Here is a 230,686-nt window from a genome sequence, read left to right on the forward strand (position 1 = left end):
GCTGCAGGTAACCGCCGGTGCGTTCACCGGACGCTTTGGTGAACATGTGCAAGAGCTGGCATTATCGATGCTGGAACATAACCAGATTGATCTGGTGGCCTCAGACACCCACGATACCAAACGCCGACCCAATGAAATGGGTGAGGCATTTGAAGTGGTAGCGCGCGAGCACAGTGAAGCCCGGGCGCAGCAGTTGTTTGTCACTACCCCCGGCGAAATCATCGCTTCCCCGGTGGCCGGCTAACCGGCCACCATATCAATCCCTAACGCTGATTTGAGCCAGTACACCCCTAACCAGCCCACCAGCCCCAGGCCGATGGCCAGTGCACAGGTGAGCAGGGCCAGCGCCAACCGCCCGGCCTGGCGGTAGGCGCGCGGGGTACTGCGCAGGCTGCGGCCGGCTAATACTACAAGATAAAAATGCCGTTTTCCGATACGCAGGCTGGGACGCCAGTCGAGCCGGTGGCGGCGCTGGCGGGCCGAGCTGTGGGCCAGGGCCTGCTGCAAATGGTGCAGCTGTTGCTTGCTAAAGCTGGCTGCCACCGCAGGTGGCATCTCATTTAGGACATGTTGCAGCGCGGCCGGGTGCTGATTGGCCCGCGCCGCTGAAAAAGAAGACTCAGGCACATTCTTTCCGCGCAGATGATCGACACTGCAAGCATACCAGCGCCAGGGCCAGCAGGACAGTCAGGCTGGCCACACTGGCCGGGGTTTGCCACAACGGAAAAAACGGCATCATCAATACGCTGGCCAGCCCGCCGACCAACGCTGCCAGCGCGCCGCCGCGCCACAGCGGATGCCGGCGCCAGGCCAGTGCCAGCCCGGCCACTAAGACTCCTGCTACCAGCAACGCCAGCCAGGCCAGGCTGGCCAGGCCCCATTCTGCCATAAGCAGAGTCAGGCCCTGCTCGGTAGCCACCGGCAGCTGGCCGGGCAGCGGTATGCGTGGTGCGTGCTGGGCATAGACTGTCCAGGCCGCCGGACCGGCTCCCAACCAGGGATGCTCACCGGGTTGCGGCGCCAGCGACGGCCATTGCCGTTCTTCTAACGTCGGGCCGGGTGGATCCGGCAAGACCCGCGCCTGGCTGGCCAGGTATTCACTGGCTAGCACAGCCAGTGCGCAGGCCAGGACGGTGCCATATACCAGCCGACGGAGCTGGCGCGGACGCGGCCGGATCATCGCCACCACCAGCAACATCGCGCCGCCCACTGCCAGCGCGGTTACCCAGCTCAGCACTGGCTGGGCGGTGAGTACCAGCGCGGCCAGTAATAGCAGCGCAGCCAGGCGTAGCAACGCCCGGTAGGAAAAAAACAGTAACACTACGCGGCGCAGTCGCTGACGGGCATTGCGCTGGCGGCGCGGGCGGATCTGGCTAAGCAACAGCCCCAGTGCAGCACCAAGGGCCAGCACCAGCAGATGCGCGAATGCCGGGCTGGTAAGAAACGTGCCACTGGCCCCGGGAGCCAGTGGCAAATCCAGCACCAGTGACTGTGCCGACCCGCTGAACAATTGCAGGGCGGCGTACAGCGCCTGACCCAGCCCGGCAATTAGCACCGCGGCCAGCACCCAGACAACCCGGGCCGGGGTGCGGCAGGTCCATAGGGTGAGCAGGAATAAACAGGCGTAACTAAGAGTGCGCGACAACGATAACCAGGTATCCGCCTTCTGGTACGACAGGCTCAGCCAGGGGTCGCTTTCGGCGCTGGTAAAAAAAGTTTGATATGGGCGTAGCACAGCCACCCAGTCGAAGGGCAGGGGCAGTAAAAACAGCCCGTGCCAGAGAATGAGCAGCGTCCACACGCCCAGTAGCCAGCGCTGCGCGCCTGCCACCTGGCGGGCATGGGCCGGGTATTGCCAGACATAGGCGGCGCAGCCGATTACCAGTGCGCTGGCCAGGACCGGCCAGCCCCAGGCAGTGACCGCGCCTAATGGCAACGGCAGCCACAGCAATACCGCCAGTGCGCCAAGCAAATAGGCAGCATGGCCGGCGTTCTGACCGGCTGGGGCAGACTGGGTGCTAAATATTGAAAGCCGGGCCACGGGGCGCCAGCGAGAAAACAATCCAGACATACGGGTCGAGCCACTGATTAAGTGGTTACGGTTTCCTGTTACACGGTTAGCCGGTATGCCCGGCAGGTTCAAATCCAAACAAAAAGCAAATTGTCAGCCACATTGTAAGCGCGTGGTGTAACTATGACTTATTGAGGCGGATAGGATTGCCATGTTTTGAGCAAAATCCCACCAGAGCGCGGCCGTGGGCAGCTGTTTAGCCGATGGGTAAGCAAACCGCTGGCCGTTTCGTCGCGTAATAAGATTACATTTTTGCCAGAGTGTTGCCGCCAGGCAACAATGGCGACCCAAAAAGTCGCGGGAGGCTCTCAGGGTGCATTGCCCCGGTCGATTTGCCGCGGGCTTCCCATTGGCCTGATGAGTTGGCACAGATGCTGAATGCCAGTGGGCCAGTTAGCAGTCTGCCGGGGCCAATCTTTTCGCCTTCAGGCATTGAAGTTACAAGGAAATTTTCATGTCGCAGCAACCGCGTTGCCTTGCATTTGTGATCAACTCGCTGGAAGGTGGCGGCGCCGAACGGGTGATGTGTAAATTACTCGAAATCATGCAGCCGGTCTTTGAGGCCCGGCAACTCACAGTATGGCTGGTGTTGCTGGACAACCTGCCCGAAGCTCACCGCTGCCCGGAGTATGTGCATAAGCGAACCTTGACCACCCAGGGCTCGCTGGTCAAAGGCTATCGCCAGCTCAAACAGGCACTGGCCGAAATAGCCCCGGACCAGGTGCTCAGTTTTTTAACCCGCGCCAATATGCTCAATGTAGTACTGGCCCGAACCCTGGGCTACCGATGTGTGATCAGTGAACGGGTCAATACCTGCAGCCATTTTGCCGGCGGCGTTAAAGATAGCATCAGCAAGTTGCTGGTGCGTGCCACTTACCCACGGGCCGACAACGTTATGGCAGTATCCGCTGGAGTCAAAGCGGATCTGGTGGCCCACTTTGGGGTGGCCGATCAGCAATGCGACATCGTGTATAACCCGTATGATATTGACCATATCAGTGAGCTAGCCAGCGCCGAGATTAACGACCTGCCGGCCCGGCCCTACATCATCGGCACTGGTAGGCTGGTAAAAAACAAAAATTTTAGCCTGATGATCCGGGCATTTGCCCAAAGCCGACTGACCTGCGATTTGGTTATCCTGGGGCAGGGCGATGAGCAAGCCGCCTTGCAGGCGCTGGCGGCCCAATTGGGCGTGGCCGACCGGGTGCATTTACTGGGGTTTAAGGCCAATCCTTATCCGTATCTGAAACAGGCCGAATTTTTTGTCTCTACCTCCAACGCCGAAGGCTTTCCCAATGCCATTGTCGAGGCCATGTGTCTGCAAAAAGCGGTGATTGCCACCAACTGCGAGTCTGGTCCGGCCGAAATTTTATCCGGCCAGTATCCGTATCCTGTCAGCCAGTGTGAACCGGTTGAGCATGGCATTCTGTGCCCGGTCAATGATGCCGACGCTGTTTGTGTGGCCATGAATGCCTTATGCGATCCGGCCCGGGTGGCCGATTATGCTAAGCGCAGTGCAAAACGCGCCGAGGATTTTAGCTACGCTATTTTTGAGCAGCGCATCAGTGCCTGTCTTGCCTTGCCCGCCAGTCAACCGGACTCTGCTTATGTTCATTCTGGTTAAACTGGTTTTTGGCCTGCTCAGCGCGCTGCTGGTATATCGGGCGGTGTCGCGGCGCTGTAATAAGTACCTGGCATTTGCAGTCATTGCCCTATGGCTGCGTTATTTTTTGTCGGCTTTTCACGACATCACTTACGAACCGCTGGTGGCCGGCTTTTCCATTAATGCGTTGTCGTCCATCGGTATCGCCGGGGTGGGCTTGTTATTGCTGCCCCGCAGCATGCTGGCCCTGCGCTCGCTGATGCTCCTGTATGTGTTTTTTGCCTGCATCATTATCAGTGGCCTGCTCAATGCCAGTGTCATTGGCCTTATTAACGTAATGGTGAAATGGTGCTTTTTTCTGGCGGTGGCCGGGGCCATCTTTATGGCGGTGCGCAAGGTGGGCAAAGATGAAACCCTGCGAAAGTTACTGGTTGCATTCTTCTTGCCGGTCAGCCTGCAGCTGATGTCGATTTTATTAGGCGAAGCCAAGGCTACCGAGGCCGATGGCTCCACCAGCTATATCGGCGGCTACAATCACGAAGCCGCGTTTTCTATGATCATTGCCAGTTTTACCCTGGTGGTGGGCCTGATGTCGCCGGGTACGCTACGTTTTCGTAGTGGCTTGTTTTTACTTGGTTGTGGCTTGCTGGTGGTGGCCAACTACCGCACCTCAGTGCTGGCGATTTTGCCGCTGGCCGGTATCTTTGCCTATACCGCACTGGAGGCTAAGGTCGCGCCGCGCTACAAGCCGGTCTTTTTTATTGCCGCACTGTTTGGTGCCGGCCTGGCCTTTTTGTTGCTTTCCTATTCCATGCAAGAGCGTTTTGCCGATGTGTTCGTGTTTATCGGCAGTATTGATGAGCTGATCAAAGCGCCGATGTATTACTCCGAGGCGGAAAAAGACATCTTTTCGGCCCGGGTCTACATCTGGGCGCAGTACATACACACCTTCTGGCAGGGCAGCTGGGTGAACCAGCTGGTGGGCTGGGGGCCCGAATCGTGGAGTGGCCGCTTTCCCAAGTATGCCCACAACACCTATGTGTCGTATTTGTTTGAATATGGCGTGCTTGGACTGACTTGTTTCTTGCTCGCCATCGGCGGCTTTTTGCGCCAGGCCCTGCGGATTAAAAATCGCCGTTATGCGCTGATGCTGGCCGGCTCCATGCTCGGTTTTTTAATCATGTGTTTTGCCACCATGCCCTTGTGGAATATCGAAGGGTTGATCCTGTACGCCATCCTGATTGGCCACACCATTGCGCCGGTGCGCTGGCTGGGCGATCAGGAAAGTCACGCGCCGGCATTCTTGCGGCGCTTTATTCGTTTGTAGTTGTGCCCCCGGTCATACCGGGCGCTTAGGAGAGACACCATGAAATTGTGTGCGGTTGGCTTACGCGGTATGCCAGATGTAATGGGCGGCATTGAATCCCATTGCCAGCAATTGTACCCGCGCATGGTAAAACACGGCATGCATGTTACCGTGATTTGCCGCTCGCCGTATGTGCCGGCGGATGTAAACGAATACCGGGGCGTGCAGTTACGCCGGGTATGGACGTTGAAACACAAGTTTTTTGAAACCATTCTGCATACCTTTCTGGCTATCTTGTATGCGCGCTTTGTGGTCAAACCGGATGTGCTGCATTTGCATGCCATCGGCCCGGCGTTGTTTGCCCCGTTAGCCCGGTTGTTAGGCATGACCGTGGTGGTGACTCACCATGGCGCCGATTATGACCGACATAAGTGGAACCACTTTGGGAAGAAGTTACTCAAACTGGGCGAAAAGCTGGCGGTCCGTTATGCCCACCAGGTGCTGATCGTGGGCAAAACATTAACCGAGCGTCTGCAACAGACCTTTCCCGAGCAGGCCCACAAGCTGACTTACATCCCTAATGGCGCGCTGACTGACGTGGATGCAGACTTGCCGGCATCAAAGTTACCTGCCGATCTGGACATAACCCCTGGCCAGTACATTTTAACCGTGGGCCGACTGGTACCGGAAAAAGGCTTTCATGATTTGGTCAAAGGCTATCAGCAGTCAGCGTCGCCGCTGAAACTGGTGGTGGTGGGCAGCGCCGACCATGAAGATGACTATTCCCGCGAGTTACTGCGCCAAGCCTCCGACAATATTGTGTTTGCCGGCCGCCGCAGTGGCGATGCGCTGCATGCGCTGTACAAGTACGCGCGAGTATTTTGCCTGCCGTCTTATCATGAGGGATTGCCGATCGTCGCACTGGAAGCCATCGCTGCCGGCACCGATGTGCTGTTAAGTGACATCACGCCCAATGCTGATATCGGCCTGCCGGCCGACTGTTATTTTAAGGTCGGCGATCCCCAGGCGCTGGCCGACAAATTATCGCATCTGGAGTCATTACAGCTAAGCATCGACCAGGCCCGTTTTTTAGAAACCTTTAACTGGGACAGCATTGCCGCCGACACCTATCAGACTCTGACCCGCCTGCAACCTGGCACGACCACGGGGGCGGCCCGCTAAGATGACCCGTCGTGCTAATTTGTATCTGTATCCGATTGAACACAATAATGATTTTATTGCGCGCTGCAAATCTGTGTATGACCAGCTGGGTTTTAGCGTGCGCCCGTTCAAGCAGTTGTTTCGCTGGCCCAGCCTGCGTGAGCGCCAGCACAATACGGTGGTGCTTAACTGGTATGAAGATCAGCCTTACCGGCAGGGACTCACTGGGGTTAAGCGGGCGCTGTTTGTCTGCGGCTTTTTATTGAGTATCCTCAGTATGCGGCTGTTTAGCCGCAACATTGTGTGGTTGCGACACAATTATAAACCGCACAATGTCAGTCACAAACCGCTGTTGTTTCGCCTGACCACCACCTTGTTACAGTGGGTCAGCCATCAGGTGGTGAGCTTAGAGCCTACCGGAGAGTTTTCCTCACAGGTGGTAAAACATCCACTGTACCTGGCGGATGAAGCGTTGCTAGACCGGCACCCGGCGCTGGCCCATGGGCCGCGGGATACCGACTTTTTGTACTTTGGCGCCATCAAGCCCTACAAGCGGCTGGATAAAATGCTGCGGGTGTGGCCGCCCTCGGTGCCCCTTCGGATTCTGGGAAAATGCAGCGACAGGGCGCATACTGCGTTGCTGGAAAAAATCATCGATGGCCGCCAGCTTAAGGTCACCTGGCAAAATGCGTTTATTGAGCAAGACGACCTGGAACAGGCGGTGTCGCGCAGCCGTTATGTGCTGATCCCTCATGAGGACGGTGCCATGGTGTCATCCGGCTCGTTTTATATGGCGTTGAGTTTTGGCGCCAATGTGGTGTGTTTTGAATCGGCCTTTGGCCGCGCCAAGGCGGCCGAGTTTGCCAGTGTGCAGGTGGTGGCGGCAGAACAATTAGCCTCGCGCTTACCGAGGCTCTCCTACACCAGCCCGGGGCTGGTGCTGGAACAAGCGCTAGTCCACAACGGCGAGCAGGCGGTCAGGCAAGCCTGGCAGGCGGTGCTGGGCAGCCCCGGCCGGTCGAGCTAGCTGGCCAGGTTTTTCACCTGGTCGTAAATTGCCTGGTCAACCTCACAGCGCTTAGCGATGGCGGCCATCATGGCGCTGTCGCCGGTGATTTGCGCTGAGGCTCCCTGGTTCGGCGAAGTGTTTTGGTTGGCGATGTGCAGCTTGGTGCCAAAGCGTTGATTGAACCGCGTGCTCCAGCCGGGCATATCATCTAAAGTACCCACCACGGCAAAGCGTCGAAGATTGGCTACAGCGGCGTCAATGGCAGCCTGCGGCTCGGTCAGGATCTGTTGGGCATCGGCCACACCGCTAAAATAGCGGGCATAGGTCAGCCCCGCGCTGGTCCCTTTGTCCGAGTCCACATATTGTTCTATGTCTTCATCGTGCTTTTGCCATTGCGACGCCTTGTATTTGTTGTACACAAATTCTGAAATAAAACGGTCCACCGGGTCTCGTAGGATCGTAAGAAAGTACCACTGGCTGGCAAACTGATTGACCACCGCCGGGCGGGCGATGCAATGACCATTGGTGTACAGCATATGCGGTGAGCTTAACTGGCTGACTAACTGGCATTCGCGGGCGGTCATCATCGGCATGTCCAGCAGGTCACTGCTAATGCGGCTACTGGTCAGATCGATGTGGCCGGTAAAGCGGGTGGCCTTGAACATGCTCGGATACACCGCCGAATAGATGGCTTTGGACAGCGACACGCCGGCACATTTGGGAACATGGCAAAAAAAGATTTTGGGGTAACGGGCCAAAAACTTTTCTGTCTGCTGTTTCAAGATTTCTTGCATGATTCTTGCTCCTGGGTCTTCATGTATAGGAAATCTAAACAGACTTCCTTCAGGCAATAACGTCTTTTTATCATTTTCACAGGGAATCTATGAGCTTAACTGTCAGCGTTGTGATCACCACGTACAACCGCCCCAATGAACTCAAAGAGGCGCTGGAAGGCGTGTATGCTCAAATAGAACCACCACTGGAAGTGTTGGTGGTCAATGATGCATCTTCCTTGCCATATGATCAGATTATTGAGCCGTTTTATCAGTATGACAATTTTTCCTATATTCCGCTGACCGAGTCGGCCGGCGCCAACAAAGCCCGCAACATCGGCGTGGATGCTGCGCGCGGCGATGTCATCGCCTTTTTGGATGATGACGATATCTGGTTGCCCGAGTATTTGCGCGAGCATCGCCTGGCCTACGAGCAGGGCGCCGATGCCGTGGTGAGCGGCTATCGGGTATTGGGCAAGCCTGACGAAGTGTACGTTCAGCCCGGCTCTCGGGTGCAGGCTGAAGTGCTGCGTACCGGCAATCAGTATTGTGGTATGAGCGGGTTTAGCTTGCGCCGGGCCCTGGCCAGAGAGGAGCGCTTTGACGAAACCCTGCCCAATGGCCAGGACTGGGATATGTACGTGCGACTGCATCAGCAGAGCTATAAGTTGATGAATATTCCCAAACCGATTTTTGAATACCGCTTTATGAATATGGATGGGATCGGCGCCAAGGTGGCCAAAATGACGCCCGAACAAGCCATCGTCAGGTTGCGTTCGGCCGATAAACATCGGGATTTTTTGGGCGAGGAAAATTACCGTAAGCGGGTAGCAGCTCAGCTGTTAGTGTATCTGCCGCTCAAACAACATAAGCCGCAATGGGTGATGCAATCCATTCGGGTAGCCGGTTGGCGGGTGACCCTGAGCCATATTGTGCAGGTCATGATAAAAAAGCTACGCCAGCGGGTGGCGGCATAAGGAGACCTGGCGGTGGAATATTATGAAAATCAGTTTGATGAAGCCCATGATTTTGGCCGTTCCCAGCACACCGACAAAACCCTGATTATTGCGTCCACCGTGCGCTCGGGCAGCCATATGCTGGGGCATATTCTGCATCAGACCGGTGCCTTTGGCTTTCCACTGGAATATGCCAACCGGCAAAATCTTCAGCGCTGGAAACAGCAACTTCAGCTGCCTGACACCGATGCTGTGCTGCGCGAATTAATGCGCCGACGTACCTCGTCCAATGGGGTATTTGGTATCAAGCTGCATTATTGCCATCTGGCCGAGCTGGGCGGGTTTGCCCGCCTGGCAGGACTGTTTCCTGACCCACACTTTGTGCTGCTGACCCGCCACGATTTGCTGGCGCAGGCTGTGTCACTGAGCCGCGCAAAACAAACCGGCGCGTGGATTGCAAAACAACAAGCGCACGGCGAGCTTAAGTATAACGGGCAGCAAATCGATGACGGCATGCGCCGTATTGTGTTTGAAAACAGTTCGTGGAAATACACTCTGGCCGCCACCGGCGCGCGGGTTTTGGATTTAGAATTTGGTCAGGTCAAAAACCATACCGCCGACACAGTGGCCCGAATCGCCGACTTTATGCAGGTGGTGGTGCCCGCTGATGCCATACCGCAACAACCGGTGACCCAGCGCCAGGCCGATGCCGACAGTGTGCGCTGGCAAACACGATTTATTGAGGAGTTTGCGCCACATCAAGAGTTGCTGCGATACAACCGTGAAAGTGTATGGCGGCGGCTGAAAAAACGCTTTTTATCCTAACCGGCACCGCGTGTGCCTGACAGCATGTTTTAAAGGAAATTCGATGTTTTATAACTGGGCCCAGAAACAAGTTACTGCCAAAGAAAAGTCGCTGATTTTTTGGTGGCAGTCGAAAAAAGATCCGCGCCCCAATATTGGCGATTATGTGGCCTACGATCTGGTTGAGCGGATGCTGGCCATGAAAGGCCGGCGCATTATTGATAAGCAGGATCACAGCCAAAAGCTGGTCAGTGTCGGCTCGGTGCTGCATTTTGCCAACACCGGGGACACCATCTGGGGTACCGGCCTGAACAAAAAGATGGATGATAAGGTCAATCGCTTTGGCCAGCTGGACGTACGCGCGGTGCGCGGTCCGCTGACCCGTCAATATCTGCAGGGCAGGGGGCTGGATGTTCCGGCCATTTACGGCGACCCGGCTTTGTTGCTGCCGTATTTTTATCCGCGCAGTCTGATGCAAACAGGGGTGCCGCGCGACTATATTGTTATCAATCACATGAATGACGATATGAGTCATTACCACGGCTATGAAGATGCCCTGATCACCCCGATGCAATACCCCGGCGCCTTTATCGAGTCAATTGTGAACAGCAAGCGGGTGATCTCCAGTTCGTTACACGGCGTGATCATCGCCGAGGCCTATGGGATCCCGGCGGTATTTTTTGACTCCAACAGTGGCGAGTCGATGTTCAAATACGAAGATTATTATCAGGGTACCGGTCGCAGTGATATCCCCAAAGTTACCAGTGTAGCCGAAGGCTTGTCGTGCTCAATTCCATCCTTGCCTGATTTTACCCCCATTTCGCGTAAGCTCTATCAGGCGTTCCCGTTTGATTTGTGGGGGGTATAAGCCTTAAGACTGGCTGTCAAAATCGGCAGCCGGGGCAGTCCCGGCTGCTTTGCGCGGCCGTTTAAGCTCGGCCATTACCCGCAGAGTTTTGCTGCGGAAAAACAGCAATAAGATACCGGCATAAATCGCCGCCCCGGTGCCCACCAGTGCCGCCAGCTCCACAAAAATATTATCCAGCCCGTACACCGCATAGCGCTCCAGATACAGCACCACGCCGTACATGATGATGGCCGCCAGCGAGAACATCCAGGTATTGGCCAGTGCCGATTTGATACCCACCCCCAAGTGTTTTTTCACCAGCGCGAATTTCAAGAACAGGGTGATGTAGTTGGCCACCACCAGCGCGATGATCACACCGTACAAGCCCCACGGCACCGCCATTAGCGGTAACGCCATATTGACTACCAGATTGATCATGTTCAGGGTGAATGCCTGGTGGGGCAGCCCTCGTGAAATCAGCAAATTAGGCAGGTAATAGGCCATCACCTGAGTGGGCGCCATGATAGCCAGGATAGTCAGCAGATAGGCGCTGGTGGTCCATTTATCGCCGAACACCAGCTCCACAAAGGGGTGAGCGATAGCGCCCACGCCAAAATACACCGGCGACACAAACAGTGCGGTCATGCCGACCATGCGGCCAAAGGTGGCGTTCAGACGGTCGCCCTGTACCCGGGAAAGACCGGCCAGCGCGATACGGTTAAGCGGTTGAAAGGTGAGGTTATTAATTACCGAAAAGCCCTGACGGGCCACCGAGGCGTAACCAAAGGTGGCTGCGCCCAGAAAGGCGGCAATGATGATGTTGGACGCTTTTTGCGAAAAAAAGTTAACAAACGACATGCCGATCAAGGGTTTGGCAAAGGTGATGATCTCCGGCAGATGTTCTTTGCTGGTCACTTTTTGCGGCGAAAAATCGGATTTTACACAGGTCAGCACGGTGGACACTACTGCTTGCACCACCTTACCAAAAATAATCGCCCAGGCACCAAACCCTTGTAGGGCGGTCACCACCGAAACTACGCCGCCTACCAACACACCGGCAACGTCATAAACCGCCAGCTTTTTGTTTTCAAAGTCTCGTTCCAGCTTGGCTTTGTGCACCAGGCGAAAACCATTGGCCACCGGCACAATGGCCAGCGCGGCAATCAGCTGGGCAGCCAGCTCGGAATAGGTGTAATAGGCCACCGGCACGGCCACCACAAAAATCAGCACCGCGATAGCGGCCGACACGCCCATCAGCACCCAAAATGACAGGCTGGCAAATTCGTTATCCCACTGTTTGCGCTGGATCAGGTTCTGACTAATGCCCACCGTGACAAACAAATTACAAAATTCCACCACCATGAGGCAGATGGCCACCAGGCCGAATTCCTCCACGCCCAGAATGCGCGCCATGATGGCGTACACCACAAAGTTAACGATTTGGGCGAAGCCATTGGCCGACAGATTAAAAAAAGCGCCGGCGATGGATTTTGCTTTTAGGGACATGAATTACCGCACTGGTTGATTAGGATAATGAAAAAGTACCAAAGGCAAGCATAAAGCCTGCCTTAATGTAGCACACCGTTAAGAAAATATTCGCCATCGGCACTGGTCTGCGAAAAGTTGTTGATCATATACCCAGGCCGTGCTGGCAGCTGCGCCTGGCGCTCGGCCTCATAAAAGTCACGGGCGCGGCTTAGCTTATCCGGTGAATACGCATAAGGAACCTGAATGGTCGCTTTGATTTTGGGCGCCTGACTGGACAGGTTCAGCATGAAGTTGTTGATAAACTGGCTGCCGCTGTAGCGCTGCGGATCGTACACCCCGTAACCTACCATATTGGCATCATTGGCAGTGACAATGATGTTATTTTGCGCGTTTGTAAGCAGGGTGCTGTCCTGCTGAAAGCGTGAAGCAGCAATGCCATTACGGCCCACGGTCAGCAAATTGTGATACACATGGGTGGTGCCGGCCGGGCCGGCCAGCAGGCCACCCAGTTTGACGGCGGCCCATTGTTTGCCGGTACTATCCCCCAGTGCCTGGACCCGGTTATTAAAAATAAATGCCGGCCCAATGCGGCTGGGAATGGCACTGATGCCGGTATAGCTATGGGCAATATCGTTATTGTACACCAGCACATTGTACTGGCCGCCATCAATCTCAATGCCATCATCCTGGGCATAGCGCAGGGTGTTGTTGTAAATGGCCGAGTCGCGCACAAAGCCGCCCAGCGGCTCACCATTTTTGCGCCCTTCAATCACATCATTAAATCGGTGTTCCGGGTGCCCGGTGAAGGTGTTATTGCGCAGGATCACCTGGCCTTTGTAAGCAGGATTTGGGTGATTAGCATGGGCAAAAAACGCATTGGGTCCTTTAGGATGGCCGGCGCGCCAGTCATTGGCATACGGCGTAGGATCATGCACCTGGCAGTTTTCTACCGTGATCACACCGCTGCGGCGAAAATACAGCGCAGAGTCATAGTTAATCGGCTGGGCATCCTCCAGCTCATAGGCAATACCGTCTTTAATGATATTTGGCTCGCGCCCCCACTGGGCAATATCACAGCCGTCGATCCAGATATGGTGGGCTTTTTCGGCATATACACTGTGAGTGCGGCCGCCGCGTACAGTGATATTTTCAAACAAGACATAGCTGGCATCGCCAATATTAATAGCATGTTTTTTTCCTTCGCCGGCCACAATAGGCAGGTTTGGATCGCCGATGATTTTAGCCCAGCCATCGGCATTGCCATTGATGTTCAGCTTACTCAGATCCAGTGTCCCGCCATCATAGATATCGGCCAGATGGTATACCTTGTCCGGATCCACCGGCGGGCTGTCGGGCCGGGTGGTGGCATCGGTGGTCAGCTCCTGTCGGGTACCATCAGCATGGGTCAGGGTGATTTTCAGTGCATACCGTGTGGCAGGCTCAAGATACACAACAGGCCCGGTAAGATAGCCGGTCACCGGCTCATAGCTTAAGGCTTTAGCTGCCTGCCAGTCGCCTGTTGCCCCGGTGGCATCGACTGGTCGATAGGCCACCTTGGCGCGGGTGTCAGCCGGCTGGCCGGCCAGGGTAATGCTTAACGATTCAATCAGTGGCGCTACCAGCACACCCTTGGCATCAAATTGCTCGGCCGGGTATAGCGGCGTGGTGAGCATGCCTACCGATGAGGCCCACTGTCTTAATTTACCCTTGGCGACTATGTCCTGGCTTAGTAGTGCCCGATAGGTTTCATAGCGGTCCAGCGGGAACAGTACAAACGCCGCCCGGATTAACGCTTTGGCCTGGTCCGGCTGGGCCTGTATCAGTTGGGTCAACGCCGCGGTCAGATTACGCTTATCAGCCAGCGCGTTTAACAACGCTGGGCTGGCATCAAGATCCTCGGGGCGCAACTTGGCAAAGAGACGGGAATAGGATTTGTCGTTTTTTAACGACACGATTTCCTGTTTTACCGCATCTAGGGTAAAGGTGTTTTGCCCGCGCAACTGGGCAAGAATAAGCGCGCCGGGCTGAGCCGGATTGAGTGGGGCCGCAAGCGGCTGGCGGCATACCGCCACTATAATGAGCAGCGTCGAAAGCAAAATAAACTGGCGCATGAAAAAGCTCCCTGGCAAATAGCTGTGAGTGCGGCTATGCCAAGCAATATACGTGCGCAGTACAGATTTTGATTGTTGCCAGCCGGCCTAAAACTGGTATTTGACCGAACAGCCCAAATCCGCCGCCCAGGCAAGGTCGGGCCGGGCGATGCGATTGGCGCCGCTGGCGGAAAAACTGTGTAACGCGCTATAGGCGTTGGCCGAAGGCATTTTTAAATGATGACACAGAGCATAAAACAACAGCCGGCAGCGGTAGCGCGACGTATCGCAATGCAGATACAGGCTGGCTCCTTCTGTAAGCAACTGACGTAACTCAGCAACATATTGCTGCAGCATGCTGACTTCGGTTTCACTGCTTTGTCTAGTGCGCTCAAAGGGCAGCCATACCCACTGCATGCCGTGCGCGCGAGTCGCCTGCTCAATGGCGTGAGCATCTTCTTCGCGGGTCTGTACTGTAACGACATGGGAAACATGGTCAGCTTGCAGCAAGGGGAGCTGCTTATCATCCGGGCGGGGGCCCAGGCTGATCCGGCCAGCGGGGGTTTGAAACCAACGTAATGGTGGCAGGTCGGTAGCTTCACTGGCGGTTGAGGTCATAACACTCCGGCAACTTCAGACAACATACAAATAAATCGAAAAATAATGGCAGCCACAGCCGCCTAATACAAAGAGATGCCAGATGGCATGGGTGTATTTTACCGTTTTTGCCACATAGAAGATAACCCCCAGGCTAAAACACAAACCACCGGCCACAATCAGCCATAATCCGGCGCCCGGCAATGCCTGGTATAACGGATAAATCACGCCCAGCGCAATCCAGCCCAATAGCAGATAGGTGGCCACTGAAATACGCGGAAAGCGGTGCTGAGCGATCAATTTAAAAGCGACCCCGCCCAGAGCCAGCACCCATACCAATGCTGTCATGGTGATGCCCAGCCAGCCGCCTACCGAAACCAGTAGCAGCGGCGTATACGTACCGGCGATTAACAGGTATATCGCACTATGATCAAACAGTTTCAGCCAGCTTTTGGCTGGATGGTGGCTGATGGCGTGGTACAGGGTGGAGCTTAAAAACATTAAGATCAAGGTAGCGCCATATACTGCTGCGGCGGTGGTGGCTAGCGGATTTTGGGCACGCAGCACCAGTAACACCAGCCCTACGATGGCGGCAATACAGCCAAGGCCGTGGCTGATGGTGTTGATCCATTCTTCGCTTCGCGAATAGGCGGGAGGGGTCACTGCGGTCATCGGCACTCTCGTCTGGTCAGTTTATCCGGCTGAAATATTTCAGCGCACAATTGTACACTCAATGCCAGTATATACGAGCAAACCGCGTTCTGCGATGACCATCACCGCTGATTATCAGTTCTTGCTTCGCCGCGGGTGGGCTAGCCCGGCTCCGTGGGTTCGGCCAGACTGGTGGTTTCCAGCGGCGTGTCCAGCGCGTGACTGACTTTATCAAGCAGCTGAATCAACTGGCGGGCTTCGTCATCGCTGATATTGCTTAGATGGCAACGCATCTGCGCCGGAATAGCAGCGGCTTCGGCTTTGATTTTTCGGCCATAACTAGTCAGCGACACGATGCGTACCCGGCGATCATACTGGGTATATGCCAGGGTAAGATACCCTTTAGCCTCCAGTTTTTTTAAGATCAGGCTCATAGCACCGCTGTCGATACGGGTATGCTCCACCAGATCCGAAATGGCAATTCCTTCGTTTTCCCAAAGACTCATCAGTACCACGTACTGCGGGTAGGTCAGATTCAGCTGGTTTAATAACGGCCGGTACGCCCGGCTAAATGCATTGGATACGGTATAGAACCGATGGCACAGCTGATTTTTTAACAATAGTAATTCGTTCATACATCACCTCGGTGGCTATTTTGCATACACACACCTTGCACTGCAATGGGGCTTGAGGTAATTTAATTTGCGTGCAAACTAAATCCACCTTAAAGGAGCTCATCATGCATAAATTAGACAGCGTAATATACACAGGCAAAGCCACCGCAACAGGCGGACGCGACGGTACTGCCGAATCCAGCGATGGCCGGCTAAAAACTAAACTGTCAGTGCCTAAAGCGCTGGGCGGCGATGACGGCCAGGGGACCAACCCTGAACAATTGTTTGCGGCGGGTTATTCAGCCTGCTTTATTGGTGCCCTTAAGCACGTGGCAGGCAATGAAAATGTCAAACTGAGCGATGATGTGGCCATTACCGGTGAAGTGTCCATTGGCCCGATTGAACAAGGCTTTGCCATTGCGGTGAAACTGCACATCGACTTGGGTGATATGCCCAGAGACAAAGCTGAAGAGCTGGTGGCCAAGGCACATCAGGTGTGCCCATACTCCAACGCGACCCGTGACAATATCGAAGTGGAACTGGTCGTGGTTTAAACCGGCGGTTTCGCTACCGTAAACCCCACATTGCCTGACACCGCCTGCAATTCTGCCACGGCGGCGTCGGGCAAGCGGATGTGCATGACCACTTCCTGGTGGTAATGCACTTCATCTACCTGCCCCTCGTGCTGCTGCACAAAGTGGCGGATAAACTGCTCATGTTTAAAGTCAGTGGTGACAGCCAGCGCTGTCTGTCGCACCAGCTGTTTACGCGGAACTGCATCCAGGGTTTGCTGGGCACTGGCCGAATAAGCCCGTACCAGACCGCCGGCACCTAATTTGATACCGCCAAAATAGCGCACCACCACCAACATCACATCGCCTACCGGATTATGCTGCAGCACATTTAGAATGGGCTTGCCGGCAGTCCCGCTGGGTTCACCATCATCGCCCATAGCCACACTGGTAGGCTGCTCGGGGTTGCCTAACAAATAAGCCCAGCAATGATGGCGTGCATCCGGATATTGCTGGCGCAGGTGCGCCAAAAATGCCATGGCGCTGTCGCGGTCCGGCGCATAGGCAGCGAGGCCGATAAACTGGCTTTTTTTCACCTCAAAGGTGGTCTGGCAGGAACTGTCGGGAATTTGATATGGCATAGCCTGCCAGTATAACGGATTTACGCTTAGTCGGCATCTGCCGGTTGGTTCCTGGCTTCTACCACGGTTGCGGCGACGCACTGTTATCAGCTGAAAAGTTTCTCGGAATAATACTTGTGAGACAGTCGCTATCTTATCCCCAGCTCAGGTTCAAACTATCACTTGGGTGAGGTGAACCATCAATGAATAAAATGAACTATTGCTTAGAGAGTCGAATATTAACTAAATAGACAGTTCAGGGCTTATTATGCCCTGGCTACCAATAGAGATATGCTGATGAAAAAGATATCGACTCTTCTATTAAGCCTGGCCCTGTGCACCGGTGCGTGCAATACCACTGTTGCGCAAACCAATACCGTGGCTTTGGCACCCTTACCTTCACTTGATGATATCACACAAGGCAACAATGGTTGGGCCTTGGGGCTTGGTCTTGGCATCGAATATGAAACTGCCTACGAGGGCTCAGACGAGTTTGGCTTTGAGCCTCAACCTGCCGGGGCGCTGCAATGGAGAAGCGGTGAGCATATTTTTTATTTTGCCGGAGAAGCGCTGGGGTGGCGAGGAAGATTTGGTGATCTCTGGCTACTGGAAGGCGCGCTAGCCTTTGACGAAGGCCGGGAGGAAGCCGATTCTGATGAAGGGCATTTGGATGGGCTAGGCGATCGGGACGAAAGCTTTGAGCTTGTGCTGCAAGCGCGCCGCGCATTCACATCAGACTGGCGCTATTGGCTGGTTGGGCGCATGGTTTCAGGAAGTGACGGAAATCTTGCGTTGTTCGGCGTGGGTCGGCGCTTTGGAGAACACATTGATGGGACTGGCCATGAAGTGAATGTGGTGGCTGTGTTGCATGATAGCGAATATGCAAACAATGACTTTGGCATTGATGCGATACAAGCGGATGCATCGGGTTTGCCCATTACGTCTCTTAGTGGTGGATTACGTTCGGTAGGGGTTGATTATAATTTTAGGTTTTACATTAATCAGCGTTGGCAACTGTATGGTGAGGCGCTTTTTGAATACTACAGTAGTGATGTTCGAGCAAGTCCAATCGCCCGAAGTAACTATGAAACCGAAGTAGGTTTCGGCGTTATCTATATCTTCTGACAATACCGGTTTTTCATCTGACTTTCGGCAGTGTCTATAGAGTCTGCGTTATTCTCATCAGCAAGCCTCAGCTATCTTGTCATTGATCTCTTGCACCGATTTTTTTGTCACCAGATTAAGCGCCAGTGCATGGTGTGCCGCTTCTGCAGCATCCTGAATAAACTTAAATGGCACATCGTAGTCAGCAAATTTTTCACTCGCTTTCATTAATTTGGGCGAACGTGAGGCGGGTTTTAGATCACGAATATACACCGCTAAGATTCTGTTTGAATGGACTTTGGCCATCTCTAAGTAGGCATAAATATCGTGTTGCCCGGAATCGCCTATCAACACCAGATCTAGCTGCGGGTAAGTATTTAAAATGGCTTCAATACGGTCGGTTTTATAGCTTGCATGGCCGCTCTTAAACCAGCGGTCTTCGCGCAAGCCAAAATCCTTGAGCAGCACGGGGCCTTTGGGCAGTTCGTGAATCGCTATAAATTCAGCAATGAGGTCATAAATATTCCAAGGGCTGCTGGAGACATAAAAAAACGGATTGCACGCAATACCCGAAGCCCCGTGGTGCAATGCGTTGTAAAGCTCTGATGTACCCGGGAACAACTCACGGCTGTGGGCGTTATTGAGAAGGACGGTTTTTGTGTGGCGCAAAAAGTTCGTTGCGCCAGTGCGCATGATGGTATCGTCAACATCGCTGACCACAGCAAATTCCGCGCTGTCAGCCGGCACTGATACCTCAGCCGTACTTTGCGGCTCTGCTTTAGGAAGTTCGGGGTCAGCGGGCTTAAGAGTGAGCGTCGTCCAGGGTTGCTGCACATGTTTGGCCGTGGGCTGTTTCCATTGATAATGAAAATAACCATCAGCATCTGTAGTTACCGTGCGCACATCATTACCCATGGCTACCGTAATTGGGGTAAAGGGGATTTCATCGCTTCGATAGCGCCGCATCATGTGCACCAGATTTTTCCATCTACTATCCTCGAGTTTTCCTTCTACCCCTTTGGCTTCCAGCAAGCGCCCGGCCACCCAAAGTTCCTCTGTGGTTCCGTAGGTCATGTATGGCTGAACAATGACCGGTGAGTAGCCATACCACCGTTTAAACCTGTGTTTGAGTCTGTCCACCCGTCTTTCTAAACGATAAACCCAGCGGCGTACTGTTTTGTGCATAGTGGTCCTGACAATATACGAGGGGCAGTAGCTTACGTGTCCAGGCTATCCCCACTAAAAAAGATTACTTAGAACATATATGCTTTAACTCACAATATGGACTTGTTATCAGACGGGGTCGCCCTTGAGTATTATGTTGCAACCAGGGTGCATACACATTCCGAAACACTCTCGTCCTCATTAGCGCTCTACTAGCTGCTATCCGGGATATCAGCCGCATCGCGCCGAACATTTATCGCAGGGCCGCAAGAGCGAGTCGGCGTGATCGTGGCAGTATTCATCGCATTGCACGCATTCGTGTTTATGTTGCTGTCTGCGACTTCCTCCACTGGCTCTTTTGACAACCACGGCAGGAACCGCTGGTGACTCGTGCCGTTGAAATCACAGGCACACTGATTCGACAAACTGTAAACGCACAAAAAAACGCCGGGAAATCCCGGCGTTTTTATAATGGTATGCCCGGCACCTGCCGGGCGGCTGAAAGGTTATTTCAGGTCAAAGCGGTCGTTAATCATTACCTTGTGCCAGGCGGCGATAAAGTCATCCACAAATAACCGACCGGCATCTTCGGCGGCATAGGCTTCGGCCACTGCACGCAGCTCAGAGTTAGAGCCAAACAGCAGGTCCACCGGAGTAGCGGTCCAGCGGGTTTCGCCCGACTCGCGATCCTTACCGACATACACACCGGCTTCATCGTCCGATTTTTCCCAGCGGGTAGACATGTCCAGCAAGTTGACAAAAAACGCATTGTTAAGCTGGCCGGGCGAGGTGGTCAGCACGCCATGCTGAATGCCGTCATGGTTGGCATCCAGCGCGCGCATACCGCCTAATAACACCGTCATTTCAGGAACCGTCAACCCCAACAGGTTGGCCCGTTCTACCAGCATCGGCGCGGGTGGCATCCAGGCCTGGTCAGAATAATAATTTCTAAAGCCGTCAGCATGGGGCTCTAAGTAGCTGAACGAGTCTTCGTCGGTCATCTCGGCACTGGCATCAGCCCGGCCGGGCTTAAACGGTACACTCACATCATAGCCGGCATCGGCAGCAGCCTGCTCGATGGCGGTAACCCCACTTAGTACAATCACATCTGCCAGAGACACCTGCACCTGGCCAGCCGACTGGTTAAAGTCCTGTTGGATCTGGCTCAGGGTATCTAAGACCCGGTCCAGCTCGTCGGGGTTATTCACCGGCCAGTTGGCTTGGGGCGCAAGACGTAAGCGCCCGCCATTGGCCCCGCCACGCATATCGGTGTTGCGATAGCTGGCCGCGGCGGCCCAGGCTGTACGCACCCGCTCGGCCACGGTTAAATCGGTGTCATTAATGGCCTGTTTAAGCTGGGCGATATGGCTGTCGTCAATGATGTCATAATCCACCGCCGGGATAGGATCCTGCCATTTGAGCACTTCTTCTGGCACCTCATCACCCAAATAACGGGCGCGCGGGCCCAAATCGCGGTGATTCAGTTTAAACCAGGCCTTAGCAAACGCTTTTTCAAACTCCTCCGGGTTGTTTTTAAAGCGCAGAGCAATTTCACGAAAAGCCGGATCTTCTTTTAACGCCAAATCGGTGGTGAACATGATGGGCGCATGACGTTTGGATTTGTCGTGTGCGTCCGGCACCATATTTTTGGCCGAATCGGATTCGGGAATCCACTGAATGGCACCGGCCGGGCTCTTGGTTTGCACCCAGTTAAATGCAAACAGGTTATCCAGATAGTTGGTGGTCCATTGAGTCGGCGTGACTGTCCAGGCGCCTTCCAGGCCACTGGTCATGGTATCTTCGGCATTGCCTTTACCGCATTTGTTGGACCAGCCAAATCCTTGTTCTTCGGTGCCTGCAGCCGCCGGTTCTTTGTCCAGACACTCGGCTTTTTTAGCGCCGTGGGCTTTACCAAAGGTGTGGCCGCCGGCAATCAATGCCACAATCTCTTCATCGTCCATGGCCATGCGGCCGAACGACATACGAATATCCTGAGCCGCTGCAATGGGATCGGGCTTGCCATGCGGGCCTACCGGATTGACATAGATCAAGCCCATTTCCACGGCACCCAACGGCCCTTTCAGTTTGCCCTTTTCATCACGGCGCTCGTCAGTTAAAAACTCGCTTTCCGGGCCCCAGTACACCAAGTCTGGCTCCCAGTCATCTACCCGGCCGCCGGCAAAGCCAAATGGCTTAAAGCCCATGTCTTCCAACGCCACATTACCGGTGAGCGCCATCAGGTCGGCCCAGGAAATGTTGCGGCCATATTTTTGTTTCACCGGCCACAACAAGCGACGGGCCTTATCAAGGTTGGCATTGTCTGGCCAGCTATTAAGTGGATCAAAGCGCTGCTGACCACCGCCGGCGCCGCCGCGGCCATCATGCACCCGGTAGGTACCGGCAGCGTGCCAGGCCATACGGATAAAAAACGGCCCGTAATGGCCGTAGTCGGCTGGCCACCAGGCTTGTGAGTCGGTCAGCACCTCTTTGATATCAGCTTTTACCGCCGCTAAATCAAGTTGCTCAAAGGCTTGTGCGTAATCAAACTCGGCCCCATATGGGTTCGACTCGGCGCCATGAGCGCGTAGAGCCGATAAATCCAGTTGTTCAGGCCACCAAAAATTATTGCTGCGGGGAGATTGCTGAGCGGGTGCTGACTGGGCAGGTTCTGCCGCCAATGCCAGTGGGCTCAGTGCCAGGGACACGGCCGTGGCGACCGAAAGAGCGTGTTTAAACATGGTTATTTTCCTCTAAGCCATGATGTTTAATTTGCCTATAAAGCATTGTTCAAAATGGACAAAAAGGAAAACTAGGAAAATAGATTAGCTTAATCGGGAAATTATGGGGTAGCCGCTCGCAAAAATACGATGGCTACCCAAACGCCTACTGACCGGCGGCAGGAAGTTCGCTGGCCAGTGCTTCAATGGCCTGACGGCGGCCTTCATCGGCCAGCGGACGCGCGAGCCGGGCGGGGGCAGCGCGGGCTTTATTCAGATGCTCACGGGCCGCGGCATATTCGCCCTGGTCGGCCAAAAATGCGGCATAAAAATAATGCTGATCGATACCAGTGGGGTTGATGGCAAGTGCTTGTTGATACAGTTCCCGCGCTTTATCGTCATCACCAAAGCTCACCGGCCAGCCGGGCACTTTGGCATACAAGGTGGCCAGGCTGGATACCGCGGTGCCGCCTAAAACCGATGGGTCGACGGCCATAGCCCGCTCAAAATTCTGGCGCGCCTGTTTGGCATAATCCAGCGCACCCAGGCCGCCCTTAGCGCGCGCAGCGCTGGCCTGAAGCACTCCCAACCAGGCACGGGCGGCGGCATCTTTGGGGGTCGCATCCACCAGGGCCTGCGCCTGGCTGATTTGCTGCTCAAACTGAGCCAGCTGGCTCTCACTGTCATTAACCTGATAATTGGTGACCGCCCAGGCTTGTTGAAGAGGCAGAACATCGGTGGCCATCGAAACAAACGGTAGCCCGCTCCCCACGATTGCAATTAGCCAATTTTTCTTATTAATCATCGATAAAAGCCATATACAAAAAGCCGCTAGCTTACCTTAATTCAAATAGGGTTCACCAGCAGCCTAATGTATTTAAACCCTATAGCTTTGCAGTAACTGCTCGATAGAGGTGGCCAGACCGGATGCATTACGCGCTGAATCATCGGTTTCTTTGACATAGCTGGCGTTGTCGCGGGCCGACAGGCGAATGGTTTCCACATTCTCGCTGAGCTTCTCAGTCACCTGGCTTTGCTCTTCGGCCACGCTGGCCATTTCCACGTTGGTTGCGCGGATCTGGTCAATTTTTTCATTCAGGCCGCCAATTTCGATGGCGGTCTGGCTGCATTGAGTTTCCACTTCCTTGGACAGATCCGAGCATTCCAGTACCAGGCCATTCACTGATTTCACTGCACCCTGCACCTTATAGATATTGTCCTGAATTTCCTTAATGGAGGTTTGGGTGCGTACCGCCAGTTGACGCACTTCATCGGAGACCACCGCAAAGCCGCGGCCGTGCTCCCCGGCGCGGGCGGCTTCGATGGCCGCATTCAACGCCAGCAGGTTAGTCTGGTCGGCAATTTCTTCAATCACTGACAACACACTGCCGATATTATTCGACAGCTCGGTCAGGTTATTTGAGCGGTCGCTGGTTTCGGATAGCGCTGTGCGCTGTTTTTGTGCCAGTTCTGCGGTTTTCGCCACCATATTACGAGTCTTACTCGCTACATCGGCAATTTCCACGGACAATAACTCGGCCCCGGCAGCACTTTGCGCCACAGATTGCGCGGTGGCATTCAGCTCGGTGATGGCAGTAGCCACCTGCTCAGTTTCTTCAGCCTGGTTAGCCGCGGCTATCTGCGATTTTTGTGAGGTCTGGGTTAGCTGCAAACAGCTCACAGCAATATTATCGGTGGCGGATTTAACCTGGCGGATGGTGTGCTGCAGCTTGTCTAGCAAGCCATTAAAGCTGCCGCAGATTTCATTGATTTCCTGCGTGCTGTCAGTGGCAAAGCGCTGGGTGAGATCGCCCTCAGCCCCAGTGAGATCATCAATTCGACTGCTTAGTGCATGTAATGGAGCTGATACCAGGCGGTTGATTAACCACACCAGCACGCACACTAAAATGGCCCCGGCGATGGCCAGGGTGGTCAACAAAAAGGTCAGGCGGCTGGTGACAATGGCGCTGACTTCATCGGTAGAATAGGCAATATCCAGGCTGTAGCGCCAGGCATCAAAGGTATAGCGTTGAATGTTCCAGGCCGGGCTGGTTGCCAGATTGGTTTGCTCAAGCTGAGGATCGCTGATGTTGCTGCTGTGCACGCGGACCCGGTCGCGATCATCGCGCAGCACGACGATGCCGTCGCTAAGCACCCGAGCACTTTGGATGGCGTGGGTAAGCACACTCAAATCGGCGCTGTAGCCTACATACCAGATCCCAATGACTTCGCCGGCGCGATTGGTAATGGGCTGGTATGCCGTCAGATAGGGCTTGCCCAGAATATCCACCTGGCCGCGAAAGGTCTGCTGGTTGCGTATAGCAGCAATGGCCAGGCCGTTTTTGTCCAGGGTGGTGCCGGTAGCACGGCTGCCATCATCGCGTTTTACATTGGTGGCCACACGTACAAAGTCGCTACCCTGGCGCACAAATAGGGTGGCAGTGCCGCCCACCAGGCGAGTCACATTGTCGACCAAACGGGTGTTGCCATTGATCAGGGTGTCGCCAAAATACAGCTGGGGGGTCCCATTGGCAGCAGGCTCTAACCGGGGCTGGCCCAAGGCGCCAGACTGGCTGACCAGCACATTTAACGCAGCATCCACCTGCTCGCTCATCAGGGTGTGGGTCACCGCCAGAATGCCGAGCAATTCGTCTTTAATATCCTGACGTTCCGCCGCGGCTTTTTGCGCGGTTTGCGCACTGACAGACTGATATAAATACACGGATAAGCCCAGGCCAAACACAAAAATAATGGCACTAATGGACCAGGTTAAGATATACCGAATGGATTGGTTTTTTTGACTTAAAAAACGCACAGACGCTCCTCAAACGACTACTGTCTGGGGCACTACAGGGGGAGTGACCCATGGCTATGAAAAAGGGCGAAAAATGGTGTTACTACAGTATAGGAGACTGATAAAACCGCTTTGCTCGCATGGTGCAAGGCGAATGGTTACTTACTTGCACAGAAATGCATATCGGCATACGTGAAAAAAATTTAAGAAAAAAACAGCAGTTTTTGATGTGCTCAGGCAGGGGGGATGCAGGAGGAGGCGCTAAGCCACTGTGGTGGTTGAAATTATCACAGTGGCTCGGCCCGAAAAAATGATTACGCGTCAGGTTAGCCAGCCAGCTGTAGTTGCTGATGGTCTAAAAATTCTTCGTAGGTGCCTTCAAAATGATTCAGCTGCTGGTGTTTAATTTCAATCACTTGTGTGGCCAGTGAAGTCACAAATTCACGATCGTGGCTGACAAAAATCACTGTGCCGTCAAAGTGCAGCAAGGCATGGTTTAGCGCTTCTATGGACTCCATATCCAGGTGGTTGGTGGGCTCGTCCATCACCAGCACATTGATGTCCTGCAGCATCAGCTTACCGAACAACAACCGGTTTTTCTCACCACCTGAGCACACATTCACTTTTTTATTAAAATCATCCGAGCTGAATAATAAGCGGCCCAGCATGCCTTTGACCTGCAAATCATCATGCTTTGGTCCGCGCCATTGTGACATCCACTCAAACAACGTCAGATCGCTGGCAAAGTCGCGGGTGCTATCTTGCGGAATGTACCCGATAGCGGCATTTTCGGCCCATTTCACGGTGCCGTGCTCGGCTTGTAAATCATCGATCAGACATTTAAGCAAAGTGGTTTTGCCGGCGCCGTTTTCGCCGATGATGGCCAGCCGGTGACCGGCTTCCAGCAGCAGGTTGCCATCGCGGAACAATGGCAGATCCGGGTAGCTGTGGCCCAGTTTTTCTAAGGTTATGGCCAGACGGTGTAGTTTTTTGTGTTGCTTAAACTGGATAAAGGGTTTGCGACGGCTGGAGGCTTTGACTTCGGCCAGCTCAATTTTTTCCAGCCGGCGCGCCCGCGAGGTGGCTTGCTTGGCTTTTGACGCATTGGCCGAAAAGCGTGCCACAAAGCTTTGCAGCTCTTCGATTTCGGCTGACTTTTTGGCATTTTCCTGATGCAGCTGCTCTTGAGCCAGGGCCGCGGCCTCGGCGTAGGCATCATAGTTGCCTGGGTAGATGCGCAGCTCGCCGTAATCGAGATCGGCCATGTGGGTACATACCGAGTTTAAAAAATGACGATCGTGCGAGATGATGATCATGGTGGACTTACGCTTATTAAGCTCTTCGGCCAGCCAGTTGATGGTGTAGATATCCAGGTTATTGGTGGGCTCATCCAATAGCAGCATGTCCGGGTCGGCGAACAAGGCCTGGGCCAGGAGTACCCGTACCTTTTTGCCTGGTGCCACTTCTTTCATCAGGCCAAAATGATAATCTTCATCGATGCCTGCGGCAGCCAGGATATCTCCGGCGCGGGCCTCGGCAGTGTAGCCATCCATCTCCGCAAAGCGGGTTTCCAGCTCTGCCACGCGCATACCGTCTTCTTCACTCATCTCCGGGTTGCTGTAAATGGAGTCGCGTTCCTGTTTAACTTCCCACAGTTCGCTATCACCCATGATGACCGCATCTACTACGCTCATTTCTTCAAAGGCAAACTGGTCCTGGCTTAAAATGCCCAGCTTGGTGCCCGGCGCATACGACACATTGCCGGCTGATGGGGTCAGCTTACCGCTCAGAATTTTCATAAACGTCGACTTTCCGCTGCCATTAGCACCGATTAACCCGTAGCGGTTACCGCTGCCAAATTTTGCAGAGATATTTTCAAACAATGGCTGTGAGCCAAATTGCATGGTGATGTTGGCGGTAGTTATCAAATCAAAATCCAGGAAGTTGCAAAGAAGAATGTATGCTTTGGAGCCAAAGCAGCGGGCGCGCAATATAAAGAATCTGGCCGCCAGTGTCGAGGAAATTTTGACCGTTTGTAGTCTCGGTAAGCGCATTGGCTGGTGGGGCGGGGTGGGCTGAGCGCCCTTGGCTGGCGTGTTATGCTGGCATCTATCATCATTTTCAGCAGGCAAAATTACACTAAGTCATGGCAAAACCGAATAAAAAAGGCCCGGTGCGCACAGTGCAGATCTCCTGCAAGCAATGTAAGGCCCCGATTTTTAAATACCGCAAAGGCGGCAAGGGCGCACTGGTTAAATGTTTTATTGAGCGGATCGTTGAAGATTACACTACCACCAAATGCCACTGCCCGGGCTGCGGCCAGGAATTTGCGCGGGAAACCATGATCCGCGGCGCCCCGGCCTTGAAGATGATTGGCGGCAAGGTGCACATGAAGTGAGTATCTGTATGGGGCCGGGATGGTAAAATTATAAAAAAAAGGCCGGTCTTGCCGGCCTTGTTCAGTCAGGTAAGACGTTTAAATCATATTGCTTGCCAGCATACCGGCCACTGCCGCTGCAATTCCACTGACCAATGCGCTGGCAAATAACCACCAGGCCGCGGTCATGGCGAGTACCCGGACAGATTCGGCCTTTTGCTTCGCGCTTTGCTGTAATTCATCGAAGCGCTTCTTGGCCTCTTGTTGGTAATGCTCCAGCCGTGTGTTCAAATCTTTTTTGGCTTCTTCAAAACGCGCCATGTACTGGTCAATATCTGCCTCTGACAATTGGCTATTGTTGGTAAGCAACGCACGAACAGTTTTATCATCAAATTGTGCAACGCGTTTAGACAAGATTTCCGGGGCTAATTTGGGATTGTCTAAAATCGCCATGAAGTCAGCTTTAATATCCCGGTAGGCGAGTTCGGGGCGTTGCATACTATCAAACCACTGTTGCACCCGAGTTTCTGCTTTACTGCGTTTTACGGGCAGGTTGTCTGTAGAGCTTGTCGCCTTAGTGTCTTTACTTGTTGCTGAACCCATTGACTGGGTAGCTTTTGCCGCCAGTTTTTTCACTGTGCTGATAATCGACTCTGCTTTTTTGTCATCCATATCTTTATGACTTGCCAACACTGCCTTGAGAGTTTCTTCATCCATGGCATTGTAGCGTTGCATTATGACTTGCTGAGACTTAGATGGATCCTCGAAGATCTTCTGTAGATCTGACTCCAGAGCTTCAGCGGAGACTTCATCTCGACCGATTTGGTCGAGATACTGGCGAAGGTTGTCGCGTAGCTCTTGGCCCTCACGTTCGTCGCCAGGGGACAATTTATCAAAAGCGGCAGTGGCACGTTGCTGGTGGGTGTCACCTTCGCGCATAGCAGATTTAGCATCATCCAGCGCCTGAGATAGTTGTTGCTTTTGTTTATCATCCAAATTGGACTGTTTATTTGCCACCTCGACAATTAACTTACGGGCTGCATCAGAATCGTCAGTCACATACTGCTCTTCCACTTCAATCTGATGTAATAAGGTTTCTACTTCTTTACGCAGATCTTTTACCGAGAAATTTGGCGTAGCCTTACTAATGTATTCTTTGATTTTTTTATCGATATCTTTGGTATCGAACTCCTGGCGGATTTCATCATGGATGGCCTTCACCGTTTTACGGGCAAACTTGTCGGGATCGGCGCGGTTATCCGAAGAAAAGACCGACGCTACAGATGAGCCGGTAGCAGAAAGACTGGCCTGAACCATGGAAGTCAGCTTGCCGGCCATCCCCGAGGCGAATTTGATGTCGAAATACAGGCAAATAGAAAAAAACAGTGCCCAAATTACCAGGCCGGTGATGGCGCCATTAAGCACCGTCGCACTGTGTGCCAGATCGATGGCTAACCAGGTACCGACAAACAGCGCTAATGACATACTGATAACGCTAAATATACCCATTCCACTAATGGCTTTTTTACCGGTGTTAGTCATTGAAGAGTTACTTGAACTATTGGAAGATCCCGCAGCCGAATCTTCACTGAGATCACCTACCGCGGTAACCCCTAGCGCTACAGCTAGATTGCCAATTAATAACTGAATACCGATAGCAATAATAACGCCTGCCAGAACACTGGTAAAAAAGTGTCCTGACAACGAGACTGTGTGTGCCACTTCGGTCTGTGCTTGAGTGATAGCTGGCAGCATTGCTGAGGTAGCTATCAATGATTTTGTGTATATGTTCATTTTATGCCTCTGGTAGTTCACTTAATGTCTTAAATAAGAAATGAATCCAACCACGGGGACGGCCCGGTCACAGCTAGGCGAACCACAGCGTTTGGTTAATCAAATGACTTTCTACATCCTGAAACAACGTTCAAACTTTATATAGGTGAGGGGGCCATGCGATCACAAAAAACTATAATATAGGCAGGTGTTTTTAGGGCGGCCATGAAAATCTGAATAGCTCGAAGGTAAAAGAGGAACTAGCGGGCACCACGGTACCCGCTAAAGGAAAAGCGTAGCCTAGAGTTTTGAAGGTATATTACTAATCTCCTCGAGCCATACATCGGCTTCGGCATCACTCGGCGCCCGCCAGTCGCCGCGCGGCGATAAAGATCCTCCTGAACCGACTTTAGGTCCATCAGGCAAAGCTGAGCGCTTAAACTGACTGATTTTGAAGAACCGGTAGCAGAATACCTCTAGCCAATGTTTTATATCCTCTAGCGAGTAATCCCGCCGGTTTTCTTCTGGTATCGTACTTGGCCAATGTCCCTGGCTAGCATCATGCCATGCGTGATAGGCGAGAAACGCCACTTTCGAAGGGCGTATACCAAACCGAGTAATCCAGTACAGGTTAAAATCCTGAAGTTCATATGGGCCAATTTTGTCTTCGGTTTTTTGGGCCGGTTCGTCTGAATCTTGTTTACCAGGGACAAGCTCAGGCGAGATTTCAGTATTCACAATATCGGTAAGTACCTGCCGGGTATTCTCGCCAAACTCGTCCTGCTCAGCGATCCATCGGATAAGATGCTGGACCAGTGTCTTAGGCACACTGCTATTTACATTATAGTGAGACATGTGGTCACCCACCCCATAGGTCATCCACCCCAGCCCAATTTCTGACAAGTCACCTGTGCCCAGTACCAAAGCGTGGTTTTGACCGGCCAGCCTGAACAAGTGGGAGGTACGTTCACCGGCTTGCACATTCTCAAAATTAACGTCATACACTTCTTCGCCGTGGGCGTACGGATGGTCTATATCTTCGAGCATCTGGTCACACGATGGTTGGATATTTATTTCCTTAGCAGTCACCCCCAGGCTTTCCATAAGAATATGTGCATTGCTCTTGGTTTTTTTGCTGGTGGCATAGGCTGGCATGGTATACGCCAAAATATTAGCCCGCGGCAAATTCAGGCGGTCCATCGTCTTAGCGGCAACAATCAGTGCATGGGTAGAATCGAGACCACCAGATACGCCGACGACCAGCTTAGTAAAGCCCGACGCTTTTAGCCGTTTTTTTAACCCATGTATTTGAATATTGTAGGTTTCATAGCATCGCTCATCCAAATCGTCAGTATTAGCAGGCACAAAAGGAAAACGATCTATATCGCGGCACAGGGGCAATTGGGCGGTAGGAGGGTTGAGCGTGAAATCAATCCGGCGCACATTTTCTATTTCATGCCGATGGGCACTGACCGAATCATGGAAACTGGTCATTCGCATACGATCCTGGCTTAACCGCTCCAGATCAATATCTGCTATTAACAGGTCTGCCTCTGGCGTGAATCGGCCAGCTTCTCTTAGCATTATATCATTTTCAAAAATCAGCCCATGACCGTCCCATGCCTGGTCGGTAGTGGACTCCCCAGGGCCCGCGGCAGCGTACAAGTAAGCGGCAATACAAGCGCCAGACTGGCGCGCACACAGATCTCGTCGATAGCGGGCTTTATCAATGGTGATATTGCTGGCAGAAAGGTTCGTTAACAAGGTCGCCCCGGCCAGAGCGGCATAAGTACTTGGGGGGATGGGGGTCCATAAGTCTTCGCAAATTTCACTGTGGATACGCAGATGTTCAACATCCACTGGGTTGAAAATCAAATTGGCACCAAACGGGACCTGTTCGTCCAGCAAGTTTATTTCTTTAAGCAGACAATCTCGCCCAGAGCAAAATTGGCGTTTTTCGTAAAATTCGCGATAGTTAGGCAGATAGGTCTTGGGAATTGCACCAAGCACCTTGCCATTGTGAATAGCCAGAGCGCAGTTATAAAGTGCCCCCTCGACTTTTAAAGGCGCCCCCACCAATAGCAAAGTAGGGATTGATTTTGAGGCTGCTTTAATTTTGCTAATTGCATCTAAACAACTATCTAACAAAGCATCCTGGTGAAATAAATCTCCACACGTATAGGCACTGATGCTTAATTCTGGGAAGAGACAAACCGCAGCATTTTTATCAGCTGCTCGTTCAGCCAACTCGATAATTTGAGAACAATTAAAACTAGGATCGGCAACTTTTACTTCGGGAATACATACTGCTACCCGAGCGAAGCCGTGTGTGTATATATTATTAAAAGGCTCGTCTTTTTTCACAGATAGTTGTCCAGGTTAATTTCAGAAGAAATCGGCGTAAGAGCTTTGCTTGCTCTAGCCATTTGGTTTATTGCAAGGCGTTTTGTATCGTCATCCGCACATACAATTAAGTCTGGAGGAACAACGAGGTTGTAACGGCGCATATGTGCATCCTGTGCCGTAAATTGAACGCAGATATCACCTGTAAGGCCAGCCAGAATGAGAGTTTGAGCACCTATATGCTGTAACAAAGTATCTAATGTAGTTCCGAAAAAACCGGAATGTCGTGCTTTGATGACAAAATAATCCTCCTCCTCCGGAGGCAAAATTTTGGCAATTTTTTCACCACGCACATCATCCTCCATAACATGCGATACCAACTGGCGAAAATCAGATCGCCACTTACCAAAATTATCATTCACATAAATAGTAGGAATTGAATACTGGGAAAGACGGGTTTTGAAAGTCGCAATATTACGGGCCGCCTCCACAGCGGGGGCAAGCATCTGCTCCCCATCATCGAATTCTAAGTCATTGATCATATCGATAATGAGAAGAACCACTTTGCTTTTGTCGGGAAAATCCTCGGGTTTATTCACTGGTCGACGTCCTTTGCCATTAGGATGAAATCAAACTAAAGCTGGATGTAGGCACTTGAACTACGCCTGCTGTTCAGACAAATATGTCGTTGAGGGGAGGGTTAGATCAGTCGATAACGCGATTCAGATGAGGAATCATACATACTTAATCTTTAATCACTGTGCAAAATTGCGGGTGCTAGTAAATACCAACCCTCCTTTGCCATTGGGAATAGGGCGGGGTGAGCCTGGTCAGAGGTTGGCGACGCGATTTGCGGTGAATCTGATTGAAGTTAAATGTATGTTGATTTAAGTCATATTAGGTATCGGTAATGCCTGATAACCTCAATAGTACGCTAGGCTTAGTCTAATCGGTGGGAGATCGTATGCGCTTGAATATCATTTGCGTAGGTAACCCGCTTCATAGTAGCGATGGAGTAGGACACGTGGTCTATCAAGCATTGCAGAGCCTTCCGTTATCCAAGTTCGTCTCGGTATTCGACGGCGGCGTGGGCGGACTAACTCTACTGCCATTGTTTAAAAACTGTGACCGGGTTTTACTCATAGATGCGGCAAAATTTCCCCGCAGCAATTGTAATAGCCTAATGTGTGTAATTAAAAATGCGCCCCAGGCGCTGAACACATCCACCAACCTTTCTGGTGACCACGGCGGTAATCTAGTCTTGCTATTTGCGATGTTAGAAATCTATCTCAAGCCGGTCCCACCAGTTGATATGTTGTGTATCAACAGCCCGCGCCCGGTTTTCTATCAACCAGCAGCGCAAACAAAATTTACCGATATGGTCGAGCAGGTTTGTCATGCCGTTCGGCTATACATCAATGAACTACTACTTATACAGACTTGCTCGCGGCCAAACGAGGAGTGCGAATGAGATCCACAAAACTTGGTATGTTCTTTTTGCTATACGCTTCACCTTGTTTTGCTCACCACTCCCTTGAGGAATCGCCAATGTGGGCACAGGGATTACTGGTGCTACTGGTTGCCTACATCCTTGGCAAAACGAGCTGGCGGGCCTGGTGCCGTTTTGTGCAGAGGCGGAGATAGTAATGGCTGCTGTAAATTCCTTAGATCACATAAAATTAGATATCACCGGGTATGTGCAAGGGGTCGGGTTTCGTCCATTCATATCGCGGTTGGCGAAAGAGGGAGGGTTGTACGGCAAAGTGTGTAATAGTCAAACCGGAGTCGAATTATATCTTCAAGGGCCAAAGGAACAGATCAAACGTTTGCTCGAAAGGGTGGAAACAGAGTTGCCCCCTGCGGCCTCCATTGAATCCGTTTCACTGAAACACCTGTCGCACCATTCGCATTATTCTGATTTTTCTATCAGTCCAAGTGATAGCCGTTATATTTCCTTGCATACACCCCCTGACCTAGCTATGTGTAAGCGTTGTGCAGCTGAAATACAAGACCCTGGCAACAGGCGTTTCCAGTTCTTTTATAATAGCTGTGCGGATTGTGGGCCGCGTTACTCTGTTATCAGCAACATGCCATATGACCGAAAAAGCACTAGCCATGCCCGCTTTCCAATGTGTGTAGCTTGTACCGAAGAATATGAAGATATAACGAATCGACGCTTTCACGTGGAGGGGATAGGCTGTCCGGTATGCAGCCCTGCCACCTGGTTCGAAAGTAGGCAGCATTCAAGGCACAACTGTACGGAATTATCCGCGCTTGAGGCCTGTGTTGAGATAATTAAAGCCCAGCTCGTAGTCGCAATAAAAGGGGTGGGCGGATTCCACATTGGCTGCGATGCAACAAGTAGTCAGGCGGTCGCCTTACTTCGTGCGCGCAAAAAAAGGCCAGCTAAACCGTTGGCTGTTATGATGAAAGATATTGCGCAAGCGCGACTATATTTTAACTTAACCGCAGCACAAGAGCGGCTGCTACTATCTTCCGTAGCACCGATAGTCATGCTTGCTAAGGCACAGCAAAAATTATACTTATCAGGCGGTTTAGCCCCTGGGCTCAGCTCTATTGGCGTAATGCTGGCCTATACGCCTCTACATTTTCTGTTAATAGATAAAGTTGGCGCACCCCTGGTTATGACCTCGGGCAATCTGAGTGGCGAGCCGGTTTGCTACACAAATGAACAGGCACACGCCCGGCTGAGTTCTTTAATTGACGGTATGTTATTGAACAATCGTAAAATTGTTCAGGCGACCGACGACTCTGTGGCTACGGTGATAGCCGACAGGGCAAGGTTAATAAGACGTTCCAGGGGTTACGTTCCCCAACCTATAGACGGGGCTGGGTTATCACAGGATACGCCGTGTATACTAGCACTTGGCGCAGATATCAAAAATACTCTCGCCATCAGCCAGGGAGTACGCGTAGTTTTATCAACCCATAACGGCGATATGATTCACCCTGACTGTTTTAACCAGGCTGAAAAAGCGGTTCGCGATTTAGTACAAAAACTAAATGCTTGTCCGTCGTTAATTGCGGTTGATAGTCACCCTGACTATCAGATAATGAGGCTAGCCCGTCAAATTGCCAGGCAATATGACAAACCTTTATTACGGGTGCAGCATCATCATGCACACCTTGCCGCCTGTTTAGCAGAAAATAAAGTCTCGCCTACTGAGCCTGTGTTGGGGTTGGTGCTTGATGGGCTAGGCTACGGCACCGACGGTACCCTGTGGGGAGGCGAGTTGCTACTGGCTGACTTCAGACAGTCGCAGCGATTAGCCAATTTATTGCCTTTTCCCTTGTTGGGTGCTGAACTGGCAAGCCGTCAGCCTTGGCGAAATTTGGTTGCGCAATTGCACCAGGCTGCCATTCCGGTGGCAGATATTCTTGCGATTTGTAGGTCTGTTGTGCCCGGTGAGGTAAATGAAGCGGCCATTCAATTATTGTGGAAGCAGCATAAACACTTTCCACTCACAAGTTCCAGTGGGCGCTTATTTGACGCTCTGGCTGCGCTTTTAGGCGCGCCCGTAGAGCAGAGGTTTGAAGGTGAGGCGGCAATGTTTCTGGAAGCCTTGGCCTGTTCGGCGGACACAAAGCAAAATATTCAGCGTGACCCTCTCTCTTTGTTCACTGTCAAGCTGCACCAGGATAGGTATTTGCTCGATCCCAAACCTTGCTGGAAGGCCATTCTGCAGCGCTGGCAGAGCAACGACCATGTTGCGCAGTTGGCGCTTGACTTCCATGTCTCCTTTGTAGATAGCTGGGTCGAATTGATTTGTCGTCTTAAACGAGAAAACCGCTATTCAGGCAATATGATTGCGCTTAGCGGAGGCGTGTATCAGAACAAAATAGTACTGGAGAGGATGCTACATAAACTTACAGAGCGCGGGTTTGAAGTTCTCTGTCACCACAAGGTGCCGACAAATGATGGGGGAATCGCATTAGGCCAGCTTGTTCTCGCAGCACAGGTTGCAGAACGCTAATGTGCCTTGGTGTGCCGGCTAAAATTTGTCAAGTTACTGATCTGGATAAGGGGTTAGCTTTAGTTGAGACAAACGGGGTCAGACGAATTATCAATGTAACTCTATTGACCCTTCAAGGCTCCTCGTTGGATGAGCTAATCGATAAATGGGTACTTATTCACGTGGGGTTTGCCATGGCGGTCATCGATGAAAGTGAAGCATTAAGCACTCTTGCCCTGCTAAACCAAATGGTCAAGGGTGAAACCCAATGAGAAAATTCATCTTATCTCACGACAAAGAGCAGATTCAATGTCTTATCAGCAACATTAATTGTTTGGCCAGCTCAATTGCTGCTGACCTAGAACGCCCGGTACAGATTATGGAAATCTGTGGTGGCCATACCCACGCTATTTTTAACGCCGGATTGGACCAACTGCTGTCAGGCAATATTGAGTTTGTACATGGCCCTGGGTGCCCGGTGTGTGTGTTGCCACCTATTGCAGTAGATAAAGCAATCTACCTGGCCAGTGAGCCTGATGTCATATTGACAACATTCGGCGATGTGGTTCGTGTTAGAGGTCATCAAATGAGCTTGCAGGAGGCGCGGGCTTCAGGCGTCGACGTGCGGATTCTTTACTCGCCCTATGATGCGATAAAGCTGGCCGAAGACAACCCGGCTAAACGTGTGATTTTTTTTGCAGTCGGCTTTGACACCACAATGCCGAGCATTGCTTTAACTATTAGAGAGGCTGCCAAGCGCCAGATCCCCAATCTCACATTTTTGTGCTATCACATTCGCCTCATGCCAGCTATGACGGCTTTGCTGGAAGAGCGGGACATTGTTATAGATGGGTTTATCGGACCAGGCCATGTCAGTATGGTGATTGGGAGCCAGGCTTTTCAGCCTATTGCGAAGTACTACGGAATACCTTTGGTCATCGCTGGCTTTGAGCCGCTGGATATCCTTCTTGCTTTGCAGATGACGCTCAAGCAGCTTTCTGATGGGCGCTGTGAAATAGAAAACGCTTATGCACGTGTTGTCACCCGAGATGGTGCCACCGAGGCGAAAAAAATCATGCAAGAGATATTTGCTGATAGCTGCATTCAGTGGCACGGCCTGGGCGCAGTCGAGAACTCAGTGGTATCGTTGACCCCGACTTACTCGCGCTTTGATGCTAGCACCTACAGTGTCTCTGAAAATCTTCCGAATACTCAATCCGGCTACCATACAGCTCACTGTCATCAAGTTTTGCGTGGCAAAAAAAAACCACCTGAGTGTCCTTACTATGCCTGCCAATGTAATCCGGAACATCCTCTGGGGGCGTTGATGGTGTCATCCGAAGGCGCTTGTGCAGCATATTTCAGGTACAAAAATCCCGCTACACGTCCTGGTCAAAAACAAGTAAGTCAGTATGACTGACGCAAAAGTGGTGACTCTGGCGCACGGTGCAGGAGGGGAAGCGACAGCCTCACTGGTTCAAAACTTATTTTTACGGATTTTGGGCTCTCCCCCTAATGGTCAGTTAGAGGATAGCACTAGTCTGAATCTGCAAGCCTTCTTTTCTGAAAACCAACAACTCGCTTTCACCACGGACAGTTTTGTGGTTTCTCCGCTATTTTTCCCTGGCGGAGATATCGGCAAGCTTGCTGTATGCGGCACTGTGAATGATCTGGCCGTGGTAGGTGCGACGCCGCTTTATTTAAGTGCGGCGTTTATTTTAGAGGAAGGATTGCCTCTGGCTGAGCTGGAAAAAGTAATTTTTTCAATGTCGGCAGCGGCGAAGGAAGCAGGTGTAAAGATTGTCACCGGCGATACCAAAGTGGTTTCACGTGGGCAAGTGGACAAAATCTTTATCACCACATCGGGCATAGGGGCAGTGCGATTGGGAACGAATATTCATTCAGCAGCAGCAAAGCCCGGTGATGCGGTCATTGTTAACGGACTTATTGGAGACCATGGGGCAGCGGTATTGCTCGCCCGTGAGGAACTCGGCTTTCAGGCGGATGTGTACAGCGATTGCGCGCCCCTCAACGGCCTTATTGCCACACTGATTTCCCACTGCCCAGATATTCACGTTATACGAGATGCCACCCGAGGGGGGGTTAGCGTTGTTTTAAATGAAATTGCGGCGTCTTCGGGAGTCACTATTGCGCTGGATGAAGATGCCCTCCCTGTTCGCCCAGAAACTCGGGCGATTTGTGACCTGCTTGGACTCGATCCTTTGCTTTTTGCCAATGAAGGACTGGCGGTTTTCGTGGTGCCAGCCAGCCAGAGTGATGCGCTGCTAGCAGTTATGCGAAAGCATAAGTACGGCCGCCGCGCCTGCCAGATAGGGCAGGTAATAGAAAATAGCGAAGGCTTGCTCTATGTCAATACCGTTCTCGGCAGCAAGCGTATACTCAATATACCTTATGGCATTCAGTTGCCACGCATATGTTGAACTTTGCGTCATGCACGAATTAACCGTCATCACCGCATTGCTCAAAGCGGTTTCACGACAGCTCACAGATTATCGGCGCACCTTAGCGCAGGAGTCTAAACAAGCAACTCAGTCAGAGCTCGAGCAGGTAGGGGTGGCATCAATTACGGTGGAGGTAGGAGAAATGACGTGTGTGGATCCCGATAGGTTGCAATATTGCTTTGAACAACTTAAACACGAGATGAGCCTTGGCTGCGCAATATTGCAGATTGTCTGTAGAAAAGCGCGAATGCAATGTATTCGATGTGGGGTGGTGTATCAGCCCGATCACCCACATCAGGCATGCCAGTGCGGCTGTAGCCAATATGCACTTTTATCTGGTACTGAGCTAAACTTGATTGAAATTGAGCTAGCCTGATGTGTACCCATTGTGGATGTGCTACCCAAAAGGCAACAGTCAGTCGGGATGACGGTAGCTCACCTTTAGCGATTGTAACGACTGATTCCGATGCCGTAACACTCAAAATGCAGCATGCCATTTTGGAAGACAACCAAGTGTTTGCAATGCAAAACCGCCAACTCCTGGGTTCTCTGCGTAGCAAATGCATAAATTTGATGGGGACACCTGGCGCGGGTAAAACCTTATTACTAGAAACCCTTAGCTCGCAACACCTATTCAAGACTGGGCAGCTATTGGTAATCGAAGGTGATCAGCAAAGCCTCAACGATGCTGTGCGTATAAAAAAAGCAGGGGGAGTAGCGGTCCAGATCAATACCGGCATCGGCTGCCACCTGGATGCTCAGATGGTGCACTCAGGCTTGCAGCACCTTCCGTTGCGCACCAATTGCTTAGTTTTTATAGAAAATGTAGGTAATCTCGTCTGCCCGGCACTCTTTGATTTAGGAGAGTCTATTCGTATCGCAATGATGGCCATTACAGATGGCGAAGACAAGCCTGAAAAATACCCTCATATGTTCAGTCAGTGTGACATGGTGCTGATTAACAAAATGGATTTGTTACCTCACCTGGCAGTAGATGTCATGCAAATCGAAGCTTCCCTAAAAAAGCTTAACCCGCATGCTGTTGTATTTTATTTGTCTGCGCTAACAGGCAGCGGCATCAGAGAATTTGCAGAGGCTATTTCTGATGCCTGATAAAACCTGTAACGGCTTGCTAAAAAGAGCAAACATGTCAGCGCTGTTCGAGGGTCTACACGAAGCGGGATACAGCATTATTGGGCCCCATTTACGAGACGGAACAATTTTATTTGAGAAAATCGAGGATGTTAGTCAATTGCCCTGGGGTGTCGAAGAGGTGGCTGAAGCAGGGAGCTATCAGATTTCAACATCAGCACCAAATCACCGCTGCTTTTCTTGGAATACAGGGCCTCAAGGTATAAAACCATGGTTATTTAGACCCCACCAGGAGCTATGGACAGGACAAGAGCATGAACATGGGATCCGCTTTACACCAACCGAGGTTAGCGCTGAGCCATTAGCCATTGTCGGCATCAGGGCTTGTGATTTGGCAGCATTGTATCTTCAGGATAAACACTTCTTACATGGCAAAATTCCAGACCCCTGGTATTGCGCGCAACGACAAAAGTTATGCCTGGTGGCGGTTAATTGCTCTAAAAGTGCAACCACTTGCTTTTGTACTTCCACAGGTGACGGGCCAGAAGTCACCTATGGTTACGATATTTTGTTAGATGAAATTGACGAAGGTTATCTTATCCACGCTAAGAGCGATGTGGGCAATAAAATTGTACAGGCATTACCGTTGTTTAAGGAAGCCCCGATTCACCTTGATCAAGCGCAACGCCAATTAGCCGCCGCCACTATTCAACAGCGTGCTTTGCCTGATGAGCAAACGCTGTGCAACTTAATAGCACAACTTGATAGCCAGCAATGGGAGGCCATTGCGCAACGTTGTCTAGCATGTGGTAATTGCACCTCTGTTTGCCCAACATGTTTTTGTTCTAAACAGGAATCCAGTATCCGCCCTGATTCGGAAATAACCGAGCAGTCTCGCCTGTGGGACTCGTGTTTTAGTCAGGAACATGGCTTTATTACGGGAAAGGCCATTCGCAAAGAAATAAGTCAAAGGTATCGGCAGTGGCTTATTCATAAGTTGGTCACGTGGCAGCAGCAATATGGTCGAAGTGGATGCGTCGGCTGCGGGCGCTGTATTAGCTGGTGCCCGGCGGCTATTGATTTGGTCGATGAAGTTCATGCCTTATTGAGTTGATAATGGCTGAAGCCCTGCTCACCCCGTTTACCGCTTGTGTACAACACAAAGTGACTGAGTCACCAGGTCTGGTAACGCTTTTTCTGAATATTCCTGACCCGGGACGCTATACGTTTGAGTATGGGCAATTCAACATGTTGTCGCTGCCCGGCATTGGGGAAATACCGATATCGATAATGGGCTGGGACGATAGGTTGCTGATGCATACTATCAGAGGGGTAGGACGGGTCTCCCATGCAATGGTCAGCCTGGAGGAAGGAAGTTATCTGGGAATACGAGGTCCGTTTGGGCGAGGTTGGCCGTTGCACCAGTTTGAAGGTAAAGATTTGGTGTTTATTACAGCGGGGTTGGGATGCGCGCCGGTGGTTGCGGCTATTAATTATGCTATGACCAATCGTAATCGGTTTCGCCGAATAGTGATATTGCAAGGTGTGAAGCATCACGATGATCTTTTATGGCAACCAAAATACGACCGGTGGCGAAAGATGGGTGATTGCCAGGTGTTATTGGCTGCCAGTGAAGAAAATAAGCGAAAACGCCACTGGCAGCTGGGCATGGTGACAGGGTTACTCGACTATGCTGAGTACGCCCCTCAGGAGTGCGCAGTGATGATTTGTGGCCCGGAAATTATGATGCTGGCAGCGCTACCTCTGCTAGCAAAGCAGGGCGTGCCCGCCGCTGACATTTTTTTGAGTATGGAGCGTCATTTTCAATGTGGAAATGCTGCTTGCGGCCATTGCCAACTTGGACCTTTTTTTGTCTGCCGGGATGGGCCGGTATTTTGCTACGAGCAAATAAAGCCATGGCTAGGTTTACAAGGTTTTTAAAATTATGTCTACAAAGCTCAATGTCGCGGTTCATAAGTTGACATCCTGCTCTGGGTGCCAACTGGCCTTTCTGAATCAGGGAGCGCACCTACTTGAGCTGCTGGAAAAGATCCATTTCATTCATTTTATTGAAGCGGGCTTGTATGCGCCGGATTCGCAAGTCGACATCGCCTTTATTGAAGGTAGCGTCTCGACCTCAGATGATTTGCATCGCCTGCAACAGGCTCGTGAACGTGCCAGGTGGTTAATCAGTATTGGTGCGTGCGCCACCAGTGGGGGAATACAAGCGTTACGCAATATGGCTGACAAAGAGCTGTGGAAACAGGCTGTTTATGCACATCCAGAGTTTATTGATGAACTTGCTGATTGTAGCAGCGTGGCTGAACACGTAGCGGTTGACTTTGAGTTGTGGGGGTGTCCTGTAACTATTGCCCAGGTCAGTCAAATGATTCTGTTGCTTAGTCGTGGTGTCTTACCGAATAAACAAGCCGAAAAACTGTGTATGGAATGCAAGCGGCAAAATACGGTTTGTGTGATGGTTACTAAAAAAGAACCTTGTTTAGGGCCCGTGACAAGAACAGGCTGTGGCGCGCTCTGCCCTCGTTTTGGGCGCGAGTGCTACGGATGTTTTGGCCCCTCAGAGCAGCCAAATTGCACGAGCTTAACTAATCGCTTTAGTGGCTTTGGCTTATTGCCTGAAGACATCGCACAGAAGTTTGCTGGAATTCATAGTCATACTAAAGCATTTAATCAGCAGATTCGTCGCTGGCAGGCCATTGATATTAAACAGGTAGAGTAGCTAATGGCGCGGAAAATCAAGCTGAAGGTCCCTTTTATTACTCGCCTTGAAGGAGAGGGCGCGCTTGAATTGACCGCCAGTGGAGACTCCATTAAAACATTACAGTTAAAGATTTTCGAGCCGCCCAGACTATTTGAACGTATGTTGGTGGGCAAATCGTTCGCTGACGTGCCTGATCTGAGTGCACGCATTTGTGGCATTTGCCCAATGGCGTACCAACTTACTTCAATTTTAGCCTTTGAATCTCTATTTGGGGTTAAACTGCCCGAGCGACTGAAGTCTTTGCGTCGACTCATGAACCTCGGTGAATGGTTGCAGAGCCACTCCTTGCACATTCATTTTTTAGCCATGCCAGACTACTATGGGTACGACAGCGCCTTGCAAATGGCTAGCTCTCATGGCGATTTGTTGCGGCGAGGCATGGATATTCAAGAAGCCGGAAATTGTCTGATGCGCTTGCTGGGAGGACGCTCAGTTCATCCGATAGGGCTAAAGGTGGGGGGATTTAGCACGTTACCGGATGCCAAGGCATGGCAGGCGGCGGGCCAAAGGGTTGATGCTGCTATTACCAAAGCCGAAGCGCTGGTAAAATGGAGCGCATCACTAACGTTACCTGATTATAGTCACCCTTTCACCTCCGTGAGCTTGCGAGATTCGCATCAATATCCCATCAATCATGGCAAAATAAGATCGTCTGATGGCTTAAATATATCTGCCCAAGACTACCCAAAGTATTTCAAAGAGCATCAGGTGCGGCATTCGACGGCCTACTATTCCTTACTTAAAGGTAAAGATTATTTGGTGGGGCCGTTAGCCCGTATGAATCTTAATTTCGACGATTTGCCCTCAGACTTGCAAGCTTTTGCAAAGCAGTGCGGGCTGACCTTCCCAACCCAAAATATGTTTTGCAGTATTCAAGCTAGAGCGCTGGAATGCCTGTGGGCTCTGCATGAAGCAAAATCGATTCTTCAACTTCCCGTGTATAGAGGAGCGTCTTCCGTGCCTGTAGAAGTCAGAGCCGGACATTGCGCATCCTGCACTGAAGCGCCACGAGGGTTGATATACCACTCATATAATATTGACAGAAAAGGGAGGATTGAAAGCTGCTGTATTATTCCCCCCACCAGTCAAAATCAAGCCCGAATAGAACGTGATCTGAAATTAACTGTAAGCCGATTTGGGTTGAAACACACTGATGAAGAATTAAAAAGATTTTGTGAACAGTTAATTCGCAACTACGACCCGTGCATTTCGTGCTCTACGCATTTTTTAGATTTCTCGTTTCTGCGGACGTGACAGGTGCTATTGCCGATTCGTCGTTGAAGGTATTTTTCGAACTCTACAATCAATAAAACGGGTGTAGCGATGAAGAATATCAACAGCCAGTCGTAAGCATTGATGTTTTGTAAACCAAATAGCTGCTGAGAAATTGGAAGGTAAGTAAATCCCATCTGTACAAGCAATACGCACAATGCTGCGATCAATGCCGGTTGAAATCCTTTTAAAAAATCTGATGTGAAGATGGATTCAATTAAATATCTGCAATTGAATAAATATAACATTTCGATAATAACTAGCGCGTTAACTGAGATAGTCCTTGCGTACTCGATAGAGCTTCCATTGGCGCGATAATATGAAAATAAGCCATAAACAATACTCGCTGCCATTATGCCTACGACAAGCATACGCACTACTACAGAACGGGAAAAGAGCCCTTGGCCATATGGGCGCGGAGGGCGGAACATGATATTGCGCTCAGCCCGCTCAAATGCAAGCGCTAAGGCCAAGGTGATTGCCGTAACCATATTTACCCAAAGAATCTGTGCAGGAGTGATTGGCATCATATGTCCTAAAAGAATAGCAACGACAATGATAAGCGCTTCTGCCAAATTTGTTGGAAGGATAAAAATAATGGATTTGACGATATTGTCGTAAACATTTCGCCCTTCCCTGACAGCTTTTGCTATGGTGACAAAATTGTCATCAGTAAGTACAAAATCGGCGGCCTCTTTCGCAGCATCTGTTCCTTTGTCGCCCATGGCCACACCGATATTTGCTTTTTTCAACGCTGGCGCATCGTTAACGCCATCTCCGGTCATGGCAACCACGTGATGGTTGTTTTGTAATGCATGGACCAGTTGCAATTTATTTGCAGGGCTGGTACGAGCAAAAACATCGGTTACCTCTGCGGCAGTTCGCAGCTCAGCTTCATTTAAGTTATCAATATCCTGCCCAGTTAAAATACAATTTGTACTTAAACCAAGTTCCGAACCTATTGCCGCAGCGGTAACTGGATTGTCACCTGTGATCATTTTTACGTGAATGCCGGCAGAGTGGCACTGGGCGATACTTTGAATGGCTTCAGGACGTGGCGGGTCACTGATTCCTACTAAACCGACTAATCTGAGTTCTTTCTCAATATCTGCCTGATGAAGGTGCAGGGTGTTTTTGGGAAGAGCTTTTTGGGCCAGAGCGATTACGCGCATGCCCTGCCTGGCGAAGTCCTCAACAGCATTTTGCCAAAGCGTTTGTTTGAAGGATTCTTCGCCGGAGGATAAATATTGAGAAGATGCAAACTCAAATACCTTTTCCGGGGCGCCTTTGACACACAGCATTGCCTCCTTATCAGGCGAGTGATGTAGCGTGGCCATATAGCGCCTTTCGCTTTCAAAGGGCAAAACATCAATTCGCGGCCATTGTTCACTTAAGGTCGTATGGGAAGCTCCATATTTAAGGGCCAGAGCCAGCAACGCACCTTCGGTGGGGTCACCATGTAACACATAGTCGGCCTTCTCGTTTTGAAGGTGCGCATCGTTGCATAATGCAGAAATAATACAGATTCTAGATAAATAAGGGTCGTCATCCCAGCGCTTCTGCTGGTTGCTCTTTGTATGCACTATGGCGCCTTCAGGGCGATATCCTTCCCCAGTTACGTGATATTCCCCATTTAATGCAAATATCCGCCTTGCCGTCATCGCATTGGCGGTTAGCGTGCCTGTTTTATCAGAACAAATTACATCAACCGAGCCCAATACCTCGACCGAGGGCAGCCGCCTTACCAATGCTTTGTTGGCTGCCATTCGCTGCACGCCAATAGCCAATGCAATAGTTACAATAGCGGGTAAACCCTCTGGGATGGAAGCCACCGCAATGCCGATAGCAGCCTGAAACATAGTTTTTAGAGAGTAATCATGAATCGTTACGCCTAGCGTTATGTTCAACAGAGCGAATGCTATGATCGCTACAGTAAGCTGGTGAGCAAAGCGAGTCAGCTGTTGCTGGAGGGGGGTCGCCACCAGAGAAACGCTTTGAACCATCTTGCTGATTTTGCCTACTTGGGTATGAAGACCCGTACGGATTACAACTCCGCGAGCAAGGCCATAGGTCACCATCGTGCCCATGAATGCCATGTTTGTGCGCTCCGCTAGTGGCGTCGAGGGCGCTACTGTTTGAGGTTGTTTTGCAACAGCATAAGACTCGCCGGTGAGTGTCGACTCATCACACCGAAGATCTTTACACATGAACAACCTCAGATCTGCTGGGACGCGATCCCCTGCCTGCAGAAGAACAATATCGCCGGGTACCAACTCGCAACTATCCAAGGTGGTGGGCTTTCCATTACGTATTACCATGCATCGTGAACGAGTCATAGACAATATTGCACGAAGCGCATCTTCTGCCTTGCCCTCTTGGATAAAGCCCACTACCGCATTAACCACCACTACACCTAAGATTACGCCGCTGTCGATATAATGTTGCAACAAAGCACTCACTATGCCGCTGCAAATGAGCACATAAATCAGTACATTATGAAATTGACGCAAAAAACGCCGCCAGGCTGGAGTGGGAGGAGCCTGAGGTATAATATTCTTACCGTACCGCTGCTGCAGGGCGGGAATTAATGGACTTTTAAGGCCGTCTTTGCTGGTGGCGAGTGTTTGCAACACTTCTTCAGCCTCAATTGCATGGTAACCGTTAAGCTGGTGCATAACTGTACTCGTGCAGGGATGCAGTATCCCTCATCCGAAGCTGGCGGTTATTGTTATTGTTCCGCAAGATTATGGCGCTGGCTGGTTGTCGTATGGGGTGGTACAGCACTACCCAACCACTCGCTGACCAGGCGCAATAGCGACAGTCAATCGCTCGCGGATTAAAGGCGCACCAAACATCACTGCAAGTAAAGATATCAGTTAGCTTAGATAGTTGGCATGGGACACAATTCATTATATTGTCCGAAAGATATGCAAGGCGTTGGCGGATTCCTGTTGAATAAGTGTAGACGCTCTGGACTAAATTGGTCGCACCTTATTGCGAAAAGATAATAGCTGTATTGCAGCAGGCCGGGCAGTAATAAGCAGACATGGAGAGCCATGCGTTCGCTCGATTACTCCTTCTTTGTTTTCGGTACGAGGGTTGGGTCAAAGTCCAACGGTTTGACAGTTAAAATATCGCAGTCTATAGAATCCACTAGCTCTTCGGCGGTGCTTCCAATAAAACCGGTTCTGAATGTGGTACCTGCTACAACGATGCTGGCGCGTAACTTTGTTGCTTGCAAAGGTATTTGAGTGGTTGCCTCTCCGTTTATCAAGTGAATATGCTCAGCATTGGTTATAAAGGGTAGGCACACATTCTCAAATTCTTCGCGATGGCGGTTTCTGAGTAAATCGATAACATTACCTGTATCGCCATGGTGCTCTAAGGGAAAAATATCCGCCCAAATCTCGGCTGTATTGACGGATTCTAAAAGAATCTCCCAGTAGCCCGGGTCAAAACAATGGATGGCATGAATAGGTGTGTGAAGCTGATTAGCAAGCATGCATGCAGCCTTTAGAACTTTTCGATCAAGCTGAGTTTTGGCATTCAGCCGGTGCAGTGGATCTAAACATGCCAGTACAGGACCAGTGATTGTTCGGCCTTCATTTTTCACTAGCAGTGTGGGAACCGGAGCTTCTTTCATTAGTTGAACATCGGTGAGGTTTGCCAGGCGACGTGCTATTGCACCGTGCTCATTTACCTCTTTAAGCAATAGATCAGGCTGGTATGATTTAACGATGTCAATAATGGCTCGATAGGCTGGCGTCTGCCACGTCACTTCTATTTTGATAGTCACATGAGAGTCTGATCTACGCACCAGCTTTTCCAGTTTATCCCTATAATGGTCAGTCAGGCCTTGTTGTACCTTTTCATACTGCGCAGGGTTAAGTAGGTGGGTGGCTGTAAGGACAGAGAAATGTAAACATACAATTAGCAAAATTTCGCTGCCTTCATCAGGCGCTAATTGCAATGCTCTGGTTAGTGTAACCGGGATTTTATCGTCATCCAGCGAAGCCTGGTCTACCACCGCTATCATTCGTTTATTCATGTGAAAAATCTGCCAGTAAGAATACTCTAAGATCAGCCCGGACCCGTCTTTGACACCCTCCTCAGCTGCCAAGCTACAGCATGCTCGCATTGTAGGATATTAATGTCCCTTGTATTCACTGTAGGCAGTCTCTTCCTTTAATGGTTGATGTGGATCAATAAAAGCTTTTTTGCTATCCAACGCGATTAGTGTTGTGGCTTAAGAACCACTTTAAAAGCCGGGTATTCAGGCTTCGATTGACTTTGTGAGGTGCTTCAGTATTTTGTACAAGTGTTCCACTACTCTTTCCAGCCAACGGAGGGCATCCAGTGTGGCTGAAGCGTCTGGGATATCTAACAAACCATTTGCTATGTCTGATAGCATCGACTGGCGCAAAGGGCGGTAAACAGCTCCAAACTCATTAACAAGTGTTTTAAGCTCCTGCGTTTTAGCTTGCCAATCCCTGATATTTTTCAATCCGTCGAGATTATTCAGAGCACAGTGCAGCCTTTGCACTAATTGGTCTACTTCGAAATGCCTCCTGGCCTGGCCAATTGCTGGAGGGTTTTCTTCTAAGCGTTCAAGTAGCCGTTGAATATGATCCAAGCTATGGATACTCTCAACCAGGCGGATTCGCTGACGTCTTTCACCATGGGGCAGCTCAATCTCATCGATGAATAGTTCAGCAGCCTGAATCTGTTTTCGTGATTGTGGAAGAGGCGTGTAGCTTGCCTCACGGGAGGCTTTTAATAGCGTGATGAGATATTTGGATAATGAACAAAAGATTGCGTTAAACGCTTTGTGCGTGGCATCTAATGCGAGTTCCGGTTGTTGAAGCAGGCTGTTATCAAGGCTTTCCAAGCCTGATTTATCAGGAAAAAGCCACCGCATTAGTAACACAAAGTAGCTAATAAACGGGAGCATAATAATAACTCCCAAAATATTGAATAAGCTATGAAAGGTAATAAGAGCAACCTCTGCATGATAGGCAGGAGGGCCCGAAAAACAAGCTTCCCATCCCCACATAAATATGGGAATGAAAAGTAGTGCTGTAACGCCTGTGAGCAGGTTGTACACAACGTGCGAAAATCCGGCTCGCTTAGCTTCGACTGACGCGCCCGTTGTTGCAAGTACGGCTGTTACACTAGTCCCAATATCCATCCCAACTACAAGTGCTGCCGCCTGTTCAAAATGAAGTACTCCGGCGAATAAAGCCGCTAATGTAGCGGCGACCCCAGCACTTGAGGATTGCGTTATAAGGGTAAATATAATACCAGCCAGGGCGATACTTATTCGGTCAACAAAACTAGCGGAGGGAAAATTGGAAAACTCCACCGCTGGGCGCAGGTTGTTCATACTATCCTGCAGCGTATCAATTCCAGTGAAAATAAGACCGAAGCCCGCTAACACCAGGCCGATAGCCCCAAGTCGGCCTGTGGCAAAAAGTTTCATCAAGATCCCGATGAAGACAAACGGGTAGGCCAGTAAACCGATTTTAAGCTTGAAGCCAAAGAGCAACACTAGCCAGCCGGTGATCGTGGTACCAATATTTGCACCAAAAATTATGCCGACAGCATGGCTAAAGTCCATTAGACCCGCCCTGACAAAGCCAACGGTTGCCACGGTGACCGCGCTAGAGGACTGAACCAGCGCAGTACTCAGAGCACCACAACAAACACCCGAGAATGGGCTTTTAGTAAACGCCATCAAATTATAACGTATAGACTTACCCGCCAGGTTACGTAAGCCATCCGTCATAATAACCATGCCCACCAGGAAAAGACCTACGCCCCCCAGAAGGGTGGTCGGCAGGCCTATCCACTCAGGCATCAACGTCTAAGCAGACCTTAGATCTGCTCAACCTTGTCCCGGTCAGCTGACAGCATTGCCATACCCTAGGGCAAGACTCCCGCTGGTTAACTAAGCCTTTTTTAGTGTGGTGGGCGGTATTGGCCATAGTGGGTATATGTAACCGGTTTTACCTCATATTTGGGCTGAAGATAAGCCACCAGGTCTATCAGCTCAGCAATGGTCATGACATCATTGTAGCTGGGCATCTTTGACTTGCCTTCGGCTGTAGTTGTTTGAGATTTGAGGCCTCGGGAAATTTTGTGTGAAGGGTTGATAATTGCAGTGACTAATTCAGCATAGGTTGTCACTCTGGTGGTCTCGCCACCTAACGGTATTGCTCGCGGCAGCTGTAACATATCATCATCAAGGCTTGCCCTATCGACACCTGCCACATCGTGACACGCCATACATTGGTATTGCATAAAAACTTGTTTGCCCGCTTCAGAGTCACCTTTTGGCAGGCTGAAGCCTCTTGGCGAGTCGGGGCCTTGACTGCAAGCAGCCATGCTAAGTAGGACACTAGCAAGCAAAATAGACTTTAAAATCATGCGACTCCCCTTCCCACAAAATAAATTTCAACGCTCATCAAATTGATTATGAAACCCCATCGCAAACATGTGTTGATGTGGGTCAAGCTTTACCCAATATTTCGCCTTACTTCACTTCAAGTCGCACACAGACACTTTGGCACCTAAATGGTTTAAGTATTAAAGCCTTTTTCAGCCGCTCGCCTCTTATAATGCCGGCCTGTTGATGAGCAACATAATGCAGCAGCCTCTTAGAATAAAAATTGCCCCAGTTAGGAACAGCGCTTTGATAAATTTGCGATTGCTGGCATTACGCTATCACCTATTGAATAGCTTAGGCCATTGCCCGCTGTGCGCAGGTTGTATTTTTGTACTATAAGATAGTATTACCTCCATGAAACAAAGTGAAAAAGTAGCCTGCCTGGACGTGCTACGAAGCCAGCAAATTTTAATTGTTTCATAATGCTTAACGACGACTTACCGGCAGAATTTTATGGTCACAGTATCGTTTTTGGACGCAGTAGATTCAGCTCGCGACGACAAAAATCGACTCGGTCCTACGTCCACGCTTGGCCAAATGCACTTGCTAAACCATGTTCAAGGCTCCCACCGGATCTATCGACGTAACCAATGTTTGGTTGAAAGAGGCGGGATCTGCGACGGTATTTACCTGCTGCGGTCAGGCTCGGCAAAAGGATTTCAAATTACATCGCAAGCACATTGCGTGCTTACAGATTTTTTTTACCCGGGAGACGTAATTGGGCTAGATGCGTTAGATAAATGTCGATTTGTGCACACGGTGCAATTTCTTGAATCAAGCAGTGTGAGTTATATCAGCATTCGTACTATTGATAAGCTGCTTGCTGAATCTACTGAATTTCGTGCCTCTATAGTGCACTTAATGAGCCGGGCGATTAATCATGCGGGTCAGCTGCACACTGCCACATCCCACTTCAGCAGTCAGCGGCGCTTAGCTAGCTTCTTACTGTACATATCCAATCGTTTTGCCATTCTGGGCTTCTCGGCCATTGAGTTTAACTTGACCATGACGCGCGCGGATATTGCCAACTATTTAGGGATGGCGGTAGAAACCCTGAGTCGGCTTCTTACAAGGTTGCAAAAACAAAAGATAATTCAAATTGAAAACCGATTTTGCGTGATAACCGACAGGGATCAACTCGATCAAATAGCCTGTGGATTAGCTTGTACACAATAAAATTCATTGGAAAACACTATCAACAAATTTGAAGGTTGAGTGAGATATTAGCAATGCTGAGCAGGGGCGTGAAACACTCGCTGAATCTTTTTTTGTTATGAATTCGCCCTGATTTTTATTCGCTTAAGCAGCGTTAAAAGCCAACCTACAGAAAGTAGCAGCATCACCGGAGAACATCAATTATGCCTTTACTAACATTTTTGGGTGCAGTAGAAGGGGTGACCGGGTCGATGTACTTGCTAGAAACCGATAAAAGTAAAGTGCTTCTAGATTGCGGCTTGTTTCAGGGCAGAAAGAAAGAAGAACGTAAGAATACCCAGCCGTTTCCATTTGCGATAAGTGAAATTGATGCAGTGGTGCTATCCCATGCACACCTGGATCATTCCGGACGCCTCCCTCTGCTGATCAAGGAGGGCGCTTCGTGCCCGATCTACATGACCAGCCCAACGCTGGAATTAATCGAAGTTTTGTTAAAAGATGCCGCATCATTGCAACAAAGAGATGCTGAATGGGAAAACAAGCGTCGTTTGCGGGCCGGAAAAACTGAAATTGAACCGCTGTATACAGAACAGGATGTTGAGCAATTGCTGGAAGCCTGTCAGGGGTGCGCTTATCACTTACGCGTGTGTGTTACCGAGGATATCTACGTCACATTTTTTGATGCGGGGCACATACTGGGCTCTGCTATCGTCTTAATAACTGTTCGCGAGGCTGAGAGCGAAAAGCGATTGGTATTTTCAGGAGACTTAGGTAATTCGCAAGCTGCGTTGCTAAGAGACCCAGATATTATTCAGCACGCTGATGTACTGTTACTTGAGTCTACATATGGCGATCGGGAGCATCGATCTTTTACAGCGACCATAGAGGAATTCGAATCTATAGTTGAAACCGCATCCCTCAATGGAGGCAATATTCTTATTCCTTCTTTTGCGGTAGGACGCACTCAAGAAATTATTTTTCGTCTGGGGGAGTTGTATCAACAGGGGAAGCTCAGGCAACAGGCTATATTTCTTGATAGTCCAATGGCGATTGCGGTAACCGAAATTTATCACCGCTACCAGGATGTCTATAATGACACCGATAAATCAACGATATCGACGGCCTCTAAAGGGCCAGGGCGAGCCGCAAAAAGCTTACATTCGTTTTTACCTATCTTACGCTATGCAACCTCTACGCAAGAATCTATTGCTTTAAATCGCATAGAAAAAGGCGCAATCATTATTGCCGGCAGTGGAATGTGCAATGGCGGGCGTATTCGCCATCACCTCAAGCATAATCTTTGGCGCAACAATGCACACGTGATCTTTGTCGGCTTTCAGGCTGAAGGAACGCCGGGGCGTGCGTTAATCGACGGAGCGAAAACCTTCAAAACAGCGGGTGAAACAATCATTGTGCGTGCCGCTATACATACGATGGGCGGGTTTTCAGCTCATGCCAGTCAATCTCAACTGCTGAGTTGGCTAAGTCAGTTTGAACCGCCCCTGCCACGTTTATTTTTAGTTCATGGGGAACAGGATGCTAAGTTGACTCTGCAAAAGGAGATTGTTAAACGGGGAGGGAAGGCTGAAATTCCCTCTTTGCATCAAGCCATTGAGTTTTAACTGCATAACAGCAACCTGCCTCGGGCAACATCAACGGTGATCATTTAGCTTTTGTCAGCAAAGGATTGTGAGTAGGTACACCAGGCTCAAGCCCAAAAACTGTGCTCACATGAACTCGCTCACACCATCTGGCAAATACAAGCCAGATGGTGTTGTTGCTTTTTGTTACTGAGCTGCGCCGTTCGGGGTGGTCGGCACTGCGTCACTTTTATTGTCGGCTGTTTCCGGTGGTATGGCATCAGCGCCAGGGCTGGCAGTACCGGCAATAATTGGGCTGCTGCCATTTAATAAATCGTGCAATGTGCCTTTGTCCTGATCGACCAGGCCCACTTCCCGCAGCATGGCATCCACCATGGGCGCATTAGCACGATACTGCAATGCCGCCTGGGTGATTTGATCGGCCATGCCGGTGCGCACCCCATCCTGGCCGGCGCTGCCTGACTGGCCCGCCCCATAGCCTTGCAAAATTTTGATACCGTCGATATTTTCCAGCGGTTTGACCGCATTGGCTACCAGCTCCGGCAATACTTTAAGCATGGCGAGTGATTTTTGCAGCTCGATTTGTTCATTTTTCAGCGAGTTTTCAGCCTCGTAAAGGGCTTGTTTGCCCGCAGCTTCCACCGCCAGCACTTTTTCATCGGCTTCAGCTTGCAATATCTTAGACTCGGCCTGGGCTTTGGCTTCGGTAAGGATCGCATCGGCGGCATTCTCGGCTGCTTCACGCTTGGCCTGGGCTTCTACGGTAATGCCAACCGCTTCACGCTCGGCTTCTTTACGCGCATCAATCACTTCGATATCTTTGCGCCGGTTTGCCTCGGCAATCTGGCGGGCGGTGGTGACCGCTTCCATTTTTTCTACCTTGGCTTTTTCCGCTTCGGCAGCTTTGGCCCGGGCAGCAGATTCTTCTTCTGATTTGGTGGCCACCGCAATTTGTTTCACCTGCTCGGCGACTTCCACTTCTTGTTGCTGGCGAATGCGGGCTTGCTCCAGCGTCTGACGCTTGGCAATTTCCTGGGTCTCAATTTCGCGCGCTTTTTCAATTTCGGCCACTTCGATGGCGCGTTCTTTGGCGATGGCGGCTTCACGCTCCTCACGCTCTTTGAGCTCGCGCTGTTTGGCAATCTCGGCTTTTTGCTCTTGGCGTTTAAAGGCCAGGGTTTGTTCCTGCTGGATGCGGGCTTCCTGCTCATCGCGCTGAATGTTGAGCGACAGCTTTTCGGCTTCTAAATTACGTTGTTCTATTTGTACCCGGTTTTCTTGCTGGATATCATTAGTTTCTTTACGTTTTTCTTCAATGATCTTGGCCAGGCGGGCGCGGCCTTCAGCATCAAACGCGTTGTTTTCGTTGAAAAATTCCAGGTCAGTCTGGTCGAAGCCGGTCAGGCTTACCGATTCCAGCTCCAAGCCGTTCTTTTCCAGATCATTGGCCACACTTTGCTGCACTTTTTGCACAAAATCGGCACGCTGTTCATGCATTTCGGTCATGGTCATCTCCGCTGCCACCGCGCGAAGTACATCCACAAACTTCGATTCCATCAGCTTTTTGACTTCCTCGGCGCGGGTGGTACGCGTGCCCAAGGTCTGCGCGGCCATGGAGATCCCGTTGGCATTGGGGGCGACCCGCAGGTAAAAGTCGGCTTTAACATCCACCCGCATGCGGTCCTTGGTAATCAACGCATCTTTTTGGGTTTTTTCCACCTCAATGCGTAAGGTATTCATATTCACCGGAATGACTTCATGCACCACCGGCAGCACGATGGCGCCGCCGTCTTTAATCACTTTTTCACCGCCCAGACCGGTGCGCACAAAGGCGGTTTCCTTGGTGGCGCGGGTGTACAGCTTGGCAAAAATCAGTCCGATGGTCAGTAAACCGACTACCACAATGCCTACGATGGTCAGCAGCATCGCAATGTTTGAAGAAGGTAATGTTTCCATGTTCTGTCTCTATTAAGTCAACTACTTATAGCGCGTGGCCAGCCAGCTACGCGGTCCTTTTTTGACCAGGATGATGCGCTCACCCTGGTTAAATTGCTCACCTTCATCAAAAGGTTCTACCAACACATAGTGTGGCTGGGAATATTCATCTACCAGGCGGGCCTCAGCCGGGCTACCAATTTTGGCCACGCCAAGAGTAATATTGGCGACACTGCCAACAAAATTGTCACTGTTCAGGGCGGAGGATTCAGATTTGGGTAGCCAGCGCGCCAGCACCCGGCCAATGCGTGCGGTACCGGCAAACGCTAAAAGGGTGGCCAGCGGTAGCGACACCCACAGAGGCAAGGCGGAGCCCATCAGGGAGTTGGCCAGGCTATTGGTCAGCAGCCCGGCAAGGCCAAAACACAGGCACAGTACAATCAGCCAAATCAGCAAGGGAAGTTTGTCGATATTTAGCCAACTGGCTAAAGAGGAAACATCAGCAGCCACCTCGGGTTCAGGCAGATCGTCCAGCCCGCCCAATCCGGGGATACCCAGGGCAAGACCGATAAGCTCGATAATAAACAGCACCAGTACAACACCCAGCGCGATAGAGAACCACACATTGGCATCGCTAAGCAAAAACTGCGACATGCTCACCGTCCATGATGAAAATCAATTGGTTAAAAGTTATCCTACTTTACCGGCAGATACCAGTGTAAATTAGCCTCATGCCGATAAATCTTGCTGTACTGATACGCTGTACAAATCTGCTCGCTGCCGTTATCGTGCTGCATATTTTAGTTAGAGTGCAGCATATTTCGCTGCTGGCTTTTTTACTTATGCCTCGGGAATCCTGTGACGCAAAATGAACATCGCAATCAAGCTACTGACCTGGTGGTTGGTGTGGGTACGTCTGCGGGCGGCCTGGAGGCATTAAAACGTTTTTTCAGCGCAGTCCCTCATGACACCCAGTTGTCATTTATTATTGTGCAGCATATGGATCCTGCGCACAGCAGTATGCTGGCAGAAATATTACAGCGCGAAACCGATTTTATCTGTACGCAGGCTGTCGACAATGAGCCAATTAAACCGGGCCATGCTTATGTGATCCCGCCTGGCCAGTTTATCGAAGTGGCTAACCACACACTGCATATTGTTAAACAGCAGGACCATCGCGGCACACGCATGGCGGTGGACCATTTGTTTCGTTCACTGGCGCAGGCGTACCGGTCGCGCGCCGTTGGCCTGCTGTTCTCAGGTGCCGGCAATGATGGCACTGCCGGTTTACGGGCATTAAAAGCCGCCGGCGGGTTGGCGATAGTGCAAACCCCGGAAAGCGCGCAATATGCCAGTATGCCACGCAGTGCCGTGCTCGCTGGGGTGGTCGATGAATGCCTGCCGTTGGAAGATATTCCCGCGCTGTTGAGTGATTATGCCAACCATCCGTACCACTCGCTTTCCGATAACGACGAGTGGTCGGTCACTGAAATGAATAAAATCTGTGCGCTACTTAAAGCCCAGGAAAATTTTGATCTTAGCCAATACAAACACAGCACGGTGAAACGCCGTTTGTACCGCAGAATGAGCTTGCAAGGGATTCATCGTTTGGCTGACTATGTGGCGCTGCTAAGGCAAAGCGATGATGAGCGCAACGCACTGATGCGTGATTTGTTGATCAATGTCACCGATTTTTTTCGCGACCCTGAAGCGTTCGAACTGCTTGACGGTCAGGTGCTGGCAACCATTATCGATGAAGTAGAGGATGGTCAGGATATACGGGTGTGGGTTGCAGGTTGTGCCAGTGGTGAGGAAGCCTATACCCTGGCTATGTTGCTGACTGAGCACATTGAAAAGTCGGGTAGGCCCTTGGGGCTGCGTATCTTTGCTACCGATATTGACGCTGATGCTATCCGTACCGCACGTCGCGGGGTGTATGCCAAAAGTATTGTATCTGAGATACCTGAACCGCTTAAAAACAAATACTTTAGTGCAACCGAAGATGGCTATGTCACAGTCACCGAACAAATACGTGATGTAATTTCTTTTGCCCAGCAAAATGTGTATGCCGATCCGCCTTTTTCCCGGCTCCATCTTGTAAGTTGTCGCAACCTTCTGATTTATTTGCAACAGGCAGCTCAGCAGCAAGTGCTAAAAGCATTTTTCTATGCGTTATTGCCCAAAGGCTATTTGTTTTTAGGTAGCTCTGAAAGTATTGGCGACTACAAAGATGGGTTTTCGCCGCTATCGAAAAAGTGGCGTATTTTTAGCCGTAAAAATCGCAAGCTGGACAAGCCCATGCCGGCATTTTCTCCCTCGTTTTATTCAGACAGGGACCGGCTATCGAATAAATCTAAACAAGTGGAAAAAACCGTGGCTAACGTTGACTGGAATCAAAAAACGCTGTTGCTGGCAGTTAAGCCATCGATTATTGTCAACGAGCATAATTGCATCACCTATTTTCACGGCAATGTGAACAAATTCCTGCAGTTTCCTGAGGAAGGGCGGGCAGTGCTGGATTTATATGCCATGCTGTTACCCGACCTGCGTACCCGGATGCGCAGCGGCATCTACAAAGCCAAAAAAACCGGCGAGCGGGTGGAGGTCAGTTTCCCGCGAAGCACCTCTGCGGACACCGACCAAGTCAATTTTCGCTGTGTTGTGACCCCCGCGCTGGACAAGGGTCGCAGCGATGGCAGTGTGATCATTAGTTTTGAAGAGCTACTCTCCGATACGGGAACGCCCGCCGGACACAATGGTGCAGTCAGTCATCAGGACCAGGACACCATGATTGAAGCCATGGAAAAAGAGCTCAAAGAAACCAAAGAAGAGCTGCAAACCACGGTGGAAGAACTGGAAACCAGTACCGAAGAATTAAAAGCAGCACATGAAGAAGCCTTATCCACCAATGAAGAGCTGCAGTCCTCCAACGAAGAGTTGGAGGCCAGTACCGAGGAATTGCGGTCCCTCAATGAAGAACTGACCACGGTCAATGCGCAGCTTAAAGACAAGGTCGATGAGCTGTCTACCACCCATGATGACATCAAAAACTTTTTTGCCAGCACCAATCTGGCCACGCTCTTTTTATCCAGTGATTTTAAGATTAAGCGCTTTACCCCGGCGGCTGAGCGATTACTGCGTATTGGCTCCCAGGATGTCGATCATCCCATTAGCGAGGTCTGCCGCGATTTACTTGATGAGAATACTCTCCACGAAGCAAAACTGGTGCTAAATAGTTTGGAATCTCGTGAGACGCAGTTGTATTCGGAAGGCCGATGGTTTGTACGCAAGATATTACCCTATCAGACAGAATCCAGGCAGGTAAACGGGGTGGTAATCACCTTCACGGAAATTACCGAACTTAAAAAAACAACTAACCGGCTGGAGGCATCAAGCCAGCAGCATGCGGTTATCGCGCAATTGGGTATGAAAGCACTAAGCATGGAACGAACTGAAACCTTCATGGATCAGTTAGTTCGTGAAGTGTCTCATACACTTGATGTCCCGTTTTGCAAAGTGCTCAAGTACCAGCCTGAAAAGGATAATTTACTATTAGTGGCGGGTATAGGGTGGAATAGCGGGTTGGTAGGTAATGCTACAGTCTCTACCTCAGACGGCTCTCAGGCCGGTTTTACATTGGCGTCGGCTAAACCGATTGTCGTCGAAAATATAAACACAGAGCAACGCTTTAGTCATTCTGCGTTACTTAAAGAACATAAGATTGCCAGCGGTATAAGTTGCCCTGTGGGTAGTGGTTTGAATCCTTATGGCGTGTTGAGTGTGCACACAACCCACAGCCGCGTATTTAGCCAGGACGAGATACATTTTTTAATGTCGGTGGCGAATATCCTGTCAGTGGCTTTGGAGCGTAAGGGGATGGAAGAAGCGCTCAAGGCCAATGAAAACCGTTTGCGTATCGCCAAAGACTCGAGTCACATGGGGTCCTTCGAATGGGACTTCGCAAAAACCACCATGTACTGGGATAAAATGCTCTATATCGTTTGGGGGATCCGGGGCAATACAGTAACCGTCGATGATTTTGCTGCCGCGCTTCATGAGGATGACAAGCAACCCGTGATGGAGGCTATTGAAGCCTCCAAAAATCCACAAGGCGATGGTCATTATCATGCGGTTTATCGGGTTATCAATGCACTGACCCAAAAAATGACCTGGATTGAAGCAAATGGCCAGGTGTTGTTTGAGGGAAATACGGCGGTGAAAATGATTGGCATGGTGACCGATATCACCCGCCAGCGTAAGCTTGAGGCCTCCCTGAAAGCGGCGGTCAAAGAACAGCAGGATGCCAATGAAAAAAAGAACGATTTTCTGGCTACACTTGGCCATGAAATTCGCAACCCTCTTGCATCCATCAATGCGGCGGTCCATGTTATCGACCATGATCGCAGCAAGTTAGACTGGGCATTAAAGAGCATGAAAAGTAATGTTGGCCTGGTCTCATCGTTGCTTGACGAACTACTTGATTTGACGCGCATAACACGCGGAGAGATTCGGCTAGAAAAATCCACGGTCAACGTGAATGCCCTGATAGAAGAAGTAGTGGATAACTTTGCTACTACTGTCGGCCATAATAACCAAACATTGCGTCTGTCGTTACCCGAACAACAGGTAATCACCCAGCTTGACCGGATGCGAATTCAACAGGTCATCAATAATGTGGTGAACAATGCCTCAAAATTCACCCCGGAATTGGGCACTATCGATGTTGAGCTTACCTGCAATAGCGACATGCTTACTATCCATGTTACTGATTCTGGAATTGGCTTGAACATGGAATACCGCCATACGGTGTTTGAAGCTTTTCAACAGGTAAAAAATAAATTGACCCGCGCAAATCCAGGCTTGGGGATTGGCCTATCGTTGGTAAAGCAAATTGTGGAGTTGCATGAGGGGAAAGTATCGATCTTCAGTGAGGGGGAAAACCGAGGGACCAGCGTGTCATTAACCTTGCCCATTATCACGGCTATGAACACGACAGATACTTCAACAGGTGCTGTTCAAAGCAAGCAGGAGGCTAGCTGTTTGCATAAGTTGCGGGTAATGATGGTGGATGACAATGAAACCGCGTCTGATGGGTTAGCCATGATTCTTGAGGTGAAGGGTTGCGAGGTAGTGGTGCATCATACCGCTCAGGCCGCGCTGGAAAAATGTCAGGCATTTGATCCAAACGTAGTACTGCTTGATATTGGTTTGCCCGATATCAGCGGAACAGATCTTATAGGCTTACTAAAGCCGCTGCTTAAACCTAATACGCTATTTTTGGCTATCACAGGCTTTGGCCACCAGGAAGCCCGCCGTAGCACGCAGGCTGCTGGTTTTGATGGGCACTTCAATAAACCGGTGCAGCTGGATGTTATTCTTGGAGAGCTGGAAAAGTTTGGTAGCCAATTGCCTTAACTTCCAACTTGGCGGCTGCCTGAGCCTGACGGGTAGTGTGAGCTTAGGAGGAATATTCGCGGCTCAAGCGTTTAAAGCGTTCCAACACAGGCATTGTAACAACATCTATCGCATCTGCGCCCAAGCGTATCTGGCACCTTGCCGGGGTATTGGCAATAATACCCCGGTGCAGATGCAGCACAGATCCCCTGATGGTACCATCGCCATCTCCGGCACCCCGTGCCACCTCACTTATACTGCAAGATAACGACAGGACTTACCGATGAAAAAAGGAATTTTAGGGCTAGCCGTTGCAGGCGCTTTTGCTGCCGCCTATGTGACTGCCAACAGCTATGCCACCGACGAAGCGCAGCAAACTGTGGATGCGTATATTACCGAAGCCGGTGTGCCTATTACCTATGATGATATTTCAGCCAATATTTTTGGCACAGTCAGCCTCAGCAACATCAATATGTTAAACCTTGTGACCATCGAACAGTTTGAGATGCAAACAGACAGCCTGCAGGAAAATAGCTTTGAGCATCTTTATGTGAAAGCGCAGGGTATTAAGCTGGCCCAGCAGCTGCTTAGCGATGCACCGCGTTCTGTTACTGATCATTTGGCTTTGGCGTTTCTGGGCGCTCCGGAAGGGGCTGATTTTGTGATTGAGGTGAATGTTGATAAAGACGCAGATAAATTGGTGCTGGAACAGATGACCTTTGATGCCGAAGAATCGGCTCATTTGTCACTGACCGCCGAGGTTGAGGACATCGTGCCCTTGCTGGAAAGTTTTGCTGATAAATCCGCCGGCGCGATGGCGCAAGGCTTGCCCGAAAGCACGGTAAGCCAGTTTGAATTCACGCTTGAAGATAAAGGCGCGGTGGATGCATTGCTTAGCCACCAGGTAAACCAGTCTGCCCGTTTTCCAGATATTGATGCCGCGCGTGAGGCGTTGATTGACAATATTGAAGCCGTAAACGTAGCTGACTTAAACACGATGCAGGCTAAGGCGCCGCTTATTGCGCTACTTAATGGTGGTGGTTTTACGCTGTCGCTGGATAGCCCGGTCTCCTTAAACCTGGTTCAGGTATTTGCTGGACAGCGTCGGGCGCAGGTAGCTGCATTACAAAAGCTGAAAAATGCTGATGTGCATGTGAAAACGTTTTAAAGACCGGCGGCTTAGGGCCGCCGCAAAATCCTTGGTCTTACGGCCAACTTTACCTTAAATCACGCATGTCGTCGCAGGAGCTCCCGACTTGGCGCCCGGATGTCTGTATTGGGTGCGGCACGATAAAAAAATTGCGTCATGGCGACCCAGGCCGCTATCTCCAATGATGTAGCCGATGATGGTGGCGGGATAAGAATTTGTTATACTCGCGCTCATCTTTTTAAGCGGTTGATCAGGCCGGGCCTGCCAGCAAGCGCGATTGTAAGTGGTAAACCGGATATGACGACAGAACCTCCTAAGCGACTTAACAAATACCTTAGCGACACCGGCGTGTGCTCGCGCCGAGAGGCCGATAAGCTGATTGAGCAGCAGCGCGTAACGGTTAATGGCAAGCCGCCAGAACTGGGTACCAAAATTCAGCCGGGTGATACCGTCAAGCTGGATGGCAAAATTGTGGGTGGGGTGGCCAAAGATAAGTCGGATCGGGTGTACATCGCCTACAACAAACCCATTGGCATCACCTGTACCACCGAACGTCATGTTAAAGGCAATATCGTAGATGCGGTCGGCCATAAAGAGCGGATTTTTCCGGTTGGCCGGCTGGATAAGCCATCTGAAGGGCTGATTCTACTGACCAGCGACGGCGATATCGTCAATAAGGTGCTGCGCGCCGAAAATGCCCACGACAAAGAATATATCGTGACGGTTAACCAGCCCATCAGCGAGCGCTTTTTGACCAAGATGGCTAAAGGCGTGCCGATTTTGGGCACAGTGACCAAACCGTGCAAAGTCAGTGCGCGGGGTAAGTTTCAGTTCAGTATTATTCTCACCCAGGGGCTGAACCGTCAGATCCGCCGGATGTGTGAATTTTTAGGTTATGAAGTAACCAAGCTTAAGCGCACCCGCATCATGCATATTGAGTTAGGAAAACTGCGCCCCGGCCAATGGCGGAACCTGACCAAACAAGAGTTGCAGCAATTAAATACCGCGGTAAAACATTCCAAAAAAACCGCGCCGTAATCTGGTTAACCACCTAAGCCTGGTCCGCATTAGGGCAAACAGGCGCCAAGGCTAGGCCTGAGTCATCTGGTAGGCACAAATACCAACCGAATTGGCCAGATTCAGCGAATCAATCGGGCCGTTGCCGGGAATGGTAAAGGCATCGGCCTGGATGCCGGAAAGCCGTTCCAACGGTACACCGCGAGCTTCATTGCCAAATAGATAGCAGTCGTACTGAGCAAATGCCGGGCTGTTGATGGGTGCTCCCTGCAAATCCAGATAGGCAAAGCGGGCAAATCGCTGGGGCAGCGTTTCCAGCGCGCAATCTGTTTCAATAGGCAGATGAAAAATCGCTCCCATACTGGCGCGCACCACTTTGGAATTAAACGGGTCGACACTGTTGGGGCTCAGCAGCAAGCGAAAGCCGCCGAACCACACCAGATTGCGAATGATGGTGCCTAAGTTGCCCGGGTCCTGTACCTCATGCAAAAAGATGCAGCGCTGACCGGATGAGTCGGTTGCCGGGCCAGCCGGTAACGGCACACAGGCCACCACACCCTGCGGGGATTTTGTGTCACTGAGTTGCGCCATTTGCCGGTCGCTAATCACCGTGGTCTCAAACATCGGCACGGTATGCTGTGCCCAGGCCAGGCGGGCTTCGGTTACATACAGCCGGATTGGCGGTGCCTCGCCAGTTTGCTGAAGCGCTTTTTGTAATTCGATGACGAGGTGTTCACCTTCCACCAGATAATGGCCAAGTTCGGCACGGTATTTTTTCTGGTGCAGTTTTTTTACATCATCGATTTTCATGGTCGCCGGCCTGCCTGAGGGGATTGGTTTTGCAATTTAAGCGCACAAGTTTACAATATTCGCCCTTTTTGCGACAGCAGAGCAGGCTAACTTTATGGCGCGGTCAAAAACCAGTAAAAAGTGGATCGACGAGCACGTTAACGATCCGTATGTAAAGCAAGCGCAAGCAGATGGATACCGCTCCCGCGCCAGCTATAAGCTGATTGAAATAAACGAAAAAGATACCCTGTACCGGCCCGGTAATGTAGTAGTAGATTTAGGCTCGGCGCCCGGTGGCTGGTCACAGATTGTGGCCCCGGCGGTGGGCGAACATGGCAAAGTGATTGCCTCGGACATTCTGCCCATGGATGCCATCAACGGCGTGACCTTTATCCAGGGTGATTTCACCGAAGATGCTGCCTATGACGCGATTCTAGAAGCACTGGATGGCGGCCAGGCCGATACTGTGATATCAGACATGGCACCGAATTTAAGCGGTGTGAAAACCACCGACCAGTACGCCGCGATTTATCTGGTGGAACTGGCGCTGGATATGGCGCGCAATGTACTAAAACCCGGCGGCAGCTTTTGCGCTAAGGTATTTCAGGGCGTGGGCTATGACGAATATGCCAAAGAAGTGCGCCGTTCCTTTGACAAGGTGATAGTGCGCAAACCGGCGGCCTCACGGCCGCGTTCGCGCGAAGTATATCTGGTAGGTAAAGGTTTTAAAGGCTAATCAAGACCGCCGCGGCAGGTTTAATCGGGCAGGCAGCGCCAGCCCGACGCATGTTAACCAAAGGCTAGCGGCGTTTGTCCGCGCCTTTTTTCATCCGCTGGCTTTGTGCGTCACGTTTTTCGGTCCGTTTTTCTTTGCGGTCACGCTTATCCGGGGTCAACGAACCTTCTTTAAAGCGCTGCTTGCGTTTGGCCTTGTCCGCTGCTTTTTTCGCTGCAGCTGCGGCCATTTCTTCTTTTTCCTGCGCTACCATTTTTGGGGTTTCCAGGCTGATCCGGCCCAGCTTGCCCGATTGCAGCTCGGTGAGCAGCACTTCGCAAATCTTATGCAGATTGACCCGGCCACCGCGCATGATCGCGCCGCGCTGTCTGGCCGCGGCTTCTAAAAATTCCAGTTCGGTGCCGGGCAGTTCATCCAGCTTATAGCGCCCTTGCATCAACTCCGGGTAGGCTTTGATCAGATAATCGGCGGCAAAAAAGCCTACGTCATCAAATTCCATGGCGGTGTTTTTGACCGCACCAGAGGCGGCTAGCCGATAGATTGAATTGGGATTTTCCAGCTTGGGCCATAACACGCCAGGGGTATCGTACAGCACAATACCGTTGCCCAGGTTAATACGCTGCTGGCCCTTGGTGACCGCCGGCTCATTCCCGGTTTTGGCAATAGTGCGCTCAGCCAGAATATTAATCAGGGTGGATTTGCCCACATTGGGAATGCCGGTGATCATGGCATTGATGGTTTTTACCGAGGCATCTTTGGCCGCGCAGTGCTGGCGCACCATGGCCAAAATCTGTTTACTCTCAGCCGGTTTATCGCTGGAGGTCGTCACCGTCAACACCCCACGCTCGCTTTCCAGTTCTTCCTGCCACTGTCGGGTGATATCCGGATCGGCCAAATCAAATTTGTTCAAAATCTTCAGGCAGGGTTTATCACCACGGATCTTGGCAATCTCAGGATTTTCACTGGAGTAGGGGATGCGGGCGTCCAGCACCTCAATCAGAATATCAACCTGATGCAACGACTCTTTTATTTCTTTCAGGGCTTTGTGCATATGCCCGGGAAACCACTGTAAGGCCACGTCGGCGTTCCTCTGTCTCTTACGTTGTCGGTATTCTACGTGATTAGTAAAGCTGATGCGTTACCTATTCAACATAACGACTTAAGAATCGAGTTGATGAAAATGCTGTTTGGCGCATCCCATGCTCTGTAAATACCAATTGTGGCTACTTTTTGTTCGTTAGCCTTTCGGGAATGCAAGGCGAAAAAAGCTTTTTTTAGCGGCTAAATACCCTAATTCGTCTATAGGCTACAGGGAGGTAATCACCACTAGCTTCTAATTTATGTGACATTTACTCCATCTAAATGCGAGCTTTTAACAAATAAGTCGCGTATCGAAATTAAATTTCAGGGGTGAACTCCACCGGCAGTCGACATCATGACGCTCCCATCCCGACACTTACACGGAGGAAAACATGAAAGGTGCTATAGCCATATTAGGAAGTGTTTGTTTGAGTTGGTTCAGCATGAGTGCTCTGGGACAGGAAAATAACTTATCTGCGGCTGTGACCGATTTTGCAGGGGCAAAAATTTGCGAACGTTTGGAAAATCGATTCCGTGGCTTGCAACGAAAAAATGCACAAGGAGACAAAGTTTACAGTGGGACTCTTTGGATACACGCCTGCGAGGTAACTTACGACCCTAACGACCAAAATGTTATGACCCTCAAGCTGGGGGTAAGAGGCTGGCGCTGGCTTGAAAGGGAAAAAGAAAAGCTGGGGGCAAGTTTTGATGTAGATGAGTTTGTGCGATTTGAAGTGAATACTGCCTTGACCGGGCGCACCAAGTCTTTCTATGCCCCTGAAGACAAGAAACTCGCATTCTGGTTTACACCTGTCGAGCCCCCCCAGGTGGATTTTAAGTCGGCTGGTGATGTGGATGTGGACAAAGAAGGAATGTGGGGAACCGTTCTGGCAGGGGCAGCCACTTTGGTCGGTGAATCTCCTGATACGGTGGCCGACCAAAAATTAGTCGACAAAGCCGAACAGCGGTTTCGCAAAAAAATGGCCGACGGCTTTAGTACTGCCATAGACTTGTGCTCAGGGCGGATAGTCTCTGCGCTGGGCCAGTTGGACCAAGCTACCCTTTTTACAAAATTGGACGGCCAGCAGAATACTTCATTCAAGCAAGTGGAACTGGCGCCGTCCTCCTTTTTACTTTTTGGCCCATACGGTGAGCAATCCCAGTCACTCGACCTGGAGTTACAGCTTGGTAAGGCTACGCACGTGCAGCACAGATTGGTTTGCGCCAAAGATGCTATACAGCTCGCTCAGGCTTATATGAAAGGCAATAACCGCACGCCCGAAGTCCCCGAATTAGAGCTGGTAAAAGAGAATGTCGATGGCGGAAAGGTATCTTTGCAAAGCGGCGCTCAGGCCTGCCCGGTGGTGACTATGCTCAGTACCGATGATAGTGTCGCAGAGCGCTCCGCATTCAAATATAAAGTAGTGGGATTTGACGACCCACAGCCGTTGATGCGATGTGATTAGACAGGGCCGAAGCGTTCTAAGTTTTCTTTTTAATTTGTCGAAATGCTGTTGTGCCAGGCCGGTTATTTCATCTATTTGATAGGGTTATCATGGCGAAATCCGGATAGTCGGTTACAGCAAAGCTAATGTTTAGAAAAAAGCCCTACTGTTTAGATTAACAAGTAGGGCGATTATTAACTCTCAGGTAATGTGATGGTTAGGGTTTAATTCACGAGGCCTACCGGCGTAATAGTCTGTGTGAGAGGGTTGAACTCAAATATAATCGAGCCTGTTGTCGACTGGCCGCTTTCATCTATGTTGGCATCCTGCACATCGCTCACAAACTGGTCGATAACCACGCGATAGGAGGTTGGGCCGTTGGCCCAGCCATTGACGCGTGCGGTATAGGTTTGGCCCGGAACTATGCCACCGCCTACCTGCTCATTCGAACCCAGGTTGCCCGACGAGTCCATAATATTGCCATCAGCATCCAGCAATTCAAAGTCGAGGTCCGGTACTGCGACAACCTCAGCATCAGCACTAAGCGTGGCGACCACACTCGAGGCGCTGGGAAGTGCTGTAAATGGAATATCGATGTAGTCGACACCTTCTACAAGTGCTTCATCGGCTGCACCAAGCAATATCACACCCGTGTGCTCTTCGATATTGTGGTAGACCACCGACTGCTCTTTGGGTGCCGAGGTATCATTCGTCGGTGTTTCGCCAACGCCAGTTGATGATGCACCGGCTTCGTAGCCATTGACACGAGCTCGGAAGGTAAAGAGTTTGCCATTGGGATTATTGAATTGCACATTACGCATGGCCGATGTGCTGTTAGCATCCAGTGACTGATCAAATCTGAATCTTGCGGTATCCCGACGCTTACCACTGCCGCCATTGTCGGCATTGACCACGGTGACGCTGCGATCACTGATACGGGTGATATCGAAATCTATTGGACCATAAATTTGCTCATCGCCGTTATTGATCAACGCCAGATCAAAGGCAAAAATACCGTCATTGAAGCTTACGTTGGCGATTTGGTAGTCGACTTGTTTACTGACATCTACCGCATCTAAGCCGGTAGAAGTAATCCCTGACATCGCTGAGAAACCGATTTGCTGATTGCTAGTTGGCGCAATCGCTCGCACCACATACTCATAATCAAATGAATCGATGCCCTGGCCAGCTCCTCTGCCCAGGCCCTGGCCTTTGTCTATATACAAAGTATCACCCACCACAAACTCTACATGCGTGAACCCATCAAAGGACAAGTCACCTTCATAATATTCGCGGTTCGGCACCCCGGTAAACAAGCGTGAAACTGTCCCTTTTTTGCGCTTAAGTACCTGATATGCAATAGCCTCAGGCACCGCCTCCCAGCTAATTTCGATGGCATCATCAGAGATAATGTGCGCATCAATCGTGGCGGGCGTGGCGGGCTGCTCCTGACTGGCTGTGAATTCACTGACAGCGGTGGATACAGTTTGACGTCCGCCCACAGGGGCCTTGGCGTTCGCGCCCATCTCACGGGCAGCAAAAACACGTTCAATTAACGCGTGGTGTCGGCCAGGAGCGGTTATATCCAATGGATCACTGGGATAAAGAACCGAATCGGCAATGAGAACCGCATCCCGGGCTTTCACAAAGGTGTCCGGCGCGGTAACCCCCAGTACATACATCGAGCCTAGGAAAATCCGCTCCCAGGTTTCTTTACCCACACTGGTCGCTTGGGTTGGCTCGCCAGTTACTGAGTCCGGGCGTTGAAATTGATTGGCAGGCTGTAGCGCTACCATCAATTCGCGGAGATCCCACATGGCACCGGCATAAATTTCACCGTCGCGGTGTACCTCAAAGGCATTGTCCCGGGTACCAAGTTGTGAGTAACGAATTTGACTTTGGGCAGACCGGATGAATTCAAATGAATCAGGATCAACGCCTTGCTCGCTTAGAAAGTTGCGCAGGTCACACGAATTGACCGGGTAAGTACCTAAATCAGGGGTTTCTCCTACAGTATAAGCCCATAAATCCGCTTGTCCCTCGTTCAGAGCGCCGCCCTCAGGCCCACCTTCAAATCCGGCAATGGGTGTAATGGTGGCATGGGTGCCTTCGTGAATAGGAACTGAAAAATCCAGAGCTAAATTATTAAATAAATAGCCGTGCCCGTAAGCGGTAGGGTTCACCACTACTTCTTCGCCAGCTATTTCCTGCGATAACGGGACAGCAAACGCGTTATCCAAGCCGAGCAGCTTGGCCATGAATTCCGGGTCGGTTGGATCTTCGGGCGGATCCAGTACATTAGGAATATGCACCACGCCGGTCAGTGGTACCGCTTCGTTGGGGTAACTGTCTGGAAAGGAACCATCACCCAGGCCGCGACTGTGCACACTGTCGCCATCTTTGTGCAGGTAATCCAGATACTCGAGCAAAGTGGTGATATAGATAAACTGACTAATGCCGTCGAGGTGGTGCGCCGGAGATGGGGTCACATGGTCATTTTCTGTTGGACGCGCCTCTATACCAGTATCTTCACTGAAATGATAAGTTCCCGTGGCAGCTTGCGGAAACGGCCCCTTGGTGGCCAGCGCACTTTCAATTACGGCATGCTTACCTGTCAGCAGGCCCTCAACTCCTGTAGTAACATTGGTGTCATCGAATTTACGCAGATTGATGCGTTCCATGCCTTTAGGCTTACCGGTGTAACCGCCAGTGTCATCCTCAATTAAGCATTCCTGCTGCATGGACTGTGTGATAGGAGGGAAGGTGGGAAAGTAATCTGCTGTCTGCTGCAAGGCACCCGTTTGGGTGGCTTGTGTACTGCTATCTGTGGGCAACAAAGTTCTGACCTGATCATTTCTAGCCAGGATCTCGCCATTCTGGGCATCGATGACATAGTCAAAGACGCCAAACGGGTTGGTGGAATAGTAATAAAATCGCCACGCCAGCCGCAATTTATCACCGTCCTGGACGATGACCTGCTCAGGCACAGGATTAGCAAATACACCAAGACGTTCTTTTATTTGGTTAAACGCCGGATTTAATACATCCAGCGCCTCTGCCGGCAGAATGCGCTTGTGAGTCAGCAGGTCAGCGGTTGCCACACCCACAGCAGCTGTGGCATCGAGTACTGACGTATTGGCCAGCCTGGGATCCTTAACAGTATCTACAAATACCGCCCGAACCATCTGCGACTTGTCTATCAACAATCCTAAGCCACGGTTTTGCAGTTTGACATTATTTACAACCTGGTCGAAGCGAATCAAATGCCCTCCCAGCGCGGCTTTACTTCGGTGAGGATTAAATACCAAAGAATCTAGCGTCAGCCCGCCAAGTAAATCACTGTGTTGTTGGATGAAATCCTCGCCCATACTTTCAGGGGAGTGACCGGCGACAGCAATAGCGATACCGAATATGCTATCCACATTCCCGGCTGTGGTGCGCGCAGTCGCATTGGGAAACTCAGATTTTAGTTGCGTGAGTGCTTGTGCAAGCGCACTGTTTGCTGGTGTTTTGCTGTAGCTATCATCAAGACGAATGTCAGCAATCCGATGTGAAGATGCTTCAAGCGGAAGGTGTACGTTGGATGCACTGGCCATAAAGGGCAGTGCAGCTGCCACCGCAGCATAAACGAGCGTATTTTTTTTCATTATCGATCCTTTGCGATTAGGGCTAGCGACGACATGCAAGCAAGATAAGATGTCGCGCACGTAGCTGAACCGTTTCAGCATCGAATAAAAATTAGTCACTCACCATAGGGGTTAACCACTAGAATCAACTGCACCTACCAGTGACCCAGGTAGCTGACAACCAAGATAAATTAGGTTGTGATAAGGCCACAGTACTGATACCACCTGAATGATAGATATCCGACAGAAAAGTTAGACGGAAGATTCAGGCACGAAAAATCGCAGTCAAAATGGCGTTTGATAGAGTGCGGCAGAAAAATGGTGGCCCCACCCTGACTTGAACAGGGGACCTGCCGATTATGAGTCGGATGCTCTAACCAACTGAGCTATGGGGCCGTATAGAAGGATGGTTGCCGGTTTTGCAACCAGGCAGTGCGGCGCAGTATAAGCAGTTTTTGCGTCGATGTCACCCCGCTGGATAACGCTTTTTTGCCCTCATCACAGTCAGTTGCCGAATATTTATGCATAGGCCTTGGGCGCAGGCCGCAAATCTTTACACCACCATTGTGAAATTTGTGGCGGCTGCGGTAGCAAACTTTGTACTATAGGCTATGGGGCAGTAAAATTAATAAAAAGGTGTGAGTACAATTTTGTTGGGGCAAAACGTGTTTTTGTGGGCGAAATGGTGTGGGGCTGTGCTGCTGGTGGCAACGCTGGCGGGCTGTGACCTCTTTGGCCCGGCTAAAGCCCCTGGTGACATTCCGGTGGCTTTCAAAGACCTGAGTCAGGGCAGCCAGTGTCGCAGTCAGATTAAAATGAACAACGAGTGGTGGCAGGTGGATTATCTGGCCTTTTACGTGTCTGAACCGCGCATCAAGATTGGCGACCATTGGCAGGAGCTTAGCTTTTTACCCAATGAATGGCAGTCAAAAACCGCGGCCTTACTTAAATTCCACGATACCTGCAATGACAGCCAAGCCAACTCGGTTATCCGCTTAGATGCCAATGAGCAGCTATTAAACCGGGCGTCGGTGATCCGCTTTACAGTGGGCTTACCCTTTGACCAAAATCATTTGACCGGCGACGGACTGGCTCCGCCAGTGAATAATCCGGCCATGTTTCAGTCGCCTCAGGCTGGCCACACCTTTATGCGTATTGAGCTCAAACAAGCCGGTAAAGATGACCCGGGTCTCTATTCGTTTTTACTGGCCAGCGGCCAGTGTGATGCGCCGGATGCGCAAAGCGCGCCCTCGGTGTGTGCTAAGCCGAACCGGATCACGCTGGACTTACCGCTGAAAGCCAATGTGGCTGATTTACGTTTAAGTGCGCAATTGCGTAAAATTTTATTCCGCGCGCAGTTGGTGCCCGGACTTGAATGTAACCTGGCCGATGCCCCCGACAAGCGCTGCAATAAAGTGCTGCGCAACCTGACACGTAATGAGTGGATCCGCTGGGATGCGCCGCACCAAGTGTATTTAAAACAAGACTAATATAAGTGGTTGAGGCGCACGGTTCTGTGTGCATCGGCGTGCTTTCTTTGCTATCTTTGTTGTTTAGCAATCAACCTCATAGCCAGCTTGTGCGGAGAACAAAATGACAGAAAAGCCCTTTCTGGTAAGTGGTCGTAACACAATCATTCATAAAATTAGAAAATACGACCTGCTTGTAATTAATGGCGAAGACAATCCTGCGGTATTGGTCACCTTTCGTGGCCTGAAACCTTATGATGGCAAAGTGCCGGAAAATAAGCGGGAAGCCAAGGTGATGGAGCTGGAGCTGGTCGACATCACCACCAGTGAAGTATTTGGCGACGAAAAAACCTTGTTGTTTATTCAAACCCTGAACGGTAAAGAATACAAAGTTGATTACAGTAAAGCCGGCACGCCTGCCTTTATTCGTATCCATCAGGACAGCTTTTTCTAAGAATATTTTATCTACCAGTGCAGCATCCTGCTGCACTGCTGACCTTCTTCTAGCAAATTCCCCCGACATATTATCTGGTTGACCACTTGTTACAAAGTGTGTAGCCATTGCGACCAATAGCACCTGGCCACGGTAGCTTGCCGCCCAAAATTGCCGCTTTATCGCACAGTCGCAAATACATGCGATTAACCGTAATTCCCCTGCTCATGAGCCAATCTTCACTACTTTTTTAGTAAGCCCGGCGCGGTTGCCTGGCCTTCCCCCTGGAGAAGAATCATGAGCAAATTTTCGGTAATGACAAAAACCCTTGGTAGTGCAGCAGTGGCCTGTGTCTTGTCAGCAGGTGTCTCGTTCAATGCCCAGGCAGCCTATCCACAAGAAATGGAAGCCGATTTAATCAAAGTGTGTGAAGCCATTCGCGACAACAAAAATCACAAACTGCACCGCGCTGTAAAACGCAGCCGGGTGAGCTATCGCGACCTGGAGCGAGGCCTGGTCTGTAACGGCATGGACATCCATGCATTTGCGTTGTCCAGCAAGGCTGAGGTCACAGGCGCGTTTTTAGCCAAACGCCTGAAATACAGCCGTACTTTAACAGCGTCACGCTAATGCCCCGGCGTGATGCTGGCATCACCCGGCCGGCTGCTTCTGCCCTCACACCCACACCAGTGGCAGACGAGCCGGGAAGTCTGGCAGCCAACCCATTTACCGCCACTGCCAGGGTGGTGCTGGTCGTCGCTGTGAAAAATGCGGCGTTGGCTGATGAGTTAGTGGTAAGGTTAGACGGGCAGCCCGGCGTGGATGCTGTGTACCCGCTGACTGCGATCCCAGAAACAGCGCTGGCTTGTTCGATGGTGATCATTACTGATGCCCCGGGCCTTAAGCCGTTTAATGCGGCAAAAGCCGTTAGCGCACCGGAAAACGCCGTTAGCGAAACAAAAGCCTTTAGCGGAACAAAAAGCGCCTTCAGCCAGCCAGTGATAGCGGTAGGCCAAACCAATGCCCACGCCATGACCGCTTTTGAGCATGGCGCCTGCGGCTTTATCCAATTACCTCTGCAGGCTGAACAAATCCAGGCCACCATCGCCCATATGGTAGGGCTGGTTCATGCTCAGGCCCGGCAACGGCGCATCGGACAGGCTATTATTCGGTTATCACAGCAAATGCGGATCGTGCCAGACCAAATCCACCGCTGGTTAAGTAGCCGCAAGCCACCCCAGGCAAAAAGCCATCGTATCACCCTGCGAAGTGAAAATGCCTGGTGCACCATCGAATGTGGTGCAATTCAATGGGTGCAGGCGGCCGGCGACTACATGTGTATCTATACGGCGGATGAAAACTACGTGGTGCGCATCACCTTGAATGAGTTGTGTAAAAAGCTGTGTCCGCATTATTTTACCAAGGTCAATCGCTCAGTATTGGTTAACCGGCGCTTTGTCAAAACTGTGCAGCACGCCAAAAACCAGGCAATGTATGCCATTTTAAAAGACGATACGCGGCTGCGCATCAGTCGCAAATATTTCACCGCACACTGGCAGCAAGCCATCGGGCAGGCGCCCGACTAGGCTGGCAGGGTCGATTACGGTGCAGTACCATAGTCGCCATCACGCAATGATAAATGGCTGCTATGGCTGCGTTTGTTTCGTATTGTTGGGGGCTGACCCTGTTAATTGGCTGCTATCTGGCCGGCGAGGTAGTGGTAACATCACTGGCCATTCCTTTGCCAGGTGCATTGGTTGGCTTATTATTCTTACTCAGCGGCCTGTTGTTACGCCGCAAACCGCCCCGGCATCTGGCCCGGGCCGCCCAGCCTCTGCTTAGCCATATGGCGGTATTGTTTGTGCCCGCGGTATGCGGGGTGGTGGCACTGTGGCCACAAATCCAGCCGTACTGGCCGAGTATCAGTATTGCTATTGTGCTCACCACTGCGCTAAGCCTGGCGCTGGCAGCGTGGCTGGCCAGCCGCATTTTGCGTACAGGAGCGTAAGATGGCGCAAGCATGGATTGATGCCATCCTTGCCAGCGGGCAAACATTTATCGGGGTGGTACAAGCAACATTCACCCTTACCGGCCTGCTCTGGCTGGGCACCACGTTACTGATCTACCATGCAGCGGTATGGCTGAACCGGCGTGCCGGCGGCCAGCCGCTATTGCACCCGTTGCTGGTGACCGCCACCACTATTTTATTGATTTTAAGTCAAGTTCAGGTGTCTGTGGCCGATTACCAACAGTATGCAGGCTTATTGCACTGGCTCTTAGGGCCGGCCACAGTGGCGCTGGCCTTGCCCATGTACGCTCAATGGCACAAGGTGCGCCAGCAAGGCTGGCGGCTGGTGGTTGCCATCGGGGTCGCCGGAGTGATCGCCCCGGCGCTGGCCTGGATTTGCGTGTTTTTAGCCGATGCGCCGCTGGCAATACAGATGACCATGCTGGCCAAATCCATTACCACACCTCTGGCGATGGAAAGCAGCCGCCTGATTGGTGGTATTCCGGCGCTGGCGGCGGTATTTGTGATCATCACTGGTATTGTGGGAGCGGTGGTCGCGCCCTGGTCTTTTCGTCTGACCCGGGTGAGCGATCCACAAGCCCAGGGTGTGGCGCTGGGCGCGGTGGCCCATGCGGTGGGCACCGCCAAAGCGGTGTCGATGGGCGAGCAAACAGCGGCCATGGCCAGTCTGGGCTTATGTGTGAACGGCATCATGACCGCGATTATTTTGCCCCTTGTATTTGGTTCGCTGGTATAAATTGGCCTTTTGGCTTATAGACAACACAGGCCTGAGCCTCAATTATGAACATAGTATTTTTATTGCCGGCCAGCAGGGCGGCAAACAACCGGGTGGCTAACACCAGGACGGACAACGGCACAATATGGTTTCAGTAGTAGTATGTGATGATTCGTTAGTGGCTCGTAAACAGGTGGCCAAAAGCCTGCCGCAAGACTGGCAGGTAGCGGTGCACTTTGCCAAACATGGCGGCGAAGCGCTGGAGTTACTGCGTGCCGGTAAGGGCAGTGTGCTGCTGTTGGATTTAAATATGCCGCAGGTGGATGGTTACGCCACCTTGCAGGCCATTCAGGATGAACAGCTGCCGGTGACAACGGTGGTCATCTCCGGCGATATTCAACCAGAAGCGCATCAGCGGGTGACCGCACTGGGGGCCTGCGATTTTATTCGCAAACCGGTCAATAACGATGTGCTGCGCGAAACACTGATCAAACACCGTATTCTAAGCATACCAGGCGAAGAGGGCAGGCCGGCTTCACGACTCGACCCCACCATCCGGGACTGCTATCAGGAGATCACCAACATTGCCATGGGCCGGGCAGGGGATCACCTGGCGCGCATCATGGGGGTTTTTGTGCATCTGCCGATTCCCAATGTGAACCTGATCGAAGTGTCTGAACTGCATATGATGCTGTCTGACATCGAAAGCCATGAAGAAGTCAGTGCCGTGTGCCAGGGCTTTATCGGCCCGGGGATCCGCGGCGAGGCGCTGTGTATTTTAAGTGACTCCAGCTTTGAGGATGTGGCACGCATTTTAAATGTGCAAGGCGAGGTGGACGACCGCGTACAGCTGGAAATGCTGATGGATGCCGCCAGCATTTTGATTGGCACCTGTTTATCCGGCCTGGCCGAACAACTGGATGTGCATTTTAGCCAGGGCCACCCCATCGTACTGGGCCAGCATCGCGCCATCACTGACATTGTGGCGGCCAATCAGCTTAAATGGCGTCGTACTCTGGCGATAGAACTGAGCTACGGCTTAGAAGGCTACAATGTGCGCTGCGATTTGATGCTGCTGTTCACCGAAGCTTCAATGACCACCATGAACCACAAACTGGCCCATTTACTGGAGGACATGGCATGAGTCAGGCACTAGATGAAATGCAAGCCTTTCACTGGATGATGGACATGCTGCAAAGCGTGGATGTGGGCATCGTAGTGCTGAATCGTCAGTTTGAAGTGAAGGTGTGGAATGGCTTTATGGAAAGTCACAGTGGTTTGCTGCCCAGTGAAGTGCGCGACAAAACCCTGTTCAGCCTGTTTCCGGATATCAGCCAGACCTGGTTCAGCCAAAAAGCCCGCCCGGTGTTCGAGCTAAAAACCCGCGCCTTTATGACCTGGGAACAGCGCCCGTACTTGTTCAAATTCCCTAACTACCGGCCCATTACCGGCGATGAGCCGTTTATGTATCAAAACATCACACTGGCCCCGCTGGTCTCGGCCAACGGGCAGGTCGAAAATATTAGTATGATGATATATGATGTCACCGATGTGGCCGCAGGCAAAAAGCAACTGGAAGCCTTGCAGGTTGCCCAGAGTGAAGCGGCAGAGCAGGATCCGGGCCGTTGGAATTAGTGCGGCCGGTTTGCCCGTCATGCACTGTTCTGGTGCATTTTTTACTCCAACCAAATGCTTAGATTTAACCTGAATATTCGCAGGTTGGGCTTATCCCATCTTTTTATTTGGGGTTTTGCTGTCCACAATAAAAATTATGATAATGCAGACACTTTTACAATTGGTCCGGGCCGGCGTTTTGTCGCTGGCATGCTGCCCGTTTGCCATGGCCGACGACTTCACCTGTGACATCGACTTTGGTTATGGGCTGGTGGTCAATGATGAGCAACTGCGTGTGATGGATAAATCCCGCACGGTGTTGCAAATCAATCAACAACAACAATTATTTATCGGCGGCCGGCTGGTGGCCTTAGATGATCAGCAAACGCGCTGGCTCCACGACTATGCTTCAGGATTGCATTATGTGGTGCCGCAGATGATTGTACTGGCCACCGAAGGGGTGGATCTGGCGGTGGATACCATCGACCATGTGTACCAGGGCCTGGTGGGCGCCGATCATGATAGTTATGAGCGTTTGCAATCGGCCATGGGCAAGGTCAAAACCCGGGTAAAAGAAAAATTTCGCCACGCCAGCGATCACTATTTTATCGGCCCCGGATCGCTGGAAAGTGTGGATGAATTTGTCGATACCGAGATCGAAGCACAGCTGGAAGGGGGCATTTCCACTTCTATTGGCGGTATTTTATCGGCTATCAGCGGCATCAATGCCAACAATACTGAAATCGATCCGGAACGCATGGCCCGCCTGACCAAACAACTTGAAGCAGTCGGTGAACAACTGGACAGTGAGATGGCGCCCAAGGCGCTGACCTTGCGCAACAAAGCACAATGGTTTTGTACCAAGCTGAAAAAGCTTAACGCCACTGAAGAACAGCTACGCCAGGCGGTTCCCGAATTTGCCCCTTATGATGTGATCACCCGCGATACTGGCAGCCAGCCAGATTAAACAAATGCTTGCAACAGGGTATTTAAGTAACGGCGACCTTTATCGGTGACCTGCCAGTGCTTAGCATCGCTTATCAGCAACCCCTGCTGTTCAGCCTTGACCAGGCTGGCAAGCTGTTCATCGGTTAGCGTGGTGCCGGTAAAATCAGTAAAATCCTGCTTGGGGCAGGGCTCCACCAGACGAAAGCGGTTCATAAAAAATTCAAAGGCCATCTCATCGGCCTCTACCGGATTGCGCTTATCCAGATATGGCCGTGCCATCTCCATATAGCCACGCGGATGCTTCACTTTAACCGTACGGGTCACCGTGCCGGCGTCAATATCAGTAATCTTCCCGTGGGCGCCACAGCCGATCCCCAGATAATCGCCAAAGCGCCAGTAATTGAGATTATGCTGGCATTCAAAGCCTGGGCGGGCGTAGCCGGAAATTTCATATTGCTGATAGCCGGCCTCGCGTAACAGGGCATGGCCCTGGGTTTGAATGTCCCACAAGATATCATCATCGGGCAATTGTGGCGGGCGCGAGGCAAACGCGGTGTTGGGCTCGATGGTCAGCTGATACCAGGACAAGTGCTTGGGCTGCTGGGCCACAGCCTGGGCCAAATCAGACAGCGCATTGTCGATACTCTGCTCGGGCAGGCCATGCATCAAATCCACATTGAAACTGTTGAGGCCAGCCTGATGCGCTTCACCAATGGCAGATAATGCCTGATCAGCACTGTGAATGCGGCCCAATACATTAAGATGCTGGGCCTGAAAGCTTTGAATACCAATGGAGATCCGATTGATGCCGGCTTGCACATAGCCGGCAAAACGGTCGGCTTCCACGGTGCCCGGGTTGGCTTCTAAGGTAATTTCGGCATCGGCGGCCAGATTGACCCGCTCACGGATCCCTGCCAGCAGACGGGCAATACCTTGCTCGCTGAACAGGCTGGGCGTGCCGCCGCCGATAAAAATGCTGCTTACCGGGCGATTGCCTACCAGCGCTGCATCAATGGCCAGATCGTCCAGCAGGTGCGCGATATATTCTGCTTCCGGCAGACTGCTTTTGAGACCATGTGAATTAAAGTCGCAGTACGGGCACTTTTGCACACACCAGGGGATGTGCACATACAAGCCCAGCGGCGGATTACGCAAAGGTTTGCCTCATTTGTTGCATTAAAATTTGCATGGCCTGGCCGCGATGACTGATGGTATTTTTCACCGGCGCCTCCAGCTCTGCCGCGGTGCACTCGTGAGAGGGCACATAAAACACCGGGTCATAGCCAAAGCCGCCGTGGCCGGCCACCTGCTGAGTGATTAAGCCATGCCAGTGACCCTGGCTAATCAATGGCACCGGATCATCGGCATGACGCATAAACACCAGAGTACACATAAAGTGAGCGCGACGGTCGGCTTCGTTATTTAAGCGCGACAACAGCAATTCGATATTATCGGTGTCGCTGGCCTGCTCGCCGGCAAAGCGCGCCGAGTAGATGCCCGGAGCACCGCCTAATGCGTTGACCACCAGCCCGGAATCATCGGCAATCGCCGGTAAGCCAGTTTGGCGGGCAGCATGGCGGGCCTTAATGATGGCATTTTCCACAAAGGTGGTACCGGTTTCCGGCACATCCTCTACCCCCAGCTCGTGCTGAGGTAATACCTGTACCTCCTGTTCAGCAAACAGTTTGGCAAATTCATTAAGTTTGCCGGCGTTACCGGAAGCCAGCACAATTTTGTCGGGAAAAGCCATGGGCAGTCTCGCTCTATCGTTTTGCTTTAGAAGATTTTTTGGCCGCTGATTTTTTTACTTTCTTTTTCTTCGGCGGCGCCTTGGGCGTTCTATGCTTGGGCCGCAGGCTGTCAATCACGCGGGCTTTTAACGGCTCACCGGTGTATCGGGCAATTTTACCCAGCACTTCCACATCGTGGGCTTCCACCAGAGAAATAGCAGTACCTTTAGCGCCGGCGCGGCCGGTACGGCCAATCCGATGCACATAGATATCGGCTTTGCGCGGCATATCAAAGTTGATCACATGCGACACATTAGGCACATCGATACCCCGAGCCGCCACATCGGTGGCCAGTAAAACCGGTACTTCATTGTTTTTAAAGCGGGCCAGCGCAGCATTGCGTTTATCCTGCGGCATTTCACCCTGCAGCCAGCACACCGGCACATCCTGACTGGCCAAAAAGTCTTTAAGTTCCTGCAGGCGGTCGCGGGTTTTGACAAATACCACCGTGCTTTGCGCATCATTTTTAAGAATGTGCAGCAGCAGTGCCTGTTTATGAGCCAGATCGTCAGCATAATGGAACCACTGGTGGATCTTGGCTTTTTCTTTACGTGATGGGTCGGCTTCCAGTACCGCTGGCTCATTGAGAATATTGGTAGCAAACTCGCGCACGCCTTTACCGGCCAGGGTGGCAGAAAACAGCATGTTTTGTTTACGCCAGCGCGCTTCGTTGGCAATCTGATTGACCACTGTGGCAAAGCCCATATCGAGCATGCGATCAGCTTCATCCAGGATCAAACATTCGATATCGCGGCAATCGGCGGTTTCTTTTTCGATATGCTCTAACAGCCGTCCCGGTGTGGCCACCAGAATATCCAGGTTCTGGCTCAGGGTGGCTTTATCGGTGCCATAGTTAATGCCGCCGGTGATCACACCACAGATAAGATCGGTGTGCGCGGTGATGGCTTTGGCCTGCTCGTATACCTGAATCGCCAACTCCCGGGTCGGGGTGAGGATCAGCACACGGGTGGTGCCGGGTTCTTTGCGCGGATGGTCGAGCAAAAACTGGCAAGCCGGCAACAAAAAGGCCGCTGTTTTACCGGTGCCGGTAGGGGCGCTGGCCAAAATATCCTGGCCTTCCAATGCGGCAGGGATAACCAAAGATTGTATAGAGGTAGGGCGGGTGAATGCCATATCTGCCACTGCGTGGCACAAGGCTTCATCCAGCTCAAGATCCTGAAAAGTCATAGCGAAAAATTATATAAGCTCGAATGGGCGTAAGTGTAACACGGCCGCCCCTCGGGCAATAACAGTTCGCCGGCTTATTTTGCGGCTTGTTGTGCGATCACCTGGTGGATTTGAGTCAGCCGCTCCGCTTTAAGTGCCTCGCGGATGGCCGGCCCTTTATGGCCGGCACGAATAATTTGCTGCACATCCACGCCCGCCGCGGCGTTTAGCGCTTGTCTGACCGTCTCTATACATCCACCTGGCTGGTTGAGCTCGGCAACCCGTAATAGCGCATCAAACCGCTGTGGCTTACGCCAGGCATCGGCCTGATCGAAGATCGCCAGTAGCTCGGCAGGCTCCGGGGATGAACTGAGTACTTGGGCAAAGCGAGCCGCCAATTCCGCCAGCTGGCTGACTTCATTGGCACAGCGCAGGCGCTGACATAACGCGCTCGCCTGCTCAGGGCTTAAGCCGGCGCATACCAGCGCCATGCGTTCGGCCACACTAGCACCAGCATCATGGGCAGGCGGCAATACGCGGGCCAGCCGCGGCAGTTCTTCGGTAAGCTCGGCAAACCAGTCATCCAAAGCATTGGCCTGGGCCAGGGTAGTAAAATATACCGGGCTATCCTGATCACTCAGCGCGCGATGGGTTTCCTGCCACACCCGCTCGGCAGTGAGCTCACTAAGCATGCCCTGCGCGGCCATATCCTGCATCAACGCTAACGTATCCGGGGCCACGGTAAAGCCAAGATAATGATAGCGGGCAGCAAAGCGCGCCACCCGAAACACCCGCAGGGGGTCTTCGCTAAAGGCCGGCGACACGTGGCGCAGCACGCGCTGCTGCAAATCTGCCTGACCCTGATAGGGGTCAATCAGTGTACCGTCCGCATCCTGGGCCATGGCATTGATGGTGAGATCCCGGCGCAGCAAGTCCTGTTCCAGCGAGATGTGTGGGCCGGCGTCACAGTCAAACCCGGTGTATCCAGTACCGGCTTTTTTTTCCACCCGGGCCAGGGCATATTCTTCTTTGCTGGTGGGGTGCAAAAATACCGGAAAATCTTTACCCACCTGGGTAAAGCCCTGGTCCAGTAAGTCCTCGGCGGTGGCCCCGGTGACCACCCAATCGCGCTCTGTAACCGGCCGCTGCAGCATTGCATCGCGCACTGCGCCGCCAACCAAATAGATGTGCATAGCTGTACATTTGTTATCAGTGAGGGGTGCCATTATGCCTTAATGCACGTAGAATTGCTGTTCAGGCGGTGAACATTTTGACATCCGCCGGCAGGCTGGTTAGTTTTACCAGCGAGTATTTTCTTTGCCACAAGAAGCAGCATGTATCTGAACTATTTCGGGCTTAACGATAACCCGTTTTCCATCGCGCCCAACCCCGACTACCTGTATATGAGCCCGCGCCACAAAGAAGCGCTGGCCCATCTGACCTTTGGCCTGCAGGAGAGCGGCGGCTTTGTGATGCTGACCGGCGAGGTGGGCACCGGCAAAACCACGGTGTCGCGCAAATTGTTGCAGCAGTTGCCGGATAATACCCAGGTGGCAATGATTTTAAATCCCACCTTATCGGCCATCGAATTGCTGGCCACGGTATGCGATGAGCTTGGGGTGAGTTACGACACCGACAAAGCCAGCCTGAAATACTTTACCGACCGCATTTTAGCGCAGCTGGCCACTAACCATCAGGCTGGGCTCAACACTGTGCTGCTGATTGATGAAGCCCAGCATTTAATGCCCGAAGTGCTTGAGCAATTGCGCCTGCTCACTAACTTAGAAACCAGCCGCGAAAAGCTGCTCAAAGTGGTATTGATTGGCCAGCCGGAGCTGCAACAGCTGCTCAAGCGCAATGAATTACGTCAGTTAGCCCAACGCATTACCGCCCGTTATCACTTACTGCCACTGACCAGCCCGGAAGTGAGCGCCTATATTTCCCACCGGGTACAGGTAGGGGGCGGCGATGTGAGTATCTTTGCTCCGGCTACCTTGCGCACGGTGCACCGTATCAGTGCCGGGATCCCGCGGGTCATTAATCTATTATGCGACCGTGCGTTGACGCTGGCTTTTACCGGCCAGCAGGCGCAGGTGAAACGGCATATTTTTGTGGCGGCTGCCGAGCAGATCCTGGGCGAAGATGTGGTCGCGCAGCGTTTGCGCGGACGCCAGAAAGCCTGGTTGCTGGGCGCGTTTATGGTCTCGGTACTGGCAGGATTTGTGGCCGGGAGGTTATATGTCTGAACGTATTGCCATTAGCGCGCTTACCCCGGGCATGGTGATTGTGCAGGTCACCCGCCAAAATGGCCCCGTGTCAATTCGCAAATCCGGACTGGTTACCAGCCAGGCAATGATCCAGGGATTGCAGGAAATGGGTGTGCAGGAGGTGGAGATTGACCCGGCCCAGACGGTGGAAGTCGACCCGCCGCGCCAGCACCGCACGCAGACTCAGCAACTGCTGCGCGGCGATCATGACAAAAGTGTGCAGATGAACCGGGCGGTATCTGACCAATTTAATCGCAGTCTGTTTTTACCCTCGGTACAAAGCTTGCCTTCGGTGTGGCAGCGCTATCGAAAAACACTGGCCAGTTATACCCTGGTGGTGATGGTGGGGCTGGGTGCCGGCTTTGCCGCAGGGTCAGGCAGTATCTGGTGGCCGTCGCTGTGGCAGGGGGCATCATCCTCTCTGGTCTCTGAACCAGCAGAACCAGATGCGGCCAATGCCGAATCAACACTGCCTGACTTGGCCTTACTGACCAAAAACACCCAGGCGGCGTTGGGCCAGGCTGCACTTAAACGGCCGGCCGCGCCGCTAGTCAGCGAGCCGTCACCTGCTCAGGCCCAAGGCCAGTCAGCGTCATCTCAAATAGCTGACACTAACGCTGACAATCGTCCGGCCCAGCAAGTTGTCCAGACCGAGCCTGACGCAGCCAGCTACGATGGTAAGGTGTTAAATGCGCCGTCCACACCGGCCAGCAATGATGTATCGCAGGAATTGCTGAACAAGTTTAATCAGGCCATTGCCGAGTTGGATGAAAAGCCGGCTGGGGATGCCAAGGCCAATGAGACCCGGGTGACCGTCAGCGATAGTTTGCAACGGGTGGACCAGTTACCGGTACGGCTGTTAACCCGCCTGCCCAGCATGAAATTCAGCGCGCATATGTATGCCTCAAACCCAGCTGATCGTTGGGTGCGGGTCAATGGCCTGCAAAAAGGCGAGGGCGACTGGATTGGCGAGGATGTGCAGATTGAAAGTATTGAAGCGCAGCGGGTGGTGCTGCGCTTTCAGGGCGAGGTCTTTACCATGGCAGCGTTAACCGACTGGTAAGCGCTAACCGGGCATCTGATGCAGAAAAATCTCGCGGAAAAACTTGGGTAGATTGAGATTAAATTCATCCGGGGTCACCGCAGCAACGATCTCATCCTGGCTGGTGGCCAGATTGACCCGCTTGATCTCACTGTAATGGGCGCTGTTGATACTGTAAAACGTCATCACCACGGGTTTTAACATATCATCCTGGTTTTGCTGCATCACCATGCCCAGCCGACCACTTTGCAGCTGCACCAGAGAGCCTACTGGATGTACCCCAAGACAGCGTACAAACTGCTTCACCAGTTCCTGGTCGAGCCCGTTATCACGGGTCAGCCGCTTAAATGCCACCGCCGGCGCCACTGCCTTATGATGGGGACGCTCTGAAATGAGCTCATCATAGGTATCGATGATGGCCGCCATGCGGGCAAAAATGCTGATATCCTCGCTCTGCAGGCCAGCCGGATAACCACTGCCATCTACCCGTTCCTGATGCTGACCAATGATAACCAGCGCGGTATCCGGGATATCGTCGTACTGTTCCACCCACTCCAGGCCTTGTGCCACATGCTGCTCGATGACCACGCGGTCAGTGTCATTCAGGTTGCCCTGGGCGGCGCGCAGCTCTTCAGGCAGCCCGGCCATGCCCACATCCATTAATAGCGTGCCCAGGCAGATATTATCTACCGTATCGCGGTCATAGCCCAGATGGCTGGCAAAAATGGCCATCAGCACACTGCAGTTAATCGCATGCTCCAAAAAATACTCATCGGCATTTTTAATCATGGTCAGGCAGGCCAGGGCGTGCTGATTATCAAATACACTGTCGATGATGCTCTGGCTTAACGAAGCGGCGGCTTCGGCGCTGGCCGGATCTTTGCGGTTAAACGATTTTAGCAGGTTGCTTTGCAGGCTCACGGCATGTTGATACAGACTGTCGGCTTGTTCCATCGCTTGGGGCGTCACTGGCTTGGGGGCCGGCTTGGCCACCGGGGGGCTCACTGGCTCAGGCTGGGTTTGTACTGAGGCGGGCTTGGCCAGCTTACTGCGGGCATAGTCCACCTCAACCGTAATGATGCCGCGCTCGCGTAACTGCGCGATAACCGCCTGTGATTTTACCAGCCCGCCGGAGCGAACTTTGAATTTACCAGTCTGTTCAATGACCTGGCTGACAAACATTCCCGGTTGTAGCGCGTCGATGGAAATGTGTTTAAGCATGCGTACTCCCTTGCGTCCCACTGCTGGTAGACTTCAGCCACATCTGCCGGGCATGAGCTACGGGTAAAAAAAACGGTGCCACAGGCACCGTGTATAATTATATCTGAATTTATAGCCAGGCTGGCTGACTTTCTTCAAATTTTTCTATCTTGTCACGCTTTTCCAGGGTCTGGCCAATGGCATCCAAACCGTTTATCAAATTGTGTTTGTGTTGCTCGGCCAGGCTGAAGCTAAAACACTGTTCGCCGGCCTGCACGGTCTGCGACGGCAGGTCTACGGTAACAGACAAATCCGGATTGGCTTGAATCAGCTGCATTAGCTGAGATATCTGGTCATCTTCTAAGGCCACTGGTAGCAGCTGGTTATTGATGCAGTTGCCATAAAAAATATCGGCAAAGGAGGTGGCGATGATGACCTTGAAACCAAAATCGGCCAGCGCCCAGGGTGCATGTTCGCGGCTGGAGCCACAGCCAAAATTTTGCCGCGTCAGTAAAATAGAGGCACCGGCATAGGCGGGTTGGTTGAGCACAAATTCCGGATTGGGCTGTTGTTCATGTAGATCCAAATAACGCCAGTCATGAAACAAGTGCTTACCATAACCAGCTCGGGTGACACCGGTTAAAAATTGCTTGGGGATGATCTGGTCGGTATCCACATTAGCCTGGTCTAACGGACAGACTGTGCCGCAGTGGCGGTTAAAACCCTGTTTGTCAGTCATGTTGCTGGCCTCCAAATTCGCGTACATCAACAAAGTGGCCGCGCAATGCCGCAGCGGCGGCCATGGCCGGGCTGACCAGATGGGTGCGCGCGCCACGGCCCTGACGCCCTTCAAAATTACGGTTGCTGGTAGACGCGCAACGGTCACCGGCGCCCAAAATATCATCGTTCATGCCTAAGCACATAGAGCAGCCCGGCAAACGCCATTCAAACCCGGCGTCTTTAAACACAGTATCCAGTCCCTCGGCTTCGGCCTGGCGGCGCACCGCGGCGGAGCCGGGTACCACCATGGCGCGAACCTGGCTGGCGACCTTGCCCTGTCGAGCGATGTGCGCGGCGGCGCGCAAATCTTCAATGCGGCCATTGGTGCACGAGCCGATAAACACATGGCTGACCGCAACATCGGCCAGGCGCATGCCCGGCTCCAGGCCCATGTAGGCCAGTGCCTTGCTGGCACTTTCCTGCTCGGTGGCACTGGCAAAATCACTGGGCGCCGGAATTGGCTGATTGACTGCAATGACCTGTCCGGGGTTTGTGCCCCAGGTCACCTGCGGGCTGATACTGGCGGCTGACAGAGTCACGACCTTATCAAATTGCGCATCCGGATCGCTGTACAGGGTTTGCCAGTAGGCTTTGGCTTGCGCAAAGTCAGCCTGCGGCGCAAACTCACGGCCTTCCAGATAAGCAAAAGTGGTTGCATCCGGGGCGATCATGCCGGCCTTGGCGCCAGCTTCAATGCTCATGTTGCAGATAGTCATGCGCTCTTCCATGGACAGTGCGCGAATGGCGTCGCCAGCATACTCAATTACATAGCCGGTGGCCCCGGCATGGCCAATATGGCCGATAATGGCCAGAATAATGTCTTTAGCCGTGATGCCTGCGCCCAAAGTGCCATCAATCTGGATCAACATGCTCTTGGCTTTGCTTTGTTTAAGGGTTTGGGTGGCAAGCACATGCTCGACCTGAGAGGTGCCAATGCCAAATGCCAGGGCACCAAACGCGCCGTGGGTGGCAGTATGCGAATCGCCGCAGACCACTGTCATACCGGGCTGGATCAGGCCCAGTTCCGGCCCCATCACATGCACGATGCCCTGTTTTTGATGGCCCACCGGAAACAAGCGGATGCCATGTTGTTCACAGTTGTTTTGCAGGGTTTGCAGCTGCAACGCATTTTGTGGGCCACAGGCATCTAACGCTAACGAGCGGGTGGATATGCTGTGATCCATGGTGGCGATGGTGCGATCCGGGCGGCGTACCGGCCGTTGCTTTTCGGCCAGGCCGGCAAATGCCTGCGGCGAGGTGACTTCGTGGATCAGATGTCGGTCGATATACAGCAAGGCATCATCGCCCATGGTATCAATCACATGGGCGTCAAAAACTTTATCGTACAGGGTTTTACTCATGCTGCGGGTGCCCCATGCTGATGGATATGACTGGCGATGGCGTCACCGACGTCATCGGTGCTGGCGGGTGGGCTGCCATCGGTGATGAGCTCGCGGGTCAACCGGCCTTCTTCAAGCACCGCGACTACTGCTTGTTCGATAGCGCTGGCGGCGTCATCTAAATTCAGGCTATGACGCAACAGCATTGCGGCCGATAAAATCTGCGCGATGGGATTGGCGATATTCTGCCCGGCAATATCTGGCGCCGAGCCACCGGCCGGTTCATACAGGCCAAAGCCGTCCGCATTGATACTGGCTGAAGGCAACAGGCCCATGGAGCCGGTGATCATGGCGCATTCGTCGGACAGAATGTCGCCAAACAGATTCGAGCACAGTACCACATCAAACTGATTGGGCTGGCGGATCATCTGCATAGCCGCATTGTCGATGTACATATGCTCAAGACTGACCGACGGGTAGTCTTGCGCCACCTCTTCCACCACCTCGCGCCACAGCCGGCTGACGGTGAGCACATTGGCTTTATCGATGGAGGTCACCTTGTTGCGGCGTTTTTGCGCTGCCTGAAAGGCAATGTGGGCGATGCGGCGGATCTCTGCCACAGAGTAGCGCATGGTATCAAAAGCATATTCGTGCTCGCCTTCGCCGCTACGGCCCTTGGGCTGGCCAAAATAAATGCCGCTGGTGAGCTCGCGTACCACTAAAATATCTACGCCACTGGCCGCGATGTCAGCGCGCAGCGGAGACAAGTGAGCCAGTTGCGGGTAGATCTTGGCCGGGCGCAAATTGCTGAATAAATCAAAGTGCTGGCGCAGGGTTAACAACGCTGCGCGTTCCGGACGCTGTTCCGGGGGCAGGCTGTCCCATTTGGGGCCGCCAATAGAGCCAAATAAGATGGCATCCGCCTGCTCACAGCCTTGCAGGGTGGCCGCCGGCAGGGCTTCACCATGCTGGTCGATGGCCGCGCCACCTACTGCAAAGGCGGTACGTTTTAGTTTCACATCAAAGCGCGATTCTACCGCATCCAGTACCTTATTAGCTTGCTGCATCACTTCCGGGCCGATTCCGTCACCGGCCAGCACCGCCAGAGAAAATTGTTTCATTCAGCCTCCTGCCAGCTGTTCATGTTGAGTTTTGTGTTCATCGATTTGGTCGGCCACATAGGTGTTGTTGAGTACATAAATCAGCGCGTTGACGCCAGCTTCGACGATGTCGGTGGCCAGCCCGATGCCGTGAAAACGGCGATTTCGGTATTCGGCTATCACACTGACCTGAGCTAAGGCATCGGCCCCTTCCCCTTTTGAATCTAAGGTAAAGTCCACAATGTCGATGGGCGGGCGGCCCAGAATCGTCATGATGGCTTCAAAGGCAGCATCCACCGGGCCGTTGCCGATGGCGGCCTGGGTTAGCTCCTGCTCACCCACTCGCAGTTTTACCGTGGCACTAGGGATGATTTCGCGACCACTGCTAGCCTGCAAATAACACAGAGTATAGTGGGCAGCTTCGTGTTTCTGGCGGTCAAAAAACAGCAGCGCTTCCAAATCATAGTCGTACACAGTGCCTTTGGCATCAGCCAGTTTTAAAAAGGCCGCATAGACCGCTTCTAAATCGTAGTCGTCGGTGGCATAGCCCAATTCGGTCAGGCGATGTTTGATCACATGGCGGCCTGAGCGGGACGTCAGATTCAGGCTGTTTTTGTTAATGCCAACACTTTCCGGGGTCATGATTTCATAGGTATTCTGGGCTTTTAACACGCCATCCTGGTGGATGCCGGAAGAATGATTAAACGCATTGCTGCCGACAATGGCTTTGTTGGGCTGCACCGGCATGTTGCATAGCTGGCTGACTAACTTGGAAGTGCGCGAAATTTCGCCCGAACGAATGCCGGTGTGCAGGCCCAGCCGAGCCTGGCGGGTTTGCAGGATCATGGCGATTTCTTCTAATGCGCAGTTGCCGGCACGCTCGCCAATGCCATTGATGGTGCATTCCACCTGACGCGCCCCCTGTTCCACTGCAGCCAGCGAATTGGCCGTGGCCAGGCCCAGATCATTGTGGCAGTGCACACTGATGGTGGCCTGTTCAATATTGGGCACCCGTTCAAACAAAGTGCCGATGATACCGCCAAATTCCGAGGGCGTGGTGTAGCCCACGGTATCGGGAATATTGATGGTGGTAGCGCCGGCAGCAATAGCGGCTTCGACCATCTGGCACAAATAGTCGATATCGGTGCGCCCGGCATCTTCACAGGAAAATTCCACGTCGTCGGTAAAGCTGCGTGCATAGCCAATGGCATCCACTGCCATGGCGATAACTTCGTCGCGGGATTTGCGCAATTTAGCATTTACATGAATGTCGGAGGTGGCGATAAAGGTATGGATACGAAAATGGCTGGCCACGCTTAAGGCTTGTGCGCAGGCTTCAATATCCTGGCGCACTGCCCGGGCCAGCCCACACACGGTGGCCTGTTTTACCTGCCCGGCGATGGCCTGTACCGCGGCGAAATCGCCGGGGGAAGAGACCGGAAAGCCGGCTTCGATGATATCCACGCCAAGTCGTTCCAGGGCCAGGGCAATCTGCACTTTTTCTTTGGCACTGAGGCTGGCTAGCAACGCCTGTTCCCCGTCCCGTAAGGTGGTATCAAAGATTTTTACCCGGTTTGTCATGGCGGTGTCTCGCGGTTGGTGGCAAAAAAAAACCCGTGCCTGAAGCACGGGTTTTGGTGAATGCATTGCTGGTCGCAATCTACCCGTGCAGTCTTGCTGCCATAAGGAGTAGAAGTAGCAAAGTGCGCTGTGTCATAAAAAAGACGGTGCCTGTGATTGCGTGGTTGACCAGATAGTGATCATCAATGTAACCAGCTCGTTGAACAAGGTCAACCTTTGTTTACACATAACAGGGAATTAATTTTTGCTGCGTTATTGCAATTTATTCGCAGCTAAGACTTAGCGTGAGATGGGGCGCAAAGGCTGGCGAAAGTTGCGCCAGTCCAACGTGGTGCTTAATAACAATTCGCGCAAGCTCAGCGGCCGTGGCGGCAGTTTGCCGTGATGACTCCAGCGATGCCCGCAGCACGCGGCTTGCATCACAGCCTTGGCGGGCCGTACCAGGCGGCAGCGGTACACAGAGTCGCCATTGGTTTGTGGGTCACCCGCTAGCGAGAACCAGCGGTATTTGTTGGTATGGACACGCTGATTATCCATATCCACCCGGTCAATTGAATCCAGCTCCACCGTGGTGCCTTCTAACTGTTCCACCAGTACTGGCACTGCCATACCATAGGTGGCATAGCGGGTCAGCCAGCTGCTGGTTTGCTCGGCTGTGACCTTATGGGCAGGGCAACGCCCGGCTGGTTTGCTGTACCAGCTGCCATTATGGCTGTCTAAGTGTAATACCGGATGCGGGTGGGCCATAAAAAAGGCCGCGCGTTTAACATGATGGGTGAGTCCGCGCAGTTTTTGTTTGATGCGTAAGGGGTCTGCTGGCAGCGCCATCGACAGGGCGACCAGTTCACGTTCGTAGATCGCCGTACAGATCTCGGCAAATTGCGGAGGGGCTGTGTCCAGCGTGCTATGCTGGATAAAAAAATTGGTCTGATTGGGATTCAGGTCAGCAGCCATAGAGGGCGAAACAGAGTCAACAATGCTGTTAACCTAACAGGAAGTGGGGCCGGTCGCCACTGTACCGGCCCAAAAAAACCTTACTGGCCTTTGATTTCGCTGCGACCACGGTACACCGCGGCGCTGCCCAGTGCTTGCTCGATGCGCAGCAGCTGGTTGTATTTAGCGACCCGATCAGAACGGCATAAGGAGCCGGTTTTGATCTGGCCAGCCGCTGTACCTACTGCCAGGTCGGCAATGGTGGCATCTTCAGTTTCACCTGAACGGTGTGAAATTACTGCGGTGAAGCCTGCATCTTTGGCCATCTTGATGGCATTCAACGTCTCGGTCAGCGAGCCGATCTGGTTGAACTTGATGAGGATCGAGTTACCAATGTTGTTTTTGATGCCGCGCTCTAGGATCTTGGTGTTGGTTACAAACAAATCGTCACCTACCAACTGGACTTTGCTGCCAATTTTCTTGGTCAGGCTTTCCCACCCGTCCCAGTCGCTTTCATCCAGACCATCTTCGATAGACACGATAGGGTATTGCTCGGTCAGGCCGGCCAGGTAATCACCAAATTCTTCGGCATTGAAGCTCTTGTCTTCGCCCGACAGCACATACTGGCCATCTTTGTAGAATTCAGACGCCGCGCAATCTAGCGCCAGAGTAATGTCTTCATTCATCTTGTAGCCGGCGTTTTCTACCGCTTCTACGATAACCGCCAGGGCTTCAGCATTAGAGCTTAAATCAGGGGCAAAACCGCCTTCGTCACCGACAGCTGTATTCAGGCCTTTGGCTGACAGCACTTTTTTCAGGCTGTGGAAGATTTCTGCACCCATGCGCAAGGCTTCTTTGAAGCTGGCTGCACCCACGGGTTGTACCATGAATTCCTGGATGTCGACATTGTTGTCGGCATGCTCACCACCGTTGATGATGTTCATCATTGGTACTGGCATGGAATATTCACCCGGCGTGCCATTCAGGTCGGCGATGTGCTCATACAAGGCCACACCTTTTTCGGCAGCCGCTGCTTTGGCTACAGCCAGGGATACTGCCAGGATCGCGTTGGCGCCCAGCTTTTCTTTATTTTCGGTGCCGTCCAGTTCCAACATCAGGCCGTCGATGTCGCTTTGGACCATCGGATCTTTGTCGACCAGTGCCGGCGCAATCACATCATTAATGGCCGCAACTGCTTTGGTTACGCCTTTGCCCAGATAACGAGACTTGTCGCCGTCACGCAGTTCCAGCGCTTCGCGCGAACCGGTTGATGCACCAGAAGGAGCAGCCGCACGACCCATCACACCGCTTTGCAGATACACATCTGCTTCGACAGTGGGGTTGCCGCGGGAATCCAGGATTTCACGTCCAATAATGCGAGCAATTTTCGCCATGATTTTTCCTCAACGGTTGTGGGGGCCTTACATACCGCCCCCATGAAAGATTAATGATTTTCTTTTTGGTATTTGCCTGCCGCTGCAATGAAACCGGTAAACAGCGGGTGGCCGTCACGCGGCGTGGAGGTAAATTCCGGGTGGAACTGGCCTGCCACAAACCACGGATGGTCAGGGATTTCGATAACTTCTACAAGGCGTTTGTCAGTGGACAAACCACTCACCTTCAGGCCGGCCTGTTCAATCTGATCACGCAGGTTGTTATTCACTTCGTAGCGGTGACGGTGACGCTCATAGATGGCTTCACTGCCATACATTTGATACACCTTGGTATCCGGTAACAAATGGCATAACTGGCTGCCTAAGCGCATGGTGCCGCCCAAATCCGACTCTTCGGTACGGATCTCGGTGCTGCCGTCAGCATCCAGCCATTCGGTGATAAGGCCGACTACCGGGTACGGCGTGTTTTGGTCAAACTCGGTGCTGTTGGCATTTTCCATACCGGCCACATTGCGGGCAAATTCAATCAGAGCAACCTGCATGCCTAGGCAAATGCCCAGATACGGCACCTTGTTTTCGCGTGCATAACGGGCTGCAGCAATCTTACCTTCGATACCACGCTCACCAAAGCCGCCGGGTACCAGGATCGCATCTAACGGCTCCAGCAGCTGGGTGCCTTTGCTTTCAATATCCTGCGAGTCGATGTGATGAATATTCACCGTCAGGCGGTTTTTCAGCCCGGCATGTTTCAATGCTTCGTTGACAGATTTGTAGGCATCGGGCAATTCGACATATTTGCCCACCATACCCACATTGATTTCTGCGGTAGGGTTCGACTCGGCGTACAGCACCTGCTCCCACTCGGTCAAATCCGCTTCTTTACACTGCAGGCGGAACCGATCCACCACCAGCTGATCCATGCCCTGGGCTTTGAGTGCCGCCGGGATGCGGTAAATGCTGTCGACATCTTTTAAAGAGATAACGGCTTTGTCGGCCACATTGGTGAACAAGGCAATTTTCGAGCGTTCGGTGGCTGGCAGCGAGCCTACAGAACGGCACACCAGAATATCCGGCTGGATCCCGATAGAGCGTAGCTCTTTAACCGAGTGCTGGGTAGGCTTGGTTTTAACCTCGCCGGAGGCGGGCATGTAAGGCACCAGGGTTAGGTGCATGTACATGGCGCGCTCGCGACCAATCTCGGTGCCCAGCTGACGAATGGCTTCCAAAAACGGTTGCGACTCAATGTCACCCACGGTGCCGCCAATTTCAACAATGGCCACATCATGGCCTTCAGCGCCTTCAATCACGCGGCGTTTGATTTCGTTGGTGATATGCGGGATCACCTGAATGGTGGCGCCCAGATAGTCACCGCGACGTTCGCGCTTCAACACTTCTTCATACACCCGTCCGGTGGTGAAGTTGTTGCGCTTGCTCATACGGGTGCGAATAAAGCGTTCGTAGTGACCCAGGTCAAGGTCGGTTTCAGCACCATCGTCGGTGACAAATACCTCACCATGCTGAATGGGACTCATGGTACCGGGATCCACATTGATGTAGGGATCCAGCTTGAGCATTGTGACGGTCAGACCACGCGCTTCAAGAATTGCAGCCAGCGATGCAGCAGCAATACCTTTACCTAGCGATGATACAACACCACCTGTGACGAAAATATAGTTTGTCATGCGAAACCTAAGGCGTTGGATTGTATGGGTAATGAGTGCTGACAGGGCCAGGCTGCAACACTTGGACGGCGCAATAGTATACCCAAAGTGTGGGGAGCAAACAATCCATTTGCCAACCGCGGCTGCTGGTTATTTCACCAGCGGCCGGCTGTGATGGGCTCGCCAGGCTAGGCCTGGCTTAAGCGTTTTAGGGTATACAGCAAGTCCAGCGCCTGACGTGGCGACAACTCATCAGGCTGGATTGAGGCGAAGGCCTGCTCTAGTTCGCTGGGTGTGGCCTCGGTCAGCGGCAGCGCGGTTTGTTGCGGTGCCGGTTGTGTTGACGCGCTGTCACCGGCCACCGGGGTGGGCGCTGCTTCCAGCTCCGCCAGTTTGTGGCGGGCCGCCTGGATCACCGGGCGCGGCACGCCGGCCAGCATGGCGACCTGCAAGCCGTAGCTTTGACTGGCGGCACCGGCCTGCACACTGTGCATAAACCGGATGGTGTCATTATGTTCCATGGCATCCAGATGCACATTGTGCACCCCGGCTTGCTGCTCGGGCAGCTGGGTCAGCTCAAAATAATGGGTAGCAAACAGGGTGTAGGCGCGCACCTGGCTGGCCAGATAATCGGCGCATGCCCAGGCCAGTGACAAGCCATCGTAAGTACTGGTGCCACGACCAATCTCATCCATCAGCACCAGCGAGTGCTCGGTAGCGTTGTGCAAAATGTTGGCGGTTTCGGTCATTTCCACCATAAAAGTGGAGCGGCCAGACGCCAGATCGTCCGAGGCCCCGATACGGGTAAAGATGCGATCGATTTTGCCAATGCGCGCGTCCTGTGCCGGTACAAAGCTGCCGATATACGCCATCAATACAATCAGCGCGGTCTGGCGCATATAGGTGGATTTACCGCCCATATTGGGGCCGGTGATCACCAGCATATGACGGTCGTCATCCAGGGTCAGCGGGTTGGCTATAAAGGGGTCCTTCATCACCTGTTCCACCACCGGGTGGCGGCCTTGTTCATAACAGATGCCGCGTGACTCGGTAAGCTGCGGGCGATGCAAGTCCAGAGTGTCCGCCCGTTCGGCCAGCGCCTGAATCACATCCAGTTTGGCCAGCGCCTGAGCCGAGCTGATTAACTGGCTTAAATACGGCGCAAAGTCCTCGAACAGGTTGTCATACAGCTGTTTTTCCAGAGCCAGAGCCTGGCTTTGGCTGGTCAGCACTTTATCCTCGTGCTCTTTGAGCTCTGGCGTGATGTAGCGCTCGGTATTTTTCAACGTTTGCCGGCGAATATAATCGGCCGGGGCCTGAGCGCTCTGCGCGCGACTGATTTCGATGAAAAAGCCGTGAACCCGGTTGTAGCCCACTTTTAATGTACTGATGCCGGTGCGTTCGCGCTCGCGGGTTTCCAGCGCCTGCAGATAATCTGTGGCACCTTGCGATAAATCACGCAGCTCATCCAGCTCAGCGCTAAAGCCAGGCGCAATCACACCGCCGTCGCGGATCACCACCGGCGGATTATCTACGATAGCCTCGTTCAGTAACGCCTGCAGCTCGGGGTACAGGCCGATTTCATCGGCCAGAATATGCAATAGCGGCGGGTTGAAATCGGTTAACACCTGCTGCAACTCTGGCAGGGTGTTAAATGCATTGCGCAGCCGCGCAAAATCACGGGGCCGGGCGGAGCGCAACGCCAGCCGAGCCATGATCCGTTCAATATCGCCGATGTATTTGAGCAAATCGCCCAGCGGGTGGGCCGGCTCATCCAGCAGTGCAGCGATGGCATCCTGGCGCAGCGTCAGCTCATGACGGTCGGTGATGGGGGCATGCAAATAGCGCTGCAATAAACGGCTGCCCATGGCTGTGGCGGTGGTATCCAGTACGCTAAATAATGTATGGGCCTGATTACCGCTCATGTTCTGGGTAATTTCCAGATTGCGCCGGGTGGCGGCATCCAGCTGCACCCGGGTATCCAGAATATCTTTTTGAATACTGACAATGTGCGGCAGGGCGGTGCGCTGGGTATCTTTAACATATTGCAGCACACAGCCGGCACTGCCTAATCCCCAGCTGCAGTCTTCTACCCCAAAGCCGGCCAGCGATTGGGTACCAAACTGGGTATTTAATAAGGTGCGGGCGGTATCCTGCTCGAACTCCCACTCCGGGCGGCGGCGGATGCCTTTGCGCTGATCGATCAGCGCCAGGCTACCAAAGGTGTCCGGATACAACAATTCGGCCGGGTTGACCCGCTGCAGTTCTGCCAGTAATGCTTCGTCACCGTCGCATTCGGTAACGGTAAAACGGCCGCTGGACACATCCAGAGTGGCCAGGCCATAGTGGCCGGACTCGCCGCACACCGCGGCCAGAATATTATCGCGACGCTCTTCCAGCAGTGCTTCATCGGTCACCGTGCCGGGAGTGACAATTCGCTGCACTGCGCGCTCGACCGGACCTTTACTGGTGGCCGGGTCGCCTACCTGTTCACAAATGGCCACCGATTCGCCCAGTTTGACCAGCCGGGCCAGGTAGCTTTCTACAGCATGATAGGGCACGCCGGCCATGGGGATGGGATCGCCGCCGGATTTGCCCCGGGCGGTAAGCGAGATGTCGAGCAGATGTGCCGCCCGCTTGGCATCATCGTAGAACAACTCGTAAAAATCGCCCATCCGATAAAACAGCAGAATGTTAGGGTGTTGCGCCTTAATAGCTAAATACTGGCGCATCATTGGCGTATGTGAGTCCAAACGAACCTCGGTATCTTGTTTACTGATGTGTGCCGCAGCGGCTGAAATGGTACACTGTTAAGTACTTAAATGTTTGCTACGTATTATTGATATGAGTCAGGCTTTTTCAACCGTTTCTGTGGCTGGCCAAAGCCAGCCGATCATAGCACGAATTGGCGAGCTGTTAACGCAAAACCAGTTTACCGTGGCGTGTGCAGAATCCTGTACTGGCGGCGGTGTGGCTTTTGCCCTGACTTCGGTGGCGGGCAGCTCAGCCTGGTTCGAGCAATCCTATGTGACCTACTCTAATCAGGCCAAGCAGGACCTGTTGGGGGTCAGCGATGAAGTGCTCAGCGAACATGGTGCGGTGTCGGCCCAGTGCGTGACCGCCATGGCCCGCGGGCTGGCGCAAAAAAGCGGCGCGCAGCTGGCGGTGAGTGTCAGCGGCATTGCCGGGCCGGGGGGCGGCAGTGATGACAAACCGGTGGGCACCGTGTGGTTCGGCTTTTGTTTTGCCGGCCATACCGAAACTTTTCGCCAGGTTTTTCGCGGCGATCGCGCGGCTGTGCGCAGCCAGGCCATTGGGTTTGTTTTGCAATACCTGCACGATTGGCTAGTTGAAACCAATTAGCCGGCCCCGTAAGGTATCAGAAATTTCGCCAATGGTGCTTGCAACTGTATAGCTATACAGTATAAAATGCCACCATCTTATTTTAACACCGTGTGGTTAGCGCCCAGGCGCTGTGATACGCCACCGCTTCACGTATAGAGGAAGTATTTGTGGACGACAATAAATCAAAAGCTCTTTCAGCTGCTGTCGGGCAAATTGAAAAACAATTTGGTAAAGGTGCGATCATGCGGCTGGGCGACAACCAGGCGATGGATATCGAAGCAGTATCCACCGGCTCGCTGACCATTGATATTGCACTGGGTATAGGCGGCTTGCCGTGCGGCCGGGTGGTAGAAATATACGGACCAGAGTCATCGGGTAAAACCACGCTGACCCTGCAGGTAATTGCCGAAGCGCAGAAAAAAGGCAAAACTTGTGCGTTCGTGGATGCCGAGCATGCGTTGGACCCGATTTACGCACAAAAACTGGGTGTAAACATCGACGACCTGTTGGTGTCTCAACCAGATACCGGTGAACAGGCGCTGGAAATCTGTGACATGCTGGTGCGCTCTGGTGCGGTAGATGTGGTTGTGGTTGACTCGGTTGCCGCCCTGACCCCTAAAGCCGAAATTGAAGGTGAGATGGGTGACTCTCACGTTGGCCTGCAAGCCCGCTTGATGTCACAGGCATTGCGTAAGCTGACCGCCAATATCAAGCGCTCTAACACCCTATGTGTGTTTATCAACCAAATCCGGATGAAAATCGGGGTGATGTTTGGTAACCCGGAAACCACTACTGGTGGTAACGCGCTAAAATTCTATTCATCCGTTCGTTTGGATATTCGCCGGATTGGTGCGGTAAAAGAAGGCGACGAAGTGGTGGGTAACGAAACCCGGGTTAAAGTGGTGAAAAACAAGGTGGCCCCGCCGTTTAAGCAAGCCGAATTTATGATCCGCTATGGTGAAGGGATCAGCAAAGAAGCCGAGCTGATTGACCTGGGCGTGAAGCAAAAGCTGGTGGACAAAGCCGGCGCCTGGTACAGCTATAAGGGTGACCGCATTGGTCAGGGTAAAGCCAATGTCATCAACTTCTTAAAAGACAACAAAGACATTGCCAATGAAATTGAGCAAAAGATCCGCGAAGAGTTGCTGGCCAAAACACCTAAAGTAGAAGCCACCGAAGGTGAGTCAGAAGAAAATCTGTAAAGGTTAGCGTACTGGCACGATTGCTGGTGCGTTCGATACTGTATTATAAAACGCCCCGCACTGGTTGTTGCCAGAGTGGGGCGTTTTTTTATCCGGGTGGAACGCAACGACAGCCTACTACTAAGAGCGACATCAAGCTGACCTACACCAGATGATGCAGGCCCTGCACTGTGTCTTCCCAGCCGGCCGGCACCTTGCCCTGCAAGATATACGAATAGGCAATCAATTCGGCGATGACAAAATATAAGGATTCGGGGATTTCCTGGCCCAGGTCTAATGTGCTGAGCAACTCGGTCAACTGGGCATCTTCATGAATCAGTATTCCATGCTGTTCGGCCAGTTGTAGAATTTCCTGGGCAATATCGCCATGGCCTTTGGCGATAACCTTCGGGCTGTCCTGTTTATTCAGTGCATCATATTTTAAGCCAATTACCGAACGTGGTGATTTTGTCATACCCGTACCTCGAACAACTGGTATTTTTGCTGATTCAATTGAGTCGGGATATTTCCCTGCAAAGCCTGCGCTTCTTCCACATGCACTCCCAACGCAGTAAGACGGCGGGTGAGTAGGGGCAGTGTATCGTGCACCCGGGCTAATAGAACGGGAGTTTCTGCATACAGATTCAGCGATACCGTATCGGCGCTGACCCGGGCTTTGACCATCATATCGCCGAGCACTCCGGCGCTGAGTTTCATAGTCAGTGCCCACTGGCCTGGTCGTGGTCCAGCTTTACGCGACTGCTCGGCAGCCTCTTCGCGTTTTTCAATCCGTACCTCGGGGCAGGGCTGCGCCGCGTGACTAACTGGCACAACAAATTGCAATTGCTCGGCGCCCTGGCTACGCGCTTCCAAATTGCCCAGCGCACTGAGTTGATGATTGGCCAACAGAGTACGCAGGGGGCCTAACAGTGCCCGCTGGCGCTCATTCGCAGAACTTTCCCGGGGACTGGCCTGCGCACTGCTGCGTGGGGCTTGCCCGGCAGTGGCAGGCGAGTGTTCAATGGGGCTGGTGGGGGACCCGCTGCGCGCCTGTTGCAGTAAGCTAAACAAGGCGCTAAGCAAATTGTCCGGCCGCGCCGGGGTCATGACTCGGGTAAAAGTCAGAGGCATTGTAGCCTGGGCCATAATCTGTTTTATCTGCTCAGCCGAGACAGGAGCGGGCCGGTTCGCCTCACCTGAGGCTGTTGAGGTGCCGGTGGCCTGCCGTAGCTGCTGCAAGATAGCAGCGCGCTCTGCTTCGCCGCTTTGTTCCAATACATTTGTGGACATTTTATTAGTAGCAGCCGCTTCTGCTTGGGCAGAAGAGTTGTTAGCACGAACGCCGGAATTGTCAGTCACAGATGTCGGTGTTGCCGCACGGGGAGTGGCAGAGACCACAGCCCGTTCTGCGCGTTGCACCGAGCCGGCCGCGGACTGCGCTGGCGTATCCGCACCTTTAAAAAGTTGCACCAGTGCCTGCAGCGCCTGATGGGTAGAGCCGGTTTGAGCCAGCAAGCGTGCCGCAAGTTGTGGGATTTGGCTCAGTGTTGAGCGCGGTTCCGCAGAAGCGGGTGCGGATGGTGTCAATACAGATTCTAATAGCGGTAGCCGTTGATGCGCGGGGCTGGTCGGAGCATCGGGAAGTAACGATATCACCGTGGCCGGCAGGCTCAGGCGCGCTCGCGGCGACAAATCATGCTGATGGACAACCACCTGCGGCTGACCTGCCTGATTGTGCAGCGCCACCTGCAGCGGCAAATTGTGCAAGGTTTGCAGAGCCGGATGTTGCGCCAGACCAGGTAGAGGCGCCCGCACAGTCACGCCCTTTTGTTCCAGCAATGCCTGGATCGCGCTGTGCACCACTGTTTGTTGTAGCGCAGAGGCAATGCTGACCGGCTGTTTATTTAACTGAAAGACCGGCTCGCCACTGTGAAAGCCCACGGTGAGTTCTGTCCGTCCGGCCACTGGTTGGCCGACTTGCTGAACGGATACAGGCCTCTCCCAGCCAGGATGTGCCAGCTGCAAATTGCCGTTGTTATTACGCAAAATGGTCACCGGCAGGGTGAGCAGTGCCGGTAAATTGTGTTTGGCACTGGCGGCCAGGCTGCGTACCAGTGCGTCGGCGCTCAGATTGGCTGGCCGGGTCAATGCCTGATTGACAATCTCGAACAATACCGCTTCACGCGTACTGGTTTTGGCCAGCCACTTGGGGCCATTTGTAAGTATCTTGTCTGTTTGCGGTGTTATTCTTTCTGCTTGTTGTGGCACGTGCTGAGCACTGGGTTGTACCGTGATGGGGTTACGCCCATCAATGCTGAGCTGCATTCGCTGACCCGGCAGAATAGAAAGCACTGCATTGGCCAGCGCCTGCAAGGCCTGCTGCGGCGGCCGGCCACTGGCCGACGAGGCAGACCCGGCCTGCTGCAAGGTGGCGGCAAGTTGCTGTAATTGCATGATGGCAGAGGGTGTTTTCATATGCAGGCTATCGGCGGATACCGAAAAACATTGAGCATTTTTAGCCACTGCACAGATTTTTCTGAATATATAGATCTTCCTCAGGGGACGGGGTATGGTAGATGTTCATGAAGTAGTGTTAAAAAGTTGATGGTCGGAAGGTTTTGGCAGCGTTAGTGGCTTCGCAAGTTTCTTGTGTGAAACGCGACATACAGTTATTTAGCCAGCTGGACATAAGTGTTCAGCCTGGCCAGGTATGGCATGTCAAAGGCCACAATGGTAGCGGCAAAACCTCATTGTTACGGATGCTGGCAGGACTAAGCCCACCCCATACCGGCACCATCTTTTGGCAGCAGGCCCCCCTGACGGCGGCTTATGCCCGCCAGTTAATTTTTTTAGGTCACAAAAATGGCCTGAGTCAGGCGTTGTCGGCTTTACATAATCTTCTTCATTGGTGCCGCCAGCACGGTGTGCCATTTTGTGCCGAGCATACCCATCAGGTACTGGCCTATCTGGGTCTGGCAGGCCGCGAACACATACCTACACGGCAGTTATCGGCAGGCCAACAGCAGCGGGTGGCGCTGGCCCGGTTGTGGCTCAAGCCAGCCACTGTGTGGATCCTGGATGAACCTTTTACCGCACTGGACAGTGCCGGTATTGCGGCGATGGAGCAGCATTGCCGGCAGTTTGTGGCACAAGGCGGAGCTATTGTGCTCACCAGTCATCAGCCGCTGGGGGCTGTGCTAGAAAACGTGCAGGTGCTGGAATTAGGATCACCGACATGAAAGGGATCTTTTACCGGGACTTACAATTAGCCTTCGCGCAAAAAAGTGAATTGCTGCAGCCCTTATTATTTTTATTGATTGTGGTGTGTTTGTTTCCACTGGCTGTAGGGCCAGAGCCAGCCCTGCTACAACGGATCAGCGGTGGCATTATCTGGGTGGCCGCCTTATTGTCTGGCTTACTGGGCATGGAACGGCTGTTTAAAGATGATTTTATTGATGGCAGCCTTGAGCAGATGCTGTTGAGCGGATTGCCGGTATGGCAGGTGGGCCTGGCCAAGGTCGCCAGCCATTGGCTGGTGAGCTTTTTACCCATTATTCTGCTTTCGCCGATGTTGGCCTTATTATTATACATGTCAGCGGATATGTATCTGGCGCTGCTGCTGACCTTGTTGATCGGCACCCCTTTGTTGTCCATGGTGGGCGCCATCGTGGTAGCCCTGACGGTGAGCCTGCAGCGCGGCAGTGTGCTGGTGGCATTGTTACTATTGCCAGTCTTTATTCCTTTACTGATTTTTGCCACCTCTGCGGTGGAGTCGGCAGCCTTTGAATTGTCCTATGCGCCTCAGTTGGCCATTATCGGCGCCATGGTATGTCTGGCGTTGGCCGGCGCCCCTCTGGCGATTGCCTATGCATTAAGAGTGAGTCAACACTGATGTGGAAATGGTTACATCCTTACGCCAAGCCAGAACACGCCTATCGTCTGTGCTGTCGCTGGCAACGCTGGCTGATGCCGCTGGCGCTGGTACTGTTGGCTGTGGGGAGTATCTGGGGCTTGCTGTTTGCGCCGCCAGATTATCAGCAAGGCGATGCGTTTCGCATTATCTATTTTCATGTGCCCAGTGCCATTTTGTCCATGAGTACGTATGTGGCGATGGCAGTGGCTGCACTGGTTGCACTGGTGTGGCAGTGGCGGACGGCAGCTCTGGCGATGATTGCCATTGCACCGGTGGGGGCCGCCATGACCTTTATTGCGCTGGCCACCGGTGCGGCCTGGGGCAAACCCATGTGGGGCACCTGGTGGGTGTGGGATGCGCGTTTGACCTCCGAGCTGATATTACTGTTTTTGTACCTGGGCGTTATGGCGTTATATCATGCATTTGATGATGAGCAGCAGGCTGGCAAGGCCGCTGCGGTAATGGCGCTGGTGGGGGTGATCAATGTGCCAATTATTCATTTCTCAGTGCAATGGTGGAATACCCTGCACCAGGGCGCGTCTATTACCAAGTTTGATACCCCCTCGATTGCACCGGACATGCTCTGGCCGTTGCTAATAAATCTGGCCGGGTTCGCCGTCTTTATCGGTCTGGCTGTGGTGATGCGGCTAAAAAATGAAATCCTGCGCAGTGAAGCGCATCGGCCCTGGGTGGCAAGGGCTGTAGGAGGCCAGCATGCAATTTGATTCCTGGACAGCATTTTTTGCCATGGGCGGCTACGGGCTTTACGTGTGGTTGTCGGTGGCGGTGTGTGTTGCCACCATGGCCGCACTGCTTCTTGGGGCCCGGCAGCAGACAAAACGCTTACAGCGCCGGGTTGTGCACCTGCATCAGCGCAAGCGGGCACAGCGTGAAGTGCACATGCCACCGCCGGTGCCTAAGGCCGGTCACGGCCATCTGCGTACAACGGAGCCGGGCTTATGAATCCGCGGCGTCGTCAACGATTAACCCTGATAATAGCTGTGGCCTCGCTGGTGGGGGCGGCTATCGCACTGATGTTGTATGCCTTAAATGACAACATTGATTTATTTTATACGCCGTCGGAAATCACCCACGGCAAAGATGGCCAGCCGCCGCAGGTTGGCCAGCGGCTGCGACTGGGCGGGCTGGTGGTGCCGGGCAGCGTCTCGCGTCATAGCCAAACCCTGCAGGTACAATTTGATTTAGTGGATACCGGCCCGGCTGTGACGGTGCTGTACGATGGTATTTTGCCAGACCTGTTTCGGGAAGGGCAGGGCATTGTTGCCACTGGCACACTGGTGGGGCCCACCACACTGCAAGCCCACGAAGTGCTGGCCAAGCATGATGAAAATTATATGCCGCCAGAGCTGGCGGAAAAAATGGGCCATCCAGGCAAAACCGCAGCCACTTTAGAAGGCGCCTCGCGATGATCCCGGAACTGGGCAATCTGGCGCTGGTGTTAGCTCTGGGCAGCGCCATGTTATTGGCGATCTACCCTCTATGGGGCGCGCATACCCAGCACTCCGGCCTGATGGCAACCGCCCGGCCGCTGGCGCTTGGCATGTTTGTCTTTACCCTGATTGCGTTTGGCTGTCTGGTATTTGCTTTTGTTACCGACGATTTTTCCATCGCCTATGTCGCCTCCCATTCCAATTCGCGGTTGCCGCTGCACTACAAAGTGACCGCAGTGTGGGGCGGCCATGAGGGATCTTTTTTGCTGTGGGTGCTGATGTTGAGTTTGTGGACTCTGGCAGTGGCGGTGTTTAGTCGCAGTATTCCGGCACAGATGGTAGCGCGGGTGTTGGGGGTATTGGGGCTGGTCAGCATTGGCTTTTATCTATTTATGCTGCTGACCTCCAATCCGTTTACCAGCCTGCTGCCTTATTTTCCGGTGGACGGGCGGGACCTGAATCCGCTGCTGCAGGATTTTGGCATGATTATTCATCCGCCAATGCTGTACATGGGCTATGTAGGATTTGCCGTGGCTTTCGCCTTTGCTGTCGCCGCGTTGATGGCCGGGCGGTTGGATTCCACCTGGGCGCGCTGGGCCCGGCCCTGGGCGCTGGCTGCTTGGAGCTTTTTAACCGTGGGCATTTGCCTGGGCAGCTGGTGGGCATATTACGAGTTGGGCTGGGGCGGCTGGTGGTTTTGGGATCCGGTAGAAAATGCTTCCTTCATGCCCTGGCTAGTGGGCACCGCGCTGATCCATTCACTGGCGGTCACCGAAAAGCGTAAAATTTTTAAATCCTGGACCATATTGCTGGCCATCAGTGCGTTTTCGCTCAGTTTATTGGGCACCTTTTTAGTCCGCTCCGGAGTGATTGTGTCGGTGCATTCGTTTGCCAGCGATCCTACCCGTGGCCTGTTTATTTTAGCCCTGCTCATACTGCTGGGCGGGGGCGCATTACTTTTGTACGCACTGCGCGCCGGCAGCCTGCACAGTGTGGGTCGCTATCAGACGGTGTCCCGCGAAGTGATGCTGATGGGCAATAATTTATTACTGTGCGCCGCTACCCTGGTGGTGCTACTGGGGACCTTATTACCGTTGGTGCATAAAGAATTGGGCCTGGGCGCCATCTCGATTGGCGAGCCTTTTTTCAATCAGATGTTTGTATTCCTGATTGTGCCTTTTGTATTGTTGTTGGGCATGGGGCCACTGACGCGCTGGAAATATCAGCCTCTGGCTGCCTATAGCCGTCAGCTATTGGCGGCCGCCGGTCTGAGTGTGGTCGCTGCGCTGCTGCTAACCTACGCCTATTCTGAGCAAACGTATATGGCGGTGCTGGGGATGGCACTGGCGGTGTGGATCTTAGTGACCTCAGTGTGGCAGGTAATCGAGCGACTGGATGCTCTACAGCGCCAACCGTCGGTGCTCGCCCGGTTACGCCTGCTTGGCCGTAGCCACTGGGCCATGGTGCTTGGCCACGTGGGCTTTGCAGTCACCCTTATTGGCATCACGCTGGTGTCTAATTACGAAACCGAGCGGGATGTCAGAATGGAAGTGGGGCAAACACTTACCCTGAATGATTATCAGTTTCGGTTTTCCGCTCTCGAGGAGGTGGCTGGGCCCAATTATATGGCCGACCGGGCAGTATTTGCGGTGTCCAAACGCGGGCAGCCAGTGACACAGCTGGCGCCGGAAAAGCGTTTGTACGAAGTGCAGCAAATGCCGATGACCGAAGCCGCGATTTATTCTACCATCAGCCGGGATATCTTCATTGCGCTGGGCGAACCGCTGGATGACGGGGCCTGGGCGGTGCGTGTGTATATCAAACCATTTGTGGCCTGGATTTGGGCTGGTGGTGGATTAATGGCATTAGCCGGCGCGCTGGCTATCAGCGATCGCCGCTACCGTCTGGCAGTGCAGGCGCGCCGTCGTGCGGCCGTAGCGGGTCCTTCGCCCAGCGCAGCCCGGGAGAGCCTGACATGAAAAAGCTGACCTTATTGATGCTACCGGTAATGGCGTTTGCGCTGCTCAGCATCTTTTTATACCGCGGCCTGGCCAGCGATCCCCGCCAGCTGGACTCCCAGGTGGTTAATCAGCCGATGCCGGCTTTTGTCCTGCCGGATCTTATGCAGCCTGAGCGCACCTACACCCACAAAGACTTGCAGGGGAAGGTAACCCTGCTTAATGTGTGGGGCGTGTGGTGTATCACCTGCGCAGTAGAGATGCCGTATCTGACCAAACTGCGTAATGACCAGCAGGTCAATATTGTCGGCTTGTATTATGACCAGGATCTGGACCCGGAATATGGCACCACAACTCTGCAGCAGGCCCGGCAGCAGGTTTCCCAATTATTAAATAAATACGGCAATCCATATGCTTTTAATATATTGGATGTGTACCGGGATACCGCGCTGGATTTAGGGGTGACCGGTGCACCGGAACACTTTTTAATTGACCATCGAGGTGTGGTACGCCTGCATCATGTGGGAGATATCAACCCGCGGGTCTGGCAAAACAAGGTAGGGCCGGCGTATCGGCAACTGCTGGTGGAAGCCGGCGCGGAGGCGCCATGAGATTTTTTTTAGGCTGTGCGCTGTTGCTGGTCTCGCTGTATGCTACAGCCACAAGCGAAACTTATACCTTTACCTCGGCTGAGCAGCGCGCAGTATTTCAGACATTAACCGCTAATCTGCGCTGCCCCAAATGCCAGAACCAGAGTATCAGCGACTCGGATGCGTTAATAGCCAATGACATGCGGCGCAAAGTGTATCAGCTTCTGCAGCAGGGACGCAGTGAAGAGCAAATCATCAGCTACATGAAAGCTCGATACGGAGATTTTGTGTATTACGAGCCACCGCTGACAGTGGCAACCCTGTGGCTATGGGCACTGCCGCCATTATTTATTGTGATTGGTGCGGTAGTGGTCATGCGGCGACGCAAACCCGCGCCGCAGCAGGATATGGCGGCCCGGCTGGCCCAGGCAGAACAACTATTAAAAGATGAGCGCTCATGAGCTGGACAGCCTTTCACCTGCTTGCCGCCGCCATGCTGACCGTGCTGGTTCTGCTGGTCACCCTGCCTCTGCTAAGCCGGCAACGAAGCGTCCGGGCCACCTATAATGTCGCGTTGACCAAACAACGCCTGGCAGAGTTGGATTGTGAAGCCGATGCGGGACTGATCAGTGCTGCCGAACTCCGCCAGGCCAAAGATGAGTTAAAACTGGCGCTGGTGGATGAGCAGGACACGCCGTCAGGCCAGACCGCCCGCCCGCGGGTAACAGCACTGGTGGTTATCGCCGGCGCGGTGCTGGTGATGGCAGCCGGCGGCTATGTGTATCGGCAGGTATCGCAACTGCCAGAATTGCACGCCCAGCAGGCTGCTATCGACGCGCTGCCGGCGCTGTCGGCAAAACTGAGCCAGGGTGAGCAACAGACGTTTTCGGAGACCGATGTCAAAACCTTAATCAGCGCCATCCGTGCCCGGGTTCATCAACAACCTGACGATGCGCAGGGCTGGATGTACTTGGGTCGGCTGCAGATGTCACTGGGCTTGCAGGACGAAGCGCAGGCTGCGCTGGCCCGTGCCTACACGCTGGAACCCTCACCGGCAACCACCACCAGTTATGTGCAGGCATTATTGGCCAGTGAACAGCGCAGGGCCCTCCAGCAGGCCACTCAGGTGCTAACCCAGCAACTGGCCCGTTCTGCCGATAATATCCAATACCAGCTGATGCTGGCGGTAGCCTATGCGCAGTTGGGGCAAGCCAGAGCGGCGCAGGCGGCACTGGCGCAGGTTGGCGATGCCTTACCTGCATCTAATCCACTGCGCCAGGATCTGGAAGCGCGTATCGCGCAATTACAACCAGCTACCTCAAATAAGGCTATCGATGCTGCCACCAACACCTCAATTGCTGTTACCATTACGCTGGATGCCGCGTTGGCCAAGCCTTCGTGGTTACAGCAGGGACAATTGATTGTGTTTGCTAAAGCCGCGGGAGCAGCAAACCAAATGCCGGCGGCCGTCGTAAAGGTGCCGGTAAACCAGTTTCCTATGCAGGTCACATTAAGCGATGACGACGCCATGTTGCCCGGTCAGGGATTAAGCACCCTCTCTTCGGTTATTTTGACCGCCCGGCTGTCGGCCGATCAGGATGTGGCGGCCGCCCCTGGCGAGCTGGAAGGCTCGGTAGAGCTGGCCTTGTCGCCAGGCTCTTCGGTTACTCAAGTTATTCAAATAAATAAGGAATTGTAGTGAAACAATATTATCGTGCTCTGGTCTTCGGCCTGCTCGTGGCCACCGGAATGCTTACCGGCTGTGTATCCAATTCAGCTGAGCAACAGGCAGAGCAGTCGGATCCGGCCAATATATCTGATCCGCGCGATCCGTTGGAAGATGTTAACCGTGCACTATGGACATTCAACTGGGATTATCTGGATGAATACCTGGTGCGACCGGTCACGGTTGGCTATGTAGCCGTGGTTCCGCAGTTTGCTCGAACCGGATTGTTAAATGCTGCCAACAATATTGAAGAACCGGCCAATTTTATCAATAACATGCTGCAAGGCGATTTAAACCAGGGCATGGATAGTCTGGGCCGATTTTTGATAAACAGCACGGTAGGTCTGCTGGGCACCATCGATGTAGCATCAAAACTAGGCATTGAGCGTCAAAGAGAGCGGTTTGGTGAGACATTGGCTGTGTGGGGAGTTGAAACTGGCCCCTATCTTATGCTACCGGCACTGGGGCCCTCAGATCCCAGGACGTTCAGCGGCCGGGTGGCCGATGGATTTACCTATCCCAATACCGTACTAAGTGCGAACTTTTCTATAGCAGCACAAATTATCTCGATTCTGGAAGCGCGGGCTGCATTGATGGATCAGGAACAACAATTGGAGCAATCTTTTGATCCCTATTCCTTTGTCAAAAATGCGTACTTTCAAAATCTGAAGTTTGAGGTAACCGATGGTGAAATTGGTGAAGAGACCATTGATGTGGAAGCTGAAGAAGAAAACTTTGAAGACTTTGAAGCCTTGCTGGAAGAAGGCAACTAAGGTCTAGCTACAATATTAAGGATAAGGCGGTGAGCCAGCCACCGCCTGAATCCGGTTAGGTTTATGATTCGTATCCGGCTGGGTTATTAGATTGCCAGTGCCACACATCCCGGCACATTTCTTCTAAACCTTTCTCGGCATGCCAGTTAAGCTCTTGTGCAGCCAGGGTCGGGTCTGCATAACATGCAGCCACATCACCATTACGGCGTGGTGCAATAGTATAGTTAACAGTTTGCCCAGAAGCTTTTTCAAACGCGGCAATCATCTCCAGCACCGAGTAGCCCTGACCGGTACCCAAATTATAAATATCCAGTCCCATGTTTAGCTGCACCCGATCCAGGGCTTTCAAATGGCCGTTGGCCAGATCGACCACATGGATATAGTCGCGCACGCCAGTCCCATCTGGCGTATTGTAGTCGTTGCCAAACACGCTAAGCTTTTCCAGCTTGCCGGTGGCGACCTGCGAAATATACGGCATCAGGTTGTTAGGAATGCCATTAGGATCTTCACCAATCTGACCGGATTCATGGGCGCCCACCGGGTTGAAGTAGCGCAATAGCACAATGTTCCAGCTGTCATCGGAATGATGCAGGTCAGTCAGCACATGCTCTACCATCAGCTTTGACATGCCATACGGATTGGTAGGATGGCCGGTAGCCATGGATTCACGCAGAGGCAGTGAAGCTGGATCGCCGTACACTGTGGCTGAGGAGCTAAATACCAGGTTTTTCACATTGTGTTGACGCATGGCTTTGCACAGTGTCAGCGTGCCGTAGACGTTGTTTTCATAATATTCCAGCGGCTTTTGGACCGACTCACCAACCGCTTTTAATCCGGCAAAATGGATCACCGCATCAATATCGTGCTGGCTAAACAAATTGTCCAGCAGATCAGTATCACGAATATCGCCCTGCACAAAGGTCAGCGACCGGCCGGCCAGTGCTTCTACCCGGCGCAATGATTCGGCGCTGGCATTGGCCAGGTTATCAATGACCACCACATCCAGGCCAGCTTCCAGTAATTGCAGCACTGTATGGCTGCCAATGTAGCCAGCACCGCCGGTCACCAATATTGATTTCATCGTTACTCCTTAGAGGGATTGTCGGGTTGCTTAATGTATTTTGCGCACAGCGAATACTGCAGCGGCTTTACCACCAGTGGATACAGTAAAAAGACCAATAACGCCCACAATAAGGATGTCCAATCGGAGGCGGTACGCATAATAAAAACAAAAACCGGCACAATAACCAGCAGTTTGAGTACATTCAGCAAGGTTTTTTCAGGCGTGGTCAGCTTCTTACTGGCCGCTTCTAACGCAGCCATGCGGTCGGCTAGCGAAAGATCCCTGAGGCCAGGGATATGTCGGGTTGAAAGATAAAATTTCATGGGCTACCTGATATAAAAAAACCGCCACAGCAGTGTGACGGTTTTTGCATTGTAAGAGAATGTGCAGGCTAAAAAAAGCCTGGATGCTGATTAGCCTTTAGACATCAAAGGCTCAGCAGTATCTTCCTGTGCCTTGTTGTCTGCCAATGCTTCCCAGTGGCGGGTTTTCAGCGACAGTAATAGCACCACAATACCGATGGCAATGCTAAACAGTGCGATTTGCATATACAGCGACGGCATGGTTTCCATCCGGCTTGGGTCAAAGCTACCAGCCAGCAGACCGGCGATTACGTTACCGATAGAGTAGGTCAGAACAAATACCCCCATCATCTGGCCGGCAAACCGCTTAGGCGACAATTTACTCACCGCACTCAAAGCTACCGGGCTTAAACAAAGCTCACCCACGGTATGCAGGAAGTAAGTCATCACCAGCCAGTAAGGCGCTACTTTTAAGCCGCTGGCCGCTAGTTGTGAGGCAAAAAACATCACGATAAAGCCCGATGCCATGATGATCAGGCCAACCGCACATTTGGCACCATATGACGGGTCGAGCATGCGCTTACCCAGATTGATCCACAATGCGGCAAAAAACGGTGACAGGATGATAATGAAAATGGAGTTTACCGACTGAAACCAGGCGGGTGGAATTTCAAATGACCCTACGATGCGGTCAGTATAATCCCGGCCAAACAGGTTTAGTGACGAGCCGGCCTGTTCAAAGCCTGCCCAGAAACAGGATGACGCTACACATATTAAAAACAGTGCGCCCATGCGTTTCTTCTCAGCTACGCTCAGGTTGCCATAAAAGAAGATACTGCCAAAATACACAAAGAAGATGGCGGTAAAGGTGTAGGCCACGTATTCGGCAATGACCACCGGGTCGATTACCAGCACGCCCATGGTAGTGGCTGCGGTGACACCAATCAGAGCTAACAAAAACAGTACGATACCGGTCCAGCCGCGCTTATGCACCGCGGGAGTAATATCCACACTCGGTGCGTCGCCTACATTAGACAACCGATTTAAGGTGTATTTGTACTGGATCAGACCAATGGCCATACCAATCGCCGCGGCCCCGAACGCCCAGTGATAGCCTTGGGCTTCGGCCAGCCAGCCGCAAATAAGGTAGCCGATGATCGAGCCTAGGTTTATGCCCATGTAATAAATGGTATAACCGCTGTCGCGGCGTTTGTCATCGTCAGAATACAGGCCGCCCACCATGGCGCTGATATTGGGTTTTAACAGCCCGGTACCCAGTACCACCAGAATAAGGCCGATAAAGAAGGTATCCTGCGATGGGATGGCCAGTACAATGTGGCCCGACATGATGATAATACCGCCGTACCATACGGCTTTTTGGCTGCCAATCAACCGGTCAGCAATCCAGCCGCCAGGCAGGCCCATGAAGTACACCGCACCGGTGTATAAGCCGTAAATTGCTGTGGCAGAGGCCACAGTGAAGGCCAGACCTTCTTCCTGCAGCGTAGCGGTCATAAAAAGAACCAGCAGGGCGCGCATGCCGTAGTAACTCATGCGCTCCCACATCTCAGTGAAGAACAGCGTCATCAGTCCGGCCGGGTGGCCGAAAAAACGCGTATCGTTGCTTGTTGTTGTTGTCACAATCAGATTCCGTTTTATTGTAGTTGTAAGATCGGGAGGATTGACAGCCTGTGCACGCACAATGTGCCGGTGACGTTCCCAAAAGTACCGACGTTATACTAAAGCCTTTAAAGATACACAAGTTAAGACAGCGGGGAAAGCCCTAAGCTGCCTGCGTAAAGGTGTGCGCGATGATTGACAGTGTTTTAGAGGCTATTGCTTCTGCACAAAACTGCTAGATACAAAAAACGCCCCGGGTGGGGCGTTTTTGTTCATGAGGATAAGCTTACAGCTCTTTGATGGTGGCTACCACGATGCGGCCGATGCCGTAAATCATAAATAAAATAACGCCAAACAATGTCAGGTTGTAGGTCACCTTTGGGTACTGGCTGGCTTCTGGCATAGTGGGCCGCTCAATGGTAACCAGGTGCTGCACTTTTTCATAAGCGCTGACCCGGGTGTCTTCGAGGGTAACCAGTGAAGAGGAGAAAGCCTGGATTGCCAGCTGCAATTGCACCTGCAGATCGCTGAACTGTGCAATCAGCTGAGTCATGCTGGTTTCATCGCCGGTATTCACCGCCTCACTGTTTAAATCACTTTTTTGTTCACTCACGGCGCTGCGCAGTGCTTCAATTTGACGCTTTAAATTACGAATCTCCGGCGCCGCATCGGACATCATGCCTGACATGGTGCGTAACTCCGCTTTTTTCTGCGCTAACGTAGCTTCTAAAGAAAACGCGATTTGCTGGGCAGCTGCACCTTCTGCGGTAGGATCTAGCACATTATATTTGGACTGAAAAGCCAGCAATTCAGATTTTGCCTGTTGCAGTTTGTCTTCAACCACCTGATGTTCACCTTTGGCAAATTCCAGTTTTGATTTCGCCAAGTCTGTATTGATGCTGTTGATAAAACTTTCTGCATGCTCAACCATTGCCTGGTTGAGCTGGTGCGCATAATCAGGCGTAAACGCGCGGGTTTTCAGCGTGATCACACCAGTCGCTGAGTCTACGGTAACCTCGAGCTGGTCCAGAAAATACTCGTATTTTTGCTCTTTTGAAGAGCTATTACTCAAGCGGCTAAACATATCAATATCGCCACTTTGAAAGTGGGCGGTCAATTGATGATGTTGCTCCAGGTATTTGTACATATCCTGGGATTGCATAAAGGCTTCGATCAGCACACTTTCGCTGGAAAGCGGGGCATCGGAAACGGTGGACATCAACATATTCGCCGGATTGAATGCACTGCCACCGTCAGACGCTTTGACAATCAATTGGCTCTTACTTTCAAATTGCGGGCTAGCCCAGGCAATCAGATACAAACCATAGCACGCCCAGATGACAGCAAAGGCTTTAGCCATATTCTGGGTAAGAAGTTTTAGTTTTTTTTGCGTCTTTTTTAACACAGTTACTTACTCTTTTCTTTTTTGGGAGAAGACGTGTACACAGCAATGCCTTCTTCTAAGTCTTCGTAATAATGGAGCTTGCCCTTGTCGATAAGTACCGCTGAACTGCAAAACTCGCGAATTTGATCAAGCTCATGACTGACCATGATCACGCCGCAAGTTTTCGCTTTTTCCTGCAAGGCTTGCTTGGCTTTTTTACGAAATAGCGGGTCGCCCACCGAGGTGGCTTCATCAATCAGATAAATATCAAAATCAATATTCATGCAGCAGGCAAACACCAGCTTGGCGCGCATACCCGATGAGTAATTGCGCACCGGCAGGTCAAACTTCTTATCCAGCTCAGCAAATTTCTGCACATTCTTTTCATAGCTCGATAAAGAACGCACATTGTTAATCCGGCCGATAAAGCGGGTGTTTTCCCGGCCACTCATATGCGGATGGATTCCGGTTTGCAAAGCCACAGGCCAAGACATTGTGCGATTTGTTAAAATCTGCCCCCGATCCGGATATTCACTTTTAGCTAGCAGGCGAAACAGGGTGGATTTACCCGCTCCGTTTTTACCTAAAATGGCCACATTTTTTTCAGTGGGAAATGTAAAGTTCAGGTTTTTGAAAATGTACTGCGGGCCAAGTTTACTGGGATAGCTCTTTGTCAGGTTTTTAATTTGTATCATCTGGCCAACACCTTCTTCCAGGTAATATGGTACAGCGCCAGGCTGAAGAACAAGGCGATGATAGTAATGGAAGTAACGAATTCTAAACTTACTCCGCGATCACCGTAAGACGGGTACATAGCAAAACGTGTTAACTCTACGAAATGAACTAATGGATTCCAGGTTAGGTAGGGCCAGTATTTTTCCGGAATATCCTGCAAACTAAAAAATACGCAAGAAATAAAAAACATAGGTCGCTGCACTAGCCCTTTGATTTTATTAATTTCAGGGATATAGGTAGCCGCAATACCAAACAGCAGCGCAATAGAAAGACAAAAGGCCCATAACAAACAATACAAATAGATAAATAACAGTGGGTTTTTGAGCTGAAAATCAATGCCAAGGAGGTAGATGGTTAACGACAAAAGTACAATGACACCGGCTTTAATCGCAAATTCCAGCACCCCCGAAGTGATTAGAGAAGCTAGGGGCTGAACTTGCCGAAAAGCGTATAGTGGTTTATTTCGCTTAATCGAGCCTGAAACTGAGCCTAATGACGTCAATAAGGTTTGGATATACACCATACCTACCATCATAAAGATTAAGATAGGGATAGAATGGACTTCAGAACCAGAAATAAAGCTTCGCGCAAAAGATAAGCCAAAGATAAAAACAAACGGCTCAAAAAATGCCCAGCCCAAGCCGAGTTTGTCATTGAACTTACTTTGTAGCTCGCGCAGGAAGAGGGCAAATACCACTCTTCGCCACGCCAGCAATTGGTCTTTGAAGGTGAGCATCGTTAATCTAGCGCTACGTTGGCTGCAACCGCAATCTGATAAACAATTTGGGTAATATCTTTGACCGCCTGCAGTGATTTCACTTCGATGGACGGCAATACTACAATTTGATCACCCGGCTTCAGTGCTACCATGCCTTCATCGGCACTCGCAAGATTACCCTGAATTCGGTCAAATTCTACTAAGCCGTTCTGGCGAATAATCAAGATACGCTCATCGTCGGCACGCTGAGTAAAACCACCTGTCCAGGCAATATAATCAGCTGCTGTGGCATCGGGGTTGTAGACCACCGCCTGCGGCATCATGACTTCGCCTCCCACCTGCACCAGATCAGTCACTGCCGGTATGACGATGGTATCGTTAGGTTCTAGTAGTACATTGGCCGTGCGGTCACCCTCTGAAACCACCACTTTACCCAACGGCTCAACCTCTTTGGCCCGCGCGATAAAATCTGATACCAGTTGGGCTTCCTGAACCCGGATCCCGCCTTCACCGGTTGAGCTAATGGGAGCAGTATAGATACTGCGTTCAAGCTGTTTTAACGAGCGGTCCAGTATTTCCTGTTGCTGTTGCGCCACACTTTCTCGTAGCAAGTAGATATTAGCCGCATTTGATAATTTCGGGTTGATTTGAATGTAGTTCAGCACATCCTGTAACCGCGTACCTTGGTCTACCATGACCTGGGAGGGGCCGGAATGGCTGCCCTGAATATTGATGCGATACACTTTTTGTTCGTGGTCATCAATGTACTCCACCGTGTCACCGGCTTGTAAACCAAATTCAGCAAATTTTTTCAGGCTCAGGTAGCGAGAAAACTGCTTATTCTCACGCACACCGGCTATGGAGACATGATTGATAAAGTCGCGGGGAGTGGCGTAGCGGGTCAGTTGCTCACCCTCTAGTTCGGAGTCCAAAAACTCAAAGGTAAAGCTATTTCTGGCGCCGGTTTCCACCACAACCGTGGCCCCGATAGGCTGTACCATAATGACATCGCCGTCCTCAAAGGAAAGATCTGGCAGGCGACCGTGCTTTAAAAACTCGTACAAATCCGCACTGGCAATGATTTCACCATCACGCTTAATATCGATTTTACGAAAACTACCACGCTGAAAGTCGATACCACCGGCACGCTTTAAAAAGTACAAGATGCTGTCAGACGCCTGGCCGGCATACTGACCTGGGCGGATAACCGGTCCGCTGATAAACACTGACACCGGGGTCGATGTGAGCAAATTGACATATACGCTCACATCATTGGTATACACCTGCTTGATGCGCGAGGTCACTAAGCTGTTGACTGAGCCGGCTGGCGTGTTCGCGACGTGTACCGGGCCGATATTTGGAATAAAAATGTTGCCCTGATTATCGACCGTGACCACGTCGGCAAAATTGACCGCGCCCCACATCCAGATAGAGATTTTATCCCCTTGCGCAATCAAATAATTGTCGTTCAGTCCATCAGCACGTTCAGATTCAAACCCGCCGATAAACAAATTGGCAGCATACGGCGGGTTGGTCATTTGCGGTTGCTCAGGGAAAACCGTATCGATGGTGGGTTCACCGGGCAGCGCACGGCCTTCGCGAGAGCGGTCGTAAAACTGGCCATTTTGCGGCATACCACTATTCATACTGTTAATGGTACGCGGCCCTGATAAGTCCATTGGCGATACCCGACCGGCCCCCACTGCAGAATTTGTGGCAGGTCCCTGTTGCCCTTGCTGACTTTGTTGAGCTTGCTGGCGCAGTTGTTGAAGATCAGCCAGCGATTGCGCGTGGAGAGACGCACTGGACAGCACCAATATGCTCCCTGCCAGCACAGCGAGGGTACGCTTGCCCCATAACTTAAAGCGTTGCAACATCCTGGAACTACTCCTTATCAGATTGGGGGACGGCGGCGGTTTGCGGGGGCGTCAGCACAGCGGGAATATACATCCACTGCGTCTGGCGCTGACACAGTCTGGCCTCGCTGATGCGCTCGTCCATGGGGTGTAGCACAAAACAAGATTGTTGTGCTGCCGACAAATAATTTAACCCAATCCGCCAGGTTTGTTCGTCGATGGTAACGGTTTGGCCTGGCATCAGTTGCTCCGGTATTGTCACAGGCTGGGCACTTAGCGGACTACGGGTAGCAAAATTTTCGTGGACCAGAGGCACATCAGCCACCACTGGCTGGGGCGCTGAAGCGCAGCCGGCCAATAGTACACCGCCGCTGATAACCGCTGCGGCTAGTAGTTTTTTGAGAAGATACATGAGAAAAGTCAAAGTCCCTGTCTGATTCTGCGCGCTAGGATACCACACAAATTGAGAATTTCATCCGCCAAAACCCGAGCTGAGGCCTTGCCTAACAGTGTGAAGAGCAGCGCTTGCCTAGATTGGAGGAGCGGGTCAGTAGGTGCTGACTTTTTAAGCAGGGGATAGATAAAATGGTGGTCACATTACAGATTATTTATTATCATTGGAGCTACCAAAGCCATCTCTTTCATTTGTGCGCTTAAAACAACGAGCTTTGGATAGAATGCAAGGGTTGAAAAAAGGATTGCCAATAATTGCCGTGTATTAACACTACGCGGGTAATTCTGCTGCCCGACAAATAACGGATTTTTCTGAGCATGTTCGAATATCTTCAGTTTATACCACTGTTCACCGCATTTATTGTGGCGTTGATTCTATTGGTCGTGATGACGCCTCTGGCCCATCAATTCGGCCTGGTGGATCAACCTAGCGTGCGCAAGCGTCATCATGGGTTGGTGCCGCTTACCGGTGGTGTGGCAATTTTTATGGCAGTGGTCGTGGCCAGCATCCTGACAGATGTCTGGATGAAAAATGAACCGCTGTTTTTTACGGCCTCAGCATTTATTGTGCTGCTGGGCACGCTGGACGATCGCTTTGAATTAAGTGCTAAAGGCCGTCTGATGTGTCAGTTTGGGGTAGCCGCGATCATGGCCTGGAGCGCACAAAACTACCTGACCTCGCTGGGCAATATCTTTGGCTGGGGCGACGTTTATCTGGGCCTGGGCGGTTACTTTTTCACTGTGGTTTGCGTGGTGGGCGTGATCAATGCGTTTAACATGATAGACGGTATTGATGGTCTGGCCGGCGGCATGAGCCTGATTGTCTTACTGGCCGTGGCTGCGTTACTTCTACTGGCTGGTAACAGTGGTGCTATTATGGAGCCCCTGGTGATTGTGGCTGCCATCGTACCATTTTTAGCGTTTAACCTTAGTTGGAAAGGCTTCCGCGGCAATAAAATTTTTATGGGTGATGCCGGCAGTATGTTTGTCGGCCTGACCATCGTGTGGCTGCTGGTAGACCATGCGCAGGGCGCCGAAGCCGCGTTTCGTCCCATTACTGCGGTATGGCTGATTGGCCTGCCCCTGATGGACATGGCGGCCATTATGTATCGGCGTGCTCGCAAGGGCCAATCAATGCTGCGCCCGGATCGAAAGCATTTGCATAATATCTTCATGCGCGCCGGGCTGACCTCCAATCAATCGCTGATCGCTATCTTATTTATGGGTAGCCTGTATTGCCTGATCGGCGTGATGGGTGAGGTGTTAGAGATACCAGAATGGGCCATGTTCTGGGGCTTTATTGCCTTATTAATGGTTTACAGCTTTATCATTCAAAATATCTGGCGCATGATCAGAAAAGTTAAAAAGCTTGCCTAATGCCAGATTTTTACAATGGGGCGGAATGGTGTACCATTTGAGCCCTTTTGTAATCAATTAGATATTTCGTGCCGGCTCAAACCTTTCCTTCTTTGCAGTTTCTTTCTTCTGCCCGTAACCTCCCAAAGGCTTCCGTGCTGGTGGCTATGTCTACCTATCAGCAGGATAGGTTGGGCTGGTTGGAAGGGGCGATCCACAGTGTACAGCAACAAACCTTTACCGATTTTGTTTTTTTGATTATCGTGGATGGCAGTGTACCGGCAGCCACCACCGCCAGACTTCTGGAGCTGGCCGCGCAGGACGCGCGCCTACTAATAGCCCAGAGTGAGCGCAATATCGGCCTTGCTGCCTGTATGAATCTGGCAGCGGACTGGATGCTGACTCAACCTGACTTACGATACTTTGTGCGCATGGATGCCGATGATGAATGTTTGCCTGAGCGCCTGCACAAGCAAATTCATTTTCTTGAGCATCACCCCAAGGTGGCGGTATTGGGAACGGGCTTATCCGAAGTAAATGAAGATGGTCGTAAAGTCGGGGCACGAGTGATGCCTGCCTCGCACCGGCTGATTGTGCGGATGTTGCCGCGCCGCTGTACCCTGAATCACCCCACCGTGGCCATACGGGCTACAGTATTTGAGCAGGGCTATCGGTATGATGGTAGCCTGCAAAATACGCAGGATTATTTTTTCTGGATAGAACTGGCAGCAGCGGGCTTTGAATTTCGTAACCTGCGGGAAAAACTGCTCAATTTTCGGCGGGTAAATGACTTTTATAAACGTCGCGGCTTAAGCAAATCACTGAACGAATGCAAAGCGCGCTTTATTGCGATGCGTCGCCTGCGCCGGTATAGTGCAGTAAATACAGTATACGCACTGTTTGTGCTGTGCTTGCGTCTGATGCCCAGCCGTCTGGTCAGGCTGGCGTATAAAGTTGATCGCTTAATATTGGAAAAGATTGTAAGACATTGAACGTCGCTGCCATCATCATCCTGTATCATCCGGATGAAACTCACCTTCACTGTATGCTGCAGACCATTGCGCAAATGGGCTGGTCGGCGATCCTGGTGGATAATTCTCCCCACTCTTTGCCGCCACCACAACAAGGTAGTGCGCACTATATTCACTGCCCGGGCAATGTGGGCATTGCAGAGGCCCAAAATCAGGGCATAGATGCAGCCATAACAAAAAATGCAGAGTCGGTATTGGTGTTGGACCAGGACAGCCAACTCAGCGTCGATTTTTTATCTGCATTACACAGCGCTTTTCAACTGGCGCGACAACGCTATCCCAACCTGGCCTGTATAGGCCCACAAATCCATTGTGAATTTACCCAGCAAACCGTCAACGGGCGGGTAAGCCGTGAAAACCCGCTGTGCGAGCAGCTGAGCGAGGTGCGACAGATCATCGCCTCCGGCATGTTGATTCCGGTGACGGCTTTTCAACAGATTGGCAAAAAAGACAGCGCTTTATTCATAGATGGCGTGGATCATGAATGGTGTTGGCGGGCTCAGCAAAAAGGGTTTAAGGTTTTAAAAGCCAACCAGGTGGTGATGCCCCATCGTCAGGGTGATGCACGGCAACGCATTTTGGGAGTGAACTTTAAGCAGGGCGCGCCGGTAAGACTTTATTACCAGGTACGCAATGTGCTTATCCTTTCTCGCCGCAACTATGTTCCCGTGTATTGGAAATGCCGTCAGCTGTTAGCCTTACCGGTACGCTGGCTGGCTAACCGATGGTTTTTTCCCGAAGGACGGCTGCGGGGGCGTTTTATGTGGCACGGGCTGCGCGACGGCCTGGCCGGTCGCAGTGGCAAATACCACGATAATTCGTAAGCACTAATGTGCGCCTGAAGTGTTGCTGTGAACCAACACCTGGGTGATGTAAACACACTATTGAAATTTAGACGTTTTAAGGAAAGGTCGTGAAAGTAACTGTTTTTGGAATTGGCTATGTCGGCCTAGTGCAGGCTGCGGTTCTGGCTGAAGTGGGTCACACAGTAGTGTGTGTCGATGTGGATCAGCGCAAAGTGGATAATCTGAAAAATGGCATTATCCCGATCTATGAGCCCGGTCTGACGCCCCTGGTCAGCAGTAACTATGACGCTGGCCACCTGCGCTTTACCACCGATGCCAAAGAAGGTATCGACCATGGCGAGCTGATTTTTATCGCCGTGGGGACACCGCCGGATGAAGACGGTTCTGCCGATTTAAAATATGTGTTGTCGGTGGCCCAGACCATCGCCGAACACATGACCAGTCATAAAATCATTATTAATAAGTCGACGGTGCCAGTGGGCACGGCTGACAAAGTACGCGATAAAGTCAGCAGCACCCTGGCAGCGCACAATAAAACACAAACCTTTGATGTAGTGTCTAACCCCGAGTTTTTGAAAGAAGGGGCAGCAGTCAGCGATTGTATGAAACCGGATCGCATCATCTTAGGCACCGATTCTGAAAAAGCAGAAGATAAACTGCGTGAGTTATACGCACCGTTTAACCGTAATCATGACAAAGTCATTACTATGGATATTCGTAGTGCCGAACTAACCAAATATGCCGCTAACTGTATGCTGGCGACCAAAATCAGCTTCATGAATGAAATTGCCAACCTGGCGGAGCTGTTTGGTGCCGACATTGAGCATGTGCGCCATGGCATTGGCTCTGACCCACGCATTGGTTATCAGTTTATTTACCCTGGTTGCGGTTATGGCGGCTCTTGCTTCCCTAAAGATGTGCAGGCGCTGGTGCGCAGTGCCAACAAAATCGGCTATACAGCGCGTATTCTTGAATCTGTAGAAGCGGTCAACTACGACCAAAAAGAAAAGCTGTTTGAATACATCATGCGTCACTTTAATAACGACGTAAAAGGCAAGACAGTCGCCTTGTGGGGGCTGTCGTTTAAACCCAACACCGATGATATGCGCGAAGCCTCCAGCCGCGTGTTGATGGAGCGCTTGTGGGATGCCGGCGCTGTTGTCCAGGCCTACGATCCTGAGGCCATGGAAGAAACCCAGCGAATTTATGGCGATCGTGACGATCTGCGCCTGATGGGCACCAAGGAAGCCGCACTGCATGGCGCTGACTTTTTAGTTATCTGCACCGAGTGGCAGATGTTCCGTGCGCCGGACTTTGAGCTCATCAAAACAAAACTCGCCGAACCATTGTTATTCGATGGTCGTAATCTTTTTGAACCAAAACGCATGGCAGAATATGGTTTGCAGTACTATGCCATTGGCCGTGGACTATCAGTAAAAGGAACGCAATAATCATGAGTCAGGTACAAAAAGCAGTTATCCCGGTAGCCGGTCTGGGCACACGGATGCTGCCTGCCACCAAAGCAATCCCCAAAGAGATGCTGCCCGTTGTTGATAAGCCACTGATTCAGTATGTGGTGAATGAATGTGTGGATGCGGGCATCAAAGAAATCATTCTGGTGACTCATGCCAGTAAAAACAGTATCGAAAACCATTTTGATACCTCGTTTGAGCTGGAAGCCACGCTGGAAAAGCGGGTTAAACGCCAGTTACTGGAAGAAGTAAAATCAATTTGCCCCAAAGATGTCACCATCATGCATGTGCGCCAGGGCCATGCTGCGGGTCTGGGTCATGCCATTTTATGTGCCCGTCCACTGGTGGGCGAGTCACCCTTTGCGGTGGTGTTGCCGGATGTCATCATTGATGATGTGGCCAGTAATCCGAAAAAAGACAACCTGGCAGCCATGGTGGCAAAATTTAACACCAGCCGGGTGAGCCAGGTCATGGTAGAGCAGGTGCCGGAAGAAGAAATTACCAAGTTCGGTATTGCTGATGTCGATGGAGTTAATCTTTCTCCGGGTGACTCAGCCAAAATCCATAAGATGGTGGAAAAACCGTCGTTGGATGAAGCTCCGTCAGATTTAGCCATCGTCGGCCGCTATGTATTGTCAGAAAAAATCTGGGATCTGTTGGAATACACGCCGCCGGGTGCCGGTGGTGAAGTGCAGCTCACCGATGCCATCGATTCGTTGATGCGTATCGAACAGGTAGATGCGTATTGCATGAAAGGCACCAGCCATGATTGCGGCAGCAAGCTGGGCTATATGAAAGCCAATGTTGAATATGCCATGCGCCATCCGGCGTTGGCAGAGGAATTCAAACAATATCTGGCGAGCCTTAAGCTGTAGACTTTGATTTAGCAAAAAGCTCCCTTTCGGGAGCTTTTTTGTATTACCCACCTGCGAATAAGGCGTTTCCTTAGTCATTCACCACCAGAAACTGTTCGATTTTTGCAAGCAACTTAGGGCCGATTCCTTTGACCTGGGTCAGTTGCTCCACCTCCAGGTAATAACCCATCTCTTCCCGATAATCGATGATCGCCTGCGCTTTTTTGCTGCCGATACCTGGCAGCGCAGTCAGATCACTGACGGTGGCCTTATTGAGATCGATCACCATGGGTGACTGTGATGCCGCTACCGGTTGTTCGGTATCCTGTGCTTGTACACCAGGAGCGCAAATCAGGGCTGCCATACATAGCATGGCACTCATTAACATTGATACTTTTTTCATGGCTCATTCCTTGTCCAGTTGTTGCCGAAGTGGCCTGAACAAGCATAGCGGTTGGTGCTGGCTAAAAAAGTGATCTTTAGGCCGGAAAAAGAACAGGTTGCAGGGGCAAAGCAGGGAAGGGCAGGCACAAAAAAAGGGGCATAACGCCCCTTTTTAAAAATATTCTGACCGATTACGCCAGACGATCCAGAACCGCCTGAGTAAACTCGGTGGTGCCATCCTGGCCACCCAGGTCACGGGTGGTACGGTCACCGCTTTCAATCACATCTTTTAATGCGGCGCGGACTTTCTCGGCTTTATCACCCATGTTCAGGTATTCCAGCATTTGAACTGCTGCCAGGATCACAGAGGTTGGGTTAGCCAGGTTTTTACCGGCGATATCCGGTGCAGAGCCGTGTACCGCTTCAAAAATGGCACAGTCTTCACCGATGTTGGCACCCGGTGCCATTCCCAAACCGCCTACCAGACCGGCGCACAGGTCAGAAATGATGTCACCGAACAGGTTAGTGGTGACAATCACGTCAAACTGATGCGGGTTCATCACCAACTGCATGCAGGTGTTGTCCACAATCATCTCGGCACTTTCGATATCCGGATAGCGCTCACCCACTTCACGAGCCACTTTCAAAAACAGACCAGAGGTCGATTTCAGAATATTGGCTTTGTGCACTGCTGTGACCTTCTTGCGGCCTTCACGGCGTGCCATTTCATAGGCAAAGGTCACAATTTTTTCAGCACCTTCGCGAGTGATTTTGCTCAGCGCTTCCGCTTCGTTGCCATCTTCAGAAACCACCTGGCCCAGGCCAGAGTACATGCCCTGGGTATTTTCACGCACAGTGATGATATCAATGTCTTCGTAACGGGCTTTGGTGCCTTTGAACGACAGCACTGGACGCAGGTTAGCGTACAATTTAAATTGCTTACGCAGGCTGACGTTGATAGACGTAAAGCCTTCGCCTACCGGCGTGGTCAGAGGGCCTTTTAACGCAATCTTGTTTTTGGCGATCATGTCCAGGGTTTCCTGCGGCAGCAGTTCACCGTGCTTTTCCAATGCTACCAAACCCGCGTCGGCATAATCATAGGCAAAGTTACAACCCACTTTGTCTAGAATTTTAGTTGTGGCATCAATGATATCCGGGCCGATACCGTCGCCGCGAATGACTGTAATGCGTTGCTGAGTCATGGGGGAGATCCTCTGATAAAAAGTTGGAAGCTATTGAGCCTGACAAGACCAATAACAGTACTACATGCGATTGTGCGTGGCGTTACATCCAGCGCAATGAGTACGCTATTGGGACGTGTGGGCGCCACAGGAATAATTTCGCGCGTATTTTATAGTATCCACGCCGTGCACACTAGTAGCAATTCACTTTCGCGCCGATCCCGGCGACTCAGTCAAGCAGCGGTAAGGCCAGGCGCGCGCTCAATTGGGTACGATAAGCGCTTAGCGCCTGCGGCTTCAAACCCAGCAAATGCATGCACTGACGCTGGGCCTCCGCCGATGTGTCATCCAGTGTGCCGCCATTAAACAGCCAACAGCGGGCCTGCAGCAGACTGAGCATAATCACGGCCGCTTCTTTGCCGACCCCCTCACTCACTGCCGACGGGTACTTGCCCATCTGATGGATGATGGCCCGATGCAGACCGGGCAAATGCCAGCTGACAGCCAGTTCTGCAGCAAACTGGCTAAACGAATGGGGTGTTTTTAAGGCCACTAGCGTGTTGATATCGTGCAAAGCACGAGGCTGATGGGCAAACCGCGGTAACACTTTAAGTGCCGGCAGACTAAATAATGGCGCCAGCAAAAAGGTGCTGACCAGGCCCGCCGATTGGGGCGTAAGCTGGGTGGTGGTATCTGCAGCAATGTGTGAGGCCAGATTGGCGCTGACATCCAACAGTGTTAGGCAGGTCTCTGCCAGCGGGAAATAATGTTGCAACAGGCGTTGCATCAGAGCTTCGCGGATCAACATGTCGCCCACCCGGTCCAGTCCGTAGGTCAGCACAGCTTGTTTAATATCACTAACCGGCAAGCCCAGGCGGTTGTCCACACTGGCCGCCGCTGTCAGGGCCCGGGCAAAAGCGGGCTCTGCTTCCAGCCTGGCAGTGAGCTTATTGATGGCCAGGTCCGGGTCGCGCAAGTCATCAATAATCTGCACTAAAGACGCCGGCGGATGACTCAATGGATAAACCCGTCCGCCAGGCTTATAAGCCTCGGCCGGCTTGAGCTCCTCAATGCAGCGTTGAGCCCACTCATACCACTGATTAAAACTGACAAAGCGGATGGGATTGCCACCGGGCACGCCTTGCCAGTCCAGCGACAGCTGCGTTTGCTGAAGTGTGACGATGGCATGGCGCTGCGCGGTTTTGGCCAGCACCACGCGGGTCTCAGGTTGGGCGCTAAGCTGTGCGCCGGGCCAGATGTCACCGGGAAAAGCCAGCCAGGGTTGGACCAATGCTTCGCGACGCGCCGGTGAGTGCTGTACGATTTGCCGCAAGACCGGAAAAAAGCGCTGCTGGAAATGCACGCTGATGTGAGCACAGCTTACCACCCACCATTGGGCCTGCGTTAGTACCGGACTTTTTAAATAACGCACAAATTGCGGCCGGCCAAGTAACGGGCAAACCGCAAACACCTGTTGCCAGATAGCCAGCCGGGCACTGCTGACTCGTTGCTTGAGACCTTGCAGCAGGCTGGTATCAAAATGCAGGCGGGCGGTATCTTTGTGATAACTGGCACAGCAAAATAACAGATAGGTGGCGCCTACAAGATGCTGCAGATAATGATCGTTAAACCGGTTTCGCTGACCCAGTACAGTGGCAATCAATGCTGTTTTGAGCGGTAAAGGAGCGCTGACGCTGGGCTCCTGTCGCACCGTATTCACTGCCACCAGGGCCGCTTGAGGATGCTGGCGGCAAAATTGAATCAGTTGTTTAGCAATGCCTAATGCAGTGTTTAGTGCATCCAGCAATTTGCCCTGACGGGCAATGGCTTTGCTGGCTATCTGACTTTGCCGCAATAATGTGTGGTAGTCGTCTTTGACCAAGCCTGCCCTTAACTTTTGAGGTAACTTTGGTAGGCGCCTTCACCCCAGGCGATTAGAAGATCGTTTTCAAACAATAACGGGGTGCACTCATCCAGCGTCGTGATCCCATCTGCCCGCACATGCTGGGTGCGATAAAACATCACCTGAATGGAGTTATCACTGTCCATTTTGGCTTCGGTAATATCCGGTGAGCCAAGCAGCGCCAGCACCTCCTCGCGGGTGGTGCCCAGAGATAATTTGGTAATTTGTACTTTGTTGTATTCTTCGCGGTCCTGCCAATCCATGTTTTCCGGCTTATCAGGATAAAAACTGATCACCATAAACACAAACACAATGTACGCCGCAGCCCCTGCCAGAATCAGCCGAATAACCTTGCTGTTCATCCTTCTTCACTTGTTTTTAAAATCGCCAAATAGTTTACTTAAAAAGCCGTGAAGAAGGAAACCATAAATCGTAACACAATGCGTCAGGCTACATCTGGGTGATGGTGTAGCAGGGCACATATTCCGATCCGGGCAACTTCATTCGATGCTGCGCGACAAACGATTGCAGCAGAGTATCGATGCGATGCATCAGCCCGGCATCACCGGTTAACTGGAAGGGGCCTTTTTCCTTAATCTGGCGCACGCCTTCGGCTTTAACATTGCCGGCAACGATCCCCGAAAATGCCTGGCGTAATACCACAGCTAACTGTGCCACGTTCTGGTTTTGATGCAGCTCCAGCGCGGCCATACTGTCGTGAGTTGGCACAAAGGGTACCTGAAAAGCTTCATCAATCTTCAGGGACCAGTTAAAGCTGAATGAGTCGCCCACCGCACGCCGGTATTGCTCAATCTTGGCTTTGCTTTGTGATAACACCCGCGCAACTTCTACCGGATCATCCACGATGATTTGGTATTTGCTTTGCGCCTGCGGGCCTAAGGTTGCGCCGATAAACTCATCAATGGCTTCAAAATAACCTTCGGTGCCAGCCGGGCCGGTCAGGATCACCGGAATGGGCTGCTGGGCATTACGTTCGTTCATTAAGATACCGAGTAGGTACAACAGCTCTTCGGCCGTGCCCACCCCCCCTGGGAAAATCACAATACCGTGAGCAAAACGAACAAACGCTTCTAAGCGTTTTTCAATGTCCGGCATGATAATCAGCTCATTCACGATAGCATTGGGTGGCTCGGCAGCAATGATACTGGGCTCTGAAATGCCAATATAACGGCCATTGCTAAAGCGTTGTTTGGCGTGGCCAATGGCAGCGCCTTTCATCGGGCCTTTCATGGCGCCAGGGCCACAGCCGGTACAGATATTCATTTCCCGCAGGCCCAGTTGATAGCCCACTTCCTTGGTATACTTGTATTCGTGCTGGTTGATGGAATGGCCGCCCCAGCACACTATGGTGTTCAGCTCGTCGTTGCCTGCCAGGGCCTGGGCGTGACGCAACATATCAAACACCATATCGGTGGTACCCTGATTGTCGGTGGTTACCTTTTCGTGGACAAAATCGTACTTATTGCCCATAAACAGCATATCGCGCAGCACGGCAAACAAATGCTCATGCACCCCGCGCACCAGCTTATCATCTACAAACGCTACTTCTGGTGGGTTGATCAACTCAATTTTGACGCCGCGCTCCCGGCGTACCAGCTTGACATCAAAATCTTCGTACGGGGCAAACAACACCTCGTAATTATCCTCGTCCACACCACTGTTAAGGACAGCCAGGCAGCAGTTTCGAAACACATCATACAGTGCACTGTGGGTAGTATCCTGAAGTTGGGCTACTTCCATCTGAGATAGCTGGCTCATCCAGCCAAGGGGATTTAACTGCAGTTTTTTCATTTATACATCGTCCTGGTCGATGACAACACAATTGCGGCCGGCTTTTTTTGCTTTATACAGATGTTGGTCGGCGCGCTCGAACACCTCTTCGGGCTTTTCACCATGACAAAAACAGGCACCCCCAAATGAGGCGGTAACAGTAACCCGTTGTTGTTTGAACTTAAACGGCAAGCGGGTGACTCGGGTTCGCAACTCCTCCAGTTTACAAAAAAGCTGTTCACGATCGGTGCCGGGGATTACCAGCACAAATTCTTCACCGCCCCAGCGGGCGATAAAATCTTCCGGAGCCAGTGCTTCTTTGACCTTTTTGCCAACGATTTGCAATGTTTTATCCCCGGCGGCATGGCCAAAGCGGTCGTTGACCGATTTAAAGTGGTCGATATCCATAATGGCCAGCGCCAGATTGGGGGAGCCGGCATCGACTGACTGGGTCAACGATTTGATTAGTTCATCATAGGCCTGGCGGTTGGGCAGCTGGGTCAGCGGGTCGGTCTGGCTGGCCTGGGTCTGGCGAGCCAGTTTTTTGCGATAAAAATCGGTTTGCTTTTGCAGCTCGTCCAGTTGGGCACGCATGCTATTAAGTTGCGCCATCAGTGCCTGCTGATGCTGCGCGTCGACCTGTTGACCCTGCTGCAAGGTGGTGCCTACTGCCTCAAGCTGCTGCTGGCTGACTTGCTTGAGCCCTTCCAGGGTTTGAGAGTTTTTCACCATGTCGGCAAATGTGCTGAGCTGACCACGTAACCGCTTAGCGGCAGTCTGGTGCGCATCAAAGCTTTCTTTGGATAAGTCGATGCTGGAGCTGACACAGTGATTGAGCGAGCCCAGGGCGGCGTGAATGCTGTTGATCACCTTGCCGGAAAATACCGCTTCATGCATTGAGTCTTTGACTACCAGACGCAATATGGCCAGACATACATTCAGCAGGGCTTCACTGCTTAAACCATCTGCAATTTGCTGGCTCAGCGCACTTAGCTGGGTATTGCCCGGGTGCTGGCGCCGGTAACTGAGCAGTAATTCGGCCAGCTCTTCACGCAGGCTGGCCATCAGCTGTTCTGCCTCACCGGATTGTGCGTCATTGGCCGCCTGCGGTGCAGGCTGGGCTTGAGAAAAGCCTTTGTATAGCGCCACCGTGCGCAGGCACAGCTGCAACAACTGGTGCAGATTCTGGCTAGGCTGGCGCGCCTGGGCCACTACATCGCCAGCCAGCCGCCGCATACTGGCTTCATGCTCCACATGCGGCAAAACTTGCTGCACGGCGTCTTCTATCTGCTGCACACTACTGGAGCGAATTTGCTGGAGCAACTGGGTGTCGGTGCTTAGCAGGGGGCTAAGTTTGGTAATACTCACCTGCGCCAGGCTGTAGTTAGCCTGGCCGCTAAGATGACTGCGCAGGGTACTGAGCTCGGCGTCCAGCTCGTCTGAATACCCCTGATAAAATACCGTCAGTCGCACGATAAATTGGGTGAGCAATTCATTGTACTGCTTAAGTGCGATAACCTGTTTGGATGCCGTCAATATCTCGATTCCCTGGCTTACAGTCTACTTTAAGTGTGACACATCTTAATATTTTTGCCTGTTACTGGCGCGCAGTGCGCAAGTTTGCATAAGGCGCTTCAAAATTGGAGCGGAACGGATTGATATCCAGCCCGCCGCGACGTGTATAGCGGGCCAGCACAGTGAGCTTTTGCATGCCGGGCAGGGCTGCAAGGTCGCAAAATATCCGCTCCACACATTGCTCGTGGAATTCATTATGCTGGCGAAAGCTAACCAGGTAACGCAACAGGCCGGCACGGTCGAGCGCCTGACCCTGATAACGGATCATAATACTGGCCCAGTCAGGCTGGCTGGTGATCAGGCAATTAGATTTTAGTAAATCACTGGTCAGGGTTTCGCTGACAACGTTATCCGAGACAGCCAGCAGGCTGGCATCCGGTAAGTAGGTATCAATGCTGATATCCTGCTCGTCAATATTGTCTCCTGGCAATGTGTGGACAGCCAGAGCATCAAACTCTGCTGGCAGCATAACCTTTACCTCTACTTTTTCGCCCGCACAGGCGGATAAATCCTGGCTCAGGGTCTGCGCGACTTTCTCGCGGGAGGCAAATGGGGTCTGGTTAAAGCTGTTGAGGTACAGCTTAAAAGATTTTGATTCAATCAGGTTGGCTGAAGTGACTGGCACCTGGCATTCCAAAATCCCCACCTGGGGTTTACCTTTGGGGGTTAACCAGGACAATTCATAGCCGGTCCAGGTATCCAGCCCGCTAAAGGGCAGCGCAGCACCATCAATGCCCTGAGCATCGCGGCTCAGGGCGCGCGGCACGCCCTGTAGCAAAGCGGGATTGTAATGTGCTTCATAGGCCACTTTCTGGCCCAGCGTCAAGGTGCCGGTCAGGTCATAATCAGTGGGATTTGTCATGATACTTCATTCACACGTACACTAATAAGAATGACCCCATCATAGCTGATTAGGCAGGCAAAAATTAGTCTGCAAAAGGATAATTTTTAATTTATGACAACTGCAATTGAAGCCAGTCTGGACCGTTTTATGGTCCAGCTTGAACAGGCCGGCCCACTGATGGCTGAATATGAGCCCGATTGGCCGACCCCGTGTGTGACCGATGCGCCTGATGCTGAAAACCAGGTGCAGTGGCAACCAGTGCGCCAGGAGCCGCCGGCAAGCTTTACCAATGTGGAAGAAGCGTTAGGCATCACCTTAAACGCCCAGTTATGTACCTTTTTTAGCCGCTATTACGCCATGAACCTGCCGGCCAGTGCGGCGCAGGGCCCGTGTGAGTTATTGCAGGCAATTAACGCCGATGATGTGGCCCGCTTACAGGAAAATCTGATTGGCCACGTGCTCATGAAGCGCCGCCTGAAGCAACCCGAAACGCTGTTTTTTGGCCTTACTGATCAGGACGAGCTGATCCTAAGTGTGGACAATCAGACCGGCCAGGTACTGCTGGAACGGGTGGGCAAAGCCGACACTGAGGTGCTGGCCGCAGACCTGGCAAGTTTTCTTGATAGTCTGACCCCGGCGGTATAACACGGCGCCATTCCGCCTCTGGCTTTAACTACGGTTTAGTTTGCCTGCTCCAGGCGCGCGATTAGCTGGGCCACCTGCTGCTCCAGGGTAGCCACACGCTGCTCCAGTGTAGCGGTGTGGCGGGTCGAGGTCGCCGCCGAGGCGGCTTCTGTGGGCGCAGCGGCTCGCGGGTTGGCCTGAAACCGTTTTATCGCTTCAATCGCCTGCGCCAGACTGACTTTGACCGGCGCCTTGGCGCGCAGCATCGCTACTGTAGGGGTCTGCCCGGCGCGCTGCATTTGCTGGCACACCTGCACCAGTTCGGCCATGGATAAAGAGGACATACAGGTTCCTTGTTTCGTAATCTTCGATACGGCCTAATTTACTAAATTTTAGTGATTTTACGCAAAACATTAATAATCTGGCCAGTGGTGATTTTTTAAATCCCAATAAATTCATAGGTTTACGTTTTGGCAGGTATCTTGATAGAGTGGTGTGTCTAATAACAACAACTTCTGTCTGACGATGCTACGGTTAGCGCGTGTATCTGGCCGGAAGACTCTGAACATTAATAAGGAAACACTCATGAAACATCTTGCTTTTCTGCTGGCTCTGAGCGCGCCGTTAACCCTGTCTGGCTGTATCATCTCAGTGGATGACCACAATGGTAGCTACAGTGCTGACTGGGAAGAGCGGGAGTTCAACAACCGTCGCCATATCGCTAACCTGGATATGGGCGCGGCCTATGAGACTGTGGTTGGTAGAATGGGCGTGGCCGATTTTAGTGAACTGCAACAACGTGAAGATGCCACCTATCGCATCCTTTACTACCGCACCCAGCGTACCGCCGATGACGGCATCACGACCAAAGATGAGTGTACTCCACTTGTATTTAAAAATGGTCAGCTGGTGGGCTGGGGGCAGGGCGCTGCTCACCTGATCTAATCTTTTCTTTCTTTTTGCAGGCGTTGGTGGCTATTATTTGACCACAGCATGTGATCTTTGTATCACCTTCAGCCATCGGAGCCTGCAATGACCCACCCTTCTGCCAGTTACGATCCCGCCCAGGTTAAAGCCTTGTTTTTAAGCGCCGACGACTTAAATGTCGCTGCGTCTATTTTATACAATGCGTATTTTGACGACCCGGTCTTCAGCGCTATCTTCGATGCACAAAAAGAAGATTATGATGCGCGTTTGCGCAGTGCCATTCGCGAAGAACTGAATGCATTTTGGGATTCTGATCAGATTTTGTTGGGGCTGTTTAATGATACTCGCCTGCTAGCCGTGGCTTGCCTGGTGGTGCCGGATGCTGGTTTTGCGCCGGCGCAGATGTGGCACTGGCGGGTCAAAATGATGCTCACCGCCGGCTGGGTCAGCACTCAGCAGCTGATAGAAAAAGAAAACAAGATTATCGATGCCATTCCAGCCCGGCATTTTCACATGCTGGCGCTGGTGGGGGTGCATCCGGATCATCAGCATCATGGTCTTGGACATCTATTGATGGAGGCAGTAGACAGTGTTGTTGAAGCACACCCCGCCACCGAAGGTATTGGTGTTTTTGCCACCTCCGCTAGTTATAAAGCGTTTTTTGAAGATACCGGCTTTAGCGCGGTCACCCCGTTGACGGTAGCCGATATTAATGGCGATATTCTGTATAAATCCCGACCAGCAGCCGGATAGACAAGACCAGCAACATATTACCTGTACGCAATTACCACAAAGTTTGTAAGAGATATCGCACAATCTTGTAAGTGTTTATACTTTTTTTGCTGACGCTTTTACGTGCAAATAATCTAAACCCTTTGTTTTTACATTGCTTTTGAACCTGCGTATGGATTTGAACGTAACCGGAACATAAATTTTTTGTAATTGTCTGTCGCAAAGAATTTCCTGAGAAGTACTATATTAATTGTCACACGGATACACGACGAGTCTGGAAGACACACGAACAGGATCCTATGGAACAGGGCATGCCTATATGGACCGTAGGGGAATGGATTTTGACATTAAGGATGATGTCAGTCAGGGACGTATCAGGGACCCCTTCAGGATGAAGTGTGCTGTAGGGACGCAGCTAAAGGATTGTTACCTCAGGACGGGGTAGAGTAGGAACTGTCAGGATGACAGGGGCTAATTGACTAGCCATCAGGGACAGGCAGGATGCACCATCAGGACCTCGCAGGATGCGAAAACTGAATTCACGGAGCAGTTCAGTGACCATGGACAAGGGACACGGATGATACCACGCGCACGGGCCAACGGATCTGGCCGCTGAACAGGATGTTCAGGTATGGCGCGTAGAAGGACGGGGTTCACGGTCGAACACCCCATGGGCAAGGCCACATTTTAGATTGTGGTTAACAAAGGAATTGTGTTTTTTGTCTTCAAAGGATTGCGCAGACGGATCTGGATGAATCGAAAAAAGCGGTAGCCTTAGACTACCGCTTTTTTTGTGCCTGCAGCATAAGCGCAAGCGAGAAATCGGTCACTCACACTCGGTAAGGTGGTAACTGGGTGCGCAACAACCGCTTACCAACAAACTCTGCCTGGCCGCCATACCGATCTTCACCGTTGCCGGAAAATTCAAATACAAAAACGGAAAGCCAGTCAGGTTTACCAGTGCGCCACGTCAACCGGGTACGCTGGCGAGCCACCGACAATAATTGCAGCTTATGGGTGTCACAATAATGCCGGATCTGGTGGCTGGCCTGCTCGCTGATACTTCGAATCCGCCAAAACTGTGCAGCTACACCAATGAGCACCAGCCAGACAACCACATCGCCTAAACTCATCATCGTTGCGCTTTGGTTTGATTTAACAATGTGCCGATCGCCACGGTCAGCTGGTCGCTGCCATCGGTGGTGCGCAGTAGCCCCAGCACCAGATTACGCAGTCCGGGCAGCTGCACCAAATCAGCAAACAGACCGGCAAATAATGCGCCATCGAACGAACCGTCGGCATCTGCCCGGGCGGCTTGTTCAAAGAACAGTTTGGTCAATGCCGGCGTGAATTGGCGAAAATGACGCCCGGCAATCACACTTAACGTATCCACTGAACAGCCCTTCGGCGCGCTGAGCAGCCGTGCCAGGCTTTGCTGGATTTGCATATCCGGATGCGCAGAGGCCAGTGCGCGCAGCGCGGCCAGGTGTAAGGCATCCTGGGCCTCTAAGGTAGCCACCAGTTCACATAAATGATCACGCAGGTTTGGGGCTAACGGACCGGCTTCTGCTGCGCCCAGCAGAGCAATCAAAAATTCCTCTGCCAGCTGATGCTGTTGGTCAATCAGCGTCTGAGCCAGCTCAGGATCATCCAGTTGCAATGCCACATCGGCAATAGCCTGCATCGACAGCGTCTGCCAGTCATGCTGCTGTGGTTCTCGCAAATAGGCGTTGACCTGGTCTGTACCGGCGAAGGCCGGCTTGTCCAGTTCATAACGCACAAAGGCATTGAATTGGGCCATCAGGGTTTGAGTGGGCACAAAATTGTATGGATTGTCCGGCAGTGTCTGGGCATCTTCCCCCTCATCGGTCAGGCTCTGCCCCAGCGCATCCACAATGATTTGTAAAAAGTGATTGCGACTGGCCGTCACTAGCAGGCCCTGTTCATCCACCGGCAGTTTGATAAACCAGATATATTCGTGCGCCGGCTGGCTGGTGTTCCAAAACACAATGCCAAACCAGGCATGTCGCTGCCGGGGCTGCGGCACTGTCATCATGCCGTTTTCGATGTCCATAAAGGTTTGGGCATCCATGGGCGCTAACTGGCGGCCCATGTCGAAGACCTGAAAGTTCGTGCCCGCATGCAGTAAAAATTCGCTGATTGATTCGATGGTCTGCGCGCTCATACTATCCCCGGCATCCTAAAAAGCGCCTAGTGTAGCGCTGCCGCCAGCCGATGACCAGCGACCTGACTATGTTATACTGCGCGCCCGTTTTTCCCTGATTGTATGTGTATGTCAGTAACAACTGTTTATCTTGACCATCTGGATGCCTTGGCAGAGGCGCTGCAGCGCGCCGGCCTATGGGGTGAACAGCGCCCGTCACCGGAGGCGCTGGCTTCCACTCAGCCATTTGCTGTGGACACGCTGGCGCTGGAAGAATGGCTGCAGTTTGTGTTTATACCCAAGCTTCGCCGCTATATTCACGCCCATCAGCAACTACCGCCAGCGATGGCGGTCACCCCGATGGCGGAGCAGGTGTTCGGGCGTGCGCATCCGCAGGTGCTGCATCGATTGTTGATGTTAGACAACCTGAGTCAAACGTCATGAACAGCGCAGCCTTATCAGTGCTATATCAGGATGAACAGCTGGTTGCCATCGACAAGCCCAGCGGCTTACTGGTCCATCGTAGCCCCATTGATAAGCATGAAACAGAGTTCGCAGTTCAGCGGTTGCGTGACCAGCTTGGCCAGCATGTGTATCCGGTGCATCGTCTGGATCGGCCCACCTCCGGGGTGCTGCTGTTTGCCTTTGACGGTCATACCGCTAGTGCATTGGGGAAACAAATGATGGCGCGGGCGGTCAAAAAGGAATACTTCGCCATTGTGCGGGGGTTTGTCAAAGCCAGTGGCTATATTGATTATGCGTTGCGTTTTCGCCCTGACAAATATGCGGACAAGGATCGCGGCCAGATTGCACCGCAGCCGGCCACGACCCTGTACCACCCGTTGCAGCATTTTGAGCTGCCGGAATCGTCGGGCCGTTATGCCACCTCGCGCTATAGCACGGTGCGCCTGATCCCCTGTACCGGCAGAAAGCATCAGCTGCGCCGCCACATGGTGCATCTGCGTCATCCGATTGTGGGCGACAGCACCCACGGCGATACCAAACAAAATAAATTTTTACGCACCCGGTTTGGTTTTGAAAAATTGGCCTTAACTTGTACCAAACTGGTGTTTACACATCCACACACTGGCCGGCAGGTGGCAATTGAAGCCAGCCCGCGTTTGGCCATGCAGGAATTATTACAGACCTGGCAGCCTTACCGGGTCTCACCGATTTAAAATTAAACCACGAGGTTGTTTGTATTATGGCAAAACTGGGAATTTTTTGCGGCAGCGTGTATGGCAATGCCCAACATGTGGCCGAGCAGGTAGAAGAAAGCTTATCCACCCAGGGCTTTGAATGTGAATTGTTTGCCGATGCGGCAGTGTCAGATTTTACTGAGTCAGACGCGATCCTGGTGATCACGTCCACCACTGGCCAGGGTGATATTCCACCGAATCTGGAATTCACCTATATGGATTTAAAAGATGAGTTTCCCATGCTAACCGACAAGCCATTTGCGGTGGCTGGTCTGGGCGACAGCAGTTACGAAAATTTTTGTGGCGCGGGGCGGCATTTTCATGAGTTGCTAAGTGAACTGCAAGCCCGCCCGGTAGCCGACATGCTGGAAGTGGACGCGATTGAAACCTTAGATCCGGAGCAGGATGTGGTGGACTGGGTCAACGGTATAAAAGACAAATTATTTGGCTAAAACCAAAAAAACGGTCACCTCAGGGTGACCGTTTTTGTATCTGCCGGCTAAACCCCGTTGATATTACTCAGCACTTCGCAGTAGTGCATTGATACCGACTTTGGCGCGGGTTTTGGCATCAACCTTTTTCACAATAATGGCAGCATACAAGCTGTAGTTGCCATCTTTACCAGGCAGTGAGCCCGGCACTACCACAGAGCCCGCCGGTACACGACCATAATGTATTTCACCGGTTTCGCGATCATAAATGCGGGTGCTCTGACCAATGTATACACCCATAGAAATTACTGCGCCTTCTTCGACAATCACGCCTTCTACAATCTCTGAACGCGCGCCGATAAAGCAGTTGTCTTCAATGATAGTCGGGTTAGCCTGTAGCGGCTCTAATACGCCACCGATGCCGACACCGCCGGACAGGTGCACATTTTTACCGATTTGCGCGCACGAGCCTACGGTGGCCCAGGTATCGACCATAGTGCCTTCATCCACAAAAGCACCGATATTCACATAGGAGGGCATGACCACCACATTGCGCCCCACAAATGAACCGGTACGTACTGCCGCCGGCGGCACAATGCGTACACCTTCATCAGCGAACTGCTGGGCAGTGTAGTGGCGGTATTTCAACGGCACTTTATCAAAAAAGCGGCTCTCGGCACCGTCAATCACATCATTGTTGTGCAGGCGAAAATACAATAGTACGGCTTTTTTCAGCCACTGATGCACAGTCCACTGGCCGTCAATTTTTTCGGCCACGCGGGCTTCACCACTGTTTAAGGCATCTATGGCCTGGGTTACCGCATTGCGGATATCTTCTGAGGCAGAGGAGGGAGATAAACTATCGCGCTGTTCAAACGCGTCTTCAATGATGGTCTGTAGTTCAGTCATGGTATGTTGATATCTTCAAGTTGATCAAGTTTAAACAAAATACGTTTTTTTAAGGTGACCTGCTGGTCCTGAGTCAGTGCCTGGCCCTGGTCATTGCTGACAATGAAAATGTCTTCAGCCCGCTCGCCGATAGTGGCGATTTTGGCCAGTTTCAGGGTCACATTACAATCCACAAAGGCATGCCCGACCTTGGCCAGAATACCGGGTGCATCAAGCGCTTCCAGCTCCACCAAGGTGCTGTCTTCGCCCAGTGAAAAAAACCGGATCTTGGTCGGTACATCTAGCTGGCGCATCTGGCGGGGGAGCTTACGGTGATTACTATGGGCAAAGCCAGGGCGGTTAAGCTGCTGCCAGATAGCCTGTTCCAGATCCTGCGTGCGACGCTCTGAACTGAGTCGGCTACCATCATTTTCAAGCACCAGTAAGCTGTCAAACATATAGCCATCACGAGTTACAGTGATATGCGCATCATGAATAGAGCAGTTTCTACTGTCTAGCACAGAGGCAACCTGGGCAAATAACGCTTGGCGATCTTTGCCGTAGATTAGGATCTCGGTGCCGCCTTTGGCAATCTCGTCATTGGCCCGAATAAGTAAGGTATCTGGGTCGTCTTCGAACAGGCTGTTTTCCGCATTGATAATTTCCTGGGTATGCCAGGCAATTTGAGCGGGCTTAAAGCGGACAAAATAATCATCATCCAGGCGTGTCCACAAAACCTCAATCTGCATCTGGTCCGCGCCACTTTCGTTCAGTAACTGGCGAGCCAACTGTTTGTGCATGCCAACCCGCTCATCCAGCGTGGCGCGGCACTGCAAGCCATTATCCAACGCTTTTTGAGTCATCAGGTAAAGCTCGCGTAACAATGAGGCTTTCCAGTCATTCCACAGATTGTCATTGGTGGCCCGGATATCGGCCAGCGTCAATGCATACAGCTGGTTTAGATGATTATGGCTGCGCACTGTGGTGGCAAATTCGTTGATCACATCTGGATCGTAAATATCCCGGCGCTGGGCCACTACCGACATTAGCAGGTGGTTTTCCACCAACCATACAATCAGTCGGCTGTCTTTTTCTTCAATGCCGTGCAGCGCACAAAACTGCGCCACATCTTCGGCCCCTAACACTGAGTGGTCACCGTCACGGCCTTTGGCAATATCGTGAAAAATGGCCGCGATGTACAGCAGTTCAGGTTTATCCAGATTACGCACAATGCGGCTGCAGCGCGGGAACGGCTGATTGGTGCGGGTAAAATACTGGTTAATATGTTTAACCAGCCGGTGGGTGTGTTCATCCACCGTGTACGCGTGAAACAGATCAAACTGCATCATGCCCACGATCTTATCCCACTCGGGCAGATACGCCTGCAAAATGCCATATTCATGCATAATATCCCAGGCAAAATCAAAAAAGCTGGGATGACGCAATAACGCCATCAGGCGGTCCCGGCAGGCCGGGCGCTCAATAAAATAGCTGTGTTCGAACTTGCGCCGCGTATTGCGCAGTTGCCGAATGGTATCGGTATCCAGCCCCTCGACCTGGGGTGTGTCGGCCACCACCTGCAAAAAATCCAGCATGGCTTCGGGGCTGTCGATGACCTTGTCACGCCGCGGCGCGATCATGTTGTCCAACAGCCAGTAGTCGTCGTTAATGATGGTCTGCACCGCCACATTTTGGCCCAGCATGTCGTAGCGAAAGCGTTGCAGTAGCATTTTGTTGAGTTCACTGACGCGCCGTACAGTGCGGAAAAAATCCCGCATCATGCGCTCTACCGAATGCTTACCGTCTTCACCATAGCCCAGCCGGCTGGCCACATCGGGCTGATAGTCGAACAACAACCGGTTTTCGCTGCGCCCGGCCACCAGATGCAGCGCGCAGCGCATCCGCCACAAATGCATGCGGCAGCGGATCAGCTCACTGTGTTCTTCTTCGGTGAAATAGCCATGTCCCACCAGATTCCAGCCGTCATATTCTTTAAAGTGCTTTTTGGCCACCCAGCCGATGGACTGAATATCGCGCAAACACCCTGGGTTTTCTTTGATATTGGGTTCCAGGTTATACGAGGTGCCGTTGAACTTGGCATGTCGGGCTTTTTGCTCATCGTACTTGGCGGTGAAAAAGTCTTTGCTCGACCAGTAGCGGCGGCTGTTGAGTTCTTCCAGCAAGCTCTCAAACACCGCTTCATTGCCAATCAGCAAGCGGCTTTCCACCAGATTGGTGGCAATGGTGATATCGGTTTTGGCCAGTTGCACGGTTTCTTTGATGGTGCGCACCGCCTGGCCGATGTCCAGTTTGATATCCCACAATAGGGTAATAAAGCGGCTCACCAGCTCCTGATTGGCCGGGCTTAAGGATTTGCGGCTTAAAATCAGTAGGTCGATATCCGAGTAGGGTTGCAAATGCCCGCGGCCATAGCCGCCTACCGCGCACAGCGCAATATCGTCCACCTCATCCAGGCGCAGCAAATGCCATAGGTGCATCAATAAGGCATCCACAAACTGGGCGCGGCCAGCCACCAGTTGATTAACCGCACTGGTGTCGAAGGCTTCGTCCAGCCACTGGTAGGAATGCTGCACGCACTGCTTGATTGCGGGCAAATCATCCACCGACCCGATATTGTCTACCTGGTCAATGAGTTTTTGCAGACTCATCGTGTACCCTTAACCGAAAAAATAAATTGCACCTTAGCATGATTGCTGGCTAGGCGCAGCAGGCAGAAATCGCATAGCAGCAGATTGAAATTGCATAAATATATTGAATTGGCTATAAGCAAGCCGCCGGCAGACCCCGGCGACGGATAGGATAGGCAGCCGAGAGATTATGCGTGGCTGATGACCCGGGGGAGATCTTCTTCTTCGCGCAACGTCAGCACTTCTACGCCGGTTTCGGTGACCAGCAGGGTATGCTCCCATTGTGCGCTTAAGCTGCGGTCTTTGGTGACCACAGTCCACTGATCAGGCAGGATCTTAGAATAACGCTTACCGGCATTGACCATGGGTTCAATAGTAAAACACATTCCAGGTACCAGCTCTTCGCCTGTGCCAGGCTTGCCATAGTGCACAATCTGCGGATCTTCATGAAAGTTGGCGCCAATGCCGTGGCCACAATATTCGCGCACGATTGAATAGTTATGCGCTTCGGCATGGGTCTGGCACAGATGGCCGATATCGCCTAAGCGCATACCCGGTTTGACCTGTTTGATAGCGTTGTATAGACATTCCTGAGTTACACGCACCAGACGCTCAGCCAGGATTGACGGCTTACCGACGATAAACATCTTTGACGTATCACCATGATAGCCATCTTTGATAACGGTCACATCGATGTTGATGATGTCGCCGTCTTTAAGCTTTTTATCTGACGGAATACCATGGCAGATGCAATGGTTTACCGAGGTACAGATCGACTTTGGAAACGGCGGTTGGCCATAATTCAGTGGCGCAGGGATGGCACCTTGTTCATTAACAATATAGTCATGGCAAATGGTATTGAGCTCGTCGGTGGTTACGCCCTTTTTTACGTGGGGCGTGATCATGGTCAACACCTCAGATGCGAGCTTACCAGCCACGCGCATTTTTTCGATTTCTTCAGCGGTTTTAATAGTAGCAGCCACCGGGATCCTCAATTGGTCAAAAATATGTTGTAAAACTTAATGTCGTGGCCACAGCCACAACATTAAGCACGAATGCCTCTATATTAACGGGTTGTGCGCCCACTGTATAGGATACCCGCGTGGCCGGCCCGGCGGCGGCTGGCTGCTTTTGCTTGAGTTGCGCCCCTGGTCGTGGTATAAAGCGCCGGCCTGTTTTGCCGGTCTCTGTGTATGACTACGTAGATACCAGCATTATCGGGTACGAATTTATCAATAACACACATATACCGACACTTGCTATCGGGGTGTCTGCTACGGCGGATCGATACAAGGGGTATATGGAGGCCTAACCCCAATATAGAGGAAAAATCATGGCTAATGTTTCTATGCGCGACATGCTGAAGGCAGGTGTGCACTTCGGTCACCAAACCCGTTACTGGAACCCTAAGATGAAGCCGTTCATCTTTGGTGCACGCAACAAAGTTCACATCATCAACCTGGAAAAAACAGTTCCATTGTTCAACGATGCAATGAACTACCTGTCAAGCGTTGCTGGCAAAAAAGGAAAAATCCTGTTTGTTGGTACTAAGCGCGCAGCCGGCGATGCGGTAAAAGATGCTGCTGTAAAATGTGATCAGTTCTACGTCAACAAGCGCTGGTTAGGCGGTATGCTGACTAACTGGAAAACAGTGCGTCAGTCCATCAAGCGTCTGAAAGATCTGGAGCAGCAAAGCCAGGACGGAACGTTCGAAAAGCTGACCAAAAAAGAAGCACTGATGCTGCAGCGTGAAATGGACAAGCTGGAAAACAGCTTAGGCGGTATCAAAAACATGGGCGGCCTGCCTGATGCGATCTTTGTTATCGATGCTGACCATGAGCACATCGCAGTAACAGAAGCACGTAACCTGGGTATCCCAGTAGTAGGTGTGGTTGATACTAACTCTAACCCAGATGGCGTTGATTACGTGATCCCGGGTAACGATGATGCCATCCGTGCTATCCAGCTGTATCTTGATGCCGCTGCTGATGCGGTAAATGCGGGTCGCGATAACAACCTGGAAGGCCAGGCTGAGCAAGACGATTTCGTCGAAGCTGCAGAGTAATCGCTGCTGGTATCCCTCATGCGCAGCAATGGGCATCAGGGCATTGTTGAAGATTATCTTTAAGGGGCACAGCGCCCCTTTACCATTTCAAATTATTAATGCTGAGGAATTGAAAAATGGCAGTGACTGCAGCACTAGTTAAAGAACTACGTGAGCGCACAGGCGCAGGCATGATGGACTGTAAAAAAGCGCTGGTTGAAACCAATGGCGACATCGAACAGGCCATTGAAAACATGCGTAAATCTGGTCAAGCCAAAGCGGCCAAAAAAGCCGGCCGTATTGCTGCTGAAGGTGTGATACTGACCAAGGTTGAAGGCAACCGCGCCACCATGATGGAAGTAAACTGTGAAACAGACTTTGTTGCACGTGACGAAGGCTTCCTGAAATTTGGTAACGACATCCTGAACCTGGCCCACGACCAGCACATCAACGACATCGAAGCGTTGAACGATGCTGAGTTGAACGGCGAGAAAGTTAGCACTGTACGTGAAAACCTGGTTGCTAAAATTGGTGAAAACATCTCTCCTCGCCGGGTTATCTCGGTAGAAGGTGACAACCTGGGCGCGTACGTCCACGGTGGCCGTATCGGTGTAATCTCTCTGCTGACTGGCGGCGACGAAGAACTGGCCAAAGATGTAGCGATGCATGTTGCTGCTGCCAGCCCGCAGTTTGTTAAGCCAGAAGATGTACCTGCCGAAGTGGTAGAAAAAGAAAAAGGCATCCAGATCGAAATCGCTATGCAATCTGGCAAGCCTGCTGACATTGCAGAAAAAATGGTTGCCGGCCGAATGAAGAAATTCACTGGCGAAATCAGCCTGACTGGCCAGCCGTTTGTTAAAGATCCTTCTGTAACCGTTGGCGAATTGCTGAAAAGCAACAACGCCGATGTTGTAAACTTTATCCGTTTTGAAGTGGGTGAAGGGATCGAGAAAAAATCTGAAGATTTTGCTGCGGAAGTTGCCGCGCAAATGGAAGCTGCGAAGAAATAATTCCAGCCTTCTACTTTTGCCCAAGGCAATAGTCAGATACACTACGGGCACCTCTTCGGAGGTGCTTTTTTATAAGTGAAAGGCCATCTTGCACGGCCGGTTGACCCACTAAGGGCTAGCAGCAAAAGTGCAACCAAGCCGGTTTGTCCTAATTCTTGCCTTGCAAGAATCAGCCGAGAACTATGACAAGCCGCGTTCATGAGGACATATCAAACAATGAGCATCACACCAAAATCAGCCTATCGTCGGATATTATTGAAACTCAGCGGGGAAGCGCTGATGGGCTCAGAAGGCTTTGGCATCGACCCCAAAGTACTGGATCGCATGGCGCAGGAAATTAAAGAGCTGGTCGAGCTGGGGGTCCAGGTTGGCCTGGTCATTGGCGGCGGCAATCTGTTTCGCGGTGAAGGCCTGGCCCGTGCCGGCATGAACCGGGTAGTGGGCGACCACATGGGGATGCTGGCCACCGTAATGAACGGTCTGGCCATGCGCGATGCGCTGCACCGTGCTTTTGTGAACGCCCGCCTGATGTCGGCCATTCCATTAAACGGTGTGTGTGACGCCTACAATTGGGCCGAAGCCATTAGCCTGTTAAAGTCGGGCCGCGTGGTGATTTTTTCTGCCGGCACCGGTAACCCATTTTTCACCACCGACTCGGCTGCCTGTTTACGGGGCATCGAAATTGAAGCTGACGCCGTACTTAAAGCCACCAAGGTAGATGGCGTGTACAGCGACGACCCGGTGAAAAACCCGGATGCAGAAATGTATTCGCGCTTGAGCTACCAGGAAGTACTTGAAAAAGAGCTTAAAGTGATGGACTTGTCGGCCTTTACCCTGGCCCGTGACCATGGCTTGCCGATTCGGGTGTTCAACATGAACAAGCCGGGCTGTCTGAAAGCTGTTGTGATGGGTGAGCCGGAAGGCACCCTGATTGACCACGCCGAAAACTAGTTAAAAACCAATAGGAAGAAATCGTGATTGATGAAATCGAATTAGATGCGCGTGAGCGTATGGAAAAAAGCATCAGTGCTCTGAAAAGCCAGCTAAGTAAAATTCGAACTGGTCGGGCGCATCCCAGCTTATTGGACGGCATTATGGTGTCTTATTACGGTGCCGACACGCCGTTAAAGCAAATTGCCAACGTTGTGGCCGAAGACAGCCGCACACTGGCACTGACCGTGTTCGACAAAAGTGCCACTCAAGCGGTTGAAAAAGCCATCATGCAGTCAGATTTGGGGCTAAACCCAATGAGTGCCGGCACCACCATTCGCATTCCGATGCCAGCGCTGACCGAAGAGCGTCGTAAAGACCTGATTAAAGTGGTTCGCGCAGAAGCAGAGCAAGCCCGGGTCGCGATCCGCAATATTCGTCGTGATGCCAATGGCGATGTCAAAGATTTGCTGAAAGACAAAGATATCAGTGAAGATGAGAGCCGTGCAGCAGAAGAAAACATCCAGACATTGACCAATGATTTTGTCAAAAAAGTGGATGAGATGCTGGTGGTAAAAGAAAAAGAGTTAATGGAAGTTTAACCTCAGCCATGTTATCGAAGCGGTTTCAATCAGCTCAGCCCGCGCCGGTTCAGCCCGATGTCGACGGGCCTCGCCATGTTGCCATCATCATGGATGGCAATGGACGCTGGGCGCAGAAAAAAGGAAAAATTCGTACCTTTGGCCATAAAGCCGGGGTCGAATCTGTGCGCTCAGTGGTTCGCTTTGCGCGCGAGTCGGGAATTGAATCGCTTACCTTGTTCGCTTTTAGCAGCGAAAACTGGAAGCGCCCCGAAGAAGAAGTCAGTGTGTTAATGGAGTTATTTAACCTGGTGTTGAACAACGAAGTAAAACGGCTGAATAAGAACGGGGTGCGTCTTAAAGTCATTGGTGATACATCGGCTTTTGATGACAAGTTGCGCAGCAAGATTGCCAAAGCCGAATCACTGACCCAGGACAACACGGCCTTGGTACTCAACATTGCGGCCAACTATGGTGGGCGCTGGGACATCACCCATGCTGCCCGGCAGATGGCGAAGGCGGTGATCGATGGCGAACAACGCTTGGATGATGTGGATGAAACGGTGTTTGGCCAGTATATCTCCACCGCCCAGTTGCCCGAACTGGATCTGTTGATCCGCACCGGCGGAGAGCAGCGCATCAGTAACTTTCTACTGTGGCAATGTGCTTATGCCGAACTCTACTTTACTGACGTGCTGTGGCCGGACTTTAACGAGTCGGTATTTGCGGCCGCGGTTGAAGATTTCAAAGCACGCCAGCGGCGATTTGGTCTGACCGGTGAACAGGTAAGTGTTTCGCCTAGTTAACTGTCAGAGTTGCCAGAAATCAGGCTGACAACAAGGAGCCATCAAGCCACTCATGCTTAAACAACGAATTATCACTGCGTTAATCCTGGCGCCGCTGGCGCTGATAGCTATTTTATCGTTGCCCATCTGGTGGTTTCAGATGGCTATTGCGGCGGTGGTGGCACTGGGCGCCTATGAATGGGCCAACATGTCAGGCATCGCACAACGCCCGCAAAAAGCACTGCTGATGCTGGCTGCTTTTGTCAGCTGTGTGGGCCTCTCGCTGATTGTTGATGTCAACAAAATCTGGCATCAGGGCCAGATCCACTGGTTGTATCATCTTATCCTGGCGCTATCTGCGGTATGGTGGCTGGTATCTCTGGCCATGATCATTGCCTACCCCCGTTATTCAATTTATTGGCGCAACAGCAAACGAATTCGCGTGGTCTTTGGCGCGCTCACGTTGATTCCTACCTGGGTTGCAGTGGTGAGCCTGCGTACCAGTTTGCATGATGTTGACCCTTTCTACGGCTCCTCACTGATTTTTTATGTGCTGGGGATTGTCTGGGCCGCCGACATCGGTGCATTTTTCGTAGGTGTCAAATTCGGCCGGCACAAGCTGCGCCCTAATGTGTCACCGGGTAAGACGCTGGAAGGCCTGTTAGGCGGCGTGGCAGCCTCGACCGCTATCATCGCTTTTGCTGCTCTGCATTATCAGGTGGAACCGTCACGTATCTGGCTGCATCTGTTGATTGGCGGTATTACAGTTGCTGTTTCAGCCTTAGGGGATTTAAATGAAAGCATGCTGAAACGCTGCGCCGGTATTAAAGACAGTGGTAAATTGCTGCCTGGCCATGGCGGCGTATTAGACCGTATCGATAGCCTGACCGCTGCCTTTCCAGTCTTTGCATTTTGTTATGTAACCTGGATGGCATGATGCAAACGGTAACGATTCTTGGGGCCACCGGCTCCATTGGCTGCAGTACGTTAGATGTTATCAATCGCCACCCGGACAAATACCGGGTGTTTGCCATTACCGGTCATCAGCAGATTGAGCGTTTATTGGAACAGGCGCAGCAGTGCGCCGCCCGCTATGTGGTGCTGGCTTGTGACAGTCAGTACGTCAAAGCCTGTGAACTGGCCCGCCAGATGCAGCTGGCGTCAGAAATTCTGTGTGGTCCCCAGGCGTTGGAAGATGTTGCCAGCGCACCCGAAGTGGATGCGGTCATGGCAGCCATCGTTGGTGCGGCCGGGCTAATTCCTACCCTGGCTGCGGTGCGTGCCGGCAAGCGCGTGTTACTGGCCAATAAAGAAGCGCTGGTGATGTCAGGTGCTTTGTTTATGGAAACCGCGCGCCAGTCGCAAGCGACCATTTTGCCCATTGACAGCGAACACAACGCGATTTTTCAGTGTCTGCCAGCCAGCTTTGAGTATGGGCAGTTACCTGAATCAGGTATTAACAGTATCTTACTGACCGGTTCCGGTGGCGCGTTTCGAACTCGCCCCCTGGACAGTTTTGCCAGCATTACCGTGGATGAAGCCTGCAGTCATCCCAACTGGTCGATGGGGCGTAAAATTACCGTCGATTCGGCCACCATGATGAATAAAGGCTTAGAGTTTATTGAAGCGTGCTGGCTGTTTGGTGCCCGGGCTGACCAGATCCAGGTGGTATTACATCCGCAAAGCACTATCCATTCGATGGTGCAGTATGTGGATGGTTCGGTGATTGCCCAATTAGGCAACCCGGATATGCGCACCCCGATCGCCTATGGGCTGGCCTACCCGGAGCGCATCGATGCCGGTGTGGCGCCGCTGGATTTTGCTCAGTTAGCCGATCTGACCTTTTCCACGCCGTGCCCGCAGCGCTATCCAAATTTACAGCTGGCCATTGACGCCTGTAAAGAAGGCCAGGCCGCTACCACGCGGCTGAATGCTGCCAACGAAGAGGCCGTGGCAGCCTTTTTAAATGAGCAAATCCGCTTTTGCGACATTGCCCGGGTGAATGAGCAAACGCTGCAACAGATGGAACCTATCAGTGTTTCCACACTCCAACAAATTCTTGAGCAGGACAGACTCGCCCGGGCCACCGCCCAGGCGGTGATAAGAGGTTTATCAGCGTGATGTCGTTTTTATGGAGCCTGGGAGCATTTATTGTTGCGCTGGGGATCCTTGTGGCTGTGCATGAGTGGGGCCACTTTTATGTTGCCCGCAAATGCGGGGTGCATGTTCAACGTTTTTCCATTGGTTTTGGCAAACCATTCTGGCGTCGTACCGATAAACACGGCACCGAGTTTGCGGTGGCAGCCATCCCTTTAGGCGGCTATGTGCGCATGCTCGATGAGCGTGTGGATACCGTCCCTGAGCATCTTAAACACAAAGCGTTTAACAATAAACCGGTAGGCCAGCGTATGGCCATTATTGCTGCCGGGCCCGGGGTGAATTTTTTATTTGCCGTTGTGGCATTGTTTGTCATGAACTTGATTGGCCTGCAAACTGTAAAGCCGGTAATCGGCGAAGTGGCGCCGGCTTCTATCAGTGCCCAGGCCGGGCTGACCAGCGATGCGCAAATCACCGCAGTCGGCTCGCGCAGCACTGCAGACTGGGAAGCGGTGAACCTGGAATTGGTCTCGTACATTGGCAAATCCAGCGTGCCGGTGACCTTACAAACATCCGCGGGGGAAACTCAAACCCGCACCCTGGATACTAAGGATTGGAACTTTGACCCGGAAAAAGAGTCTGCTTTAGGCAGCCTGGGGATCACGCCGTTTCGGCCTGCTGCCACGCTGACCCTGGCTGTGGTAGCCCCGGATAGCCCGGCGGCTCAGGCTGGTTTGGCAGTAGGGGATCGCCTGGTGGCCTTTGATGGCAAGCCAATTGATGACTGGTCGGCCCTGGTGGCCAAAATTGCCGAGATGCCGGGGCAAACGGTGTCAATTACCCGGGATCGGGATGGACAACAGCGTACTATTAATGCCACCATCGCCCGGCGCGACACCGAACAGGGTCAGACTGGTTACCTGGGTGTCAGCCCACAATTAGAACCCTGGCCACCAGAATATATCTTCACCCACCAATATGGGCCGGTGGAGGCAATGGCCAATGCAGCGGATAAAACCTGGCGGTTGATCACGCTGAGCTTTTCCATGATCGGAAAGCTGGTGACCGGCGATGTATCGCTAAACAATTTAAGTGGCCCCATATCCATTGCTCAGGGCGCGGGAATCAGCGCAGGGTATGGGCTAGTGTATTTTCTGAGCTTTCTGGCGTTGATCAGTGTCAATTTGGGCATTATCAACCTGCTCCCTTTGCCGATGCTTGATGGTGGACATTTAATGTATTTCACCATTGAATTATTTACCGGCAAGCCTGTCTCAGAAGCTGTGCAGGAATGGGGATTCAGAATCGGAGGGGTAGTACTGCTTATGATCATGGGTATTGCCATCTTTAACGATATTAGCCGCATCGCCTCGTAGATGTAGCGCTAGATTACGATACGACAAACACAGCAACGCGGCGCAGGATAAAAAGAATAGATGAAGTTAAGACAGTTAGTAGCAGCCGGAGTGATTGCCTCCAGTGCTAGCTTAGCCAACGCGGCAACATCACAAACTCAGTTCGTCGTCGAAGATATTCGGGTAGAAGGCTTACAACGGGTCGCCCTGGGGGCGGCGCTGACTTATCTGCCCATCGAGGTTGGCGACCAGCTCAATTCATTCCGGGTTGCCCAGGCGATCCGTTCACTGTATTCCTCCACCCACTTTGAAAGTGTGGAAGTGCTGCGTGACGGCAACACCCTGGTGATCAAAGTGGCCGAACGGCCAACCATCAGTAACATCATTTTTGAAGGTAATGATGACATCAAAGATGAACAGCTGAATGAAAGCCTGGACGGCAACGGCATCCGGGTGGGTGAGCCCCTCGACCGTACCGTACTGACCTCAATGGAAAATGGCCTGAAAGACTTTTTCTACAGCATTGGTAAGTACAATGCCGATGTATCAGCCATTGTGACGCCACTGCCACGTAACCGTGTGGATCTGAAATTATTGTTCGAAGAAGGCGACGCAGCTGAAATTCGTCAGATCAACATTGTCGGCAATCAGGAATTTTCCGACGATGAGCTGATGGAAAATCTGGAGCTGCAGTTTGATACGCCATGGTGGGACTTTTTGTCTGAAACCCGCTACCAGCAACAAACACTGCAGGGTGACATGGAAACTGTGCGTAACCATTATCTGGACCGCGGCTATCTGCGCTTTAATATCGACTCGACCCAGGTGTCGATGACGCCAGAAAAAGAAGGCATTTATATAGCGCTGAATGTGTCTGAAGGCGAACAGTACACCATCTCCGGCGTGGAGCTGGTAGGCGACCTGCTGGGCAACGAAGATTATATTGCCAAGGTGCTGCCGCTGACCGAAGGCGAACTGTATAACCAGGCTGAAGTCACTTACACCGAAGAATTTATTTCTAAATATCTGGGCCGCTTTGGGTATGCCTATCCGGAAGTCACTACGGTACCAGAAATCAATGACGAAGATAAAACGGTCAAACTGACGTTGTCAGTAGACCCGGGCAAGCGGATTTATGTGCGCCGCATCAACTTTAAAGGCAACACTGTGACAGCTGATGAAGTGTTGCGCCAGAATGTGAATCAGATGGAAGGGGCTTGGTTATCTAACAACCTGTTGGAGTCTTCCAAAAACCAGCTGTCACGTCTGACCTACATGAAGGATATCGAGTTTGAAACAACCCGCATCCCGGGCGAGGAAGACAAGGTCGATGTGGACTTTATGGTAGAAGAGCAGCCGTCGGGCTCATTTAATGCCGGTATCGGCTACGGCGACCGCACCAAACTAAGCTTACAGGCGGGGATCCAGCAGGATAACTTCTTAGGTACCGGTAAGCGTGTGGGCTTGAACTTAAGCACGGTGTCGTATCAAAAATCAGCGCAGCTGACCTATAACGACCCTTACTTTACCATCGACGGTATCAGTCTGGGTGGCTCTATCGGTTACAGCGAGTTTGATGGCTCTGACTTTAACGTTATCCAGTATAACTCTAAGCGCTGGTCGGTGGGTGCCAATGCCGGCTATCCCATTGATGAGATTAACCGCATCAACTTTGGCATGACCTATTCCAATGTTGAACTGTTCAACACCGGATTCTTTGAGCAAACCGAACAATTTTATAATCAGTTCCGTGGCGCGGATCCAGCAGCCCCGGTGAAATATGACAGCTACCTGGCCAGTGTAAGCTGGAGCCGCAATACGCTTAACCGTGGCTTGTTCCCCACCGCGGGCTCGTCGCAGCGAGCAACCTTTAGCATTACCACGCCTAATTCCGATGTAAATTATTTCAAATCGGTATTGGATACTAAGTTTTATTTTCCGCTGTCTCGTGACCAGCGCTGGTCGGTTCTGGCTCGTTTGCGCTTAGGTTATGGTAACGGTTACGGCGATAAAAATGGCAGCGACCAGATCCTGCCATTTACCGAAAACTTCACCGCCGGTGGTGCCGATACTCTGCGTGGTTTTGAAAACAACACGGTTGGCCCGCGCGGAATCCAGCTGTTTCCAGGCTCAAGCCTGACGGGCCCGGATGGGGAAGTTTACCCGGGCACCGGTAGTAACGCCCAAATTAATGTCTCACAGCGTTCCATGGGTGGTAATGCGATGGCCCTGGGCGGGGTGGAGTTAATTGTACCCACGCCATTTGTGGATGAAGAGATGGATTCGTCTGTACGCACCAGTGTCTTTTTTGATATTGGTAACGTGTGGGACACCGAGTTTGATTACGATCGCTACAAAGACCTTGAGCAACCTAATCTACAGAGTGGCCGATTATTGGACTATTCAGACTGGAAGCAGTATCGTAGTTCCGCCGGTTTATCTGTACAATGGATTTCACCGATGGGCCCCATGGTCTTTAGCTTCTCCAAGAGTATCCAGGAACGTGAAGGTGACGATGCAAGATTCTTTACCTTTAATATCGGACAAACATTTTAATTTTGAACCTGACAACACTGTCGAATAAATAATTATAAAAGGAGCTCACCTTGAAACAGTTGGCAAAACATTTTGTTGCAACCGCAATGTTAGGAAGTGCGCTGGTTAGCGGTTCAGCCATGGCTGAGCAAAAAATTGGCGTTGTAGATGTACAAAGCGTGTTTCAGGCAATGCCTCAGGCCGCTGAAATTCAAAACACCATTCAAATGGAATTTAAAGACCAGATTGATGCAGTGAATCAACTGCAAAAAGATGGCCAGTTCTTTGCCGAGCGCCTTCAGCGTGACGCCGCCACTATGAGCGAGCAGGAAAAGCAGGAACTGCAGCAAAAAATCCAGAATGTGCGTGAGCAACTGGCCGAAAAAGGTCAGCCGCTGCAACAGAACATTCAGCGTCGTAGCAACGAAGAACGCAACAAATTACTGGGTCTGATCAAACAGGCGATTAACAATGTTGCGCAAAAAGGCGACTACGACCTGGTTCTGACGTCAGGCGCAGTGTCTTTCACCAAAGAACAGTTCGATATTTCGGAACAAGTGCTGGAACAGGTGAAAAAGACTAACTAATTGATTTGGCAGGTGCGCCTGTTTACAATTAGCAATACTTTAAAAAACAGGTCAGCTCAGGGTGCCGTGCACGTTGGTCTGACTTGTTTTTTGCGTTAAAACGCGTATGGTTGCCGCCACTTACAAAGACGATCTGGGAAGTTGTGCATTCGGTGCGACGGCCGCGCAAACGGCAGTCTCGACAAAGAGTACACAGCCAGTCCCACCCCAGGTAATCCCTCAGATAACGACGGCAACCGCTTGCCAGATGCAGCGGTCAGTGGCATAGGAGAGACTTTTGGCCAATTCACTCAACACAATTGATATCCAGGAAATACTGGAACTACTTCCGCACCGATATCCGTTTTTATTGGTTGATCGCGTTACCGATTATCAAATTGGTGAGTCTATTAAAGCGTATAAAAATATCACCATGAATGAGCCGTGCTTTACCGGGCATTTTCCGGGCCGACCCATTTTTCCAGGGGTGCTGATTTTAGAAGCGATGGCGCAGGCAGCCGGTGTGCTAGGCTTTAAGACCATGGGCAAGTCTGACAAATTATACTTATATGCAGGTATCGACTGCGCGCGCTTCAAGCGGCCGGTTGTACCCGGTGATAAGCTGGAATTTGATGTCTGCTTAGTCAAAGAACGCCGGGGGATCTGGAAGTTCAAAGGTACTGCAAGCGTTGATAACGAAAATGTGTGCAGTGCAGAGTTCATGTGTGCAATCAGAGAGATGGTTTAACGTGATTCATTCTACCGCAGTGATCGCCGAAAGCGCCAAAATAGGCAACAACGTAAAGATTGGCCCGTTTTGCTATATCGGCGATAATGTCGAGCTTGGTGACGACTGTATTTTAGAAAGCCACGTGGTTATCAAAGGGCCGACCCGCATTGGCAAAGGTAATCGATTTTTTCAGTTTTGCTCCATCGGCGAAGATTGTCAGGACAAAAAATACGCCGGTGAGCCCACCGAGCTGGAAATTGGCGATAACAATGTGTTTCGCGAAGGCAGCTCTGTGCATCGCGGCACCATTCAGGATAACAGCCTGACCAAGATGGGCTCCGGTAACCTGCTAATGATCAATGCCCATGTGGCGCATGATTGCATTCTAGGCGATAACAATATCCTCGCCAACAATGTCTCGCTGGCTGGCCACGTGACTCTGGGCGATTATGTGATCTTTGGCGGTGGTGCAGCGATTCATCAGTTTGGCAAAGTTGGCGATCACGCTTTTGTGGGTGCCGGCGCTATTGTGCTGCGGGATGTGCCACCTTTTGTAATGGTCAACGGGCAAAAAAATGTGCCGGCCGGAATTAATTCTGAAGGGCTGCGCCGCCGTGGCTTTAGCAGCGACGCCATTATGGCCATCAAACGCGCCTACCGCACCATCTATCGGGCCAATAATACCGTCGATGAAGCCATCGAAAAACTCCAGGACGCTCAGGCCCAACACCCGGAAGTGGCCACCATGGTGCGCTTTTTGGAACAGGCTGAACGCGGCATTATTCGCTAAGCCATGGCCGGGCATCCCTTGCGCATAGGCATTGTGGCAGGCGAGCCGTCAGGTGACGTGCTGGCCGCCGGCATGATTGCTGAACTCAAACGTCGTCATCCCGACGCCATTATTGAAGGCATCGGTGGTGAGCATATGGTTGCTGCCGGCTGCCACTCCTTATTTGATATGGAAACCCTGTCGGTGATGGGCCTGGTGGAAGTGCTGTCCCATCTGCCGGCGATCTTAAAAGTCAAAAATGCCCTGATTACCCACTTTACCCAAAATCCACCCGATATCTTTATCGGGGTGGATGCGCCGGATTTTAATCTACGGGTGGAAACCGCGCTTAAACAACAGGGTATTAAAACCGTGCACTATGTCAGCCCCACCGTATGGGCCTGGCGTGAAAAGCGTATTCACAAAATCGCTCGCGCGGCGGACTGTGTGCTGGGCTTGTTTCCCTTTGAAGCCCAGGTGTATCAAAAATATCAGGTGCCTTATCGGTTTGTCGGCCACACGTTGGCTGATGCAGTGCCGATGAATCCCAACCAGGGGGCCGCGCGCCAGGCGCTAGCGCTGCAGCAGGACGGCCCTGTGCTGGCAGTCTTGCCAGGCAGCCGGGCCGGGGAAATCAAAACCTTATTACCGGTATTTGTCGACACCATCAAAGCAGTCAGCCGTCAGCGAGCAGGGTGCCAATTTGTGATCCCGGCAGCCAACCAGCATCGCTATACGGTGATTGATGAATATCTGCAACAACATGCCGGTGAGGCGTATCAAAGCGGGCAAATCCGCCTGCTGCGCGGCCAGGCCCGCGATGCCATGATTGCATCCGACGCGATTTTGCTGGCCTCCGGCACGGCTACTCTTGAGGCCATGTTGTGTAAACGGCCCATGGTAGCTGCATATAAGATGTCGGGCTTGACCTATCGCATCATGCAAAAATTGTATAAGGCGCCGTTTTTCACACTACCCAATTTGCTGGCCGGACGTCAGCTGATCCCTGAGCTGTTGCAGGAGGACGTCAATCCGCACACCATGAGTAAGCTGCTGGTGTCCTATCTGGACAGCGACAATCAGGCCCTGGTCAACACCTTCTGTGCCTTGCACAGCGAGCTTAAACAAGATGCAGACAAACAGTCTGCCCAAGCTGTACTGGATTTAATTCATGAGTAAGCATATTGCCGGGGTCGACGAAGTCGGCCGTGGGCCGTTGGTGGGTGATGTGGTCACCGCAGCGGTGATTCTGGATCCGGCACGCCCGATTGCCGGCCTGACCGATTCAAAAAAATTGTCAGCAAAAAAACGCGAAAGTTTAGCCGCGCAAATTAAAGAGCAGGCGCTGGCCTGGGCTTTTGGCCGTGCCACGCCGGATGAAATCGATCAGCTGAATATTTTGCATGCCACCATGCTGGCTATGCACCGGGCCGTGGTTAATCTGTCTGTGCAGCCGGATTTTGTGTATGTGGATGGCAACCGCCTGCCGGAATGGCCATACCCCAGCGAAGCCGTGGTTAAGGGCGACGCCCTGCACGCCGAAATCTCCGCCGCATCGATTTTAGCCAAAGTCGAGCGGGACAATGATATGCTTGCGCTGGATAATGAGTTCCCGCAATATGGTTTTGCCGGCCATAAAGGGTATCCCACCAAAGCCCACTTTGCCGCGCTGGCCGAACATGGCGTGCTGGCCTGTCATCGTAAGAGCTTCAAGCCGGTTCAGGCACTTCTGGTTAAATAAACACACAGTTTTCAAAGGTTGTTATGACATCGCCTTTTATTCACCTGCGGGTGCACAGCGATTTTTCGATGATGGACGGGTTGAACAAAATCAACCCTATCTTAGACAAAGTGTCGGCCATGAATATGCCGGCGGTGGCCCTGACCGACCAGATGAACATGTGCGGGCTGGTAAAATTTTATTCCGGCTGCCACGGGCGCGGGATTAAGCCCCTCATCGGCACCGATTTTTGGGTCACCAATGAAGCCTTTGGCGATGAGCCATTTCGCCTGACCCTGCTGGCCATGAACAATACCGGCTACAACAATATCACGGTATTGATTTCCAAAGCTTATCTGCGCGGACATGTGTCACACCGCGCGGCCATTCAACAGGAATGGCTGGCAGAGCACGCCGAAGGCGTGTTGATCCTTTCCGGCGCCCAGCAGGGCGATGTTGGTCTGGCCCTGGCCAAAAACAACCCTAAATTGATCGATGAAACCCTGGACTTTTATACCACGCACTTTGCTGACCGCTTTTATATAGAGCTGATCCGCACCGGGCGCGCCGGGGAAGAAGATTATTTGCACCAGGCGGTGGCACTGGCCGACGAGCGTGGGCTACCGGTGGTGGCCACCAATGAGGTGTGTTTTGTCAGTCAGGAAGGTTTTGATGCCCATGAAATCCGGGTATCTATCCATGATGGCTATACGCTGGACGATGTCCGTCGGCCGAAAAAATACAGTGATCAGCAATATTTGCGCAGTGCCGAAGAAATGGTCGAGCTGTTCAGCGATATTCCTGAGGCGATTGAAAATACCGTCGAGATTGCCAAGCGCTGTAATGTGACAGTGCGCCTGAACGAATACTTTTTGCCGCAGTTTCCTACCGGCGGCATGACCACCGAAGACTTTTTGGTTAAACGCTCGCAGGAAGGGTTGGAAGAACGCCTGGCCTTTATCTTTCCTGATGAAGCCGAGCGCGCAGCCAAACGCCCGCCCTATGACGAACGCTTAGAGATTGAACTAGGCGTGATTAACCAGATGGGCTTTCCAGGTTACTTCCTGATCGTGATGGAGTTTATCCAGTGGAGTAAAGATCATGAAATTCCGGTGGGACCGGGACGGGGTTCGGGTGCCGGGTCATTGGTGGCCTACGCATTAAAAATCACCGACCTCGACCCGCTAGAGTTTGACCTGCTTTTCGAGCGTTTTTTGAACCCCGAGCGGGTATCAATGCCGGATTTTGACGTCGACTTTTGTATGGACCGACGCGATGAGGTTATCGACCACGTCGCGGAGCTGTATGGTCGGCAGGCGGTGTCGCAAATCATCACCTTTGGTACCATGGCCGCCAAGGCGGTAGTACGCGATGTGGGCCGGGTGCTGGGCCACCCGTACGGCTTTGTCGATAGGATCTCGAAACTGATCCCGTCTGATCCGGGGATGACCCTGGAAAAAGCGTTTGATGTGGAGCCGCGCCTGCCGGAGCTATATCACGATGATGAAGAGGTCAAAGATCTCATCGATATGGCGCGCATTCTAGAAGGGGTGACCCGAAATGCTGGTAAGCATGCCGGCGGGGTGGTTATCGCGCCCACCACCATCACCGACTTTGCGCCTTTATACTGTGATGATGAAGGTAATAACCCGGTTACCCAGTTTGATAAAAACGATGTGGAAACCGCCGGCCTGGTCAAATTCGACTTTTTGGGCCTGCGAACGCTGACCATCATTCAGTGGGCTATCGATATGATTGCCGAAAACACTGGCAAAAAAATCGATATCACCGCCATTCCGTTAAAAGACGGCAAAAGCTTCCGCACCTTGCAAAATGCTGAAACCACCGCGGTATTCCAGCTCGAATCCCGCGGTATGAAAGAGCTGATCAAACGCCTTAAACCAGACTGCTTTGAAGATATCATCGCACTGGTGGCCCTGTTCCGTCCCGGACCGCTGCAATCAGGCATGGTAGATAACTTTATCGACCGTAAACATGGTCGCGAAGAAATTTCTTATCCGGATGCCAGTTATCAACACGATTGCTTAAAGCCTATCCTGGAGCCCACCTACGGCATCATCCTGTATCAGGAACAGGTCATGCAGATCGCCCAGGAAATGGCCGGTTATTCGCTAGGTGGCGCCGATCTATTGCGCCGGGCTATGGGTAAAAAGAAACCCGAAGAGATGGCCAAACAGCGTGAGGTGTTTGCCCAGGGGTCGAAAGAAAATAATATCGACCCGGATCTGGCTATGAAAATCTTCGACCTGGTAGAAAAATTCGCAGGTTACGGATTTAACAAATCGCACTCGGCAGCCTACGCGCTGGTGTCGTACCAGACACTGTGGCTCAAGGTACATTATCCGGCGGAATTTATGGCTGCGGTCATGTCGGCGGATATGGACAACACCGACAAAATTGTAACGCTGGTGGATGAATGCCAGCGCATGGGCCTGGAAATTTTACCGCCTGATTTAAATGCTGGCCGGCATAAATTTACCGTCGACCAAAAGGGTCGTATTGTGTACGGCATTGGTGCGATAAAAGGGGTGGGTGAAGGACCGATTGAAGCCATCATCGAAGCCCGGGAAAATCGCGGTAAGTTTACAGATCTGTTTGATTTTTGTGCTAAGGTGGACATCAAGCGGGTCAATAAGCGGGTACTGGAAAAGCTGGTACTGGCCGGGGCTATGGATACATTAGGCCCCGATCGTGCGTCGATCATGGCCACTTTGCCCGAGGCGATAAAAGCCGCTGACCAGCACGCCAAAGCTGAATCCTTTGGCCAGTCCGACATGTTTGGGCTGCTGACCACCGAGCCGGAAGAAGTGGAGCAGGCGTTTGCTGATGTGCCGCCGTGGCCGGAAAAAGTCTGGCTGGAAGGCGAAAAAGACACCCTAGGTTTGTATCTGACCGGCCACCCAATCAATCAGTATGCCAAGGAAATTCGGCATTATACCGACGGCCGCCTGGTGGATTTGCGGCCTACTGGCAAAGACCATCTGGCCAGTGCGGTGGGGCTGGTGCTCAGTGTGCGGGTGCTGTCCAATAAACGGGGTAAACGCTGGGCCATTGTGACACTGGATGATAAAAGTGCCAGAATGGATGTACGCTTTTTCCCGGATATGTTCGAACAGTATGAAAGTATCCTTGAAACAGACCGAATTTTGCTGATAAAAGGACAGGTCAGCTTTGATGATTTCTCCGGGGGCAATACAATCACCGCCCGGGATGCTATGGACATTGTGCAGGCGCGAGAACGAAATGCGCGCGCACTTTCACTGCAGATCGAAGCACAGCAGTGGCAAACAGACAAGCTCACCGCGTTGCAGCAAATTTTGCAGCAATTCAACGGCGGCAGTTGCCCGGTTGAATTGCATGTTGTACACCAGGACGCAGAGGCAACACTCAGCTGTGGCGCCCAATGGTATGTCACACCGGAAGACCAGTTGCTGCATGAGCTCAAGCAGTGCCTGGGGGAACAGGCTGTTACCTTGAGTTACCATTAGCCTGACCGGGGTGAAAGGCAGTAATAATAGGACACACAATGAATATACAGTTTTTGGAATTTGAACAACCGATAGCTGACTTAGAAGCAAAAATTGAAGAGCTGCGGTTGGTCAATCAAAGCGGCGAATTCGACGTTGGTATTGAAGAAGAGATCACCCGCCTGCAGGGCAAAAGTGCCGAGCTGACGAAAAAGATTTTTTCTGATCTGGGCGCCTGGCAGATTTCCCAGCTGGCCCGGCACCCGATGCGCCCGTATACTCAAGATTATGTGGGCCGGATATTCACCGAATTCGATGAACTTTGCGGCGATCGTGCATTTGCCGATGACAAAGCCATTATTGGCGGCCCTGCTATGCTAGATGATCAGCCTATCATGCTGATTGGCCATCAAAAAGGCCGCGACACCCACGAAAAGGTCAAACGTAACTTCGGCATGCCAAAGCCCGAAGGATATCGCAAAGCATTGCGTCTGATGAAAATGGCCGAGCGCTTTAATCTGCCCATCGTGACCCTGATTGACACACCGGGAGCGTATCCGGGCGTTGGCGCGGAAGAGCGCGGTCAAAGCGAAGCGATTGCGCGCAATCTGCTGGAAATGTCAGAACTCCGTGTGCCAATCGTATGTACCGTGATTGGCGAAGGTGGCTCTGGCGGGGCACTGGCCATCGGGGTCGGCGATCGCGTCAACATGCTGCAATACTCGACCTATTCGGTGATCTCGCCGGAAGGGTGTGCATCCATCCTATGGAAAAGTGCTGATAAAGCGCCCCAGGCAGCCGAGGCCATGGGCGTAAGCGCTCGTCAGATCAAAGAGTTGGGCCTGATCAATTCTATTGTAGATGAGCCGCTAGGTGGAGCCCACCGTGATTATGACGGCATGGCAGCGAATCTCAAAGCCACGCTTAAGCAACAGCTTAGCCAGTTGCAAAGCCTGGATACCGAAACCCTGATGCAGGAACGCTACGAGCGGCTGATGTCGTTTGGTTACTGCTAAGCCATACTTCAGGTTAGCGCGTGGACAGTGAACACCAGGCGCTGCTTCGCCACATCCAATCCTCGCTGCGCCATCATCTGGCGCAGTGCAAGCCTGCCCCCCGTCAGCTGATCGTCGGCTTTAGCGGGGGCGTAGACTCTACCGTTTTACTGCATGCGCTGGCCCAGGCTGAATCACTGCCGCCGGTGCACGCTGTGCATATTCATCATGGCCTGCAAACCGCGGCCGATGACTGGCAACAACATTGTGCGCAGGTGTGTGCTCAGTTAGATATTCCCTTTTCAGCGCATGCAGTCACTGTTACGCGCTCCTCCCGTACCAGCCTTGAAGCCAATGCCCGGGACGCCCGGTATGCCCGGTTATTTAGCCTGTGCCACCAACAACAGGCTGCTCTGGTCCTGGGCCAGCACCAGGATGACCAGTTAGAAACCTTTTTACTTCAAGCCAAGCGGGGCAGCGGACCAGCCGGCCTGGCTGGGATGGCACCGGTCCAGTGGCGGCAACAGGTTGCTACCTTGCGCCCCTTGCTGGATGTGAGTCGTAGTGAGATTGAGGGCCTGGCCAACGCAGCCGGGCTAGCCTGGATTGAAGATGGCTCAAACCAGGATGAGCGTCATGAGCGTAATTTTTTACGCCATCGCGTTGTGCCGCTGTTAAAACAGCGCTGGCCGGCGGTGGCCAAAACGGTGTCGCGCAGTGCCCGGTTGTGTGCCGAGCAACAGGCTCTGTTGGAGGAGACCTCTGCCGAACATTTGGCTGCTGTCAGCTCTGGCAATATTCTGGCTATTGGTAAATTAGTTACCTTATCCGCCGCCTGGCAACGTCAGGTGCTGCGTAGCTGGATCCAACAATGCGGGGGCCGGCCACCCAGTGCGCAGCGGCTGGCAGAAATTGAGCGCATGCTGCATGCCCGTTCCGATAGCCAGCCTCAGGTTACGCTTGATAAGGCCAGCATTCGCCGGGCATTTAACCATCTTTATTGGGTGGTGGATAAACCGCTACCGCCGGATACGCCGCAGGCTGTTGCAGCGCATAATACGCTGACGGAGCCCTGGCTCATTCGGGCATTTACCGTCAATCAGACGGTTCAGATCCAAAGCAATATGCCGGCTGTAACCTTGCGGCTGCAACGCCAGGGGGTGTCAAAAAAATTGAAAGACTGGATGCGGCAATGGCAGGTGCCGGCCTGGCAGCGAGCCCACTGCCCGGTGGTATTTATCGACGATCAGCCGGTGGCCGTAATTTTAGCCGATGAGGTCAAATATTGCTGGGACGCGCCAGTATCACTAAAAGTTACTCTGGTGTAATCGCCAGCGGCAATGCGCTGCCGGTAGGTCAGGCAGCACGGTACGCATTTTTGCCGGTAAGTTTAACATCGTATAACGCCCCATCGGCGCGATCAAACAGGCTGTTGATATCATCGCCGGCACGGTAGGTGGCACCGCCAATGCTACAGGAGACATTACGCCGCTGCAGTAAGCCATCCTGGCCAATCTGTTGTTGGATGCGCCCGGCCACCATGTCGATGCACTGGTCAGAGACACAATCCAGCAAGCAGCAAAATTCATCGCCACCAAAGCGAAATGCCTCATCTTCACCGCGCAGCGAACTGGCTAACAAACCGGCCACTTTTTCTAATACGACGTCGCCTTCCTGATGCCCCTGGGTGTCGTTAACCTGCTTAAAATTATCCAAATCGATAACCAGCAGGGAAAAGGCTTCACCATAGCGAATGGCGCGGCTGATCAGGCGGGTGCTGGCTTCGTTAAAACCAGTACGGTTTCCCAGGCCGGTCAGGGTATCTTTGGTCGCCAGCTGTTTTAGCTGGGTAAACGCCAGTGCCTGCTTAAGTTGCTGGGCGAACAGTGCATGCAACTGGTCGAGCAAATTCACCTCGCCAAGGCCTAAAGATCGTGTAAAGTAATATAAAACAGGATGATCCGGCACCAGTGAACCACTGCTGCCTAGCTGGCGGTCGAGACGTAGTCCCTGAGGATTCAGCGCCACCTGTTCGCCATACAACATGCGTGGGTCGATGCTGGACAGATTTATCGCCTGCAGCGGTAGATAATAGCCTAGCTGCCGGTGGTAGAGGGAACACAGTTTTGGCAGCTCCATGGTCGACAACAAGCGGCTGACAAACACCTGCAACTGTGACGCGCTTAACTCGGTGGTAGGCGTGCTATAGCTAAAGGACGGCGTTGGAGCCGGGCTGTGTAGGGCAGAATGTATAAGATCCATAGTCGGTGCCTTTGTACCTGGGCCATCTGATGGCAATGTTGTCCGCAAAGGCGCTGTCAAAAAATTGCCGTTTTGCGCGCATATGCTGTTTTTATGATTAAAAAAGCAAATTGCATGCCCATAGCAAAAAAGTTGCAACTAAAGTCGAACTCATTGAATAGGCGTAGACGGCCAGGCAACTAAAAGCGATGGATATAAGTAAACGCGGTAACAAACAAAGGGTGGCGCAGTGCAAGACAGTGGTTTAGCCCAAATTGTGATCCTGATGTCATTGGCTGTCGCCCTGCTGGCGATATTCCGGCGGTTGCGGCTACCAGCGATTCTGGCCTATCTGGTGGCGGGGGTGGTGGCCGGCCCTGACGTGACCGCGCTATTCACCAACCCGGAAGAAATGCACCTGCTGGCCGAAATCGGTATCGTGTTTTTACTGTTTTCCCTTGGACTGGAATTTTCCTTACCCCGCCTGCTGGCGATGCGAAGTTTGGTATTTGGGGTAGGCCTGGGCCAGATGGTGATCACCACGGCTGTCTTTTGTGGTGCGGCGCTGTTGTTCGAGGTGCCGCTGGCAGCGGCCATCATTATCGGTGGCATGCTGGCGTTAAGCTCCACTGCCATCGTCATCAAACAAATCACCGAGCTGGGGATCGTCAATCAGCAGCGCAGTCAGCTGGCCATCAGTATCTTATTATTTCAGGATCTGGCGGTGGTCCCGTTTTTAATTGCCGTGCCGTTATTAGGCGGTGACCAGCAAACCGCCCTGACCACCGCCCTGGGGCTGGCACTGGTTAAAGGTGTGGTGGTAGTGGTGTTTTTACTGTCGGTGGGTAAATGGGCGCTGCCGTGGCTGTTTCGCGAGGTGGCACGCACCCGCACCGATGAGCTGTTCGTGCTGACCACAATACTGGTGGCGTTACTGGCTGCTGGCTTAACCTATATCTTTGGCTTATCCATGGCGCTGGGTGCATTTTTGGCCGGCATGATGCTGGGTGAAAGCCAATACAAATATCAACTGGAAGCCGATATCCGGCCCTTTCGCGACATTCTGATGGGGCTGTTTTTTATCACCGTAGGCATGCAGCTGGATATAGGTGTAACCCTGGGGGCCTTACCGTTGGTCATCGGTGGGGTGGTGGCCATCATGCTATGCAAAATTATCCTGGTGCGGGCGGCAGCCTTGCTGGCGCGCTGCGAGCCACAGGAAGCCTGGTCGGCCGGAATTAAACTCTGTCAGATTGGCGAGTTTAGTTTTGTTATCGCTGCACTGGCCGCCAAGTACGGTGTGATAACCCAAACCCAGTCTACCCTGCTGGTCAGCATGGGGGTGCTGAGCATGGCCTGCACCCCTTATCTGGTCACTCATAGCCTGCACTTTGCCCGCCGCCTGGCGCCCGCTGCCCATCATGCTACTTTGACGGATCTGCCTGCCGGTGCGGTGTCGCCGCAGGCCGGGCATGTCATTATTGCCGGGTTTGGCCGGGTCGGCCAGTCTGTGGCACGGCTGTTAAAGATGGAAGGCGTCGAATTTGTGGTGATTGATGCTGATCCGGTGCGGGTGCAGGAAAGCCGCAATGCTGGTGAACCGGTGATTTTTGGTGACAGTGCTAACAAAGATATTCTGGCATCAGCCGGAGCGGCTACCGCCAAGCTGTTACTGGTCAGTTTTGACCGGCCCGATGTGGCCACCGGCGTGATCCACGCTGCCCGACAAATTCAGCCAGAGATCCAGGTGATGGTGCGCACCAACCGGGATTATCAGCTGGAAAGTCTGTACGCCGCCGGAGCCACCCAGGTGGTGCCTGAAGTGCAGGAGGGCAACCTCATGTTGATTTCGCAGGTGCTCCATTATGCTGGGGTGCCCATGTCGCGGATCCTCAAGCGAGTGCGGGCCGAGCGTAAAGGGCGCTATGACCATCTGCACGGGTTTTATCCGGGCGAAACCACCCAAATCAGTTATGGCACCGAAGACAAACTGGAATTTATTCATGCAGTGGCATTGCCCGGGCACGCTGCCTGTGTAGGCCAGACGTTATCGGAACTGGCCCTGGACAGTATGCGGGTGTCCATACGCGGGCTGCGCCGGGATGGGCGGGAAATCAGTGCACCCCAGCCGGATACCTGCCTGCACGCCGGGGATGTATTGATCATTGCCGGTAAACCGCGTCGGGTGGAGCGGGCTGAACGTTATTTGCTAGAAGGAGCCTAATGATCAGGCAACTTTGTCGTTATCCAGATCTTTGAATTTCTTTTTTAGCTCATAACTTTCATCAGTCACAATTGCTTCCAGCGTGGCCACACGCTCTTTGAGCTCATCAATCTGACGCTGGTAGGCGGCAAGTTGCCCATCATCGACGCGTTTACTGTCCGGACGTTTTTTCATTACCAATTCAACCAGTTTAACAATTGACATCGCCACGATAAAAACAATAAACACAGCAGTAACATTCATGCGGTTGCTCCTTTCAGGTCATCTTTTTAGTGTAATGGGAAATGCTCGGTTTTGCTGATTTTTTGGTTTACACTATTCAGCGTCATCACCGACAATATCTAACTGAATGCAATCCCGCAGCCAGTTATTAACTAACTATAAATCAAGCAGTTGACAATCATTGTTAGTGCTTTCCGATTTTTTTATGAACGATCACACCACAAATTCGCCAGATTCGCCAAGCCTTAATACCCAGCAGCAATGGGACGAATACTGGATGCGGCAGGCGTTAGCCCAAGCCGATAAGGCGCGCGAAATCGGTGAGGTACCGGTGGGCGCAGTCATTGTGAAAGACAATCAACTTATCGCAGAAGGGTTTAATTCACCTATCCGAGACCATGATCCCAGCGCCCACGCGGAGCTCCAGGCAATTCGCCAGGCAGCGCGGGCAGTGGCTAATTATCGGATTATCGATGCGACCTTGTACGTGACCTTAGAGCCATGCCCTATGTGTGCCGGTGCCATAGTGCATGCGAGGTTGGGCAGGGTGGTATTTGGGGCGTATGATCTTAAAACCGGCGCGGCCGGTTCAGCCATGCAACTGTTGGATCATGCGGCGCTAAATCATCAGCCAGCGCTGACCGGGGGCGTGCTGCAAGCCGACTGTGCCCGCTGTATATCCGATTTTTTTGCCGCCCGCCGGGCGCAGAAAAAGGCTGCTAAAGCCGCAGGCCGGGCTACAGATTAGAGACCGGTTTGAGGGTGGAAATCAGGTCGCTGGTAACAAACAAACGACGGCGCTGTAGCATTTTTTGGTGAGACCGTTTGAACATCAGACGGCGGCGATTATTGTTTCTCAAAGTGCTTCTGTTTCTCATAAAGTGATTTCTTTTCATTCACTCTCCTGATTTTATTGTGTATTTCAACAGGTTCGTGAACCAATGCAGGGTTCAGCTTTTTATTGCGTTACCTGATTAATATTAAGGCTGAATGACAATTTTTCAAGGTGTTCCGGCCTGTGCTGTGGTTAAAAACCGGGTGTGCTCATCCAGATAGATGAGGGTGTCATAATACCGCCGGATATTTTCCACATACTGGCGGGCCTCATGGCCCCGGGCGAAGCCGTAGCGGGTGGTTTTGTAATAACGCTTTTGTTCAAGCTGCGGCAAGCGGCGCTTCACATCCACCCAAAGATCAGGATCGGCACCTTGTTGCTTGGTTAATACGCGCGCATCCTCCAGGTGGCCCATGCCGATATTGTAAGCCGCCAGCGCCATCCACAACCGATCCGGATGCGCCACCCGGGCCGGAATCCGGCCCAGCAACTTTTCAAAATAACGAGCCCCGCCCTCAATGCTGCTGCGTGGATCCTCGCGCGAGCTAATATTAAGCTCGCGGGCTGTGGCCTGGGTCAGCATCATCAACCCTCGCACCCCGGTGTAGGAGGTGGCGTCGGGATCCCAGTGGCTTTCCTGGTAACTCATGGCAGCCAGCAAGCGCCAGTCAATGTCCCCGGCAAATTGGCGAAACCAGGGGGCGTAATCCGGCAGGGAGGTTTTGGCAGCCTGAATGAATGCCCGGGTGTCCACATAATTAAAATCCCGAACATGGCCAAAATATTTATCTTCCAGTGACTTAAACACGCCGGATTGTTGAATATGGCCAAAATACTCAATCACTGCTGCGCGCAGCGAGTCATCGTCATCCTGATTGAGCATCCAGGCAATGGGTACCAGTTGCTCCACTGTAAATCCGATGCTCAATTGCGGATGGCGGCGTCGTTGCATGGACAAAGTGTTGGTGTCCACCAGGGTGTAGGGCAGACGGCCTTGTGCTACATCCTCTAATAGCTCCCAGGTATCTTTGTTGTCGGTGGCACGCCACTGCAGATTAGGGTGGCTGTCTTTGAGCTGCTTGAGCAGTTGTTCGTTGCTGCTGCCTTTGACCACTACCAGCGGCTGGTCTAAATCTTCCAATTTGCGCGGTCGCACCTGACCTTGTAAAAACACCAGCTTATGGCTGACCTGCTGATACACCGGCCCCAACTTGTATTGCTCACTGATGGCCTGGGGCACTGCATCACCGGCAGCGGCCACATCAATGCGCCCGGCAGCCAGCTCTTTCATCAACGCATGATAGGAATAGAACGGGTAAATTTGGGCCTCCACGCCCAGATAACCGGCAAATCCTTGCGCCAGCTCATACTCAAAGCCCAGCGGTGCCGCACTACCATGATAAAATGTGGTACGGCCGTACATGGTGCCAATTTTAAGCACACCATCCTGGGTCACGGTTTCCAGTGAGGTGGCAGGGCGCTGTGGCTGGCAGCCACTTAGCAGTAAGCCCATCACCACAGCGATTAGCCAGTGCCAACAACAACTATGAGCACGAAATTGCATATTTTGAGTCAAATAAATCCTGTTGAAAATTAACCAGCAAGGTTATCAAGCGAGCAGATTTCATCTATAATCCGCGCCGAAATCCCGTCAATCTAAAGATAGCCGCTGTTCATTGGCAATGCTATCTATAAACAATCAGGTAAAGCGATATGTTGGTCCTTCGAGGCGCTCCCGCACTGTCTGAATTTAGACAAGCTAAACTTATTGAAAGGCTGGGTCAATCCGGCATCAAGATTAACCACATCGACGCACATTATGTTCACTTAGTGGACACTGTCGAAACCCTCACCGACGCCGAGCAGGCCATTTTAGATAAGCTGCTCACCTACGGACCCAAACACGCAACCTCTTCTTTTACCGGCACCGTCTTTTTTATCACTCCCCGCCCTGGCACGCTTTCTCCCTGGTCTTCAAAAGCAACCGATATCGCACACAATTGCGGTCTGACCGCAATCCGTCGCATTGAGCGTGGCTGTGCTTACTATGTATCGGCTGACCAGCCATTAACTGAAGAGCAGCATGACCAGGTGAAGGCGCAACTGCACGATCGAATGACCGAAACAGTGTTTAACCGTCCGGAAGACGCCAGTGTTTTGTTTGCCCAGGCAGACAGTGCCACCTTTACCTCGGTAGATATTCTGGGCCAGGGTAAGGCTGCGCTGCAGCAAGCCAATGCCTCATTAGGGCTGGCCCTGGCCGATGACGAGATTGACTACCTGTTTGACAGTTTCACCACCCTGGGCCGCAACCCTAATGATGTAGAATTGTACATGTTCGCGCAGGCCAACTCAGAGCATTGCCGACACAAAATTTTCAACGCTGACTGGACCATTGATGGGCAGACCCAGTCTAAATCACTGTTTAAAATGATCAAGAACACCTTTGAACAGTGCCCTGAGTATGTTCACTCGGCTTACAAAGATAACGCCGCGGTGATGACCGGCTGGCCAGCCGGGCGTTTTTTCCCAGATCCACAGTCGCATCAATACGAATATCATCACGAAGATATCGCGATCCTGATGAAGGTGGAAACTCACAACCACCCCACCGCTATTTCACCGTTTCCGGGGGCTGCTACCGGCTCAGGCGGCGAGATACGTGATGAAGGCGCCACCGGGCGGGGCTCTAAGCCCAAAGCCGGACTGGTGGGTTTTAGCGTCTCCAACCTGAACCTGCCAGATGCCGCACAGCCATGGGAAACGGCGTATGGCAAACCCGGGCGGATTGTCTCGGCGTTGGATATTATGCTCGACGGACCGCTGGGCGGCGCAGCATTTAATAACGAATTTGGCCGGCCGAATCTGCTAGGCTATTTTCGTACTTATGAACAACAGGTTACCAGCTTCAACGGCGAAGAAGTGCGTGGCTATCACAAACCCATCATGCTGGCCGGTGGTTTGGGCAATATCCGCCATGAGCATATCGAAAAGGGCGAAATCACGGTGGGTGCCAAGTTAATTGTACTGGGTGGCCCGGCCATGAATATCGGCTTGGGCGGCGGTGCAGCCTCGTCCATGGCCTCTGGCCAGTCTAATGAAGATCTGGATTTTGCCTCCGTGCAACGGGATAACCCGGAAATGGAACGCCGCTGTCAGGAAGTCATTGATGCCTGCTGGCAGTTAGGCGATGCCAACCCAATCCAGTTTATCCACGACGTGGGTGCCGGCGGGTTGTCCAATGCGTTACCCGAACTGGTCAATGATGGCGGCCGCGGTGGGCGTTTTGATTTGCGCAAAGTGCTTACCGATGAAGACGGCATGACTCCGCTGGAAATCTGGTGCAATGAATCACAGGAACGCTATGTGATGTCGGTGGCACCCGAGGATCTGCCGCGCTTTGCGGCGATCTGTGAGCGTGAGCGCGCGCCCTATGCGGTGGTGGGTGAAGCCACGGCCGACGCCCAATTGGTGTTGGACGACCCGCAATTTGATAATCAGCCCATCGATATGCCACTGGATGTGCTGTTGGGCAAGCCGCCCAAGATGCATCGCGATGTCAAATCAGCCACGGTACAGGGTAGCGCACTAAAGCGGGACAACATTACGCTGAGCGATGCAGCTAGCCGCGTGCTGCAATTACCCGCGGTGGCCGAAAAAACCTTTTTGATCACCATTGGCGATCGCTCGGTGACCGGCCTGGTGCATCGCGATCAGATGGTGGGTCCGTGGCAGGTACCGGTGGCCGATGTGGCAGTCACCGCCACCGCCTTTGATACTTATCATGGTGAAGCTATGGCCATGGGCGAACGCACCCCAACCGCGCTGCTATCCCATGCTGCCTCAGCACGAATGGCGGTGGGTGAAGCACTGACCAACATTGCCGCGGCAAATATTGGTGACCTGAAGCGTATTAAGCTGTCAGCCAACTGGATGAGTGCGGCCGGCCACCCTGGCGAAGATGCCGGCCTGTATGAAGCGGTCAAGGCAGTGGGCGAAGAACTGTGCCCGGCACTGGGCCTGACCATTCCGGTGGGCAAAGACTCAATGTCAATGAAAACCGCCTGGCAGGATGAGAACGGCGATGACAAAGCAGTGACTGCGCCCTTGTCATTGGTGATTTCAGCCTTTGGTGCGGTAAAAGATATCCGCAAAACCCTGACCCCACAGTTACAGCGCGATCAGGGTGACACCCGCCTGCTGCTACTGGATTTAGGCGCCGGCAAAAACCGCCTGGGCGGCACGGCGTTGGCCCAGGTGTATCAGCAGTTGGGTGATGTTCCGGCCGATGTGGATAATGCTGAACATCTGGCTGGCTTTTTCACTGCCATTCAGGCGCTGGTGGAACAGCAGTTACTACTGGCTTATCACGATCGCTCGGATGGTGGCCTGTTTAGTACTATCACCGAGATGGCCTTTGCCGGCAAAACCGGTGTGACCGTGGACCTGACCAGTTTGGGAACTGATGTTCTGGCTGCGTTGTTCAGCGAGGAATTAGGTGCAGTTGTTCAGTATCGTGCCCAGGATGCAGAAGCTGTAAAGCAGGTCCTGAACGAGCACGGCGTGGCCGGGCTGAGCCATGACATCGGCACCCTTACCGATGATGATCAGATCAGCTTTACCCGCGATGGTCAGCCTGTGCTTAGTGAAAGCCGCGTCAACTGGCGCAGCCTGTGGGCGCAGACCACGCGCCATATGCAACGCCTACGTGATAACCCAGAGTGTGCCGAGCAGGAATTTGAAGCCAAGCAGGATGCAGCCGATCCGGGCTTGCATGCCAAGCTGACCTTCTCGACTCAGGACGATGTGGCCGCCCCCATGATTGCCACAGGGGCTCGCCCTAAGGTGGCAATCTTGCGTGAACAGGGGGTGAATTCTCACCATGAAATGGCCGCTGCCTTCACCCGTGCCGGATTTGCCGCCATAGATGTACACATGAGCGACATTCTGGCTGGCCGGATAGAGTTGGAACAGTTTAGCGGACTGGCCGCCTGTGGCGGCTTCTCCTACGGTGATGTGCTGGGTGCCGGTGAAGGCTGGGCCAAGTCAATTCTCTTTAACGAGCGCGCAAAAAATCAGTTTGCCAGCTTCTTTGCGCGTCCGGATACCTTCAGCCTGGGCGTGTGTAATGGTTGCCAGATGCTGTCGAATCTTAAATCGCTGATTCCGGGCACCGAGCACTGGCCACACTTTGTGACCAACCAGTCCGAGCGTTTTGAAGCGCGGGTGGCGATGGTCGAGGTGACCGATTCGCCGTCGGTGTTGCTCAAAGGCATGCAAGGCTCTCGGATGCCCATCGCGGTATCTCATGGGGAAGGGCGTGCTGAGTTTGCTTCCGAACAGGCGTTGCAGCAAGCGGTGGCCGGCCAGCAGGTAGCCTTACGCTATGTGGACAATTACGGCAACCCCACCACTAACTATCCGGCCAACCCAAATGGGTCGGTGCAGGGGATTACCGGGCTGACCTCCAGCGACGGTCGCAGCACCATCTTGATGCCACACCCAGAGCGGGTGTTTCGAACCGTGGCCAATTCCTGGTACCCGGCAGACTGGCAGGAAGATGGCGCGTGGATGCGAATGTTTAGAAATGCCCGCGTATTTGTAGGCTAAATAATTGACAAGGTGCTCTTTTTTGCAGCAGCACCTTGTCATTTTTTAACCAGTCGTTTACAGTTGGCAAGCCAGGATGGCAAAACGCAAAAGGGATCATTTTTCTGCACGATTAATTACGGCAACAATAAGAGACGACTATGAATCGTTCATCACGAGGGTTTGGCTTAACAGGGGTGGCAGTGGCAGTTATTTTTATGATTGCGACCGCGGTATTCAGTTCTTCTGCAAGTGCCGCTTTGAACTTACCTGTGGCTCACAGCCAGCGCTAATATCGATATCATGATAGTTTCCATGTCCGCCGGGCATGGAAACCAATCATCCCCGCTTGTTCTTTTCACGGTTTATCAGCTTTTGCTCCGGATGCTTTTTCAGTAGCACATAGGTTGCTGCTAACCCGCCATGCTGGCGTTGCGCAGTATGATAGGCAATGACTTCATCCATCTGATCCAGCCAGTGTTTCACATAGCTTTTACGCGCCGCCGGGAATGGTTTGCTGTGTTCGCCGGTGCCATGTTGAATCAACAATGCCCGGGTGCCCTTTTCGTGGCAGCGCTGCAGGGTGCGGTAGAATGCATCACATGCCTCGTTCAGTGACAACCCTTTTAACGACAAACGGTATTCCAGCGGATACTTGCCCAAACGCAGGTTTTTAAACACGCCATCCTGAATGCCGGGTTTTTGATAACTTAAAAATGCATCCGGCGCGACCGGTTTGACCCCTTCCATACTAAGTGGGTTTAGCGATTTATTGCTAGCCACCTGCGTACTGGCGCGGGCTTGCTTGGCTGCCAGCTGTTGCTCGACGTCGTGCAGGTGAACCTTGTCATCGGTTTTTAACGGTGTGACATCGCCCATTTCCTGCAAAAATAAATCAAGCTCATCATGGTTATTGTCCATACCTCACTCCTTACAACGGCACACCGATTTGCCATTAATACGCCACTGGCGCTGACCAGTTCAACTATGAAAAAATGCTAATCGCTGTTTGAGTAGTCCAATCGTGACCATGACAGGGGGGCGATTATGCGGAATCAGAATGGGGGCAAACAGTCCGGTTCGCAAGATGGATGATGCTGTAACAAAACGGATGAAATAGCAGGCAGTACGACGACGCCCGCCATGGGCGTCGGAACATCAGTGGAGCAGTTAGGAACCCAGGGTTTGGATTGGCTCAATATCGGTGGTGTTTTGCTGAATAAATGCCGCAACATCCCCAATGCTATCGTCACTGAAGCCTAGTTTGGCTTTAATCGACACGCGACCATCCAGGTGCTCGGTCAAACGAAAGTTGTTCACCCCCAACGTGCGGGAAAACAGGGTATGAACTTGTTTATTCTTAATATCGACCACTTTGACTTTGGTGCCGGTTTTGTAGAATGCCAGCGGGCCGTTTGGCGTATTGACCCAGTTAATTGACCAAAAATAGTGGCTACTATTGGGCAGGCCAAGTTTGTCGTAGAGCGCCTCTTTAAAATCTACGTTGTCGCATTTGTTAAGGGCAGCGTTCTGGCGCTTACAGTTTGAATACTCGGCAACGTTTTTTCCTTTCAGATTGACATCCATCGGCACCGGCTGCGCATTTTCCAGGCTGACCAGTACATAATGGTCTACCTGATTAAGACCCAGCGTGTTCCCTAAATCGCTAAAGGAGTCCATCAGGCCGCCGACCTTGTCGCTTTCTGCACGCTCGTCTTTTTCCAGCAGGATATAACCCGTAGAAGCGGCATCCCCATTTTGAAAGCGGGCAATATGGTACCCATCTAACAGATTGATATCAGTGATTCGCTGTTGGCCAATCACATAGCGAAAAGCTGAACCACTGCGCCCGATGATGAAGCCATCAGAGGTTGGGATCAAAGAAGAGCCGATGAGGGTACGACCCGTAACGGTGCGAACTTTGAACTGGCCATTTTGTTTGTACACCGTGGCAATCTTGACCGGAGCCTCAGCGGAATTGGCGCGGTGGTATTTTAGGGTAAAGGAATTGTCGATATTGCGAATAGCATACGTAAATTCGCCGGTTAGTTTATTCCCGCCATATTGAGCAACCGTACCTTCGAAGTCGTTATAAATCTTGCCATTGATTGATATACCATCTTTTTCAGTGAAAAAGATGGCCGGCCCGCCGGTGGCATCAATGGTTTTTTTCTTTGCCAGCAGGTCGGCTTCGGTAATGTCCGGCTCAGGAGCCTGCGCCGGCGCTTGCTGCTGAGCGGGCGCCTGCTGTCCCAACATGGCCTGGACACCCCCCATCTCCTGCACTTTACCTAACAGTGCCTGTTGCATCTGATTCATCATCGCTTGTTCTTGTGGGGTAGGCGGGGTAGAGCCACATCCAGCCAGTAGTGCAGACAGCACCGCTGCACCAAGAAGGTGTTTTTTATTATTCATGAAAATACCTGTGATAAAAGTTGCGCCCATCCAGGGCATTTAAAAAGATGAGAACTACCAGGTATCAATCAAATAAATAGTGTTCGGCAATAGTTGCCGGGCAGGGCGGGTCGAGCTCAGTCCGTCCTGAAACCACGCGTTTTAGAAAAATAGCGCTCCAGGCGAAAGGGGTTACACATCCTGTGAATTACCATCCATGTAATTGTACTGCTACTGGCAGACTACCTGAGCCAATATATAGCAATGCATTGATGAATCAAAGTGTTGCGCGCGTAAAAGCCATAAGCGGGCAAGAACAGAGCAATGGCGTTCCCGACTGGACTCGAACCAGTAGCTTCCGCTTAGGAGGCGGAGGATTTATCCTGTTAATCGACGGGAACGGAATAATTATCGGGGGATATCCCTGTAAGCAGCTTCTCACCCTATCAGCTATTTGGTTTAGGAGCCACCGCTGAGCGCATATGCACTATCAGCGCTAACCATCTGGGTTAGCGCTTGGCCACAAAATCATTAGGCTGAATGTTCAATAGCAGGCCGTCATCACTGGGGCTGACGGTAGCGCTGTTGGCATAGGCTGCGGTCACGGTTACTTTACCCGGATAGAGTGAATACTGCAGGTAGGTATCGCCAAAGCCGCTATACACTTGTTTGGTCTGGTACAAATACAATTCATCACCCACCTGTAAGCCCTGGGCACGGCCCAATGAGATCTGTGCCTGCTGATTGCTTACCTGTAGCACGCGCCCGGTGGCGGGTTGGCAGGCCAGCGCGGCGGCCACATCATGGGCGGCGCGGCGCAGCTCGGCATCGACCGCTTCGCCATACGCCGAACGCCAGAATGCTTCGCTGTGGACATCCACCTGGGCAAACTTATCAAACTGCCAGGGCGCGGTGAGGGTATAGCGCTGATTTAACAACTGGCCACCGTGCATGCCGTCATACACAGCCAGCTGCAAAGCAAACTGGCGTGTTGCTGTATTGCTCTGCCAGAATGCCCAGCCGGCACTGTCGGGGCGCTGAATACTGACATCGGTGACTGTGGCTGCCAGTACAAACTGGGTATCGGTCTGGCGAGCCAGCGTCGGGGCCTGGTCTTGCACCCGGGCGCGCCGCCAGTCCACCACATAATCAGAAATTGCGGTTAATGAAGTGGTGGCAGTGTGCTGGTCAAGGATATGTTGTAACCTAGCTGGCAGTACCGCCGATAAGCCATGGATCTGGCCGTCCTGAGCCTGGCGCGGCTGGGCCAGCAAAAACTGCGTAGTCGCCAGGTTTTTGGCAAAACTGGCCGCCTCGCAGGACTGCGGTTTGGGAAACACATCGGCGCGCAGGCGCACCGTGACATAATCGTTGTGCCAGGTTTCATCAATCAATTCCACCGCATTGACCTCACCCTGAGCGGTGAGGGTAAGCTGGTCGTTTTGCACCAGGCCATTGGCCAGCGTCTGCACACTTTGCACCGACGCCCCGGCAAACAGCATGGCCTGACGTAATGCTTCTTTGGTGGCCTGATGTTTGGCAGCCTGCTTGTCGCCGTCGATGATCACCGCCTGGCCCTGGGCTTCAAACCAGGCGGCATGTAATTGCCCGCACCCTGCCAGGCACAGTACCAGACAGGCAAAAGCGCGCCGGGCTGGCGCTAAAAGATGATTGAAAAGGCCACACATACGACTATATTCCGTCAGTTTTATTGCTACCATCAGGCTGTAAGCATTTTCTGTTCCTGTTTAGCGAGTATCAGGCACATAACTTGCCTAGTAAAATCATCAAGGCAAAATTTTGTCAGTAGCAAACAGGTATGTCATGAAACACAGCACGCACTCTTTGGCTTTTGCCGTTGCGCTTTGCCTGCCGTTAGGGCTAAGTGGTTGCACCTCACTGTTTAATAAACATGTGGAATGGGAGGTTGTGGCGCCTGCTCGTTATCCGGTGCTCAATGCTGTCGGCTATGCGCCGGTGGACAGCCAGCAGGGCCAGACCGATTCCGAGCGTACTCTGATGGCCATGAAAGCGTCGAAGCTGGATGCGTACCGGGAATTGACTGAACAGGTCTATGGTCAGCAAATTGACGGTGAGCAAACCGTGGCGAACATGGTCATGACAAACAGCCGCTTAAAAAGCTCGGTAGAAGGCGTGATCCGCGGTGCGAAGGTGGTTAAGGCCTATCCGGTAGGCGAAGATACCTTTGTGACAGAATTGGAGTTAGATATGCAACAGGTCTACGACCTGTACTTAAGCACCGCCAAACCGCAACGGGTGCGTAAAGTCACTTATTACTGATTGGATGGATTAGGCGTTAGGCAGAAAAGGGTAGTGAAATCCTCTCACGCTGCGGCGCTTATGCTGTTACCCCGGAGCCGCGCTGGCCGCCCTTAGGCTTACCGCTTTTATCATAGGTCAGCGATTCTTTGGCTCTGACCTCTAACATCAGGTTGCGCAAATGGGTTAGGCGCAATTGTCCCTGTTCCACTGCTTTTTGATTGATGTCAGTTTGGTATTTACATTGGTCCAGGCACTTTTGCGCCTGCTCAATACGCTGCTCGATGGCCTCTGGCCGGTCGTCCTGAGCAAGCTCTTGCTGGTAGTGGGTTTGAATGGTGGTATCAGTGTCCTGGATGATCTCCAGGGTATTCTCTTTTTCCTGCAACAAACTCATTAAGGCTTCGGCATTGCGCGAGCTAATAAGATGCAATTCCTGGTCAAGCAAGCCTGCTAGCTTTTCCAGATTTGCAATTTGTGCATCAAGCATTTGCTCCAGCGACTGCATACCTTACCTTATGATTTTGAGCCGAAAACCTGAGATTCTAAATTCGCAATTTTACGGGCCAGGGCTTCAGGGTCCACATGATAAGCACCACTTTGAATGGCCTTTTTCAGTTTATCCACTTTATCCTGGTCAACCGGGGCTTCAGTGCTTTTCTTTTGCACCTGAGCCAGTTGTTGGGCTGATTGGGTCAATGATACAGAGTCCTGCGCCGGAGCTTTGCCAGCCTGGCTTTTGGCCGCGGCGTCCTGATGCACCCCGGGCTGAGTGGGCTGCTGACCAAGCTTTGTGTTGTCTAATGGTGTTTTTGGAACACCATTGTTGTTTACATTGTTAATAGCCATATTCAAATTCCACTACCTACCAATACCTAGTTAATTTATCGGCACCGGTTTCAGCTTCTTTAGCATTATTTTCCATATAGATGTACAAACGCAAATGAGACCAGCCCGGATGCTACCAGCCCCCGCACAGGCCCGGTGGGATTAAAGACGCACCACCACTTTTTCGGTACTGGCCACTTCGGCAATGATGGTTTTTTGCGAGCTGGTATTTACCACGGCGATATTATCACCAATTACACCATCCTGCTTGGCAATTCCAGAGGTTTTCACCCGCATGGTGCCCACCTCAGCACTGATAGTAATGCGATCGCCTTCACACACAAAGCATAGCATATTGGCCTGCACCGGCTGGCCCTGACGTACCCGGCGTTTCATGCGCGCGCCCACCAAATCATTAATGGTCTGGTAGGCGGTATGCCGTAAGCGGTTGGTTTCTACCTGCATCACCATCAGATTATCCGAACTTAAGACCGTGCCCGGGCTTATCATGCCAGCAGTTACCACCACCGGTTGAGTATGCAACACCTTAGCATTGGCAAACAAATACCATTCGTTGTTATTACAACTCACCCGCACTGATACGTATGATTGTGCCAGGGCCTGGTCATCCGCGGCATACTCAAATCCTTGCGGGCAAGCTGGAATTGCGATGCGATTGTCGATATCGTTGACGGTCACATGAACTGTATCCGGGCCGGCCTGATCCGCTAGACGCTTAAGCAGATAAGTGCGAACGCCCTGCTGCACGCTGGTATGTTGATTGTCAGCATCAGAGGTTGCGGCCACGGCGGGTAGGCTGCTAAACAGAAGGCCAGTCAGTAACAACATAATATTGCTGGTTTTTTTAACATTCATACGTAGTCAGCCACTTTTTTCGTGTTCGTATTGGTTCATTTTGTCTATGATTAAGCAACTCGTCGTCAGGCACACGCAGGTGTCACTTTTTTGGCGAATTGATGATTTTTATTGATGTGGCAGTCCTAAACGCAATGATCATGCCCAAATTTGTGAAGAGGTGATGTATGTCCGGTGTTCTTGATTCTGTAAACCAGCGCACCCAGCTGGTGGGCCAAAACCGGCTCGAACTGTTGTTGTTTCGCCTGAATGGCCGCCAGCGCTTTGGTATCAATGTCTTTAAAGTGCGTGAAGTGCTGCAGTGCCCGCGCCTGACCTCGATGCCCAAACTGAACTCGCTGGTGCGTGGAGTGGCCCATATTCGTGGCCAGACGATCTCTGTCATCGACCTGAGCATGGCCACCGGCGGCCGTCGCATCGAAGATCTGGATAAAGCCTTTATCGTAATCGCTGAATATAACCGTTCGGTACAGGGGTTTCTGGTAGGGGCTGTTGAACGCATCATCAACACCAACTGGGATGCGATTATGCCACCGCCCAAAGGCACCGGCCGCGCCAGCTACCTCACCGCAGTGACGGAAGTGGAAAAAGAATTGGTGGAAATCCTGGATGTGGAAAAAATCCTCAACGAAATTTCCCCGTTATCTACCGATGTCAGCGCTGATGTCGCCGCATCGCTGTCGACCAAAGGCAGCGAAGACAAGATAATCTTTATTGCCGATGATTCCTCAGTCGCCCGCAGTCAGGTGAAAAAAGCACTGTCAGCGCTGGGCTTACAACTGGAAGTGGCCAAAAACGGCATGGAGGCATTAACCCGGCTTAAAGAGCTGGCTGCCGAAACCGGCGATATCACCGACAAAGTGGGTGTGTTAGTGTCTGACATCGAAATGCCGGAGATGGACGGTTACACCTTAACCGCTGAGATCAAAAACAGCCCGGAGCTGCAAAATCTGCATGTGGTACTGCATACCTCGTTAAGCGGTGTGTTTAACCAGGCCATGGTGCAAAAGGTAGGCGCCGACGATTTTATTGCCAAATTTCATCCGGATGAACTGGCCACCGCTGTACAAAAATGGCTGGTGGCAAAATAACTATCATGGAGCACCGTGCGCTTGAAAGATAAAGAGGTCTCCCCTCAGCGCTATCAACAATTCAGTGCATTTTTAGAAAATCAATGTGGGATCGTACTAGGTGATAATAAACAATACCTGGTACGCAGCCGCCTGGCGCCACTGCTGTATCGCCATCCCATCGACCGCCTCGACGATTTAATTGGGTCGGTACTGGAAAATCGGGACCGCCTGTTATTGCAGGATGTCATTGATGCCATGACCACCAACGAAACATTGTGGTTCCGCGACTCTTATCCCTACGAATTGCTTAAAAGCACCTTGCTACCGGCGCTGGAAAACAGTCCGCGCCGGCTTCGTATCTGGAGTGCTGCCTGCTCATCCGGGCAGGAGCCATACTCCATTGCCATGACAGTGTCCGAATATCAACGCCAGAAACCCGGCGCACTGCGTCACGGTGTCGATATTTTGGCCACGGATTTGTCCTCCGCGATGTTAGGAAAATGCCAGCAGGGGGTTTACGATGAATTATCCCTGGCGCGTGGTTTGTCGGCCGAGCGTCGGCAACGCTTTTTTACTGCCCATGGCGAGGGCCTGATGCAGGTCAATGCCGATATTCGCCGCATGGTCAGTTTTCGCTCGCTCAACCTGCTGCACAATTATGTCGGGCTGGGCCGCTTTGATATCGTGTTTTGCCGCAATGTGCTGATTTATTTTGCCCCTGCCGTCAAACAACAGATACTGCAACAAATTGCCGCCCAGCTGCAGCCAGGCGGCATGCTTTTCCTCGGAGCCTCAGAATCTATCGGCCAGGGTGGCTCCTTATTTAGCATGCAGCGCTGCCACCCAGGCCTGTATTATCAACGTAATCGTTAATTCCTCGTTGCCTGTTTAGGCGTCAAAAAATATTTGGCACTCCAATTGCAATTGCCTTGATTGCAAATAAGGAGTGTCTGATATGGCAATAAATCTGGATAAGTTAACCGGCTTCCACCATCGTGCGGTAAATCTGCGCGAGGACCGTATGGAAGTGATCGCCGGCAACCTGGCCAATGCAAATACACCGGGCTACAAAGCCCGTGATATCGATTTCAAGCAAGCCATGACCAGTGCCCGGGAAAATCAGCAGGGCGGCATGACCCGCACCAGCGATAAGCATTTTGCCGGCAATATGACCGCCAGCCATGCCGAGTTGCGCTTCCGGGTTCCCAGCCAACCGGATACCGGCGACGGCAATACAGTGGAAGTGCAAACCGAACGCAATGCCTTTTTAGAAAATGGCATGCGTTATCAGGCCTCCTTACAATTTTTAGACGGCAAATTAAAAGGCATGAAAAAAGCGCTGAGCGGAGGGCAAAGCTAATGAGTTTGTTTAATGTGATGAATATCTCCAGTACCGGAATGGAAGCGGAGAACCTGCGGCTGAACACCACCGCCAGTAATATTGCCAATGCCAATACGGTGAGCAGCAGCTATGGCGAAACCTATAAAGCGCGCCATCCGGTCTTTGCTGCTGAAATGCAACGGGCCACCGATGCGCAAAAGGGCGCCGGGGTGCAGGTAAAAGGGATTGTCGAAAGCGATAAGCCACTGCAGGTGGAATATGCCCCGCACAACCCATTGGCCGATGAAAACGGCTACATCTATAAGCCCAATGTGAATGTGGTGGAAGAGATGGCCAATATGCTGTCGGCCTCTAAAGGCTACGAAACCAATGTGCAGGTTGCTGATACCACCAAGCGTCTGTTTCGGCGGGTGTTACAGCTGGGGCAAGGCCGCTAGAGCGGGCTAACAAGGACTAACGCGTGAATACAATCGACAATAAAGGCTTGATGAACGACCTGTATTGGCAGGAAGAAAAGCCTAAAGTGGCTGACGATGGCGCTCAAAAGTTATCGCAGGAAGATTTTTTCTCTTTGCTTACCGAGCAGCTGGCCCATCAGGATCCCACCAAGCCGGTGGACAATGACCAGATGGTCTCGCAGATGACCTCATTCTCTATGGCCGAAGGGATCACGGATCTAAACAGCAAATTTAAAGATTTGGCGTCCTCCATGACCTCCAATCAGGCGCTGCAGGCGTCCAGCCTGATTGGCCAGAATGTGCTGGTGGAAGGCAATGTGGGCCATATGGCCACCGCCGGGGTCGGGTTTTCCGGTGTAGTGGTGAATGATCAAACAGTGCAGGATATGAAAATCACTGTTCAGAACCAATATGGCGAGGTGGTTAAAACCATCGACGCCGGCACCCAGGGCCAGGGCAACATTCAGTTTGCCTGGGATGGCACCGACAATTTTGGCAATGCCATGCCGCCTGGCCAGTATGTGGTCAATGCCAGTGGTAAAGCCAATGGCGAAGGGGTGGCTATCGCCACTGCCATGAACCGCCATGTGGGCAGCGTCAGCCTGGCTGGTAGCAGCCAGGGCGTAATTTTGAATTTGGATGGTGATGTCAGCATCAGCCTGGATGATGTCATCCAAATCGGCAATTAGCAGGAGAAGTAAACAATGTCTTTTAATATTGCATTAAGTGGCGTATCCGCCGCGCAAAAAGATTTGGATGTCACCTCAAATAACATCGCAAACGTCAATACTGTAGGTTTTAAAGAGTCGCGCGCCGAGTTTGGCGATGTGTATGCCTCATCGCTGCTGGCCGGCAGCAAAACCAAGGTAGGTGACGGGGTCTTGACGCAACAGGTGGCTCAGCAGTTTTCCCAGGGCAGTTTGCAGTTCACCAATACCGCACTGGATATGGCCATTACCGGCAATGGCTTTTTTGCCACGGTACCGGAGATCACCTCGCGGGACTTTTCCTTCACCCGGGCTGGTCAGTTTAAGCTGGATGAAGACAACTTTGTGGTTAACAGTAACGGCGATAATCTGCTGGGCTTTCCGGTCAACGCCGACGGCACCAGTGCGTCGGTGGCATTGAGTACGACCGAACCGGTACGGATCCCAGATTCATCGGGCTCGCCGCAGTCAACCAATGAAGTGGACATTCGGATGAACTTACCCGCAGCGGATAAGGGGCTGCCGGCAGCAGGTTTCGATAAAGATGATCCGTTAACCTATAACGCAGCCACTTCGGTCACTGTTTATGACTCACTCGGCGACAGCCACGTCATGACCTACTATTTTATCAAAGATGAGAATGCGGCGAATGAATGGTTTGTGGCAACTGCAGTCGATGATGAGATGGTGAACCTGACCAATCCTGATGGTTCTACAACCGGCACCAATACGGTCGGAACCGGTGCGGATCAGTTTGCTGCATCAAAACTGATTTTCAGCGCCGGCGGGGATTTTGAAGACATGCAATCACCCGATGGCACCCAAATCAATGATATGACAACCGAAGCATTGGGGCCTAACATTCTGAAAAATGGCTCTGATCCGTCTCAGCAAATTAAGGTGGACTTTAACTTGCGGCGCGGCCAGGCCACTCCGAATGAGCCCACTCAGTTTGCTTCCAGCTTTGAGGTGACCTCTTTAGAGCAGGATGGCTTGCCGGTGGGCCGGCTGACCGGTATTGATATCGGCGCCGATGGCCTGGTGCGGGCAACCTTTTCAAATGGCACCTCAGAGCCGATCGTACGTGTGGCACTGGTGCGCTTTGCCAATGAGCAGGGCCTGACCCAGGACAGTAGCACCCAGTGGAAGGAAAGTATCGAGTCAGGCGAAGCCCTGGCCGGCGAAGCCACTACCGGCACCTTTGGTGAGATCAATTCATCCGCGCTGGAGCAGGCTAACGTAAACCTGACCACCGAGCTGATTGACCTTATCATCGCGCAACGTAACTTCCAGGCCAGCTCTAAGGCACTGGAAGCCAATAATCAGCTCAACCAGACTATCCTGAATATCCGTTAATCCTGGTATTCGCTAATAAAAAGGGCCGCCCAACGCGGCCCTTTTTGATCACATTTCCACCTGCATTAACAAATCATCCGTGTTGGCACTGCCCTTGCAGAGATAGTGTTATCTTTGTGCAATAACGTCAAAAGTCAGTCATGGATAAACTTCTGTATATCGCTGCAAGCGGCGCCAAACAAGACCTGGCGGCGACTGCTGTACGCGCCAACAATCTGGCGAATGCCCAGACCACCGGCTTCAAAGCGCAGCTTGAACAAGCCCGTGCTATGCCGGCCTACGGCGAAGGTTTGCCGACCCGGGTATTTTCGATGACTGAAAGCCCGTCCAACAACTATGAAGGCGGCGCCATGATCCAAACCGGCCGCCAGCTTGATGTGGCGGTGCAAGGCAGTGGCTGGTTTGCCATGCAGGATGCCAACGGCAACGAAGCCATGACCCGTGACGGCAGTTTTCAGCTGGGCCCCGACGGAGTTTTGACGGATATGCACGGCAATATCGCCATGGGCGATAGCGGGCCGATTTATCTGCCGGTGCCGCTGGACAACTTAAACATTGCCTCTGACGGCACTTTATCGGTTCGCCCGGTAGGTGCCCCCGAAACCTTTTCCCAGGAGATTGGCCGGCTCAAACTGGTTAATCCGGATGTTAAAAATATTGAGCGCGGCAGCGATGGCTTGTTTCGCAGCAAAGACGGCAGTGCGCTGGTTGCAGATGCCCAGGTGCAGGTGCGTTCCGGCATGCTGGAAGGCTCTAATGTGAACACCGTAGATGAAATGGTGGAGATGATCAGCCTGCAGCGGCATTACGAAATGCAGGTCAAGATGATGAAAAAAGCCGACGAGCTTTCATCCCGCGGCAACATGCTATTACGAATCTTATAACGAATTCTGGCCGACTGGCAGGCAAGAACCTGGCCGGTCACCACCAAGGAGTACCTTATGCACCCAGCATTATGGATAAGCAAAACCGGCCTTGATGCCGCGCAAACCGATGTTTCTGTGGTTTCTAACAACCTGGCTAACGCCTCTACCGTGGGCTTTAAAAAAGACCGCGCGGTGTTTGAAGATCTGCTGTATCAAAATATCAACCAACCGGGTGGCCGTTCATCCGCCGATACCGAGCGCCCGTCTGGCCTGATGCTGGGCTCGGGCTCAAAAGTGGTGGCCACGCAAAAGACCCACACTCAGGGCAATATGCTGACCACCGAAAACTCACTGGATATGTCGATTCAGGGGCGTGGTTATTTTGAGATTTTGCAGCCCGATGGCACCACCGCGTACACCCGCAATGGTCAGTTTACGTTGAATGATCAGGGCCAGATTGTGACAGCCGGCGCTGGCTTTTTACTGCAGCCTGAAATCACGGTACCGGATGATGCGCAGCAAATTACTATCTCTCAGGATGGTGAAGTGTCTGCTTCGGTGCGTGGCCAGGCGGAGCCACAGGTGTTAGGCCAGATCAATGTGGCTGACTTTATCAACCCCACCGGCTTGCAGCCTACCGGCCAGAACCTGTTTGTAGAAACCGCCTCCAGTGGCGCGCCCATTCAGGGTATTCCGGGTTTGCAGGGCTTAGGCACGGTAGCTCAGGGTACCCTGGAAACCTCTAATGTGAATGTCACCGAAGAGCTGGTTAATCTGATTGAAAGCCAGCGCCTTTACGAGATGAACTCCAAAGTGATTTCATCGGTGGACCAGATGCTTGGTCAGGTTATCCAGCAACTTTAACAGGTAAGCTCATGCGTATTTTTCTTGCTGCTGTCAGTATGGTGCTTGTGGCCGGGTGTAATAGCACTCCGCCAAACCGGGTCGAAGCCAATGACCCGTCATTTGCGCCGGTGGTGCCCGCTATCCCCCGTGAACATATTGTCGAAGACGGTGGGCTGTTTCGCCCGTACATGGCCAACAGCCTGTATTCGGATGTGACCGCCCGGCGGGTGGGCGACATCATCACAGTGACGCTGCGTGAAAATACCAATGCCACCAAGTCGGCAGGCACCAGTACTTCAAAAGACTCCGCGGTAGATGTGCAGCCCATTTTAGGCTTAGGCGGCCAGGCGGTGAATATTGGCGGCGAGTCGATTCAGCTAGGCATGAGTGCTTCCAACGATTTTACCGGCGATGCCCAGGCCAACCAGCGCAACAGCTTATCCGGCGCCATTTCAGTGACGGTGGTGGATGTTCTGCCTAACCAGAACCTGGTGATCCGTGGCGAAAAATGGCTGACTTTGAATCATGGCGATGAATACATCCGCTTGACCGGTATCATTCGGGCGGCCGACATCAGCCCGGAAAACGAAATTGTATCGACCAAAGTGGCCAATGCCCGCATTCAGTATAGCGGCACCGGCAGCTTTGCCCGTAGCCAGGAAAAAGGCTGGCTGAACCAGTTCTTTGCATCCCAGTGGTGGCCCTTTTAAGGAGGCAGTATGAAAGCGGCAAAATTTGGCCTGTGGTGTATGTTGCTGATTATCAGCAGCCATGCCAGCGCTCAGCGGATTAAAGATGTAGCCAATATTCAGGGCGTGCGCTCAAACCAGCTGGTGGGCTATGGCCTGGTAGTTGGCCTGCCGGGCACTGGCGAACAAAGCCCGTTTACCGAACAAAGCTTTCGTACCATGCTGACCAATTTTGGCATCAGCCTGGATCCGAACACCAAGCCAAAAATTAAAAATGTGGCTGCGGTAGCGGTACACGCAGAATTGCCGGCTTTTACTAAGCCCGGCCAGACCATTGATGTGACGGTGTCTTCGGTAGGTGAGGCCAGCAGCCTGCAAGGCGGTACCTTATTGCAAACCTTTTTAAAAGGCATGGACGGTAAGGTATATGCGGTGGCTCAGGGCAGCCTGGTGGTCAGCGGTTTTGGTGCCCAAGGCAATGATGGTTCACGCATTGTCATTAACACTCCGACTGTCGGCCGCATTCCTAACGGCGCGCTGGTGGAGCAAGCGGTTCCCAGCGGGTTTGCCAATGGCGATACCCTGACCCTGAATCTGCATTATCCGGACTTTACCACTGCTAAACGGCTGGCCGACACTATCAACGAGCGCTTAGGCGCACAGCCTGATAAAGGCTATAGCATCGCCACGCCAATCGATGCTGCCTCGGTGCGGGTTACCGCGCCGCGTGATGTGGGTCAGCGAGTGGGCTTTTTGGCCACCTTAGAAAATTTTGAATTTAATGCCGCCGAAGCACCGGCCCGGGTGGTGATCAACAGCCGCACCGGTACCATCGTGATCGGCCAGGATGTGCGTTTGTTGCCAGCAGCTATCACTCACGGTGGCCTCACGGTGACCATTGCCGAGAACCAGCAAGTGTCGCAACCCAATGCACTGGCCGATGGCAATACGGTGGTGACCACCCAATCGATTGTGGATGTGGACCTGGCCGACAGCCGTATGTTCAAATTTGAGCCAGGCGTGACACTGGACCAGCTGGTGCGGGCGGTCAATGAAGTCGGCGCCGCCCCGGGTGACCTGATGGCGATCTTAGAAGCATTGCGCCAGGCCGGCGCCCTGCGCGGTGAGCTGGTGGTAATCTGATGGACAGTATCAATGCCAAAAGCCAGATGGACATGGCGCGCAATGTTCACGATGTAAAAAGTCTGAACACCCTGCGCGAGGCCATGGCCAAGGGCGATGACCAGGGCGCCTTACAGGAAACTGCCAAACAGTTTGAAGCCATCTTTGTGCAGATGATGCTTAAATCCATGCGTAAAGCGCAGGATGCACTGGCCGATGAAAACAGTCCGTTTAATTCACAGCAGGTGAAGTTTTACCGGGATATGCACGACCAGCAGCTGGCGTCAGATTTAAGTAGCAATGGCGGCCTGGGTCTGGCGGATATCATTGTCAAACAGCTGGGCCAGAACACCCCGGATTACACTCCGGCCAGCGTGGTGCGCAGCGGTGCCAATGTGACATCACTAAACCAGGTGCGCAGTGCCGCGGTCAACCAGGCCAAGCAACAGGTATTGTCTCAGCCTGAGCAGGTCACCTTGCCGGCTTACAAAGCGCCTATCGCGGCCGACCAGCAAGCCTTTATTGACGCGCTGTATACTCATGCTCAGCAAGCAGCTGAGCAACTGGGGACCGATCCCAAGGCCATCATTGCCCAGGCGGCGGTGGAAACCGGCTGGGGCCAGCATGTTATCCACGATGGCGATGGCCAGCCATCGTACAATTTATTTGGTATCAAAGCCGGCCGCGACTGGCAGGGCAAGCAGGCGGTGGTAGATACCCTGGAATTTGAGCAGGGTGTACCCACCCGCCAAAAAGCGGCTTTTCGCGCGTATGATTCTATCGGCGATGCCATGCAGGATTATGTACAGTTTCTTCAGCAAAAGCCGCGTTATGCCGATGCAGTAGAACAGGGCCAAAATAGCCGCGGCTATTTTGATGCATTGCAACAGGCGGGCTATGCCACCGATCCGGCTTACGCGGACAAGCTGATGGCAGTATTTGAAGGCCCGACGCTTAACAGCTACCGGCCGTCACAGCGTGGTGAGGAAAATAACGGATGATTGATTTATTCTCGATTGCCAGCAGTGGCGTAAATGCCAGTAACAAGTTGCTGGAAACCACGTCGAATAATATTGCCAACGTAAACACCGACGGCTTTGTGCGTGAAAAAACGGTGTTTAACAATCACCTGACCACCGGCGTGGGTAAAGGTACCACCGAGCGGGTGGTCAATACCTTTGCCCAAAACCAGTTGCGCCGCGACATTACCTCGGTCAATGAATTAGAAGCATTCAAACAAAAAGCCGGGGCCATTGATAATCTGCTGGCCAGCGAAGCCAATGCTATCTCTACCGGCATGAGCCAGTTTTTTGCTGCCATGCAAACCGCCGCGGATGATCCCACCAACCTGGCTTCACGGGAAGCGGTGCTGGGCGAAGCGCGTGCGCTGGTGAACCGGCTGGACAATACTTCTGGCTATTTGCAAAACAAAGAAGACGAGCTCAATCTGGAATTTGCCGATCAGGTTCGCCAGGCCAATGAGATCATCAAAAATATCGGTGAGCTCAACCGCAGTATTCTTACTGTGCATAATGGCAGTAACCAGTCACCCAACGGCTTGATGAACGAGCGCGACAAAGCCATTAACCAGCTGGCCGAAATCATGTCAGTGGAAGTGCGCGATAACGCCAATGGCACCAAATCGGTCAATTTAAGCAGCGGCGAATCGCTGGTGATGGAAGGCGGCACATTTAATTTATTCGAGCTGGCCACCGGCGCCGATCCGGGTCAAAAGAAACTCGAACTAGTACACCAGATAGCAGACCGCACGACGGAAATACCCATCACCGAAGACCGGCTCGGTGGTAGCCTGGGCGGATTATTTAAATTCCGCAATGAGATTTTAAGCCCTGCTCAGCGTGATATTGGCCAGATTGGTATTGCCATGGCCGATGCGGTGAATGCACAAAACCGCTTAGGCATGGACATGGATATGCAGCTGGGCGGCGATATTTTCACTTTGCCCACAATACGTGGCCTGAATTTTAATAATTCGGACAACACCTTGACCATGAGCGGTGAGTTTGTGCCTGGCCAGGGCAAGCAGGTAACCGATGCGGATATCAAAATCACCATTACCAGTGTTGATGGCAGTGGTGCGCCACTGACCTTTGATGCGCATATGGTCAACGCCGACGGCTCGCCTAAGCGCGGCGCCGATGGTAACCCGGTAGTGCAGACCGGTATCAGCGTGGATGCTTCGGGAGCCACCCAAATCAACGGCGGTATCGCGGTCTCCTTCGATTCGGGCTCCGGTTACGCTGTCAATGATGGGTTCTTATTTCAGCCGGTAAAAACTGCTGCAGCGTCGCTGACCATGGCCACAGAGCGGGCTGACGATTTGGCTTTTGCAGCGCCAGTACGCGGGGCGGCTAATCCCAGTAATTTAGGCGATGCCAGTGTGGCCGGTGTCACAGTGACCAACACCGAGATTGGCACCTCAGCCTTTGACGGCAGCGGCGGCATTAATGTGTCCTCAGGCGCTGGTGCAGCGCCACCGGTAGAGATACGCTTTACCTCGGCTACCAATTATGAAGTGTTGGATAGCAGCGGCAATACTTTGACCACCGCGACGGTCAATAATGCCGATTACAGCAACCTATTGGGGCAGGCTGGCTATTCAAGCACCTACCCGGGGTATGATCTTAGCCTGTCCGGCCGGCCAGCAGCCGGAGATGGCTTTAGCCTGGAGTACAACCAAAACGGTATTAACGACAATACCAATGCCGTAAAACTGGCTAAGCTTCAACAAAGCGGTTTGGTACAATTAAGTAGCAATTCGGCCAGTCAGGCTCGTAGTCTGCATGATGCCTATTCATCGCTGGTGGGACGGGTGGGCGAAAAGTCTGCTACGGCGGATACCTCGTTAGAGGCGGCCAAGGCCATGCAGGAGCAATCCCAAAGCTGGTTTGATTCGGTGTCTGGCGTGAGCCTGGACGAAGAAGCAGCCAATCTGATTCGCTACCAGCAGTCATATGCAGCAGCAGCGCGTATTTTGTCGACCGCGCAGGATTTGTTCGACACCATTTTAGCGGCAGCCAGGTAAGTACTTATGCGGGTTTCAACCAATCAGCTTTTTGACAGAAATATTCGCACCATTATGGATAATCAGCGCGGGCTATCCGACACGCAGAATTCCCTGAGCACCGGTAAACGTCTGAATAAGCCGTCCGACGATCCGGTAGGCGCAGCTAAATTGGTTCGTCTGACTGAAGAAATGGATAAGTTGACCCAGTATCAGCGTAATATTGATTTACTCACCGGCTCGCTGGAACAGCAGGAAATTGTATTAAGCAGCATCGAAGATACTGTGAATAAAGCCCGGGTACTAACAGTACAAGCAGGCTCGGGTGGCTTAACCGATACTGACCGCTATGCCATTGCCTCTGAGCTTAAACATGTGCGCGATGAGCTGTTCGATTTGATGAACAGCAAAGATGCCAATGGCAATTATATTTATTCAGGCTATCAGTCGGGTAAACAGGCGTTTTCCAACAATCCTTCAGCAGCAGGCAACAGCATCAGCTTTGCCGGTGATAATGGCAAAAACTTTGTACAGGTGTCTGACAGTGCCAGGCTGCAAGCCTCGTCCAGTGGCTATGATGTGTTTGAAAATGTGCTGGCCCGGCATAATTTCACCGTAAATCCGTCATCCACAGCGACCGTGCTAAAAACAGATATCACCGAGCAAACCACTTTCGATATGTTTTATACCAAAAACTACGATGGGGCTACGCCTGGCAACAATGCTTATCAATTAAGCATACAAGCTGGAGGGACGGTTGAAATGACCCAGGTGAGCAGCGGCAATGTGGTGGGAACTTCCAACTTTACCTCTGGCGAACCGTTTGTGCTCAATGGCATGGAATTTACGGTTAATGGGACAGCCGGGGATACAGTGGATATTTCATTAGATCCGCCGCAGAAAAAAAACCTGGCTGAAACCGTCAATGATTTGTATCAGGTGCTTTCAACACCGGGGCTGGCGGAAGAAGATTATACTAAAGCTCGTAAAGATGCGTTGGCCGGGCTGGACAACGGCATGGAAAAAGTTGCGCTGGAGCGCTCCTCACTGGGCGGAAGAATCAACATTGCCAGTTCTATTTACGAAACCAATCTGGATTTGGAAATAGAAGCCCAGAAAGCCCGCTCTGATATCGAAGACGTCGATTTTGCCAAGGCCGCCACCGAGCTGGCCAAGCGAGAAACCGCGCTCAATGCAGCATATTCATCGTTTGGTAAAGTGGCTAATCTTTCCCTGTTCAACTATATCAAATAGTCGCACGTTCGCTATCGGCCAATACCTTGCCGGGTGAGGGGGTTAAAACCCCGGATTTTTTCTTCAGTAATATCACCGCCTGCCGATACGTTTATACAGCCAGTCAGCCATCATGGCGGCAACTGGCGGCAGCATGATAAATGCAGACGTTTTTTGGCAACTGTGTAGTGAAGGTCCCGGAGTGGTCAAGCATTGCGCGAAGCACGCAATAAATAGCAATTGGAGTTCTTATGTCTTTACGCGGGATTAACGCATATCAAAAGGGTAGCCTGAAGCAAGATCTGTCAGCAGCCTCTCCACATCGGCTGACCTTGTTATTGATACAAGGAGCGTTAGATAAAATGGCCTATGCCAAAGGCGCCATGGAGCGTAAAGATTTTGAAGCCAAATCGGCCAATATCACAAAAGTGAGCTCTATCCTGATTTATCTGCGCGATACGCTAAATTTCGAATTAGGCGGCGAGATTTCTGACAATCTGTACGCGCTGTATACCTACATGATTGAAAAGGTCAACGAAGCCCATGTACAGAATATCAGTGCCCCCTTAGATGAGGCTTACAGCTTGCTTGAGCCGATTCGTGATGCCTGGGTGAGAATTCCAGAAAGCGAGCAGGCGGTAACAACTGCCGGTTAATCTAGCGTTCCAGCTATCGCTTTTGCTTTATTACTACTGCCTATCCAAATAATCTAATCCTAAGCAAGGTGCATCGTATCTGAAGATGCACCTGCTGCTATCACCTCTGACCCATTGTTTTTTTGCGTGCTAACCACTACAGCGCTGGCCAGCTAAGGTCGATTCGTTCAGTTGTGAATTATCAACAAACATTATCGCCTGGATGTCGCCACTGTAAGTCAATTCAGTTAAGTGAATATTGGTGATAAAGGGCGTAAAACTCTTACTCTCCGCATCTTTCAATTAAGAGGCTTTTGATTTTAAGTCCCTGATTTTTAATAATTAAATAAATTTTCAAAAAAAGTCTTAAGGATTTTCCAGGGCTGCCGTTAAATATATTGTCCGGGGGTGAGAGACCGGGAAATTCAACAAGAAGGTTTGCGAATTTGGACTTTACGTCAGCAGACTTTCAACAGAGAGACTGAGGAATTAATTATGGCTTTAACTGTCAATACTAACGTAAGTTCACTGAATGCTCAGCGTCAAATGATGAAATCGGCCAATGGTCTTGACCAGGCTTTCGAGCGCTTATCATCAGGTTTTCGTATCAACAGCGCAAAAGATGATGCGGCAGGTCTGCAAATCAGTAACCGTCTGCAATCACAAATTATGGGCCTGGAACAAGGTAACCGTAACGCAAACGACGGTATCTCTTTGGCGCAAACTGCTGAAGGCGCGCTGGATGAAATCACCAATGCCTTCCAACGGGTAAGAACCCTGGCTTCACAAGCTGCGAACGGCTCTAATACTGACGAAGATCGTCAGGCGATCCAGGAAGAAGTACGTTCACTGATGACCGAAGTCAACCGGATTGCTGGCGATACCACTTTCGGTGGCCAGAACCTGCTGGACGGTTCTTACAATGCATCATTTCAAGTGGGTGCAGATGCCGGTCAAACTATCGGCTTTAGCATGCAAAATGTTGGCGGTACTGCAGCGGCAAATTCGCTGTCAGCCAACGGTGGCTTTACCTTGTCAGGTGTGGCAGGCATCGCTAGTACGGTTACTGGTAAGAGTCTTAACACGGCAGTAGCAGGTTCTGCTGGCTCAGGCCATAGTGACATGGCTACGGTTTTTGTGGCTTCTTCAATCAGTGTTTCCACGCAGGACAAAGCGCAAGCTGTACTGGGCGGTATGGACAGTCTGATTGCGGTAGTTGATAAAAAGCGTGCCGAACTGGGTGCGGTGCAAAACCGTTTTCAGTCGACCATCAACAACCAGTCGAACATTGCAGAAAACCTGTCTGCAGCAAAATCGCGAATTAAAGATGCAGACTTTGCAGCTGAAACAGCCAAACTGACCAGAAACCAGATTCTGCAGCAAGCCTCACAGTCTATCCTGGGCCAGGCCAACCAGCGTCCTCAAGCCGCACTGAGCTTGTTACAGGGATAAGCTAAGAAAAAATGAAGGCGCCCTTATCAGATAGGGGTAGAGATAAGGGCGCAAAATATGGCGAGCTATCAGTGGAGGCTGAAGCAATAGCCATTGCGACAAAAGTACGGTGAACGAACATTTGACACAGTAAAATATAAAGCACATACCGTGCCATGTATATTTAGACGGTGCGGTATATCTCTCACAATGATAAAAGCGGAAGACGGAGGTCTTCCGCTTTTTTTTTTGTATAAGGCAAAGCTGTTTCATTGCAATTCTGGCGGCAAAGGTTTGCTGCCAGCAGGAGAAAGATTGCCACTATCTTACCCTGGTGTCAAAGTATTGACCTTAGATGTGACAAAAAAATGTCACTACTTTCAGTGGTATAAGATAAAAAACATTGTTTAAAAAAGTGTAAATTTGCTAAAGATTCAGCTGGCGACGTCGATAAACATAATTAGAGGATTTACATCTGTAGGTCGCTCGTTTAACCCGGGGACAATTGCTTAGGGGTAGGTAATTGCTTCGGACATATGAATATTAGTGGAGGCTACGATGGCTTTAACTGTAAATACCAATGTCAGTTCACTGAACGCCCAGCGTCAGTTGATGAACTCTGGAAATCGTTTGGACCAAGCTTTCGAGCGTTTGTCCTCTGGTTTTCGAATCAATAGTGCATCTGACGATGCCGCCGGCATGCAAATCTCTAACCGTCTTGATTCTCAGATCAGCGGTCTGAACCAGGGCAACCGGAATGCCAACGACGGTATTTCTTTGGCGCAAACCGCAGAAGGTGCGCTGGATGAAATCACCAATTCATTCCAGCGTGTTAGAACCCTGGCGTCTCAGGCGGCTAACGGCTCAAACACCGATGAAGACCGTCTGGCCATTCAGGAAGAAATGCGTGCCCTGATGTCAGAAGTTAATCGAATAGCAGAAGATACCACTTTTGGTGGTCAGAATCTGCTGGACGGCTCTTATGATGCGTCGTTCCAGGTCGGTGCAGATGCTGGTCAGACTATCGGCTTTAGCATGCAAAATGTTGGCGGTACAGCTGCTGCTAACTCACTGTCTGCTAACGGTGGTTTTACGTTGTCAGGCATTGCCGGCGTAGCCAGTACAGTAACCGGTAAATCTCTGAACACCGCGGTTGCTGGTTCTGCGGGCTCTGGCCACAGTACATTGGCAGAAGTGTTTGTGGCTTCTTCAATCAGTGTTTCAACGCAAGACAAAGCGCAAGCTGTGTTGGGCGGTATGGACAGCCTGATTGCCGTTGTGGATAAGAAACGTGCCGAACTGGGTGCGGTGCAAAACCGTTTTCAGTCAACCATCAACAACCAGTCAAACATTGCTGAAAACCTTTCAGCAGCAAAATCTCGGATTAAAGATGCCGATTTTGCCGCTGAAACTGCTAAGCTGACCCAAAACCAGATTCTGCAGCAGGCTTCTCAGTCTATCCTGGCCCAGGCTAACCAGCGCCCTCAGGCGGCATTAAGCTTGCTAGGTTAATAACGGCCTTGCTTAACCGTCAAGTAGGCAGCCCCTCAGGGGCGCCTGCTTTTGCCGGTTTGAGGTCATGGAGGTTTATATGTCGGTTGAAAATTTATCGGAGTTCAGAGACTTTCACTCTCGATATGAAAATGGGCAAAAACAGCCAGCCAATGCTGACACGCCTGACCAGGAAAAAGCGGTTACACGCAGCGAAGAAAGCGACGTTGCTGCCGGTGAACGCCAGCCTGTCAAAGTAACTGTGCAAACAAGCGCACAGCAAGCTGAAGTCGAGATAGATAAAGAAGCCATCATTGAAAGCTTAAAATCTATCAACCAACAGTTTCCTTTAAAATCAACAAGCTTAATTTTTGAGTTTGATGACATCACTGATCCACCGGTGATAAAAGTGGTGGACAAAGAAAGCGGCGATATTATCAGAGAGCTCCCGCCTAAAGAACTGCGCGAAATTGCTCAAGCACTCAGTGACATTGCCGATAATCTGAGTAATGAGGCCGGTTCACAGCGCGACAAGCACAACTCTGGTATACTCATCAACGAACAATTGTAATTTCCTTTTCTGAGGATTCTGTATGTCGACGATCACAAATGCCGGGGTTGGTTCAGGTCTTGATTTGGAAGCGATTATTTCCGCGACCCTACAGGCCAGTAATCAACCGAAGTTACAAAAATTCGCGAAGGAAGAGTCCCAGTTATCGGTGCAGTTAACCGGTATCGGCGGCATTAAATCCGTGATGAGTAAATTGCAGGATGTGTTCGAGGATTTGTCGGATTCGGACAAGTTTAATCAGCGTACCGCAGAGGTTCGTCAACCCTCCAATGCAGAAACCTTAGGTGACCTGATTTCTGTTAGCGCTGATGAAACCGCCACAACCGGTTCTTTTGATATCAGTGTGACACAACTGGCTCAGGGAAGCCGGGCGAAGACCGATATCACTAACCCAGCCAACACGTTTACCTCTGCCGATGAGGTCGTCACGACCACTGCCAGTACCCTCACCTTTACTGCGGGTGCGAAAACCTTTGATGTAAACATTGATTCGGGTGCCACACTGGAGGATATTCGCCAGTTAATTAACGATACCAGCGGTGATTTTGGCGTATCGGCTAACATTATCAATACCGGCACTGAAAGTCTGCTGGTACTAGAATCTTCAGAGGCAGGCGCTGGCAACGATTTGGTAATCACCAACAACAATGCCGAACTTGACCGTCTTTCCACCGTTGCTAATGGCGGTGGTGCAGGGGGGCTGGCCATAGCCGCAGAAGATGTGGCACAAGATGCTATTATCGAAGTTGACGGTATTCAGGTGACCAACTCCAGCAATGTTTTTAATGATGCAGTACAAGGGTTAACCATCACCGCTAAGCGAGAGAGTGAAGCTGGCGAAACCGCCGGTGCCAGTATCACGTTTGACCGGGACGGGGTGACCGAAAAAATCGACAGTTTTATCACTGCCTTCAACAACACCATCGACATGATTGGTCAGCAATCTTCTTCGGTATCTTCACCATTGTTTGGCGATGCCACTGTCCGCGCCATTAAAGTTCAGCTTACCAACGCGTTAACGCAAAAAATAAGCGGTGCCGGTGATTTTGAGACTATCTTTGATGTGGGGTTGTCGCTTAACAAGAATGGCAAGCTCGAAAAACAAAATGTGGTGCGCAGTCTAAACGAAGCGTTAGATGAGGATTTTACCAACGTAGGTAAATTGTTTACCAACGCTGGTGGCTTGGCAGAAACTTTTGGCAGTATTTTGGAAAATTATGTTGATACCGGCGGTATTCTTAAGCAACGCCAGGATATCTTGAACGGCCTTAAAGACGATCTAAAAGATGACCGCGCCAATCACCAATACCGTATGCAGCAGTTAGAAGCCAGCTTGCGCAATAAGTACGCTTCGCTGGATACCCTCATCGCCTCTATGCGTAGCTCCGGAAATTATCTGATGGGGCAGCTCGATTCATTACCCGGTTTTGTCAAAGACTAAACGCTGACTGTCTGACGTGATTCTGGCGCTATTGAAAGTGGCATTTTGATTGCATTGTCACGGTATTCATAACAATACCCGGCTTCGGTCGCATAACTTTCAAATTTGCTAAGGCTTTTGTATAACGCACTCTAAGTCTGTATGGAGCCTGTGCAAACGAGGATCAAGGTAGATGGCTGAGCATGCTTTCGAACTGGTAAAAAATAGAGCAGAAGAATTGTCGGGTTTAATTGACGGTGAGCTTTATGCTGATGCCGCCAAAAAACTGGCGCAACTGGACACTGCCATTCGCACATTGACCTCAGCGGACATTGCGCAGTTATCCCAGGAAGAACAAAGATTCCTTTTTCAGCTGGCCGAATGGCTGACCGACCACGACCTCACGTTGCACCAGCGCAAACGTCAGTTGATGGACGCGATTGCGCCGTTAAATGCCAACAGTGCGCTCAAACCAACCAGACAGTATCAGGGTAAATCGTCCAATGGATGACATTCAATCCACACTCGCGCAGCTTGAAAAAAGCATTCAAAAGACATTAAGGCAGCAAGAGCGGCAGGCCAACTTTGAAAAAGAAGCCCTGCAGCGGTTTCAGGCCAACCTTGATGCTTTCAAGCAGTACTTCCCACGGCTACATAAGCAGATTGTCGATTTTAGGCCAAAAGACGATTTTAAAGTTTTTGTGACCCCATCCGGGCTGGGCAACTTCAAACCCACAGAGGCACCAGCACCCATTTATGGAGATGACCCGCGCGCACAAACCCTGGAACAAATTAAACGGTATACCGAGTCAGCCACATTTGGGCGCTCCACACTGTACAAAGGCTCCAACGCAGGGTTGCAGTCCGACAAGCGTTTGCATATGCGCTATCTGGTCAAGCTGGCTGAAACATTTAAAAAGGTGGTATCTGACGATGCTGCCTTGCTGGAGACCTTACCGGAGCATTATCCGACCTGCATGATGTTCGGGGTCGGGCTGGGCTATGCCTTATCGGCCTTGCTGGATGAACACACCTTTGATTATATTTTTGTATGCGAGCCGGATTTTGAAACCTTTTATGCCAGCCTGTATTGCACAGACTGGCAAGCCATATTTAAAAAAGCCGATGCGTTAAATGGCTGTATCTTTTTGCATGTGGGCATTACCTATGAAACATTTTTTGATGAAATCAAAAATGTTTATAACGACATAGGCGCATTTTCCCTGATCAGCAGCTTTTGTTACCAGCATACTCCTGGTGCCAAGCTTAATGCATTGATAAAAGAATTTTTCGCGCGATTTTATGAAATTCAGTTGGGTTACGGTTTTTACAACGATGCTGTCACGGGCCTGGCGCATACGATAGAAAATTTCAATGACAACGAGTGTGCTTTATTTTTACCACCGGCAAAACAGCACAGTTCGTTCAAAGGATTAACAGCTTACGTGGTAGCTAATGGCCCTTCTGTTGATGAGGCCATTGAGCTGATTCGTGAAAACAAAAATGAGGTAGTAATTTTTGCCGCAGGCACAGCATTAACTACTCTGCTGAAATTAGGTATTGCGCCGGATTTTCATGTGCTGGTAGAGCGGCCAAAAAATACCTACGATGTGTTGGTTGAAACGGTCGACAAAGATCACCTCAAAGATTTAAATCTGCTGGCGGTGGATGTTATGTACCCGGAAGTGCCCCCGCTATATAAGTGGACTGGACTGGGGCTTAAAGGGCCAGAAGCGGGCACAGAATTTTCACGGCTTGAGTATTACAAAACTCGCCGGACACTGCTTGCGCCGCTGGACTTTGCCGGCCCGTTGGTTGCCAACACTGCATTATCTTTTGCCACCATGATTGGATTTGGCGAGGTGTATTTATTTGGCGTGGATAACGGCTATCCGGTTAGCGGCCAAAGCCATTCGTCACACAGTATCTATTGCGATCCGAGCTTTAAGCAAAAGTTTGAAGCAGACAAAAATGCACCGCACGAATTAGAGGGCAACCTGGAAGGCCATGTCAAAGCTACCAGTTTGATGGTGCAGGCGAAGCAGCAGATGGAGGCATTGATTCAGCAGCACCCGCAGATTCAGTTTTACAATGTCGGCCACGGCGCAAAGATCAAAAATGCAGCCGCGCTTGAAATTGATGATGTGCTTTGCGCGCCGCTGAATCAAAACAAGTATGAGCAGGTCGAAAAGATAAAATCTTCGCTATTTACCGAATTTTCTATTCGTCATCCTGAACAAGAAGTACAGATCCCTGAATTTGAATCCCTATGCGACTATTTGTTGGAAATCGCTCATCGTCCTTTTTCATCAAGAAAAGAAGCATCAGATTTGCTTAAAGCACAGGCGCGGGTTGTATTTGCCTACCGTGAAACCAATTATGCCCATCTGTATCACGTCATAAAAGGCACGATGTTGTATTTTCATTGCCCTTTGATAAGTTTGTTGTATCTTTATGAAGATGAAAAAGCCTCTCTGCAATGGTTTGAGAAAGCTTTGGCGGTCTGGAATGACTGCGTCGAGGAAATGAAAAACGACTACAGGGATGCGTGGAAAAAGCGGTGTGAATACTCGCTGGAAGAAATTACTAAGCAAAAACATCTCAATAAAACGTGATGTAATGTATTCATACATTGCCATTTTTTGTACTGGCAGCACGGCAGAATTTTGTAAAAAATAGCAGGACAGCAACATGGCTGACTTTAATAATAAATGTATCTTTATTACCGGCGGTACAGGCTCTTTTGGGCATAAATTTGTTCGCCATTTGCTGAGCGAATATACGCCTAAAAAGATTATTGTGTATTCTCGTGACGAATTAAAACAATATGAAATGCAGCAGTTGTTTCCGCAATCCTGTATGCGTTTTTTTATTGGTGATGTCCGTGATGAAAACCGGTTAAAAGAAGCCATGAGTGGGGTGGACTATGTTGTCCACGCCGCTGCCTTAAAGCAGGTGCCGGCGGCCGAATACAATCCGATGGAATGTATCAAAACCAATATTATGGGTGGCCAGAATGTAATCAGTGCGGCTTTGCACAATGGTGTGAAAAAAGTGATTGCGCTATCCACTGACAAAGCGGCCAACCCGGTTAACCTCTACGGTGCCACCAAGCTGGTATCAGATAAATTATTTGTGGCGGCCAATAACACCGTGGGCAAGCGCGAAACGCGCTTTAGTGTGGTGCGCTACGGCAATGTCATGTGCTCGCGCGGCTCAGTGATTCCGTTTTTCAAAAAGCTTATTGATGAGGGCGCCACCTCGTTGCCGATAACGCATCAGGATATGACCCGTTTTATGATTACCTTGCAAGAAGGTGTTGAGTTTGTGTGTAAAAGCTTTGCACGCATGTACGGCGGCGAGATTTATGTGCCAAAGATTCCATCGATGAAAATGACCGACCTGGCCAGCGCACTTGGCCCGGAACTGGACCATGAAATCGTGGGGATCCGCCCGGGTGAAAAATTGCATGAGATCATGTGCCCGGCGGATGACTCCCATCTAACCCTGGAGTTTGCCGATCACTTTGTGATTTGCCCAACCATTCAGTTCACCGAAAAAGCCGATTACCGCAAAAACCGGCTGGACGAATCTGGCCAATATGTAGCGCAGGGCTTTGAGTATAACTCGGGCAACAATACCGAATGGCTGACGCCGGAAGAGCTGGTGCAGCGGTTGCAGGATATCAACGAATAGAAGCCATGATCCCATACGGTAAACAGGACATTAGCCAGGCTGACATCGATGCGGTAGTGGCTGTCCTGCAATCAGATTTCATTACTCAGGGGCCGGTCATTCAGCAGTTCGAGCAACGCATTGCCGACTACACCGGCGCTGCCCACTGTTATGCGGTCAACAGCGCGACATCGGCGTTGCACCTGGCTTGCCTGGCGCTGGATGTTGGTAAACATGACCTGGTCTGGACATCGCCGATTACCTTTGTGGCCAGTGCAAACTGTGCGCGTTATTGTGGCGCCGACGTGGATTTTGTCGACATTGATCCGGCCACCTTCAACCTGTGTCCTCAAGCGCTGCACAAAAAATTAGAGCAGCATCGCGCTCAGCAGCTTCCCCTGCCAAAGGTAGTGATTGCGGTACATATGGCCGGCCAGTCTTGTCAAATGCGCGCTATTCGTCGCCTGGCCGATGAATATGGCTTTAAGATCATCGAGGATGCGTCCCACGCCATCGGCGGTAAATATGAAAATGAGCCGGTAGGTAATTGCCGATACGGTGATATCTGCGTGTTCAGTTTTCATCCGGTTAAAATTATCACCACCGCCGAAGGCGGTGCACTGACCACTAACAATGCCGAATTAGCTCATACGATTGCGCATTTGCGCAGCCATGGTGTGACCCGGGATGCTGCGCAATGGCAAGTGGCCGATGAACATACCGGCGACTGGTATTATGAACAGCATAATCTGGGTTTTAACTACCGCATGACCGAACTGCAGGCGGCGTTGGGGTTATCCCAGCTGCAGCGGCTGGACGAATTTGTGGCCCGCCGCCATGTGCTTGCCAAGCGTTATCAAGAGCTACTGGCCGGCTTGTCGCTGCATCTGCCACACAACCACCCGGATAGTTATTCGGCCTTGCATCTGTATATTGTTCAGGTGCAGGGTGGGCCAGCAGCACGCAAGGCATTGTTTGAAGAATTGCGCCGCGACCAGATTAACGTCAATGTGCATTATATTCCGGTGCATTTGCAGCCGTATTATCGCCAGCTGGGCTTTGGGCCGGGCCAGTTTGAAAAGGCTGAAACCTATTATGCACAGGCGCTCAGTTTGCCAATGTTTCCGACTTTACAGGAACAGCAACAAGAGCAGGTGGCCAAGATCATCCGCCAAAACTTGCAAGGTGCATAGAAATGGCAATTGCAATCATTCCAGCTCGCGGCGGCAGCAAACGCATTCCTCGCAAAAATATTAAACCATTTCACGGTAAGCCAATGATTTGCTGGTCCATAGAAGCAGCCCTGGCCAGTGACTGTTTTGACCAGGTCGTGGTGTCTACCGACGATGCTGAGATTGCCGCGGTGGCTGAGTCGGCTGGGGCAGTGGTCCCTTTTATCCGGCAAGCCGACCTGGCGGATGATTATGCCACCACCACTGCGGTGATTGTCGATGCCATCAGGCGCTTGGAACTGGCAGGTAAATCGGCTGAGCATTATTGCTGCATCTATGCCACCGCTCCGTTTTTATCGGCCCAGGCGATTATTGACGCGCACCGACACATTCGGTCAGGTGACATTGACTTTGTTTTTAGTGCTACCTCCTATGCATTCCCTATTCAGCGAGCATTCAAGCTTGGCCTGCAAGGTAGAGTACAGATGTTTTATCCAGAGCACCGTTCGACCCGATCACAGGACTTAGAAGAGGCCTATCATGATGCCGGGCAATTTTACTGGGGCAGCAAAGCGGCGTGGCTGGAACAGCGCACTATATTTGGTGAGGCCAGTGAAGCATTCGTATTGCCTCGCCATCAGGTTCTGGACATCGATACGCCCGAAGACTGGCAATACGCAGAACTGATGCATCGCGCCTCTTTTTACCAAAACCAATAGCAGTAGGCATTATCATGACGCCCATTAAAATTGGCCAAAGAACTATTGGCCCTGAAAGCCCCCCTTTTATCATTGCGGAGCTAAGCGGCAATCATAGCCAGGATTTTGACCTAGCTTGTAAAATGATTGATGCAGCAAGCGCCTCCGGCGCGCATGCGATCAAACTGCAAACGTACACCGCCGATAGCATGACGCTAAATGTTGATGCCCCGGACTTTGTTATTAATGATAAAAAAAGTTTGTGGGATGGAGCTCGACTGTATGAGTTGTATCAGCAAGCAAGTACGCCTTATGATTGGCATAAACCTTTGTTCGATAGAGCAAAAAATCTCGGTATGCTGGCGTTTAGCTCGCCATTTGATACCGGCGCCGTGGATTTTCTGGCGTCACTTGAGGTGCCTTGCTATAAGATCGCATCGTTTGAACTGACTGATTTGCCGTTAATTAGTTATACCGCCAAACAGGGTAAACCTATCATCATGTCAACGGGGATGGCCTCGCTGGCTGAAATTGAGGATGCGGTAACTTGTGCCCGCGATAACGGCTGTCATGAGATTATTCTTTTGAAGTGCACCAGCACCTATCCTGCCTCGCCTCAAGATACTAACTTGCTGACGATCCCCAATATGAAAGCAACTTTTGGTTGTCAGGTCGGCTTAAGCGACCATACCAAAGGCATCGGGGTCGCTGTGGCATCCGTGGGGCTGGGAGCCAGCATCATCGAAAAGCATTTTGTGCTGGACCGGACCGCCGGTGGTGTGGACGCCGCATTTTCTCTTGAGCCGGACGAGTTATCCAGATTGGTCACTGAAACCCAACGAGCCTGGCAGGCAATGGGGGGAGTGCACTACAGTGGTACTCAAAATGAATCGCCCTCACGGCAGTTCCGGCGTTCTATTTATGTCAGCAAAGACATTGCTGCCGGCGAAATGCTCACCCAGGAGAATATAAAAATTGTGCGGCCTGCATTTGGGTTGGCGCCAAAACATTGGGGACAGGTAGTCAGTAAAACAGCCGCCACAGATTTGAAACAAGGAACGGCGTTGCAGTGGGAACATATCAAGAGTTAACCACCTTTATATTTCGGCTTGATTGCGGTAACGCGGTCGGGCTTGGCCACTTAATGCGATGCGTGGCGTTGGCACAGGCAGCCACACAAAAAGGGATCCGGTGCATTTTTGCGCTCAGCAAGGAAGGGGCTGACATTGCGTCACGCCTGCCTGGCTGGCAATTTACGATTGCCACCGTATCAGCGCTTGATGAGCCCAGTGAAGGGGCGCAGCTGCAAGCGCTGTGCGATTACTATAATGCCGCAGCGTTGGTAGTAGACAGTTATCGAGTTACCTCCCGCCTATTTGAACGTACAACGCAATCCGATGTATTGGTGGTAACTATCGACGATGGCCTGAAAAACCTTGTTGGCCACGCTGATGTGGTGATTAATTCGGCCAGGGTCGATAGTGCAGATTACCGTACGATTAACCCTGCTATTGTGTGCTGTGTAGGAAGTGAATATCGTCTGCTGCGACAAGAATTTGTTGAAGCAAATGTTCCGGCCTTTGTTGATAGAGATGGTTTGGTTGTAAGTTTTGGTGGCTCAGACCCATTTCATTACACCGTAAGTCTGCTTGAGGCATTACATAGCATAAACTTCTCAGCGCCAGTGTGTGTGGTTACCGGACCTGCTTATGGCGATCTTAACACACTGACACAGCTTATCAGTGCTTCTTCATTATCCATTCAACATGTCCACAACAGTGCCAATATGGCAGACGTCTGGATGCTTGCCCGGCTGGCTGTCAGTGCCGCCGGCAGTAGTCAATTCGAACTGGCGGCATGCCGAACCCCTGCTGTCCTGGTTACCGTAGCGCAAAATCAGCAAGTGCTAAGCGAACAGGCAAGCGAGCAAGGCTGGTGCAAGGTTGTTGATGGCCGTAGCGGGTTGGACATGCCGGCGCTGGCGCAGCAAGTAGGAAAGTTATACGCTGATAACGAGGGGCTTTGCACAATGAGCGAGTTAGCCGCGCAGTACAGCCATACCCGGGGCGCAGAAAAGGTGGTTAAAACGCTTATCACCCAGCTTCAGCGTCGCGCTCATTCCAACCACAAGGTGTAAAGCATCACGCCGTTTTCGCAGTTGGTGAAGTTGAACCCCGCCTTTTCAAAAGCTTTTACACTTTTGACATTCTCTTTTTTGATCTGCGCCAACACAGTTGTGACCGTGGGATGGCGCTCAGCAAAATAAACCAGGCTCTTGCTCAACAGCGCGACTGCCATATTTTTTCCGCGCCAGGCCGGGGCCAGGTTTATGGACACTGTTGCCTGGTTTTTTGCAATGTCAAAGCGTGTCATTCCTATTTTAGAGTCGCTTTGTTGTGCAATAAGCAGCAGGCGCGAAGAGCTTGCGAGCGCATCGGCAAACCACTGCTGATGATTCTCCCAGGCAACTGGTGTGCATGTCAGTGACATAGCAACAGTGTGAGCATCATTGCGCCACTCAAATATAGGTTGGCTATCTTCAACTGTTGCAGGTCGGATATTCACAGGTTATCGCCGATAGAAATGATGATACTGGCTAGTATAACGGGCAAGCTAAAGCAGGCAACAAGTTGTTGTGGATTATGGCACATCATGCCCGGATATTGACGCAGAAGAAGCTCAGGTAGTGCAGGGTGAGGCCAGCAATGGGTATCGACTGATACAAAATAGTATGTAAAAAAATACTCAAGGTTAACCTCAGGGCCCTGTAAGCCACGTGATGCTTTGCTAGGATACAATAGTATTGACTGACAAGAGTGCAGCATCATGCTTAACATTGATGGACACCGCCGAGAACTGACCAGCTTCACACAAAAGCAAACTGTGTCAGACAAGCAGCTGGCCAGCGGCAACAAAATCAACATCGCTGCTGATGGTGCGGCTGCACAACAAATCATTGAACGCTTAACCGCGCAAAGTGAAGGCAACCGCCAGGCCATCAGCAATGTGTATGATGGTATCTCCATGGCCCAGGTGGCCGAGGGTGGGCTGGCTGGCATCAATGACGATGTATCGCGTATCCGCCAGTTATCTCTGCAAGCCGGCAATGGCATGCTGAGCGATACCGACAAACAGGCGCTTCAGGCTGAAATCACCGCGCTGCAGGACAACATTTCTCAAACCGCAGAACACACCACTTTTGGCGGTAAGCCGTTATTGCAAAGTGACGGAGCCATTCAGTTTCAGGTTGGTGCCAATGCCGGCCAGCGGCAGGATATGCAAACCAATGATGTGGTGCGCGAGATTGCCGGCGTACTCAATATTGATATCACCCGCGGCACAGCCAGCGATGCGCTGGCCACAGCAGATCTAGCACTAGAAACAGTGGGGACATTGCGCAGTGAACTGGGCGCTGTACAAAATCAGCTGGCCGATACTGCGCGTAATCTAACCCAGGCGGATGTTAACACCGCCGCGTCTCGTAGCCGGTTGGCCGACCTGGATTATGCCCAGGCTGCTTCGCGACAAGCCGTGCTGGATGTGCAGGCGCGCGCTTCAACCACCCTGCAGGCCATGGCTAATCAGCAGCAGGGTCAGGTGCTGGCATTACTCAGTGAATGATCTAATAACTAATTGGTAATGGTGCTGCGCGTGCGGCTTTATTATCTGCAAAATAACACGATCAGTTGTTGCGCTGAGTGTGTTTGCCGCTACAATCATGCAGATGCGCTAGACTGTTAATAATAAAATCGCATCTTCCGGGGATTTAATGAAGGATATTCTGCTCGTTAGCGATAACGGCGAACTGATTCATAAGCTTGAAACCATTGTTTCGTTTATTGGAGAGCCTTGCTCAAGCTGTTCGTACAAAAGCTCTGTCGACTACTTAAAAACACATGTGGTCGATGCGGTGCTGCTTGATTTTTCATCGTCCAGTGCCCAGGAACTCATCCTTCAATTTCCGCATATTCCGTTTGTTGCGGTGGTCACCGAAGACCACGCGGTCGCTCCTGAGCGCAACCTGGTAGGTGCATGTACCTTACCACTGACTTATCCAATGTTGACGCAGGCCATCCACCGCTGTCAGGAATACAGCCGCCGATGCCCGGGATCCACCAAACCGTCAGGTGTAAAAACCCGCTTGTTCCGCTCCTTAGTGGGCCGCAGTAATGAAATTCAGGCGGTACGTCGGCTGGTTGAGCAGGTGGCGCCCACCGAAGCCACGGTCTTGATTTTAGGCGAGTCGGGCACCGGCAAAGAAGTGGTGGCACGCAATGTCCATTTTTTTTCCCCTCGTAAAGATGGCCCATTTATCCCGGTCAACTGTGGTGCTATCCCTGGCGAACTGCTGGAAAGTGAATTATTCGGCCATGAAAAAGGCGCGTTCACCGGCGCCATCAGTGCCCGCAAAGGGCGCTTTGAGCTAGCCGAAGGCGGCACCCTGTTTTTAGATGAAATTGGCGATATGCCGATGCAGATGCAGGTCAAATTGCTTCGGGTTTTACAGGAACGGACCTTCGAACGGGTGGGCGGCAGTACCCCCATCCGTTGTGATGTGCGCATTGTGGCAGCTACTCACCGCAATCTGGAAACCATGATCCAGGAAAACAAATTCCGTGAAGATTTGTTCTATCGGCTCAATGTGTTTCCCATCGACAGCCCGGCGTTGCGTGAACGTCGCGAAGATATCCCGTTATTGTTGCAAGAACTTATCAGCCGCATCCAGGGCGATGGCGTTGAAGGGGTGAGGTTCACCGAATTAGCGATTGCTTCTTTGATGGAACATCACTGGGGCGGCAATGTGCGTGAATTGTCTAACCTGGTGGAGCGATTAAGCATCCTGTATCCAGGTCAGATTGTAGATATTCAGGATTTGCCAGCAAAATACCAGTATGGCGAAGTGCAGGCCTATCAGCCTGAGTATCCCGAAGAGTTGCTGGAGCGCGATGCCTTTAATGAGCTGTTTGCCGAGTCGGCAGCGGCTGAAGACAGCCCGGCCGGGGGCGCTGAGCAGCGTGATACAGATATCGAACAAGAACCTGCTGCACCCGCTATGCTGGAAGACGGCGTGAATCTGAAAGAGTATCTCTCTGAGCTGGAAATCAACCTGATTATCCAGGCCTTGGAACAACAAGACTGGGTGGTTGCCCGCGCCGCAGATAAGCTGGGCATGCGCCGTACCACGCTGGTGGAAAAAATGCGCAAATACAATATTCAGCGCGACGAAAGCACAACGCCATAGTTTTGACTCTGTCGTTGCTGATATAAAACCTTCCTAACATTTTGAAAAGCCTATAAAATAATAGTGGCATAATACCTGCTTTGGTAAGACATTCATAAACGCGTCTGCTTTTTGACGAGGATGATATGGCATACCAGAGCACCCAGTGCGCTACTACTGTTTCTTCGACACCTTCCACAGTCTGGCCCGAAGCGGCTTTGCGCTCTGTGGCGTCAACGCGCGCTGAAGCGCCAGCTCAGGCAGATGTCGCTGAAGTGACCGCGTTGCGTCAGCAGGCAGATCGTTTATCGCATTTATTACAGGTAATGCCAGCCGGGGTAATTGTACTGGACGGGCAGGGAATTGTGCGCCAGGCCAACAGCCAGGCCACTGAACTGTTGGGCGAGCCGCTGGAAGGCGAAATCTGGCGTTCCGTAATTGCCCGTTCATTTAAACCGCGGGCTGATGATGGCCATGAAGTGTCGTTAATTGACGGCCGGCGGGTGAAGCTATCTATCACACCACTGGAAAAAGAGCCCGGTCAGTTAATTGTGCTTACCGATTTGACTGAAACCAGGCAGTTGCAGGCACGACTGAGTCACATGCAACGGCTATCCTCGCTAGGCAAAATGGTGGCCTCACTAGCCCACCAAATTCGCACCCCGCTGTCAGCCGCCATGCTATATGCGGCCAATCTGACCCGCCGGGAACTGGCACCCACCGATACCACTGCGTTTGCCGGCAAGCTGAACGCCCGGCTAAAAGATTTGGAAAGCCAGGTCAACGATATGTTGCTGTTTGCTAAATCCGGTGAAGAGCAGGTAGTCAGTCCCATCAGCCTGACCGACTTGCATATGGCCCTGGCTGACAATGCCACCAGTCTGGCCGACCAGGCGCAGGTGCAACTGCACTGGCAGGGCTTTTCCCAGCCTGCCCAGGTGATTGGTAACCTCACTGCTTTGCAAGGCGCGGTGCTGAATCTTATTCATAATGCCTGTCAGGTCAGCCCGGCGCACAGTGTGATCCATATCTGTGTCCAGGTGAGTGAGCAACAGCTTACCCTGGCCATCACCGATGCCGGACCGGGTGTGCCGGAGGCGCAGCAAAGCCAAATATTTGAACCGTTTTTTACCACCAAGTCTCACGGCACCGGCTTGGGGCTGGCCGTGGTGAAATCAGTGGCCAATGCCCATCAGGGCACCATCAAGGTAAGCAATGTGGCCACCGGCGGTGCATGTTTTAGCCTGACCCTGCCACAGCACAATACGTCCAGTCAGGCAGGAGAAACAGTATGAATCCAACCCGTATATTGATTGTTGAAGATGATGCCGGGCTGCGCGAGGCGCTGCTGGATACTCTGGCCTTATCGCGCTATGAGGTAACGGCTGCTGCCAGTGCGGAAGAAGCATTGGTGATGCTGGGCAAACAGCCCTATGACATGGTGGTCAGTGATATTCAAATGGCTAAAATGAGCGGGCTGGGGTTGCTTAAAGCCATTAAAAGCCGCTTTGCGCAGTTGCCTGTGTTGTTAATGACCGCTTATGCGTCTATTGATGATGCGGTGCAGGCCATGCGTGATGGCGCCACCGATTATCTTTCCAAACCTTTTGCCCCAGAAGTGTTGCTTAACCTCATCGAACGCTATGCTCCGGTGGCCAAAACATCTGGCACCACGCCGGTGGTGGGCGATCCGGCCAGTGTGCAATTACTGGAGCTGGCCCGCAAAGTGGCGCGCTCTGATGCTACTGTAATGGTGTTGGGGCCCAGTGGCTCGGGTAAGGAAGTCTTGTCCAAATATATCCACGATCAATCTACCCGCAGTGCCAGCCCGTTTGTGGCCATCAACTGTGCAGCCATTCCTGAAAATATGCTCGAAGCCACCTTGTTCGGTTATGAAAAAGGTGCCTTTACCGGCGCGGTGCAGGCCAGCCCGGGAAAATTTGAGCAGGCTCAGGGTGGCACCTTGCTGCTGGATGAGATCACCGAGATGGATCTGGCTCTGCAAGCCAAGCTGTTAAGGGTACTCCAAGAGCGCGAAGTCGAGCGGCTCGGCGGACGCAAAACGGTGCAGCTGGATGTGCGCGTGATCGCCACCAGTAACCGCGACCTGCGCCAGGCGGTGGAAGCCGGCACATTCCGCGAAGATTTGTATTACCGGCTCAATGTATTTCCCATCACCTGGGCCCCGCTGGCTCAGCGCCCGGGCGACATTGTACCACTGGCCGAGCATCTGATCCGTCGCCATGCCGCTAGCCAGCAACTCGGTGCTATCAGCCTGACTGCGGCGGCGCGCCATAAACTGGCCCAGCACGACTGGCCGGGCAATGTGCGTGAGCTGGAAAATGTGGTGCAACGGGCACTTATCTTATGTGCCGATCAACAAATCGACGCCAGCGATCTGATGATTGAAATGCACGATACACCGGTGATGACGGCAGCCAGTGCCAGTAACCCGGAGGATGATGCCAGCCGGTTGGGCTCAGAGCTGCGCCAGCAGGAACATCAAATCATTCTGGATACCCTGGAGGCCTGTAACGGCAAGCGCAAAGCAGTGGCCGAAAAGCTGGGGATCAGCCCGCGCACCCTGCGCTATAAGCTGGCTCGTATGCGCGACGATGGCATCGAACTGCCTGCTTAAGTAATCATGACACCCACCCAGCCGGGCCAACAACCCGACTGGGTGGTTTCGCCTGCCTGGCAATTAAACCTCTCAACATGGATTATCTCAGTCCGTCATTTTTTTGTCCTTTCTTGCCTATCTCATTGAAATGCTTGAATTATAAAAGTTGGCCTGACAGTTGCTTTGACCAGTCTATGCGTTGTTGTCAGACAAATTTCTGACAAGCCTACCCGTTTGGAGAGTTGCCATGGATATCAAAGCCAACAGTTTGTACCAGGAAATGCAGAGCATGATCGGGCAAAGCCGTCTTCAGGCTACCGAAATGCCCCAGTTGCAGCCGGCTCAGACCCAGCAACCCGCCGCCAGTGAATTTGCCACCATGCTCAAAGGTGCCATCGAAGGGGTTAATGATATGCAGATGAATTCTAAAGATCTGCAGCGCTCGTTTGAGATGGGCGATAAAAATGTCAGCCTGGCAGATGTGATGGTGGCCAAAGAAAAAGCCGGCATTGCCTTTGAAGCCACCGTACAGGTGCGCAACAAAGTGCTGGAAGCTTACAAACAAGTTATGAACATGCCGGTGTAATGAGGACTGACTCAGATGGCTGATACAGGTACAAACTTAACCGTCACAGACTCAGATAACATGAGCAGTGGCGCCTCTGCCAGTAACAAATCCAGTTTTATGGATTCGCTGGGCAGCGGAGACATGATGCGCCAGATGGCGCTGGTAGTGGTCCTGGTGATCTGTGTAGCCATTGCGGTGTTTATCCTGATTTGGGCGCAGGAGCCGGACTACCGGCCGCTGGCTAAAATGGAAACCGAAGAGCTTATTGAAACCCTCGATTACTTAGATGCCAACCAGATGGAATACAAACTGGAAGGCAATACCGTGTTCGTGCGTAACGATGAGTTTCAGAATATCCGCCTGGGTATGACACGTCAGGGCTTAAACCGCAGCAGCGATGCCGGCACCGATATCATCATGCAGGACATGGGATTTGGTGTGAGCCAGCGGGTCGAGATGGAGCGCCTTAAGCATGCCCGTGAGCAGCAGATTGCCGCGACCATCGAAGACATGTCGAGCATCAAAAAAGCCCGCGTGTTGCTGGCTATGCCGAAAGAAAATGTGTTTGCCCGCCGTGAGAAAAAAGCCAGTGCCACTGTGGTGCTGACCGCCCGTCGCGGTGCCACCATCAACGGTGAAGAAGTGGATGCGGTGGTCGATATTGTCGCCTCTGCTGTGCAAAGCATGGAACCGTCCAATGTAACGGTGACCGATAGCAACGGCCGTCTGCTTAACTCTGGTTCGCAGGACTCTACGAGTGCCCGGGCCCGCAAAGAATATGAGCTGGAGCGCAAGCGTGAACAGGAATATCTGGAAAAAATCGATGCAATCCTGATCCCCGTGCTGGGCATTGGCAACTACACCGCCCAGGTGGATGTGGCCATGGACTTTACCGCCATGGAGCAAACCCAGCGCAGCTACAACCCGGACCTGCCGGCGGTACGCAGTGAAATGGTGTATGAGCAAAACACCGTAGGTGGTGCCAATGGCGGTATCCCCGGCGCGCTGACCAACCAACCGCCAGGCGGCTCGGTGATCCCTGAAGAAGGCACAGGCCAGGGTGCTGGCAGCCCGGTGCCTGGCAGTAACCGCAAAGAACAAACCCGTAATTATGAGCTGGATACCACCATCAGCCACACCAAAAAACAAACCGGGGTGATCAGCCGCTTAAGTGTGTCGGTAGCGGTGGACTATACCCAAACTCAAGCCGAAGACGGCAGCACCGTGGCCGCGCCGCGAAAGCAGGAAGCGCTGTTAAATATTCGTCGTTTGTTGCAGGGCGGGCTGGGCTTTGATGTCACCCGGGGCGATTCATTAGAAGTGGTTAGTGTGCCCTTTACCCGCATGGATACCGGCAGCCTGGAAGAAACCCCGCTGTGGGAGCAGCCTAAGTTCTTGCCCATCCTGAAACTGGTGATGGGTGCCCTGGTCATCATTGTACTGATTGTGTTTGTTATCCGGCCGATGCTGCGCCGCCTCATTCATGGCGACGACACCAAGGATGCCGAGGACTTTGATGCCGACGAAGGACTGGACCTGGGCGATGAAACCATTAGTATGCTTAGCTCAGATTTTGATGAAGGCCAGGTGGGCTTTGCCTCTGACGGTTCATTGATGTTGCCTGATTTGCATAAAGATGAAGATGTATTAAAAGCAGTGCGCGCACTGGTCGCCAATGAGCCTGAGTTGTCTGCTCAGGTGGTCAAAGGCTGGTTGATGCAGGACGAGTAGGAGTCTGACTATGGCTGAAGAATTAGCAGTAAACGAAGAAGAGCCGAGTTACGACGTTGGCAAGCTGGAAGGCGTAGAAAAAGCCGCTATCCTGCTGCTGAGCCTGTCAGAAGAAGATGCGGCGCAGATCCTCAAGCATCTGGAGCCTAAGCAGGTGCAGAAGCTGGGTGCGGAAATGGCCAAAATTGAGGACATGACTCAGGTCAAAATCACCTCGGTGCATAAGCATTTTATCGAAGAGATCCAAAACTACAGCACCATCGGCTTCCAGAGTCAGGACTTTGTGAAGCGGGCACTGACCGCTGCCTTGGGTGAAGACAAAGCTGCTAACCTGATTGATCAGATTTTGCTGGGCAATGGCGCCAAAGGGCTCGATTCGCTCAAGTGGATGGACTCTAAACAGGTGGCGTCAATTATTCGTAACGAGCACCCGCAGATCCAAACCATCGTGCTGTCTTATCTTGAACCGGAACAAAGCGCCGAGATCCTGGCACAGTTCCCGGAGAAAGTGCGCCTGGACTTGCTGATGCGGATTGCTAACCTTGAAGAAGTGCAGCCAGCCGCACTGCAAGAGCTTAACGAGATCATGGAAAAACAATTTGCCGGCCAGGCTGGTACTCAGGCAGCCAAGATGGGCGGCCTGAAATCTGCTGCTGATATCATGAACTATCTGGATACCGCCATCGAAGGTCAGCTCATGGATGCCATCCGTGAGCAGGATGAAGAGATGAGCCAGCAGATCCAGGACCTGATGTTTGTGTTTGATAATCTGGTGGATGTGGACGATAAAGGCATTCAGGCTATCTTGCGCGAAGTGCAGCAGGATGCGCTGCTCAAAGCCATTAAAGGCGCGGATGACGAGCTGAAAAATAAGATCACCAAAAATATGTCCAAACGGGCGGCTGAAATGCTGACCGATGATCTGGAGGCCATGGGGCCGGTGCGGGTATCCGAAGTGGAAACCGCACAAAAAGAAATCCTGTCGGTTGCCCGACGTTTGGCTGACTCTGGCGAAATCATGCTGGGCGGCGGTGGCGGCGAAGAGTTCCTGTAACCTAAGCCGATGTTTAAAGGTACCCTGTGATGTCGCATGATGCTCATGATCCCAACCAGCCCAATCCACAACTGTGGGACTTACCCTATGTGGATGCCGATGAACTAATGCAGGCCCGCGCCGATAAAACCAATGCGCTGAATCGGCGCAGTGACTGGAAATACGAGCCGCCGGAAGAAGAAGAGGAAATCAAGCCGCCGACCCTCGAAGAAATTGAAGCCATCCGTCAGGCTGCTCGCGAAGAAGGGTTTGCCGAAGGGCGCCAGGCCGGGTACGAGGAAGGTCATGCTGAAGGCTTAACCGCCGGACATGCCGAGGGCTTGGAGCAAGGTCAGGCACAGGGGCATCAGCAAGGCCTGGAAGAAGGTCGTGGGCAAATGGAAACTGATAGCCAGACCTGGCAAGAACTGGCCAGGCATTTACATGCGCCTTTAGACCAGGTTAGCCAGGCAGCACGCCAGCAACTGGTGCAGCTGGCGGTAGCGCTGGCCCGGGCGGTGATCCGCACCGAAGTGGCCACCAACGAACAGATCATTACCCAGGCGCTGAGTGAAGGTATGCGTGCCTTACCCATCACCGAGCAGCAGTTTCAAATTCATATGAATCCGCAGGATATTGCGCTTATCACCGACCAGATGGGCGCCGATAAGCTGACCGAAAAAGGCTGGCAGCTGGTAGAGGCGCCAGAGATGCAACGCGGCGGCTGCGACATCATCACCCAAACCAATGCGGTGGATGTGTCGGTGGAACGTCGCTGTCGTGAAGTGCTGGATACCTTTTTAACCCAGCAGGGGCTGTCGGCGTGACCGATTCATACGCTGACTATTTTAAGCAGCTACAGCAGCAGGTGCCGCGCCCGCCGGTGGTGGCCGCCGGCAAACTGGTGCGTGGCATTGGCCTGACCTTGGAAGCCGTGGGCTGCCAGCTGCCGGTCGGTAGCCAGTGCATGGTACAAACCGTGGAAGGCGAAATTGAAGCCGAAGTGGTCGGCTTTGGTGATGATATTACTTATCTGATGCCCACCGAAGCTGTGCGTGGCATTGTACCTGGCTCTCGGGTGATGCCGCTAAACCGCCAAAGCGGTTTGGCAGTGGGCCCGGGTTTATTAGGCCGGGTGGTGGATGGCAATGGCCAGCCCCTGGACGGGCTGGGTGCGCTGGTCACCGACAGCCGTATGCCAACCACGCGGCCAGCCATGAACCCATTATTACGCAAACCTATCAGTCAGCCCATGGATGTGGGCGTGCGTGCTATTAATGCGCTGAATACCGTGGGCATCGGGCAGCGCATGGGCCTGTTTGCCGGCTCCGGGGTGGGTAAAAGTGTGCTCTTAGGCATGATGACCCGAGGCAGTGAAGCCGATGTGGTAGTGGTAGGCCTGGTAGGTGAGCGGGGCCGTGAGGTCAAAGAATTTATTCACGAAATCCTGACCGAAGAAGAGCGCAAGCGCGCGGTGATTATTGCCGCTCCGGCGGATACCTCGCCGTTGATGCGCTTAAAAGCCTGCGAGACCGCTGTCACCATCGCCGAGTATTTTCGCGACCAAGGCAAAAATGTGTTGTTGCTGATTGACTCGCTGACCCGCTATGCCATGGCCCAGCGCGAAATTGCCCTGGCCGTAGGCGAACCGCCCGCCACCAAAGGCTATCCGCCGTCGGTGTTTGCCCGCCTGCCAGCTCTGGTAGAGCGCGCCGGCAACGGCGCTGAGCATCAAGGCTCGATCACCGCATTTTATACTGTGCTTACCGAAGGGGATGATTTGCAGGATCCGGTGGCCGATGCCGCCCGCGCTATCTTAGATGGTCATGTGGTGTTATCCCGTAAACTGGCCGACAGCGGCCATTATCCGGCCATTGATATCGAAGCCTCCATCAGCCGGGTGATGCCTATGGTGGTCAGTGATGAACACCTGCTGCAAGCACGGCGCATCCGCCAGGTCTATTCCACCTATAAACAAAACCAGGATCTTATTGCCATTGGGGCCTATGCGCGGGGCTCTGATCCACGTATTGACTTAGCCATTCGCGCCGAACCGGCCATCAACGCCTTTTTGCAGCAGGAAATGAAGCAGATTGTACCACTGGTCGACTGCCATGAAGCCATGCAGGCCCTGGCCAGCGGACTGGGTAACGGGTAACGCGCATGAGTCAGCTCAATACAGTGATGCGGGTGGAAAAAGACCGCGAAGACAAAGCCGCCCAGGCGTATCGCATCGCCCAGCAAACCCTCACGCAGCAGCGTCAAAAACTCAGCAGTTTGCAGCAGTACCGGCTGGATTATATGCGTCAACTGCAGCAAAACGGCCAGCAGGGCGGGCTCGATGCGCGCAACTATCATCAGCACCTGCAGTTTGTCAGCAAGCTGGATAAAGCATGTGAGCAGCAAAACCAGATTATTTCGCAGGCATCAATGGTGGTAGACCAACGGCGCCAGCAATTGGTCAAACAACAAAAGCGTCGCCAGGCAGTGGATTTTTTACTGGAAAAACAACAGCTCGAAGCCCAGGCCAAAGCCGAGCGCCGCGAGCAGCATCAGTTAGATGAGTTTGCGCTGCAAAAATTTATTCGCGCCAACAATGCCGGCTTTCGCTAAATCCCCCCCCGCCAGAAAAACTTTGGAACGTGAATTGCTACTACCTTGGCAGAAGTGACGAAATGTGCATTTTCACGCACGTTAAACCGCAGTGTAGTGACGGTTTTCCAACGCCGATGAGCCGGTAAACAACGCTCTGGCCACCGTTAACTGTTGAAAAAAGGAAGTCTGGATATGATGCAACATATTGCCCCTAAGCGTCAGGACGTTGCCGCTTTGCCGATCAGTATTGAAAAGGGGCCCGCATCAACCGAGCAAAAAGCCACGTTTGAAGATGCGCTGCAACACGCGCAGCCTGCGGCTGGCAAACAGGTAGAGCCATCAGCGAGAAAAGAGCTTTCAGATAATAAAGCCCCTTTAGGGGAGAAAGAGCCCTCAGCCAATAAAGAGCCTTCAGCGGGTAAAGAGCTTTCAGCTGGCAAAGAACCCTCAGCGGATAAAGATTCTGGCCAGACCGACCACACTGCACCGTCTCATAGCGACCAAGTCAGTCAGAAAAATAGCACCACAAAGCCCGATAAGTCTGGCACGCAAGACGAGGCTGCACTGGCCGGGGCCCTACCCGAATCAGAACAGATTGCCATTGCTTTGCCGGCAACCAATCCCGGCAGCACCGATGAAGCCACTGACTGGCTGGCCTTTGTGGACAGTATTCGTGCGCTGGAAGCCAAAGCGCAGGCTGCCGGTGAAGGCGGCCAGGGGACAGCTTCTGCATCAATGACACTGCCAGCGTCTGCTACCAGCCAGGCAGCAGGGCAGGTCGCCAATGAGCTTATTACCGATGCATTAACCCTGGCCGGTGATGCCGGGCATCAGCCCACTCCAGGATTGCCAGAGCCCACGCTGGGCCAGGCGCTGGCAGCATTGATGCAAACCGAAGGCAGTCACTTGCCGGCGGATGGGACCAGTATGCCGGCCGATATTCAGGCATTGGCCGAACAGATGATTAGCGCGCAGATTAACAGCGCTGGGGCCGAAGCGGCAGGAGCGGGAAAATCCCAGATAAATAGCAATGGCGAAGCAGCCTTGGCCAGCGGACCTCAATTATCCGCAGCTGCCGAGCAGTTGCTCAGCGCCATTGCGGGGCTGACTTCCGGCCAGGACGCCGGCGCTGCCAGCTTGTCTGATAAGCCAGCCGGCGTGGCCGAACAGCTGGCGGCGATGACCCCACAAGCCCAGCAAAAAGTGATTGAGTCGTTTACCCGGCAGTTGCTTGAGCAATTGCCGGCCAGTGCCACGGCCGGCGCGGATAGCCAAAGCAGCAGCGAGCAAATTAGCCAGCATCTGCTAAGTGGCATCAAAGAAATGCAGACCCAACTCGAACAGGGCCACACCCCGGGCTTAAGTATCAAAGCCTTGGTTACAGAAGCCATGCAACAGGCTGATATATCGCTAAATGCCGGGCTGGAGCAACATATCGACCAGCAGGTCAGCCAGCTTTCCAGTATTTTGAGCGCGGCACGTCAGTCCGCCTCGGCGGCAGTGCAGGCGATGCAAGCCAGCCACATGGTCTCCACCGAAGCGGTGATGGTGGAAAACACCCAGCTACGCAGTGAAAGTGCGCCGGCCAGCCGTCAGGCTGAAGGCTTAGACAGCCCGGTGAATATCCTGCAGCCGGATGGCCAGAAGCAACTGGGCGAAAAAATCCGCTGGCTGGTGAACAGCCGCAATATGATGGCCGAAATCCGTCTGGATCCACCGGAGATGGGCAGCATGCAGGTGCGGGTAAATGTGCAGGGTGATGCCGCCGCGGTAACGTTTATCGTGCAGTCGGCCCAGGCTAAAGAAGCGCTGGCCCAGGCTGAACCGCGCCTGCGGGAAATGCTGGCTGAACAGGGTATCGAATTGGGTGGATCGTCGGTGGAGCAACACAGTGGCGGGCAGGCCAGTGAACAAGACAGCAGCCGGGGCAACAGTGGCGGCCACAACCACGGCGATGAGGCCGATCCAAATGAACGCGTGGTGGAGCAACGGCTCACCCGACAGGCACAGGGCGGCATTGATGATTATGCCTAAACATACCTTCGGCCAATTGCGGTTTTGCTGCAAATCCCGATAATAGCTACCCTTTATAGTCATGGACCAGAGAGAACCAACCCGTTATGGCTGACGACGAATTACAAATTGAAGAACCCGGCAAAAAAAGCAAACTGCCGTTGATCATTATTCTGGCGGTAGTCATCATTGCCGCCGGGGCTGGCACCTGGTTTTTTGTTTTTGCGGACGACCCGGCTGCCGCACCGCCGGCAGCAGAAGCGGGCACCGCCAGCGCGGCACCGGCCGCCACTCCGGGCAATGCCAGTGTGGGCAGTGCGTTATATGTGGCGATGCCCCGGCCGTTTACCTTTAATGTGCCAGGCAGCGGGCGCGACCGGCTGGTGGAAATCAAAGTGCAGTTGATGGTGCGTGGCGCCGACAATGAAGAAACCGCCAAAATGCACATCCCGTTGATCGAAGGCACGTTGCTGCAAGTGTTTAGTGCCAGCAGTGCCGATGACCTGGTCACAGAAGCTGGCAAGGTGGCGCTGCGTGAAAAATCTGTCACTAAGGTGCAGGAAGTTTTAAAAGATATCGCGGGTGCTCAGGTGGTGGAACAGGTACTGTTCACCGGCTTTGTAATGCAATAAGCAGGAATTCATAGTGAGCGATTTATTATCCCAGGACGAAATCGATGCTCTGTTACACGGGGTAGACGATGTAGAAGAAGATGAGGTCAGTGATGCGCCTTCGGATTCGTCCGCGCTCGAGTATGACTTTTCTTCCCAGGATCGCATTGTGCGCGGGCGCATGCCGACGCTGGAGATTGTTAACGAGCGCTTTGCCCGGCATTTGCGGGTCAGCCTGTTTAACATGATGCGCCGGTCGGCAGAGGTGTCGATCAACGGCATTCAGATGATCAAGTTTGGTGAGTACATCCATACCCTGTTTGTACCCACCAGTTTGAACATGGTGCGGTTTCGCCCACTTAAAGGCACCGGCCTGATTACCATGGAAGCGCGCCTGGTCTTTATCCTGGTGGATAACTTTTTTGGTGGTGATGGGCGTTATCATGCCAAAATCGAAGGGCGTGAATTTACGCCCACCGAACGACGCATTATCCAGATGCTGCTGAAGATAATCTTTGAAGACTACAAAGAAGCCTGGGCGCCGGTGATGGATGTGTCGTTTGAGTACCTGGACTCTGAAGTGAACCCGGCCATGGCGAATATTGTCAGCCCCACTGAAGTGGTGGTGATCAGTTCGTTTCATATTGAGCTGGATGGCGGCGGCGGTGACTTTCATGTGTCATTACCCTATTCGATGCTGGAGCCGATCCGCGAACTGCTGGATGCCGGTGTCCAAAGCGACAAAGAAGACACCGACCTGCGCTGGAGTAAAGCCCTGCGCGATGAAATTATGGATGTGAGTGTGGAATTATCCACCCACATGCTGGATGTGGAAGTGACCTTAAAACAGGTGATGGAATTTAAAGCTGGCGACATCATCCCGGTGGAAATGCCAGAACATATTACGGTACTGATTGAAGACTTGCCGACCTTCAGGGCGAAGCTGGGGCGCTCCCGCGACAATCTGGCCCTGAAGATCACCGACAAGATCCCACGTCCGACCTCGGTCAAATCCGAGTTGCAATTATTAACCCGCGGTGGCCGCATCATCGATAATGATGCCGAACTGCAAGTTTTGGAAGAAGACCTGTAACCCAGGCGTTGACAGACATGAGGCATGGTTATGAGTGAACAAGACGGCATGGACGACTGGGCTGCTGCAATGGCCGAACAGGCAGATTCAGAAGCTGGCAATGATACCGACAATGGTGTGCAAACTGCAGAACTGGATGAGTTTTCCGAAGATGCGCCCATCAGCAATGAAGAAAAGCGCAAGCTGGATACCATTTTAGACATCCCAGTGACCATTTCCATGGAAGTGGGCCGCAGCCAGATCAGTATCCGTAATCTACTGCAATTAAACCAGGGCTCGGTGGTAGAATTAGACCGGGTAGCCGGTGAACCTCTGGATGTGTTGGTGAATGGCACGTTGATTGCTCATGGTGAGGTAGTAGTAGTTAACGATAAATTTGGTATCCGACTCACCGATGTTATTAGTCAAATCGAGAGAATCAAAAAGCTTAGGTAAAACCGCTTTGTTTTCAGGGGGATGCGCTCTGTATCCCCTGTTGATTTCCAGCCCGGTCAGCGCGCAGTCGACCCAGTCCATCACTAATCCCGCCTCGGTAGCGTCAATTTTTCTATCACTGTTGCTGGTGGTAGCAGTGATTTTTGCGCTGGCTTATGTGATGCGACGGTTTAATGTCACCCAGGCCGGTGGCGGCCAGTTAAAAGTGGTGGCTAGCCTGGCAGCCGGTGCCAAAGAGCGCATCATGGTGATTGAAGTGGGCGACGAACAGCACCTGATTGGCGTGACCAGCCAGAATATCAATCATTTAAGCAAGCTTGAAAAGCCTATCAGCGCCGCGCCGGCTATAAGTGCCAACGGCCAGCAATTTAAAGATAAACTGGTCAAAGCCATGGCCGGCAAAATTAACCCGGCAGTCAAACAGGAGCCCAAAGATGAAAAATAATCGTCTGTGGTTGTGGCTCGCGCTGCTGGTCAGTCTGGTGACATTTCCCAGCTTTGCCCAGCAAGGCATCTCCGCTGTGACCGTTACCACCAACCCGGATGGCAGCCAGGATTATTCGATGACGCTGCAGGCGCTGTTTATCATGACTGCGCTCAGCCTGCTTCCGGCGTTTATCATGATGATGACCTCGTTTACCCGCATCATCGTAGTATTGTCCATCCTGCGTCAGGCTATCGGCTTGCAGCAATCACCGTCTAATCAAATCCTTATCGGCGTCAGCCTGTTTTTGTCGTTATTTATCATGGCGCCGGTGTTTGAGCAGGTAAATGAGCGGGCCCTGCAGCCGTATCTGGATGAGCAGATGACCAGCAAAGAAGCCTACGAGCAGGCCAAAGCGCCGATGCGCGCCTTTATGCTCTCGCAAACCCGGGTCAAAGATTTGGAAACTTTTGTGCGCATCGCTGGCGATGAAGATAAATACGCCGAACCCGCCGAGGTGCCTATGACCATCCTGATCCCGGCGTTTGTCACCAGCGAGCTGAAAACCGCGTTTCAGATTGGCTTTATGCTGTTTATTCCGTTTTTGATTATCGATCTGGTGGTGGCCTCTATCCTGATGGCCATGGGCATGATGATGCTCTCGCCGATGATTGTGTCCTTGCCCTTTAAACTGATGCTGTTCGTACTGGTAGATGGCTGGAACCTGATCTTTGGTACCCTGGCCACCAGTTTCGGAATGGGCGTGTAGGAGGCAACCATGTCACCAGAAGTCTTTGTCGAAATATTACGGGAGTCACTGTTTTTGGTGATCCTGCTGGTCTCCGCAGTCATTGTGCCCAGCCTGATTGTGGGCTTACTGGTGGCAGTGTTTCAGGCGGCCACTTCCATCAACGAACAAACCATGAGCTTTTTACCGCGCTTGATCGTCACACTGCTGGCGCTGGCCTGGGGCGGTAACTGGCTGGTGGGCAAGCTGATGGATTTTACCTTTATGATGGTCAACCGCATTCCTGAGGTGGTTGGCTAGCATGCCCATTGAGCTAAGCACCATCAATCAGGCCATTGCTGATTTGATGCTGCCGTTTATGCGCATCAGTGGCATGTTTGCCGCCATGATTGGCTTGAGCGCCAAATCATTGCCGCCCACAGTGCGCGCACTATTGGCCATGGTACTGGCGCTGATTATTTTACCGGTCCTCGACCCGGTTCCTATCACCAATATGGTCAGCCTTGACACCTTTGTGAAAATTACCCGCGAGCTGATGATTGGCATTGCCATGGGGTTTATTTCCATGATGGTGCTCAACACTTTTGTGCTGGCCGGGCAGATTGTGGCGATGCAAACCGGCTTGGGCTTTGCATCCATTGTGGATCCGGTCAATGGTATCAATGTGCCGGCGGTGGGGCAGTTTTATCTGATCCTGGCCACCTTGCTGTTTTGGGAAATGGACGGCCATTTGTCTATGATCCAGATGATTGTGCTCAGCTTTGATGCCTTCCCGGTGGCCGAGTCCTGGTTTACCGGCGACCAGTTGCGTCAGATTGCCCACTGGGGCGCCTGGATGTTTATCTCGGCGGTGACCTTGTCGTTAGCACCCATTGTGTCGCTGCTGATTGTGAATCTGGCCTTTGGCGTCATGACCAAAGCTGCGCCGCAACTGAATATTTTCAGCATTGGATTTTCCATTGCCCAAATCACCGGCTTGCTGGTCATCTGGATCACGCTGGACAACTTTATTGCCCACTTTGCTACCCAGTGGAGCCGGGCCGAGCAGTTTATGTGCGAATTATTGCGCATCTGCCCAAGTTAAGGAGGCGTTGAATTAATGGCACAACAAGACGCACAGGAAAAAACAGAAGAAGCCACGAGTAAAAAGCTCGAGGATGCCAAGAAAAAAGGCCAGCTCGCCCGTTCCAAAGAGCTTTCCACGGCGCTGGTACTGATTGTCAGTGCGCTGATGTTTTTGTTATTAGGCGGCATGATCGCCCGTGATGTGTTTGCCATGACCAAGCGCATGTTTACCTTATCGCGGGATGAAACCTATGACACCTCCCATATGCTGATGGCCAGTGGCGAAGCCATGGGGTCAGTGAGCGGCTCGGTGCTGATGTACATGGTTATCGCCATGGCGGCCGGGATCTATGGCAGTATTGCGCTGGGTGGCTACAACTTCACCTGGGACACCGCCAAGCCTAAAGGCAACCGGCTAAATCCACTGAACGGCTTCAAGCGCATGTTCGGCGCCAATGCGGTGGTAGAGCTGATAAAAGGCCTGGCCAAGTTTTTTGTGGTGGGCGCCATTGCGGTGGTTTCCTTGCTGTTTTTTAAAGAAGAAGCCTTGCACCTGGACCGGGAAATGTACCCGCTCAATATCTTTCATGCATTGGATATGCTCGAATGGGCCTTTTTGTTTTTGACCCTGGGCATGATCCCCATCGCCGCCATTGATGTACCTTTTCAAATTCATAAGCACAACAAAGAGCTTAAGATGACCAAGCAGGAGGTCAAAGACGAGCGTAAAAATTCCGATGGTGATCCGCTGGTCAAAGGCCGCATCCGCCGCCTGCAATTCCAGGCGGCGGCCAACCGGATGATGCAACAGGTGCCCGAAGCCGATGTCATCATCACAAACCCGACTCACTTTTCGGTGGCCATCAAGTATGAAGAAGACGGCCACCGGGCACCCGTGGTGGTGGCCAAAGGGGCCGACGAACTGGCCATGCATATCCGAAAAATCGGCAGTGCCCATGGCGTGATGCTGATCCCCACGCCTATGCTGACCCGTGCTATTTATTATTCCACCGAGGTGGATGATGAAGTGCCCAACACCCTGTTTATGGCGGTGGCTCAGGTGCTGGCTTATGTCTATCAGCTGCGCGCTTATAAAGCTGGTAAAGCCCAGCGGCCTAAACCGCTGAAAAAAGACCTGCCTATCCCCGAGGAGTTGCGCCGCTAAATCTGGCATTCGCCACATTGTGGCATGGTAGTTGTAACAGCCCCTGTCAGAAAGCCTTCAGCGTCAATTTTCTGATAGTGAGATCAATTCCCCATGCAGTTATCAGGTTACCTGCAACAAATCGACAAGAGTCAGCTGCAAAAAATTGCCAGCGGCCTGGGTGCCCCCATCGTACTGCTGGCCATTATGGGCATGGTTATCCTGCCCATGCCGCCGTTTTTACTGGATATCCTGTTCAGCTTTAACATTGCGTTGTCGCTGGTCATCATCCTGGTGGCGGTATTTACCCAGCGCCCCATCGACTTTGGTATTTTCCCGTTAGTCTTGCTGATCGCCACGGTATTGCGTCTGGCATTGAATGTGGCCTCCACCCGGGTGGTGCTGCTGTACGGCCACGAAGGCGGCGATGCCGCCGGTAAGGTTATCGAAGCCTTTGGTGCCGTGGTCATCGGTGGTAACTATGCGGTGGGGATTGTGGTCTTTGCCATCTTGCTGATCATCAACTTCAAAGTGGTAACCGCCGGTGCCGGCCGGATTTCGGAAGTCAACGCTCGCTTTACCCTCGATGCCATGCCCGGTAAACAGATGGCTATTGATGCTGATTTGAATGCCGGTTACATCGACCAGGACCAGGCCCGTCAGCGCCGTGAAGAAATCACTGCAGAAGCCGATTTTTATGGCTCCATGGACGGTGCGTCAAAATTTGTTAAAGGTGACGCGGTCGCCGGCTTATTCATAATGCTGATCAACATCGTGGGAGGCTTGTTTATTGGCATGCTGCAACACGATCTGACCTTTGGCAGCGCAGTGGAGGTGTACACCATTCTAACCATTGGTGATGGCCTGGTAGCGCAAATTCCATCGTTGTTGCTTTCGGTGGCCACTGCCATCATCGTGACCCGCGAAAACGAAACCCAGGAAATGGGTAAAGAAATTCGCAGCCAGCTAGGCAATCAGCAAGCGTTGTACATTGCTTCGGCGGTATTGTTTGTGATGGGGATTATCCCGGGCATGCCGCATGTTGCGTTTTTGGGCTTTTCGGCCATTGCTGGTGGCTATGCGTACTGGCAAACCCGCCAGGCCAAAAAAGCCGAGCAAGAGCCTGCGCCACTGACGCCGGCCAATGGTGAGACCCTTGAAACGCCAGAGGTGAAAGAACTGGGCTGGGATGATGTACAGCAGGTCGACACCGTGGGCTTAGAAGTTGGCTATCGCCTGATCCCGCTGGTCGATAAGTCCCAGGGCGGTGAGCTGCTGACCCGCATCAAAGGTGTGCGTAAAAAGCTGTCACAAGAGCTGGGCTTTTTAATCCCGCCGGTACATATTCGCGATAACCTCGATTTAGATCCTAACGCCTACACCATCTCCATGTTAGGTGTGACCATTGGCGATGCGCAAATCAGCCATGATGAAGAAATGGCGATAAACCCCGGGCAGGTATTTGGTAGCCTGGATGGTCGCGTCACCAAAGACCCGGCTTTCGGCCTGGATGCTGTGTGGATCAAGCCCAATCAGCGTGAGCATGCTCAGACCTTAGGTTATACCGTGGTAGACGCAGCTACCGTAGTGGCCACCCATTTATCTCAGCTGCTGACCAACAATGCCTATCAGTTATTAGGACACGAAGAAGTGCAGCAACTGTTGGATATGCTGGCCAAAACCAATCCCAAACTGGTGGAAGGGCTGGTGCCGGATATTCTGCCGCTCAGTACCGTGGTCAAAGTATTGCAAACCCTGTTGTTTGAAGGGGTGCCTATCCGCGATATGCGCACCATCGTGCAGACCTTGAGTGAATATGGCACCAAGAGCCAGGACCCGGATGTACTGGTGTCGGCGGTGCGTATTTCCCTGAAGCGTTTAATCACCCAGGAAATCTGCCAGGGCACACCGGAAATCCCCGTCATAACTCTGGCGCCAGAGTTGGAACAGATGTTGCACCAATCCCTTCAGGCAGGAGGGGAAGATGGCGCCGGCATCGAACCTGGCCTGGCTGACCGCTTGCAAAAATCATTGCAACAGGCCAGCCAGCAACAGGAATTGTCCGGTGAACCAGCAGTACTGCTGACATCTGGCATGTTACGCCCGGTACTTTCCCGCTTCTTTAAATATTCTGTGGCTGGCCTGAATGTACTGTCGTACCAGGAAGTACCAGATGACAAACAAATAAAAATTGTCAGCTCAGTGGGTCAATAATCTGACGCGGGGCATGAGTAGAGGTTGCAATGAAAATCAGACGTTTTTTTGGCAAAGACATGCGCGAAGCAATGAATGCAGTAAAAGCCGAGTTAGGTGGCGAAGCTGTGATCATGTCCAACCGCAAGGTAGCCGACGGGATTGAACTGGTGGCAGCCTACGACAAAGAACCCGAAGCCAAGCTAGCCCCGCGTAAAGCCCCGGCGGCCAAATCCACCTCAACATCAGGCGGCACGCCCAGCTTAAGCGAAATCATCGGCGATGATGGCCCGGATACATTGCGCGCGCTGTTGGAAAAGCAGGTAAATAAAAATGTTGAGCGTCAGCAGGCTGAACGTGCCCAAGCTGCAGCCCCTCAGCGTCAGCCAGAGCCTCAGCAGCAACAAGTACCTCAGCGCCCGTCACAACAATCAGCGCAACCATCTGCGTCGCGTCAGGCCCCGCACAATGGCTTTAACTTTTTTGACGATGAAAATGAATTAGATTTAGAGCGTTCGCAGTCAGCCCAGGAAGCGCCCACTCAATTTACCGGCCAGCCGGTTGCACACAGCGGCAACACCAGTGAACTGGATGCCATCAAGGAAGAGCTGGCCTCTTTACGTAATGTGCTGCAGTTTCAGGTGGCCGGCCTGATGAACGACAAGCAGCAGCGCCAGAGCCCGACCCAAAGCTATATGATGCAGTGTCTAGAAGGCATGGGCTTAAGCTACAGCCTGGCTGAACAACTGGTGAATTACACACCAAAAGAATACAACGAACGCGAAGCCTGGATTTATCTGCTTAACCTATTGGCTAATCGCGTCAATGTTTCTGGCAATGATATTCTGCAACAAACCGGCGCGGTAGCGCTGGTGGGGCCAACCGGAACCGGTAAGACCACCACTGTGGCTAAACTGGCTGCACGCTATGCGCAAAAATACGGTGCCGATCAGGTGGCGATGATCACTATCGATACCTACCGGATTGCAGCTTATGAACAACTGGCCACCTATGGCAAGATTATTGGCTGTACGGTACGTAAGGCCCAATCCAGTGAAGAACTGGCCGAATTATTGTTCCAGCTGCGTCACAAGCGCATGGTGTTGATCGATACTGCTGGTTTTAGCCAGCGTGACAGCCGCTTGATCAAGCAACTGGCAAAGTTTGACGGTGGCCAGATGCAACCGGTGAGAAAATACCTGGTGGCGCAGGCAAATACCCAATATCCCGCATTACAGCGTATCATTCACGCCTACGATGCAGTGAAATTGGACGGATGTATTTTTACCAAGCTGGATGAATGTTACAGCTTAGGTGAGGTGCTCAGTGTAGCCATTGAACATGCGCTGCCGGTCAGTTATCTGACCGATGGCCAGCAGGTGCCCGAGGATATTAAAGTGGCAGATGCAAAATCTCTGGTCTCTGCTGCGGCAAAGCTTTATAAAAAGTATGGTTTGACTCATACTAGTGCCAGTAATATCGGAAATTCAGCACAGGCAGTATGATTGAAGATCAAGCGAGTAGCTTACGAAAGATGAATCAGTCACGATTAATTAAAGTCATCGCCGTTACTGGTGGTAAAGGTGGGGTAGGGAAAACCAACATTACCCTGAATACAGCCATTTCCATGGCCAAGCAAGGCAAGCGTGTAATGGTATTGGACGCTGACCTTGGCCTGGCCAATGTGGACGTGATGCTGGGCCTGCGGGTGGAAAAAAATCTCGCCCATGTGTTATCCGGCGAATGTACCTTGGATGAGGTACTGGTGACCGGCCCCCATGGTATCAAGATCGCACCGGCCACTTCCGGTACCCAGTCTATGACCGAACTGACACCCACCGAGCATGCCGGGTTGATCCGCGCGTTCAGTGAGTTGCGCTCGCAAATTGATGTATTGATTGTGGATACCGCCGCCGGGATCTCAGACATGGTATTGAGCTTTTCCAAAGCGTCACAGGATATCATGGTGGTAGTGTGCGACGAGCCAACCTCCTTAACCGATGCCTATGCGTTGATCAAAATTTTGAACCGCGAACACGGGGTGTTCCGCTTTAAGATTGTGGCCAACATGGTGCGGGACATGCGCGAAGGCCAGGAGCTGTTTAATAAACTCTCCAAGGTCACCGGGCGCTTTTTGGATGTGGCGCTGGAGTTAGTGGCAACTGTACCGTTTGACGAAAATATTCGTAAAGCAGTGCGCAAACAAACGGCCATTGTCGATGCCTTTCCCGGCTCGCCAGCAGCCCAGGCCATTACCCGTCTGGCGGCCAATGCCGCACAGTGGCCCATTCCGAATCAACCGGGCGGGCATCTGGAATTTTTTATTGAGCAACTTGTCGCCGGCAAAGCAGTAGGAATGCAGCGTTGAACAACAAAGCGGCCGCTTATCAGCAGCAAACCAATAAAGCCCAGCTTGTGGAGCGGCATGCGCCGCTGGTCAAGCGTATCGCCCATCATCTGATGGCGCGTTTACCCGCCAGTGTGCTGGTGGATGACCTGATTCAGGCGGGCATGATTGGTTTGTTAGAAGCGGCCAAAAATTTTGACGGCTCAAAAGGCGCCAGCTTTGAGACTTTCGCCGGTATCCGTATCCGCGGTGCTATGCTGGATGAAATCCGCAAAGGCGACTGGACGCCGCGCTCGGTACATAAAAATGGCCGCGCCATTACCGAAGCCATCAATGAAGTAGAGCGGGAAACTGGCGGCGATGCCCGTGATGTGGACATTGCAGCCAAGCTGGATGTATCACTGGACACTTACCATCAAATGCTCAATGAAGTAAATGCCGGCAAACTGGTGGGCATTGAAGACTTAGGCGTGTCGGAAGATGTGATCACCACCCCGGCTAATCAGGGGGCTGACACCCCGTTGGAAGATTTGATGCAGGGCGCGTTTCAAAAAGCGCTGGCCCATGCCATCACCACGCTGCCCGAGCGTGAAGCGATTGTGCTTTCGTTGTACTATGACGAAGAACTTAACTTGCGGGAAATCGGTGAAGTACTGGATGTCAGTGAGTCTCGCGTCAGCCAGATACACAGCCAGGCAATGCTAAAATTAAAAGCTAAAATGCAGTCGTGGCGTGCCGATAACTAACCAAACCTAGAACGATTTATAATAATTACTATCCCCGGTGGAGGCCATTTTGGACAAAAATATGAAAATTCTTGTGGTAGATGATTTTTCTACGATGAGACGAATCATAAAGAATTTATTGAAGGATCTGGGCTTTTCCAACATCCAGGAAGCGGATGACGGAAGCACTGCGTTGCCGATGCTGCAACAGGGCGATTTTGATTTTGTGGTGACCGACTGGAATATGCCAGGCATGCAGGGCATCGACCTGCTGCGGGCGATCCGCGCTGATGACAAACTCAAGCAGCTACCGGTGCTGATGGTGACTGCCGAAGCCAAAAAAGAACAAATCGTGGCTGCCGCTCAGGCAGGCGTAAATGGCTATGTGGTAAAACCCTTTACCGCCGCTACCCTCAAAGAAAAATTAGATAAAATCTTCGAACGCTTAGGGTAATCCAGCTGTTCTGACAGACACAGAGGAAAACTGGATGTCGACCAATGTCAATGTGCCTATTTCATTAGAAGAAGCGCGGCAGCTTGTGACTTACCTGGAGCAGGGCGATAACGCTGCTGCTCACGGCCTGCTGGAAGCGATATCTACCAAAGAATCCATCGAGCTGTTTGCCGAAGTGGGCAAGCTAACGCGCCAGCTGCACGATGCCTTGAATAATTTTCAACTGGATGAACGCATTGTTGGCCTGGCCAATGATGATATTCCAGATGCCCAAACCCGCCTGACCTACGTGATTGAGGAAACGGAGAAAGCCGCCAACACCACGATGGATGCGGTGGAAGCCAGTATGCCGATCGCCGAGTCGTTATCCGGGCGAATTGACAGCATCATGCCAGAATGGAAAAAGCTGATGACCCGCCAGATCGAGCTGGGCGAGTTTAAAGCCTTATGCGGCGATATCGATCAGCTGTTAAGCGATGCATCATCCGAATCCGATCGTCTTACCGCGCTACTGACCGAAGTGCTGATGGCCCAGGGCTATCAGGATCTGACCGGGCAGGTGATCCGTCGGGTTATCGAGCTGGTCAAAGAAGTGGAAGACAGCCTGGTGAACATGCTGACCATGTTTGGTGAGCCTGAGGTCAGTGCTGCCGAAGCATCGGCAAAACAACAAAAACAAAACGAAAAAGTCGAAGCAGAAGGGCCGATCATGAATGCCGCAGAACGCGACGACGTTGTAAAAGGTCAGGACGATGTTGATGACCTTTTGTCTAGCTTAGGGTTTTAAGGGAGCGGGCTGATGGCGTTTGATTTAGACGAAGATATTTTACAGGACTTTTTGGTAGAGGCCGGTGAGATCCTGGAGCAGTTGCAAGAGCAGCTGGTGGACCTGGAAAATCACCCCGAAGACAGTGATTTGCTCAACGCAATCTTTCGCGGTTATCACACAGTAAAAGGCGGCGCCGGTTTTTTATCGCTGACCGAACTGGTGGAGATTTGCCACGGTGCCGAAAATGTTTTTGATGTCATGCGCAATGGTCAGCGCACCCTGACCCCTGAGCTGATGGACACCATCTTACAAGCCACCGATGTGGTGGTGGCCATGTTTGAAAAGGTCAAATCCCGTGAGCCGCTGGAACCAGCGGACCCGGCCCTGGTGGAGCTGTTACATCAGCTAAGCACCCCAGAAACCCCGGATGAGGCGATTTTTGACAATGCCAGCCGGGCCGGTGCCCAGCCTGCTACCCCGGGCAATCTGGATGACAACCTGCAGCAGGTGGTAGAGCAGACACCGCAAGCTCCGGAAGTGGCAGCGATGTCGCCATCCGCCGGTGGCAGTATTGATGAAATTACCGAAGACGAATTTGAAAAGCTGCTGGATGAACTACACGGCAGTGGCGCGCCCGGGCGCGCCGCCAACCCGGCTGATGCTGTGGCCGCAACCGAGAATAAACCGGTGTCTGCCACCGCCGCGCCGGCCGGTAGCGGGGATGATATTACCGATGATGAATTTGAAGCACTGTTAGACGAGTTGCATGGTAAAGGCCAGTTTCAGGCTGCAGCCGAGCCAGCCCCGGTAGCCACGTCCAGCGCTGCCCCGGGCGGCAATAATGATGAAATCTCAGATGATGAATTTGAAGCGTTGCTGGACCAGTTACATGGCAAGGGCCAGGGCCCCACAGCCAAAGATGCTGAGCCGGCCGCTACCAGTCAACCTACCAAGGCCGAAGATGCTGTGGATACGGCTACCACCCAGGCGGTGAGCGCCGCCAAGCAACAGCAGGCAACCAGTACTTCGACACCTGCCGCGGCCAGTAGCCCGGCACCGGCCTCAGCCAATGCGCCGGCGGCAAAAAAAGAAGACAAAAAAACGGCAGCTACACCACCGGCCGAAACCACAGTACGGGTCGACACCAAGCGGCTGGATCAGATCATGAACATGGTGGGTGAGCTGGTGCTGGTGAGAAACCGCTTACTGAGCCTGGGCATCAATACCAATGATGAATCCATGACCAAAGCCATTGCCAATCTGGATGTGGTGACCGGTGACCTTCAAGGCGCGGTGATGAAAACCCGCATGCAGCCAATCAAAAAAGTGTTTGGCCGCTTCCCGCGGGTTGTGCGTGATTTGGCTCGCAGCCTGAAAAAAGAAATTACCCTGGAACTGGAAGGCGAAGAAACCGATCTGGATAAAAACCTGGTAGAAGCCCTGGCCGATCCCCTGGTGCATCTGGTACGCAACTCGGTAGACCATGGTATCGAGATGCCGGATGACCGTCAGGCATCGGGTAAACCACGCATGGGAACCGTGCGTTTGTCGGCATCACAGGAAGGCGATCATATTTTGCTGAGCATCGAAGATGATGGTAAAGGCATGGATCCCGCCAAATTGAAAGATATTGCGATTAACCGTGGAGTATTAGATGCTGATGCTGCTGCACGCATGTCAGATGAAGATGCCTTTAATCTGATCTTTGCACCTGGGTTTTCAACCAAAACCGAAATCAGTGATATTTCTGGTCGTGGTGTGGGCATGGATGTGGTGAAAACAAAAATCACCCAGCTCAACGGTACCATTAATATCGACTCACAACTGGGAAAAGGCACCCGTTTAGACATTAAGGTGCCGTTAACCCTAGCGATTTTGCCTACCTTAATGATTATTGTCGGCAAGCAAACCTTTGCGCTGCCGCTTGGCGCGGTCAGCGAAATCATCAATATGGATGTCAGCAAGACCAATACTGTCGATGGCCAACTGACCATGATTGTGCGCAAAAAAGCCATCCCGCTGTTTTTCTTAGGCGACTGGCTGATCCGTGGCGGTAAAGCGGTGGACCGCGAAAAAGGCCATGTGGTGGTGGTGCAAATCGGCACCCAGCAAGTCGGCTTTGTGGTAGATGCGCTGATTGGCCAGGAAGAAGTGGTGATCAAGCCGTTGGATGCGCTGTTGCAAGGCACCCCGGGAATGGCGGGTGCGACCATCACCTCAGATGGCGGCATTGCGCTGATCCTGGATATTCCCGGTCTGCTTAAGCGCTATGCGAAGCGCAGCTAAGCATGCGTCAGCACAAGCAGGCAGCGTCACCAGGCAAGCATAATAGTAACAAGGGTGCAGTAAAACATGGCGTTTAAAGTGTTGATTGTGGATGACTCCAGTTTTTACCGCCGCCGGGTTCGCGATATTTTAAATGCTGATCGCGATCTGGAAGTGGTAGGAGAAGCCGCCAACGGCCAGGAAGCCATCGACATGATCAGCCGGTTCAATCCGGATGTGGTGACCATGGATGTGGAAATGCCAGTGATGGATGGGATCAGCGCGGTCAAAGCTATCATGCAACGCCGCCCGCTGCCCATCATGATGTTTTCCTCGTTAACCCATCAGGGGGCGCAAGCCACACTGGACGCGCTGGAAGCCGGTGCGCTGGACTTTTTACCCAAAAAGTTTGAAGACATTGCCGGCGAGCGTCAGGAAGCTGCCGCCATATTGCGCACCAAGGTGCGCTTGCTGGCGCGCCGTGGTGGTGGGATCCGGCGTGCAGCCATGCCTGCCGCGCGTGGGGATGCCATCAGCATGCCCCGCAATGCACCCAAATCGGCGTTTATTCGTTCTTCATCAGTATTAAGCGGCCAGGCCAATGCCCCGGCGGCGCCTGCTCCGGCGCCCGTTACCTCGGTAACCCGTTCAGGCAAATCCTACCGCTGTCTGGCGGTCGGCGCCTCCACCGGTGGCCCGGTGGCGTTGCAAAAATTATTGATGCCGCTGCCGGCTGATTTTGCCCACCCAATCATCTTGGTGCAGCATATGCCCGGCACCTTTACCCAGGCATTTGCCCAGCGTCTTAATAGCCAGTGCAAAATTCAGGTACAGGAGGCCAGCGATGGCGATGTACTTAAAGCCGGCCATGCGTATCTGGCACCCGGTGGCAAACAATTGCGGGTAGTGTCGCGTCAGGGCCAGGCCGTGGTGCAGATTAGCGAAAGCAACGAGGATAATTTTACTTACAAGCCCAGCGTGGATGTGACCTTTGCCAGCCTGCCTCAGTGCTATGGCGGCGATGTGCTGGGCCTGATTTTAACCGGCATGGGCGCCGA

Annotated in this window: 208 protein-coding genes and 2 tRNA genes (2 of these 210 running past the window's edge); 136 read left to right on the forward strand and 74 right to left on the reverse strand. The window is 52.2% G+C overall.

Annotation, left to right across the window (positions count from 1 at the left end; genetic code table 11):
• A protein-coding gene (locus ACTUJZ_RS06705; protein WP_463635522.1) for a tyrosine-protein phosphatase crosses the window boundary here: on the forward strand, positions 1–244 show its final stretch. The gene continues 485 nt to the left of window position 1, outside the view; the window shows 244 of its 729 coding nt (coding positions 486–729); the start codon falls outside the window, past its left edge; it ends in the stop codon at positions 242–244.
• Here ACTUJZ_RS06705 and ACTUJZ_RS06710 read toward each other — a convergent pair.
• The gene (locus tag ACTUJZ_RS06710; protein WP_463635523.1) at positions 241–627 is read right to left on the reverse strand and encodes a 3-phosphoshikimate 1-carboxyvinyltransferase; all 387 of its coding nucleotides are present in this window, start codon (positions 625–627) and stop codon (positions 241–243) included. The genes ACTUJZ_RS06705 and ACTUJZ_RS06710 overlap by 4 nt on opposite strands.
• The gene (locus ACTUJZ_RS06715) at positions 620–2,071 is read right to left on the reverse strand and encodes a hypothetical protein (protein ID WP_463635524.1); all 1,452 of its coding nucleotides are present in this window, start codon (positions 2,069–2,071) and stop codon (positions 620–622) included. The genes ACTUJZ_RS06710 and ACTUJZ_RS06715 overlap by 8 nt, the downstream gene beginning before the upstream one ends.
• Before the next feature lie 454 nt (positions 2,072–2,525).
• Here ACTUJZ_RS06715 and ACTUJZ_RS06720 point away from each other — a divergent pair, with 454 nt between their 5' ends.
• From ACTUJZ_RS06720 to ACTUJZ_RS06735, 4 genes are read left to right on the forward strand one after another with little or no spacing between them, the layout of a single operon-like run.
• Positions 2,526–3,695, forward strand: coding sequence for a glycosyltransferase (locus ACTUJZ_RS06720; protein WP_463635525.1), 1,170 nt, complete (start codon positions 2,526–2,528; stop codon positions 3,693–3,695).
• Positions 3,679–5,001, forward strand: coding sequence for an O-antigen ligase family protein (locus ACTUJZ_RS06725; RefSeq protein WP_463635526.1), 1,323 nt, complete (start codon positions 3,679–3,681; stop codon positions 4,999–5,001). The genes ACTUJZ_RS06720 and ACTUJZ_RS06725 overlap by 17 nt, the downstream gene beginning before the upstream one ends.
• 39 nt (positions 5,002–5,040) lie before the next feature.
• Positions 5,041–6,162, forward strand: coding sequence for a glycosyltransferase family 4 protein (locus ACTUJZ_RS06730; protein ID WP_463635527.1), 1,122 nt, complete (start codon positions 5,041–5,043; stop codon positions 6,160–6,162).
• Between the two features lies 1 nt (position 6,163).
• Positions 6,164–7,168 (forward strand): hypothetical protein, encoded by a 1,005-nt coding sequence (locus ACTUJZ_RS06735; protein WP_463635528.1) that lies wholly within the window; start codon positions 6,164–6,166, stop codon positions 7,166–7,168.
• On the opposite strand, the gene ACTUJZ_RS06740 is transcribed toward ACTUJZ_RS06735, so the two are convergent.
• Positions 7,165–7,944 (reverse strand): sulfotransferase family 2 domain-containing protein, encoded by a 780-nt coding sequence (locus ACTUJZ_RS06740; RefSeq protein WP_463635529.1) that lies wholly within the window; start codon positions 7,942–7,944, stop codon positions 7,165–7,167. The genes ACTUJZ_RS06735 and ACTUJZ_RS06740 overlap by 4 nt on opposite strands.
• Before the next feature lie 89 nt (positions 7,945–8,033).
• Here ACTUJZ_RS06740 and ACTUJZ_RS06745 point away from each other — a divergent pair, with 89 nt between their 5' ends.
• From ACTUJZ_RS06745 to ACTUJZ_RS06755, 3 genes are read left to right on the forward strand one after another with little or no spacing between them, the layout of a single operon-like run.
• Positions 8,034–8,900, forward strand: coding sequence for a glycosyltransferase family 2 protein (locus ACTUJZ_RS06745; RefSeq protein ID WP_463635530.1), 867 nt, complete (start codon positions 8,034–8,036; stop codon positions 8,898–8,900).
• 12 nt (positions 8,901–8,912) lie between these two features.
• Positions 8,913–9,704 carry a Stf0 family sulfotransferase gene (locus ACTUJZ_RS06750; protein WP_463635531.1) on the forward strand — a complete coding sequence of 264 codons (792 nt, stop codon included), beginning with the start codon at positions 8,913–8,915 and terminating at the stop codon, positions 9,702–9,704.
• Positions 9,705–9,747: 43 nt separating this feature from the next.
• A complete protein-coding gene (locus ACTUJZ_RS06755; RefSeq protein WP_463635532.1) occupies positions 9,748–10,551 on the forward strand; it encodes a polysaccharide pyruvyl transferase family protein in 804 nt (267 codons plus the stop codon).
• A 3-nt stretch (positions 10,552–10,554) separates the two neighbouring features.
• Here ACTUJZ_RS06755 and ACTUJZ_RS06760 read toward each other — a convergent pair whose 3' ends face one another.
• The 5 genes from ACTUJZ_RS06760 to ACTUJZ_RS06780 all read right to left on the reverse strand — a co-directional run bounded on the left by ACTUJZ_RS06760 (position 10,555) and on the right by ACTUJZ_RS06780 (position 15,991).
• On the reverse strand, positions 10,555–12,036 hold the full coding sequence (locus tag ACTUJZ_RS06760; protein ID WP_463635533.1) for a lipopolysaccharide biosynthesis protein: 1,482 nt from the start codon (positions 12,034–12,036) through the stop codon (positions 10,555–10,557).
• Between the two features lie 62 nt (positions 12,037–12,098).
• On the reverse strand, positions 12,099–14,129 hold the full coding sequence (locus ACTUJZ_RS06765; RefSeq protein ID WP_463635534.1) for a right-handed parallel beta-helix repeat-containing protein: 2,031 nt from the start codon (positions 14,127–14,129) through the stop codon (positions 12,099–12,101).
• A gap of 87 nt (positions 14,130–14,216) precedes the next feature.
• Entirely contained in the window at positions 14,217–14,726 is a 510-nt protein-coding gene (locus ACTUJZ_RS06770) for a protein-tyrosine phosphatase family protein (RefSeq protein WP_463635535.1), read from the reverse strand.
• 15 nt (positions 14,727–14,741) lie between these two features.
• Positions 14,742–15,377: a PAQR family membrane homeostasis protein TrhA gene (gene trhA, locus ACTUJZ_RS06775; protein WP_463635536.1), complete on the reverse strand. Its 636-nt coding sequence runs from the start codon at positions 15,375–15,377 to the stop codon at positions 14,742–14,744.
• A gap of 140 nt (positions 15,378–15,517) precedes the next feature.
• Positions 15,518–15,991 (reverse strand): MarR family winged helix-turn-helix transcriptional regulator, encoded by a 474-nt coding sequence (locus ACTUJZ_RS06780; RefSeq protein WP_463635537.1) that lies wholly within the window; start codon positions 15,989–15,991, stop codon positions 15,518–15,520.
• Between the two features lie 104 nt (positions 15,992–16,095).
• Between ACTUJZ_RS06780 and ACTUJZ_RS06785 the strand changes: the two genes are divergently transcribed.
• Positions 16,096–16,524 (forward strand): organic hydroperoxide resistance protein, encoded by a 429-nt coding sequence (locus ACTUJZ_RS06785; RefSeq protein ID WP_463635538.1) that lies wholly within the window; start codon positions 16,096–16,098, stop codon positions 16,522–16,524.
• Here ACTUJZ_RS06785 and ACTUJZ_RS06790 read toward each other — a convergent pair.
• Entirely contained in the window at positions 16,521–17,123 is a 603-nt protein-coding gene (locus tag ACTUJZ_RS06790) for a YigZ family protein (RefSeq protein WP_463635539.1), read from the reverse strand. The two genes, ACTUJZ_RS06785 and ACTUJZ_RS06790, sit on opposite strands and share 4 nt — an antisense overlap.
• Before the next feature lie 276 nt (positions 17,124–17,399).
• On the opposite strand from ACTUJZ_RS06790, the gene ACTUJZ_RS06795 reads away from it, so the two are divergent.
• Positions 17,400–18,227 (forward strand): MipA/OmpV family protein, encoded by an 828-nt coding sequence (locus ACTUJZ_RS06795; RefSeq protein WP_463635540.1) that lies wholly within the window; start codon positions 17,400–17,402, stop codon positions 18,225–18,227.
• A 57-nt stretch (positions 18,228–18,284) separates the two neighbouring features.
• Here the strand turns inward: ACTUJZ_RS06795 and ACTUJZ_RS06800 are convergent, their stop codons facing one another.
• The 5 genes from ACTUJZ_RS06800 to ACTUJZ_RS06820 form a co-directional block, all read right to left on the reverse strand.
• Positions 18,285–19,391: an App1 family protein gene (locus tag ACTUJZ_RS06800; protein WP_463635541.1), complete on the reverse strand. Its 1,107-nt coding sequence runs from the start codon at positions 19,389–19,391 to the stop codon at positions 18,285–18,287.
• Between the two features lie 485 nt (positions 19,392–19,876).
• Positions 19,877–22,108 (reverse strand): catalase/peroxidase HPI, encoded by a 2,232-nt coding sequence (gene katG / locus ACTUJZ_RS06805; RefSeq protein WP_463635542.1) that lies wholly within the window; start codon positions 22,106–22,108, stop codon positions 19,877–19,879.
• Positions 22,109–22,253: 145 nt separating this feature from the next.
• Positions 22,254–22,892 (reverse strand): hypothetical protein, encoded by a 639-nt coding sequence (locus ACTUJZ_RS06810; protein WP_463635543.1) that lies wholly within the window; start codon positions 22,890–22,892, stop codon positions 22,254–22,256.
• Positions 22,893–22,964: 72 nt separating this feature from the next.
• On the reverse strand, positions 22,965–24,902 hold the full coding sequence (locus ACTUJZ_RS06815) for a methyl-accepting chemotaxis protein (protein ID WP_463635544.1): 1,938 nt from the start codon (positions 24,900–24,902) through the stop codon (positions 22,965–22,967).
• Between the two features lie 305 nt (positions 24,903–25,207).
• Complete coding sequence (locus ACTUJZ_RS06820) at positions 25,208–26,809, reverse strand: ABC-F family ATPase (RefSeq protein WP_463635545.1); 1,602 nt, start codon at positions 26,807–26,809, stop codon at positions 25,208–25,210.
• Between the two features lie 218 nt (positions 26,810–27,027).
• On the opposite strand from ACTUJZ_RS06820, the gene ACTUJZ_RS06825 reads away from it, so the two are divergent.
• Positions 27,028–27,279: a hypothetical protein gene (locus ACTUJZ_RS06825; protein WP_463635546.1), complete on the forward strand. Its 252-nt coding sequence runs from the start codon at positions 27,028–27,030 to the stop codon at positions 27,277–27,279.
• Positions 27,280–27,357: 78 nt separating this feature from the next.
• Here the strand turns inward: ACTUJZ_RS06825 and ACTUJZ_RS06830 are convergent, their stop codons facing one another.
• The 3 genes from ACTUJZ_RS06830 to ACTUJZ_RS06840 form a co-directional block, all read right to left on the reverse strand.
• On the reverse strand, positions 27,358–29,073 hold the full coding sequence (locus tag ACTUJZ_RS06830; protein ID WP_463635547.1) for a TIGR04086 family membrane protein: 1,716 nt from the start codon (positions 29,071–29,073) through the stop codon (positions 27,358–27,360).
• A 258-nt stretch (positions 29,074–29,331) separates the two neighbouring features.
• The gene (locus tag ACTUJZ_RS06835; RefSeq protein WP_463635548.1) at positions 29,332–31,395 is read right to left on the reverse strand and encodes an NAD(+) synthase; all 2,064 of its coding nucleotides are present in this window, start codon (positions 31,393–31,395) and stop codon (positions 29,332–29,334) included.
• The gene (locus ACTUJZ_RS06840) at positions 31,392–31,973 is read right to left on the reverse strand and encodes a cysteine hydrolase family protein (RefSeq protein ID WP_463635549.1); all 582 of its coding nucleotides are present in this window, start codon (positions 31,971–31,973) and stop codon (positions 31,392–31,394) included. Before ACTUJZ_RS06840 ends, ACTUJZ_RS06835 begins: the two co-directional genes overlap by 4 nt.
• Before the next feature lie 365 nt (positions 31,974–32,338).
• On the opposite strand from ACTUJZ_RS06840, the gene ACTUJZ_RS06845 reads away from it, so the two are divergent.
• The 11 genes from ACTUJZ_RS06845 (at position 32,339) to ACTUJZ_RS06895 (ending at position 42,938) form a co-directional block, all read left to right on the forward strand.
• The gene (locus tag ACTUJZ_RS06845; RefSeq protein WP_463635550.1) at positions 32,339–32,845 is read left to right on the forward strand and encodes a hydrogenase maturation protease; all 507 of its coding nucleotides are present in this window, start codon (positions 32,339–32,341) and stop codon (positions 32,843–32,845) included.
• Positions 32,846–32,924: 79 nt separating this feature from the next.
• A complete protein-coding gene (hypF, locus tag ACTUJZ_RS06850) occupies positions 32,925–35,369 on the forward strand; it encodes a carbamoyltransferase HypF (protein WP_463635551.1) in 2,445 nt (814 codons plus the stop codon).
• Positions 35,369–35,620: a HypC/HybG/HupF family hydrogenase formation chaperone gene (locus tag ACTUJZ_RS06855; protein WP_463635552.1), complete on the forward strand. Its 252-nt coding sequence runs from the start codon at positions 35,369–35,371 to the stop codon at positions 35,618–35,620. Before hypF ends, ACTUJZ_RS06855 begins: the two co-directional genes overlap by 1 nt.
• Positions 35,617–36,768, forward strand: coding sequence for a hydrogenase formation protein HypD (hypD, locus tag ACTUJZ_RS06860; RefSeq protein WP_463635553.1), 1,152 nt, complete (start codon positions 35,617–35,619; stop codon positions 36,766–36,768). Before ACTUJZ_RS06855 ends, hypD begins: the two co-directional genes overlap by 4 nt.
• Positions 36,761–37,789 carry a hydrogenase expression/formation protein HypE gene (gene hypE / locus ACTUJZ_RS06865; protein WP_463635554.1) on the forward strand — a complete coding sequence of 343 codons (1,029 nt, stop codon included), beginning with the start codon at positions 36,761–36,763 and terminating at the stop codon, positions 37,787–37,789. Before hypD ends, hypE begins: the two co-directional genes overlap by 8 nt.
• A 10-nt stretch (positions 37,790–37,799) precedes the next feature.
• On the forward strand, positions 37,800–38,186 hold the full coding sequence (locus ACTUJZ_RS06870; protein WP_463635555.1) for a hydrogenase maturation nickel metallochaperone HypA/HybF: 387 nt from the start codon (positions 37,800–37,802) through the stop codon (positions 38,184–38,186).
• Between the two features lie 107 nt (positions 38,187–38,293).
• Positions 38,294–38,923, forward strand: coding sequence for a hydrogenase nickel incorporation protein HypB (gene hypB / locus ACTUJZ_RS06875; protein WP_463635556.1), 630 nt, complete (start codon positions 38,294–38,296; stop codon positions 38,921–38,923).
• A complete protein-coding gene (locus ACTUJZ_RS06880; protein ID WP_463635557.1) occupies positions 38,916–40,016 on the forward strand; it encodes a 4Fe-4S dicluster domain-containing protein in 1,101 nt (366 codons plus the stop codon). Before hypB ends, ACTUJZ_RS06880 begins: the two co-directional genes overlap by 8 nt.
• Before the next feature lie 2 nt (positions 40,017–40,018).
• Entirely contained in the window at positions 40,019–40,843 is an 825-nt protein-coding gene (locus tag ACTUJZ_RS06885; RefSeq protein WP_463635558.1) for an FAD/NAD(P)-binding protein, read from the forward strand.
• A gap of 4 nt (positions 40,844–40,847) precedes the next feature.
• On the forward strand, positions 40,848–41,642 hold the full coding sequence (locus ACTUJZ_RS06890; protein ID WP_463635559.1) for an NADH-quinone oxidoreductase subunit B family protein: 795 nt from the start codon (positions 40,848–40,850) through the stop codon (positions 41,640–41,642).
• A 3-nt stretch (positions 41,643–41,645) separates the two neighbouring features.
• Positions 41,646–42,938 carry a Ni/Fe hydrogenase subunit alpha gene (locus ACTUJZ_RS06895; protein WP_463635560.1) on the forward strand — a complete coding sequence of 431 codons (1,293 nt, stop codon included), beginning with the start codon at positions 41,646–41,648 and terminating at the stop codon, positions 42,936–42,938.
• On the opposite strand, the gene ACTUJZ_RS06900 is transcribed toward ACTUJZ_RS06895, so the two are convergent.
• The 4 genes from ACTUJZ_RS06900 to ACTUJZ_RS06915 all read right to left on the reverse strand — a co-directional run bounded on the left by ACTUJZ_RS06900 (position 42,878) and on the right by ACTUJZ_RS06915 (position 49,382).
• The gene (locus tag ACTUJZ_RS06900) at positions 42,878–45,631 is read right to left on the reverse strand and encodes a cation-translocating P-type ATPase (protein ID WP_463635561.1); all 2,754 of its coding nucleotides are present in this window, start codon (positions 45,629–45,631) and stop codon (positions 42,878–42,880) included. The genes ACTUJZ_RS06895 and ACTUJZ_RS06900 overlap by 61 nt on opposite strands.
• Positions 45,632–46,026: 395 nt before the next feature.
• On the reverse strand, positions 46,027–47,004 hold the full coding sequence (locus tag ACTUJZ_RS06905; RefSeq protein ID WP_463635562.1) for a universal stress protein: 978 nt from the start codon (positions 47,002–47,004) through the stop codon (positions 46,027–46,029).
• A gap of 225 nt (positions 47,005–47,229) precedes the next feature.
• Entirely contained in the window at positions 47,230–48,813 is a 1,584-nt protein-coding gene (locus ACTUJZ_RS06910) for a Na/Pi cotransporter family protein (RefSeq protein ID WP_463635563.1), read from the reverse strand.
• A 101-nt stretch (positions 48,814–48,914) separates the two neighbouring features.
• Positions 48,915–49,382: a c-type cytochrome gene (locus tag ACTUJZ_RS06915; RefSeq protein WP_463635564.1), complete on the reverse strand. Its 468-nt coding sequence runs from the start codon at positions 49,380–49,382 to the stop codon at positions 48,915–48,917.
• A 472-nt stretch (positions 49,383–49,854) separates the two neighbouring features.
• Here ACTUJZ_RS06915 and ACTUJZ_RS06920 point away from each other — a divergent pair, with 472 nt between their 5' ends.
• Together ACTUJZ_RS06920 and ACTUJZ_RS06925 are read left to right on the forward strand one after the other, a co-directional pair.
• Positions 49,855–50,577, forward strand: coding sequence for a helix-turn-helix domain-containing protein (locus ACTUJZ_RS06920; protein WP_463635565.1), 723 nt, complete (start codon positions 49,855–49,857; stop codon positions 50,575–50,577).
• A gap of 182 nt (positions 50,578–50,759) precedes the next feature.
• Positions 50,760–52,178: an MBL fold metallo-hydrolase RNA specificity domain-containing protein gene (locus ACTUJZ_RS06925; protein WP_463635566.1), complete on the forward strand. Its 1,419-nt coding sequence runs from the start codon at positions 50,760–50,762 to the stop codon at positions 52,176–52,178.
• A gap of 165 nt (positions 52,179–52,343) precedes the next feature.
• On the opposite strand, the gene ACTUJZ_RS06930 is transcribed toward ACTUJZ_RS06925, so the two are convergent.
• A complete protein-coding gene (locus ACTUJZ_RS06930; RefSeq protein WP_463635567.1) occupies positions 52,344–54,113 on the reverse strand; it encodes a flotillin family protein in 1,770 nt (589 codons plus the stop codon).
• 21 nt (positions 54,114–54,134) lie between these two features.
• Positions 54,135–54,746 carry an OB-fold-containig protein gene (locus ACTUJZ_RS06935; protein ID WP_463635568.1) on the reverse strand — a complete coding sequence of 204 codons (612 nt, stop codon included), beginning with the start codon at positions 54,744–54,746 and terminating at the stop codon, positions 54,135–54,137.
• Positions 54,747–54,950: 204 nt separating this feature from the next.
• Between ACTUJZ_RS06935 and ACTUJZ_RS06940 the strand changes: the two genes are divergently transcribed.
• The 3 genes from ACTUJZ_RS06940 (at position 54,951) to rluF (ending at position 61,674) form a co-directional block, all read left to right on the forward strand.
• Positions 54,951–59,507, forward strand: coding sequence for a chemotaxis protein CheB (locus tag ACTUJZ_RS06940; protein ID WP_463635569.1), 4,557 nt, complete (start codon positions 54,951–54,953; stop codon positions 59,505–59,507).
• Positions 59,508–59,769: 262 nt separating this feature from the next.
• A complete protein-coding gene (locus ACTUJZ_RS06945) occupies positions 59,770–60,654 on the forward strand; it encodes a hypothetical protein (RefSeq protein ID WP_463635570.1) in 885 nt (294 codons plus the stop codon).
• Positions 60,655–60,933: 279 nt separating this feature from the next.
• Complete coding sequence (rluF, locus tag ACTUJZ_RS06950) at positions 60,934–61,674, forward strand: 23S rRNA pseudouridine(2604) synthase RluF (RefSeq protein WP_463635571.1); 741 nt, start codon at positions 60,934–60,936, stop codon at positions 61,672–61,674.
• 51 nt (positions 61,675–61,725) lie between these two features.
• On the opposite strand, the gene ACTUJZ_RS06955 is transcribed toward rluF, so the two are convergent.
• Positions 61,726–62,463, reverse strand: a complete 738-nt coding sequence (locus tag ACTUJZ_RS06955) for a TrmH family RNA methyltransferase (protein ID WP_463635572.1) — start codon at positions 62,461–62,463, stop codon at positions 61,726–61,728.
• 94 nt (positions 62,464–62,557) lie between these two features.
• On the opposite strand from ACTUJZ_RS06955, the gene rlmE reads away from it, so the two are divergent.
• A complete protein-coding gene (gene rlmE / locus ACTUJZ_RS06960; RefSeq protein ID WP_463635573.1) occupies positions 62,558–63,178 on the forward strand; it encodes a 23S rRNA (uridine(2552)-2'-O)-methyltransferase RlmE in 621 nt (206 codons plus the stop codon).
• A 64-nt stretch (positions 63,179–63,242) separates the two neighbouring features.
• Here the strand turns inward: rlmE and ylqF are convergent, their stop codons facing one another.
• A complete protein-coding gene (gene ylqF / locus ACTUJZ_RS06965) occupies positions 63,243–64,256 on the reverse strand; it encodes a ribosome biogenesis GTPase YlqF (RefSeq protein ID WP_463635574.1) in 1,014 nt (337 codons plus the stop codon).
• Positions 64,257–64,650: 394 nt separating this feature from the next.
• Here ylqF and ACTUJZ_RS06970 point away from each other — a divergent pair, with 394 nt between their 5' ends.
• The gene (locus ACTUJZ_RS06970; RefSeq protein WP_463635575.1) at positions 64,651–65,724 is read left to right on the forward strand and encodes a hypothetical protein; all 1,074 of its coding nucleotides are present in this window, start codon (positions 64,651–64,653) and stop codon (positions 65,722–65,724) included.
• Between the two features lie 203 nt (positions 65,725–65,927).
• Here the strand turns inward: ACTUJZ_RS06970 and ACTUJZ_RS06975 are convergent, their stop codons facing one another.
• Complete coding sequence (locus ACTUJZ_RS06975; protein WP_463635576.1) at positions 65,928–69,350, reverse strand: M36 family metallopeptidase; 3,423 nt, start codon at positions 69,348–69,350, stop codon at positions 65,928–65,930.
• Positions 69,351–69,648: 298 nt separating this feature from the next.
• Positions 69,649–69,725: transfer RNA gene (locus tag ACTUJZ_RS06980), tRNA-Ile, on the reverse strand.
• Between the two features lie 269 nt (positions 69,726–69,994).
• On the opposite strand from ACTUJZ_RS06980, the gene ACTUJZ_RS06985 reads away from it, so the two are divergent.
• The 9 genes from ACTUJZ_RS06985 to ACTUJZ_RS07025 all read left to right on the forward strand — a co-directional run bounded on the left by ACTUJZ_RS06985 (position 69,995) and on the right by ACTUJZ_RS07025 (position 76,556).
• Positions 69,995–70,819 (forward strand): MbnP family protein, encoded by an 825-nt coding sequence (locus tag ACTUJZ_RS06985; RefSeq protein WP_463635577.1) that lies wholly within the window; start codon positions 69,995–69,997, stop codon positions 70,817–70,819.
• A 103-nt stretch (positions 70,820–70,922) separates the two neighbouring features.
• Positions 70,923–71,252 carry a hypothetical protein gene (locus ACTUJZ_RS06990; protein WP_463635578.1) on the forward strand — a complete coding sequence of 110 codons (330 nt, stop codon included), beginning with the start codon at positions 70,923–70,925 and terminating at the stop codon, positions 71,250–71,252.
• 276 nt (positions 71,253–71,528) lie between these two features.
• Positions 71,529–71,861 carry a DUF3718 domain-containing protein gene (locus ACTUJZ_RS06995; protein WP_463635579.1) on the forward strand — a complete coding sequence of 111 codons (333 nt, stop codon included), beginning with the start codon at positions 71,529–71,531 and terminating at the stop codon, positions 71,859–71,861.
• Positions 71,861–72,817: a LytR/AlgR family response regulator transcription factor gene (locus tag ACTUJZ_RS07000; protein WP_463635580.1), complete on the forward strand. Its 957-nt coding sequence runs from the start codon at positions 71,861–71,863 to the stop codon at positions 72,815–72,817. Before ACTUJZ_RS06995 ends, ACTUJZ_RS07000 begins: the two co-directional genes overlap by 1 nt.
• A gap of 62 nt (positions 72,818–72,879) precedes the next feature.
• Positions 72,880–73,239: a CidA/LrgA family protein gene (locus ACTUJZ_RS07005; RefSeq protein ID WP_463635581.1), complete on the forward strand. Its 360-nt coding sequence runs from the start codon at positions 72,880–72,882 to the stop codon at positions 73,237–73,239.
• Position 73,240: 1 nt separating this feature from the next.
• Complete coding sequence (locus tag ACTUJZ_RS07010; RefSeq protein WP_463635582.1) at positions 73,241–73,996, forward strand: LrgB family protein; 756 nt, start codon at positions 73,241–73,243, stop codon at positions 73,994–73,996.
• Between the two features lie 124 nt (positions 73,997–74,120).
• Positions 74,121–75,119, forward strand: a complete 999-nt coding sequence (locus ACTUJZ_RS07015) for a response regulator (RefSeq protein ID WP_463635583.1) — start codon at positions 74,121–74,123, stop codon at positions 75,117–75,119.
• Positions 75,116–75,610: a PAS domain-containing protein gene (locus ACTUJZ_RS07020; RefSeq protein ID WP_463635584.1), complete on the forward strand. Its 495-nt coding sequence runs from the start codon at positions 75,116–75,118 to the stop codon at positions 75,608–75,610. Before ACTUJZ_RS07015 ends, ACTUJZ_RS07020 begins: the two co-directional genes overlap by 4 nt.
• Positions 75,611–75,752: 142 nt before the next feature.
• A complete protein-coding gene (locus tag ACTUJZ_RS07025) occupies positions 75,753–76,556 on the forward strand; it encodes a DUF2884 family protein (protein ID WP_463635585.1) in 804 nt (267 codons plus the stop codon).
• Here ACTUJZ_RS07025 and hemW read toward each other — a convergent pair.
• The 4 genes from hemW to ACTUJZ_RS07045 form a co-directional block, all read right to left on the reverse strand.
• A complete protein-coding gene (hemW, locus tag ACTUJZ_RS07030) occupies positions 76,553–77,692 on the reverse strand; it encodes a radical SAM family heme chaperone HemW (RefSeq protein WP_463635586.1) in 1,140 nt (379 codons plus the stop codon). The genes ACTUJZ_RS07025 and hemW overlap by 4 nt on opposite strands.
• On the reverse strand, positions 77,685–78,287 hold the full coding sequence (gene rdgB, locus ACTUJZ_RS07035) for an RdgB/HAM1 family non-canonical purine NTP pyrophosphatase (RefSeq protein ID WP_463635587.1): 603 nt from the start codon (positions 78,285–78,287) through the stop codon (positions 77,685–77,687). The genes hemW and rdgB overlap by 8 nt, the downstream gene beginning before the upstream one ends.
• A gap of 13 nt (positions 78,288–78,300) precedes the next feature.
• The gene (gene srmB / locus ACTUJZ_RS07040; RefSeq protein ID WP_463635588.1) at positions 78,301–79,515 is read right to left on the reverse strand and encodes an ATP-dependent RNA helicase SrmB; all 1,215 of its coding nucleotides are present in this window, start codon (positions 79,513–79,515) and stop codon (positions 78,301–78,303) included.
• A gap of 74 nt (positions 79,516–79,589) precedes the next feature.
• Complete coding sequence (locus ACTUJZ_RS07045) at positions 79,590–80,687, reverse strand: CCA tRNA nucleotidyltransferase (RefSeq protein ID WP_463635589.1); 1,098 nt, start codon at positions 80,685–80,687, stop codon at positions 79,590–79,592.
• Between the two features lie 141 nt (positions 80,688–80,828).
• Here ACTUJZ_RS07045 and ACTUJZ_RS07050 point away from each other — a divergent pair, with 141 nt between their 5' ends.
• Together ACTUJZ_RS07050 and ACTUJZ_RS07055 are read left to right on the forward strand one after the other, a co-directional pair.
• Complete coding sequence (locus tag ACTUJZ_RS07050) at positions 80,829–81,740, forward strand: ExeA family protein (protein WP_463635590.1); 912 nt, start codon at positions 80,829–80,831, stop codon at positions 81,738–81,740.
• Entirely contained in the window at positions 81,733–82,824 is a 1,092-nt protein-coding gene (locus ACTUJZ_RS07055; RefSeq protein ID WP_463635591.1) for a general secretion pathway protein GspB, read from the forward strand. Before ACTUJZ_RS07050 ends, ACTUJZ_RS07055 begins: the two co-directional genes overlap by 8 nt.
• A 3-nt stretch (positions 82,825–82,827) precedes the next feature.
• Here the strand turns inward: ACTUJZ_RS07055 and ACTUJZ_RS07060 are convergent, their stop codons facing one another.
• From ACTUJZ_RS07060 to mutS, 9 genes are all read right to left on the reverse strand, one after another.
• Positions 82,828–84,024 (reverse strand): HD-GYP domain-containing protein, encoded by a 1,197-nt coding sequence (locus tag ACTUJZ_RS07060; RefSeq protein ID WP_463635592.1) that lies wholly within the window; start codon positions 84,022–84,024, stop codon positions 82,828–82,830.
• 109 nt (positions 84,025–84,133) lie between these two features.
• The gene (gene leuD / locus ACTUJZ_RS07065; RefSeq protein ID WP_463635594.1) at positions 84,134–84,742 is read right to left on the reverse strand and encodes a 3-isopropylmalate dehydratase small subunit; all 609 of its coding nucleotides are present in this window, start codon (positions 84,740–84,742) and stop codon (positions 84,134–84,136) included.
• Positions 84,735–86,144 (reverse strand): 3-isopropylmalate dehydratase large subunit, encoded by a 1,410-nt coding sequence (leuC, locus tag ACTUJZ_RS07070; protein WP_463635595.1) that lies wholly within the window; start codon positions 86,142–86,144, stop codon positions 84,735–84,737. Before leuC ends, leuD begins: the two co-directional genes overlap by 8 nt.
• Positions 86,141–87,244, reverse strand: coding sequence for a 3-isopropylmalate dehydrogenase (gene leuB / locus ACTUJZ_RS07075; protein WP_463635596.1), 1,104 nt, complete (start codon positions 87,242–87,244; stop codon positions 86,141–86,143). The genes leuC and leuB overlap by 4 nt, the downstream gene beginning before the upstream one ends.
• On the reverse strand, positions 87,245–88,804 hold the full coding sequence (gene leuA, locus ACTUJZ_RS07080; protein ID WP_463635597.1) for a 2-isopropylmalate synthase: 1,560 nt from the start codon (positions 88,802–88,804) through the stop codon (positions 87,245–87,247).
• A 279-nt stretch (positions 88,805–89,083) separates the two neighbouring features.
• Positions 89,084–89,758, reverse strand: coding sequence for a hypothetical protein (locus ACTUJZ_RS07085; protein WP_463635598.1), 675 nt, complete (start codon positions 89,756–89,758; stop codon positions 89,084–89,086).
• An 80-nt stretch (positions 89,759–89,838) separates the two neighbouring features.
• Complete coding sequence (eno, locus tag ACTUJZ_RS07090; RefSeq protein WP_463635599.1) at positions 89,839–91,131, reverse strand: phosphopyruvate hydratase; 1,293 nt, start codon at positions 91,129–91,131, stop codon at positions 89,839–89,841.
• 50 nt (positions 91,132–91,181) lie between these two features.
• Entirely contained in the window at positions 91,182–92,813 is a 1,632-nt protein-coding gene (locus ACTUJZ_RS07095; protein ID WP_463635600.1) for a CTP synthase, read from the reverse strand.
• 167 nt (positions 92,814–92,980) lie between these two features.
• A complete protein-coding gene (mutS, locus tag ACTUJZ_RS07100; protein ID WP_463635933.1) occupies positions 92,981–95,527 on the reverse strand; it encodes a DNA mismatch repair protein MutS in 2,547 nt (848 codons plus the stop codon).
• A gap of 109 nt (positions 95,528–95,636) precedes the next feature.
• Between mutS and ACTUJZ_RS07105 the strand changes: the two genes are divergently transcribed.
• Positions 95,637–96,155 carry a CinA family protein gene (locus ACTUJZ_RS07105; RefSeq protein ID WP_463635601.1) on the forward strand — a complete coding sequence of 173 codons (519 nt, stop codon included), beginning with the start codon at positions 95,637–95,639 and terminating at the stop codon, positions 96,153–96,155.
• Between the two features lie 149 nt (positions 96,156–96,304).
• Positions 96,305–97,339 (forward strand): recombinase RecA, encoded by a 1,035-nt coding sequence (gene recA / locus ACTUJZ_RS07110; RefSeq protein WP_463635602.1) that lies wholly within the window; start codon positions 96,305–96,307, stop codon positions 97,337–97,339.
• A gap of 142 nt (positions 97,340–97,481) precedes the next feature.
• Here the strand turns inward: recA and ACTUJZ_RS07115 are convergent, their stop codons facing one another.
• A complete protein-coding gene (locus ACTUJZ_RS07115; protein ID WP_463635603.1) occupies positions 97,482–97,793 on the reverse strand; it encodes an EscU/YscU/HrcU family type III secretion system export apparatus switch protein in 312 nt (103 codons plus the stop codon).
• Positions 97,790–99,793, reverse strand: a complete 2,004-nt coding sequence (locus tag ACTUJZ_RS07120; protein WP_463635604.1) for a flagellar hook-length control protein FliK — start codon at positions 99,791–99,793, stop codon at positions 97,790–97,792. The genes ACTUJZ_RS07115 and ACTUJZ_RS07120 overlap by 4 nt, the downstream gene beginning before the upstream one ends.
• 176 nt (positions 99,794–99,969) lie before the next feature.
• Here ACTUJZ_RS07120 and ccmA point away from each other — a divergent pair, with 176 nt between their 5' ends.
• The 10 genes from ccmA to ACTUJZ_RS07170 are packed head-to-tail and all read left to right on the forward strand — an operon-like array spanning position 99,970 to position 107,729.
• Positions 99,970–100,557, forward strand: a complete 588-nt coding sequence (gene ccmA, locus ACTUJZ_RS07125) for a cytochrome c biogenesis heme-transporting ATPase CcmA (protein WP_463635605.1) — start codon at positions 99,970–99,972, stop codon at positions 100,555–100,557.
• Positions 100,554–101,210: a heme exporter protein CcmB gene (gene ccmB, locus ACTUJZ_RS07130; protein WP_463635606.1), complete on the forward strand. Its 657-nt coding sequence runs from the start codon at positions 100,554–100,556 to the stop codon at positions 101,208–101,210. Before ccmA ends, ccmB begins: the two co-directional genes overlap by 4 nt.
• Positions 101,210–101,956, forward strand: coding sequence for a heme ABC transporter permease (locus ACTUJZ_RS07135; protein WP_463635607.1), 747 nt, complete (start codon positions 101,210–101,212; stop codon positions 101,954–101,956). The genes ccmB and ACTUJZ_RS07135 overlap by 1 nt, the downstream gene beginning before the upstream one ends.
• On the forward strand, positions 101,946–102,194 hold the full coding sequence (gene ccmD / locus ACTUJZ_RS07140; RefSeq protein ID WP_463635608.1) for a heme exporter protein CcmD: 249 nt from the start codon (positions 101,946–101,948) through the stop codon (positions 102,192–102,194). Before ACTUJZ_RS07135 ends, ccmD begins: the two co-directional genes overlap by 11 nt.
• On the forward strand, positions 102,191–102,661 hold the full coding sequence (gene ccmE, locus ACTUJZ_RS07145; RefSeq protein ID WP_463635609.1) for a cytochrome c maturation protein CcmE: 471 nt from the start codon (positions 102,191–102,193) through the stop codon (positions 102,659–102,661). The genes ccmD and ccmE overlap by 4 nt, the downstream gene beginning before the upstream one ends.
• A complete protein-coding gene (locus tag ACTUJZ_RS07150; protein ID WP_463635610.1) occupies positions 102,658–104,661 on the forward strand; it encodes a heme lyase CcmF/NrfE family subunit in 2,004 nt (667 codons plus the stop codon). Before ccmE ends, ACTUJZ_RS07150 begins: the two co-directional genes overlap by 4 nt.
• Positions 104,658–105,251, forward strand: a complete 594-nt coding sequence (locus ACTUJZ_RS07155) for a redoxin family protein (RefSeq protein ID WP_463635611.1) — start codon at positions 104,658–104,660, stop codon at positions 105,249–105,251. Before ACTUJZ_RS07150 ends, ACTUJZ_RS07155 begins: the two co-directional genes overlap by 4 nt.
• Positions 105,248–105,691 carry a cytochrome c-type biogenesis protein gene (locus tag ACTUJZ_RS07160; protein ID WP_463635612.1) on the forward strand — a complete coding sequence of 148 codons (444 nt, stop codon included), beginning with the start codon at positions 105,248–105,250 and terminating at the stop codon, positions 105,689–105,691. The genes ACTUJZ_RS07155 and ACTUJZ_RS07160 overlap by 4 nt, the downstream gene beginning before the upstream one ends.
• Positions 105,688–106,929, forward strand: a complete 1,242-nt coding sequence (ccmI, locus tag ACTUJZ_RS07165; RefSeq protein WP_463635613.1) for a c-type cytochrome biogenesis protein CcmI — start codon at positions 105,688–105,690, stop codon at positions 106,927–106,929. Before ACTUJZ_RS07160 ends, ccmI begins: the two co-directional genes overlap by 4 nt.
• Positions 106,929–107,729 carry an MlaA family lipoprotein gene (locus ACTUJZ_RS07170; protein ID WP_463635614.1) on the forward strand — a complete coding sequence of 267 codons (801 nt, stop codon included), beginning with the start codon at positions 106,929–106,931 and terminating at the stop codon, positions 107,727–107,729. The genes ccmI and ACTUJZ_RS07170 overlap by 1 nt, the downstream gene beginning before the upstream one ends.
• Positions 107,730–107,790: 61 nt before the next feature.
• Here ACTUJZ_RS07170 and galE read toward each other — a convergent pair whose 3' ends face one another.
• From galE to ACTUJZ_RS07210, 8 genes are all read right to left on the reverse strand, one after another.
• On the reverse strand, positions 107,791–108,810 hold the full coding sequence (galE, locus tag ACTUJZ_RS07175; RefSeq protein ID WP_463635615.1) for a UDP-glucose 4-epimerase GalE: 1,020 nt from the start codon (positions 108,808–108,810) through the stop codon (positions 107,791–107,793).
• A gap of 2 nt (positions 108,811–108,812) precedes the next feature.
• A complete protein-coding gene (locus tag ACTUJZ_RS07180) occupies positions 108,813–109,115 on the reverse strand; it encodes a DUF6170 family protein (protein WP_463635616.1) in 303 nt (100 codons plus the stop codon).
• A 90-nt stretch (positions 109,116–109,205) separates the two neighbouring features.
• Complete coding sequence (locus ACTUJZ_RS07185; RefSeq protein WP_463635934.1) at positions 109,206–110,681, reverse strand: peptide MFS transporter; 1,476 nt, start codon at positions 110,679–110,681, stop codon at positions 109,206–109,208.
• Positions 110,682–111,000: 319 nt separating this feature from the next.
• A complete protein-coding gene (locus ACTUJZ_RS07190; protein WP_463635617.1) occupies positions 111,001–112,119 on the reverse strand; it encodes a capsule biosynthesis protein in 1,119 nt (372 codons plus the stop codon).
• A 2-nt stretch (positions 112,120–112,121) separates the two neighbouring features.
• Complete coding sequence (locus ACTUJZ_RS07195; RefSeq protein ID WP_463635618.1) at positions 112,122–112,793, reverse strand: ABC transporter ATP-binding protein; 672 nt, start codon at positions 112,791–112,793, stop codon at positions 112,122–112,124.
• Positions 112,790–113,569: an ABC transporter permease gene (locus ACTUJZ_RS07200; RefSeq protein WP_463635619.1), complete on the reverse strand. Its 780-nt coding sequence runs from the start codon at positions 113,567–113,569 to the stop codon at positions 112,790–112,792. The genes ACTUJZ_RS07195 and ACTUJZ_RS07200 overlap by 4 nt, the downstream gene beginning before the upstream one ends.
• 2 nt (positions 113,570–113,571) lie before the next feature.
• Positions 113,572–115,428: a polysaccharide biosynthesis/export family protein gene (locus ACTUJZ_RS07205; protein ID WP_463635620.1), complete on the reverse strand. Its 1,857-nt coding sequence runs from the start codon at positions 115,426–115,428 to the stop codon at positions 113,572–113,574.
• A gap of 7 nt (positions 115,429–115,435) precedes the next feature.
• Positions 115,436–115,819 (reverse strand): hypothetical protein, encoded by a 384-nt coding sequence (locus ACTUJZ_RS07210; RefSeq protein ID WP_463635621.1) that lies wholly within the window; start codon positions 115,817–115,819, stop codon positions 115,436–115,438.
• A 359-nt stretch (positions 115,820–116,178) separates the two neighbouring features.
• On the opposite strand from ACTUJZ_RS07210, the gene wecA reads away from it, so the two are divergent.
• The 5 genes from wecA to galU all read left to right on the forward strand — a co-directional run bounded on the left by wecA (position 116,179) and on the right by galU (position 121,400).
• Positions 116,179–117,237: a UDP-N-acetylglucosamine--undecaprenyl-phosphate N-acetylglucosaminephosphotransferase gene (wecA, locus tag ACTUJZ_RS07215; protein ID WP_463635622.1), complete on the forward strand. Its 1,059-nt coding sequence runs from the start codon at positions 116,179–116,181 to the stop codon at positions 117,235–117,237.
• Positions 117,238–117,383: 146 nt separating this feature from the next.
• Positions 117,384–118,208 (forward strand): glycosyltransferase, encoded by an 825-nt coding sequence (locus tag ACTUJZ_RS07220; RefSeq protein WP_463635935.1) that lies wholly within the window; start codon positions 117,384–117,386, stop codon positions 118,206–118,208.
• Positions 118,205–119,071 carry a glycosyltransferase family 2 protein gene (locus ACTUJZ_RS07225; protein ID WP_463635623.1) on the forward strand — a complete coding sequence of 289 codons (867 nt, stop codon included), beginning with the start codon at positions 118,205–118,207 and terminating at the stop codon, positions 119,069–119,071. Before ACTUJZ_RS07220 ends, ACTUJZ_RS07225 begins: the two co-directional genes overlap by 4 nt.
• Positions 119,072–119,160: 89 nt before the next feature.
• Positions 119,161–120,504, forward strand: a complete 1,344-nt coding sequence (locus tag ACTUJZ_RS07230; RefSeq protein WP_463635624.1) for a UDP-glucose dehydrogenase family protein — start codon at positions 119,161–119,163, stop codon at positions 120,502–120,504.
• A 2-nt stretch (positions 120,505–120,506) separates the two neighbouring features.
• Positions 120,507–121,400, forward strand: a complete 894-nt coding sequence (gene galU, locus ACTUJZ_RS07235; protein WP_463635625.1) for a UTP--glucose-1-phosphate uridylyltransferase GalU — start codon at positions 120,507–120,509, stop codon at positions 121,398–121,400.
• A gap of 70 nt (positions 121,401–121,470) precedes the next feature.
• Here the strand turns inward: galU and ACTUJZ_RS07240 are convergent, their stop codons facing one another.
• The 7 genes from ACTUJZ_RS07240 to queF form a co-directional block, all read right to left on the reverse strand.
• A complete protein-coding gene (locus tag ACTUJZ_RS07240) occupies positions 121,471–121,782 on the reverse strand; it encodes a ComEA family DNA-binding protein (protein WP_463635626.1) in 312 nt (103 codons plus the stop codon).
• Between the two features lie 172 nt (positions 121,783–121,954).
• Entirely contained in the window at positions 121,955–122,965 is a 1,011-nt protein-coding gene (locus ACTUJZ_RS07245; protein WP_463635627.1) for an isocitrate dehydrogenase, read from the reverse strand.
• Positions 122,966–123,173: 208 nt separating this feature from the next.
• Entirely contained in the window at positions 123,174–124,826 is a 1,653-nt protein-coding gene (locus tag ACTUJZ_RS07250; protein WP_463635628.1) for an HDOD domain-containing protein, read from the reverse strand.
• 8 nt (positions 124,827–124,834) lie between these two features.
• Positions 124,835–125,209 carry a DUF3192 domain-containing protein gene (locus tag ACTUJZ_RS07255; protein ID WP_463635629.1) on the reverse strand — a complete coding sequence of 125 codons (375 nt, stop codon included), beginning with the start codon at positions 125,207–125,209 and terminating at the stop codon, positions 124,835–124,837.
• 88 nt (positions 125,210–125,297) lie between these two features.
• A complete protein-coding gene (gene ppnN / locus ACTUJZ_RS07260; RefSeq protein WP_463635630.1) occupies positions 125,298–126,659 on the reverse strand; it encodes a nucleotide 5'-monophosphate nucleosidase PpnN in 1,362 nt (453 codons plus the stop codon).
• Positions 126,660–128,174, reverse strand: a complete 1,515-nt coding sequence (locus ACTUJZ_RS07265; RefSeq protein ID WP_463635631.1) for a sensor domain-containing diguanylate cyclase — start codon at positions 128,172–128,174, stop codon at positions 126,660–126,662.
• A 61-nt stretch (positions 128,175–128,235) separates the two neighbouring features.
• Positions 128,236–129,075: an NADPH-dependent 7-cyano-7-deazaguanine reductase QueF gene (gene queF / locus ACTUJZ_RS07270; RefSeq protein WP_463635632.1), complete on the reverse strand. Its 840-nt coding sequence runs from the start codon at positions 129,073–129,075 to the stop codon at positions 128,236–128,238.
• A 93-nt stretch (positions 129,076–129,168) separates the two neighbouring features.
• On the opposite strand from queF, the gene syd reads away from it, so the two are divergent.
• The gene (syd, locus tag ACTUJZ_RS07275; protein WP_463635633.1) at positions 129,169–129,702 is read left to right on the forward strand and encodes a SecY-interacting protein; all 534 of its coding nucleotides are present in this window, start codon (positions 129,169–129,171) and stop codon (positions 129,700–129,702) included.
• Between the two features lie 35 nt (positions 129,703–129,737).
• Here the strand turns inward: syd and ACTUJZ_RS07280 are convergent, their stop codons facing one another.
• Positions 129,738–130,025, reverse strand: a complete 288-nt coding sequence (locus ACTUJZ_RS07280; protein ID WP_463635634.1) for a hypothetical protein — start codon at positions 130,023–130,025, stop codon at positions 129,738–129,740.
• Between the two features lie 241 nt (positions 130,026–130,266).
• Here ACTUJZ_RS07280 and ACTUJZ_RS07285 point away from each other — a divergent pair, with 241 nt between their 5' ends.
• Both ACTUJZ_RS07285 and ACTUJZ_RS07290 read left to right on the forward strand, forming a co-directional pair.
• Positions 130,267–130,626 carry a DUF3192 domain-containing protein gene (locus tag ACTUJZ_RS07285; protein ID WP_463635635.1) on the forward strand — a complete coding sequence of 120 codons (360 nt, stop codon included), beginning with the start codon at positions 130,267–130,269 and terminating at the stop codon, positions 130,624–130,626.
• 87 nt (positions 130,627–130,713) lie between these two features.
• On the forward strand, positions 130,714–131,361 hold the full coding sequence (locus tag ACTUJZ_RS07290; protein WP_463635636.1) for a GNAT family N-acetyltransferase: 648 nt from the start codon (positions 130,714–130,716) through the stop codon (positions 131,359–131,361).
• A gap of 809 nt (positions 131,362–132,170) precedes the next feature.
• Here the strand turns inward: ACTUJZ_RS07290 and ACTUJZ_RS07295 are convergent.
• The gene (locus ACTUJZ_RS07295; RefSeq protein ID WP_463635936.1) at positions 132,171–132,473 is read right to left on the reverse strand and encodes a DUF3301 domain-containing protein; all 303 of its coding nucleotides are present in this window, start codon (positions 132,471–132,473) and stop codon (positions 132,171–132,173) included.
• Positions 132,473–133,525, reverse strand: coding sequence for a DUF3549 family protein (locus ACTUJZ_RS07300; protein ID WP_463635637.1), 1,053 nt, complete (start codon positions 133,523–133,525; stop codon positions 132,473–132,475). The genes ACTUJZ_RS07295 and ACTUJZ_RS07300 overlap by 1 nt, the downstream gene beginning before the upstream one ends.
• 108 nt (positions 133,526–133,633) lie before the next feature.
• Between ACTUJZ_RS07300 and ACTUJZ_RS07305 the strand changes: the two genes are divergently transcribed.
• The 3 genes from ACTUJZ_RS07305 to ACTUJZ_RS07315 are packed head-to-tail and all read left to right on the forward strand — an operon-like array spanning position 133,634 to position 135,155.
• On the forward strand, positions 133,634–133,948 hold the full coding sequence (locus ACTUJZ_RS07305) for a YqcC family protein (RefSeq protein ID WP_463635638.1): 315 nt from the start codon (positions 133,634–133,636) through the stop codon (positions 133,946–133,948).
• On the forward strand, positions 133,945–134,682 hold the full coding sequence (locus tag ACTUJZ_RS07310) for a pseudouridine synthase (RefSeq protein WP_463635639.1): 738 nt from the start codon (positions 133,945–133,947) through the stop codon (positions 134,680–134,682). Before ACTUJZ_RS07305 ends, ACTUJZ_RS07310 begins: the two co-directional genes overlap by 4 nt.
• A gap of 26 nt (positions 134,683–134,708) precedes the next feature.
• Positions 134,709–135,155: a flavodoxin gene (locus ACTUJZ_RS07315; RefSeq protein WP_463635640.1), complete on the forward strand. Its 447-nt coding sequence runs from the start codon at positions 134,709–134,711 to the stop codon at positions 135,153–135,155.
• A gap of 63 nt (positions 135,156–135,218) precedes the next feature.
• On the opposite strand, the gene dapD is transcribed toward ACTUJZ_RS07315, so the two are convergent.
• The 3 genes from dapD to map form a co-directional block, all read right to left on the reverse strand.
• Complete coding sequence (dapD, locus tag ACTUJZ_RS07320) at positions 135,219–136,043, reverse strand: 2,3,4,5-tetrahydropyridine-2,6-dicarboxylate N-succinyltransferase (protein WP_463635641.1); 825 nt, start codon at positions 136,041–136,043, stop codon at positions 135,219–135,221.
• A complete protein-coding gene (gene glnD, locus ACTUJZ_RS07325) occupies positions 136,040–138,691 on the reverse strand; it encodes a [protein-PII] uridylyltransferase (protein ID WP_463635642.1) in 2,652 nt (883 codons plus the stop codon). The genes dapD and glnD overlap by 4 nt, the downstream gene beginning before the upstream one ends.
• A 167-nt stretch (positions 138,692–138,858) precedes the next feature.
• Positions 138,859–139,653, reverse strand: a complete 795-nt coding sequence (gene map, locus ACTUJZ_RS07330) for a type I methionyl aminopeptidase (protein WP_463635643.1) — start codon at positions 139,651–139,653, stop codon at positions 138,859–138,861.
• A gap of 350 nt (positions 139,654–140,003) precedes the next feature.
• On the opposite strand from map, the gene rpsB reads away from it, so the two are divergent.
• The 17 genes from rpsB to tilS all read left to right on the forward strand — a co-directional run bounded on the left by rpsB (position 140,004) and on the right by tilS (position 159,603).
• Complete coding sequence (rpsB, locus tag ACTUJZ_RS07335; protein WP_463635644.1) at positions 140,004–140,735, forward strand: 30S ribosomal protein S2; 732 nt, start codon at positions 140,004–140,006, stop codon at positions 140,733–140,735.
• A gap of 116 nt (positions 140,736–140,851) precedes the next feature.
• Positions 140,852–141,724, forward strand: coding sequence for a translation elongation factor Ts (tsf, locus tag ACTUJZ_RS07340; protein WP_463635645.1), 873 nt, complete (start codon positions 140,852–140,854; stop codon positions 141,722–141,724).
• A gap of 216 nt (positions 141,725–141,940) precedes the next feature.
• Complete coding sequence (gene pyrH / locus ACTUJZ_RS07345) at positions 141,941–142,675, forward strand: UMP kinase (protein ID WP_463635646.1); 735 nt, start codon at positions 141,941–141,943, stop codon at positions 142,673–142,675.
• 23 nt (positions 142,676–142,698) lie between these two features.
• The gene (gene frr / locus ACTUJZ_RS07350) at positions 142,699–143,256 is read left to right on the forward strand and encodes a ribosome recycling factor (RefSeq protein ID WP_463635647.1); all 558 of its coding nucleotides are present in this window, start codon (positions 142,699–142,701) and stop codon (positions 143,254–143,256) included.
• A gap of 8 nt (positions 143,257–143,264) precedes the next feature.
• Positions 143,265–144,041: a polyprenyl diphosphate synthase gene (uppS, locus tag ACTUJZ_RS07355; RefSeq protein ID WP_463635648.1), complete on the forward strand. Its 777-nt coding sequence runs from the start codon at positions 143,265–143,267 to the stop codon at positions 144,039–144,041.
• A 52-nt stretch (positions 144,042–144,093) separates the two neighbouring features.
• A complete protein-coding gene (locus ACTUJZ_RS07360) occupies positions 144,094–144,957 on the forward strand; it encodes a phosphatidate cytidylyltransferase (RefSeq protein WP_463635649.1) in 864 nt (287 codons plus the stop codon).
• Positions 144,957–146,141 carry a 1-deoxy-D-xylulose-5-phosphate reductoisomerase gene (gene ispC / locus ACTUJZ_RS07365; RefSeq protein WP_463635937.1) on the forward strand — a complete coding sequence of 395 codons (1,185 nt, stop codon included), beginning with the start codon at positions 144,957–144,959 and terminating at the stop codon, positions 146,139–146,141. The genes ACTUJZ_RS07360 and ispC overlap by 1 nt, the downstream gene beginning before the upstream one ends.
• Complete coding sequence (gene rseP, locus ACTUJZ_RS07370; protein WP_463635650.1) at positions 146,138–147,493, forward strand: sigma E protease regulator RseP; 1,356 nt, start codon at positions 146,138–146,140, stop codon at positions 147,491–147,493. The genes ispC and rseP overlap by 4 nt, the downstream gene beginning before the upstream one ends.
• A 60-nt stretch (positions 147,494–147,553) precedes the next feature.
• Positions 147,554–150,028 (forward strand): outer membrane protein assembly factor BamA, encoded by a 2,475-nt coding sequence (gene bamA / locus ACTUJZ_RS07375; protein WP_463635651.1) that lies wholly within the window; start codon positions 147,554–147,556, stop codon positions 150,026–150,028.
• 50 nt (positions 150,029–150,078) lie between these two features.
• Positions 150,079–150,594, forward strand: coding sequence for an OmpH/Skp family outer membrane protein (locus ACTUJZ_RS07380; RefSeq protein ID WP_463635652.1), 516 nt, complete (start codon positions 150,079–150,081; stop codon positions 150,592–150,594).
• A 277-nt stretch (positions 150,595–150,871) separates the two neighbouring features.
• Entirely contained in the window at positions 150,872–151,321 is a 450-nt protein-coding gene (gene fabZ / locus ACTUJZ_RS07385; protein ID WP_463635653.1) for a 3-hydroxyacyl-ACP dehydratase FabZ, read from the forward strand.
• A gap of 1 nt (position 151,322) precedes the next feature.
• Positions 151,323–152,093, forward strand: a complete 771-nt coding sequence (lpxA, locus tag ACTUJZ_RS07390) for an acyl-ACP--UDP-N-acetylglucosamine O-acyltransferase (protein ID WP_463635654.1) — start codon at positions 151,323–151,325, stop codon at positions 152,091–152,093.
• Positions 152,094–152,096: 3 nt separating this feature from the next.
• On the forward strand, positions 152,097–153,251 hold the full coding sequence (gene lpxB / locus ACTUJZ_RS07395; RefSeq protein WP_463635655.1) for a lipid-A-disaccharide synthase: 1,155 nt from the start codon (positions 152,097–152,099) through the stop codon (positions 153,249–153,251).
• The gene (gene rnhB, locus ACTUJZ_RS07400) at positions 153,244–153,813 is read left to right on the forward strand and encodes a ribonuclease HII (protein ID WP_463635656.1); all 570 of its coding nucleotides are present in this window, start codon (positions 153,244–153,246) and stop codon (positions 153,811–153,813) included. The genes lpxB and rnhB overlap by 8 nt, the downstream gene beginning before the upstream one ends.
• A 23-nt stretch (positions 153,814–153,836) precedes the next feature.
• Complete coding sequence (gene dnaE, locus ACTUJZ_RS07405) at positions 153,837–157,301, forward strand: DNA polymerase III subunit alpha (RefSeq protein WP_463635657.1); 3,465 nt, start codon at positions 153,837–153,839, stop codon at positions 157,299–157,301.
• 38 nt (positions 157,302–157,339) lie between these two features.
• Complete coding sequence (accA, locus tag ACTUJZ_RS07410) at positions 157,340–158,296, forward strand: acetyl-CoA carboxylase carboxyl transferase subunit alpha (RefSeq protein WP_463635658.1); 957 nt, start codon at positions 157,340–157,342, stop codon at positions 158,294–158,296.
• Positions 158,297–158,316: 20 nt separating this feature from the next.
• The gene (gene tilS / locus ACTUJZ_RS07415) at positions 158,317–159,603 is read left to right on the forward strand and encodes a tRNA lysidine(34) synthetase TilS (protein WP_463635659.1); all 1,287 of its coding nucleotides are present in this window, start codon (positions 158,317–158,319) and stop codon (positions 159,601–159,603) included.
• Between the two features lie 28 nt (positions 159,604–159,631).
• Here tilS and ACTUJZ_RS07420 read toward each other — a convergent pair whose 3' ends face one another.
• Positions 159,632–160,537, reverse strand: a complete 906-nt coding sequence (locus ACTUJZ_RS07420; protein ID WP_463635660.1) for a GGDEF domain-containing protein — start codon at positions 160,535–160,537, stop codon at positions 159,632–159,634.
• 265 nt (positions 160,538–160,802) lie between these two features.
• Here ACTUJZ_RS07420 and ACTUJZ_RS07425 point away from each other — a divergent pair, with 265 nt between their 5' ends.
• On the forward strand, positions 160,803–162,740 hold the full coding sequence (locus ACTUJZ_RS07425; protein ID WP_463635938.1) for a cation:proton antiporter domain-containing protein: 1,938 nt from the start codon (positions 160,803–160,805) through the stop codon (positions 162,738–162,740).
• Between the two features lie 3 nt (positions 162,741–162,743).
• Here the strand turns inward: ACTUJZ_RS07425 and ACTUJZ_RS07430 are convergent, their stop codons facing one another.
• Positions 162,744–162,983 carry a hypothetical protein gene (locus tag ACTUJZ_RS07430; protein ID WP_463635661.1) on the reverse strand — a complete coding sequence of 80 codons (240 nt, stop codon included), beginning with the start codon at positions 162,981–162,983 and terminating at the stop codon, positions 162,744–162,746.
• Between the two features lie 184 nt (positions 162,984–163,167).
• On the opposite strand from ACTUJZ_RS07430, the gene tadA reads away from it, so the two are divergent.
• On the forward strand, positions 163,168–163,710 hold the full coding sequence (gene tadA, locus ACTUJZ_RS07435) for a tRNA adenosine(34) deaminase TadA (RefSeq protein WP_463635662.1): 543 nt from the start codon (positions 163,168–163,170) through the stop codon (positions 163,708–163,710).
• Between the two features lie 253 nt (positions 163,711–163,963).
• Here the strand turns inward: tadA and mltF are convergent, their stop codons facing one another.
• A complete protein-coding gene (mltF, locus tag ACTUJZ_RS07440; protein WP_463635663.1) occupies positions 163,964–165,361 on the reverse strand; it encodes a membrane-bound lytic murein transglycosylase MltF in 1,398 nt (465 codons plus the stop codon).
• Between the two features lie 149 nt (positions 165,362–165,510).
• Here mltF and purL point away from each other — a divergent pair, with 149 nt between their 5' ends.
• Complete coding sequence (gene purL / locus ACTUJZ_RS07445) at positions 165,511–169,407, forward strand: phosphoribosylformylglycinamidine synthase (protein ID WP_463635664.1); 3,897 nt, start codon at positions 165,511–165,513, stop codon at positions 169,405–169,407.
• Positions 169,408–169,725: 318 nt separating this feature from the next.
• On the opposite strand, the gene smrA is transcribed toward purL, so the two are convergent.
• The 4 genes from smrA to ACTUJZ_RS07465 form a co-directional block, all read right to left on the reverse strand.
• The gene (gene smrA, locus ACTUJZ_RS07450; RefSeq protein WP_463635665.1) at positions 169,726–170,307 is read right to left on the reverse strand and encodes a DNA endonuclease SmrA; all 582 of its coding nucleotides are present in this window, start codon (positions 170,305–170,307) and stop codon (positions 169,726–169,728) included.
• A 249-nt stretch (positions 170,308–170,556) separates the two neighbouring features.
• Entirely contained in the window at positions 170,557–171,801 is a 1,245-nt protein-coding gene (locus ACTUJZ_RS07455) for a hypothetical protein (protein ID WP_463635666.1), read from the reverse strand.
• Between the two features lie 304 nt (positions 171,802–172,105).
• Positions 172,106–172,181 (reverse strand) — tRNA-Arg (locus ACTUJZ_RS07460).
• 108 nt (positions 172,182–172,289) lie between these two features.
• Complete coding sequence (locus tag ACTUJZ_RS07465) at positions 172,290–173,468, reverse strand: flagellar assembly protein T N-terminal domain-containing protein (RefSeq protein WP_463635667.1); 1,179 nt, start codon at positions 173,466–173,468, stop codon at positions 172,290–172,292.
• A 136-nt stretch (positions 173,469–173,604) separates the two neighbouring features.
• On the opposite strand from ACTUJZ_RS07465, the gene ACTUJZ_RS07470 reads away from it, so the two are divergent.
• Positions 173,605–174,081: an LPP20 family lipoprotein gene (locus ACTUJZ_RS07470; protein ID WP_463635668.1), complete on the forward strand. Its 477-nt coding sequence runs from the start codon at positions 173,605–173,607 to the stop codon at positions 174,079–174,081.
• 58 nt (positions 174,082–174,139) lie between these two features.
• On the opposite strand, the gene flgN is transcribed toward ACTUJZ_RS07470, so the two are convergent.
• From flgN to flgA, 3 genes are all read right to left on the reverse strand, one after another.
• Positions 174,140–174,550 carry a flagellar export chaperone FlgN gene (flgN, locus tag ACTUJZ_RS07475; RefSeq protein WP_463635669.1) on the reverse strand — a complete coding sequence of 137 codons (411 nt, stop codon included), beginning with the start codon at positions 174,548–174,550 and terminating at the stop codon, positions 174,140–174,142.
• A gap of 26 nt (positions 174,551–174,576) precedes the next feature.
• On the reverse strand, positions 174,577–174,909 hold the full coding sequence (gene flgM, locus ACTUJZ_RS07480; RefSeq protein ID WP_463635670.1) for a flagellar biosynthesis anti-sigma factor FlgM: 333 nt from the start codon (positions 174,907–174,909) through the stop codon (positions 174,577–174,579).
• 141 nt (positions 174,910–175,050) lie between these two features.
• Complete coding sequence (flgA, locus tag ACTUJZ_RS07485; protein WP_463635671.1) at positions 175,051–175,764, reverse strand: flagellar basal body P-ring formation chaperone FlgA; 714 nt, start codon at positions 175,762–175,764, stop codon at positions 175,051–175,053.
• Between the two features lie 167 nt (positions 175,765–175,931).
• Between flgA and ACTUJZ_RS07490 the strand changes: the two genes are divergently transcribed.
• The 25 genes from ACTUJZ_RS07490 to pseG all read left to right on the forward strand — a co-directional run bounded on the left by ACTUJZ_RS07490 (position 175,932) and on the right by pseG (position 201,711).
• Positions 175,932–176,855 carry a chemotaxis protein CheV gene (locus tag ACTUJZ_RS07490; protein ID WP_463635672.1) on the forward strand — a complete coding sequence of 308 codons (924 nt, stop codon included), beginning with the start codon at positions 175,932–175,934 and terminating at the stop codon, positions 176,853–176,855.
• 21 nt (positions 176,856–176,876) lie between these two features.
• A complete protein-coding gene (locus tag ACTUJZ_RS07495) occupies positions 176,877–177,710 on the forward strand; it encodes a CheR family methyltransferase (protein WP_463635673.1) in 834 nt (277 codons plus the stop codon).
• Between the two features lie 82 nt (positions 177,711–177,792).
• The gene (gene flgB / locus ACTUJZ_RS07500; protein WP_463635674.1) at positions 177,793–178,197 is read left to right on the forward strand and encodes a flagellar basal body rod protein FlgB; all 405 of its coding nucleotides are present in this window, start codon (positions 177,793–177,795) and stop codon (positions 178,195–178,197) included.
• Positions 178,197–178,616, forward strand: a complete 420-nt coding sequence (gene flgC, locus ACTUJZ_RS07505) for a flagellar basal body rod protein FlgC (RefSeq protein ID WP_463635675.1) — start codon at positions 178,197–178,199, stop codon at positions 178,614–178,616. The genes flgB and flgC overlap by 1 nt, the downstream gene beginning before the upstream one ends.
• A 23-nt stretch (positions 178,617–178,639) precedes the next feature.
• Positions 178,640–179,326 (forward strand): flagellar hook assembly protein FlgD, encoded by a 687-nt coding sequence (locus ACTUJZ_RS07510; RefSeq protein ID WP_463635676.1) that lies wholly within the window; start codon positions 178,640–178,642, stop codon positions 179,324–179,326.
• 15 nt (positions 179,327–179,341) lie between these two features.
• The gene (flgE, locus tag ACTUJZ_RS07515) at positions 179,342–180,700 is read left to right on the forward strand and encodes a flagellar hook protein FlgE (protein ID WP_463635677.1); all 1,359 of its coding nucleotides are present in this window, start codon (positions 179,342–179,344) and stop codon (positions 180,698–180,700) included.
• 140 nt (positions 180,701–180,840) lie between these two features.
• A complete protein-coding gene (locus tag ACTUJZ_RS07520) occupies positions 180,841–181,584 on the forward strand; it encodes a flagellar basal body rod protein FlgF (RefSeq protein WP_463635678.1) in 744 nt (247 codons plus the stop codon).
• Between the two features lie 57 nt (positions 181,585–181,641).
• Positions 181,642–182,430, forward strand: a complete 789-nt coding sequence (flgG, locus tag ACTUJZ_RS07525; RefSeq protein WP_463635679.1) for a flagellar basal-body rod protein FlgG — start codon at positions 181,642–181,644, stop codon at positions 182,428–182,430.
• An 11-nt stretch (positions 182,431–182,441) separates the two neighbouring features.
• Positions 182,442–183,122 (forward strand): flagellar basal body L-ring protein FlgH, encoded by a 681-nt coding sequence (gene flgH / locus ACTUJZ_RS07530; RefSeq protein WP_463635680.1) that lies wholly within the window; start codon positions 182,442–182,444, stop codon positions 183,120–183,122.
• A gap of 9 nt (positions 183,123–183,131) precedes the next feature.
• A complete protein-coding gene (locus tag ACTUJZ_RS07535; RefSeq protein WP_463635681.1) occupies positions 183,132–184,244 on the forward strand; it encodes a flagellar basal body P-ring protein FlgI in 1,113 nt (370 codons plus the stop codon).
• Positions 184,244–185,224, forward strand: coding sequence for a flagellar assembly peptidoglycan hydrolase FlgJ (gene flgJ, locus ACTUJZ_RS07540; protein WP_463635682.1), 981 nt, complete (start codon positions 184,244–184,246; stop codon positions 185,222–185,224). The genes ACTUJZ_RS07535 and flgJ overlap by 1 nt, the downstream gene beginning before the upstream one ends.
• Entirely contained in the window at positions 185,221–187,269 is a 2,049-nt protein-coding gene (gene flgK / locus ACTUJZ_RS07545; RefSeq protein ID WP_463635683.1) for a flagellar hook-associated protein FlgK, read from the forward strand. The genes flgJ and flgK overlap by 4 nt, the downstream gene beginning before the upstream one ends.
• 6 nt (positions 187,270–187,275) lie before the next feature.
• Complete coding sequence (gene flgL / locus ACTUJZ_RS07550; RefSeq protein ID WP_463635684.1) at positions 187,276–188,502, forward strand: flagellar hook-associated protein FlgL; 1,227 nt, start codon at positions 187,276–187,278, stop codon at positions 188,500–188,502.
• A 230-nt stretch (positions 188,503–188,732) separates the two neighbouring features.
• Complete coding sequence (gene fliS / locus ACTUJZ_RS07555; protein ID WP_463635685.1) at positions 188,733–189,137, forward strand: flagellar export chaperone FliS; 405 nt, start codon at positions 188,733–188,735, stop codon at positions 189,135–189,137.
• A 474-nt stretch (positions 189,138–189,611) separates the two neighbouring features.
• Entirely contained in the window at positions 189,612–190,568 is a 957-nt protein-coding gene (locus ACTUJZ_RS07560; protein ID WP_463635686.1) for a flagellin N-terminal helical domain-containing protein, read from the forward strand.
• Positions 190,569–191,105: 537 nt separating this feature from the next.
• Complete coding sequence (locus ACTUJZ_RS07565; protein WP_463635687.1) at positions 191,106–192,059, forward strand: flagellin N-terminal helical domain-containing protein; 954 nt, start codon at positions 191,106–191,108, stop codon at positions 192,057–192,059.
• Between the two features lie 79 nt (positions 192,060–192,138).
• Positions 192,139–192,609: a flagellar protein FlaG gene (locus ACTUJZ_RS07570; RefSeq protein WP_463635688.1), complete on the forward strand. Its 471-nt coding sequence runs from the start codon at positions 192,139–192,141 to the stop codon at positions 192,607–192,609.
• A gap of 22 nt (positions 192,610–192,631) precedes the next feature.
• A complete protein-coding gene (gene fliD, locus ACTUJZ_RS07575) occupies positions 192,632–194,050 on the forward strand; it encodes a flagellar filament capping protein FliD (RefSeq protein ID WP_463635689.1) in 1,419 nt (472 codons plus the stop codon).
• 172 nt (positions 194,051–194,222) lie between these two features.
• A complete protein-coding gene (locus ACTUJZ_RS07580) occupies positions 194,223–194,540 on the forward strand; it encodes a hypothetical protein (protein ID WP_463635690.1) in 318 nt (105 codons plus the stop codon).
• On the forward strand, positions 194,533–196,644 hold the full coding sequence (locus ACTUJZ_RS07585) for a motility associated factor glycosyltransferase family protein (protein ID WP_463635691.1): 2,112 nt from the start codon (positions 194,533–194,535) through the stop codon (positions 196,642–196,644). Before ACTUJZ_RS07580 ends, ACTUJZ_RS07585 begins: the two co-directional genes overlap by 8 nt.
• A 76-nt stretch (positions 196,645–196,720) precedes the next feature.
• The gene (gene pseB, locus ACTUJZ_RS07590) at positions 196,721–197,725 is read left to right on the forward strand and encodes a UDP-N-acetylglucosamine 4,6-dehydratase (inverting) (RefSeq protein ID WP_463635692.1); all 1,005 of its coding nucleotides are present in this window, start codon (positions 196,721–196,723) and stop codon (positions 197,723–197,725) included.
• A gap of 5 nt (positions 197,726–197,730) precedes the next feature.
• A complete protein-coding gene (gene pseC, locus ACTUJZ_RS07595; protein ID WP_463635693.1) occupies positions 197,731–198,897 on the forward strand; it encodes a UDP-4-amino-4,6-dideoxy-N-acetyl-beta-L-altrosamine transaminase in 1,167 nt (388 codons plus the stop codon).
• A 2-nt stretch (positions 198,898–198,899) separates the two neighbouring features.
• Entirely contained in the window at positions 198,900–199,595 is a 696-nt protein-coding gene (gene pseF / locus ACTUJZ_RS07600) for a pseudaminic acid cytidylyltransferase (protein WP_463635694.1), read from the forward strand.
• A gap of 14 nt (positions 199,596–199,609) precedes the next feature.
• Positions 199,610–200,665, forward strand: a complete 1,056-nt coding sequence (gene pseI, locus ACTUJZ_RS07605) for a pseudaminic acid synthase (protein ID WP_463635695.1) — start codon at positions 199,610–199,612, stop codon at positions 200,663–200,665.
• Positions 200,644–201,711 carry a UDP-2,4-diacetamido-2,4,6-trideoxy-beta-L-altropyranose hydrolase gene (gene pseG / locus ACTUJZ_RS07610; protein ID WP_463635696.1) on the forward strand — a complete coding sequence of 356 codons (1,068 nt, stop codon included), beginning with the start codon at positions 200,644–200,646 and terminating at the stop codon, positions 201,709–201,711. Before pseI ends, pseG begins: the two co-directional genes overlap by 22 nt.
• On the opposite strand, the gene ACTUJZ_RS07615 is transcribed toward pseG, so the two are convergent.
• Complete coding sequence (locus ACTUJZ_RS07615; protein WP_463635697.1) at positions 201,690–202,139, reverse strand: GNAT family N-acetyltransferase; 450 nt, start codon at positions 202,137–202,139, stop codon at positions 201,690–201,692. The two genes, pseG and ACTUJZ_RS07615, sit on opposite strands and share 22 nt — an antisense overlap.
• A 261-nt stretch (positions 202,140–202,400) precedes the next feature.
• Between ACTUJZ_RS07615 and ACTUJZ_RS07620 the strand changes: the two genes are divergently transcribed.
• The 27 genes from ACTUJZ_RS07620 to ACTUJZ_RS07750 all read left to right on the forward strand — a co-directional run.
• Positions 202,401–203,195, forward strand: a complete 795-nt coding sequence (locus tag ACTUJZ_RS07620) for a flagellin N-terminal helical domain-containing protein (protein ID WP_463635698.1) — start codon at positions 202,401–202,403, stop codon at positions 203,193–203,195.
• Positions 203,196–203,343: 148 nt separating this feature from the next.
• On the forward strand, positions 203,344–204,816 hold the full coding sequence (locus ACTUJZ_RS07625; protein WP_463635699.1) for a sigma-54 dependent transcriptional regulator: 1,473 nt from the start codon (positions 203,344–203,346) through the stop codon (positions 204,814–204,816).
• A gap of 125 nt (positions 204,817–204,941) precedes the next feature.
• Positions 204,942–206,090: a sensor histidine kinase gene (locus ACTUJZ_RS07630; protein WP_463635700.1), complete on the forward strand. Its 1,149-nt coding sequence runs from the start codon at positions 204,942–204,944 to the stop codon at positions 206,088–206,090.
• Entirely contained in the window at positions 206,087–207,433 is a 1,347-nt protein-coding gene (locus tag ACTUJZ_RS07635) for a sigma-54-dependent transcriptional regulator (protein ID WP_463635701.1), read from the forward strand. The genes ACTUJZ_RS07630 and ACTUJZ_RS07635 overlap by 4 nt, the downstream gene beginning before the upstream one ends.
• A gap of 229 nt (positions 207,434–207,662) precedes the next feature.
• The gene (gene fliE / locus ACTUJZ_RS07640; RefSeq protein WP_463635702.1) at positions 207,663–208,001 is read left to right on the forward strand and encodes a flagellar hook-basal body complex protein FliE; all 339 of its coding nucleotides are present in this window, start codon (positions 207,663–207,665) and stop codon (positions 207,999–208,001) included.
• 15 nt (positions 208,002–208,016) lie between these two features.
• The gene (fliF, locus tag ACTUJZ_RS07645) at positions 208,017–209,714 is read left to right on the forward strand and encodes a flagellar basal-body MS-ring/collar protein FliF (protein WP_463635703.1); all 1,698 of its coding nucleotides are present in this window, start codon (positions 208,017–208,019) and stop codon (positions 209,712–209,714) included.
• 10 nt (positions 209,715–209,724) lie between these two features.
• Entirely contained in the window at positions 209,725–210,768 is a 1,044-nt protein-coding gene (gene fliG, locus ACTUJZ_RS07650) for a flagellar motor switch protein FliG (protein ID WP_463635704.1), read from the forward strand.
• 29 nt (positions 210,769–210,797) lie between these two features.
• Positions 210,798–211,574, forward strand: a complete 777-nt coding sequence (gene fliH / locus ACTUJZ_RS07655; protein WP_463635705.1) for a flagellar assembly protein FliH — start codon at positions 210,798–210,800, stop codon at positions 211,572–211,574.
• Entirely contained in the window at positions 211,571–212,905 is a 1,335-nt protein-coding gene (gene fliI / locus ACTUJZ_RS07660) for a flagellar protein export ATPase FliI (protein ID WP_463635706.1), read from the forward strand. Before fliH ends, fliI begins: the two co-directional genes overlap by 4 nt.
• Positions 212,906–212,910: 5 nt before the next feature.
• Positions 212,911–213,360, forward strand: coding sequence for a flagellar export protein FliJ (gene fliJ / locus ACTUJZ_RS07665; protein ID WP_463635707.1), 450 nt, complete (start codon positions 212,911–212,913; stop codon positions 213,358–213,360).
• A gap of 174 nt (positions 213,361–213,534) precedes the next feature.
• Positions 213,535–215,376: a flagellar hook-length control protein FliK gene (locus ACTUJZ_RS07670; RefSeq protein ID WP_463635708.1), complete on the forward strand. Its 1,842-nt coding sequence runs from the start codon at positions 213,535–213,537 to the stop codon at positions 215,374–215,376.
• A gap of 86 nt (positions 215,377–215,462) precedes the next feature.
• Positions 215,463–215,987 (forward strand): flagellar basal body-associated protein FliL, encoded by a 525-nt coding sequence (gene fliL, locus ACTUJZ_RS07675; protein ID WP_463635709.1) that lies wholly within the window; start codon positions 215,463–215,465, stop codon positions 215,985–215,987.
• Positions 215,988–216,000: 13 nt separating this feature from the next.
• Positions 216,001–217,059, forward strand: coding sequence for a flagellar motor switch protein FliM (gene fliM, locus ACTUJZ_RS07680; protein ID WP_463635710.1), 1,059 nt, complete (start codon positions 216,001–216,003; stop codon positions 217,057–217,059).
• A 30-nt stretch (positions 217,060–217,089) separates the two neighbouring features.
• Positions 217,090–217,494 carry a flagellar motor switch protein FliN gene (gene fliN / locus ACTUJZ_RS07685; protein ID WP_463635711.1) on the forward strand — a complete coding sequence of 135 codons (405 nt, stop codon included), beginning with the start codon at positions 217,090–217,092 and terminating at the stop codon, positions 217,492–217,494.
• 28 nt (positions 217,495–217,522) lie between these two features.
• Entirely contained in the window at positions 217,523–217,939 is a 417-nt protein-coding gene (gene fliO, locus ACTUJZ_RS07690; RefSeq protein ID WP_463635939.1) for a flagellar biosynthetic protein FliO, read from the forward strand.
• On the forward strand, positions 217,929–218,687 hold the full coding sequence (gene fliP / locus ACTUJZ_RS07695) for a flagellar type III secretion system pore protein FliP (protein ID WP_463635712.1): 759 nt from the start codon (positions 217,929–217,931) through the stop codon (positions 218,685–218,687). Before fliO ends, fliP begins: the two co-directional genes overlap by 11 nt.
• A 9-nt stretch (positions 218,688–218,696) precedes the next feature.
• Positions 218,697–218,966 carry a flagellar biosynthesis protein FliQ gene (gene fliQ / locus ACTUJZ_RS07700; protein WP_463635713.1) on the forward strand — a complete coding sequence of 90 codons (270 nt, stop codon included), beginning with the start codon at positions 218,697–218,699 and terminating at the stop codon, positions 218,964–218,966.
• 1 nt (position 218,967) lies between these two features.
• On the forward strand, positions 218,968–219,750 hold the full coding sequence (gene fliR, locus ACTUJZ_RS07705) for a flagellar biosynthetic protein FliR (RefSeq protein ID WP_463635714.1): 783 nt from the start codon (positions 218,968–218,970) through the stop codon (positions 219,748–219,750).
• Between the two features lie 15 nt (positions 219,751–219,765).
• A complete protein-coding gene (gene flhB, locus ACTUJZ_RS07710; RefSeq protein ID WP_463635715.1) occupies positions 219,766–220,896 on the forward strand; it encodes a flagellar biosynthesis protein FlhB in 1,131 nt (376 codons plus the stop codon).
• 93 nt (positions 220,897–220,989) lie between these two features.
• Positions 220,990–223,089, forward strand: coding sequence for a flagellar biosynthesis protein FlhA (gene flhA / locus ACTUJZ_RS07715; RefSeq protein ID WP_463635716.1), 2,100 nt, complete (start codon positions 220,990–220,992; stop codon positions 223,087–223,089).
• Between the two features lie 29 nt (positions 223,090–223,118).
• Complete coding sequence (gene flhF, locus ACTUJZ_RS07720; protein ID WP_463635717.1) at positions 223,119–224,573, forward strand: flagellar biosynthesis protein FlhF; 1,455 nt, start codon at positions 223,119–223,121, stop codon at positions 224,571–224,573.
• Complete coding sequence (locus tag ACTUJZ_RS07725) at positions 224,570–225,436, forward strand: MinD/ParA family ATP-binding protein (protein WP_463635718.1); 867 nt, start codon at positions 224,570–224,572, stop codon at positions 225,434–225,436. The genes flhF and ACTUJZ_RS07725 overlap by 4 nt, the downstream gene beginning before the upstream one ends.
• The gene (locus tag ACTUJZ_RS07730; RefSeq protein WP_463635719.1) at positions 225,433–226,161 is read left to right on the forward strand and encodes an RNA polymerase sigma factor FliA; all 729 of its coding nucleotides are present in this window, start codon (positions 225,433–225,435) and stop codon (positions 226,159–226,161) included. Before ACTUJZ_RS07725 ends, ACTUJZ_RS07730 begins: the two co-directional genes overlap by 4 nt.
• A 49-nt stretch (positions 226,162–226,210) precedes the next feature.
• Positions 226,211–226,594, forward strand: coding sequence for a chemotaxis response regulator CheY (gene cheY / locus ACTUJZ_RS07735; RefSeq protein WP_463635720.1), 384 nt, complete (start codon positions 226,211–226,213; stop codon positions 226,592–226,594).
• Between the two features lie 34 nt (positions 226,595–226,628).
• Positions 226,629–227,381, forward strand: coding sequence for a protein phosphatase CheZ (locus ACTUJZ_RS07740; RefSeq protein ID WP_463635721.1), 753 nt, complete (start codon positions 226,629–226,631; stop codon positions 227,379–227,381).
• A gap of 12 nt (positions 227,382–227,393) precedes the next feature.
• A complete protein-coding gene (locus ACTUJZ_RS07745) occupies positions 227,394–229,649 on the forward strand; it encodes a chemotaxis protein CheA (protein ID WP_463635722.1) in 2,256 nt (751 codons plus the stop codon).
• A gap of 66 nt (positions 229,650–229,715) precedes the next feature.
• A protein-coding gene (locus ACTUJZ_RS07750; protein ID WP_463635723.1) for a protein-glutamate methylesterase/protein-glutamine glutaminase crosses the window boundary here: on the forward strand, positions 229,716–230,686 show its 5' portion. The gene runs 178 nt beyond the window's last position; only the first 971 of its 1,149 coding nucleotides appear in the window; it begins with the start codon at positions 229,716–229,718; its stop codon lies off the right edge, out of view.

The organism is Alteromonas sp. WD8-37 (assembly GCF_055326825.1).

What these genes read in the sequence shown, in the direction of transcription:
- ACTUJZ_RS06715 (WP_463635524.1), bottom strand. Translation starts at nt 2,071, where the DNA reads ATGTCTGGATTGTTTTCTCGCTGGCGCCCCGTGGCCCGGCTTTCAATA.
- ACTUJZ_RS06720 (WP_463635525.1), top strand. Translation starts at nt 2,526, where the DNA reads ATGTCGCAGCAACCGCGTTGCCTTGCATTTGTGATCAACTCGCTGGAA.
- ACTUJZ_RS06725 (WP_463635526.1), top strand. Translation starts at nt 3,679, where the DNA reads ATGTTCATTCTGGTTAAACTGGTTTTTGGCCTGCTCAGCGCGCTGCTG.
- ACTUJZ_RS06730 (WP_463635527.1), top strand. Translation starts at nt 5,041, where the DNA reads ATGAAATTGTGTGCGGTTGGCTTACGCGGTATGCCAGATGTAATGGGC.
- ACTUJZ_RS06735 (WP_463635528.1), top strand. Translation starts at nt 6,164, where the DNA reads ATGACCCGTCGTGCTAATTTGTATCTGTATCCGATTGAACACAATAAT.
- ACTUJZ_RS06740 (WP_463635529.1), bottom strand. Translation starts at nt 7,944, where the DNA reads ATGCAAGAAATCTTGAAACAGCAGACAGAAAAGTTTTTGGCCCGTTAC.
- ACTUJZ_RS06745 (WP_463635530.1), top strand. Translation starts at nt 8,034, where the DNA reads ATGAGCTTAACTGTCAGCGTTGTGATCACCACGTACAACCGCCCCAAT.
- ACTUJZ_RS06755 (WP_463635532.1), top strand. Translation starts at nt 9,748, where the DNA reads ATGTTTTATAACTGGGCCCAGAAACAAGTTACTGCCAAAGAAAAGTCG.
- ACTUJZ_RS06760 (WP_463635533.1), bottom strand. Translation starts at nt 12,036, where the DNA reads ATGTCCCTAAAAGCAAAATCCATCGCCGGCGCTTTTTTTAATCTGTCG.
- ACTUJZ_RS06765 (WP_463635534.1), bottom strand. Translation starts at nt 14,129, where the DNA reads ATGCGCCAGTTTATTTTGCTTTCGACGCTGCTCATTATAGTGGCGGTA.
- ACTUJZ_RS06770 (WP_463635535.1), bottom strand. Translation starts at nt 14,726, where the DNA reads ATGACCTCAACCGCCAGTGAAGCTACCGACCTGCCACCATTACGTTGG.
- trhA (WP_463635536.1), bottom strand. Translation starts at nt 15,377, where the DNA reads ATGACCGCAGTGACCCCTCCCGCCTATTCGCGAAGCGAAGAATGGATC.
- ACTUJZ_RS06780 (WP_463635537.1), bottom strand. Translation starts at nt 15,991, where the DNA reads ATGAACGAATTACTATTGTTAAAAAATCAGCTGTGCCATCGGTTCTAT.
- ACTUJZ_RS06785 (WP_463635538.1), top strand. Translation starts at nt 16,096, where the DNA reads ATGCATAAATTAGACAGCGTAATATACACAGGCAAAGCCACCGCAACA.
- ACTUJZ_RS06790 (WP_463635539.1), bottom strand. Translation starts at nt 17,123, where the DNA reads ATGCCATATCAAATTCCCGACAGTTCCTGCCAGACCACCTTTGAGGTG.
- ACTUJZ_RS06795 (WP_463635540.1), top strand. Translation starts at nt 17,400, where the DNA reads ATGAAAAAGATATCGACTCTTCTATTAAGCCTGGCCCTGTGCACCGGT.
- ACTUJZ_RS06800 (WP_463635541.1), bottom strand. Translation starts at nt 19,391, where the DNA reads ATGCACAAAACAGTACGCCGCTGGGTTTATCGTTTAGAAAGACGGGTG.
- katG (WP_463635542.1), bottom strand. Translation starts at nt 22,108, where the DNA reads ATGTTTAAACACGCTCTTTCGGTCGCCACGGCCGTGTCCCTGGCACTG.
- ACTUJZ_RS06810 (WP_463635543.1), bottom strand. Translation starts at nt 22,892, where the DNA reads ATGATTAATAAGAAAAATTGGCTAATTGCAATCGTGGGGAGCGGGCTA.
- ACTUJZ_RS06825 (WP_463635546.1), top strand. Translation starts at nt 27,028, where the DNA reads ATGGCAAAACCGAATAAAAAAGGCCCGGTGCGCACAGTGCAGATCTCC.
- ACTUJZ_RS06845 (WP_463635550.1), top strand. Translation starts at nt 32,339, where the DNA reads ATGCGCTTGAATATCATTTGCGTAGGTAACCCGCTTCATAGTAGCGAT.
- ACTUJZ_RS06855 (WP_463635552.1), top strand. Translation starts at nt 35,369, where the DNA reads ATGTGCCTTGGTGTGCCGGCTAAAATTTGTCAAGTTACTGATCTGGAT.
- hypD (WP_463635553.1), top strand. Translation starts at nt 35,617, where the DNA reads ATGAGAAAATTCATCTTATCTCACGACAAAGAGCAGATTCAATGTCTT.
- hypE (WP_463635554.1), top strand. Translation starts at nt 36,761, where the DNA reads ATGACTGACGCAAAAGTGGTGACTCTGGCGCACGGTGCAGGAGGGGAA.
- ACTUJZ_RS06870 (WP_463635555.1), top strand. Translation starts at nt 37,800, where the DNA reads ATGCACGAATTAACCGTCATCACCGCATTGCTCAAAGCGGTTTCACGA.
- hypB (WP_463635556.1), top strand. Translation starts at nt 38,294, where the DNA reads ATGCAGCATGCCATTTTGGAAGACAACCAAGTGTTTGCAATGCAAAAC.
- ACTUJZ_RS06880 (WP_463635557.1), top strand. Translation starts at nt 38,916, where the DNA reads ATGCCTGATAAAACCTGTAACGGCTTGCTAAAAAGAGCAAACATGTCA.
- ACTUJZ_RS06885 (WP_463635558.1), top strand. Translation starts at nt 40,019, where the DNA reads ATGGCTGAAGCCCTGCTCACCCCGTTTACCGCTTGTGTACAACACAAA.
- ACTUJZ_RS06890 (WP_463635559.1), top strand. Translation starts at nt 40,848, where the DNA reads ATGTCTACAAAGCTCAATGTCGCGGTTCATAAGTTGACATCCTGCTCT.
- ACTUJZ_RS06895 (WP_463635560.1), top strand. Translation starts at nt 41,646, where the DNA reads ATGGCGCGGAAAATCAAGCTGAAGGTCCCTTTTATTACTCGCCTTGAA.
- ACTUJZ_RS06900 (WP_463635561.1), bottom strand. Translation starts at nt 45,631, where the DNA reads ATGCACCAGCTTAACGGTTACCATGCAATTGAGGCTGAAGAAGTGTTG.
- ACTUJZ_RS06905 (WP_463635562.1), bottom strand. Translation starts at nt 47,004, where the DNA reads ATGAATAAACGAATGATAGCGGTGGTAGACCAGGCTTCGCTGGATGAC.
- ACTUJZ_RS06910 (WP_463635563.1), bottom strand. Translation starts at nt 48,813, where the DNA reads ATGCCTGAGTGGATAGGCCTGCCGACCACCCTTCTGGGGGGCGTAGGT.
- ACTUJZ_RS06915 (WP_463635564.1), bottom strand. Translation starts at nt 49,382, where the DNA reads ATGATTTTAAAGTCTATTTTGCTTGCTAGTGTCCTACTTAGCATGGCT.
- ACTUJZ_RS06920 (WP_463635565.1), top strand. Translation starts at nt 49,855, where the DNA reads ATGGTCACAGTATCGTTTTTGGACGCAGTAGATTCAGCTCGCGACGAC.
- ACTUJZ_RS06925 (WP_463635566.1), top strand. Translation starts at nt 50,760, where the DNA reads ATGCCTTTACTAACATTTTTGGGTGCAGTAGAAGGGGTGACCGGGTCG.
- ACTUJZ_RS06930 (WP_463635567.1), bottom strand. Translation starts at nt 54,113, where the DNA reads ATGGAAACATTACCTTCTTCAAACATTGCGATGCTGCTGACCATCGTA.
- ACTUJZ_RS06935 (WP_463635568.1), bottom strand. Translation starts at nt 54,746, where the DNA reads ATGTCGCAGTTTTTGCTTAGCGATGCCAATGTGTGGTTCTCTATCGCG.
- ACTUJZ_RS06945 (WP_463635570.1), top strand. Translation starts at nt 59,770, where the DNA reads ATGAAAAAAGGAATTTTAGGGCTAGCCGTTGCAGGCGCTTTTGCTGCC.
- rluF (WP_463635571.1), top strand. Translation starts at nt 60,934, where the DNA reads ATGACGACAGAACCTCCTAAGCGACTTAACAAATACCTTAGCGACACC.
- ACTUJZ_RS06955 (WP_463635572.1), bottom strand. Translation starts at nt 62,463, where the DNA reads ATGAAAATCGATGATGTAAAAAAACTGCACCAGAAAAAATACCGTGCC.
- rlmE (WP_463635573.1), top strand. Translation starts at nt 62,558, where the DNA reads ATGGCGCGGTCAAAAACCAGTAAAAAGTGGATCGACGAGCACGTTAAC.
- ACTUJZ_RS06970 (WP_463635575.1), top strand. Translation starts at nt 64,651, where the DNA reads ATGAAAGGTGCTATAGCCATATTAGGAAGTGTTTGTTTGAGTTGGTTC.
- ACTUJZ_RS06975 (WP_463635576.1), bottom strand. Translation starts at nt 69,350, where the DNA reads ATGAAAAAAAATACGCTCGTTTATGCTGCGGTGGCAGCTGCACTGCCC.
- ACTUJZ_RS06990 (WP_463635578.1), top strand. Translation starts at nt 70,923, where the DNA reads ATGACAGAAAAGCCCTTTCTGGTAAGTGGTCGTAACACAATCATTCAT.
- ACTUJZ_RS06995 (WP_463635579.1), top strand. Translation starts at nt 71,529, where the DNA reads ATGAGCAAATTTTCGGTAATGACAAAAACCCTTGGTAGTGCAGCAGTG.
- ACTUJZ_RS07000 (WP_463635580.1), top strand. Translation starts at nt 71,861, where the DNA reads ATGCCCCGGCGTGATGCTGGCATCACCCGGCCGGCTGCTTCTGCCCTC.
- ACTUJZ_RS07005 (WP_463635581.1), top strand. Translation starts at nt 72,880, where the DNA reads ATGGCTGCGTTTGTTTCGTATTGTTGGGGGCTGACCCTGTTAATTGGC.
- ACTUJZ_RS07010 (WP_463635582.1), top strand. Translation starts at nt 73,241, where the DNA reads ATGGCGCAAGCATGGATTGATGCCATCCTTGCCAGCGGGCAAACATTT.
- ACTUJZ_RS07015 (WP_463635583.1), top strand. Translation starts at nt 74,121, where the DNA reads ATGGTTTCAGTAGTAGTATGTGATGATTCGTTAGTGGCTCGTAAACAG.
- ACTUJZ_RS07020 (WP_463635584.1), top strand. Translation starts at nt 75,116, where the DNA reads ATGAGTCAGGCACTAGATGAAATGCAAGCCTTTCACTGGATGATGGAC.
- ACTUJZ_RS07025 (WP_463635585.1), top strand. Translation starts at nt 75,753, where the DNA reads ATGCAGACACTTTTACAATTGGTCCGGGCCGGCGTTTTGTCGCTGGCA.
- rdgB (WP_463635587.1), bottom strand. Translation starts at nt 78,287, where the DNA reads ATGGCTTTTCCCGACAAAATTGTGCTGGCTTCCGGTAACGCCGGCAAA.
- srmB (WP_463635588.1), bottom strand. Translation starts at nt 79,515, where the DNA reads ATGACTTTTCAGGATCTTGAGCTGGATGAAGCCTTGTGCCACGCAGTG.
- ACTUJZ_RS07045 (WP_463635589.1), bottom strand. Translation starts at nt 80,687, where the DNA reads ATGCACATCTATTTGGTTGGCGGCGCAGTGCGCGATGCAATGCTGCAG.
- ACTUJZ_RS07050 (WP_463635590.1), top strand. Translation starts at nt 80,829, where the DNA reads ATGTATCTGAACTATTTCGGGCTTAACGATAACCCGTTTTCCATCGCG.
- ACTUJZ_RS07055 (WP_463635591.1), top strand. Translation starts at nt 81,733, where the DNA reads ATGTCTGAACGTATTGCCATTAGCGCGCTTACCCCGGGCATGGTGATT.
- ACTUJZ_RS07060 (WP_463635592.1), bottom strand. Translation starts at nt 84,024, where the DNA reads ATGCTTAAACACATTTCCATCGACGCGCTACAACCGGGAATGTTTGTC.
- leuD (WP_463635594.1), bottom strand. Translation starts at nt 84,742, where the DNA reads ATGACTGACAAACAGGGTTTTAACCGCCACTGCGGCACAGTCTGTCCG.
- leuC (WP_463635595.1), bottom strand. Translation starts at nt 86,144, where the DNA reads ATGAGTAAAACCCTGTACGATAAAGTTTTTGACGCCCATGTGATTGAT.
- leuB (WP_463635596.1), bottom strand. Translation starts at nt 87,244, where the DNA reads ATGAAACAATTTTCTCTGGCGGTGCTGGCCGGTGACGGAATCGGCCCG.
- leuA (WP_463635597.1), bottom strand. Translation starts at nt 88,804, where the DNA reads ATGACAAACCGGGTAAAAATCTTTGATACCACCTTACGGGACGGGGAA.
- ACTUJZ_RS07085 (WP_463635598.1), bottom strand. Translation starts at nt 89,758, where the DNA reads ATGGCTGCTGACCTGAATCCCAATCAGACCAATTTTTTTATCCAGCAT.
- eno (WP_463635599.1), bottom strand. Translation starts at nt 91,131, where the DNA reads ATGGCGAAAATTGCTCGCATTATTGGACGTGAAATCCTGGATTCCCGC.
- ACTUJZ_RS07095 (WP_463635600.1), bottom strand. Translation starts at nt 92,813, where the DNA reads ATGACAAACTATATTTTCGTCACAGGTGGTGTTGTATCATCGCTAGGT.
- mutS (WP_463635933.1), bottom strand. Translation starts at nt 95,527, where the DNA reads ATGATGCGCCAGTATTTAGCTATTAAGGCGCAACACCCTAACATTCTG.
- ACTUJZ_RS07105 (WP_463635601.1), top strand. Translation starts at nt 95,637, where the DNA reads ATGAGTCAGGCTTTTTCAACCGTTTCTGTGGCTGGCCAAAGCCAGCCG.
- ACTUJZ_RS07115 (WP_463635603.1), bottom strand. Translation starts at nt 97,793, where the DNA reads ATGACAAAATCACCACGTTCGGTAATTGGCTTAAAATATGATGCACTG.
- ACTUJZ_RS07120 (WP_463635604.1), bottom strand. Translation starts at nt 99,793, where the DNA reads ATGAAAACACCCTCTGCCATCATGCAATTACAGCAACTTGCCGCCACC.
- ccmB (WP_463635606.1), top strand. Translation starts at nt 100,554, where the DNA reads ATGAAAGGGATCTTTTACCGGGACTTACAATTAGCCTTCGCGCAAAAA.
- ACTUJZ_RS07135 (WP_463635607.1), top strand. Translation starts at nt 101,210, where the DNA reads ATGTGGAAATGGTTACATCCTTACGCCAAGCCAGAACACGCCTATCGT.
- ccmD (WP_463635608.1), top strand. Translation starts at nt 101,946, where the DNA reads ATGCAATTTGATTCCTGGACAGCATTTTTTGCCATGGGCGGCTACGGG.
- ccmE (WP_463635609.1), top strand. Translation starts at nt 102,191, where the DNA reads ATGAATCCGCGGCGTCGTCAACGATTAACCCTGATAATAGCTGTGGCC.
- ACTUJZ_RS07150 (WP_463635610.1), top strand. Translation starts at nt 102,658, where the DNA reads ATGATCCCGGAACTGGGCAATCTGGCGCTGGTGTTAGCTCTGGGCAGC.
- ACTUJZ_RS07155 (WP_463635611.1), top strand. Translation starts at nt 104,658, where the DNA reads ATGAAAAAGCTGACCTTATTGATGCTACCGGTAATGGCGTTTGCGCTG.
- ACTUJZ_RS07160 (WP_463635612.1), top strand. Translation starts at nt 105,248, where the DNA reads ATGAGATTTTTTTTAGGCTGTGCGCTGTTGCTGGTCTCGCTGTATGCT.
- ccmI (WP_463635613.1), top strand. Translation starts at nt 105,688, where the DNA reads ATGAGCTGGACAGCCTTTCACCTGCTTGCCGCCGCCATGCTGACCGTG.
- galE (WP_463635615.1), bottom strand. Translation starts at nt 108,810, where the DNA reads ATGAAATCAATATTGGTGACCGGCGGTGCTGGCTACATTGGCAGCCAT.
- ACTUJZ_RS07180 (WP_463635616.1), bottom strand. Translation starts at nt 109,115, where the DNA reads ATGAAATTTTATCTTTCAACCCGACATATCCCTGGCCTCAGGGATCTT.
- ACTUJZ_RS07185 (WP_463635934.1), bottom strand. Translation starts at nt 110,681, where the DNA reads ATGACGCTGTTCTTCACTGAGATGTGGGAGCGCATGAGTTACTACGGC.
- ACTUJZ_RS07195 (WP_463635618.1), bottom strand. Translation starts at nt 112,793, where the DNA reads ATGATACAAATTAAAAACCTGACAAAGAGCTATCCCAGTAAACTTGGC.
- ACTUJZ_RS07200 (WP_463635619.1), bottom strand. Translation starts at nt 113,569, where the DNA reads ATGCTCACCTTCAAAGACCAATTGCTGGCGTGGCGAAGAGTGGTATTT.
- ACTUJZ_RS07205 (WP_463635620.1), bottom strand. Translation starts at nt 115,428, where the DNA reads ATGTTGCAACGCTTTAAGTTATGGGGCAAGCGTACCCTCGCTGTGCTG.
- ACTUJZ_RS07210 (WP_463635621.1), bottom strand. Translation starts at nt 115,819, where the DNA reads ATGTATCTTCTCAAAAAACTACTAGCCGCAGCGGTTATCAGCGGCGGT.
- wecA (WP_463635622.1), top strand. Translation starts at nt 116,179, where the DNA reads ATGTTCGAATATCTTCAGTTTATACCACTGTTCACCGCATTTATTGTG.
- ACTUJZ_RS07220 (WP_463635935.1), top strand. Translation starts at nt 117,384, where the DNA reads ATGTCTACCTATCAGCAGGATAGGTTGGGCTGGTTGGAAGGGGCGATC.
- galU (WP_463635625.1), top strand. Translation starts at nt 120,507, where the DNA reads ATGAGTCAGGTACAAAAAGCAGTTATCCCGGTAGCCGGTCTGGGCACA.
- ACTUJZ_RS07240 (WP_463635626.1), bottom strand. Translation starts at nt 121,782, where the DNA reads ATGAAAAAAGTATCAATGTTAATGAGTGCCATGCTATGTATGGCAGCC.
- ACTUJZ_RS07245 (WP_463635627.1), bottom strand. Translation starts at nt 122,965, where the DNA reads ATGACTCAGCAACGCATTACAGTCATTCGCGGCGACGGTATCGGCCCG.
- ACTUJZ_RS07255 (WP_463635629.1), bottom strand. Translation starts at nt 125,209, where the DNA reads ATGAACAGCAAGGTTATTCGGCTGATTCTGGCAGGGGCTGCGGCGTAC.
- ppnN (WP_463635630.1), bottom strand. Translation starts at nt 126,659, where the DNA reads ATGAAAAAACTGCAGTTAAATCCCCTTGGCTGGATGAGCCAGCTATCT.
- queF (WP_463635632.1), bottom strand. Translation starts at nt 129,075, where the DNA reads ATGACAAATCCCACTGATTATGACCTGACCGGCACCTTGACGCTGGGC.
- syd (WP_463635633.1), top strand. Translation starts at nt 129,169, where the DNA reads ATGACAACTGCAATTGAAGCCAGTCTGGACCGTTTTATGGTCCAGCTT.
- ACTUJZ_RS07280 (WP_463635634.1), bottom strand. Translation starts at nt 130,025, where the DNA reads ATGTCCTCTTTATCCATGGCCGAACTGGTGCAGGTGTGCCAGCAAATG.
- ACTUJZ_RS07285 (WP_463635635.1), top strand. Translation starts at nt 130,267, where the DNA reads ATGAAACATCTTGCTTTTCTGCTGGCTCTGAGCGCGCCGTTAACCCTG.
- ACTUJZ_RS07290 (WP_463635636.1), top strand. Translation starts at nt 130,714, where the DNA reads ATGACCCACCCTTCTGCCAGTTACGATCCCGCCCAGGTTAAAGCCTTG.
- ACTUJZ_RS07295 (WP_463635936.1), bottom strand. Translation starts at nt 132,473, where the DNA reads ATGAGTTTAGGCGATGTGGTTGTCTGGCTGGTGCTCATTGGTGTAGCT.
- ACTUJZ_RS07300 (WP_463635637.1), bottom strand. Translation starts at nt 133,525, where the DNA reads ATGAGCGCGCAGACCATCGAATCAATCAGCGAATTTTTACTGCATGCG.
- ACTUJZ_RS07305 (WP_463635638.1), top strand. Translation starts at nt 133,634, where the DNA reads ATGTCAGTAACAACTGTTTATCTTGACCATCTGGATGCCTTGGCAGAG.
- ACTUJZ_RS07310 (WP_463635639.1), top strand. Translation starts at nt 133,945, where the DNA reads ATGAACAGCGCAGCCTTATCAGTGCTATATCAGGATGAACAGCTGGTT.
- ACTUJZ_RS07315 (WP_463635640.1), top strand. Translation starts at nt 134,709, where the DNA reads ATGGCAAAACTGGGAATTTTTTGCGGCAGCGTGTATGGCAATGCCCAA.
- dapD (WP_463635641.1), bottom strand. Translation starts at nt 136,043, where the DNA reads ATGACTGAACTACAGACCATCATTGAAGACGCGTTTGAACAGCGCGAT.
- glnD (WP_463635642.1), bottom strand. Translation starts at nt 138,691, where the DNA reads ATGAGTCTGCAAAAACTCATTGACCAGGTAGACAATATCGGGTCGGTG.
- rpsB (WP_463635644.1), top strand. Translation starts at nt 140,004, where the DNA reads ATGGCTAATGTTTCTATGCGCGACATGCTGAAGGCAGGTGTGCACTTC.
- tsf (WP_463635645.1), top strand. Translation starts at nt 140,852, where the DNA reads ATGGCAGTGACTGCAGCACTAGTTAAAGAACTACGTGAGCGCACAGGC.
- pyrH (WP_463635646.1), top strand. Translation starts at nt 141,941, where the DNA reads ATGAGCATCACACCAAAATCAGCCTATCGTCGGATATTATTGAAACTC.
- uppS (WP_463635648.1), top strand. Translation starts at nt 143,265, where the DNA reads ATGTTATCGAAGCGGTTTCAATCAGCTCAGCCCGCGCCGGTTCAGCCC.
- ACTUJZ_RS07360 (WP_463635649.1), top strand. Translation starts at nt 144,094, where the DNA reads ATGCTTAAACAACGAATTATCACTGCGTTAATCCTGGCGCCGCTGGCG.
- ispC (WP_463635937.1), top strand. Translation starts at nt 144,957, where the DNA reads ATGCAAACGGTAACGATTCTTGGGGCCACCGGCTCCATTGGCTGCAGT.
- bamA (WP_463635651.1), top strand. Translation starts at nt 147,554, where the DNA reads ATGAAGTTAAGACAGTTAGTAGCAGCCGGAGTGATTGCCTCCAGTGCT.
- lpxB (WP_463635655.1), top strand. Translation starts at nt 152,097, where the DNA reads ATGGCCGGGCATCCCTTGCGCATAGGCATTGTGGCAGGCGAGCCGTCA.
- rnhB (WP_463635656.1), top strand. Translation starts at nt 153,244, where the DNA reads ATGAGTAAGCATATTGCCGGGGTCGACGAAGTCGGCCGTGGGCCGTTG.
- dnaE (WP_463635657.1), top strand. Translation starts at nt 153,837, where the DNA reads ATGACATCGCCTTTTATTCACCTGCGGGTGCACAGCGATTTTTCGATG.
- accA (WP_463635658.1), top strand. Translation starts at nt 157,340, where the DNA reads ATGAATATACAGTTTTTGGAATTTGAACAACCGATAGCTGACTTAGAA.
- ACTUJZ_RS07420 (WP_463635660.1), bottom strand. Translation starts at nt 160,537, where the DNA reads ATGGATCTTATACATTCTGCCCTACACAGCCCGGCTCCAACGCCGTCC.
- ACTUJZ_RS07425 (WP_463635938.1), top strand. Translation starts at nt 160,803, where the DNA reads ATGTCATTGGCTGTCGCCCTGCTGGCGATATTCCGGCGGTTGCGGCTA.
- ACTUJZ_RS07430 (WP_463635661.1), bottom strand. Translation starts at nt 162,983, where the DNA reads ATGAATGTTACTGCTGTGTTTATTGTTTTTATCGTGGCGATGTCAATT.
- tadA (WP_463635662.1), top strand. Translation starts at nt 163,168, where the DNA reads ATGAACGATCACACCACAAATTCGCCAGATTCGCCAAGCCTTAATACC.
- mltF (WP_463635663.1), bottom strand. Translation starts at nt 165,361, where the DNA reads ATGCAATTTCGTGCTCATAGTTGTTGTTGGCACTGGCTAATCGCTGTG.
- purL (WP_463635664.1), top strand. Translation starts at nt 165,511, where the DNA reads ATGTTGGTCCTTCGAGGCGCTCCCGCACTGTCTGAATTTAGACAAGCT.
- smrA (WP_463635665.1), bottom strand. Translation starts at nt 170,307, where the DNA reads ATGGACAATAACCATGATGAGCTTGATTTATTTTTGCAGGAAATGGGC.
- ACTUJZ_RS07455 (WP_463635666.1), bottom strand. Translation starts at nt 171,801, where the DNA reads ATGAATAATAAAAAACACCTTCTTGGTGCAGCGGTGCTGTCTGCACTA.
- ACTUJZ_RS07465 (WP_463635667.1), bottom strand. Translation starts at nt 173,468, where the DNA reads ATGTGTGGCCTTTTCAATCATCTTTTAGCGCCAGCCCGGCGCGCTTTT.
- ACTUJZ_RS07470 (WP_463635668.1), top strand. Translation starts at nt 173,605, where the DNA reads ATGAAACACAGCACGCACTCTTTGGCTTTTGCCGTTGCGCTTTGCCTG.
- flgN (WP_463635669.1), bottom strand. Translation starts at nt 174,550, where the DNA reads ATGCTTGATGCACAAATTGCAAATCTGGAAAAGCTAGCAGGCTTGCTT.
- flgM (WP_463635670.1), bottom strand. Translation starts at nt 174,909, where the DNA reads ATGGCTATTAACAATGTAAACAACAATGGTGTTCCAAAAACACCATTA.
- flgA (WP_463635671.1), bottom strand. Translation starts at nt 175,764, where the DNA reads ATGAATGTTAAAAAAACCAGCAATATTATGTTGTTACTGACTGGCCTT.
- ACTUJZ_RS07490 (WP_463635672.1), top strand. Translation starts at nt 175,932, where the DNA reads ATGTCCGGTGTTCTTGATTCTGTAAACCAGCGCACCCAGCTGGTGGGC.
- flgB (WP_463635674.1), top strand. Translation starts at nt 177,793, where the DNA reads ATGGCAATAAATCTGGATAAGTTAACCGGCTTCCACCATCGTGCGGTA.
- flgC (WP_463635675.1), top strand. Translation starts at nt 178,197, where the DNA reads ATGAGTTTGTTTAATGTGATGAATATCTCCAGTACCGGAATGGAAGCG.
- flgE (WP_463635677.1), top strand. Translation starts at nt 179,342, where the DNA reads ATGTCTTTTAATATTGCATTAAGTGGCGTATCCGCCGCGCAAAAAGAT.
- ACTUJZ_RS07520 (WP_463635678.1), top strand. Translation starts at nt 180,841, where the DNA reads ATGGATAAACTTCTGTATATCGCTGCAAGCGGCGCCAAACAAGACCTG.
- flgG (WP_463635679.1), top strand. Translation starts at nt 181,642, where the DNA reads ATGCACCCAGCATTATGGATAAGCAAAACCGGCCTTGATGCCGCGCAA.
- flgH (WP_463635680.1), top strand. Translation starts at nt 182,442, where the DNA reads ATGCGTATTTTTCTTGCTGCTGTCAGTATGGTGCTTGTGGCCGGGTGT.
- ACTUJZ_RS07535 (WP_463635681.1), top strand. Translation starts at nt 183,132, where the DNA reads ATGAAAGCGGCAAAATTTGGCCTGTGGTGTATGTTGCTGATTATCAGC.
- flgJ (WP_463635682.1), top strand. Translation starts at nt 184,244, where the DNA reads ATGGACAGTATCAATGCCAAAAGCCAGATGGACATGGCGCGCAATGTT.
- flgK (WP_463635683.1), top strand. Translation starts at nt 185,221, where the DNA reads ATGATTGATTTATTCTCGATTGCCAGCAGTGGCGTAAATGCCAGTAAC.
- flgL (WP_463635684.1), top strand. Translation starts at nt 187,276, where the DNA reads ATGCGGGTTTCAACCAATCAGCTTTTTGACAGAAATATTCGCACCATT.
- fliS (WP_463635685.1), top strand. Translation starts at nt 188,733, where the DNA reads ATGTCTTTACGCGGGATTAACGCATATCAAAAGGGTAGCCTGAAGCAA.
- ACTUJZ_RS07560 (WP_463635686.1), top strand. Translation starts at nt 189,612, where the DNA reads ATGGCTTTAACTGTCAATACTAACGTAAGTTCACTGAATGCTCAGCGT.
- ACTUJZ_RS07565 (WP_463635687.1), top strand. Translation starts at nt 191,106, where the DNA reads ATGGCTTTAACTGTAAATACCAATGTCAGTTCACTGAACGCCCAGCGT.
- ACTUJZ_RS07570 (WP_463635688.1), top strand. Translation starts at nt 192,139, where the DNA reads ATGTCGGTTGAAAATTTATCGGAGTTCAGAGACTTTCACTCTCGATAT.
- fliD (WP_463635689.1), top strand. Translation starts at nt 192,632, where the DNA reads ATGTCGACGATCACAAATGCCGGGGTTGGTTCAGGTCTTGATTTGGAA.
- ACTUJZ_RS07580 (WP_463635690.1), top strand. Translation starts at nt 194,223, where the DNA reads ATGGCTGAGCATGCTTTCGAACTGGTAAAAAATAGAGCAGAAGAATTG.
- ACTUJZ_RS07585 (WP_463635691.1), top strand. Translation starts at nt 194,533, where the DNA reads ATGGATGACATTCAATCCACACTCGCGCAGCTTGAAAAAAGCATTCAA.
- pseB (WP_463635692.1), top strand. Translation starts at nt 196,721, where the DNA reads ATGGCTGACTTTAATAATAAATGTATCTTTATTACCGGCGGTACAGGC.
- pseC (WP_463635693.1), top strand. Translation starts at nt 197,731, where the DNA reads ATGATCCCATACGGTAAACAGGACATTAGCCAGGCTGACATCGATGCG.
- pseF (WP_463635694.1), top strand. Translation starts at nt 198,900, where the DNA reads ATGGCAATTGCAATCATTCCAGCTCGCGGCGGCAGCAAACGCATTCCT.
- pseI (WP_463635695.1), top strand. Translation starts at nt 199,610, where the DNA reads ATGACGCCCATTAAAATTGGCCAAAGAACTATTGGCCCTGAAAGCCCC.
- ACTUJZ_RS07620 (WP_463635698.1), top strand. Translation starts at nt 202,401, where the DNA reads ATGCTTAACATTGATGGACACCGCCGAGAACTGACCAGCTTCACACAA.
- ACTUJZ_RS07625 (WP_463635699.1), top strand. Translation starts at nt 203,344, where the DNA reads ATGAAGGATATTCTGCTCGTTAGCGATAACGGCGAACTGATTCATAAG.
- ACTUJZ_RS07630 (WP_463635700.1), top strand. Translation starts at nt 204,942, where the DNA reads ATGGCATACCAGAGCACCCAGTGCGCTACTACTGTTTCTTCGACACCT.
- ACTUJZ_RS07635 (WP_463635701.1), top strand. Translation starts at nt 206,087, where the DNA reads ATGAATCCAACCCGTATATTGATTGTTGAAGATGATGCCGGGCTGCGC.
- fliE (WP_463635702.1), top strand. Translation starts at nt 207,663, where the DNA reads ATGGATATCAAAGCCAACAGTTTGTACCAGGAAATGCAGAGCATGATC.
- fliF (WP_463635703.1), top strand. Translation starts at nt 208,017, where the DNA reads ATGGCTGATACAGGTACAAACTTAACCGTCACAGACTCAGATAACATG.
- fliG (WP_463635704.1), top strand. Translation starts at nt 209,725, where the DNA reads ATGGCTGAAGAATTAGCAGTAAACGAAGAAGAGCCGAGTTACGACGTT.
- fliH (WP_463635705.1), top strand. Translation starts at nt 210,798, where the DNA reads ATGTCGCATGATGCTCATGATCCCAACCAGCCCAATCCACAACTGTGG.
- fliJ (WP_463635707.1), top strand. Translation starts at nt 212,911, where the DNA reads ATGAGTCAGCTCAATACAGTGATGCGGGTGGAAAAAGACCGCGAAGAC.
- ACTUJZ_RS07670 (WP_463635708.1), top strand. Translation starts at nt 213,535, where the DNA reads ATGATGCAACATATTGCCCCTAAGCGTCAGGACGTTGCCGCTTTGCCG.
- fliL (WP_463635709.1), top strand. Translation starts at nt 215,463, where the DNA reads ATGGCTGACGACGAATTACAAATTGAAGAACCCGGCAAAAAAAGCAAA.
- fliN (WP_463635711.1), top strand. Translation starts at nt 217,090, where the DNA reads ATGAGTGAACAAGACGGCATGGACGACTGGGCTGCTGCAATGGCCGAA.
- fliP (WP_463635712.1), top strand. Translation starts at nt 217,929, where the DNA reads ATGAAAAATAATCGTCTGTGGTTGTGGCTCGCGCTGCTGGTCAGTCTG.
- fliQ (WP_463635713.1), top strand. Translation starts at nt 218,697, where the DNA reads ATGTCACCAGAAGTCTTTGTCGAAATATTACGGGAGTCACTGTTTTTG.
- fliR (WP_463635714.1), top strand. Translation starts at nt 218,968, where the DNA reads ATGCCCATTGAGCTAAGCACCATCAATCAGGCCATTGCTGATTTGATG.
- flhB (WP_463635715.1), top strand. Translation starts at nt 219,766, where the DNA reads ATGGCACAACAAGACGCACAGGAAAAAACAGAAGAAGCCACGAGTAAA.
- flhA (WP_463635716.1), top strand. Translation starts at nt 220,990, where the DNA reads ATGCAGTTATCAGGTTACCTGCAACAAATCGACAAGAGTCAGCTGCAA.
- flhF (WP_463635717.1), top strand. Translation starts at nt 223,119, where the DNA reads ATGAAAATCAGACGTTTTTTTGGCAAAGACATGCGCGAAGCAATGAAT.
- ACTUJZ_RS07725 (WP_463635718.1), top strand. Translation starts at nt 224,570, where the DNA reads ATGATTGAAGATCAAGCGAGTAGCTTACGAAAGATGAATCAGTCACGA.
- ACTUJZ_RS07740 (WP_463635721.1), top strand. Translation starts at nt 226,629, where the DNA reads ATGTCGACCAATGTCAATGTGCCTATTTCATTAGAAGAAGCGCGGCAG.
- ACTUJZ_RS07745 (WP_463635722.1), top strand. Translation starts at nt 227,394, where the DNA reads ATGGCGTTTGATTTAGACGAAGATATTTTACAGGACTTTTTGGTAGAG.